235 protein-coding genes, 1 tRNA gene and 2 pseudogenes (2 of these 238 cut by a window edge) are annotated in these 223943 nt (G+C 45.2%); 153 read left to right on the top strand and 85 right to left on the bottom strand.

From position 1 onward, the window contains the following. Both ICN18_RS03295 and ICN18_RS03300 read left to right on the top strand, forming a co-directional pair. Positions 1-137: the 3' end of an amino acid ABC transporter permease gene (locus ICN18_RS03295; RefSeq protein ID WP_216189062.1), read on the top strand. 532 nt of this gene lie to the left of the window's left edge; 137 of the gene's 669 nt are visible here — the last part of the coding sequence; its start codon lies off the left edge, out of view; it ends in the stop codon at positions 135-137. A gap of 36 nt (positions 138-173) precedes the next feature. After that, the gene (locus ICN18_RS03300) at positions 174-908 is read left to right on the top strand and encodes an amino acid ABC transporter ATP-binding protein (RefSeq protein ID WP_216189063.1); all 735 of its coding nucleotides are present in this window, start codon (positions 174-176) and stop codon (positions 906-908) included. Between the two features lie 23 nt (positions 909-931). Here the strand turns inward: ICN18_RS03300 and ICN18_RS03305 are convergent, their stop codons facing one another. Beyond that, positions 932-2110, bottom strand: coding sequence for a Do family serine endopeptidase (locus ICN18_RS03305; RefSeq protein ID WP_216189064.1), 1179 nt, complete (start codon positions 2108-2110; stop codon positions 932-934). A 20-nt stretch (positions 2111-2130) separates the two neighbouring features. Next, complete coding sequence (gene mscL, locus ICN18_RS03310; protein WP_216189065.1) at positions 2131-2553, bottom strand: large conductance mechanosensitive channel protein MscL; 423 nt, start codon at positions 2551-2553, stop codon at positions 2131-2133. Between the two features lie 137 nt (positions 2554-2690). Here mscL and petA point away from each other — a divergent pair, with 137 nt between their 5' ends. The 7 genes from petA to ICN18_RS03345 all read left to right on the top strand — a co-directional run bounded on the left by petA (position 2691) and on the right by ICN18_RS03345 (position 7865). Further along, positions 2691-3293, top strand: a complete 603-nt coding sequence (petA, locus tag ICN18_RS03315) for a ubiquinol-cytochrome c reductase iron-sulfur subunit (protein WP_216189066.1) — start codon at positions 2691-2693, stop codon at positions 3291-3293. Between the two features lie 10 nt (positions 3294-3303). Further along, positions 3304-4704: a cytochrome b gene (locus tag ICN18_RS03320; RefSeq protein WP_216189067.1), complete on the top strand. Its 1401-nt coding sequence runs from the start codon at positions 3304-3306 to the stop codon at positions 4702-4704. 41 nt (positions 4705-4745) lie between these two features. Continuing rightward, a complete protein-coding gene (locus ICN18_RS03325; RefSeq protein ID WP_216189068.1) occupies positions 4746-5519 on the top strand; it encodes a cytochrome c1 in 774 nt (257 codons plus the stop codon). A gap of 98 nt (positions 5520-5617) precedes the next feature. Further along, a complete protein-coding gene (locus tag ICN18_RS03330) occupies positions 5618-6229 on the top strand; it encodes a glutathione S-transferase N-terminal domain-containing protein (protein WP_068320223.1) in 612 nt (203 codons plus the stop codon). A 29-nt stretch (positions 6230-6258) separates the two neighbouring features. After that, entirely contained in the window at positions 6259-6666 is a 408-nt protein-coding gene (locus tag ICN18_RS03335) for a ClpXP protease specificity-enhancing factor (protein WP_216189069.1), read from the top strand. 18 nt (positions 6667-6684) lie between these two features. Beyond that, positions 6685-6760, top strand: a tRNA-Thr gene (locus tag ICN18_RS03340). A gap of 28 nt (positions 6761-6788) precedes the next feature. Then, positions 6789-7865 carry a glycosyltransferase family protein gene (locus ICN18_RS03345; RefSeq protein WP_216189070.1) on the top strand — a complete coding sequence of 359 codons (1077 nt, stop codon included), beginning with the start codon at positions 6789-6791 and terminating at the stop codon, positions 7863-7865. A 10-nt stretch (positions 7866-7875) separates the two neighbouring features. Here the strand turns inward: ICN18_RS03345 and ICN18_RS03350 are convergent, their stop codons facing one another. Then, the gene (locus tag ICN18_RS03350) at positions 7876-9204 is read right to left on the bottom strand and encodes an MFS transporter (RefSeq protein ID WP_216189071.1); all 1329 of its coding nucleotides are present in this window, start codon (positions 9202-9204) and stop codon (positions 7876-7878) included. Positions 9205-9390: 186 nt separating this feature from the next. On the opposite strand from ICN18_RS03350, the gene ICN18_RS03355 reads away from it, so the two are divergent. Further along, the gene (locus tag ICN18_RS03355; protein ID WP_216189072.1) at positions 9391-9975 is read left to right on the top strand and encodes a phasin family protein; all 585 of its coding nucleotides are present in this window, start codon (positions 9391-9393) and stop codon (positions 9973-9975) included. Positions 9976-10094: 119 nt separating this feature from the next. Here the strand turns inward: ICN18_RS03355 and ICN18_RS03360 are convergent, their stop codons facing one another. The 5 genes from ICN18_RS03360 to hemA all read right to left on the bottom strand — a co-directional run bounded on the left by ICN18_RS03360 (position 10095) and on the right by hemA (position 15079). Continuing rightward, positions 10095-11294 (bottom strand): DNA recombination protein RmuC, encoded by a 1200-nt coding sequence (locus ICN18_RS03360; protein ID WP_255532053.1) that lies wholly within the window; start codon positions 11292-11294, stop codon positions 10095-10097. A 104-nt stretch (positions 11295-11398) separates the two neighbouring features. Next, on the bottom strand, positions 11399-11707 hold the full coding sequence (grxD, locus tag ICN18_RS03365) for a Grx4 family monothiol glutaredoxin (RefSeq protein WP_216189074.1): 309 nt from the start codon (positions 11705-11707) through the stop codon (positions 11399-11401). Between the two features lie 106 nt (positions 11708-11813). Further along, entirely contained in the window at positions 11814-12656 is an 843-nt protein-coding gene (prmC, locus tag ICN18_RS03370) for a peptide chain release factor N(5)-glutamine methyltransferase (RefSeq protein WP_216189075.1), read from the bottom strand. Between the two features lie 26 nt (positions 12657-12682). Continuing rightward, positions 12683-13762: a peptide chain release factor 1 gene (gene prfA, locus ICN18_RS03375; RefSeq protein ID WP_216189076.1), complete on the bottom strand. Its 1080-nt coding sequence runs from the start codon at positions 13760-13762 to the stop codon at positions 12683-12685. Beyond that, the gene (hemA, locus tag ICN18_RS03380; protein WP_216189077.1) at positions 13763-15079 is read right to left on the bottom strand and encodes a glutamyl-tRNA reductase; all 1317 of its coding nucleotides are present in this window, start codon (positions 15077-15079) and stop codon (positions 13763-13765) included. Positions 15080-15122: 43 nt separating this feature from the next. On the opposite strand from hemA, the gene ICN18_RS03385 reads away from it, so the two are divergent. Then, the gene (locus ICN18_RS03385; protein WP_216189078.1) at positions 15123-15377 is read left to right on the top strand and encodes a hypothetical protein; all 255 of its coding nucleotides are present in this window, start codon (positions 15123-15125) and stop codon (positions 15375-15377) included. On the opposite strand, the gene ICN18_RS03390 is transcribed toward ICN18_RS03385, so the two are convergent. The 4 genes from ICN18_RS03390 to ICN18_RS03405 are packed head-to-tail and all read right to left on the bottom strand — an operon-like array spanning position 15366 to position 19889. Beyond that, positions 15366-16121: a uracil-DNA glycosylase gene (locus ICN18_RS03390; RefSeq protein WP_216189079.1), complete on the bottom strand. Its 756-nt coding sequence runs from the start codon at positions 16119-16121 to the stop codon at positions 15366-15368. The two genes, ICN18_RS03385 and ICN18_RS03390, sit on opposite strands and share 12 nt — an antisense overlap. A 6-nt stretch (positions 16122-16127) precedes the next feature. Beyond that, positions 16128-17903, bottom strand: coding sequence for a M61 family metallopeptidase (locus ICN18_RS03395; RefSeq protein ID WP_216189080.1), 1776 nt, complete (start codon positions 17901-17903; stop codon positions 16128-16130). A 5-nt stretch (positions 17904-17908) separates the two neighbouring features. After that, positions 17909-18622 carry a DsbC family protein gene (locus ICN18_RS03400; RefSeq protein ID WP_216189081.1) on the bottom strand — a complete coding sequence of 238 codons (714 nt, stop codon included), beginning with the start codon at positions 18620-18622 and terminating at the stop codon, positions 17909-17911. Continuing rightward, positions 18615-19889 (bottom strand): FAD-dependent monooxygenase, encoded by a 1275-nt coding sequence (locus ICN18_RS03405; RefSeq protein ID WP_216189082.1) that lies wholly within the window; start codon positions 19887-19889, stop codon positions 18615-18617. Before ICN18_RS03405 ends, ICN18_RS03400 begins: the two co-directional genes overlap by 8 nt. 40 nt (positions 19890-19929) lie before the next feature. Here ICN18_RS03405 and ychF point away from each other — a divergent pair, with 40 nt between their 5' ends. Next, positions 19930-21024: a redox-regulated ATPase YchF gene (gene ychF / locus ICN18_RS03410; protein WP_216189083.1), complete on the top strand. Its 1095-nt coding sequence runs from the start codon at positions 19930-19932 to the stop codon at positions 21022-21024. A 73-nt stretch (positions 21025-21097) separates the two neighbouring features. On the opposite strand, the gene ICN18_RS03415 is transcribed toward ychF, so the two are convergent. Further along, positions 21098-21448, bottom strand: a complete 351-nt coding sequence (locus ICN18_RS03415; protein WP_216189084.1) for a winged helix DNA-binding protein — start codon at positions 21446-21448, stop codon at positions 21098-21100. A gap of 110 nt (positions 21449-21558) precedes the next feature. Between ICN18_RS03415 and ICN18_RS03420 the strand changes: the two genes are divergently transcribed. Continuing rightward, positions 21559-22128, top strand: a complete 570-nt coding sequence (locus ICN18_RS03420) for a hypothetical protein (RefSeq protein WP_216189085.1) — start codon at positions 21559-21561, stop codon at positions 22126-22128. On the opposite strand, the gene trpC is transcribed toward ICN18_RS03420, so the two are convergent. Genes trpC through rpe form a run of 5 tightly spaced genes read right to left on the bottom strand, consistent with a single transcriptional unit; the run spans position 22109 to position 26747 of the window. Then, a complete protein-coding gene (gene trpC / locus ICN18_RS03425; protein WP_216189086.1) occupies positions 22109-22912 on the bottom strand; it encodes an indole-3-glycerol phosphate synthase TrpC in 804 nt (267 codons plus the stop codon). The genes ICN18_RS03420 and trpC overlap by 20 nt on opposite strands. 10 nt (positions 22913-22922) lie before the next feature. After that, on the bottom strand, positions 22923-23948 hold the full coding sequence (gene trpD, locus ICN18_RS03430; RefSeq protein ID WP_216189087.1) for an anthranilate phosphoribosyltransferase: 1026 nt from the start codon (positions 23946-23948) through the stop codon (positions 22923-22925). Positions 23949-23966: 18 nt separating this feature from the next. Beyond that, entirely contained in the window at positions 23967-24533 is a 567-nt protein-coding gene (locus ICN18_RS03435; protein WP_216189088.1) for an aminodeoxychorismate/anthranilate synthase component II, read from the bottom strand. Beyond that, positions 24517-26022 (bottom strand): anthranilate synthase component I, encoded by a 1506-nt coding sequence (gene trpE / locus ICN18_RS03440; RefSeq protein ID WP_216189089.1) that lies wholly within the window; start codon positions 26020-26022, stop codon positions 24517-24519. The genes ICN18_RS03435 and trpE overlap by 17 nt, the downstream gene beginning before the upstream one ends. After that, entirely contained in the window at positions 26022-26747 is a 726-nt protein-coding gene (gene rpe / locus ICN18_RS03445; protein WP_216189090.1) for a ribulose-phosphate 3-epimerase, read from the bottom strand. Before rpe ends, trpE begins: the two co-directional genes overlap by 1 nt. Before the next feature lie 49 nt (positions 26748-26796). On the opposite strand from rpe, the gene apaG reads away from it, so the two are divergent. The 3 genes from apaG (at position 26797) to ICN18_RS03460 (ending at position 29245) form a co-directional block, all read left to right on the top strand. Then, positions 26797-27171, top strand: a complete 375-nt coding sequence (apaG, locus tag ICN18_RS03450; protein WP_216189091.1) for a Co2+/Mg2+ efflux facilitator ApaG/CorD — start codon at positions 26797-26799, stop codon at positions 27169-27171. Between the two features lie 139 nt (positions 27172-27310). Further along, positions 27311-28441, top strand: a complete 1131-nt coding sequence (gene mltA / locus ICN18_RS03455; protein WP_216189092.1) for an MltA domain-containing protein — start codon at positions 27311-27313, stop codon at positions 28439-28441. Positions 28442-28468: 27 nt separating this feature from the next. Next, a complete protein-coding gene (locus tag ICN18_RS03460) occupies positions 28469-29245 on the top strand; it encodes an enoyl-CoA hydratase (protein WP_216189093.1) in 777 nt (258 codons plus the stop codon). A gap of 11 nt (positions 29246-29256) precedes the next feature. Here the strand turns inward: ICN18_RS03460 and ICN18_RS03465 are convergent, their stop codons facing one another. From ICN18_RS03465 to bioA, 4 genes are read right to left on the bottom strand one after another with little or no spacing between them, the layout of a single operon-like run. Then, positions 29257-30453 (bottom strand): M20 aminoacylase family protein, encoded by a 1197-nt coding sequence (locus tag ICN18_RS03465; RefSeq protein ID WP_216189094.1) that lies wholly within the window; start codon positions 30451-30453, stop codon positions 29257-29259. A gap of 56 nt (positions 30454-30509) precedes the next feature. After that, positions 30510-31253 (bottom strand): dethiobiotin synthase, encoded by a 744-nt coding sequence (gene bioD, locus ICN18_RS03470; RefSeq protein ID WP_216859964.1) that lies wholly within the window; start codon positions 31251-31253, stop codon positions 30510-30512. Next, complete coding sequence (gene bioF, locus ICN18_RS03475) at positions 31246-32493, bottom strand: 8-amino-7-oxononanoate synthase (protein WP_216189095.1); 1248 nt, start codon at positions 32491-32493, stop codon at positions 31246-31248. Before bioF ends, bioD begins: the two co-directional genes overlap by 8 nt. Next, positions 32490-33836 carry an adenosylmethionine--8-amino-7-oxononanoate transaminase gene (gene bioA, locus ICN18_RS03480; protein WP_216189096.1) on the bottom strand — a complete coding sequence of 449 codons (1347 nt, stop codon included), beginning with the start codon at positions 33834-33836 and terminating at the stop codon, positions 32490-32492. Before bioA ends, bioF begins: the two co-directional genes overlap by 4 nt. Before the next feature lie 89 nt (positions 33837-33925). Here bioA and bioB point away from each other — a divergent pair, with 89 nt between their 5' ends. The 19 genes from bioB to lpxC all read left to right on the top strand — a co-directional run bounded on the left by bioB (position 33926) and on the right by lpxC (position 54994). Beyond that, on the top strand, positions 33926-34975 hold the full coding sequence (bioB, locus tag ICN18_RS03485) for a biotin synthase BioB (RefSeq protein ID WP_216189097.1): 1050 nt from the start codon (positions 33926-33928) through the stop codon (positions 34973-34975). Between the two features lie 11 nt (positions 34976-34986). Then, the gene (gene coq7 / locus ICN18_RS03490) at positions 34987-35616 is read left to right on the top strand and encodes a 2-polyprenyl-3-methyl-6-methoxy-1,4-benzoquinone monooxygenase (protein WP_216189098.1); all 630 of its coding nucleotides are present in this window, start codon (positions 34987-34989) and stop codon (positions 35614-35616) included. A 304-nt stretch (positions 35617-35920) separates the two neighbouring features. Continuing rightward, complete coding sequence (mraZ, locus tag ICN18_RS03495; protein ID WP_215385547.1) at positions 35921-36349, top strand: division/cell wall cluster transcriptional repressor MraZ; 429 nt, start codon at positions 35921-35923, stop codon at positions 36347-36349. 12 nt (positions 36350-36361) lie between these two features. Beyond that, positions 36362-37312 carry a 16S rRNA (cytosine(1402)-N(4))-methyltransferase RsmH gene (gene rsmH / locus ICN18_RS03500; RefSeq protein WP_216189099.1) on the top strand — a complete coding sequence of 317 codons (951 nt, stop codon included), beginning with the start codon at positions 36362-36364 and terminating at the stop codon, positions 37310-37312. Further along, positions 37309-37575: a cell division protein FtsL gene (ftsL, locus tag ICN18_RS03505; RefSeq protein ID WP_072583399.1), complete on the top strand. Its 267-nt coding sequence runs from the start codon at positions 37309-37311 to the stop codon at positions 37573-37575. Before rsmH ends, ftsL begins: the two co-directional genes overlap by 4 nt. Continuing rightward, positions 37572-39344 carry a peptidoglycan D,D-transpeptidase FtsI family protein gene (locus tag ICN18_RS03510; RefSeq protein ID WP_216189100.1) on the top strand — a complete coding sequence of 591 codons (1773 nt, stop codon included), beginning with the start codon at positions 37572-37574 and terminating at the stop codon, positions 39342-39344. The genes ftsL and ICN18_RS03510 overlap by 4 nt, the downstream gene beginning before the upstream one ends. Next, positions 39341-40891 carry a UDP-N-acetylmuramoyl-L-alanyl-D-glutamate--2,6-diaminopimelate ligase gene (locus ICN18_RS03515; protein WP_216189101.1) on the top strand — a complete coding sequence of 517 codons (1551 nt, stop codon included), beginning with the start codon at positions 39341-39343 and terminating at the stop codon, positions 40889-40891. Before ICN18_RS03510 ends, ICN18_RS03515 begins: the two co-directional genes overlap by 4 nt. After that, positions 40891-42339 (top strand): UDP-N-acetylmuramoyl-tripeptide--D-alanyl-D-alanine ligase, encoded by a 1449-nt coding sequence (locus ICN18_RS03520; RefSeq protein WP_216189102.1) that lies wholly within the window; start codon positions 40891-40893, stop codon positions 42337-42339. The genes ICN18_RS03515 and ICN18_RS03520 overlap by 1 nt, the downstream gene beginning before the upstream one ends. Next, on the top strand, positions 42330-43499 hold the full coding sequence (gene mraY, locus ICN18_RS03525) for a phospho-N-acetylmuramoyl-pentapeptide-transferase (protein ID WP_216189103.1): 1170 nt from the start codon (positions 42330-42332) through the stop codon (positions 43497-43499). Before ICN18_RS03520 ends, mraY begins: the two co-directional genes overlap by 10 nt. Positions 43500-43551: 52 nt before the next feature. Further along, positions 43552-45141, top strand: coding sequence for a UDP-N-acetylmuramoyl-L-alanine--D-glutamate ligase (gene murD, locus ICN18_RS03530; RefSeq protein WP_255532099.1), 1590 nt, complete (start codon positions 43552-43554; stop codon positions 45139-45141). After that, positions 45138-46409: a putative lipid II flippase FtsW gene (ftsW, locus tag ICN18_RS03535; protein ID WP_216189105.1), complete on the top strand. Its 1272-nt coding sequence runs from the start codon at positions 45138-45140 to the stop codon at positions 46407-46409. Before murD ends, ftsW begins: the two co-directional genes overlap by 4 nt. 20 nt (positions 46410-46429) lie before the next feature. Further along, entirely contained in the window at positions 46430-47479 is a 1050-nt protein-coding gene (gene murG / locus ICN18_RS03540; RefSeq protein WP_216189459.1) for an undecaprenyldiphospho-muramoylpentapeptide beta-N-acetylglucosaminyltransferase, read from the top strand. Further along, entirely contained in the window at positions 47476-48912 is a 1437-nt protein-coding gene (murC, locus tag ICN18_RS03545) for a UDP-N-acetylmuramate--L-alanine ligase (RefSeq protein ID WP_216189106.1), read from the top strand. Before murG ends, murC begins: the two co-directional genes overlap by 4 nt. Continuing rightward, positions 48905-49918, top strand: coding sequence for a D-alanine--D-alanine ligase (locus ICN18_RS03550; protein ID WP_216189107.1), 1014 nt, complete (start codon positions 48905-48907; stop codon positions 49916-49918). The genes murC and ICN18_RS03550 overlap by 8 nt, the downstream gene beginning before the upstream one ends. Beyond that, entirely contained in the window at positions 49915-50769 is an 855-nt protein-coding gene (locus ICN18_RS03555) for a cell division protein FtsQ/DivIB (protein ID WP_216189108.1), read from the top strand. The genes ICN18_RS03550 and ICN18_RS03555 overlap by 4 nt, the downstream gene beginning before the upstream one ends. Positions 50770-50781: 12 nt before the next feature. Then, entirely contained in the window at positions 50782-52011 is a 1230-nt protein-coding gene (gene ftsA, locus ICN18_RS03560) for a cell division protein FtsA (protein ID WP_215321364.1), read from the top strand. Between the two features lie 65 nt (positions 52012-52076). Next, on the top strand, positions 52077-53417 hold the full coding sequence (ftsZ, locus tag ICN18_RS03565; protein WP_216189109.1) for a cell division protein FtsZ: 1341 nt from the start codon (positions 52077-52079) through the stop codon (positions 53415-53417). 112 nt (positions 53418-53529) lie between these two features. Then, on the top strand, positions 53530-54030 hold the full coding sequence (locus tag ICN18_RS03570) for a peroxiredoxin (RefSeq protein WP_216189110.1): 501 nt from the start codon (positions 53530-53532) through the stop codon (positions 54028-54030). Between the two features lie 49 nt (positions 54031-54079). After that, positions 54080-54994, top strand: coding sequence for a UDP-3-O-acyl-N-acetylglucosamine deacetylase (lpxC, locus tag ICN18_RS03575; RefSeq protein WP_216189111.1), 915 nt, complete (start codon positions 54080-54082; stop codon positions 54992-54994). A 21-nt stretch (positions 54995-55015) separates the two neighbouring features. On the opposite strand, the gene ICN18_RS03580 is transcribed toward lpxC, so the two are convergent. Next, positions 55016-55513 (bottom strand): hypothetical protein, encoded by a 498-nt coding sequence (locus ICN18_RS03580; RefSeq protein ID WP_216189112.1) that lies wholly within the window; start codon positions 55511-55513, stop codon positions 55016-55018. A gap of 54 nt (positions 55514-55567) precedes the next feature. On the opposite strand from ICN18_RS03580, the gene secA reads away from it, so the two are divergent. The 6 genes from secA to mutT all read left to right on the top strand — a co-directional run bounded on the left by secA (position 55568) and on the right by mutT (position 63739). Next, on the top strand, positions 55568-58333 hold the full coding sequence (gene secA / locus ICN18_RS03585) for a preprotein translocase subunit SecA (protein ID WP_216189113.1): 2766 nt from the start codon (positions 55568-55570) through the stop codon (positions 58331-58333). Positions 58334-58516: 183 nt separating this feature from the next. After that, positions 58517-58975: a (2Fe-2S)-binding protein gene (locus tag ICN18_RS03590; protein WP_216189114.1), complete on the top strand. Its 459-nt coding sequence runs from the start codon at positions 58517-58519 to the stop codon at positions 58973-58975. Between the two features lie 14 nt (positions 58976-58989). Further along, positions 58990-61113, top strand: coding sequence for a xanthine dehydrogenase family protein molybdopterin-binding subunit (locus tag ICN18_RS03595; protein WP_216189115.1), 2124 nt, complete (start codon positions 58990-58992; stop codon positions 61111-61113). Between the two features lie 88 nt (positions 61114-61201). Beyond that, positions 61202-62437, top strand: coding sequence for a bifunctional glutamate N-acetyltransferase/amino-acid acetyltransferase ArgJ (gene argJ, locus ICN18_RS03600; protein WP_216189116.1), 1236 nt, complete (start codon positions 61202-61204; stop codon positions 62435-62437). Positions 62438-62452: 15 nt separating this feature from the next. Next, positions 62453-63310, top strand: coding sequence for an ATP-binding protein (locus ICN18_RS03605; protein WP_216189117.1), 858 nt, complete (start codon positions 62453-62455; stop codon positions 63308-63310). Positions 63311-63322: 12 nt separating this feature from the next. Beyond that, positions 63323-63739, top strand: a complete 417-nt coding sequence (gene mutT / locus ICN18_RS03610) for an 8-oxo-dGTP diphosphatase MutT (protein WP_216189118.1) — start codon at positions 63323-63325, stop codon at positions 63737-63739. On the opposite strand, the gene zapD is transcribed toward mutT, so the two are convergent. Genes zapD through ICN18_RS03640 form a run of 6 tightly spaced genes read right to left on the bottom strand, consistent with a single transcriptional unit; the run spans position 63736 to position 69058 of the window. Beyond that, the gene (gene zapD, locus ICN18_RS03615) at positions 63736-64488 is read right to left on the bottom strand and encodes a cell division protein ZapD (protein WP_216189119.1); all 753 of its coding nucleotides are present in this window, start codon (positions 64486-64488) and stop codon (positions 63736-63738) included. The two genes, mutT and zapD, sit on opposite strands and share 4 nt — an antisense overlap. 11 nt (positions 64489-64499) lie before the next feature. Continuing rightward, entirely contained in the window at positions 64500-65186 is a 687-nt protein-coding gene (gene coaE, locus ICN18_RS03620; RefSeq protein WP_216189120.1) for a dephospho-CoA kinase, read from the bottom strand. Beyond that, positions 65141-65653: a prepilin peptidase gene (locus ICN18_RS03625; RefSeq protein ID WP_216189121.1), complete on the bottom strand. Its 513-nt coding sequence runs from the start codon at positions 65651-65653 to the stop codon at positions 65141-65143. Before ICN18_RS03625 ends, coaE begins: the two co-directional genes overlap by 46 nt. After that, a complete protein-coding gene (locus ICN18_RS03630) occupies positions 65653-66699 on the bottom strand; it encodes a type II secretion system F family protein (protein ID WP_216189122.1) in 1047 nt (348 codons plus the stop codon). Before ICN18_RS03630 ends, ICN18_RS03625 begins: the two co-directional genes overlap by 1 nt. Beyond that, a complete protein-coding gene (locus tag ICN18_RS03635; RefSeq protein ID WP_216189123.1) occupies positions 66690-67769 on the bottom strand; it encodes a GspE/PulE family protein in 1080 nt (359 codons plus the stop codon). The genes ICN18_RS03630 and ICN18_RS03635 overlap by 10 nt, the downstream gene beginning before the upstream one ends. Continuing rightward, entirely contained in the window at positions 67766-69058 is a 1293-nt protein-coding gene (locus ICN18_RS03640; RefSeq protein WP_216189124.1) for an HlyC/CorC family transporter, read from the bottom strand. The genes ICN18_RS03635 and ICN18_RS03640 overlap by 4 nt, the downstream gene beginning before the upstream one ends. A 118-nt stretch (positions 69059-69176) precedes the next feature. On the opposite strand from ICN18_RS03640, the gene ICN18_RS03645 reads away from it, so the two are divergent. After that, positions 69177-69689: a methylated-DNA--[protein]-cysteine S-methyltransferase gene (locus ICN18_RS03645; RefSeq protein WP_216189125.1), complete on the top strand. Its 513-nt coding sequence runs from the start codon at positions 69177-69179 to the stop codon at positions 69687-69689. A 6-nt stretch (positions 69690-69695) separates the two neighbouring features. Here ICN18_RS03645 and ICN18_RS03650 read toward each other — a convergent pair whose 3' ends face one another. Next, a complete protein-coding gene (locus ICN18_RS03650; RefSeq protein WP_216189126.1) occupies positions 69696-70679 on the bottom strand; it encodes a squalene/phytoene synthase family protein in 984 nt (327 codons plus the stop codon). A gap of 118 nt (positions 70680-70797) precedes the next feature. Here ICN18_RS03650 and ICN18_RS03655 point away from each other — a divergent pair, with 118 nt between their 5' ends. Both ICN18_RS03655 and ICN18_RS03660 read left to right on the top strand, forming a co-directional pair. Continuing rightward, positions 70798-72213 carry a high affinity choline transporter 1 gene (locus tag ICN18_RS03655; RefSeq protein ID WP_216189127.1) on the top strand — a complete coding sequence of 472 codons (1416 nt, stop codon included), beginning with the start codon at positions 70798-70800 and terminating at the stop codon, positions 72211-72213. A gap of 100 nt (positions 72214-72313) precedes the next feature. Continuing rightward, positions 72314-73333 (top strand): 2-dehydropantoate 2-reductase, encoded by a 1020-nt coding sequence (locus tag ICN18_RS03660; protein WP_216189128.1) that lies wholly within the window; start codon positions 72314-72316, stop codon positions 73331-73333. A 79-nt stretch (positions 73334-73412) separates the two neighbouring features. On the opposite strand, the gene ICN18_RS03665 is transcribed toward ICN18_RS03660, so the two are convergent. Then, complete coding sequence (locus tag ICN18_RS03665) at positions 73413-74180, bottom strand: fumarylacetoacetate hydrolase family protein (RefSeq protein WP_216189129.1); 768 nt, start codon at positions 74178-74180, stop codon at positions 73413-73415. 57 nt (positions 74181-74237) lie between these two features. Between ICN18_RS03665 and ICN18_RS03670 the strand changes: the two genes are divergently transcribed. Then, entirely contained in the window at positions 74238-75173 is a 936-nt protein-coding gene (locus ICN18_RS03670; protein ID WP_216189130.1) for a glycine/betaine/sarcosine/D-proline family reductase selenoprotein B, read from the top strand. On the opposite strand, the gene ICN18_RS03675 is transcribed toward ICN18_RS03670, so the two are convergent. After that, positions 75170-76174 carry a polyprenyl synthetase family protein gene (locus ICN18_RS03675; protein WP_216189131.1) on the bottom strand — a complete coding sequence of 335 codons (1005 nt, stop codon included), beginning with the start codon at positions 76172-76174 and terminating at the stop codon, positions 75170-75172. The genes ICN18_RS03670 and ICN18_RS03675 overlap by 4 nt on opposite strands. A gap of 75 nt (positions 76175-76249) precedes the next feature. On the opposite strand from ICN18_RS03675, the gene rplU reads away from it, so the two are divergent. From rplU to proB, 4 genes and pseudogenes are all read left to right on the top strand, one after another. Beyond that, a complete protein-coding gene (gene rplU, locus ICN18_RS03680) occupies positions 76250-76561 on the top strand; it encodes a 50S ribosomal protein L21 (RefSeq protein WP_011902040.1) in 312 nt (103 codons plus the stop codon). A 19-nt stretch (positions 76562-76580) separates the two neighbouring features. Then, positions 76581-76841, top strand: a complete 261-nt coding sequence (gene rpmA, locus ICN18_RS03685) for a 50S ribosomal protein L27 (protein ID WP_011902041.1) — start codon at positions 76581-76583, stop codon at positions 76839-76841. Positions 76842-76928: 87 nt separating this feature from the next. Then, positions 76929-78017, top strand: coding sequence for a GTPase ObgE (obgE, locus tag ICN18_RS03690; protein WP_216189132.1), 1089 nt, complete (start codon positions 76929-76931; stop codon positions 78015-78017). 14 nt (positions 78018-78031) lie between these two features. Further along, positions 78032-78805 (top strand): annotated as a pseudogene (gene proB / locus ICN18_RS03695) (glutamate 5-kinase); the annotation flags it as partial. A gap of 19 nt (positions 78806-78824) precedes the next feature. On the opposite strand, the gene ICN18_RS03700 reads toward proB, so the two are convergent. Both ICN18_RS03700 and ICN18_RS03705 read right to left on the bottom strand, forming a co-directional pair. Then, positions 78825-79340: a CNP1-like family protein gene (locus tag ICN18_RS03700; protein WP_369411857.1), complete on the bottom strand. Its 516-nt coding sequence runs from the start codon at positions 79338-79340 to the stop codon at positions 78825-78827. A 43-nt stretch (positions 79341-79383) separates the two neighbouring features. Then, complete coding sequence (locus ICN18_RS03705) at positions 79384-79986, bottom strand: RNA pyrophosphohydrolase (RefSeq protein ID WP_216189135.1); 603 nt, start codon at positions 79984-79986, stop codon at positions 79384-79386. Between the two features lie 48 nt (positions 79987-80034). On the opposite strand from ICN18_RS03705, the gene ICN18_RS03710 reads away from it, so the two are divergent. Beyond that, positions 80035-81777 carry a proline--tRNA ligase gene (locus tag ICN18_RS03710; protein WP_216189136.1) on the top strand — a complete coding sequence of 581 codons (1743 nt, stop codon included), beginning with the start codon at positions 80035-80037 and terminating at the stop codon, positions 81775-81777. Here the strand turns inward: ICN18_RS03710 and ffh are convergent, their stop codons facing one another. Then, positions 81778-83160, bottom strand: coding sequence for a signal recognition particle protein (ffh, locus tag ICN18_RS03715; RefSeq protein ID WP_216189137.1), 1383 nt, complete (start codon positions 83158-83160; stop codon positions 81778-81780). Positions 83161-83180: 20 nt separating this feature from the next. Here ffh and ICN18_RS03720 point away from each other — a divergent pair, with 20 nt between their 5' ends. From ICN18_RS03720 to ICN18_RS03740, 5 genes are all read left to right on the top strand, one after another. After that, positions 83181-84029 (top strand): cytochrome C assembly family protein, encoded by an 849-nt coding sequence (locus tag ICN18_RS03720; RefSeq protein WP_216189138.1) that lies wholly within the window; start codon positions 83181-83183, stop codon positions 84027-84029. A 3-nt stretch (positions 84030-84032) separates the two neighbouring features. After that, complete coding sequence (ampD, locus tag ICN18_RS03725) at positions 84033-84851, top strand: 1,6-anhydro-N-acetylmuramyl-L-alanine amidase AmpD (RefSeq protein ID WP_255532056.1); 819 nt, start codon at positions 84033-84035, stop codon at positions 84849-84851. Between the two features lie 331 nt (positions 84852-85182). Next, entirely contained in the window at positions 85183-88092 is a 2910-nt protein-coding gene (locus ICN18_RS03730; protein ID WP_439650815.1) for a ribonucleoside-diphosphate reductase subunit alpha, read from the top strand. Between the two features lie 44 nt (positions 88093-88136). Next, complete coding sequence (locus ICN18_RS03735) at positions 88137-89312, top strand: ribonucleotide-diphosphate reductase subunit beta (protein WP_216189140.1); 1176 nt, start codon at positions 88137-88139, stop codon at positions 89310-89312. Positions 89313-89644: 332 nt separating this feature from the next. Continuing rightward, entirely contained in the window at positions 89645-89968 is a 324-nt protein-coding gene (locus tag ICN18_RS03740) for a histone H1-like repetitive region-containing protein (RefSeq protein WP_255532057.1), read from the top strand. Between the two features lie 213 nt (positions 89969-90181). On the opposite strand, the gene ICN18_RS03745 is transcribed toward ICN18_RS03740, so the two are convergent. The 7 genes and pseudogenes from ICN18_RS03745 to ICN18_RS03770 all read right to left on the bottom strand — a co-directional run bounded on the left by ICN18_RS03745 (position 90182) and on the right by ICN18_RS03770 (position 95873). Beyond that, the gene (locus ICN18_RS03745) at positions 90182-91141 is read right to left on the bottom strand and encodes a carbohydrate kinase family protein (RefSeq protein ID WP_216189141.1); all 960 of its coding nucleotides are present in this window, start codon (positions 91139-91141) and stop codon (positions 90182-90184) included. Positions 91142-91193: 52 nt separating this feature from the next. Continuing rightward, positions 91194-91616 (bottom strand): DUF3426 domain-containing protein, encoded by a 423-nt coding sequence (locus ICN18_RS10430; protein WP_500797046.1) that lies wholly within the window; start codon positions 91614-91616, stop codon positions 91194-91196. Between the two features lie 186 nt (positions 91617-91802). Then, a pseudogene (prmA, locus tag ICN18_RS10435) lies at positions 91803-92723 on the bottom strand (50S ribosomal protein L11 methyltransferase); the annotation flags it as partial. Between the two features lie 25 nt (positions 92724-92748). After that, positions 92749-94113, bottom strand: coding sequence for an acetyl-CoA carboxylase biotin carboxylase subunit (accC, locus tag ICN18_RS03755; RefSeq protein WP_215362568.1), 1365 nt, complete (start codon positions 94111-94113; stop codon positions 92749-92751). A 49-nt stretch (positions 94114-94162) separates the two neighbouring features. Next, complete coding sequence (gene accB / locus ICN18_RS03760) at positions 94163-94630, bottom strand: acetyl-CoA carboxylase biotin carboxyl carrier protein (protein ID WP_216189143.1); 468 nt, start codon at positions 94628-94630, stop codon at positions 94163-94165. A gap of 36 nt (positions 94631-94666) precedes the next feature. Then, positions 94667-95116, bottom strand: a complete 450-nt coding sequence (aroQ, locus tag ICN18_RS03765) for a type II 3-dehydroquinate dehydratase (RefSeq protein WP_216189144.1) — start codon at positions 95114-95116, stop codon at positions 94667-94669. A 229-nt stretch (positions 95117-95345) separates the two neighbouring features. Further along, complete coding sequence (locus tag ICN18_RS03770) at positions 95346-95873, bottom strand: TlpA family protein disulfide reductase (protein ID WP_216189145.1); 528 nt, start codon at positions 95871-95873, stop codon at positions 95346-95348. Positions 95874-95899: 26 nt separating this feature from the next. Between ICN18_RS03770 and mpl the strand changes: the two genes are divergently transcribed. Genes mpl through mtgA form a run of 6 tightly spaced genes read left to right on the top strand, consistent with a single transcriptional unit; the run spans position 95900 to position 102716 of the window. Beyond that, complete coding sequence (gene mpl, locus ICN18_RS03775; protein ID WP_216189146.1) at positions 95900-97306, top strand: UDP-N-acetylmuramate:L-alanyl-gamma-D-glutamyl-meso-diaminopimelate ligase; 1407 nt, start codon at positions 95900-95902, stop codon at positions 97304-97306. A 32-nt stretch (positions 97307-97338) separates the two neighbouring features. After that, complete coding sequence (gene fabG / locus ICN18_RS03780; RefSeq protein ID WP_216189147.1) at positions 97339-98073, top strand: 3-oxoacyl-ACP reductase FabG; 735 nt, start codon at positions 97339-97341, stop codon at positions 98071-98073. Positions 98074-98075: 2 nt separating this feature from the next. Further along, positions 98076-100121, top strand: a complete 2046-nt coding sequence (locus ICN18_RS03785) for a ribonuclease catalytic domain-containing protein (RefSeq protein WP_216189148.1) — start codon at positions 98076-98078, stop codon at positions 100119-100121. 40 nt (positions 100122-100161) lie between these two features. Further along, positions 100162-100992, top strand: a complete 831-nt coding sequence (locus ICN18_RS03790; RefSeq protein ID WP_255532058.1) for an energy transducer TonB family protein — start codon at positions 100162-100164, stop codon at positions 100990-100992. 56 nt (positions 100993-101048) lie between these two features. Next, a complete protein-coding gene (gene aroE, locus ICN18_RS03795; protein ID WP_216189150.1) occupies positions 101049-101954 on the top strand; it encodes a shikimate dehydrogenase in 906 nt (301 codons plus the stop codon). Positions 101955-101963: 9 nt separating this feature from the next. Next, positions 101964-102716, top strand: coding sequence for a monofunctional biosynthetic peptidoglycan transglycosylase (gene mtgA / locus ICN18_RS03800; RefSeq protein WP_216189151.1), 753 nt, complete (start codon positions 101964-101966; stop codon positions 102714-102716). A gap of 23 nt (positions 102717-102739) precedes the next feature. Here the strand turns inward: mtgA and pyrF are convergent, their stop codons facing one another. Continuing rightward, the gene (gene pyrF / locus ICN18_RS03805; RefSeq protein WP_216189152.1) at positions 102740-103585 is read right to left on the bottom strand and encodes an orotidine-5'-phosphate decarboxylase; all 846 of its coding nucleotides are present in this window, start codon (positions 103583-103585) and stop codon (positions 102740-102742) included. Positions 103586-103658: 73 nt separating this feature from the next. Between pyrF and corA the strand changes: the two genes are divergently transcribed. Further along, complete coding sequence (gene corA, locus ICN18_RS03810) at positions 103659-104624, top strand: magnesium/cobalt transporter CorA (protein WP_216189153.1); 966 nt, start codon at positions 103659-103661, stop codon at positions 104622-104624. A 26-nt stretch (positions 104625-104650) separates the two neighbouring features. Here corA and ICN18_RS03815 read toward each other — a convergent pair whose 3' ends face one another. From ICN18_RS03815 to thiL, 3 genes are read right to left on the bottom strand one after another with little or no spacing between them, the layout of a single operon-like run. Next, positions 104651-105130, bottom strand: coding sequence for a CinA family protein (locus ICN18_RS03815; RefSeq protein ID WP_216189154.1), 480 nt, complete (start codon positions 105128-105130; stop codon positions 104651-104653). Beyond that, positions 105130-105690, bottom strand: a complete 561-nt coding sequence (locus ICN18_RS03820; protein ID WP_216189155.1) for a phosphatidylglycerophosphatase A family protein — start codon at positions 105688-105690, stop codon at positions 105130-105132. Before ICN18_RS03820 ends, ICN18_RS03815 begins: the two co-directional genes overlap by 1 nt. Beyond that, the gene (thiL, locus tag ICN18_RS03825; RefSeq protein ID WP_216189156.1) at positions 105687-106712 is read right to left on the bottom strand and encodes a thiamine-phosphate kinase; all 1026 of its coding nucleotides are present in this window, start codon (positions 106710-106712) and stop codon (positions 105687-105689) included. The genes ICN18_RS03820 and thiL overlap by 4 nt, the downstream gene beginning before the upstream one ends. A gap of 106 nt (positions 106713-106818) precedes the next feature. Between thiL and ICN18_RS03830 the strand changes: the two genes are divergently transcribed. Both ICN18_RS03830 and ICN18_RS03835 read left to right on the top strand, forming a co-directional pair. After that, positions 106819-109140, top strand: a complete 2322-nt coding sequence (locus tag ICN18_RS03830) for an NADP-dependent malic enzyme (RefSeq protein ID WP_216189157.1) — start codon at positions 106819-106821, stop codon at positions 109138-109140. A gap of 128 nt (positions 109141-109268) precedes the next feature. Continuing rightward, positions 109269-109889 carry a barstar family protein gene (locus tag ICN18_RS03835; RefSeq protein ID WP_215321414.1) on the top strand — a complete coding sequence of 207 codons (621 nt, stop codon included), beginning with the start codon at positions 109269-109271 and terminating at the stop codon, positions 109887-109889. Positions 109890-109933: 44 nt separating this feature from the next. On the opposite strand, the gene ICN18_RS03840 is transcribed toward ICN18_RS03835, so the two are convergent. Next, positions 109934-110695, bottom strand: a complete 762-nt coding sequence (locus ICN18_RS03840) for a 16S rRNA (uracil(1498)-N(3))-methyltransferase (protein ID WP_216189158.1) — start codon at positions 110693-110695, stop codon at positions 109934-109936. A gap of 43 nt (positions 110696-110738) precedes the next feature. Between ICN18_RS03840 and tkt the strand changes: the two genes are divergently transcribed. Next, positions 110739-112730 carry a transketolase gene (gene tkt, locus ICN18_RS03845; RefSeq protein ID WP_223146535.1) on the top strand — a complete coding sequence of 664 codons (1992 nt, stop codon included), beginning with the start codon at positions 110739-110741 and terminating at the stop codon, positions 112728-112730. A gap of 55 nt (positions 112731-112785) precedes the next feature. Further along, the gene (gene gap / locus ICN18_RS03850; RefSeq protein WP_216189159.1) at positions 112786-113814 is read left to right on the top strand and encodes a type I glyceraldehyde-3-phosphate dehydrogenase; all 1029 of its coding nucleotides are present in this window, start codon (positions 112786-112788) and stop codon (positions 113812-113814) included. 144 nt (positions 113815-113958) lie between these two features. On the opposite strand, the gene fur is transcribed toward gap, so the two are convergent. Next, the gene (fur, locus tag ICN18_RS03855) at positions 113959-114411 is read right to left on the bottom strand and encodes a ferric iron uptake transcriptional regulator (protein ID WP_216189462.1); all 453 of its coding nucleotides are present in this window, start codon (positions 114409-114411) and stop codon (positions 113959-113961) included. Between the two features lie 49 nt (positions 114412-114460). Between fur and ICN18_RS03860 the strand changes: the two genes are divergently transcribed. From ICN18_RS03860 to hemL, 10 genes are all read left to right on the top strand, one after another. Beyond that, entirely contained in the window at positions 114461-115177 is a 717-nt protein-coding gene (locus ICN18_RS03860; RefSeq protein WP_216189160.1) for an outer membrane protein assembly factor BamE, read from the top strand. Between the two features lie 71 nt (positions 115178-115248). After that, positions 115249-116049, top strand: a complete 801-nt coding sequence (gene dapB / locus ICN18_RS03865; protein WP_216189463.1) for a 4-hydroxy-tetrahydrodipicolinate reductase — start codon at positions 115249-115251, stop codon at positions 116047-116049. 38 nt (positions 116050-116087) lie between these two features. After that, positions 116088-118760: a leucine--tRNA ligase gene (gene leuS, locus ICN18_RS03870; RefSeq protein WP_216189161.1), complete on the top strand. Its 2673-nt coding sequence runs from the start codon at positions 116088-116090 to the stop codon at positions 118758-118760. Between the two features lie 21 nt (positions 118761-118781). Next, complete coding sequence (locus ICN18_RS03875; protein WP_216189162.1) at positions 118782-119309, top strand: LPS-assembly lipoprotein LptE; 528 nt, start codon at positions 118782-118784, stop codon at positions 119307-119309. Between the two features lie 15 nt (positions 119310-119324). Next, on the top strand, positions 119325-120386 hold the full coding sequence (gene holA / locus ICN18_RS03880; RefSeq protein ID WP_216189163.1) for a DNA polymerase III subunit delta: 1062 nt from the start codon (positions 119325-119327) through the stop codon (positions 120384-120386). A 32-nt stretch (positions 120387-120418) separates the two neighbouring features. After that, positions 120419-121696 (top strand): glutamate-5-semialdehyde dehydrogenase, encoded by a 1278-nt coding sequence (locus ICN18_RS03885; protein ID WP_216189164.1) that lies wholly within the window; start codon positions 120419-120421, stop codon positions 121694-121696. Between the two features lie 29 nt (positions 121697-121725). Next, the gene (locus ICN18_RS03890; protein WP_216189165.1) at positions 121726-122151 is read left to right on the top strand and encodes a CopD family protein; all 426 of its coding nucleotides are present in this window, start codon (positions 121726-121728) and stop codon (positions 122149-122151) included. A 51-nt stretch (positions 122152-122202) separates the two neighbouring features. Next, positions 122203-123645, top strand: coding sequence for a THUMP domain-containing class I SAM-dependent RNA methyltransferase (locus tag ICN18_RS03895; RefSeq protein ID WP_216189166.1), 1443 nt, complete (start codon positions 122203-122205; stop codon positions 123643-123645). Positions 123646-123729: 84 nt separating this feature from the next. Further along, positions 123730-123900: a rubredoxin gene (locus ICN18_RS03900; RefSeq protein ID WP_071464595.1), complete on the top strand. Its 171-nt coding sequence runs from the start codon at positions 123730-123732 to the stop codon at positions 123898-123900. A gap of 12 nt (positions 123901-123912) precedes the next feature. Next, a complete protein-coding gene (gene hemL / locus ICN18_RS03905; RefSeq protein WP_216189167.1) occupies positions 123913-125214 on the top strand; it encodes a glutamate-1-semialdehyde 2,1-aminomutase in 1302 nt (433 codons plus the stop codon). A 23-nt stretch (positions 125215-125237) separates the two neighbouring features. Here hemL and ICN18_RS03910 read toward each other — a convergent pair whose 3' ends face one another. Together ICN18_RS03910 and ICN18_RS03915 are read right to left on the bottom strand one after the other, a co-directional pair. Further along, on the bottom strand, positions 125238-126077 hold the full coding sequence (locus ICN18_RS03910; RefSeq protein ID WP_216189168.1) for a symmetrical bis(5'-nucleosyl)-tetraphosphatase: 840 nt from the start codon (positions 126075-126077) through the stop codon (positions 125238-125240). A 39-nt stretch (positions 126078-126116) separates the two neighbouring features. Further along, on the bottom strand, positions 126117-127589 hold the full coding sequence (locus ICN18_RS03915; protein ID WP_216189169.1) for a cryptochrome/photolyase family protein: 1473 nt from the start codon (positions 127587-127589) through the stop codon (positions 126117-126119). A gap of 114 nt (positions 127590-127703) precedes the next feature. Here ICN18_RS03915 and ICN18_RS03920 point away from each other — a divergent pair, with 114 nt between their 5' ends. The 8 genes from ICN18_RS03920 to ICN18_RS03955 are packed head-to-tail and all read left to right on the top strand — an operon-like array spanning position 127704 to position 134720. Continuing rightward, complete coding sequence (locus tag ICN18_RS03920) at positions 127704-128303, top strand: YqgE/AlgH family protein (protein ID WP_216189464.1); 600 nt, start codon at positions 127704-127706, stop codon at positions 128301-128303. Continuing rightward, positions 128296-128721: a Holliday junction resolvase RuvX gene (gene ruvX, locus ICN18_RS03925; protein WP_216189170.1), complete on the top strand. Its 426-nt coding sequence runs from the start codon at positions 128296-128298 to the stop codon at positions 128719-128721. The genes ICN18_RS03920 and ruvX overlap by 8 nt, the downstream gene beginning before the upstream one ends. Positions 128722-128753: 32 nt before the next feature. Beyond that, positions 128754-129254, top strand: a complete 501-nt coding sequence (gene pyrR / locus ICN18_RS03930; RefSeq protein WP_216189171.1) for a bifunctional pyr operon transcriptional regulator/uracil phosphoribosyltransferase PyrR — start codon at positions 128754-128756, stop codon at positions 129252-129254. Further along, a complete protein-coding gene (locus tag ICN18_RS03935; RefSeq protein WP_216189465.1) occupies positions 129254-130222 on the top strand; it encodes an aspartate carbamoyltransferase catalytic subunit in 969 nt (322 codons plus the stop codon). Before pyrR ends, ICN18_RS03935 begins: the two co-directional genes overlap by 1 nt. Positions 130223-130260: 38 nt before the next feature. Next, complete coding sequence (locus ICN18_RS03940) at positions 130261-131583, top strand: glycosyltransferase family protein (RefSeq protein WP_216189172.1); 1323 nt, start codon at positions 130261-130263, stop codon at positions 131581-131583. Positions 131584-131607: 24 nt separating this feature from the next. Continuing rightward, the gene (locus tag ICN18_RS03945; protein ID WP_216189173.1) at positions 131608-132531 is read left to right on the top strand and encodes a DUF6492 family protein; all 924 of its coding nucleotides are present in this window, start codon (positions 131608-131610) and stop codon (positions 132529-132531) included. 31 nt (positions 132532-132562) lie between these two features. After that, entirely contained in the window at positions 132563-133357 is a 795-nt protein-coding gene (locus ICN18_RS03950; RefSeq protein WP_216189174.1) for a DUF5672 family protein, read from the top strand. Positions 133358-133361: 4 nt separating this feature from the next. Next, a complete protein-coding gene (locus ICN18_RS03955) occupies positions 133362-134720 on the top strand; it encodes an O-antigen ligase family protein (RefSeq protein ID WP_216189175.1) in 1359 nt (452 codons plus the stop codon). On the opposite strand, the gene ICN18_RS03960 is transcribed toward ICN18_RS03955, so the two are convergent. Both ICN18_RS03960 and ICN18_RS03965 read right to left on the bottom strand, forming a co-directional pair. After that, positions 134713-135570 carry a glycosyltransferase family 17 protein gene (locus tag ICN18_RS03960; protein WP_216189176.1) on the bottom strand — a complete coding sequence of 286 codons (858 nt, stop codon included), beginning with the start codon at positions 135568-135570 and terminating at the stop codon, positions 134713-134715. The genes ICN18_RS03955 and ICN18_RS03960 overlap by 8 nt on opposite strands. Positions 135571-135580: 10 nt before the next feature. Then, a complete protein-coding gene (locus ICN18_RS03965) occupies positions 135581-136378 on the bottom strand; it encodes a hypothetical protein (protein WP_216189177.1) in 798 nt (265 codons plus the stop codon). A 198-nt stretch (positions 136379-136576) separates the two neighbouring features. Between ICN18_RS03965 and rfbB the strand changes: the two genes are divergently transcribed. The 5 genes from rfbB to waaC are packed head-to-tail and all read left to right on the top strand — an operon-like array spanning position 136577 to position 141258. After that, positions 136577-137635 (top strand): dTDP-glucose 4,6-dehydratase, encoded by a 1059-nt coding sequence (rfbB, locus tag ICN18_RS03970; RefSeq protein WP_216189178.1) that lies wholly within the window; start codon positions 136577-136579, stop codon positions 137633-137635. A 26-nt stretch (positions 137636-137661) separates the two neighbouring features. Next, complete coding sequence (gene rfbD / locus ICN18_RS03975; RefSeq protein ID WP_216189179.1) at positions 137662-138636, top strand: dTDP-4-dehydrorhamnose reductase; 975 nt, start codon at positions 137662-137664, stop codon at positions 138634-138636. A gap of 41 nt (positions 138637-138677) precedes the next feature. Next, positions 138678-139607 (top strand): glucose-1-phosphate thymidylyltransferase RfbA, encoded by a 930-nt coding sequence (gene rfbA, locus ICN18_RS03980; protein WP_216189180.1) that lies wholly within the window; start codon positions 138678-138680, stop codon positions 139605-139607. Then, positions 139604-140170, top strand: a complete 567-nt coding sequence (gene rfbC, locus ICN18_RS03985; protein ID WP_216189181.1) for a dTDP-4-dehydrorhamnose 3,5-epimerase — start codon at positions 139604-139606, stop codon at positions 140168-140170. The genes rfbA and rfbC overlap by 4 nt, the downstream gene beginning before the upstream one ends. A 38-nt stretch (positions 140171-140208) precedes the next feature. After that, positions 140209-141258 (top strand): lipopolysaccharide heptosyltransferase I, encoded by a 1050-nt coding sequence (gene waaC, locus ICN18_RS03990; protein ID WP_216189182.1) that lies wholly within the window; start codon positions 140209-140211, stop codon positions 141256-141258. A 16-nt stretch (positions 141259-141274) separates the two neighbouring features. Here waaC and ICN18_RS03995 read toward each other — a convergent pair whose 3' ends face one another. Then, a complete protein-coding gene (locus ICN18_RS03995) occupies positions 141275-142897 on the bottom strand; it encodes a TolC family protein (RefSeq protein ID WP_216189183.1) in 1623 nt (540 codons plus the stop codon). Positions 142898-143017: 120 nt separating this feature from the next. On the opposite strand from ICN18_RS03995, the gene ICN18_RS04000 reads away from it, so the two are divergent. Genes ICN18_RS04000 through trmB form a run of 4 tightly spaced genes read left to right on the top strand, consistent with a single transcriptional unit; the run spans position 143018 to position 146156 of the window. Beyond that, entirely contained in the window at positions 143018-143863 is an 846-nt protein-coding gene (locus ICN18_RS04000) for an undecaprenyl-diphosphate phosphatase (RefSeq protein ID WP_216189184.1), read from the top strand. A gap of 34 nt (positions 143864-143897) precedes the next feature. Continuing rightward, on the top strand, positions 143898-144356 hold the full coding sequence (locus ICN18_RS04005; RefSeq protein WP_216189185.1) for a DUF2721 domain-containing protein: 459 nt from the start codon (positions 143898-143900) through the stop codon (positions 144354-144356). 39 nt (positions 144357-144395) lie between these two features. After that, complete coding sequence (locus ICN18_RS04010; RefSeq protein ID WP_216189186.1) at positions 144396-145349, top strand: UDP-glucuronic acid decarboxylase family protein; 954 nt, start codon at positions 144396-144398, stop codon at positions 145347-145349. Positions 145350-145352: 3 nt separating this feature from the next. Then, positions 145353-146156 carry a tRNA (guanosine(46)-N7)-methyltransferase TrmB gene (gene trmB / locus ICN18_RS04015; protein ID WP_216189187.1) on the top strand — a complete coding sequence of 268 codons (804 nt, stop codon included), beginning with the start codon at positions 145353-145355 and terminating at the stop codon, positions 146154-146156. Between the two features lie 14 nt (positions 146157-146170). Here the strand turns inward: trmB and ICN18_RS04020 are convergent, their stop codons facing one another. The 4 genes from ICN18_RS04020 to ribBA all read right to left on the bottom strand — a co-directional run bounded on the left by ICN18_RS04020 (position 146171) and on the right by ribBA (position 150010). Beyond that, complete coding sequence (locus ICN18_RS04020) at positions 146171-147643, bottom strand: NAD-dependent succinate-semialdehyde dehydrogenase (protein WP_216189188.1); 1473 nt, start codon at positions 147641-147643, stop codon at positions 146171-146173. A gap of 114 nt (positions 147644-147757) precedes the next feature. After that, on the bottom strand, positions 147758-148267 hold the full coding sequence (nusB, locus tag ICN18_RS04025) for a transcription antitermination factor NusB (protein WP_255532059.1): 510 nt from the start codon (positions 148265-148267) through the stop codon (positions 147758-147760). Positions 148268-148272: 5 nt separating this feature from the next. After that, positions 148273-148788 carry a 6,7-dimethyl-8-ribityllumazine synthase gene (ribH, locus tag ICN18_RS04030; protein ID WP_216189189.1) on the bottom strand — a complete coding sequence of 172 codons (516 nt, stop codon included), beginning with the start codon at positions 148786-148788 and terminating at the stop codon, positions 148273-148275. Between the two features lie 91 nt (positions 148789-148879). Beyond that, positions 148880-150010 carry a bifunctional 3,4-dihydroxy-2-butanone-4-phosphate synthase/GTP cyclohydrolase II gene (ribBA, locus tag ICN18_RS04035; RefSeq protein WP_216189190.1) on the bottom strand — a complete coding sequence of 377 codons (1131 nt, stop codon included), beginning with the start codon at positions 150008-150010 and terminating at the stop codon, positions 148880-148882. A gap of 375 nt (positions 150011-150385) precedes the next feature. Between ribBA and ICN18_RS04040 the strand changes: the two genes are divergently transcribed. From ICN18_RS04040 to ICN18_RS04060, 5 genes are all read left to right on the top strand, one after another. Beyond that, positions 150386-151036 (top strand): hypothetical protein, encoded by a 651-nt coding sequence (locus ICN18_RS04040; protein WP_216189191.1) that lies wholly within the window; start codon positions 150386-150388, stop codon positions 151034-151036. A 119-nt stretch (positions 151037-151155) separates the two neighbouring features. Then, a complete protein-coding gene (locus ICN18_RS10440) occupies positions 151156-151362 on the top strand; it encodes a hypothetical protein (protein ID WP_255532060.1) in 207 nt (68 codons plus the stop codon). Further along, positions 151355-151933, top strand: coding sequence for a GspH/FimT family pseudopilin (locus ICN18_RS04050; protein ID WP_255532061.1), 579 nt, complete (start codon positions 151355-151357; stop codon positions 151931-151933). The genes ICN18_RS10440 and ICN18_RS04050 overlap by 8 nt, the downstream gene beginning before the upstream one ends. 17 nt (positions 151934-151950) lie before the next feature. Next, the gene (ribD, locus tag ICN18_RS04055) at positions 151951-153069 is read left to right on the top strand and encodes a bifunctional diaminohydroxyphosphoribosylaminopyrimidine deaminase/5-amino-6-(5-phosphoribosylamino)uracil reductase RibD (RefSeq protein WP_216189194.1); all 1119 of its coding nucleotides are present in this window, start codon (positions 151951-151953) and stop codon (positions 153067-153069) included. Positions 153070-153085: 16 nt separating this feature from the next. Further along, positions 153086-153703 (top strand): riboflavin synthase, encoded by a 618-nt coding sequence (locus ICN18_RS04060; RefSeq protein ID WP_216189195.1) that lies wholly within the window; start codon positions 153086-153088, stop codon positions 153701-153703. Positions 153704-153711: 8 nt separating this feature from the next. Here the strand turns inward: ICN18_RS04060 and ICN18_RS04065 are convergent, their stop codons facing one another. The 9 genes from ICN18_RS04065 to tolQ form a co-directional block, all read right to left on the bottom strand. Then, complete coding sequence (locus ICN18_RS04065) at positions 153712-154002, bottom strand: type II toxin-antitoxin system RelE family toxin (protein ID WP_216189196.1); 291 nt, start codon at positions 154000-154002, stop codon at positions 153712-153714. Further along, positions 153989-154243: a type II toxin-antitoxin system prevent-host-death family antitoxin gene (locus ICN18_RS04070; protein ID WP_215362623.1), complete on the bottom strand. Its 255-nt coding sequence runs from the start codon at positions 154241-154243 to the stop codon at positions 153989-153991. Before ICN18_RS04070 ends, ICN18_RS04065 begins: the two co-directional genes overlap by 14 nt. Positions 154244-154349: 106 nt before the next feature. Continuing rightward, positions 154350-155084, bottom strand: coding sequence for a 7-cyano-7-deazaguanine synthase QueC (queC, locus tag ICN18_RS04075; RefSeq protein ID WP_216189197.1), 735 nt, complete (start codon positions 155082-155084; stop codon positions 154350-154352). 10 nt (positions 155085-155094) lie between these two features. Continuing rightward, positions 155095-155826: a tol-pal system protein YbgF gene (ybgF, locus tag ICN18_RS04080; RefSeq protein ID WP_216189198.1), complete on the bottom strand. Its 732-nt coding sequence runs from the start codon at positions 155824-155826 to the stop codon at positions 155095-155097. Then, a complete protein-coding gene (gene pal / locus ICN18_RS04085) occupies positions 155826-156326 on the bottom strand; it encodes a peptidoglycan-associated lipoprotein Pal (protein ID WP_216189199.1) in 501 nt (166 codons plus the stop codon). The genes ybgF and pal overlap by 1 nt, the downstream gene beginning before the upstream one ends. 129 nt (positions 156327-156455) lie before the next feature. After that, a complete protein-coding gene (gene tolB, locus ICN18_RS04090) occupies positions 156456-157778 on the bottom strand; it encodes a Tol-Pal system beta propeller repeat protein TolB (RefSeq protein ID WP_216189200.1) in 1323 nt (440 codons plus the stop codon). A 3-nt stretch (positions 157779-157781) separates the two neighbouring features. Continuing rightward, the gene (locus tag ICN18_RS04095; RefSeq protein WP_216189201.1) at positions 157782-158609 is read right to left on the bottom strand and encodes an energy transducer TonB; all 828 of its coding nucleotides are present in this window, start codon (positions 158607-158609) and stop codon (positions 157782-157784) included. A 23-nt stretch (positions 158610-158632) separates the two neighbouring features. After that, complete coding sequence (tolR, locus tag ICN18_RS04100; RefSeq protein WP_216189202.1) at positions 158633-159052, bottom strand: protein TolR; 420 nt, start codon at positions 159050-159052, stop codon at positions 158633-158635. Positions 159053-159071: 19 nt separating this feature from the next. Further along, the gene (tolQ, locus tag ICN18_RS04105; RefSeq protein WP_215392052.1) at positions 159072-159728 is read right to left on the bottom strand and encodes a protein TolQ; all 657 of its coding nucleotides are present in this window, start codon (positions 159726-159728) and stop codon (positions 159072-159074) included. A 76-nt stretch (positions 159729-159804) separates the two neighbouring features. Here tolQ and glyA point away from each other — a divergent pair, with 76 nt between their 5' ends. Together glyA and nrdR are read left to right on the top strand one after the other, a co-directional pair. Continuing rightward, a complete protein-coding gene (gene glyA / locus ICN18_RS04110; RefSeq protein ID WP_216189203.1) occupies positions 159805-161049 on the top strand; it encodes a serine hydroxymethyltransferase in 1245 nt (414 codons plus the stop codon). Between the two features lie 46 nt (positions 161050-161095). After that, positions 161096-161542 (top strand): transcriptional regulator NrdR, encoded by a 447-nt coding sequence (nrdR, locus tag ICN18_RS04115; protein WP_215360817.1) that lies wholly within the window; start codon positions 161096-161098, stop codon positions 161540-161542. Between the two features lie 8 nt (positions 161543-161550). Here nrdR and ICN18_RS04120 read toward each other — a convergent pair whose 3' ends face one another. The 8 genes from ICN18_RS04120 to ICN18_RS04155 form a co-directional block, all read right to left on the bottom strand. Beyond that, positions 161551-161868, bottom strand: coding sequence for a helix-turn-helix domain-containing protein (locus tag ICN18_RS04120; protein WP_216189204.1), 318 nt, complete (start codon positions 161866-161868; stop codon positions 161551-161553). Beyond that, the gene (locus ICN18_RS04125; protein WP_216189205.1) at positions 161858-162244 is read right to left on the bottom strand and encodes a type II toxin-antitoxin system RelE/ParE family toxin; all 387 of its coding nucleotides are present in this window, start codon (positions 162242-162244) and stop codon (positions 161858-161860) included. Before ICN18_RS04125 ends, ICN18_RS04120 begins: the two co-directional genes overlap by 11 nt. A 101-nt stretch (positions 162245-162345) precedes the next feature. Continuing rightward, complete coding sequence (gene adk, locus ICN18_RS04130; protein ID WP_216189206.1) at positions 162346-163011, bottom strand: adenylate kinase; 666 nt, start codon at positions 163009-163011, stop codon at positions 162346-162348. 114 nt (positions 163012-163125) lie between these two features. Continuing rightward, on the bottom strand, positions 163126-163890 hold the full coding sequence (kdsB, locus tag ICN18_RS04135) for a 3-deoxy-manno-octulosonate cytidylyltransferase (RefSeq protein ID WP_216189207.1): 765 nt from the start codon (positions 163888-163890) through the stop codon (positions 163126-163128). A gap of 21 nt (positions 163891-163911) precedes the next feature. Then, positions 163912-164091 carry a Trm112 family protein gene (locus ICN18_RS04140; protein WP_216189208.1) on the bottom strand — a complete coding sequence of 60 codons (180 nt, stop codon included), beginning with the start codon at positions 164089-164091 and terminating at the stop codon, positions 163912-163914. Positions 164092-164152: 61 nt separating this feature from the next. Further along, positions 164153-165244, bottom strand: a complete 1092-nt coding sequence (lpxK, locus tag ICN18_RS04145) for a tetraacyldisaccharide 4'-kinase (RefSeq protein ID WP_216189209.1) — start codon at positions 165242-165244, stop codon at positions 164153-164155. 25 nt (positions 165245-165269) lie between these two features. Beyond that, positions 165270-165746, bottom strand: a complete 477-nt coding sequence (locus tag ICN18_RS04150; protein WP_216189210.1) for an ExbD/TolR family protein — start codon at positions 165744-165746, stop codon at positions 165270-165272. After that, the gene (locus ICN18_RS04155; protein ID WP_216189211.1) at positions 165743-166393 is read right to left on the bottom strand and encodes a MotA/TolQ/ExbB proton channel family protein; all 651 of its coding nucleotides are present in this window, start codon (positions 166391-166393) and stop codon (positions 165743-165745) included. Before ICN18_RS04155 ends, ICN18_RS04150 begins: the two co-directional genes overlap by 4 nt. Positions 166394-166717: 324 nt before the next feature. On the opposite strand from ICN18_RS04155, the gene xseA reads away from it, so the two are divergent. From xseA to ICN18_RS04175, 4 genes are read left to right on the top strand one after another with little or no spacing between them, the layout of a single operon-like run. Further along, positions 166718-167941, top strand: coding sequence for an exodeoxyribonuclease VII large subunit (gene xseA / locus ICN18_RS04160; protein WP_216189212.1), 1224 nt, complete (start codon positions 166718-166720; stop codon positions 167939-167941). 43 nt (positions 167942-167984) lie between these two features. Then, positions 167985-168227 (top strand): type II toxin-antitoxin system Phd/YefM family antitoxin, encoded by a 243-nt coding sequence (locus ICN18_RS04165; RefSeq protein WP_216189213.1) that lies wholly within the window; start codon positions 167985-167987, stop codon positions 168225-168227. After that, entirely contained in the window at positions 168221-168484 is a 264-nt protein-coding gene (locus tag ICN18_RS04170; RefSeq protein WP_216859965.1) for a Txe/YoeB family addiction module toxin, read from the top strand. Before ICN18_RS04165 ends, ICN18_RS04170 begins: the two co-directional genes overlap by 7 nt. 25 nt (positions 168485-168509) lie before the next feature. Beyond that, entirely contained in the window at positions 168510-170540 is a 2031-nt protein-coding gene (locus ICN18_RS04175; RefSeq protein WP_216189214.1) for an NHL repeat-containing protein, read from the top strand. 3 nt (positions 170541-170543) lie between these two features. Here ICN18_RS04175 and ICN18_RS04180 read toward each other — a convergent pair whose 3' ends face one another. The 3 genes from ICN18_RS04180 to murB form a co-directional block, all read right to left on the bottom strand. Beyond that, on the bottom strand, positions 170544-170963 hold the full coding sequence (locus ICN18_RS04180; RefSeq protein ID WP_255532062.1) for a type II toxin-antitoxin system HicB family antitoxin: 420 nt from the start codon (positions 170961-170963) through the stop codon (positions 170544-170546). A gap of 8 nt (positions 170964-170971) precedes the next feature. Continuing rightward, a complete protein-coding gene (locus ICN18_RS04185) occupies positions 170972-171151 on the bottom strand; it encodes a type II toxin-antitoxin system HicA family toxin (RefSeq protein WP_216189216.1) in 180 nt (59 codons plus the stop codon). A gap of 155 nt (positions 171152-171306) precedes the next feature. Beyond that, on the bottom strand, positions 171307-172344 hold the full coding sequence (gene murB, locus ICN18_RS04190; protein ID WP_216189217.1) for a UDP-N-acetylmuramate dehydrogenase: 1038 nt from the start codon (positions 172342-172344) through the stop codon (positions 171307-171309). A gap of 130 nt (positions 172345-172474) precedes the next feature. Here murB and ICN18_RS04195 point away from each other — a divergent pair, with 130 nt between their 5' ends. The 10 genes from ICN18_RS04195 to ICN18_RS04240 all read left to right on the top strand — a co-directional run bounded on the left by ICN18_RS04195 (position 172475) and on the right by ICN18_RS04240 (position 177564). Then, on the top strand, positions 172475-172960 hold the full coding sequence (locus tag ICN18_RS04195) for a YajQ family cyclic di-GMP-binding protein (protein ID WP_216189218.1): 486 nt from the start codon (positions 172475-172477) through the stop codon (positions 172958-172960). A gap of 42 nt (positions 172961-173002) precedes the next feature. Continuing rightward, the gene (locus ICN18_RS10505) at positions 173003-173161 is read left to right on the top strand and encodes a CopG family antitoxin (RefSeq protein WP_369411867.1); all 159 of its coding nucleotides are present in this window, start codon (positions 173003-173005) and stop codon (positions 173159-173161) included. An 86-nt stretch (positions 173162-173247) separates the two neighbouring features. After that, positions 173248-173529, top strand: a complete 282-nt coding sequence (locus ICN18_RS04205; protein ID WP_216189492.1) for a hypothetical protein — start codon at positions 173248-173250, stop codon at positions 173527-173529. Further along, positions 173526-173939 carry a type II toxin-antitoxin system PemK/MazF family toxin gene (locus ICN18_RS04210; RefSeq protein WP_216189220.1) on the top strand — a complete coding sequence of 138 codons (414 nt, stop codon included), beginning with the start codon at positions 173526-173528 and terminating at the stop codon, positions 173937-173939. The genes ICN18_RS04205 and ICN18_RS04210 overlap by 4 nt, the downstream gene beginning before the upstream one ends. A 1-nt stretch (position 173940) precedes the next feature. After that, positions 173941-174864 carry a site-specific tyrosine recombinase XerD gene (gene xerD / locus ICN18_RS04215; RefSeq protein WP_216189221.1) on the top strand — a complete coding sequence of 308 codons (924 nt, stop codon included), beginning with the start codon at positions 173941-173943 and terminating at the stop codon, positions 174862-174864. A gap of 43 nt (positions 174865-174907) precedes the next feature. Beyond that, positions 174908-175540 (top strand): glycerol-3-phosphate 1-O-acyltransferase PlsY, encoded by a 633-nt coding sequence (gene plsY / locus ICN18_RS04220; RefSeq protein ID WP_216189222.1) that lies wholly within the window; start codon positions 174908-174910, stop codon positions 175538-175540. A 98-nt stretch (positions 175541-175638) separates the two neighbouring features. Next, positions 175639-176010 carry an MAPEG family protein gene (locus tag ICN18_RS04225; RefSeq protein ID WP_216189223.1) on the top strand — a complete coding sequence of 124 codons (372 nt, stop codon included), beginning with the start codon at positions 175639-175641 and terminating at the stop codon, positions 176008-176010. A 41-nt stretch (positions 176011-176051) separates the two neighbouring features. Continuing rightward, positions 176052-176849, top strand: a complete 798-nt coding sequence (folE, locus tag ICN18_RS04230; protein WP_216189224.1) for a GTP cyclohydrolase I — start codon at positions 176052-176054, stop codon at positions 176847-176849. Between the two features lie 3 nt (positions 176850-176852). Then, positions 176853-177071, top strand: coding sequence for a hypothetical protein (locus tag ICN18_RS04235; protein ID WP_255532106.1), 219 nt, complete (start codon positions 176853-176855; stop codon positions 177069-177071). Positions 177072-177255: 184 nt separating this feature from the next. Further along, entirely contained in the window at positions 177256-177564 is a 309-nt protein-coding gene (locus ICN18_RS04240) for a high-potential iron-sulfur protein (RefSeq protein ID WP_215362647.1), read from the top strand. Positions 177565-177676: 112 nt separating this feature from the next. On the opposite strand, the gene ICN18_RS04245 is transcribed toward ICN18_RS04240, so the two are convergent. Then, a complete protein-coding gene (locus ICN18_RS04245) occupies positions 177677-179785 on the bottom strand; it encodes a hypothetical protein (RefSeq protein ID WP_216189225.1) in 2109 nt (702 codons plus the stop codon). Between the two features lie 219 nt (positions 179786-180004). Here ICN18_RS04245 and ICN18_RS04250 point away from each other — a divergent pair, with 219 nt between their 5' ends. Continuing rightward, on the top strand, positions 180005-180559 hold the full coding sequence (locus tag ICN18_RS04250; protein WP_216189226.1) for an HPP family protein: 555 nt from the start codon (positions 180005-180007) through the stop codon (positions 180557-180559). Positions 180560-180600: 41 nt separating this feature from the next. On the opposite strand, the gene ICN18_RS04255 is transcribed toward ICN18_RS04250, so the two are convergent. Beyond that, positions 180601-180747 (bottom strand): hypothetical protein, encoded by a 147-nt coding sequence (locus ICN18_RS04255; protein ID WP_216189227.1) that lies wholly within the window; start codon positions 180745-180747, stop codon positions 180601-180603. Positions 180748-180897: 150 nt separating this feature from the next. On the opposite strand from ICN18_RS04255, the gene ICN18_RS04260 reads away from it, so the two are divergent. The 22 genes from ICN18_RS04260 (at position 180898) to ICN18_RS04365 (ending at position 205269) form a co-directional block, all read left to right on the top strand. Continuing rightward, entirely contained in the window at positions 180898-182373 is a 1476-nt protein-coding gene (locus ICN18_RS04260; protein WP_216189228.1) for a mannose-1-phosphate guanylyltransferase/mannose-6-phosphate isomerase, read from the top strand. 252 nt (positions 182374-182625) lie between these two features. Next, positions 182626-183465, top strand: coding sequence for an ABC transporter permease (locus tag ICN18_RS04265; RefSeq protein ID WP_216189229.1), 840 nt, complete (start codon positions 182626-182628; stop codon positions 183463-183465). Further along, positions 183455-184816 carry an ABC transporter ATP-binding protein gene (locus ICN18_RS04270; protein ID WP_216189230.1) on the top strand — a complete coding sequence of 454 codons (1362 nt, stop codon included), beginning with the start codon at positions 183455-183457 and terminating at the stop codon, positions 184814-184816. Before ICN18_RS04265 ends, ICN18_RS04270 begins: the two co-directional genes overlap by 11 nt. 12 nt (positions 184817-184828) lie before the next feature. Then, entirely contained in the window at positions 184829-188605 is a 3777-nt protein-coding gene (locus ICN18_RS04275) for a glycosyltransferase (protein ID WP_216189231.1), read from the top strand. Beyond that, the gene (locus tag ICN18_RS04280) at positions 188602-189288 is read left to right on the top strand and encodes an NAD-dependent epimerase/dehydratase family protein (RefSeq protein WP_216189232.1); all 687 of its coding nucleotides are present in this window, start codon (positions 188602-188604) and stop codon (positions 189286-189288) included. The genes ICN18_RS04275 and ICN18_RS04280 overlap by 4 nt, the downstream gene beginning before the upstream one ends. Next, the gene (locus tag ICN18_RS04285; RefSeq protein ID WP_216189233.1) at positions 189281-190939 is read left to right on the top strand and encodes a hypothetical protein; all 1659 of its coding nucleotides are present in this window, start codon (positions 189281-189283) and stop codon (positions 190937-190939) included. The genes ICN18_RS04280 and ICN18_RS04285 overlap by 8 nt, the downstream gene beginning before the upstream one ends. Next, positions 190939-191907 carry an NAD-dependent epimerase/dehydratase family protein gene (locus tag ICN18_RS04290; RefSeq protein WP_216189234.1) on the top strand — a complete coding sequence of 323 codons (969 nt, stop codon included), beginning with the start codon at positions 190939-190941 and terminating at the stop codon, positions 191905-191907. Before ICN18_RS04285 ends, ICN18_RS04290 begins: the two co-directional genes overlap by 1 nt. Next, complete coding sequence (locus ICN18_RS04295; protein WP_216189235.1) at positions 191904-193112, top strand: glycosyltransferase family 2 protein; 1209 nt, start codon at positions 191904-191906, stop codon at positions 193110-193112. The genes ICN18_RS04290 and ICN18_RS04295 overlap by 4 nt, the downstream gene beginning before the upstream one ends. Positions 193113-193118: 6 nt before the next feature. Further along, entirely contained in the window at positions 193119-193841 is a 723-nt protein-coding gene (locus tag ICN18_RS04300) for a class I SAM-dependent methyltransferase (RefSeq protein WP_216189236.1), read from the top strand. Positions 193842-193860: 19 nt separating this feature from the next. Then, complete coding sequence (locus tag ICN18_RS04305) at positions 193861-194889, top strand: NAD-dependent epimerase/dehydratase family protein (protein ID WP_216189237.1); 1029 nt, start codon at positions 193861-193863, stop codon at positions 194887-194889. Between the two features lie 11 nt (positions 194890-194900). Then, a complete protein-coding gene (locus ICN18_RS10510; protein ID WP_216189238.1) occupies positions 194901-195293 on the top strand; it encodes a GtrA family protein in 393 nt (130 codons plus the stop codon). Next, complete coding sequence (locus ICN18_RS04315) at positions 195277-196260, top strand: GHMP family kinase ATP-binding protein (RefSeq protein ID WP_216189239.1); 984 nt, start codon at positions 195277-195279, stop codon at positions 196258-196260. Before ICN18_RS10510 ends, ICN18_RS04315 begins: the two co-directional genes overlap by 17 nt. After that, a complete protein-coding gene (locus ICN18_RS04320) occupies positions 196260-196958 on the top strand; it encodes a nucleotidyltransferase family protein (protein WP_216189240.1) in 699 nt (232 codons plus the stop codon). Before ICN18_RS04315 ends, ICN18_RS04320 begins: the two co-directional genes overlap by 1 nt. Before the next feature lie 2 nt (positions 196959-196960). Next, a complete protein-coding gene (locus ICN18_RS04325; protein WP_216189241.1) occupies positions 196961-197560 on the top strand; it encodes an SIS domain-containing protein in 600 nt (199 codons plus the stop codon). Positions 197561-197563: 3 nt separating this feature from the next. Next, positions 197564-198091, top strand: a complete 528-nt coding sequence (locus ICN18_RS04330) for a D-glycero-alpha-D-manno-heptose-1,7-bisphosphate 7-phosphatase (protein WP_216189242.1) — start codon at positions 197564-197566, stop codon at positions 198089-198091. Position 198092: 1 nt separating this feature from the next. Further along, complete coding sequence (locus tag ICN18_RS04335; protein WP_216189243.1) at positions 198093-198809, top strand: transaldolase; 717 nt, start codon at positions 198093-198095, stop codon at positions 198807-198809. 108 nt (positions 198810-198917) lie between these two features. Further along, positions 198918-199826 (top strand): glycosyltransferase family 2 protein, encoded by a 909-nt coding sequence (locus tag ICN18_RS04340; RefSeq protein ID WP_216189244.1) that lies wholly within the window; start codon positions 198918-198920, stop codon positions 199824-199826. Between the two features lie 53 nt (positions 199827-199879). Continuing rightward, positions 199880-201136, top strand: a complete 1257-nt coding sequence (locus ICN18_RS04345) for an oligosaccharide flippase family protein (RefSeq protein WP_216189245.1) — start codon at positions 199880-199882, stop codon at positions 201134-201136. Further along, positions 201129-201872, top strand: coding sequence for a galactosyltransferase-related protein (locus tag ICN18_RS04350; protein ID WP_216189246.1), 744 nt, complete (start codon positions 201129-201131; stop codon positions 201870-201872). The genes ICN18_RS04345 and ICN18_RS04350 overlap by 8 nt, the downstream gene beginning before the upstream one ends. A 66-nt stretch (positions 201873-201938) precedes the next feature. Continuing rightward, on the top strand, positions 201939-203054 hold the full coding sequence (locus tag ICN18_RS04355) for an MraY family glycosyltransferase (RefSeq protein WP_216189247.1): 1116 nt from the start codon (positions 201939-201941) through the stop codon (positions 203052-203054). A 42-nt stretch (positions 203055-203096) separates the two neighbouring features. Beyond that, positions 203097-203321 carry a Rossmann-fold NAD(P)-binding domain-containing protein gene (locus ICN18_RS04360; protein WP_216189248.1) on the top strand — a complete coding sequence of 75 codons (225 nt, stop codon included), beginning with the start codon at positions 203097-203099 and terminating at the stop codon, positions 203319-203321. Positions 203322-203487: 166 nt separating this feature from the next. Further along, positions 203488-205269: a hypothetical protein gene (locus ICN18_RS04365; RefSeq protein ID WP_216189249.1), complete on the top strand. Its 1782-nt coding sequence runs from the start codon at positions 203488-203490 to the stop codon at positions 205267-205269. Between the two features lie 47 nt (positions 205270-205316). Here the strand turns inward: ICN18_RS04365 and ICN18_RS04370 are convergent, their stop codons facing one another. Next, positions 205317-205817 carry a hypothetical protein gene (locus ICN18_RS04370; protein ID WP_255532063.1) on the bottom strand — a complete coding sequence of 167 codons (501 nt, stop codon included), beginning with the start codon at positions 205815-205817 and terminating at the stop codon, positions 205317-205319. 58 nt (positions 205818-205875) lie between these two features. After that, entirely contained in the window at positions 205876-206388 is a 513-nt protein-coding gene (locus tag ICN18_RS04375; RefSeq protein ID WP_216189250.1) for a hypothetical protein, read from the bottom strand. Between the two features lie 209 nt (positions 206389-206597). On the opposite strand from ICN18_RS04375, the gene gspG reads away from it, so the two are divergent. From gspG to ICN18_RS04440, 13 genes are all read left to right on the top strand, one after another. Beyond that, entirely contained in the window at positions 206598-207131 is a 534-nt protein-coding gene (gspG, locus tag ICN18_RS04380; RefSeq protein WP_304609864.1) for a type II secretion system major pseudopilin GspG, read from the top strand. Beyond that, positions 207106-207765: a prepilin-type N-terminal cleavage/methylation domain-containing protein gene (locus ICN18_RS04385; RefSeq protein ID WP_216189251.1), complete on the top strand. Its 660-nt coding sequence runs from the start codon at positions 207106-207108 to the stop codon at positions 207763-207765. The genes gspG and ICN18_RS04385 overlap by 26 nt, the downstream gene beginning before the upstream one ends. After that, positions 207762-208184 carry a type II secretion system minor pseudopilin GspI gene (gene gspI / locus ICN18_RS04390; protein WP_216189252.1) on the top strand — a complete coding sequence of 141 codons (423 nt, stop codon included), beginning with the start codon at positions 207762-207764 and terminating at the stop codon, positions 208182-208184. The genes ICN18_RS04385 and gspI overlap by 4 nt, the downstream gene beginning before the upstream one ends. Beyond that, entirely contained in the window at positions 208184-209026 is an 843-nt protein-coding gene (locus tag ICN18_RS04395) for a PulJ/GspJ family protein (RefSeq protein ID WP_216189253.1), read from the top strand. Before gspI ends, ICN18_RS04395 begins: the two co-directional genes overlap by 1 nt. Then, positions 209026-209997: a type II secretion system minor pseudopilin GspK gene (gene gspK / locus ICN18_RS04400; protein WP_216189254.1), complete on the top strand. Its 972-nt coding sequence runs from the start codon at positions 209026-209028 to the stop codon at positions 209995-209997. The genes ICN18_RS04395 and gspK overlap by 1 nt, the downstream gene beginning before the upstream one ends. A 98-nt stretch (positions 209998-210095) precedes the next feature. Next, the gene (locus ICN18_RS04405) at positions 210096-211535 is read left to right on the top strand and encodes a type II secretion system protein GspL (protein WP_216189255.1); all 1440 of its coding nucleotides are present in this window, start codon (positions 210096-210098) and stop codon (positions 211533-211535) included. Beyond that, positions 211532-212290, top strand: a complete 759-nt coding sequence (locus ICN18_RS04410) for a type II secretion system protein M (protein ID WP_216189256.1) — start codon at positions 211532-211534, stop codon at positions 212288-212290. The genes ICN18_RS04405 and ICN18_RS04410 overlap by 4 nt, the downstream gene beginning before the upstream one ends. Continuing rightward, positions 212290-213153, top strand: a complete 864-nt coding sequence (gene gspN, locus ICN18_RS04415; RefSeq protein WP_216189257.1) for a type II secretion system protein N — start codon at positions 212290-212292, stop codon at positions 213151-213153. The genes ICN18_RS04410 and gspN overlap by 1 nt, the downstream gene beginning before the upstream one ends. 52 nt (positions 213154-213205) lie before the next feature. Further along, on the top strand, positions 213206-215509 hold the full coding sequence (gspD, locus tag ICN18_RS04420) for a type II secretion system secretin GspD (RefSeq protein ID WP_216189258.1): 2304 nt from the start codon (positions 213206-213208) through the stop codon (positions 215507-215509). Between the two features lie 33 nt (positions 215510-215542). Beyond that, complete coding sequence (locus tag ICN18_RS04425) at positions 215543-216970, top strand: GspE/PulE family protein (RefSeq protein ID WP_216189259.1); 1428 nt, start codon at positions 215543-215545, stop codon at positions 216968-216970. A gap of 59 nt (positions 216971-217029) precedes the next feature. Continuing rightward, positions 217030-218250: a type II secretion system inner membrane protein GspF gene (gene gspF / locus ICN18_RS04430; protein WP_216189260.1), complete on the top strand. Its 1221-nt coding sequence runs from the start codon at positions 217030-217032 to the stop codon at positions 218248-218250. A gap of 20 nt (positions 218251-218270) precedes the next feature. Next, a complete protein-coding gene (locus tag ICN18_RS04435; protein ID WP_216189261.1) occupies positions 218271-219173 on the top strand; it encodes a M23 family metallopeptidase in 903 nt (300 codons plus the stop codon). A 5-nt stretch (positions 219174-219178) separates the two neighbouring features. Then, a complete protein-coding gene (locus tag ICN18_RS04440) occupies positions 219179-219994 on the top strand; it encodes a hypothetical protein (protein ID WP_216189262.1) in 816 nt (271 codons plus the stop codon). Here ICN18_RS04440 and ICN18_RS04445 read toward each other — a convergent pair. Continuing rightward, the gene (locus ICN18_RS04445; protein ID WP_216189263.1) at positions 219991-221010 is read right to left on the bottom strand and encodes a calcium:cation antiporter; all 1020 of its coding nucleotides are present in this window, start codon (positions 221008-221010) and stop codon (positions 219991-219993) included. The two genes, ICN18_RS04440 and ICN18_RS04445, sit on opposite strands and share 4 nt — an antisense overlap. Before the next feature lie 85 nt (positions 221011-221095). Here ICN18_RS04445 and ICN18_RS04450 point away from each other — a divergent pair, with 85 nt between their 5' ends. The 3 genes from ICN18_RS04450 (at position 221096) to ICN18_RS04460 (ending at position 222167) form a co-directional block, all read left to right on the top strand. Next, entirely contained in the window at positions 221096-221458 is a 363-nt protein-coding gene (locus ICN18_RS04450) for a sirohydrochlorin chelatase (protein ID WP_216189264.1), read from the top strand. Between the two features lie 107 nt (positions 221459-221565). Further along, positions 221566-221844 carry a type II toxin-antitoxin system RelE/ParE family toxin gene (locus ICN18_RS04455; RefSeq protein WP_216189265.1) on the top strand — a complete coding sequence of 93 codons (279 nt, stop codon included), beginning with the start codon at positions 221566-221568 and terminating at the stop codon, positions 221842-221844. Next, the gene (locus tag ICN18_RS04460; protein ID WP_216189266.1) at positions 221844-222167 is read left to right on the top strand and encodes a HigA family addiction module antitoxin; all 324 of its coding nucleotides are present in this window, start codon (positions 221844-221846) and stop codon (positions 222165-222167) included. Before ICN18_RS04455 ends, ICN18_RS04460 begins: the two co-directional genes overlap by 1 nt. A 10-nt stretch (positions 222168-222177) precedes the next feature. Here ICN18_RS04460 and cobA read toward each other — a convergent pair whose 3' ends face one another. The 3 genes in view from cobA to ICN18_RS04475 are tightly spaced (at most 32 nt apart) and all read right to left on the bottom strand, a layout consistent with a single transcriptional unit that may run on beyond the window. Further along, a complete protein-coding gene (cobA, locus tag ICN18_RS04465) occupies positions 222178-223011 on the bottom strand; it encodes a uroporphyrinogen-III C-methyltransferase (RefSeq protein ID WP_216189267.1) in 834 nt (277 codons plus the stop codon). 32 nt (positions 223012-223043) lie between these two features. Beyond that, the gene (locus ICN18_RS04470) at positions 223044-223619 is read right to left on the bottom strand and encodes a DUF934 domain-containing protein (protein WP_216189268.1); all 576 of its coding nucleotides are present in this window, start codon (positions 223617-223619) and stop codon (positions 223044-223046) included. Next, positions 223616-223943 carry the 3' end of a nitrite/sulfite reductase gene (locus tag ICN18_RS04475; protein ID WP_216189269.1) on the bottom strand. 1385 nt of this gene lie beyond the right edge of the window, so the window shows 328 of its 1713 coding nt (coding positions 1386-1713); the start codon falls outside the window, past its right edge; the stop codon is at positions 223616-223618. The genes ICN18_RS04470 and ICN18_RS04475 overlap by 4 nt, the downstream gene beginning before the upstream one ends.

Here is a 223943-nt window from a genome sequence, read left to right on the forward strand (position 1 = left end):
GCTTTGAGATTGCCGGTAAAAATTACGGTCGTCCAATTGAGACTTATATCCTGGCTGCAGCAACCTATTTCATTATTTGCTTCTCACTGTCTAAAGCGGTGCGCCTCATTCAGGCAAAAGTTGCCATTATTCGCTAATTATTTTTTTGATTGCTACACACTACATAGACCATCATGATTGAACTTCAAAACGTTTCTAAATGGTATGGCTCCTTTCAGGTTTTGACTGATTGCACCACATCAATCAAAAAAGGTGAGGTTGTAGTTATTTGCGGCCCGTCTGGTTCAGGTAAATCTACTTTAATTAAAACTATTAATGCGTTAGAGCCATTTCAGTCCGGTCAAATTTCCGTTGATGGCATCAATCTACATGACCCTAAAACCAACTTACCTAAGTTACGTGCTCGCGTGGGAATGGTATTTCAACACTTTGAACTTTTCCCCCACTTGAGTATTACTGAGAACCTCACGCTTGCGCAAATCAAAGTATTGGGGCGCTCTGCTGATGAGGCAAAAAAACACGGACTTAAATATTTAGAACGTGTTGGTTTGAGCGCTCAAAAAGATAAGTTTCCTGGCCAGTTGTCTGGTGGCCAACAGCAGCGCGTAGCTATTGCGCGTGCCTTGAGCATGGATCCAATTGTGATGTTGTTTGATGAGCCTACTTCTGCGCTTGACCCTGAAATGGTTGGCGAAGTTTTGGATGTCATGGTGAAGTTGGCTAATGAGGGTATGACGATGTGCTGCGTTACCCATGAAATGGGCTTTGCGCGCAAAGTAAGTCACCGAGTGATATTTATGGATCAAGGCCGCATCATTGAAGATTGCAGCAAGGACGAGTTCTTTGGTAATCCAGATGCACGCTCCCCTCGAGCAAAAGACTTTTTATCCAAAATCCTCGCTGGATAAAAAAGAGGCCATCTGGCCTCTTTTTAGTTTGTTGTTTTAGGTTTTGGCCTTTTACCAGTCTGAACTTTTAACTCTAACTCTTTATCTTTGCGCAAGATCTTTAAGATTGCCTCATTGCCGGGGTTAATTTGTGCAATTTGATTCAGAAGCTGTCTGACATCCTTGGTGCTATTGCCATTAACTGCAATCAGAACATCCCCAGGCTTGATGCCACCCCTTGCTGCCGGGCCACCTTCTAAAACCCCAGATAAAAGAACGCCAGTAGTGTTTTTAGGAAGCCCTAGCGACTCCGAGAGCTCATTAGATAGATTTTGAGGTTCAACCCCAATCCAGCCTCGTGTCACGCTGCCATTATTGAGAATAGACTCCATTACCTGCTTCACAAGATTGATTGGAATTGCAAAACCAATTCCCATGGAGCCACCATTATTGGAATAAATCGCAGTGTTAATTCCAATTAAGTGTCCTCGAGTATCAACTAATGCGCCACCCGAATTTCCTGGATTAATTGCGGCATCAGTTTGAATAAAGTTTTCAAATGTATTGATGCCAACATGGTCTCGGCCAATAGCAGAAATAATTCCGGAGGTAACCGTTTGACCAACTCCAAATGGGTTGCCTATTGCGAGCACTACATCTCCGACATGGATTGACTCAATTTTTCCCAACGTAATAGGGGTGGGTAATTGTTTGTTATCAATCTTCAATACGGCGATGTCAGTTTCGGGATCGCTACCAATTATTTTGGCTTTTACTTTTCTGCCATCAGCAAGCGCTACATCAATTTCATCAGCATCACTAATAACATGATGATTGGTGAGAATGATTCCTTCGGGGCTGACGATGACCCCAGAGCCTAGGCTGGAGCTGGGTTCAGCGTCCGGAGGCTGATCTCCAAAAAAGAATTTAAATAATGGATCTGCAGAGTTACCGTTATTGCCCTTGCGCGTTTTAGGCGCTGCAGTTGATTTGCTTGTAAAAATATTCACAACTGCTGGCATCGATTTTTTTACAGCTTCATGATATGAGCCTGGGCTAATTTCATTGCTATCGTAAGCACCCTCTCTCAGAGTAACGCTTTTAACAATGGATCCCATTTGCGCATCTGATAGCCAGCTTGGTTTAAGGGTGGCAACAATAAACCAAGCAGCCATCAAAATGGTGACTGCTTGCGCAAATAGTAACCAGAGTCGATTCAGCATTTGTATTGGATGCGAGTGAATTATTTTTTGAGGCTGTCACGAATTTCGCGCAACAACACTACATCCTCTGGCACTGGAGGCGGAGGTGGCGCATCCATTAATCGAACTTTGTTGACTACTTTGACCATTTGGAAAATCACGAATGCCAAGAGTACAAAATTGATAGAAATAGTGATGAAATTGCCGTAGGCAAAAATGGGCACACCCGCCTTTTTGAGGGCATCAAAAGTTCTGGGAACACCTTCAGGGACGTGGCCTAGGACGATAAACAGATTGGTAAAGTCGATATGACCCCCTAAAAGGGTGGAAATAACCGGCATAACGATGTCATTTACCAGGGAATCCACGATTTTCCCAAAAGCGCCGCCAATAATGACGCCGACGGCCAAATCGATCACATTTCCCTTGACTGCAAAGTCACGAAACTCCTTTAAAACGCTCATAAATGCTTCCTTTTTCGTTTAGATCCTGATTAACCTGAGATTAACCCCATAACTTTCTTGCTTACCCCACTTTTTACTTTAAAATCCTACCTTTAAGCAATTTCCACCCATAAATACCCTTTCTAGGAATTTTGTAAATGAGTGACAAGCCCTGTATGGACAAGGATCGCCGTAATTGGTTGATCGCCACTTCGGCGGTTGGTGGCGTAGGTGCCGCCGCAGCCCTATACCCTTTTATTGACAGTTTAGAGCCTTCTGAGCGTGCGAAAGCCGCTGGAGCAGCTGTTGAAATTGATATCACTGGTATGCAGCCAGATGAGATGAGAATGGTTGAGTGGCGCGGCAAGCCGGTTTGGGTGGTGCGTCGCACTCCCGAGCAAGTTGCCGAGTTATCTAAGATTGATAACGAATTGGCTGATCCAAATTCATTACGTGACCCGGCTCAATTTACACCTCCGTATGCCCAGAATCAGTGGCGCTCTATCAAGCCTGAGTACCTCGTAGTGGTTGGTATTTGCACCCACTTAGGTTGCTCACCAACGCCAAAGTTTGAATCCGGTGCACAACCATCCTTGCCAAATACTTGGCCAGGTGGTTTCCTCTGCCCATGTCACGGTTCGACATTCGATATGGCAGGCCGCGTATTTAAGAACAAACCAGCCCCAGATAATCTTGAAGTTCCGCCGCATATGTATTTGAGCGACACCAAGATTCTGATCGGCGACGATAAGAAGGCCTAAGGAGAGATAAATGGCATTCCAAGAAAAACAAGTTCCAGCGGACGCTTCCGCCGCCCAAAAGCTAATGGCTTGGGTTGACTCACGTCTACCGGTAACAGAAGCATTTAAGCGTCACATGAGCGAGTACTACGCTCCAAAAAATCTGAATTTTTTCTATATTTTTGGTGCATTAGCTATCGTGGTGTTGGTAAACCAGATTCTGACCGGTATTTTCTTGACCATGAACTACAAGCCTGATGCTGCAAAGGCTTTTGAGTCAGTTGAGTACATCATGCGTGAAGTTCCATGGGGTTGGATGATTCGCTATATGCACTCTACCGGCGCTTCCATGTTCTTTGTGGTGGTTTACATGCATATGTTCCGTGGTTTGATCTACGGCTCTTATCGTAAGCCACGTGAGTTGATCTGGATTTTTGGTTGCGCAATTTTCTTGTGCTTGATGGGCGAAGCATTCTTCGGTTACTTGCTCCCATGGGGTCAAATGTCTTACTGGGGCGCTCAAGTAATTGTGAACTTGTTCTCCGCAATTCCATTCATTGGCCCAGACCTGTCTTTATGGTTGCGTGGCGACTATGTGGTGGGTGATGCAACGCTGAACCGCTTCTTTGCATTCCACGTAATTGCAATTCCATTGGTATTGATTGGCTTAGTTGCGGCCCATATTTTGGCTCTGCATGAAGTAGGCTCAAACAACCCAGATGGCGTTGAAATTAAAGAGAACTTGGATGCTAATGGTCACCCAGTTGACGGCATACCATTTCATCCTTTTTACTCAGTGCATGATGTGATGTATTTGGGTGGCTTCTTGATTATTTTTGCATGTATTGTGTTCTTTGCACCAGAGATGGGCGGTTACTTCCTCGAGGCCAATAACTTCGTTCCTGCAAACCCATTTCAAACACCTCCGCACATTGCTCCTGTTTGGTATTTCACGCCGTTTTACTCCATGTTGCGTGCAACTACAACGAACTTCCTGTTGCCTTTATGGATCTTCTTGGCAGTTATTCTCGGAATGTTTGCTCTGAAGACTAAAAACCTCAAGGTTAAGGGCGCATGCGTTGCAATCGCTCTCGTATTGGCGGCTGGCTTCTACTTATTTGATGCTAAGTTCTGGGGTGTTGTGATCATGGGTGGTTCTGTTGTGATCATGTTCTTCTTGCCTTGGCTGGATCATTCACCAGTTAAATCCATTCGCTATCGCCCACAGTTTCATAAATATATTTATGGTGTATTTGTGGTGAGCTTTGTGATCTTGGGCTACTTAGGTATTCAGCCGCCATCACCAGTGTTTGAAAAGATTTCTCAGGTATGCACTATTTATTATCTGGGCTTCTTCTTGGGAATGCCGTTCTGGAGCACGCTGGGTAAATTTAAGCCAGTTCCAACGCGCGTTACTTTTAAGTCCCATTAATGCACGCCTAAGATATTGGCAAAGAGAAATTAGGAACTAGTATGAAACGAATTCTGCAAACTTTGATAGGCGTCTGCCAAGTAACAGTGTTGGTTGCGGCCTTGGGCTTTGGCATTAGTGCCAGCGCAAATGAGGGTGGCTTTCCCTTGGATCAAGCCCCTAATCGCGTTAGTAAAGATGCTTCATTACAAAACGGTGCCAAGTTATTTGTGAACTACTGCTTGAACTGCCATGCAGCGGCAAGCATGCGTTACAACCGTTTACGCGATATTGGTTTGACCGATCAACAAATCAAAGACAACCTCATTTTGACTGATGCCAAAGTGGGTGATTTGATGACCATCTCCATGACACCAAAAGAAGCGAAGGCTTGGTTTGGAAAAACCCCTCCTGACCTATCAGTTGAGGCGCGTGCTCGTGGAGCAGACTGGCTCTATACCTACTTCCGCACTTTCTATAAAGACGACACCACACAAACTGGTTGGAACAACTTGGTTTACCCTAAAGTCGGTATGCCTCACGTTCTCTGGCAGTTACAGGGTGAGCGTGCTGCGAAGTTTGAGGAACATAAAGATCCCCATGATCCAAGCAGAACAGAAGAAGTCTTTGTTGGCTTTGAACAGTTAACTCCCGGCACAATGAGTACACAAGAGTATGACGACAACATCGCTGACTTGGTTGCTTTCATGTCATGGATGGCTGAGCCAGTTCAGTTGGAGCGTAAGCGTCTTGGTGTAGTAGTGCTCTTGTTCTTGGCAATCTTTACTCTGTTGGCTTGGCGTTTGAATAAAGCCTATTGGAAAGATATTCACTAATTGAATTTGATGGGCCCTGATACTGGGCCTGTTAGTGAAAAGATTTAACGCTGTTGTGCGTTTGTTGTATTGAAGTAGAAATTTAAGGAAATAAATTTATGATGGTGTTGTACTCGGGTACTAACTGCCCATTCTCGCAACGCTGCCGTTTGGTGCTTTTTGAAAAAGGCATGGATTTTGAAATCCGCGATGTCGACTTGTTTAACAAGCCTGAAGACATCTCTGTAATGAACCCATATGGCCAAGTGCCTATCTTGGTTGAGCGCGATCTTATTTTGTATGAGTCAAACATCATCAATGAATACATTGATGAGCGCTTTCCTCATCCGCAATTGATGCCGCCTGATCCTGTAGCACGCGCACGCGCACGTCTCTTCCTCTTCAATTTTGAGAAAGAGTTATTTGTGCACGTAGCCGCCCTGGAAAATGAAAAAGGTAAGGCTGCTGAGAAGGTTCATGAAAAAGCGCGTTTAGCAATTCGTGATCGTTTGACTCAGTTGGCGCCAATTTTTGTTAAAAACAAATACATGCTGGGCGATGAGTTCTCGATGTTGGATGTTGCAATTGCACCATTGTTATGGCGTCTTGAGCACTACGGCATTGATCTTTCTCGCAATGCCGCCGCTCTCCTAAAATATGCTGAGCGTATTTTCAGTAGACCTGCTTACATTGAAGCTTTGACTCCTTCTGAGAAGGTAATGCGCCGCTAAGCTTTCCTAGCGGTTCATTACTCGTCGGTATGTCTGACATCCCAAGCAATAAACCTTATCTAATCCGTGCTCTACATCAGTGGTGCACGGATTTTGGTTTTACGCCATTTATGGCGGTTTTTGTGGATGCTAGGGTAGAAGTTCCTATGGAGTTTGTTAAGAACAACGAGATTGTTCTTAACCTCTCCCTGGAGGCATGCCATCAGCTCCAGTTAGAAAATGACTGGATTAGCTTTCAGGCAAGGTTTGGTGGGGTTCCTAGAAAGATTATGGTTCCTGTGAGCCATGTCTTGGCTATCTACGCTAGAGAGAATGGACAGGGCATGTCATTCCCGTTTGACCCAGCTCAGGCCCGTGATCTTCATATTGCAGACTCGGCGGATGGCGCCCCTGAAAAGCCCAAAACAAGTAGACCTAGCTTGAAGCTTGTGAAATAGGCTAAAATATCAACCGTTGCCCCTTTAGCTCATCTGGTAGAGCAACTGATTTGTAATCAGTAGGTGGTCTGTTCGAGTCGGACAAGGGGCACCACTCTTCTCTCTGGCATTTAAACTCCCTAATGTCACATAAAAAAATCGGATTTGATGCGGGCTTGATGTCTCTTCGGGGCACACATATTGCTATTTTCGATTACGCACTTCAGAACCAAAAAATATTAGGCAACGAATCCATTGTTTTTTACGATCGTCGCTCAGAGTTAGTTCAGCCATCTGTATTTCAAAAATTTCAAAAAGAATTTAATTTAATTCCATATGATCAGTTTTCGGAGTTAGGTCCCATGGCCGATCGCGAAATAATGGATGCAATGTATCTCATTAAATCAGGCGAGCGCGATGACTACGTTCTGCCTGGAGTTCCCAATTTAATCCATGCAGTTTTTCCGCAAAAAGTGGATGAGATGCATGGCGATATTTATGCTTACGTGTCTAAGTGGTTAAGCGAAGAGTGTTCGAATGGAAAAATTCCTTTTGTGCCTCATATCATCGATTTGCCAATACAAGGAGCCTCACTCAGAAAAAGTCTTGGCATCCCTGAAGATTCAATTGTTTTTGGCTGTTATGGCGGAAGTGATAGTTTTAATCTGGGCTTCGTAAAGCAGGTCATAGCTGAGTTGGTTGAGAAAAACTCGCATATCTATTTTCTGTTTATGAATATTGATCGTTTTATCGATCATCCCCAGGTGATATTTCTTCCGGGCAATTCAGATCCGTTGTTTAAATCAAGCTTTATCAATACCTGCGATGCCATGATTCATGCGAGAGGCATCGGCGAGAGCTTTGGCTTAGCCTGCGGGGAGTTCTCGATGCACAACAAGCCGGTAATCACTTATGCGCTCTCACCCCAACGCAACCATATTGATGTTTTGGGATCAAAAGCGATTTTGTATAAGGGCCCCAAAGACTTAAGTGAAATCTTCTTGAATTTTGACAAGGCAGAAGCTCAAAAGCAAGATTGGGACTGCTATTCCCAAGAATTTTCACCCTCTGCCGTAATGAAAAAATTTCAGTCAGTATTTTTGGGTAATGACGCTATCAAGCTGGCAGAAATCAAGATCAGCAGTCTAGATAGAGCGGCTATACAGGCCAAACGTTTTAGAAAAAAGCTTCGCAGCCTATCCCGTAAGCTGTATTTATAGAGCTCACCATCTAATCTAAAAGCGATACTTTCCTGGTTTCAGGTAGGTAGAGAGCAGCAACAATTGCCGCAGTAGCTAAGAAGATGGTTGGATACCAAAGCCCCGCGCTATCACTTTGCCATCGTTGATTTAACCAAGTCACAATTAAGGGTAGTAAACCGCCAATCCATCCTGCTGCTAAATTATGAGGGAGCGTTGCGGCGCTATTTCTGGTTTTGGCGGGAAAAAGTTCGGCCAGTATTGCGGTTTGCGGACCAACTACTAAGGCGAGGGCTAAAGATAAGCAGGTCAGCAACATTCCGATAAGAATCAAATTGAATGAGTGACTTGGATTGTTGAGGTATTCCGTGCCAATCGTTTTAAGCAGCTGAAATCCTGGCAGGATCAAGATAGCGCCTAAAAAAAGCCCGCAAACGATGATAGGCTTACGACCAATTTTGTCTGATAACCAGCCCGCCAAAATAGTGAGAGGAAATAAAGCTAACGTTGCATAGATGCTGAGTTGGTCAACTAATTCTGGAGCAAGTTTTACAGAAGTTTTTAGAAAAATAGCTGTGTAGACTTGTACGCAAAAGAAAAGTACTGCGCCACCCGCTGAGATGCAGAAGAAAAGCAAAAACATCCGATTACGCGTCTGAGGGTTGCGAAAATTATTTAGCAGTGGACTGCCGGATTGTTGATGTGTTTTGCTGAGCGCCAAAAATACAGGCGTTTCTTCCAGAGCCATGCGAGCTTTAAATGCAATTAATAGAAGTGCAATGGAAATCCAGAAGGGCACACGCCAACCCCAGGACTGAAATTCTTCTGGTGATAAATAGTTTCTTAGTAAGGCAATTTGCAAGGTTGAAAAAAGAATGCCAAGCGGTCCCATGAGTTGGAGGAAGCTTGTTTTAAGACCCCTGTATTTGTTTCCAGCATGCTCTGTTAGATAGACAGCGCTCCCACCAATTTCACCCCCAGCAGAAAGCCCTTGAAGTAGCCGTAGGCTAACCAGTAGGATGGGCGCCCAAATGCCAACCTGGGCGTAGGTGGGTAAAAAGCCCACGCTTACAGTTGCAATCCCCATTAACGCAATGGTGATCATAAAGACGGGCTTTCGGCCTATTCGGTCACCCATAGAGCCAAATAGGGCTGCTCCTATGGGTCTGACTACCATTCCAACGCCAAAGGTCGCTAAGCTCGCCAAAAGGGCTGTATTGGGGTCTGAGGAAGGGAAGAAGAGTGGGGCAAAAACGACTGCTAGGGTGGCAAATGTGAGGAAGTCATACCACTCCAAAAAGGTTCCAAAGCAGGCTGCAATGGCTACTTTTCGATAGGAGTGAGAATTCTGATTTTCCATTAAGTTACTGATTAGATTGAATTTATTTATTATTTAAATTAAATTTGTTGCATAGCAGCAAAAACTTCTTGATTTGTCATATTTCATCAGTTACAGTTTCATGGTGCAGTGCAATATTTAAGGCGTCTAAATTCTCCTTAAATGCACTTAATAGACAGTTGTACCACTTAATTTCTGGAGAAATACATGAACCAAGATCAAATCACCGCTAAATTGTCCCAAATTAACAGCAAAGGCCTCGAGGCTTCATTTTCTTTGAGCGAAGCTGCTTTAGAAAATGCTCAAAAATTGGCTGAGTTGAACTATGCTGCCTCTAAAGATGCATTGGTTAATGCTCAAGACGGCATTCAACAAGTTTTGACAGCTAAAGACCCAAAGCAAGTTACTGAAATTTTCACAGCTGATTCATTGCAAGCTGCTGGCAACCAAGCTGTTGCTTACCAAAAGAAAGTAAGCAAAGTATTGCGTGACAGCAATAAAGAATTTGTAAACGTAGTTGATGCAAGCATCGATCAGTTGCAAGATGGTTTCCAAGATTGGATCAATACTGTAGCTGCTAACGCGCCTGCAGGTTCAGAGGCATTCTTGTCTTCATTCAAGACTGTATACGGTAGCGCATTGCAAGGTTTTGAACAGTTCCGCGCTGCAAGCAAAGAAGCTTTTGCTACTGCAGAAAAAACTGCTGATCAAGCAATCGAAACTGTACAAGGTCAAATTGCTCAAGTTAAGAAAGCTGCTACACCTGCATCACGTAGCCGCAAAGCTGCTTAATTGACTGCTGATTAAGAAATAGATTTATTAGTAAGAATTAAAAACCCCGCCTGGTGCAAACTGGGCGGGGTTTTTGTTTGCCTAAATCTTTTGAGAATTAACTTAAGCTATGAATAGAATTATTCAAAGTCAGAAGAGGATTCAATCAGGGGTGCAGCTAAGTTTTTACTGGGTTTAACGCCCAATTCACGGACTTTTTCGGCCGAGCGTATAAGATTGCCTTTGCCAGTTTTTAGCTTGTTGAATGCGTCGTGATAGCTTGTTTGGGCTTGATCGAGACGTTGACCAAGTTTCTCAAGATCATCCACAAAGCCAACAAATTTATCGTAGAGGTTGCCGCATTGTTTTGCGATCTCAAGCGCATTGCGATTTTGATGATCTTGTCTCCAAAGATGGGCAACCGTTCTCAGTGTTGCCATCAGGGTGCTTGGGCAAACCAGCACAATATTTTTTGCTAAAGCCTCTTGGTACAAATTTGGCGCAGTCTTTAATGCAAGTAAGAATGCCGGCTCAATTGGCACGAACATTAAAACAAAGTCGACTGAGCCTACGCCATATAAAGAGCTGTAATTTTTTCCTGAGAGGCCTTGGATATGCTGGCGCAGTGACTGAATATGCGCAGCGAGCTCTTGTTCTGCCACCGCAGGATCGGTAGTTTCAGCATGACGTGCATAGGCAGTAATAGATACCTTACTATCAACTACTAGGCTTCTTCCTTCGGGTAGCTTGATAACTACGTCAGGCTGGAGGCGTGAACCGTCGGTTTGAGTATGACTGTCTTGAACGACGTACTCCTCACCTTTGCGTAAGCCAGAGGATTCCAGAATAGATTCCAGCACCAACTCACCCCAATTACCTTGAACCTTAGAGTCACCTTTGAGTGCTTGGGTTAAAGAACGCGTTTCATCTGACATACGCAGATTGAGATTGGCTAAACGTTCAATCTCGCTTTTTAATGCATGGCGTTCGCGAGCTTCATTGCCATAAGATGTACTGACTTGTTCTTTAAATTCTGTGAGCTTCGTTTGCAGGGGTTTTAATAGCGCATCTAAGCTTGCTGCATTTTGTTCTGTAAAACGCTTGGACTTATCTTCCAAGATCTCATTTGCCAAATTTTTAAACTGATTTGTGAGTGCTTCTTTAGCTTCATTGAGTGACTCTATTCTGCCCAAACCTTGTTTACGTTCAGAGTCTAGTTCTGCTTCTAGGCGAATGGCATTTTGTAGGGCTTGGTCACGCTCGCTGCGAAGGTTGAGTGCTATAGCAAGCTCTGCCTGAGCTTGCAGCTCGACACGCGCAAGAGTAGATCGTAAGTTCAATGCATAAACTAAAAGGCCTGCACATACTCCAAATGGCAGACCAAATAATAGAAGCGAACTTAAATCAAAGATCACGGCGTAATAAATCCCAGTAATGCGACTTATTAAGCTTTAACGAGTTTTTGGAGTTCGCCAGACTGAAACATTTCAGTCATGATGTCTGATCCACCAATAAATTCACCATTGATGTAAAGCTGTGGAATGGTCGGCCAATTAGCAAACTCTTTAATGCCTTGACGAATTCCGGCATCTTCCAAAACGTTTACGGTATGAAGATTTTCAACTCCGCTAGCGCGCAGGATATTGACAGCGTTTCCAGAAAAGCCACATTGTGGAAACTGCGCGGTTCCCTTCATAAACAAAACTACTGGGTGGCTGGTAACGATTTCTTTGATTTGAGCTTGTGTGTCCATAAATTCTTTCTACTAAGTTTCTACTACAGCGGTCTTATTGCAAAGACGGTTTGGAAATGAGGTTTATTCGATTTTAAGACTTAATGCGAAAAAAGGTTATTTCGCCTTATTTTCTGCCTGAGGCGACACGGTAATGGCCGCCTAAATCTAGATGGGTTTGAATATCGCGAAAGCCTGCTGATTTCATAAGTGCCACCACAGCCTCAGATTGGTCAAAACCATGTTCAAGAGCAAGCAATCCATTTAGGTTGAGATGCTTTTGAGCTCCGGAGATTATTGTCTCCAGGCAGCTCAGTCCATTTTGATGGTCAGTAAGGGCTGAGAGCGGCTCAAATCGAAGATCACCTTGACTCAGGTGCAAATCTTGAGAGTGTATATATGGCGGATTGCTGAGGATAACGTCAAAAGAATAATGTTCTTCCAAGGCTTGGTACCAACTGCCTTGGAGCAATACTACTCGCGAACTTACATTTAATTGTTGAGTATTGAGTTGGGCAATCTCTATGGCCTCAATAGATTGATCAGTTGCGGTAACTAAAGCTTCAGGAGCCTCATGTGCAATCGCCAAGGCAATTGCTCCAGAGCCTGTGCCTAGATCTAAAATGCTCGCGGGCTTGCCCAAGCGTTTAATTTCACGCAAACCAATCTCAACTAAGAGTTCGGTTTCTGGGCGTGGGATTAGAACTCCAGGCGCAACATAGAGATCAATGTTGTGAAACCCCTTTTTGCCAACCAGGTAGGCGATCGGCTCACCATTCAGTCTTCGAGTCTCAAGCGCCTTCCACGCCACTATTGCATCTACATTCAATAGCATGTCATCACGAGAGAGTAGGGCGGAGCGTGGAAGCTGGTAATGTTTTTCAAGAATATGCGCCATCAGAATTCTGGCCTCACTGGGGGTAAGGGCAGAAGCACTCAAGAGTGCGCGCAGGCTTAAATCTTCATTCACAGTTTTGGCGACCGCTTAGTGATGACTTAGTTATCGCCAAGGGCAGCAAGTAACTCTGCTTGATGCTCAGATGCAAGCGCGTTGCAAAGATCGTCGATGTCGCCATCCATCATCGCGTCGATTTTATAGAGGGTCAGGTTGATGCGGTGGTCGGTGATGCGACCTTGGGGAAAGTTGTAGGTGCGAATACGATCACTGCGATCACCCGTGCCAACTAGGGACTTGCGGGTCTGGGCTTCGAGTTGATGCTTCTCACGTTCGCGTGCATCCATGATGCGAGAAACCAAAACTTTCATGGCTTGTTCACGATTACGATGCTGACTCCGGTCGTCCTGACACTCAACTACTGTGCCAGTTGGTAAATGCGTGATACGCACAGCCGAATCTGTTTTATTAATATGTTGTCCACCAGCGCCCGAGGCTCGGAAAGTGTCAATACGTAATTCAGCGGGGTTAATTTTGACTGCCTCAAGCTCATCTGCCTCTGGCATCACGGCGACAGTACAGGCGGAAGTATGAATACGTCCTTGAGTCTCTGTTTGGGGTACGCGTTGTACGCGATGGCCGCCAGATTCAAACTTGAGGCGTGAGTAAACGGATTGGCCAACCAAGCGTAAGACAACTTCTTTGTATCCACCTAAATCGGATTCAGCGGCACTTACCATTTCCACTTTCCAGCCTTGCCGCTCTGCAAAGCGGGTATACATGCGTAGGAGGTCTCCAGCAAAGAGAGCACTTTCATCTCCGCCAGTACCTGCACGAATTTCTAGGAAGACATTGCGCTCATCGTTTTCATCTTTAGGAAGCAAGAGTTTCTGTAGCGTGCTCTCAAGCCCTTCCATCGTAGCCAAAGCCTGCTTTTGTTCCTCATCCGCAAAGTCCTTCATCTCAGGATCTTTACGCATTTCTTCTGCAGCTTGCGCGTCTGCTTCAGCCTGCTTATAGAGGCCGAATTGCTCCACAACAGTGGCAATATCAGAATGTTCGCGCGTGAGCTTCCGATAAGCATCCATATCTTTGGTTGCTTCTTCGGAGGTTAATAGGGAATTAAGTTCGGCTAAGCGTGTGTCTAGATGGTCTAGCTTAGCCCGCATGCTGGGCTTCATCTAATGGTCTTCTGGCTTGGAATGCGAGGCGAATAGTTTTGGTAACAACTTAATCAAGGCGTCACGCTCAGCGCCATTAGAGTGTTGCAAAGCATGGAGTGAACCATGCAGAAATTTATTGGTGAGACCTTGAGCCATCGCATTGAGAACTTCTTGAGGATCTTCGCCACGCATTAAACGTTTCATTGCGCGCTCAAGTTCTAATTGACGTAATCGTTCCCCTTGCTGCTGAATATCTTGAATTAATGGCACAGCATTGCGGCCTTGCATCCAATGCATAAAGTTGCCAACACGATCTTCGATGATCGCTTCTGCCTGACTTACAGCCGCTTGTCGTAAGTTAGCGCCAGTCTGAATCATGACTCCCAAATCATCAACGGTATAGAGATAGATATCATCTAGTCTAGAAATCTCGGGCTCAAAGTCACGCGGCACTGCTAAATCAATCATTACCATCGGCTTGTGGCGGCGCTGCTTGAGAGCGCTCTCCACCATACCAAGCCCAATGATGGGTAAGGATGAGGCGGTACTAGAAACAATAATGTCGAACTCGTGTAGACGCCCTGGCAGCTCTGAAAGCTTAAAGGACTCGGCCTCTACATCTTGTGCAGAAATAGAGTCTGCTAGCTCTTGGCCACGCTCAATAGTACGGTTTGCGATTGCTACATTTTTAGGTTTGCGCGCAACAAAATGGGTGGCGCATAAAGTGATCATCTCACCGGCGCCAATGAATAAAATCTTTTGATCAGAAATTTTTTCGAAGATACGCTCAGAGAGGCGAACAGATGCTGCAGCCATTGAAATAGAGTGAGCGCCAATTTCGGTAGAGCCACGAACTTCTTTAGCAACCGAAAATGTTTTTTGAAAGAGTTGGTTGAGATAGGTTCCCAAAACGCCAGCGTCATTTGCAGTGCGAACTGCATCTTTCATTTGACCTAAAATTTGTGTCTCGCCAATCACCATAGAATCTAAACCACATGCCACTCTGAAGGCATGCCGAACTGCATCTGATTGCGGCAATGAATAAATATGCGGCTCAAGACTGCTTGGTGCCAGCTGTTGGGTTTTAGCCAACCAATCAAAAGTCGCCTCATGTAAAAGACCTGCTGCGCTGGCATCGTTAGCGGCACAGTACACCTCAGTGCGGTTGCAGGTTGACAGGATGGTAGCTTCGGGCAGCCCGGCCTGATTCGCGCCAACTAAATGCTGGCGTAAATCGTGTAACGCTTCTTGAAGAAATTCAGGGTCAAAGGCGACCTTTTCCCGAACGGCTAGTGGCGCTGTGTGATGATTGATGCCGAGTGTCAACAACTTCATAATGGCGATTATAGATTTGATAGCAGCATTAATGGGGGTATGAATGGGGTTTTTAGCTTTTCTGGTGATTGGCGGTATTTCTGGGGTATCGGCCTGGATTTTTTACCCCGGCGCTACCTATGGAGTCAGGCCCGGAAGGATTCTGATCGCCTTCTTGTTGGGGGTTCTGGCGGCAGCGGCTAGCTCGTATTTAGGTCAATACTGGGATCTCTTCCAATCTGGGCAGATTTTGGAGTGGGCCAGCGCTATTTTTGCCTCTTGCGCAGTAGGTTGCGTTTTTACTGCTTTAGCTAAATAAGTCGACTTGATTGTTCTCAACCCACTGAATGGGTGGAACCTTGTGCTCTATTAGCCATTGATTGGCTTTTGTAAAGTGGTCGCAGCTTGCTTTACCCCCGGGCACTAAAAAAGGCCTATCCGTTTTATATACACCTAAGCCAGATGGATGGGAGGATTGCAAAACCAATTGATTTAGCCCATCTTCAATCAGTGGCAATTTAGTCTGGGCGTGTCCACCCCACAGCATCCAAACTAAATCTAATTTTTGTTTTGCTAAAGCCCTGATGAGATGATCGATCAGACTTTTCCATCCTAAATTTGTATGGCTGCCTGCTTCTCCTAGCTTGACGCTTAAAGCGGTGTTCAGTAGAAGCACGCCTTGCTGCGCCCAATGATGCAAGTCTCCGTTTGGCAAGCGACCAAAACCTTCTAATGCAAGCGCCTTGCTGATATTGCGCAGTGAACTCGGAAATTCTCGCGAGTTCACGGCAATATTTTCTGGAATAGAAAAGGCTAAGCCTTGTGCCAGCCCTGGCGAGTGATAGGGGTCTTGACCTAGTATGACAACCTTTACTGAGTTAACAGGGCAGAGTTTGAGGGCTCTGAAAAAGTGTTGAGGCTCAGGCCTGACAACACTGGGATCTAAATCCAAAACAGCTTGTAAGTTTTTCTCTAGCAGCTGCCAGTCATTAGACTCGAAATAACTCCCAAGTAGTTCGCGCCAATCATTGGGAATATCTTCTTTTGAAAAAAGTGCATTCAATTTGGCTTAAGCATCTTTCTTGGGTGTCAGATCATATTGCGCAGGTATTTGTGCGGATTTCAGTGTGACCATGCGCTCATGCTCTAGATCATCACGATAGAAGGTAATTCGAGTGTGAGCATTTTCAGACAGGCTACCCAAAACTCTATCCCAGCGAGCACTAGTAATTCGCTGCCCATCAATACTGGCTAGTAAATCTCCAGCTGCTAGGCCTGCTGCTTGGGCAAGGCCACCATCAAGCACATGAGTCACCTTAAGCCAGCCATTAGCATCAATATGGCGCATACCAAATTGCAATTTGATTTTTTCAAGTGTTGACAGGGATTTTGCTTTGACAGAAATCAGTTTTGAACCAATCCATTTTTGCAGTGGAATATCTTCAACACCAAAAATATAGCGTGCCTTTATCTCAGCCCAAGTTTTACTAAAGCCGTTGCCTAGTAATTCAAAAATCAAATCATCTAAACCATCTTCGGCGATACCCTCGCTACCATGCTTATGCCAAAGCAAACGCATCAGGTCATCGAGGGACTGTTTGTTTTTAGAAAATGCGCGGATTTGCAAATCGAGGCCAAGGGCAAGCAAGGCACCTTTGCCGTAATAGCTCACGACAGCATTTGGAGTATTTTCATCCGCTTGGTAATACTTCGTCCAGGCATCAAAAGAGCTATCAGCTAGGCTCTGTTTATGGCGCCCAGGGCTTCGCAGGATGCCATTCCAATTATCCGCAACCAATTTTAAATATGTTTTGAGATCAATTCGTTTGCTGCGCAATAGCTGAAGATCATCGTAATAGCTAGTAAAGCCTTCAAACACCCAGAGCAAGCGAGTGTGATTTCGTTTAGCTAGATCGTAAGGCTGAAAGGCTTTCGGTTGAATACGCTTCACCAACCACGCATGGAAATATTCATGACTGCATAAGCCTAAAAATTCTCTATAAGCTGATTCCTCAAAAAGAATATTTTCCTGGGGGATTTGATCGCGTCGGCACAGTAGTGCTGTGCTATTGCGATGCTCTAGGCCGCCATAGCCGTTCAAGACTGCGTTCACTAAAAAGAGGTATTCCCCAAATGGAGCTTGCTTGGATTTAGGTTCAAAGAGATTGATAGTGCTAGTGCATATGGCTTGTAGATCTTCAGAAAGGCGCTTGGTATCAATGATGTGATTACATCCTTGGATTGCCATTCGATGGGCGACACCATTTGACTTCCAATGCACCATCTGAAATTCACCCATGGCTACGGGATGATCTAATAAGTCATCATAATTTTTGGCCAAATAAAAACCAAATCCGCGCTCATCTGTTTTGGCCGCTCTTAAAGTGGTTTGTACTGTCCAGTGATCAGCAAAGGCAAGCTCTGGAGCGGTAATAGCGAGGGAGCAAGGTAAATACTCTTGCCCCACAACGGCCAGGCACAAGCTAGTGGCATTAAAGAATGCCCGTTCAGTATCTAAATAAGCTGCACGTACTGAAGAGTCAAAGGCGTAAACGGTTGTCAGGACTTCTATTGCCCCGGTTGTTGGTGGCAAGCGCCAATGATCGTTATCGATACGCTCGAGAATGATTTTCTTTCTACTGCCTGCGATTGAATACGCTTCAATCGATTCAATCTGCTTACTGAAATCGCGAATTAAATAGCTACCTGGAATCCAGGCTGGCGCTTGCAGAACCTGTCCATTGGGATCGGGATTTGCAATGTGCAGCTTGATGCGAAAGCGATGACCCTGGAGGTCTGCCGGCCAGACCGTATATTGAATTGCAGGTAAGTCGGCGTGGTTCATGATATTTATTTAAGAGAGCTAAATTTCTTTTCGATATCGGTGATTTGTACTGCACCAGGGAAACGGCTGCCATCAGTAAAAAATAATGTTGGTGTACCGGTGATTCCATAGGTCTTAGCAAAAGCCATATTCTTATCTAGTGGTGTGCTGCACTCGCCTTTACTGCTTGGTGCAATACCGTTAATCATCCAATCAATATAGGTCTTATAGGGGTCAGAAGAGCACCAAATTTGTTTTGATTTCTGTGCAGAGTCTGGCGATAGGATTGGAATGAGGTAGGTGTAGATGGTGACGTTATCAAGCTGTTGTAGGGACTTTTCTAAGCGCTTGCAGTAACCACAGTTGGGGTCTGAGAAGACGGCTAGTTGACGACTGCCGTTACCACGTACATTTTTGATGGCATTCGCAGGTGTTAAGTCGCTCCACTTAATCCGGTTTAAATCAGCCTGTCTTTGCTCAGTAATATTTTTACCCGATGAGAGCTCAATGATTTCACCTTGGATGAGATATTTGGCGCCAGCATCGGTATAAAAAATATCATTGCCAACCAATACTTCATATAGGCCAGAAACAGGAGCCGGTGAAACGCTCTTCACTTTGGCATTGGTACCCAACTTCTTTTGGATCTCCGCTTTTACTTGTTGCTCTTGTTGGGCATGAGTCTGCCCTGCGAAAAAGAGGCTTATGCTGATGACAATAACTGATAAAAATTTATTCAAAATCGATTTCCCCTAATGCGCGTTCTATTAAGCGCTGTTTTATAAAGTGACTTTTGTTCACAAGACCTAAACCCCAGTTACGGAGCTGTCGTTCAGTACTGCTACTTGCAGAAAATAATTTCTTGAGTTTATCGGTCACCCATAAAAGTGCACTGGTGTCGCCTTGACGCTGTCGTTCATAACGGCGCAGCAGCACTAAGTCGCTAGGTGAGCGGAATGATTCCTTTTTACCTAAGATATTGAGTAGCACCGCTACATCTCGCAGTCCTAGGTTTAGGCCTTGCCCAGCCAATGGATGCATAACATGGGCTGCATCCCCAATCAGCGCAACCTTGGGATGAGTCTCTGGGCCAATAAATCGCTTGGCACGAATTTTTCTCAAAGGGAAGGCTGCAGGTGTTGAGTTAAGGGTGAGCTCCCCCAATTGTTTGGTGATTGCACCTTTGGCGATAGATGTAAATTGATCCAACCATTGGCTCTGATCTAGTTTTAATAACTCTGCGGCATGCTCTGGTGAGGTTGACCAAACCATAGAAACTTGTTTTCCGGGTAAGGGCAACATGGCAACAATATCGCCACCGGGCAAGAACCACTGAAAAGCAGTTTCTAAATGTGGATAAGTGCAAAGCCAATTGGCGACGACAGCACTTTGTGAATAACTTTCTTCGCTTACGCTAATACCAAGCTCTTTACGAACTGGGGAGTTTGCGCCATCTGCTGCAATTACGAGTTGCGCACGAATGCTTTCACCATTCTTTAAATGCAGCGTGCTTCCTTCTGCATCCACCAGAATTTTCTCTACAACATCACTAATACGTTCTAACTTGTTCTGAAAACGTGAGGCTTGATCAATGGTGTGTTCAATTAAATTGGATTCTCCAATCCAGGCAAGTTGCGGTGTGCCTGCTTCAAATGCAGAAAGATGGAGGTAGTCATTCTTTTCGCCTCTATCACCATAGATCCGCATATCCCTTACTGGCTGCAGGCGACTTTTATCAAGCGCATCCCAAATTTGTAGGTGAGCGAGCAATTTTTGGGTGCTTGGGGAAAAGGCGTAAATTCTTTGGCCCCATTGAATGCCTTGCGGGCTTGGGACGTTTTCCCCCAAATCAGGGGCGATCTCAATAGTTTGCAAGCCCAGTTGGGCAAGTCCGAGGGCGCAAGCCTTACCGGCGATGCCTCCTCCCACCACCACAACATCCACTGTGCGGTTTTGAGAGGTAGAGGCTGAAGCCTTGGAGGGGTGATTTAGGTGAACTTCTGACATAACTCGATGATATCGAAACCAGCCCCTTTACAATACAGGTATGTCTTTGAAATGTGGCATCGTCGGCCTGCCTAACGTCGGCAAATCTACCCTCTTTAATGCGCTTACCAAAGCTGGAATCGCAGCGGAAAACTATCCTTTCTGCACGATTGAGCCCAATGTAGGTGTTGTTGAGGTTCCTGACCCCCGTCTAGCCTTTTTGGCTGAGATCGTAAAGCCTGAGCGCATCCTGCCTGCAGCCGTCGAATTTGTCGATATTGCTGGTTTGGTAGCTGGCGCCTCAAAAGGCGAAGGTCTTGGTAATCAGTTTTTAGCGAATATTCGCGAAACGGATGCCATTACCCATGTTGTTCGGTGCTTTGAGGATCCTAACGTCATTCACGTTGCTGGAAAAATCGATCCAATCGCTGATATTGGTGTAATCGATACTGAATTGGCTTTATCGGATTTGGCGACGGTTGAGAAAACCCTCAATCGCTCAAGCAAGGCAGCTAAGTCTGGTAACGACAAAGAGGCCGCAGCCTTGGTTGCAGTTCTGACTAAAGTTCAGGCTCATCTAGATTCTGCTTTGCCGGTGCGAAGCTTGAATCTGAGTGATGACGAAAAATTATTAATTAAACCCTTATGTTTAATTACCGCTAAGCCTGCGATGTATGTTGCGAACGTAAAAGAAGATGGCTTTTCTAACAATCCTCATCTTGAGGCGGTGAAGCAACATGCTGCAAAAGAGGGCGCTCCAGTTGTAGCGGTTTGTGCTGCGATTGAAGCTGAAATCGCCGACTTAGAAGAAGTGGACAAGATTGAGTTCTTGGCTGACTTGGGAATGGAAGAGCCAGGCTTGGATCGCGTGATTCGTGCTGGTTATTCGTTGCTGGGTTTGCAGACGTATTTCACGGCAGGCGTTAAAGAAGTACGGGCGTGGACAATTCACGTGGGTGATACAGCCCCTCAAGCGGCCGGTGTGATTCATACCGACTTTGAGCGTGGCTTTATTCGTGCCCAAACAATCGCTTATGATGACTTTGTGCAGTTCAAGGGAGAGTCTGGCGCTAAGGAAGCTGGCAAGATGCGCGCCGAAGGCAAAGAATATGTCGTTAAAGATGGGGATGTATTGAACTTCCTCTTCAACGTCTAAACCATTCTGATTCGTGTTCAATAAAAAAGCCCTTTTCAGGGCTTTTTGCTTATGTGTTTAGAGTCACAAATTATTAAGTCGCTTTTGCTGCCTTCTCTAGGCATTTAGAGATTTCTTCATAGCGCTTGAGGGCCGCTTTGGTAGGCAACACTTCCTTCTTGCGACCATCAGCATTTGCTGCCATCTTGATGTAACCCATAGCGCTCAGATTTTTCAAGCGACCATGCAGGGTGGCTTGCGAGCCTAGGTCGGCTATAGAAATCAAATCACCAACCAAAATTGCCTGCTTTGCATGTGCACTAGTTACAACTTTATCCAGCAAGCTCTCTTCAATGCAGTCCAACTTCTTGCCTGGATTAATGCGATCAAGAGCATCAATCAAGTTCAGAAACTTAATATAGGGCGAAGTTTTTGGAATTGGCATATTTATTGATAATTAAGTGATATTAGCTTTTGAGCTAACATAAGTGTATTCCCTAAGTATGATTTTAGCAATTGATGCGAGTCAATAAAAATTAATCCATACTGACTGCAATGTCTAAATTACTCAAAATTTCTTCAGAATGGTTTATTGGATGCGCTATTAGTGCGATAGCGTACACATTTCTTTTTTATTTCAATAATTGGTTAACGAGTGACATCACTTTCGGCTTAGGGGTAAGTTGGATCTATCTGCCAGCTGGCTTACGTTTGTTTCTGACTTTGATTTTTGGGTTGCCGGGCGCTCTTGGCATTGCTATAGCCTCATTTTTGATTAGCTACTACGGTGAGTTTCCGCACGATCCGATTTTATGTATTGGAACTGGATTAATTTCGGGATTCGCGCCTTACTTGGCTAGATATTTCGTGTTTAGCAATCTTCGTCTTGAGTCTGATTTAAGTAATCTCAATTTCCCAAAACTGATTGCTTGTATTTTGATTTATGCCTTCCTCTCAGCAGGCTTGCATCAGTGGTGGTTTTCAGTGATGGCTTTAGAAAATACTGGTAGCGTAAATCACTTCTTGGTAATGTTTATTGGAGACGTACTGGGTTCGCTACTGCTGATCTCCCTGATTAAATACTGCTTAGACCTATTGAGAAAGGTTAGGAGAACAGCTCACTAAGGGCCGCGCCTGGATCTGTGGCGCGCATGAATGCTTCGCCAACTAGGAAGGCATTGATTTGATTGTTTCGCATAAGCTCTACATCAGCGCGATTCAAGATGCCGGACTCTGTCACTAAGATTTTATTGTCTGGAACCATAGACATTAGAGAGAGAGTAGTCTGCAGCGTTACCTCAAAGGTCTTGAGGTTGCGGTTATTGATACCAAGTAATGGAGTCTTCAGTTCTAATGCCTGCTCCAGCTCTAGGGCGTTATGGACCTCAACTAAAACATCTAAGCCTAACTCATGAGCACAAGCTTCGAGCTCTTTCATTTGATTTAATTCTAGACAAGCCACTATTAACAAGATTGCATCAGCACCAATCGCGCGGGCTTCATACACCTGGTAGGGATCAATCGTGAAGTCTTTGCGGAGAACTGGAATGTTGCATGCAGCGCGTGCTTCCTGCAGGTAGGCATTACAGCCCTGGAAGTAATCCTGATCAGTTAGAACCGATAAGCATGCAGCGCCATGTTTTTCGTAGGACTGGGCAATAGCTGCAGGTAAGAAATTTTCGCGCAAGATTCCTTTACTTGGGCTAGCCTTTTTAATTTCCGTAATGACGCCTGCTTTACCAGCGGCAATCTTGCTCTCAATGGCTTTGATGAAACCTCTTGGCTTCAGGAGGGCATCTTGATTGTTGGCTTGCGCTTGCTCACACTGATTGGCGAGCGACAGTTTTTGTAGGCGGCTGGCTACTTCAATCTTTTTAGTGACAACAATTTTATCGAGGATATCGCTCATGAATAATCAGTTATTTAGATTGGGTTGCCGCAACAAAAGCAGCTAACTTTTGACGCGCTGCTCCGGAGGAGATAGATGTTTTAGCAAGGGCAACACCGCTTGCAATGTCTTTAGCTACTCCAGCCACATAAAGTGTGGCTCCGGCATTGAGGCAAACGATGTCGCTTGCTGGGCCTGGCTTACCATCAAGCACATCCAGAACTATTTTCTTGGATTCTTCTGCATTAGCCACCTTAAAACTATTGGTGGGGGCTGTACTCAAGCCAAAGTCTTTTGGATGAATTTCGTATTCACGTACTTGACCATCCTTGAGTTCGCCTACCAAAGTAGGGCCTTCTAAAGAAATCTCATCTAAGCCATCTCGCCCGTACACAACGAGAGCATGCTCCATTCCTAATGCTTGCAATACGCGTGCCTGAATACCAACGAGGTCAGCATGGAAAACGCCCATCAAAATACGTTTGGCATCAGCAGGATTGGTCAGGGGGCCAAGAATATTGAAGATCGTGCGTACGCCGAGTTGCTTACGGATGGGCACCACATTCTTCATCGCAGGATGGTGATTTGGGGCAAACATAAAGCCCGCCCCAACGCTTGATATGCATGCGGCAACTTGATCTGCTGACAGCGCTAGATTGACGCCTAGGGCCTCTAAAACGTCGGCGCTACCGGATTTGCTGCTCACGCTACGGTTACCGTGTTTTGCAATCTTTGCACCAGCACCTGCTGCAACAAACATGGCAGCAGTTGAGATATTGAACGTATGGGCACCATCACCACCTGTACCCACTACGTCTACCAAGTGACTACGGTCATCTACTTTTACTGAGGTTGCAAACTCACGCATCACTTGCGCGGCAGCAGCGATTTCACCAACGGTTTCTTTCTTGGTGCGCAGGGCAACGAGCAATCCAGCCACTAACTCTGGCGCCATTTCACCGCTCATGATCAAGCGCATCATCGCTGTCATCTCATCATGAAAGAGTTCACGATGCTCAATGCAGCGTTGTAAGGCTTCTTGCGGAGTAATTGGCATAGCGCTGTAAGTTGGCTGTTATTTGTTTTGTAAAAAATTCTTAAGCAGGGCATGGCCATGCTCAGAAAGAATCGATTCAGGGTGGAATTGCACACCTTCAACAGCAAGCTCTTTATGACGTACACCCATAATCTCGCCATCGGATGAGGTGGCAGTTACTTCTAGCATTGCCGGCAAGGAGCTCTTCTCAATCGCCAGAGAGTGATAGCGAGTCACCTTGAATGGATCAGGTAAGTTTTTAAATACACCTATACCGGTGTGATGAATGCTATCAGTCTTGCCGTGCATCACTTTTTGGGCGCGAATGACTTTGCCGCCAAATGCTTCACCAATTGCTTGATGCCCAAGACAAACACCGAGGATCGGAATTTGTCCCGCATAACGCTTAATGGTTTCAACGGAGATACCTGCCTCTGAAGGGCTGCAAGGTCCGGGAGAGATGCAAATGCGTGCAGGATTTAGTTTGGCAATTTCTTCGACAGCAATCTCATCATTGCGAAATACTTTTACTTCTTCACCAAGTTCTGCAAAGTACTGAACGAGGTTGTAAGTAAAAGAATCGTAGTTATCAATCATTAGGAGCATCAAGTCCTCCTTGTACTAAATCTGCTGCCGTAAGAACTGCGCGCGCTTTTGCTTCCGTTTCTTTCCATTCAGCAGTGGGGTCAGAGTCAGCAACAACGCCTGCTCCTGCTTGGGAGTGAAGCATTCCATCGCGGATGACGCCGGTACGAATAGCAATCGCTACATCCATATCACCCGAGAAGGAAAGGTAACCCACTGCGCCACCATATACACCGCGCTTCACAATTTCCATCTCATCGATGATTTCCATTGCCCGAATTTTTGGAGCGCCTGATAAGGTGCCTGCAGGGAATGTGGCTCGCAATACATCCATATTGCTCATATTGTCCAGAAGATCACCCTCTACTGAACTCACGATGTGCTGAACATGAGAGTACTTCTCAATAGACATGGAGTCAGTTACTTTGACTGAGCCAGTTTTGGCAATGCGACCCACGTCATTACGAGCCAGATCAATCAACATGACATGCTCGGCAATTTCTTTGGGGTCGGCCAAAAGCTCTTTAGCTAGGCGCTCATCTTCCTCCGGATTGGTGCCGCGAGGGCGCGTGCCAGCGAGTGGTCGGATTGTCACAATCTTCTCGGCAGCGCGTTTTTCTTGACGCACCAAAATCTCAGGAGATGAGCCTACGATTTGCATATCGCCAAAGTCATAGAAATACATATAAGGCGATGGATTGAGTGAACGCAAGGCTCTGTATAGAGTTAATGGAGAGTCGGTGAATGGCTTGCTAATGCGTTGGCCAATCACAACCTGCATGCAATCGCCGGCCAAAATATATTCTTTGGTTTTGAGCACTGCTTTTTCAAAATCCGCTGCTTTGAATTTACGAATTAGGTCAGTTTTAGTGCTTGGTAAAGAGGCCGGCATATTTGCAGGCTTACCAAGACAAGTGAGCAATTCTTTTAAACGACTCTGTGCTTTATCAAACCCATCTGTCATGCTGGGGTCTGCATAAACAATAAAATAAATTTTCCCAGCAACGTTATCAATTACTGCTAACTCTTCAGTCAACATCAGCTGAATATCGGGAACGCCTAATTCGTCTGGCAGTTGATGCTTCGCTAAACGTGACTCGATATAGCGAACAGTGTCATAGCCAAAGTAGCCAGCAAGACCGCCACAAAAGCGGGGCATATCTGCTTGTAAAGCAACCTTAAAACGCTTGAAATAAGCATCCACAAAGTCTAGTGGATTATCAGTATTAGTCTCAACAACCTTGCCATCGGTTACCACTTCATTGACTGGCGCGGAGGGAGTGCCAATAGTTCTAATGATAGTCTTGGCAGGCAGGCCAATAAAGGAGAAGCGGCCGAAACGCTCACCACCTAAAACAGATTCCAATAGGTAGGTATTAGTCTTGCCAAATGCTTGGCTAAGCTTAACGTAGAGCGACAGCGGGGTCTCAAGATCTGCTAAAACCTCTTTGATTAGAGGAATGCGATTGAAACCCTGTTTAGCTAGGGCATTAAATTCTTCACGCTGCATTACGCTTTCCCTGACTTTCCTAATTCAGTGCGCATTGCTTGTATTACTTGTGCGTAATTTTCTTGTGCGTAAATTGCAGAACCCGCTACAAAAGTATCGGCACCAGCTCGCGCTACTTCTGCAATGTTGTCGACTTTAATTCCGCCATCTACCTCAAGACGAATGTGTCGGCCAGTCTCTGTCTGATAGCGATCAAGGCGTGTGCGTACTTGAGCAATCTTATTTAGGGTGCTTGGAATAAATGATTGGCCACCGAATCCAGGGTTTACTGACATCAGTAAAACGAGATCGAGTAATTCTAAGGTGTGATCGAGATGATCAAGTGGTGTTGCCGGATTTAATACGAGACCTGCTTGGCATCCTTGATCACGAATGAGGTTCAGTGTGCGATTGACATGTGGGCTTGCTTCAGGATGGAAGCTAATTAAATTGGCGCCTGCTTTAGCAAAATCAGGAACGATGCGATCTACGGGTTCGATCATCAAGTGAACGTCGATCACCGCAGGTTTGCCATCTTTATTTGCATAAGGGCGAATAGCCTCACAAACTAAGGGGCCAATGGTGAGGTTGGGCACGTAGTGGTTGTCCATCACGTCAAAGTGAATCCAGTCAGCGCCAGCCACTAAAACGTCCTGCACTTCCTTGCCTAAGCAGGCGAAGTCAGCAGACAAAATGGATGGGGCGATAACAAATTGACTATTTGAGGATGATTTTTGGCTTTCCATCCCTAGATTCTAGCTTGCAGTTGGCTTAAGGATGGAGCAGAATTCGTCCATGAATCCCCACGAAATGAGCATTACGGTGAAAGCCCAGTACCTTCCTGAGCAATCTGACCCCGATAACCGCCAATTTGCCTTTGCTTACACGGTAACCATTCGAAATACCGGGACGGCCAGTATTCAGGTTATTGCCCGCCATTGGTTCATTACGGACGGGGATAACGATGTCCAGGAGGTAAAGGGCCTGGGCGTTGTCGGACAACAGCCCTTATTGCGTTCTGGCGAGCATTTTGAGTACACCAGCTGGGCTACTTTGCCCACCCCTGCAGGAACAATGCGTGGTGAGTACTTTTGCGTGACAGAGGACGCGCAGTTCTTTCAGGCTCCTATCCCAGAATTTGCCCTCGTGATGCCGCGCACTTTACATTAATGTGGCGCATTAGAGGGCCTCTGAAAACTACTTTTTGCCTTTGCCAGTCCAGAGGACAATAAAGAGCAGTAGCCCTAAGGCAACAGCACCTTCAAAAGCAAACAGTAGCATTGGGTATTCATCGAGTAAATTGGCAATCATGATCTCTAAATTTAAATTAGTTGTACTAAGTGTATTCGCTATCCTGATGGCCAGCTTAATCGCAGGTTGTTCTGCGCCTCCTACGCGCGGTACGGGATATCGCTCTAGTGGTTCTGGCGCCTCACCATCAAGTTACAGCTCTTCTATTGCGAGTTTTAGTGCGGTTTCTTGGCAGGCTTTGCCTGGATGGCAAGATGATGATTTAACTCAAGCTTGGCCAGCTTGGTTAAAAAGCTGTGATGGCTTGCGCAAGAAAAGTGGCGATGTCAATTGGCGTCAGGTATGCGCTCAAGCGGGTAACGTTTCGAGTCGCGATACACAATCTATCCGTAAATATTTTGAAAATAATTTTCAAGCATATGAAATTCGTAATAGCTCTGGTAGTGACACGGGCTTAATTACTGGTTATTACGAGCCAGTGATGAATGGCTCCCAAACCCGCACCAGCACCTATAACGTACCGCTTTATGGCTACCCTAATGCCTGGCGCAAGTCTAAGCCTAATCCAGGCCCAAGTCGTGCGGAGTTAATGAGTTCTGGCATCTTGCAGGGTTCTGAAATTGCATGGGTACAGGACCCAGTGGCTGCAGCATTTATGCAAATTCAAGGCTCTGGAAAAATTCGTCTTGAAGATGGACGCATCTTACGTCTGGGTTTCGCGGGCACAAATGATCAACCTTTCAAATCATTTGCGCAGTGGTTATTAGACCGAAAAGAAATTACTCGTAGCGAAGCAACAATGCAAGGCATCTCGCAGTGGGCTAAACGTAATCCTGGTCAGGTAAATGAAATGCTCAATGCCAATCCACGTTTTGTTTTCTTCAAAGAGTTGCCTGGCAATGTAGCGGCTGATTTGGGCCCTAATGGCGCCCTTGGTGTTCCGCTTACTAGCGAGCGCAGCATTGCAGTGGACTTGCAAGCTCTACCGTTGGGTGCGCCCGTCTTTTTGGCGACTACCAAACCCCTTAGTACTCAGCCATTGCAAAAACTCGTGATGGCACAAGATACAGGCAAGGCCATTGTTGGTGGCGTTAGAGCAGACTACTATTGGGGGTCCGGAGACTCTGCTGGAGAGATGGCGGGTCGTATGAAACAAAATGGCAGGATGTGGTTACTGCTGCCACGTTAATCAAATTCATTTCACTGAAAGAAATTCATGAGCTACAAAACAATTTTGACTGAGGTAGAAGGTAAGGTTGCCACCATCACTTTGAATCGTCCTGAGGTATTGAATGCCTTGAATGATCAACTCATGGAAGAGCTAGGCGCTGCATTGTTGGCTTTCGATGCTGATGACAATATTGGCTGCATGATCGTTACCGGAAGTGAAAAAGCATTTGCTGCTGGAGCCGATATTGCTTCAATGGCCAAGTACGGATTAAAGGATGTCTATCGCGGCGACTTTATTACCCGTAATTGGGAGGAAATTAAAAAAGTACGTAAGCCTGTAATCGCTGCGGTTTCTGGTTATGCACTCGGTGGAGGGTGTGAGTTGGCCATGATGTGCGACACCATTATGGCTGCTGATAACGCAAAGTTTGCGCAGCCTGAAGTCAAGTTGGGCATCATTCCTGGGGCTGGAGGCACACAACGTTTGCCTCGCGCAGTGTCCAAAGCAAAAGCGATGGATTTGGCTTTGACGGGTCGCATGATGGATGCTGCTGAAGCTGAGCGTTCAGGCTTAGTTGCCAGAATTTTTCCTCAAGCAGATTTGCTTAAAGAAGTTAAAGCAATTGCCAAAGGAATTGCAGAGATGCCTTTGTTAACTGCGATGATGGTGAAAGAAAGCATCAACACTGCCTATGAGACTACTTTGTCTGAAGGCATTCATTTCGAGCGTCGTCTATTCCATGCCTGCTTTGGTACGAATGATCAAAAAGAAGGTATGGCTGCGTTTATGGAAAAACGTCCAGCCAAATTTACCAATTCTTAATTTAGCTTAATTTAGTTTTTTGCCAGAAAGCGTTGAGCTAGTTTGACCCAATAGCTCACGCCCACTGGAATCAAAGAGTCGTTGAAGTCGTAGGAAGGATTATGGAGATGGCAGGGTCCCATGCCATGACCTACCGAGCGATGATCGCCGTCACCATTGCCTAAGAAGACAAAGCAGCCTGGCTTTTCCAGCAACATAAACGCAAAGTCTTCAGCGCCCATGGTTGGATCAACAGAGCTATTGACGTTTTGCTCACCAACCAATTCATTCATGACTTCTGTGGCAAATTTCACTTCATTGGCATGATTGATGAGGGGCGGATAGTTTCTGGAAAAGGTAACTTCAGCCTGACAATCAAATGCGCCTGCAACGCTATGGGCAATTTCTCGTAGACGTTGTTCTATGAGATCCAATACATCCAAGGTAAATGTGCGAACTGTGCCGCCAATGAAGGCGCTATCAGGAATAACGTTACTCGTTTCACCCGCATGAAATTGCGTAATGGATAAAACTGCAGCATCTACAGGACGCTTGTTGCGTGTAATGATGCTTTGCAAGGCAAGTACCACTTGTGCGCCTGCGAACACCGGATCTGCGCTGTTATGCGGTAGTGCTGCATGACCACCTTTGCCTGTGATGGTGATCTCAAAAGAATTACTAGAAGCCATCATAGGCCCAGGCGTCACACCAAAGTGACCTGCCGCAAAACCAGGCCAGTTGTGCAAACCAAACACTGCATCACATGGAAACTCTTTAAAGAGCCCATCTTTAATCATCTCGTTTGCGCCAGCGCCACCCTCTTCAGCAGGCTGGAAAATAAAAATGACCGTGCCTTTGAAATCGCGATGATTTGATAGATATTGTGCGGCACCCAAAAGCATTGCAGTGTGACCATCGTGTCCACAGGCGTGCATCTTTCCTGGATTTTTTGAAGCATGTGCAAAGTTGTTGTGTTCTTGTAAGGGCAGCGCATCCATGTCGGCGCGTAAGCCAATCATTTTGCCGGGACCTAAATCACCATCGAGGCGCCCAACAACCCCAGTTTTCCCCATACCGCGGTAAACGGTTATTCCCCAGCTAGAAAGGGCTTCCGCAACAAGGTCGGCTGTACGATTTTCTTCGAAACGCAATTCAGGATGCGCATGAATATTGCGTCGAATCTCTTGAATGGCTTCTGCGGACTCAGTAATTTCAGGGATTAAATGCATCCCTTCATCTTATCCGAAAGTCTTTTGATATGTCTTCGGAGAGAAGTTAAGGCTTGTTATTTATTGGGTAATTGTATGTGCTTTGCAGCAAAAGTCAGGGCCTCAATCGAATAAGGGCTGTTTATGGGCTTTTGTAATTCATTTGGGAGTGTTGGAATAAGTCCCAAAAATGGAGCATCCATTCTGACCTGCAAGGCCTGCAGATTTTCGTGGAGAAGAGGCATTTCTTCCGAAAGGGCATTTGCTACCCATCCAGTAATTTTCAAGTTTCGCGCTTTGATGGCCTCATAAGTTAAGAGGGCGTGATTAATGCAGCCTAACTTCATACCCACAACGAGAATGATGGGTAGGTTGATAGCTGTTGCGAAATCTCCTAAATTTTCCTCGTCATTGAGCGGTATAAGCAAGCCCCCTGCACCTTCAACTATGACGCAATCAGCTTTCTTTTGAATATTCTGAAAAGCTTGATTGATCACGATCATTTTAAGCTTCAGGCCTTGGTGCTTCGCTACGAGATGGGGGGCTGCTGGCTGATTGAGCACATAAGGACACAAACTCAATTCATCAGAGCCTGGATTTGAAGCAATACGCAGTGTTTCTAAATCCTCATTGAGGGTTGTGCCATTGGCATCTTGATAGGTACCAGCTACAACTGGCTTAAAGCCGATCGTATTTATTCCTTGCTCGCGCAATTTCAGAATAAGAGCGCCGCTTACTAAAGTTTTCCCAACTTCGGTATCGGTACCGGTAACAAAGAAGCCATTGGGCCGACTTATTAGCTGACTGATGAGCTTACTCATGAGCTGCCTTATCGATTACCTGTTTTTCAATGGCATTGAGCGTCGTGATCAGCTGACGCAAATCTGCTTCGCTGTGATTGGCGGAGAACGTAATACGCAATCGTGCGCTTCCCTGAGGCACGGTAGGTGGACGAATAGCTGGAATCCAATAACCTGCCTCATCCAACAGCTTGGCTGCAAGCAAGGCATTGGCATTACTGCCTAAGATGACTGGCTGAATCGCCGTGCAAGAGCAAACTTTTTTCCATTGAGAAAATTGCATTTCATCTTGCCAGATGCGAATGAGTTTATGGAGTTGTGTGCGTCGACTACTGCCCTCATCCCCTTCAATTATTTCTAAACTCTTGGAGAGAGTGTGTGCAATCGCTGGGGGTGTTGCAGTACTGTAGATAAAGGGGCGGCCCTTTTGGACAAGCCATTCAATAAAGGTTTCTTGTGCACAAATAAAAGCCCCGCTTACTCCAGCAGCCTTGCCAAGGGTGCCAATATAAATAATGCGATCAGAGCAGATATTGGCTTGCTCCAAAATACCATGACCATGTTTTCCGAGAACCCCAAAACCATGAGCATCATCAACCAATAGTAGAGCGTCATATTGCTCAGCTATTTTTAATAGCTCCTTTACAGGGGCAAGATCACCATCCATACTAAAGACGCCATCGGTCACAATCATCTTCAGGGGTCTTTGGTCTGTCTTTAGTGCTTCGCTTAATGAGTTTAGTTGTATGTGATCAAACAAAGTGACGCTTGCTTGAGTCTGCGCACTTGCTAAACGAACCCCATCAATCAGAGAGGCATGATTTAACTTTGCCGAATAAATGCTGGCATTGCCTTGGGGTGCGAGTCTTGTTAATGCAGTAATAGCTGTAAGGTTGGCCAGATAGCCAGTGCTAAAAAAGAGGGCTCGTGCATTTGGGATGTGTTGCTTTTGAAAAGAGGCCAATTGCTTTTCAAGTAGCTCATGAGCCATGCTATGACCACTGATGAGATGTGAAGCTCCGCTACCTACCCCATATTTCTGACCGCCTTCAGCAAGCGCTTTAATCAGCTCAGGATGGTTTGCAAGCCCAAGATAGTCATTACTACAAAAGGCTTTTAACTCTCGTCCATCAACTAGGGTTTTGGTATCACAGGGAGATTGTGTTGCTCTAAGTTTGCGCTTGAGTAATTGCGAGTCGAGATCTGCAATCTGCTCTTGTGCAAAATGCAGGGCGCTAAATGTATTTGAGGAGTTTGTCATGCCAAGGTTTTCTCAAGAGCGCGTTGTACAGCGCCGCCTAATTCCATATTTTCTTGTAGCGACAAAATATACGGAGGCATGACATAAATAGTATTGCCGATAGGTCTGATCAAGACGCCTTGATCTAAGCTATGCGAAAACATTTCTCTTGCAAATGTTTTGGATTTTTTTAAGCAATCACTCTTTACATCGAACGCCAAAATCATGCCTTGTTGACGCCAGTGTTCAATTCGATAATCTGTTTTTGCCCAATCGAACGCTTTGGCCAAATCTTGAGATCGCTCAATATTTTTTTCTAGTACTTTGTCAGTTTCAAAAATCTCTAGACAAGCGAGCGCCGCAGCACATGCAAGTGGGTTGCCAGTATAGGAATGAGAATGCAAAAATCCTTGTTGAGTTTGATCGCCATAAAAAGCTTGGTAAATCTTGTCAGTGGTAAGGCAAAGGGATAGTGGAAGATAGCCACCACTAATGCCTTTAGAGAGGGTTAAGAAATCTGGCCAGATGCCAGCGTGTTCGCAGGCAAAGAACTTGCCGCTCCGTCCACAACCCACTGCGATCTCATCGGCAATGAGATGGACTTCGTATCGATCGCATAGGGCTCTCACTAAGCGGAGATATTCAGGGGAGTGCATAGCCATTTGTCCAGCGCATTGCACTAGTGGCTCAACAATGATGGCGGCAAGATTGTGATGTTCTTTTGCGAATAACTCTTCAAGTTGTTTTGCTGCGTGTTTGGCGACATCTTCTGCACTTTCACCAGCTTTTGCTTTGCGTGCATCAGGCGAGGCAATAGTGAAGACATCTTGCAAGAGTGATCCATAGGCTGCTCGGAAAATTGCTACGTCGGTTACCGCTAATGCGCCTAGCGTTTCTCCGTGGTAACCATTTTCTAAACAAACAAACTTTTTCTTTTGCGGCTTACCATTGAGTTGCCAATAGTGATGACTCATCTTCAGTGCAATCTCAACAGCGGATGCGCCATCAGATGCGTAAAAGACGTGACCCAAATGATGATTGGTCAGTGCGGAAAGTTTTTCAGACAGCTCTACTACTGGCGGATGCGTAAATCCGGCGAGCATGACGTGCTCAATTTTTTCGAGTTGCGCAGTAATTGCTTGATTGATGCGTGGATTAGAGTGGCCAAATAAATTGGTCCACCACGAGCTAATGGAGTCGAGCAGGGCTTTTCCGTTTTCGTCATAGAGCCAGGCTCCCTTTCCTTTTGTAATGGCAACCAGCGGAAAAGACTCATGCTGTTTCATCTGAGTGCATGGGTGCCAAACGGCGGCTAGGCTGCGATCAACGAGGGGAGCTTGATTTAAATCAGAAATAACCTTCATGTTTGATATTTGAACACTAGTTTTTCCAAATTCAGGGCTGTATCTGTTATGTTTATGCCTTGAATCTACCCATTTTCTGGAATTTAGCCATGCAGGACACTCAAACCGTTGAAAAACCCTTAACCCAGTTCAAATCGAAGGCTGATTTGCATCAGGGCTCAAATGCGGTAGCTCCTGCATCTGGCGAGTGGTCGGTGGCTCAAATTGAGGCTTTATTTGCCCTTCCGTTCAATGAGTTAATGCTTAAGGCTCAAGAGACCCATAAGGCCTACTTCCCTGAGGGCGATGTGGAATTGGCTACTTTGCTGTCAATTAAGACCGGTGGCTGCCCTGAGGATTGCGGTTACTGCCCTCAGGCTGCTCGTTATGACACCGATGTGAAGGCTGAGAAGCTCATGGGCTTGGAAGAGGTTCTGGAGGCCGCTAAAGCGGCCAAAGCTGCTGGCTCGAACCGTTTCTGTATGGGTGCCGCTTGGCGCGAACCCAAAGATCGCGATATTGAAAAAGTCACAGCCATGATTAAAGGGGTTAAAGCGCTTGGTTTAGAGACTTGCGCCACCTTAGGCATGCTGGAGGCGGATCAAGCTCAAGCGCTGCAAGAGGCAGGCCTAGACTTTTATAACCATAACTTGGATACCAGTGAAGACTTTTATCGCTCGGTGATTTCTACTCGAGGCTATCAAGATCGCTTGGATACGATCTCTAATGTTCGCGCTGCTGGTATGTCTGTTTGTTGCGGCGGCATCGTCGGCATGGGCGAGTCTAGAGAGCAACGCGCTGCATTTTTGGCCCGCTTAGCTAATCTAAGCCCTTATCCAGAATCTGTACCTATTAACCATTTGGTACCAGTAGCAGGCACGCCTTTGGCTGAGCAAAAGCCCCTGGATCCATTGGAGTTTGTGAGAACGATAGCGGTTGCTAGGATCACGATGCCTAAAGCCCGTGTGCGTTTATCTGCTGGTCGTCAGGAGCTTGGTAGGGCAGTTCAGGCTATGTGCTTCATGGCTGGTGCCAATTCGATTTTCTATGGTGAGCAACTACTCACTACCGGTAATCCAGAGGCTGAGCAAGACCGTGAACTCCTGGCAGAACTAGGCTTGAAGACCAAACAAAGCTGCAAAGCAGAGGTTTTGGTCTAAATCCCCTCAAAATGTCTCCGATAGATCGCTTTATTCTGGAGTTTGACACTGCTCTTCGCTCAGTTTTCGGCGGTGCAAATGCTCATAGACCCTCTCCAGGGTCTGATGCGGGTAGTAATTCTGGCTTGGATGCTTCTGAACGCAAACATGCAGCAGGACTCATGCGTGTGAATCACGTAGGTGAAGTTTGTGCGCAAGCGCTCTATCAATCACAAAAATTGGTCGCAAGAAATCCAGAAATTCAGGAGATGCTTAATCACTCTGGTCAAGAAGAGATGGATCATCTTGCATGGTGTGAAACTCGCCTTCAAGAACTGGGATCGCACACTAGTTATCTCAATCCAATTTGGTATGCTGGATCCTTTGCAATCGGCTTGGCAGCAGGCTTAGCGGGCGATAAGTGGAGTTTAGGTTTTGTTGCTGAAACAGAAAAACAAGTTGAGAATCATTTAGAAAGTCATCTCGTAAAGTTACCAAAAGAAGATCAATGTTCACGTGCAATTGTTGATCAAATGCGCGTTGATGAAATTGCTCATGGGCATGCTGCAAAAAATGCTGGTGGTGTAAATTTGCCTGAACCCATTCAAAAAATAATGCAGGTCATGTCAAAGGTGATGACCACTACTGCTTACAAAATTTAAAACTTAAATACGTTTTAAATTAAAGAATCGTTTTCAAAATAATGATTCGTTATATTTTTTGACTATTACTGTTTATAAATACAGTATATTTAGTGATTATCTAGCCCAATAGCTAAGATCTATTCTTAAGTATATTTTCCAAGCCATTGTTTCAAGTAGCTATTTTACTATCACCATTTTCTCAACACATGACGCTAAGTGTTTGTAAACACTAGAGAAATTCCTAAAAAAACTCTCAAAAACACTTGACCCTCTTAGTGCGATCCTCTAAAGTGGGAGGAAGTGTGAAAAAGTGGGGTAAATAGTGTTTCAAGGTGCGTCAGCTCTCAATTTAGATGCAAAAGGCCGCATGTCTGTGCCGGCAAAGCATCGTGACGCCTTGTTGGTACAGGGCGAGGGCCGAATTACGCTTACAAAACATCCCGACGGCTGCTTACTTCTCTTCCCAAGACCAGAGTGGGAAACCTTCAGGGCAAGAGTTGCGCAACTTCCTATGGATGCGCATTGGTGGCGCCGTATTTTTTTAGGGAATGCAGCAGAGATAGACTTGGATAGCGCTGGTCGTGTATTGGTCAGTCCAGAATTGCGCGCAGCAGCAGGAATTGAAAAAGAAGTGATTTTGCTCGGCATGGGTAGTCACTTGGAGTTGTGGGACGCAGCAACATACGCTGCAAAAGAACAGGCTGCCATTGCACAAGGCATGCCTGAAGCACTCAAGCAATTTAATTTTTGATGACAGGGTGCCATGAATATTACTCATCGCCCAGTGTTACTGGCCGAGGCGGTGACGGCGCTAGTTGGCGGTCCGCTGATTCAAAATCAAAATGCATCAAACAATATTTTGGTAATCGATGGAACCTTTGGGCGCGGCGGTCATACGCAGGCATTGCTCAAAGAATTGAATCCTGCTGCGCGCATGATTTCATTCGACAAGGATTTGGATGCGATTGCAGTAGCGCAAAAAATCAACGATCCACGATTAAAAATCGTGCACGACAGTTTTGCGCAGATGGATCAGTATGCAGAAGCGGAATCAGTAGATGGCATTTTGTTGGACCTAGGAATCAGTTCTCCTCAAGTAGACGAAGCACATCGGGGATTTTCTTTTCGCCGCGAAGGCCCGCTCGATATGCGCATGAATACCGATCACGGTTTGACAGCAGCGGAGTGGTTAGAGCAAGCGCCGCCGGAGGAGATCACACGCGTGATTAAGACTTACGGAGAAGAGCGCTTTGCATTCCAGATTGCGAAAGCCATCGTGGCTAAGCGCGAAGAGGGTTTGTCACCCAAAACCACTACTGAACTCGCTACTCTAGTAGCGAGCGTAGTGCGCACCCGTGAAGCGGGGCAAGATCCAGCAACTAGAACATTTCAAGCACTGCGTATTTTTATTAACCGTGAGCTAGAAGATTTGGAGCTTGGTTTAAAGGCTGCCTTGAAATTACTAAAACCTGGCGCAAGACTTGCGGTGATTAGTTTTCATTCTCTCGAAGACCGTATCGTGAAGCAGTTTATGCAAGCCCATGCAAAAGTAGAGGTGCCGCGTGGACTACCTGTGCGAGAAAAAGATTTGCCGCAAAGTGCGCTTGAGCTTATTGGTCGTGTGAAGCCAAGCGATGCCGAAGTTTCTGAAAATCCTCGTGCACGCTCAGCAATCATGCGGGTGGCTGAAAAGCGCATGGGGGTAGCAGCATGAATCGCGCCACTTTAACTTTGCTTGCATTGCTACTGATTTGCGCTTTATCGCTGGTAGCAGCTCAGCAGCGCGCGCGTAAATTATTTATTCTTCAAGAACGCGCTCAAATTGAAGAGCGCAAGCTAAATCAAGACTGGTTGCGTTTGGAATATGAGCAGCGCAATCTTTCTAAGTCTGCACGTATTCGGGATGTAGCTCGCAATCAATTGCATATGTCTCCGATTTCTCCTGAGCGCACTTTGTATTTAAAGGAGGCTAAATGAGGCCGGTTGGTTTCTCTACTACGCCGAATTTAGTATTGCGCCTGCCAATGTGGCGGTCGCGTTTGATGCTATTCCTTTTGTTCTTTGTATTCATGATGCTATTACTGCGTGCATTTTGGATTCAGGGTCCAGGCAACGCATTCTATGAAGCGAAGGGTGTGCGCGGCACTCAGCGTGAATTAGAGTTGCCCGCTAGTCGTGGAAAAATTTTGGATCGTAATGGCCAGGTGATTGCAACGAGCCTAGAGGCTAAGTCAGTTATTGCCTATAACGATACAGTCCCAGATGATTTAGCTGCTGACAAAGTTCAAAAGTTAGCAAGTTTGTTACAAATGAGCGAAGCTGACTTACGCAAGAAATTGAAAGAAGAGCGCAAGCAAATCTTCTTGAAGCGTCAAGTTGATCCAGCGGTTGCACAGCAAATTAAGCAATTAGAAATTCCTGGCATTGGCTTGAATAATGAATATCGTCGCTTCTACCCAGAAGGTGAGGCGATGGCGCACGTGGTTGGCTTTACCAACGTAAACGATAAAGGTCAAGAAGGCATGGAGCTTTCTCGTGAGACTGAGTTAGCCGGTCATCCAGGGCAAAGACGTGTGGTGGTTGATCGTTTGGGTAGGGTAGTCGAAGATGTCGCCATTTTGCAGTTACCGCAAAACGGTAAAGATCTCAATCTCTCTATCGATAGCAAGATTCAGTTCTTGGCGTACAACGCTGTGAAAGACGCAGTGGAGAAGCACCATGCCAAAGCGGGTGGTGCTGTAGTGCTTGATACGCAAACTGGCGAAATTCTGGCGTTGGCAAATTATCCAAGCTATAACCCAAATGATCGAAGGTACTTAACTGGTGAGCAATTGCGTAATCGCGTATTGACTGACACCTTTGAGCCTGGCTCAACTATCAAGCCTTTAACAATTTCAATTGCTTTGGAAAAAGGTGCAATCAAACCAGATACCAATATGGTGATTGGTGCGAGTTATCTAGTCGGGCCAAAGCCAATTACCGATACGCATCCGTATGGAAATTTAACGGTTGCACAAATTATTCAAAAATCTAGCAATATTGGTACCGCAAAGATTGCGATGAATAATCTTTCCGCTGAAGAGATGTGGGATTTCTATACTGCTGTGGGTTTAGGTCAGGCGCCCAAAATTGGATTTCCTGGAGCAGTCGCAGGTACCGTACATCCCTTTAAGAAATGGATGCCTACCGATCAAGCGCGTATTGCGTTTGGTTACGGCATTTCTGCATCGCTGTTTCAAGTAGCCCGCGCTTATACCGTTTTTGCGCGTGATGGCGAACTGGTTCCATTAACGATTGAGCGGAGTCCTGAGTTTAAGCCTGGCACTAAAGTGCTTTCGCCTAAAACAGCTATTGAAATGCGTAACATGATGGAGGCAGTAACCGAGCCTGGTGGTACTGCAGTGAAAGCGCAAACCGAAGGTTATCGTGTTGGTGGCAAAACAGGTACAGCGCACAAATTAGTCGGCAAAGGCTATGGTAATTCTTATCGCGCTTATTTTGCTGGGCTTGCTCCAATTAGTGCGCCACGTATTGTTGTTGCGGTGATGATTGATGAGCCGACCGGCGGAAGCCACTACGGCGGTGATGTTGCGGCGCCCGTATTCTCGACAATTGTTGGGGAGACGCTGCGTTCATTAAACGTCTTGCCAGACAACAAAGTAAAGCAAATGGTTTTGGAAGATAAGGATCCTCAAAGGATTCAGACTGCAAATGCACAAGCTCAGCATGTGGTTTTGAAACGATGAGGGTGGATTTGAAAATAGACACCAATCATTTGATTGACCACTTACACACACTGGCGAATTCTTCCGCAAAAGTGTGTGCGGATAGTCGCCAGATTCAGTCTGGCGATATCTTTTTTGCCTATCCAGTTGGGCATGGAAACGCCTTACGTGATGGCCGCCAATTTATAAGTGCAGCCCTACAGAGTGGCGCAGTTGCTGTGGTTTTTGATCCAGCGGAAATGGGCGTTCAATTTATAGATCACCCCCAATGTTTTGCAGTTGAAAATCTTTCTGAAAAAGCAGGTGAGCTATGTGCTCAATGGTACGACTATCCAAGTAAAGAATTAAAAATCATTGGTGTCACTGGTACCAATGGTAAAACGAGTATTACGCAGTGGCTTGCTCAAGCACTTGATTCGAGCAATCAGCGTGCTGCAGTTTTAGGCACTTTGGGAGTCGGCTTCCCGGGCGCATTGGTTCAAACGGGCTATACCACTCCAGATGCCCCCAAATTGCAGATGCAGCTGGCGCAGTTGCATAAGGCTGGAGCAAAGCATGTGGCGATGGAAGTGTCCTCGCACGCCTTACATCAAGAGCGCATCGCCGGAACTGAATTTGATTGCGCAGTGTTTACTAATCTGACGCAAGATCATTTGGATTACCACGGCACTATGGCTGACTATGCTGAGGCAAAGGCTAAGTTATTTCAGCAAGCTGGTCTTAAGCATGCAGTCATCAACCTGGATGATGCTTTTGGTCGTGAGTTGGTCATGAATTTATTGGCGAAAGAAGGTTTGCAAGTTTGGGCGTATGCATTATCGGAATCTGCATTCCAGGGCTTTGAAAAATTTGGCAACCGCTTACAACGCATTTGTGCAAAAGATATAGTGCTATCTAGTACTGGATATGACTCCACTTTTGTTTGCGAAAGTGTAGGCAGCGTTCAATTACATATTCCTTTATTGGGGGAATTTAATTTAAGCAACGCACTTGCGGTATGGGCGGTATTGCTTACTCAGGGCATAGGCATTGAAGATGCTGCTAAGAAAATCAGTCAATTGCATCCAGTACTTGGCCGTATGGAGTTAATTCCCCTTGGCAAACAGCAAAAAACAGAAGGCTTATTGGCGGTTGTAGATTACGCGCATACTCCAGACGCTTTAGAGAAAACACTACAAGCAGTGCGTCCTATAGCTGAACAACGCGGTGGAAAAGTGTGGTGTGTATTTGGTTGCGGTGGTGATCGCGATTCCAGTAAACGTGCTCTGATGGGTGCTATTGCTGAATGCAATGCCGACCATATTCTAATTACTAGCGATAATCCTCGCTCTGAAGATCCGCAACTCATTATGCAGATGATTCGTAGTGGCATGAAGGTTGACGCACAAAACGTTCAAATGATTGCCGATCGTGCTGCAGCCATCATGGCTGCAATTCGTCATGCAGATGCACGCGATATTGTTTTAGTGGCTGGTAAAGGTCATGAAACTACTCAGGAAATTAATGGCAAGAAATTTGATTTCTCTGACCAAGAGCATATTCGTTTGGCGGCTGGAGGCGGAATCTAATGCCTATCATGACAAACCTTGCGCAAGCTCAAGCAATGCTGCCAGGAAGCACATTAATCAATGCTTCTGCAGCAACCGCAAAAGAAATAGTGATTTCTCGAGTCGGTACGGACAGTCGCCAGATCGAGCGCAATGAATTATTTGTGGCATTAGTAGGCGAGCGCTTTGATGCACATGATTTTTTATCCGATGTAGCAAAAGCTGGCGCTGGCGCAGTTCTGATTAGTAATCAAGATCAATGCCCAGCAGACTTGCCCGCTATTTGTGTCTCGAATACACGTATTGGTTTAGGAAATTTAGCAAAAGCATGGCGCGCAACGCATGCAATTCCTTTGGCATTGGTTACCGGCAGTAATGGTAAGACCACCGTTAAGGAGATGATTGCTTCTATTTTTAAAGTTGCAGTAGGTGAGCAATATACCTTGGTGACTAAAGGCAATCTCAATAACGATATTGGTTTGCCGTTAACCCTTTTGAAGTTGCGCTCAACAGATCGTCTTGCGGTGGTTGAGCTTGGCATGAATCACCCAGGTGAAACTGCGCAGTTAGCTGCAATTGCGCAAGCGAATATTGCTTTAATTAACAATGCACAGCGTGAGCATCAGGAGTTTATGGCGACGGTAGCAGCGGTAGCAGAAGAGCACTCTGATGCGATTCGTGCTTTGCCAAGCGATGGTATCGCCGTGTTCCCGGCAGACTCAGAGTTTGCAGGTGTGTGGCATCAGGCAGCCGCTGGTCGTAGGGTAATCGATTTTGTGCTGTCATCAACTCAGAACAAGGCATCAGCTGCCGTGACTGGAAGTCTATTAAGTAATGGACATGTTCAAATCCAAACAGAGCAAGGAACCATTGAAGTTCAGTTAAATACCTTAGGTAGCCATAACGTACGCAATGCTCTGGCTGCAAGCGCGGTAGGAATCGCTGCAGGCATAAGTCTTGAAAAGATTAAAGAAGGTCTTGAGGCTTTCTCGCCAGTAAATGGGCGCATGCAAGCAAAGGTAATTGATTCAAATCGCACCCTAATCGATGATAGCTATAACGCTAATCCTGATTCCGTAAGAGCCGCTATTGATGCCCTAAAGCAATCTGGCAACTTATCGTGGTTGATCTTGGGTGATATGGGTGAAGTTGGCAATCAAGGCCCAGAATTTCACCGTGAGGTTGGTGCTTATGCTGCTGAGCAGGGCATCTCAAAATTATTTACTCTGGGTGAGCAATGCCGGTTTGCGCTTCAAGGATTTGATGAAGCAGATAAAGCCGACAAAACGGCATCTCAGGCAAAACATTTTGCGGACATGGATAGTCTGATTGCGCAATTAAGAGATGCATTACATGCGCAGTCTAGTGGTAGTAATCAGCATCTTAATATTTTGGTTAAAGGTTCACGATTTATGCGCATGGAGCGTGTAGTGCAGGCCTTGTTAGAGGAGGCTAAAACATGCTCTTAATGTTAGCGCAATGGTTACAAGATGACTTCGGATTCTTCCGAGTATTTAACTACATCACTTTTAGAGCGGTGATGGCAACAGTTACTGCATTGTTAATTGGTTTGGCAGCTGGGCCTTGGGTTATTCGTAAATTGGCCGCATTGAAGATGGGCCAAGCAGTTCGTACTGATGGACCACAAACCCATTTGGTGAAATCTGGCACCCCAACTATGGGCGGCGTGCTGATTTTGATTGGTATTTTCATTTCATGCATGTTGTGGGCTGATCTCAGTAATCGGTTTATTTGGATTGTGATGATCGTTACTTTTGGATTTGGTTTAGTCGGCTGGGTAGATGACTATCGAAAGGTGGTTTACAAAGATCCTAAGGGTATGGCTTCAAGAGAAAAGTTCTTTTGGCAAACCTTGATAGGTTTATTTGCGGCCATCTACCTAGCATTCTCCGTCTCTGAAGTGAATAACCTCAAAGTATTGCAATTGTTTTATGAGTGGCTGAGAAGTGGGTTTGCATTAGATCTTCCTGCAAAAACGAATTTACTGATTCCATTCATGAAAGAAGTCAGCTACCCATTGGGAATCATGGGTTTTATTATTTTGAGTTACTTAGTGATTGTTGGTAGCAGTAATGCAGTCAATCTAACCGACGGCCTTGATGGCCTAGTCATCATGCCAGTAATTCTGGTGGGCGCAGCTTTGGGTGCTTTTGCTTATGTAATGGGTAATGCCATTTACGCCAAGTACCTTCTCTTCCCTTACATCCCTGGCGCCGGTGAGTTAATGATTTTCTGCGGTGCCATGGGCGGCGCAGGACTTGCATTCCTTTGGTACAACACTCACCCAGCACAAGTATTTATGGGTGATGTGGGTGCACTCGCTTTAGGTGGTGCGCTTGGCACTATCGCCGTTATTGTTCGCCAAGAAATTGTCTTGTTTGTGATGGGTGGAATTTTTGTTGCCGAAACCGTTTCAGTCATGCTCCAAGTATTTTGGTTCAAGTTCACCAAAAAACGTTTTGGCGAAGGCCGCCGTATTTTCCGTATGGCGCCATTGCATCACCATTTTGAATTAGGTGGCTGGAAGGAGACGCAAGTAGTTGTGCGTTTCTGGATTATCACCATTCTTTTAGTCTTAATTGGCTTGTCTAGCTTGAAGTTACGGTAAACCAAAAGTAAATATGTTGATCTTAGAAAACACCTTTGCAAATTCAGCCTTTATGGCTGATGAAGGCTATCAAGCGCCATCCCGATTCCTGATATTGGGCTTAGGTGAATCTGGAGTCGCTATGGCAAAGTGGTGTCTACGTAATGGTGCGCAGGTACGTTTAGCTGACACTCGTGATCAAACAACATTTACCGAGCGTCAAAACGCTTGGCTTGAGGAGTTAAAGATTGCTGGATTAAAGGATATTTGTTTTGGTCCTTTGAGTGATGACTTGCTTAAAAATATCGATGTGATTGGTATTAGCCCAGGCCTATCGCCGCTACAAGAGCCAATGCAGTCCTTTTTGGCTAATGCTGAGCAAGCTGAAATCGATGTTTGGAGCGAGATTGAGTTTTTTGCTCGAGCCATTTCTGCTTTAGACCGTATGGCTAAAAATGAAGAGCAAGCGTCAGGCTATGCCACTGCAGTATTGGCAATAACTGGTACCAATGGCAAAACAACTACTACTGCATTAACTGGTCAACTCTGCGAACGCGCTGGCAAGAAAGTTGCTGTTGCAGGAAACATCAGCCCTGCTGCCTTAGAAAAGTTAATGAGCTGTTTAGATACGGCAGATCAAGTTGTCGATATGCCCGATGTATGGGTGTTGGAGTTATCAAGCTTCCAACTAGTCTATACACATACATTTAATGCTACAGCCGCAACCGTGCTGAATATTACTCAAGACCATCTAGATTGGCATGGCGATATGCAGGCATATGCAGATGCTAAGTCAAGAATATTTGGTGCCGATACGGTGTGCATTCTGAATCGTGATGACTCTTTGGTTATGAATTTGCTTTCTGAGGCACAAAAGGCGGAGAAGTCTATTGTGACTTTTGGCTCTAATCGCCCTGATGAGCAAGGCGCTTTTGGTATTGAGCATGATTTGCGTGCAGGTGGAATTGATTGGCTGGTGTGGGCTGAAGTGGATGAGGATGTTGAGCCTAAACCTAAGCGTCGCCGTAAGTCTGCCGCCGTTGAGGAAGATGAGCCGTTGCGACTTAAGCGTTTGATTCCAGCAGATGCCTTAAGAATCCGGGGTCGCCACAATGCATTAAACGCATTGGCGGCACTTGCACTAGCCCGTGCCGCTAATTTGCCACTGAACGCGCTCTTACATGGCTTGCGCGATTACCACGGTGAACCGCATCGCGTGCAAAGTATTGCCATTGTGAAAGACGTTGAGTATGTTGATGACAGTAAGGGTACTAATGTGGGTGCAACCGTCGCGGCATTAAATGGCCTTGGCAGCAATGAATCTGGAAAACGAATTTGGTTAATTGCTGGCGGCGAGGGCAAGGGGCAGGATTTCAGTCCATTGCGTGAGCCAGCCCTACGTTTTGTTAAAGGTGCTTTCTTAATCGGTAAAGATGGCGCTGCAATTGGTGAGGCTCTAGGTTCTGGTATTCATAGTACAAATTGTGGAGATTTGAAATCTGCTGTTCAGGCTGCAGCATCAAAAGCGATCTCTGGAGATTTGGTTTTACTTTCTCCAGCGTGTGCAAGCCTAGATCAGTTCCGAGACTATATGGAGCGCGCTCAAGTATTTGCGGCAGAAGTTGAAGAATTGGGAATGCAATTTGAAGGAGTTCAGGTATGAACTTAAAAGAAAAATTATTTCCTGAAAATCGCCTCGGACTAAATCGCTTCTGGAATTTTTCCCGTGGCGGAATTGATAACTTCCGCACTGGCTTGCGTGATGCAGTATCGGGTGTCGAACAAACCCGTTCACGCATGATGGACTACGACCAGTTACTTGTATGGGCAGTTCTCTCTCTGATGTTGATTGGTTTGGTAATGGTGTACTCCGCCTCCATTACTCTGGCTGATGGTCCTAAGTACGCTAATTACAGCAGCAACTTTTTCCTTATTCGCCATGTCATATCTTTGGTGATTGCAATTGGGGTTGGTATTTGGGCGTTCAAGATTCCGACTAAAGTTTGGGATCGCTACTCACCAGTGATTTTCGGATTTACTGTTTTATTGCTCATCGCCGTATTAATTCCTGGAGTAGGTAAGGGCGTGAATGGCGCTAAGCGCTGGATTCCGCTTGGCTTAATGAACTTCCAACCTTCCGAACTGATGAAATTTGCTGCCGTGATCTTTGCGGCGAGCTACACCGTTCAGCGCCAAGAATATCTCCACTCTTTTGTTAAGGGCATGCTGCCTATGGGCATTGCTGTTGCTCTAGTTGGTGGCTTGCTTATGGCTGAACCAGACATGGGTGCATTCGTAGTGGTTGCTTTGATTGCATTCGGCATTCTCTTTTTAGGCGGTATCAACGCTAAATTATTTGGCGGCTTGATTCTGGTTGGTTTGATGAGTGGTGCAACCATGATTGCGCTGTCTCCGTTTCGTCGCGGACGTATGTTGGCTTTTATGGACCCATGGCAAGTGGATAACGCTGCTAATAAGGGTTATCAGTTGACTCACTCACTTATGGCATTCGGTCGAGGTGAGTGGTTTGGTTTGGGTCTTGGCGGTAGTGTCGAAAAATTGCACTACTTACCAGAAGCGCACACCGACTTCATCATGGCTGTGATTGGTGAAGAGTTGGGCTTTGTTGGTGTAGTTGTCATGATCTTCTTGTTTTATTGGATCGTACGTCGTGCTTTCTTAATTGGCCGCACTGCCTTGCAGTTAGATCGTAGCTTTGCAGGTCTTGCCGCTAAAGGTGTCGCCATTTGGATTGGTTGGCAAGCCTTTATCAATATGGGCGTGAACCTCGGCCTTCTTCCAACCAAAGGCCTGACTTTGCCATTGGTGAGTTATGGCGGTTCTGGAATTTTGATGAATGCAGTTGCTGTAGCAATGTTGCTACGCATTGATTTTGAAAATCGTATTCTCATGCGTGGAGGGAAGCTTTGACAAAACCCTCAATTCTGGTGATGGCTGGCGGTACTGGTGGGCATATCTTCCCAGGGCTTGCTGTTGCCGAATATTTGCGAATTTGCGGTTGGAAGGTCTCTTGGTTGGGTAACCAAGCAGGCATGGAGTATCGCCTTGTGAAGTCTTGTGATTTTCCATTCGAGGCAGTGGAGTTTGGCGGTCTGCGCGGTAAGGGATTAAAAGCAAAGTTGATGCTACCTATCAACCTTATGCGTGCATGTGTCCAAAGCTGGAAGATTATGCGCCGTGTAAAACCTAATGTGGTTTTGGGTATGGGTGGATACATTACCTTTCCAGGCGGATTGGTGACCAAGTTCTTAAAGCGCCCATTAGTTTTGCATGAGGCAAATTCAGTTGCGGGTAGCGCTAATCGTGCCTTAAGCAAAATTGCGATGCGTACTCTTACTGGATTCCCAGATACGATGGCAAACGCAGAGTGGGTAGGCAATCCTATTCGCGAAGAGTTTGATCACATGCTTGCGCCTGCAGCTCGCTATGACCAGCGTCAAGGTCCACTTTCAATCTTGGTGGTGGGTGGAAGTCTTGGTGCGGCGGCTTTAAATGAAAATATTCCCGCTGCATTGGCATTGATCCTGGCGGAGTCGCGTCCCCAAGTGATTCATCAGGCGGGCGATAAGCATTTAGCGGATCTGCAAAAGCGGTATGCCGACGCGGGGGTAAAAGCAGATATTCGCCCGTTTATTGATGACATGCCGGTAGCGTATTCACAGGCAGATTTGGTAATTTGCCGTTCGGGCGCTATGACAGTTTCTGAAATTGCTGCTTGCGGTGTCGCTTCTTGTCTGATTCCTTTTCCTCATGCGATTGATGACCATCAGACTGCGAATGCAAAATTCTTATCAGATGCAAAAGCAGCCGTTTTATTGCCACAGCCATTTCTCAACCCACAAGATTTGGCATTGATGATTCAAAACTTCAATCGTGAAGAACTGAAAGAGATGGCATTAAGAGCGCATGCTTTAGCTAAGCCACACGCTACTCAGCGAGTGGCCGAAGTGTGCGCAGACTGTGCGGGAGTAGGTATATGAAGCATATTGTTCAGCAAATTCACTTCATCGGAATCGGTGGCGCTGGCATGAGTGGTATCGCTGAAGTACTGCTTAACTTGGGTTATCAAGTTTCTGGGTCAGATCTTGCCGATGGTGTAGTTACCAAGCGCCTTAGAGAGTTGGGTGCGGTAATTCATATTGGGCATGATCCTAAAAATATTGGCACTGCTGAAGCGGTAGTGATATCCACGGCTGTTGCCGGTAATAATCCTGAGGTCCTGGCTGCACGCGCAGCGAAGGTTCCGGTTATCCAGCGTGCAGTGATGCTGGGTGAGTTAATGCGTCTTAAGCAAGGTATTGCAATTGCTGGCACACATGGCAAAACAACAACTACTAGCTTGGTTGCATCGGTATTGGCTGAGGGCGGTCTAGATCCTACTTTTGTGATTGGCGGCAAGCTTAATTCTGCAGGCGCCAATGCGCGCTTGGGGCGTGGTGACTTTATTGTCGTTGAGGCAGATGAGTCAGATGCCTCTTTCTTACAGCTATTTCCGGCCATGGAAGTGGTAACCAATATTGATGCCGATCATATGGATACCTATCAGCACGATATGGCGCGCTTAAAGCAAGCATTTGTGCAATTCATTCAACGTATGCCATTTTATGGCGTAGCGGTACTTTGTATTGATGACGCAAATGTGCGTGACATCGTTCCATTTGTATCTCAGCCAGTACTTCGCTATGGCTTATCAGAGGATGCCGATATTCGCGCAAGCAATGTTCGTGCGGACGGTACGCAGATGCACTTCACGGTTGATCGTCGCACGGTACGCAGACACGGTAATAAGCCTGGCCCATTAAATGTCACACTAAATTTGCCTGGCTTACATAACGTGCGTAATGCTTTGGCTGCAATTGGTATAGCGACAGAGTTGGGTGTGGGTGATGAAGCCATTACCAAGGCGCTCTCTGAGTTTGGCGGTGTCGGCCGTCGCTTCCAGCGTTACGGTGAGATTTCGCTGGCATCTGGTGGTAGCTTCACCTTGATTGATGACTACGGTCACCACCCAGTAGAAATGGCGGCAACCTTAGCTGCGGCTAGAGGTGCTTATCCAGATCGCCGTCTCGTTTTGGCATTCCAACCACATCGCTTTACAAGAACACGTGATTGTTTTGGTGAGTTTGTACAGGTACTCAAAAATTTTGATGCATTGGTGTTGACCGATGTGTATCCAGCAGGCGAAGCAAAGATACCGGGAGCAGATAGCAAGAGCTTGATGAAAGCGGCTATTGCCGAGGATAAGAATTCCAAAGCTTTATTAAATACAAGCGCAGTTGCTTATGCTGCAAACGTAGCCGAGATGCCAGAAAAATTAAGTCAAGTTTTAAAAGATGGGGATGTATTAATTACGATGGGTGCAGGATCAATTTCTGCTTTGCCACATACATTGTCGGAGGCAAAGCATGTCTAAGGTGGGTGCTAATTTGAGCTCCTGGGGCGATCGCGTGAAGACTAGCTTAGCTAGCTTGGATCTCAAGTCATTAGGTCGCGTTGGTGTATTGCTAGGCGGTAAATCTGGAGAGAGGGAAATTTCCCTCATGTCAGGGAATGGCGTATTAGAGGCTTTACGTGCAAAAGGTGTTGATGCACACGCTTTCGATACAGGTTTGCGTTGTCCTACAGAATTGGCAAAAGAAAATTTCGATCGTATCTTTATTTCTTTGCACGGTCGTTTTGGTGAGGATGGAACCATTCAGGGTTTATTGGAATTATTGGGCCTGCCATATACGGGCAGTGGTGTATTGGCATCTGCTTTAGCAATCGATAAGATTGTTACCAAGCAAGTTTGGATTAGTAACGGACTTGCAACTCCTGAATATGAAGAGTTAACTGCCGATAGCGATTGGAATGCGGTCGTAAAACATTTAGGTTTGCCTTTAATAGTCAAGCCAGCCCATGAGGGTTCTTCCTTAGGTTTAACCAAGGTGAAATCAGTAGATGAGCTGCCGGCCGCCTATAAGCTTGCTGCAGGCTTGGATAAAAAAGTGATCGCAGAAACTTGCATCATTGGTGACGAATTAACCTGCCCATTAGTTGGTCAAGGTAAAACAGCTGAAGCTTTACCGGTAATTAAAATTATTCCACCACAAGCAAATTACGATTTTCATAATAAGTACTTCTCTGATGAAACTCAGTATTTATGCCCAACTGGACTTGCGCCTGAAGTCAATGCTGCCGTCCAGGAATTAGCTCTGGCTGCCTATAAAGCCTTGGGCTGCCGTACGTGGGGTCGTGCTGATGTGATGCTAGATCAAAAAACAGGCAAGCCTTATTTGCTGGAGATGAATACTTCCCCCGGTATGACATCTCACTCTTTAGTGCCAATGGCTGCAAAGGCGGCTGGTATTGAGTATGCGGACTTGGTGCTGTGGTTACTTAGTCAAACATTGCAGCAAAAAGAGGGCGCTTCTGCATGAGTAACTTCATGGATCGTTTCGGCGAAATCTTCTCGATGCTGATGGCTCCACTTTGGAATCATTCAGATCGTATGGAGAAGTTGAGTCGTTTCTTGATCCGTTGCTTTGTGGTGATGTTGGTCATCGGTATTTTGGTTTGGCTGAGTCAGCGCCCAGTATTTGCTTTGAAACAAATTCAAATTGAGCCAGTTGCTGGACAAACTTTGAAACATATTAATAAGCCTATTGTTAAGCAGCAGGTCTTGGAAACAGTGCAAGGAAATTTCTTCAGTGTTCGCCTAGAAGATGTGAAGCGTGGTTTTGAAAGCATGCCTTGGGTACGTCACGCCAATGTGCGTCGAGTTTGGCCAAATGGTCTAGTAGTCAGCATTGAAGAGCAAAAGCCTTTTGGAACATGGGGCGGTGCTGATAGCCATACCCTCATGAATACCCATGGCGAACTCTTTACTGGGCGCGTATCAGAGGTAGGCGACGATGTGCGTCTTGTGGATTTCTCTGGCCCTGCAGATGCTGGCAAGGAAGTCATGAGTCTTTTTGAAAAAGCCAATAATTGGTTTAAGCCTTGGGGGGCTGAAGTAACAAGCTTAGCCCTTACGGAGCGATATGCATGGCATGTCAGGCTTTCGAATGGCATGAAGGTTGAGTTTGGGCGTGATGAAGAAAGCTCCGATAAAAATTTAACGGAAGAGCGTGTGGCGCGTTTATTTAAATACTGGCCACAAGTACAAGAGAAGTGGGCGAATCGAGTGGATGCAGTCGATTTGCGCTATGCAAATGGTTTCGCAGTTCATCTTGCTTCTGCAAGTTTGAAAAAGAATGAAGTAGACGGCAAAAAAAGTGAGCTGAAGTAATGAGGAATGGTAATGAGTAAAGATAATCGCGATATTTTGGTTGGTTTGGATATTGGAACTTCCAAGGTTGTTGCCTTGGTTGCTGAATTAGCTCCTGATGGTCAATTCAACGTAGTTGGTGTTGGCCAAACCGCTTCCAAAGGCTTAAAGAAGGGTGTTGTAGTCAATATCGAGGCAACTGTTCAGTCTATTCAGAAGGCGCTTGAAGAGGCTGAAGTTATGGCAGATCGCCAGATCGTGCAAGTGTTTACGGGTATTGCGGGTAATCACATTGTGAGTTTTAACTCGAGCGGTATGGTGGCTATTCGCGATAAAGAGGTTGGCTCTGGAGATGTAGAGCGTGTGCTGGAGACCGCAAAAGCAATCAATATTCCAACTGATCAGCAGATTTTGCACATTCTCGTTCAAGAATTCATTATTGATGGACAAGAAGATGTACGTGAGCCAATCGGTATGAGTGGCTTACGTTTAGAGGTGAAGGTACACATTGTTACTGGCGCTGTCAGCGCCGCACAAAATATTGTGAAGTGTGTACGCCGTTGTGGTCTCGAAGTGAATGACTTGATATTGCAGCCTTTGGCCTCAAGCTTAGCGGTGTTAACCGAAGATGAAAAAGAGCTTGGCGTCGTATTGGTTGATATTGGTGGCGGGACAACCGATATCGCTATTTACTGTCAGGGCTCTATTCGGCATACCGCCGTTATTCCTATTGCAGGTGATCAAATTACCAATGACATTGCGATGGCATTGCGTACGCCAACGATTGATGCAGAGGATCTGAAGATTGCACATGGCATTGCCCGTCAAGAGATGGCCGATCCAACTGCAATGATCGATGTTCCTGGGGTTGGTGATCGTGAGCCGCGACCAATGTCTAAGCAAGCGCTAGCAGCAGTCATTGAGCCTCGTGTGGAAGAGTTATTTACTTTAGTCAGGGGTGTCGTTCGTGACTCCGGTTATGAAGATATGGTTTCTTCTGGAATCGTTTTAACGGGTGGCACCGCATTAATGCCGGGCATGGTGGAGTTGGCTGAGCAAGTCTTCTTGCGACCAGCTCGCATTGGTACGCCTGAATACCGTGGACATTTGCATGAAGTTTTGCGTAGTCCTAGATATGCCACCAGCATTGGTTTGTTGATGGAAGGTCAAGCGCAGTTATTGCGTGGCCGTCGCGTTTCTCAATCAGGCGCGTTACAGGGTGTGATCTCGCGCATGAAGGAATGGTTTGCAGGAAATTTTTAAGCAATTTTTTTAATTAAGTTTTTTTCGTCGTCGTCAACGTAGTACGTATTTACCTAGGAGGGTATATGGAATTTGAAATGTTAGATCAAGAAACAGCTGGCAAAACCATTATTAAAGTGGTTGGAGTCGGTGGCGCTGGTGGTAATGCTGTCCAGCACATGATCCGTCGTGGTGTTAACGGCGTAGAGTTTATTTGCATGAACACCGATGCTGGCGCTTTACAGCGTTCTGAGGCATCTGTGAATTTGCAACTAGGCTCTAGCGGATTAGGTGCTGGCGCTAAACCAGAAATCGGTGCAGCCTCAGCTGAGGAAGCACGTGCTCGTATTGCAGATACATTGCAAGGTGCGCATATGGTGTTCATCACCGCAGGTATGGGTGGCGGCACTGGAACTGGTGCAGCTCCAATCGTGGCTCAAGTGGCCAAGGAAATGGGCATCCTTACTGTTGGCGTAATCAGTAAGCCATTTGATTTTGAGGGCGTGAAGCGTTTGAAGGTTGCTGAGAACGGTGCGGCAGAACTCGAATCGTATGTAGATTCACTGATTGTTGTGCTCAACGAGAAACTCTTTGAAGTGATGGGTGAAGATGCTGAGTTCGACAAAGCATTTGCTTGCGCGGATGACGTGTTGCATAACGCTGTTTCTGGCATCGCAGAAATCATCAATGTTCAAGGTTTGATTAACGTTGACTTTGAGGACGTGAAGACAGTTATGGGTGAGCAAGGCAAAGCCATGATGGGAACAGCAACTGTTTCTGGTATGGATCGCGCACGCTTAGCTGCTGAAGCTGCAGTTGCTTCACCATTGCTCGAGGGTGTGGATTTGTCTGGCGCACGTGGCGTATTAGTGAATATTACTGCCAGCCGTTCATTGAAGTTATCTGAGACTCGCGAAGTCATGGCTGCAATTCGTGGCTATGCTGCCGATGATGCAACTGTGATTTTCGGTACCGTGTATGACGAGAGTCTGGGTGATGCATTGCGCGTAACTGTTGTAGCCACTGGCCTGAACAATCCGCAAGCTCGTAAAAATAACCAGCCTGAAGTAGTTTGGAGACAAGCTACTGGTACGCATGATGCAATGCCAACAATGGCAGATCTCAACAGCTTTGCTCCAGCTAGTGCATCAGCCGCTATCAGCAGAGTGAGTTTGGATTCTGCTTTAAGTACTAGCGCAGGTTTAGCAATGACAGGCGCTGGAAGTGCTCCAGTAGTTGCGGCTCAACCAGCAAGTACTGGTGTTGACTATAGTCAATATGATTTGCCACGTGTTTTTCGTAGCTCTCGTGAGGCGACTCCTGCGCCTACATTAGGTGCGGATAGCTCGCCACAGGCTAAATCCATGTTGGATAAAGGGGCTGATTACTATGAAATCCCAGCCTTTTTACGTAAGCAAGCAGATTAATTAACTGCTTAATACAATAGGTAATTGCGAAATGCCAGCGCGGCGCCCCTCCGGACGACGAATCCCGCGCTTGCGTTGGCATGCTTACTAACAATTATTTATTGGAGATGTCATGATTGCTGTTGGACAAAAATTACCGAACGCTACTCTTTATGAATTTATGAATGAAGAGAGCGAAGGCTGCTCCTTAGGGCCAAATGCTTTTGAAGTTGAAAAAATTGCAGCTGGAAAAAAGATTGTGTTGTTTGCTTTGCCTGGCGCATTTACTCCGACTTGCTCTGCAAAGCATGTGCCTGGTTATGTTGAGCACTACGATGCGATTAAAGCAAAGGGCGTTGATGAGATTTGGTGTGTTTCTGTAAATGATCCATTTGTAATGGGTGCATGGGGACGCGATCAAAAGGTTGGCAAGAAGATTCGCATGTTAGGTGATGGTAGTGCTGAATTTACCAAAAAGCTTGGCTTGGAGCTGGACTTAATTGCTCGTGGTTTTGGTGTTCGCTCAGATCGTTATGCCATGATTATTGAGGATGGTATTGTTAAATCATTAGACCGTGAAGCTCCTGGCAAATTTGAAGTCAGTGATGCCACTTCTATTCTGAAAAAGCTGTAATACGAATTTATTCAATAACTAATACCCCCCTGAATTTAGATATCCAAATATGATGAAGCAACGCACTATCGCAACTCCGGTGAAGACCGTGGGGATTGGCTTGCATTCTGGTCGTAAGGTGACGATTTCTATCAAGCCTGCACCAGTAAATTCAGGGGTTCAGTTTGTTCGGGTAGATACGCCTGAGCAGTCGGTTGTGCCTGCAACTGCTTTAGCGGTATGCGATACAAGATTGGCTTCTGTTATTCAAAAAGATGGCGTTCGTGTTTCCACAGTGGAGCATTTGCTATCAGCCTGCGCTGGACTTGGCCTTGATAATTTATTGATTGAGCTAGATGGCGAAGAAGTACCCATCATGGATGGTAGCGCGGCCTCATTTTTATTCTTAATTGAATCTGCAGGCATTGCCGAACAAGAAGCGCCACGTCAATTCGTTGTGATTAAAAAACCAGTTGAAGTTCGTGAGGGCGATAAGCTTGCGCGCTTAGAGCCATTCTTTGGTTTTAAGTTAGATTTCACAATTGATTTCAAGCATCCGGCTGTAGATAAAACTGGCCAACGCTTTGTTGTTGACTTTGCAGAGCAAGCCTACCGCAGTGAAATTGGTCGTGCACGTACTTTTGGTTTTGCGCATGAAGTAGAAGCTTTGCGTGAGATGGGTTTGGCACGCGGTGGCAGTTTAGATAATGCAATTGTTTTAGATGAGCATCGTATTTTGAATAACGAAGAGCTTCGTTATGAAGATGAATTTGTGCGCCACAAAATCTTAGATGCCATTGGCGACCTTTATCTCATTGGACATCCTATTGTTGGGGCTTATATTGCTGAGAAATCAGGTCACGCCCTCAATAACGCACTTTTACGTAAGCTTTTAGAAGATCCAAGTTCTTATGAAATTAGCTCTTTTGCTGAAAATAAGGCTCCAGGTGCGTATTCCCAGGAAAGTCAGCCCCTCTTTTTCTAAGAGGTTTTAAGAATTCTTTTGCTATCTTGGCTTGTTTTTAAGTAGTTTCTCGATTGAGGAACGCAAGCCTGAGTCTGGTCCTAGCTTCTCTAAAAGAGACTCCCAAGACTTTTTTGCAACCTCATTCAGTCCTTTTGGTTTCTCGCGGGTCTCTAAACGGGGCTTTACCTCCCAGGTTGGTGGAGCTGGTTTTACCCGTACCTTTATTGCCTTGCAAGGTAAGCCAGATTTAGCTAACTCATTGATTAAGCTAGGTAATATTTGTTGTAGACGGGTTGCGATGGTGGCGCTACCAACCAGTAAGAAGAGCTCATCCTGGGACCCAGAACGCCACCCAGCCTCTATCTTCGAGCTCAAGTGACCTAACTCGAGCTTTAACAGGGCTGAATTGATGATTGTCTTGAGTTTGGCTAGATCCTCAGTTTTGGCCAAAATCCCCCCAAGGCCATCGGATTCCCGTAGGTAATCCATCCAGTCATGGGCTGTGTGCTTGCGGGATGGTTTGGGGGAAAAGTTCATAAAAAATGGGGTTGCGGGTGATAAACTCAAGGACTTAATTTTCTTCAATATCCCATGGTAATCGGTCTTCTTAAAACCCTGGTCGGCAGTCGTAACGACCGCCTCTTAAAACAGTATCGCAAAGTTGTTGCTAAGGTTGGCGCTTTTGAAGCCGGCTTGCAATCTTTGGATGATGCCGCTCTCGCCGCAAAGACAGCAGAATTCAAATCCCGACTTGCTGCTGGAGAGTCTTTGGACGACATCGCAGCCGAAGCTTTTGCGGTGGTTCGCGAAGCTAGCGCACGCGTGATGAAGATGCGCCACTTCGATGCTCAGATGCTCGGTGGTTTGGCTTTGCATCATGGCAAGATTGCTGAGATGGGTACAGGGGAAGGTAAAACCTTAACTGCAACCCTGCCGGTCTATTTAAATGCTTTGACCGGTAAAGGTGTTCATGTTGTAACAGTGAATGATTATTTGGCGCAGCGTGATGCTGAATGGATGTCCAAGTTATACAACTTCTTGGGTATGAAGGTAGGCGTGAATTTATCCCAAATGGATCACACTACCAAGCAAGAAGCCTATGCCGCCGATATTACATACGGCACCAATAATGAATTTGGCTTCGATTACTTACGTGACAACATGGTTCAGGATTTGGATCAGCGTGTACAGCGTGGCTTAGCTTATGCGATTGTTGACGAAGTCGACTCTATTCTGATTGATGAAGCTCGTACGCCATTAATCATCTCCGGTCAGGCGGAAGACCACACTGATCTTTATATCAAGATTAATGCGCTGCCTTCTCATTTGGATCGTCAAATTGGCGAAGAGAAGGCCGATGGCACTGGTGTTGAAAAGCCGGGCGACTATTGGGTTGATGAAAAATCACAGCAGGTTTATCTGACGGAGCAAGGCCACGACAAGGCTGAAAATGTGTTGGTTCAGCTGGGCGCGCTCAATGATGGTGATTCTCTTTACGCACCACAAAACATTACATTGATGCATCACGTGTATGCAGCTCTGCGTGCACATACCTTGTATCACCGCGATCAACATTACGTTGTGCAAAATGGCGAAGTCATCATTGTGGATGAATTCACTGGCCGTTTGATGCAGGGTCGTCGTTGGTCTGATGGGCTGCATCAGGCTGTAGAAGCTAAAGAAGGCGTACAGATTCAGAATGAGAATCAAACCTTAGCGACAATCACTTTCCAGAATTATTTCCGTATGTACGGCAAGTTAGCTGGTATGACTGGTACTGCAGATACTGAGGCATATGAGTTCAAGGAAATTTACAACCTAGAAACCGTTGTGATTCCTCCAAATCGTATTAGCCAAAGAAAAGACAAGCAAGACCAAATCTATAAGTCTTCGCGCGAACGTTACGACGCAGTCATTAAAGATATTGAAGATTGCTACGAGCGTGGTCAGCCAGTATTGGTTGGCACTACCTCAATTGAGAACTCTGAGTTGATTGCGAATTTGCTAGATCAACGCAAACTTCCGCATCAGGTTTTAAATGCGAAACAGCATGCGCGTGAGGCAGAAATTATTGCCCAAGCGGGTCGCCCAAAAATGATCACGATTGCCACCAATATGGCAGGTCGCGGTACTGACATCGTTCTGGGTGGCAACGTAGGTAAGCAGTCATCCTTAATTGAAGCTGATAGCGCGCTTTCGGATGCTGAGAAAGCATCCAAGATTAAGCAATTACAAGATGAGTGGCAGAGTATTCACGATCAAGTTCTAACGGCTGGTGGCTTACACATTATTGGTACCGAGCGTCATGAGAGTCGTCGTATTGATAATCAGTTAAGAGGTCGCTCAGGTCGTCAGGGTGATCCTGGTTCTTCACGTTTCTATCTTTCATTGGATGATGCGCTTCTGCGTATTTTTGCAGGCGATCGTTTGCGTGCTGTGATGGATCGACTCAAGATGCCGGATGGTGAACCCATTGAAGCTGGCATGGTAACGCGTTCGATTGAGTCTGCTCAGCGCAAAGTTGAGGGTCGTAACTTTGATATTCGTAAACAGTTGCTTGAATATGACAACGTAGCGAATGATCAGCGTAAGGAGACATATCGCCTCAGAAATGAAGTGCTTGAAAGTGCCGATATCGGCGAGTTAATTGCTAATTTGCGTGAAGACGTTTTGCGTTCCGTTTGCTCGGTGTATGTTCCCCTGGAGTCTATGGAGGAGCAGTGGGATTTAGCGGGGCTCGAGAATGTTCTAGCCAGCGAATGGGGTCTGACGATCGACCTGAGAAATTGGGTTGAAAGTGCTGAGACAGTAGATGATGCAGAAATTGTTGAGCGCGTATTGCAGACTGCTCAAGATACCTATGATGCGAAGGTCGAACTGTCTGGGCGTGAGTCTTTTGCTGGTTTTGAGCGCTCGGTTCTGTTGTATAGCTTAGATAGTCATTGGCGTGAGCACTTGGCTGCTTTAGATCACTTGCGCCAAGGTATTCATTTGCGCGGTTATGCACAAAAGGATCCAAAGCAAGAATACCGTCGCGAAGCATTTGAGTTGTATGGTGAACTGCTTAATGTCATCAAAAATGATGTTGTGAAAAGCATCATGACAGTTCAGATTCGTAGTGCTAATGAGTTAGATCAGGCATCAGAGTCAATGAATGATGATTTGGCAAAACTTTCTGATGTTCAGTATCAGCATGCTGATCCCGAGAAGGAAGTGGCCGGATCAACTGGCGATCGTGGTGCTGCAATTGATATTCAGCCTGCACCTCTTCGTACCGGCTCAAAGGTTGGGCGCAATGACCCTTGCACTTGTGGTAGCGGAAAGAAGTATAAAAACTGCTGCGGCGCATTAGCATAGACTTCAATCTTCATTCGGAAGCACATAAATGGCTCAGATAATTCTGAGCCATTTTTCTTGGTGAAATCCCTAATCACATTACTTCCCCTGAAATTCTGAAGATCTGTCATGATTTGTGGGTGCTAAAACATTGTTTTGTTTTAGAAAATTCAAATCTAATGCACATCTAACTAAGGGGGCGTTATGGCCGTATCTTTTATTCTGAATGGCAAAGCTGTTAATTTTGATGGAGATTCTGAAACTCCAATTCTCTGGGTTTTAAGGGACCATTTGGATGTCACCAGTCCGAAGTATGGCTGTGGAGCTGCGCTTTGTGGAGCCTGTACTGTTCACCTGGAGGGTTCGGCAATACGCTCATGCTCAACACCGGTTTCTGCAGCTGCTGGTAAATCCGTTACTACCCTCGAAGGTTTGGCGGCAAAAGTTGGCAAAGCATTGCAAGATGCATGGATTGAGTTCGATGTGCCTCAATGTGGATATTGTCAGACTGGGCAAATGATGTCTGCAGCGGATTTGCTGGCCAAGAAAAAACAGCCTAGTAGCGATGATATTAAAAATGCTATGAGTGGAAATATTTGTCGCTGTGGCACATATTCCCGGATTGAAAAAGCAGTGAAACGCGCTGCAGACAAATTGGCATAAGGGGTAGGGATCACATGAAAAACCAATCTTTAAAAAACAGTAGCCGTCGTCAATTTATTCAGCAAAGTGCAGCACTTGGTGGCGCCTTTGTCATTGGCATGCATCTGCCACTAGCAAGCGAGGCTGCTGTAGGGGATGCCGCAAAGCCTGCTTTAGCAAATGCTTGGGTACAAATTACCCCTGACAATCAAATTACTCTCATTTGTGCTCGCTCTGAGATGGGGCAGGACGTATATACCTCTTTACCTGCCTTGTTAGCCGAGGAATTAAATTTACCCCTTTCAATGATTCGGGTTGAGATTGCAGGAGTAGCCCCCGTTTACATCAATGCGATGTTGGGCGGTCAAATTACTGGCGGTTCAACTTCAGTGCGAGAAGCCTTTGATAAATTAAGAACTGCTGGTGCTGCAACTCGAACGGTCTTGGTGCAGGCTGCTGCTCAACGTTGGAATATCTCAGCTGCAGACTGTAAAGCAATGAATGGCAAGGTCACTCATTCGAGCGGTAAGTCCGCTACCTATGGTGAGTTAGCCGCTGATGCTGCAAAATTACCGCTCCCTGAAAAACCAGCCCTAAAGTCACCCGCGAATTTTATGGTGATTGGCAAAGAAACGATGCGTCGTTTAGATACGCCAAGTAAAGTTGCTGGCAAAGCAGTTTATGGAATCGACGTTAAGATTCCAGGAATGGCAATTGCATCTTTAGCGCAGTGCCCTGTTATTGGAGGTACGCCTACGTCTTTTGATGCTTCGTCTGCAATGAAAGTTTCCGGAGTAATTAAAGTTGTTCAGATATCTGATGGCGTTGCTGTTTTGGCGAAAGACTTTTATGCGGCTCGCAAGGGTAGAGATGCTCTGAAAATCACCTGGAACGAAGGATCTAATGCCAACTTAAGCAATGCTGTTGTGCGCAAATCATTGGAAGATGGTTTATCAAAAAAAGGTGCCGTCATTAAAACGGTGGGTAATGCTAATGCTACCGTTGCAAATGGAAAGCCGTTAAGCGCCCAATATTTTTTACCGTACTTAGCGCACTCCACCATGGAACCAGTGAACTGTTCCGCTGATGTATCTAATGGCAAATGCAGAATCATCGGCCCAATTCAGTTTCAGCAAGGCGGTCAGGCAGTTGCTGCGGCGGCAGCTGGCGTTAAGCCAGATGATGTCACGATTGAGACAACCTTCTTGGGCGGTGGATTTGGCCGTAAGTTAGAGCTCGACTTCATTCGTCAGGCTGCTGAAATTTCTAAAGCAGCAGGAATGCCAGTCAAGATGCTTTGGACCAAGGAAGATGACATTACCCATGACTTCTATCGTCCTATGAGTATTCATAAGGTGGATGGCATGCTAGGTTCGGATGGCCAGTTGGTTTCTATGAAGGCCAAAATGGTTTCTCAGTCAGTAACTGCGCGAGCCTTTCCTGGTTTTGTAAAAGATGGTTTTGATCCTTTCATGGTTGAGGGCTCAAACAATATTACCTATGAAATACCTAATCTAGAAATCACTAACGTGATTACAGATACTGGACTTCGAGTAGGTTATTGGCGCTCAGTTAGTAATGCGTTAAATGCATTTGCGATTGAGAGTTTTGTGGATGAGGCTGCTAAAGCTGCTGGCAAGGATCCTGTTGCCTATCGTTTAGCAGCATTAAGCAAGCATCCTCGAGCAAAAGCTGTTCTAGAGTTAGCCGTTAAGAAATCGGGCTATGTTGCTGGTAGCAAACGTTTCGGTGTTGCTCAGATGGAGTGTTATGACACCTATTCAGCCTGCATTCTTGAATTAGATGCAGCGTCCAGTGGTAGCAAGGTTAAGAAAATTACCTTCGTTTCTGACTGCGGAATTACCGTGCACCCAGATCAAGCTAGGGCGCAACTTACTGGCGGCGTGATTTATGGTTTGAGTGCAGCTCTAAGCAATGAAATTACGATTGAAAATGGTCGCGTTCAGCAGACTAACTTCAATAACTATCCTAGCTTGCGACAAAATCAAGTTCCCGTAGTTGAGGTGCACTTGGTACCTAGCCAAGAGAAACCTGGCGGCTTGGGTGAGGTTGGGGTGCCCTTGGTGGCCCCAGCTTTAGTAAATGCTATAGCAGCAGCTACAGGCAAGCGAATTCGGGAGCTGCCAATTAAGGCATAACTTCTACCGCCTGCATGAAGAAGGTAGTAAACAAAGCGCGCTCAGAAGGCGCGCTTTGTTTTTGAGCCTCATCTACAATTATCAAACTATGACAGTTAATCTACCTCTCCCCCAAAAAGCCGAATTGAAGCCCATCAAAGGTTTCAAAATGGGCATAGCCGAAGCTGGCATCAAGAAAGCAAATCGCAAGGATTTATTGGTGATGACCTTAGCCCCCGGCTCGCAGGTGGCTGGTGTTTTTACTTTGAATCGCTTTTGTGCTGCTCCTGTGCAAGTTTGCCGTGAGCATTTGGCGCAAGATGGTCGTAATGGTGAAATTCGGGCTCTAGTAGTGAATACTGGTAATGCCAATGCGGGGACGGGAGAATCAGGCATGAAGCATGCCTTGGAGACTTGCGCTGCTTTAGCCAAAGATCTTCAGATTAATCCAGAGCAGATTCTGCCTTTTTCAACGGGGGTGATTTTGGAACCTCTGCCGATTGAAAAAATTATTAGCGCTTTACCGAGAGCGGTGGCTAACTTAGGTGAAGATCATTGGTTTGATGCTGCTGAAGCGATTATGACTACAGATACTCAGCCCAAAGCTACTTCAGTGACGGTTGATACGCCTATGGGTAAGGTGACCATTACTGGCATCTGTAAGGGTGCTGGCATGATTCACCCGAATATGGCAACCATGTTGGGATTTATTGCGACTGATGCTGGGTTTGCGCCTGGTCTTTTAGCTAGCCTCACTCGTGAGATCGCCGACCTCTCTTTTAATGCCATCACGATTGATGGTGATACCTCGACCAATGATTCCTTCATCATCATGGCGACAGGTCAGTCGGTAGTGCAGATTAAATCAGTTGATGATCCTGTTTATGCAGTTCTACGAGACGCCTTAATCGCCTTAGCTAAAAAGTTAGCGCAAATGATTGTGCGTGATGGCGAGGGCGCAACTAAATTTATGACAATCGAGGTAGTGGGTGGCAAGACCCCTGCAGAATGCCGCTTAGTTGCTAAGGCAGTTGCGCATTCACCCTTAGTAAAAACCGCTTTCTTTGCTAGCGACCCGAATTTAGGGCGCATCCTGGCGGCGATTGGTTATGCGGGTATTGCGGATTTGGATGTAGATCGCGTGCAAATGTGGTTGGGTGATGTGTGGGTTGCTAAGAATGGTGGCCGTAACCCCGACTATCTAGAGGCTGATGGCCAGCGTGTAATGCAGGCCCCAGAAATCACTGTGAAGATTGATCTGGGCCGAGGCAATGCTTCACAAACGATGTGGACTTGCGATTTATCACATGATTACGTATCAATTAATGCGGATTACCGCTCATAAAAGACTGCTAAAAATATGAATGAAAAATTAGACCGTCTTTTAGACCATCTTGATACTTTTTTGCCAAAGCCTTTGACTGAAGAGCAGTGGAAATCTTCCACTGCATTTAGATGGCGCCGTCGCGATAGTATCTTTGGCAGTATTGGTTTTTTGCAGCCTGTAAAGCATGTGTCTGACATTACCTTTGAGGATTTGCAAAACATTGATCGTCAACGGGATGCAATACGTGACAACACGAAAAACTTTATTCAGAAAAAGCCCGCTAATAATATTTTGTTAACAGGTGCCAGGGGGACTGGAAAGTCCTCCTTGATTAAGGCCAGTTTGCATGAGTTTGCCAATCAAGGCTTGCGCCTCGTTGAGGTTGAGAAAGAGCATTTAGCTGATTTAGCGGACATTACCGAACTCTTGGCAGAGCGCCCAGAGCGTTTCATTATTTTCTGTGATGACCTATCGTTTGAGGATGGTGAGTCTGGCTACAAAGCCATGAAATCAGCCTTAGATGGCTCTGTTTCTGCCCAAGTCGACAATATTTTGATTTATGCCACCTCTAATCGTCGTCATTTATTGCCCGAGTACATGAAAGATAACGAGGGTTATATGCATGGCGATGATGGGGAAATTCATCCAGGTGAAGTGGTCGAGGAAAAGATCTCTTTATCTGAGCGTTTTGGACTTTGGTTATCTTTTTATCCGCCAAAGCAAGATGAGTATTTGGCAATCGTGGCACATTGGTTGCAACATTTTGGTTTGAGTAATGCTCAAATTGAAGCTGCACGTTCCGAGGCATTGGTGTGGGCATTGGAGCGTGGTTCACGCTCAGGTCGCGTTGCTTGGCAATTTGCGAAGCATTGGGCTGGTTCAAGACCCTAAGATAATTAGTGAATGACTAATATTCAGCGACCCGTTACTGTTGTTGCCGCAGGAATCTTGATTGATTCTGAGGGTCGCTATCTCCTGGGGCAAAGACCCGAGGGGAAGCCTTATGCTGGTTACTGGGAAGTGCCGGGTGGTAAGGTTGAAAAAGGGGAAACTATTTTTCAAGCGCTGCAGCGAGAACTACAAGAAGAACTTGGCATTGATATTCAATCCAGTGAAGAGCTAACCATTCTTGAGCATGACTATCCTCACGCATATGTTCGTCTGTATGTCAGCATTATTAGAGATTGGTCTGGTACGCCCAAGGGGTGTGAGGGGCAGGCCCTATCTTGGCAGCTGATTACTGCTGAAGAGCCAAGTGTTGGACCCTTGCTACCGGCCGCCTGGCCAATGCTGGAGTGCCTTAGAAGATCTTTAGCTTAAAGTTGACAGAGGGTTAGCTTGAACGGCACATCGGCATTTACCAACTGTGCTTTTTTATCTCGATCGGACTTTAAGAAGCGAACTGAAAGCAAGTATTTATTTGCGCTGATCTCTGAAAATAAAGCATCATCTTCAACGGCGATGCGCATTAATTGATACACCTTGCCAGATGGCGCCTGCTGAAAAGATCCGTTGTGCGCAACAACATCCTTAGCCTCGCCTGATTGGCGCAGTAGACGCAAAAATAATTGACACGCTTCATGCCATGGCAGGAGTGGGCCGATATATTTTTCCAACAACTCACGACGCTCAGATGTGGGGCTATTTTTCCATGCGTGATAGCTCGGTAAATCAATTGGACTTGTACCGCCTGGAATATTTAATCTAGTGCGAATGGCGTTCAACCATTCACTCTCAGTAATAGCGGAGTTAGGTCTGCCTGCAGATTGATTAATACTGCTAGCAACACCATCAATTTCAGAAAGTGTTTGTGTCAGCGCCTCTTGGTCAACTTTTTGCGAAGACTTTAAGCCATTAAGCGCGTACTTTTGACGCTCAAATTCTTTCAGCAGTAAAGACTTGATATCACCTCGGGCACCAATATCTCCAAGATCAAACAAAATAGAGATGGCATTGTGGTGTAACTCTGGATCGTCCGAGCGGACAAAATGATTGAAACGGGCGAACAAATACTCCAGTCGAAGCATGCTTCGAACTAATTCGTTGAAGGGATATTCGTAGACAATCACAAGCCCATATTCTATGACGAACTGGTGCGATCTTTCTGAATCTGTAAGATTTTTTGGTGCAACTTCAAAACCTCGGCTTGTAAGCTATCCAAACTACCTTGGTTTTCAATAACCATATCTGCATGGGCGATACGCTCTTGTCTGCTGGCTTGAGCTTTAAGAATTCTTTCAACCTCATTTCGGGGCAAATTGCTGCGGTGCATCACACGCTCAATTTGGACCTCTTCTGGGCAATCCACCACTACAAGGTAGTCCAGCAAGCCTAGCCAGTTGCCCGATTCAATTAACAGGGGCACTACAAAAACAAGATAAGGGGCCTTATCCCCTATGAGTTGTTTGGCCTGCCGAATGGTTTCTTTGCGAATGAGGGGGTGGGTGATTAACTCTAAGGCTTTTCTTGCATCAGGATCGGCAAACACTAGCTTGCGCATCATCACCCTATCCAAGGCCCCGCTAGAGTCAATAAATTCTGCCCCGAACTGTTTTTGAATGAAAGGGATTGCTACCCCATGGGAGGCGGTGATCTGATGAGCAATGAGATCAGTGTCAACAACGCCTGCACCTAATTGAGCAAGCCGATCGCTGACAGCAGTTTTCCCGGAGCCAATGCCACCAGTAAGACCCACAAAGGGCGCAAGCCCTTTGAGAATGTCTAAGCCAGTTTGCTCAGCAGGAGGGTTTGTAGGGTCTGTGGCCATAACAGCTCAATGATGCCAGCAATAGCGAGAAAAGGGCCAAAAGGAAAGGCTGAGCGATGATTTTGTTTATTCCATTGCAGCCAAATGAAGCCGCCAATCAGTCCAGTCAGGGATGCCATTAGCAGAATCCCGGGTAATGCATACCAGCCCAGCCAAGCGCCTAAGGCGGCAAATAACTTGGCATCACCCATACCGATGCCATCTTGCTTTTTCGTCAGTCGGTAAATTGAGTTGAGTAGCCAAAGAGAAGCGTAGCCTAAGATCGCACCAATAGCTGAGTCTTGAAAAGGGACAAGCCCCTCTTGAGAAAAGCCATTAAAAATTAGGCCAGACAATACCAGGGGTAGGGTGATGACATCTGGCAATCGAAAGGTGCGAAGATCAATATAAGCCAAATACACCAAGACCAAGATAAGAGGCACTTGGATCCAGTGAAGTAAAACAATGTTGCCCAGAATATTACCCATTACACAATCTGTCCTAAGTTAAAGATGGGGAGATACAAGATTATGACCAGACTTCCAATAATGAGTCCAACAATAATGATTAATAAAGGCTCTAAGCTTTGGCTTAAGGTATTCAGTCGATTGCTAAGTTGAGAGCCCAATGTCGACGCACGTCGTTGCAGCATTTCTGTGAGAGCGCCACTTTCAGAGGCTATCTGCAATAGCTGTAATGTCTCTAGATCAAATAGTAGACGCTTTGGATCTGCTTTAGCCATAGCATCGCCGAGCGGCCAACCTCGGGTTAAGTGTTTAAATATTTCAGCGCTGAAATCATGGCTCAGCCAGTGGTTGGACGATTGCGCTGTGACTCTTAGAGCATCTGGAAGAGGTAAGCCAGACTTTAAAAGGTGGCCTAGCGTCCTGCACCAGTGAGTAAGAACGGCTAATCTCAGTAGCTGACCAATCATGGGTATACAAAAGCTCATGCGATCACAATATTTTTGCAGTCTAGGAAGTTTTATCCATGCAAAACCAAAGATTGCGATCAAGCTGCCTAGGCTTAAGGCTATTCCAATATAAAACTCTTCAAACCAGGACGATGCCTGAATTAATGCTTTGGTTGGGGTTGGCAATTCTGCTTGGAAGTGGGTAAAAACATCCTTAAAAACAGGTACAACCCAAATCATCATGACGATTACCAAAAGACAGGAGCTTGTTAACGTAATGACGGGGTAACTCATTGCTTGTTGAATTTTTCGGCGCAACTCAATTTGCGCATCCAGCTGCTGGCAAATGATTTTCAGTGCCAAATTGAAGTCACCTGTACGCTCACTAACACGAATGAGATTAATAAAATCCATTGAAAATAAGTCTTGTTGGGCACGTAGGCATTCTGAAAAACTTCTCCCTTTTTTGAGTTGTGCATGAATGCTGCCAACCCAAGAAAGCCAAGCTTTCGGAGCAGTTGAGTAAATCAACTCAATGGTATTTAAGAGAGGCAGGCCTGCCTCAAGCAGCGTTAAGAGTTGTTCTGCAAAATGAAGTTGATCATGTTTACTTAATGCCATGTACCCACTTCTGCATCTAGGGCCGCTTGAGTGATGAGTCCTGTCTGGATGTGCATTAAGCCAGCTTCTTGCATGCTGATATGTGAAGCGTGCGCGTTAAATAGATGGGCCTTGCCCAATACTTCATGAACACCCATTCGTCCAAGGTAGCCCCTGCCTTTGCAGTTCGTACATTGGACCTTAGCAGTTGCATGTTGACTAGAACATGTAAGACAGGTCTTGCGCACTAAACGCTGCGAGCTCACACTGAGTAAGCAGGATTCAAGCGACTCCTGATCTACCCCGAGGTTTTTCAAGCGGGGGATAGCTCCGCAAGCATTGCGGGTATGGAGTGTGCTCAGAACTAAATGTCCGGTCTGTGCTGCTTGGATGGCTAGCTGGGCCGTAGCGGCATCTCGAATTTCTCCAATCATGATGACATCGGGATCCTGTCTTAGTAGTGCGCGAATGATGGTCGGAAAATCTAATCCTGCTTTAGGGTGATACGCGACTTGATTAACACCTGCTAGCCGGATTTCAATCGGATCTTCAATGGAGCAAAGGTTGCGATGATCTTGGTTGAGCTGACGCAAGCAGCTATAGAGTGTTCGCGTCTTTCCGCTTCCCGTTGGTCCTGTAACCAAGATGAGCCCATTCGATTGAGAAAGCGCTTTCTGGAAGATTTCTAATTGACTCGACAGCAGACCAAGTTCATTGAGATCTAGGTCATCAATACAACTTGGCAATATACGAATGACGGCTTTTTCCCCATGAAGGGTTGGCAGTATTGAGACGCGGCAATCAATATTGGGTTTTGAAAAGTCATGGCCAATACAAAGACGGCCATCTTGTGGAAGGCGTTTTTCAGCAATATCTAAGCGTGCAAGAACTTTGAGGCGCGTTATAAGGCGGTCATGAAATTCGATGGGGTATTGCGACTGTATTTGCAGGAGACCATCAACCCGAATACGGATAAGTGTGGTCTGTGTGCCAGCCTCTATATGAATATCACTCGCCCTAGCATCTAGGGCATGAGCGGTGATTTCATACCAAGTGCGAATGATTAGTGAGTCATCGCTAGCAACGCTCAATCTTGTTCTTGATTCAGAGTGGTAGGCCGATATAGTTTTACTGTTTTGACGCCCTGGTCATCAAACTGAACGATTTCCATCACAATACCCGCAATCCGAATGCTGACATCATGATCAGGAATGGCCTCGAGTTTTTCAAGAATAAGTCCGTTCAATGTACGCGGCCCATCTAAGGGAAGATTGAGATTGAGTAGGCGATTGAGATCTCGCAAGGATGCGCCGCCTGTTGCCAAGTACGTACCATCAGCTAGCCAGCGGGGATCGGTTGAGAGATTGGAGAATGATGTGGTGAACTCACCAATAAGCTCTTCCACAATATCTTCAAAGGTTACTAAGCCTAGTACTTCACCATACTCATTCACAACCAGACTTAGACGTTGCTGGTTATCTTGAAAGAATTGCATTTGCTGCAAGACGGGCGTACCACTTGGAATGAAATAAGGCTCATTCAATAGCGCTTTAAAGTCTTCATGTTTTAAGTCGGTATCTCCCAGTAGAGACAAGGCCTTCTTCACCGAAAGAATGCCAACAATGCGTTCGGAATCGCCATCGCAGACAGGCAATTTATTGTGATAGCAGGTTTCTAGTTGTTGTACTACCTCATCAATCGGTCTGGATAGATCTAATACCTCAATCTTTGATCTTGGCGTCATCACATCATCGACCGTAATATTTTCTAGATTAAATAAGTTCAGAAGAATATTGCGGTGATGATTGGAGACAAAGCGGCTTGACTCTAGCACTAGACTCCGCAATTCTTCCTTGCTCATGGCCCTGCTATCTGAAGAAGACTGAAGACCAGAAACTTTCATTAGGCCTGAGACGAAGCTGTTAATGAACCAGAGTAATGGCTTGAGTACAAAAGTGAGCGGCAAGATAAACCAGCCAACATTAGAGGCAATCTTTTCAGGGAATGCCGCACCGATCACTTTAGGGGTGATTTCGCTAAAAATGATGATGAGTAGCGCAACTACAAGAGTGGCAATAGAAAGGACTAAGCCGCTATCACCAAAAATATGTAGGGCGATGCCCGTTACCAAAATTGGTAAAACAGTATTAATAAGGTTATTGGAAATTAGTAGTACCGATAACAGCGAATCGATACGCTTTAGGAGTCTTTCGGCGAGTGCTGCACCTGTATTGCCGCCATTTGCCATTGCGCGCAGGCGATGACGGTTGGAGGACAGCATGCTGGTTTCAGCCATTGAGAAAAAGCCAGAGAGCGCGAGTAAAAATAGGACTAGAGCAACTTGGCCATAAAAGGGCCAATCGTCAAAAAAGGTGTCCATGAGGTCTGCCTGAAAAAAGTAAGGATGAGTCAATATAGCAAAGTGGCATTGAGCAAGCTATAGCCATGGAATAAAGGACTGTCATCACTCGTGTTAATTTATGTGAGAATGGCTTGATATGGTTTCCTCAGCAACCCCATTAAACCCAAATGGCACGAGCTACTGTGTCATAGAAGCACCTTTTGGCTGCCTCGGAATTTTGACTGAGTTAGTTGATGGAAGTTTGATGCTTTCCAGAATCGATTATTTGCCTGCTAATGCGGTTTTAGTCGCGCCACAAAATCAGCTGGCCAAAGAGGTTGCTCGACAGTGCAAAGCGTACTTCAGGAACCCTCATTGGCAATTTGATCTGCCTACCAAACCTGCTGGTACTGAACACCAGCGAAAAGTATGGTCCAGTATTCAAGATATACCCACAGGTGAAACAAGAACCTATGGTGAGATAGCTAAAAAGATTAGGAGTGGGGCGCGTGCAGTGGGTACAGCATGCGGTGCCAATCCCTATCCTTTAATTGCACCATGCCATCGCGTCATTTCAGCTCAGGGCATTGGGGGTTTTATGAAAGAAAACTCACCTGGCCTCTATCGCCAAATTAAGATTTGGCTTTTACAGCATGAAGGCGTTTTGTAGCCTTGCTTATTTGATGAGCGATCTACTACTGAGATAGAAAAAAAGCTTCATCAAGCTGTCACTTTTAACGGCCCACTGCGTAAAGCCATAAAAACTCATCACAGTGCTTCTCGAAAGCTTGACTTCATCCTTGTTGTCAAATTGTGTGCGATTGGCAATTCTAGAGAGTGTCATGACTGCTAAGCCAAAAGCCAAAAAACAAAAACGTCTAATACCTTGTTCTTGTTTAGGTATCAGCAAAATGTAATCAAGAGAGTCTTGCAGCTTTTGGTAGGCAATCTTTAATAGTGCTGTCTGACTTACGTTCACTGGCTTCCAGGATACGCCGCGTGCCTTATCTTCTGGGGAGTCCTTGAGAATATTGGTCATTTGCAATGCTTGACCAAATGCAATGGCTAGATCTTCATGTCCAACCATTTGTTTTTTGAATGCGGGAGAATGGTTGCTAAACACTGTTGTTAGTAGCTCACCGACAACACCTGCAACTACATAACAATATTGTTCAAACTCAACGAGGTCTTGGAGGCCGCTTTGATTTTGTTTCCCATGGAAAAAAGACATCCCTTCGGACATGATGGAAACACAGCGACTGACCGCTTGCTGGTCATCGCTTGAGCAAGTATGCAAAATGCGTAGAACAGTTGGCGTATGAGCAATTAAATCAAGCTCATCTTGATTGCTGTAATTCTTTAACGCATCCAGGCAGGGCTGTACAAAATTTTCTACAGAACCCTTTTCAAGTACTGCATTTAAAAATAGCGCTGATAGTGACTGCTTGGTTTGTGCGCTTAAATCTGCCGCATCCTCAATGGTGTCGATAATTCGGCACAACAAATAAGTGTTGCCGATAACCTTTTCGATATTTGCGGGTAATAGTGGGATTGTTAGGGCAAAGGTGCGTGATACAGAACCCAGAATGGCCTTTTGGTATGCCAGATCGGCAGATGGGCTGAATGTCGGGGTTTGCTGTGTTTGGTTGGGCGATCTCACTCTTGAATTATGTCAGACCGGCATCTTTCCTGTGATGCTCCAAAGAAGCGTTTTTTGCTAACTGCCAAAAGTGACATAGCCATATAATTTCATCAAATTTCAGAAGGAGTATTAAGGCGTGCTTATTTGGTTCGTCATCATTTACTGGGTTATTTCCGTTGGTATTGGCCTGTGGGCTGCCTTGCGGGTGAAAAATACTGCCGACTTTGCTGCGGCTGGCCATAGTCTGCCTTTGCCGATTGTTACGGCTACTGTCTTTGCAACCTGGTTTGGTTCTGAAACGGTTTTAGGGATTCCAGCCACATTTCTTAAAGAAGGTCTGGGCGGAGTAGTTTCGGACCCATTCGGATCCTCCCTTTGTTTGATTCTGGTAGGCCTCTTTTTTGCGCGCCATCTTTATAACCGTCGTATGTTGACCATTGGCGATTTCTTTCGTGAGAAATACGGTCGTACGGTTGAGGTTTTGGTAACGCTCTGTATCGTGGTTTCTTATTTGGGTTGGGTTGCTGCGCAAATTAAGGCACTCGGTCTTGTATTTAATGTGGTGTCGGAAGGCAGTATTACCCAGACAGGCGGCATGATCATTGGCGCTGCTAGTGTTTTGATTTACACCTTATTCGGCGGTATGTGGTCAGTTGCGATCACTGACTTTATTCAGATGATCATCATCGTGATTGGCATGCTCTATATCGGCGGTGAGATGACGGCCCAGACCGGCGGCATTGGCGTAGTGCTTGAGCATGCGGCGGCTGCTGGACAATTTAGCAACTTCTGGCCAGATATGAATCTGGCATCGATCTTAGGTTTTGTGGCTGCTCTATGCACCATGATGTTGGGGTCCATACCGCAGCAGGATGTCTTTCAGCGTATTACCTCATCTAAGAACGTGAATATTGCAGTTCAAGCAGCCTTACTCGGTGGTGTGCTCTATTTTATTTTTGCATTTGTGCCCATGTATTTGGCTTATTCAGCAACTTTGATTAGTCCAGATTTGGTAAAGCAATACCTCGCTACTGATCCGCAAATGATTTTGCCCAAATTGATTCTCAATCATGCGCCACTCATTGCGCAGGTGATGTTCTTTGGGGCGCTGCTATCGGCAATTAAGAGTTGTGCCAGTGCAACCTTATTAGCGCCTTCAGTAACCTTTGCTGAAAATATTGTCCGTGGATTTTTTAAGCACTTGTCTGATCGTGATTTATTAAAGGTGATGCGGATTACCGTTTTGTGTTTTGCGGTGGTGGTGACTTTCTTTGCTGTGAATTCCGAGCTCTCTATTTTTAAGATGGTTGAGAGTGCCTACAAAGTGACCTTGGTTGCTGCATTTGTGCCATTGGCATTCGGCGTGTACTGGTCAAGAGCGAATTCTCTCGGTGGCTTGTTGGCAGTAGTGGGAGGACTCACCATCTGGATTAGTTGCGAAATCTTGGCGCCAAATTCTATTTTGCCGCCCCAATTGGCCGGTTTATTTGCGAGTATCGCTGGCATGATTTTGGGCAGTCTAGTACCAAAAGACTCTTTAAAGGCTGTTTAAGGTGTTAATTGCTTAAAAAGTAGGCAATTAAAATTGCTGCAGCGCAAGAACCCAATTAGAATAATCCCAATACAAAATTTTTAGTTCTTATGGAGTTCCTATGAAAATCTGTGTGATCGGTGGAGGTGGCGCTATTGGCGGCTACTTAGCTGTGATGTTGGCGAGGGCGGGTAATGACGTTACTGTTGTTGCGCGCGGCGCTACTTTAGCTGCGATTAAAGAGCGTGGCCTGGCTTTAATCATGGATGACCAGCCAGAACCTTTGGTTGCCCAAGTAAAAGCGGTAGAAAAAATTCGTGATGCAGAGACACCAGATGTTGTCATTCTGGCCGTGAAGGCTCACCAGGTGGAACCAATCATTGATGACTTAGCAGCAATCATGGGACCAGAAACTATTTTGATCCCAATGCAAAACGGAATTCCTTGGTGGTATTTCCAGAAGTTAGGCGGCGAGTATCAAGATCATTCGGTTGAGACTGTAGATGCTGGCGGCGTAGCTAAGAACAAAATTAATCCAAACAACATCATTGGCTGCGTTGTGTATCCAGCTACCTTTACTCAAGCACCAGGCGTGATTCGTCACGTTGAAGGTAATCGCTTCCCATTGGGTGAGTTAGACGGTAAGACTACTGAGCGTATTCAGAAGATGTCTGAGATGATGGGCGTGGCTGGATTTAAGTCACCCATTTTGGATGACATCCGCTCAGAAATCTGGCTCAAGCTTTGGGGCAATATGACCTTCAATCCAATTAGCTCACTGACACATGGCACCTTGGAAGGCATCTGCCAATATCCATTAACCAAAGAGTTGGCGCGCAACATGATGGCTGAGGCTCAGACTATCGCTGAGAAGTTGGGCGTAACCTTCCGTGTTGACATTGAGCGTCGTATTGCTGGCGCAGAAAAGGTCGGTAAACACAAAACTTCCATGTTGCAAGACTTGGAAGCTGGCCGCAGCTTGGAGATCGATGCTTTGTTGGGTTCGGTGATTGAGCTTGGCAAGATTACGCAAACTCCAACACCTTGTTTGAATACGGTATTTGCTTTGACCAAATACTTGGATGAGAATGTTCAGGCCTCTAAAGGAAGTTTGGCTCTGCCATCAGTTTCAGGTTACTAAGCAGTAAATCTTCGGCATTAAAAAACCCTTGCTACTCAACATAGCAAGGGTTTTTGTTTTATGCGGCCTATGCCTAGTGTTACTCGAAGCGATTATCGAGGCGTCCTACGCCATCAATAATGATGCTGACATTGCTGCCAGGCTTCATCGAGCCAACGCCTACTGAAGTACCACAGGCAATGATGTCTCCTGGCGAGAGTGGTACGTCTTGTGAAATTAAACTCACCAGTTTTGCAGGGGAGAAGATCATATCTGCTATTGGATAGTTTTGACGCTCTTGATCATTCAGAATTGTCTTGATTATTAGTTTGCTTGGATCCACATCAGTGGTGATGTATGGGCCAAAGACGCCAAAGGTATTAAAGCTCTTTGCACGAGTCCATTGTGCGTAACCAGGATCGCGGTTCAGGATTTCTATAGCAGTGACATCGTTAATACAGGTGTAACCAAAGATCGCTTTAGCCGCTTCTGCCTCATCGACTTCATGACAGCGCTTCCCAATCACAATGCCAAGCTCGCCTTCGTAAACTACTTTTCCAGAATACGACTTTGGAGTGCGAATGACTTGGTTTGCTGCTAAGAAGGAGTTATTGCCTTTGAGGAAGTACAAAGGCTCAGCAGGTACTGCGTGCTCAAGCTTGGTTACCAATGCATGAAAGTTATCCACCATCGCAACCATCTTGGAAGGGGTGCATGGGATATCAATTGTTACGTCGGCTAATTTGATGGTTACGCCGGTAGCCTTAGGTGCATTGAATAAATCGCCTTCGTAAACAGCAATCTGATCGCCCTGGACCTGCCCTAAACCACTTTTTCCTTGATGCTGAAATCTAAGCCACTGAGCCATAATTAGTTCCTATGAAGTTTAAATATTTGATATGCAATATCTTACAGGGATGAATTGATGTCTAAGACTTCTGAACTCGTTTTTGCACCAGAACAGGATCAGCCAGTGCGTTACATAGAGCGCACTCGCAGCTATTACTTGGGTCTGGGCTATGAGAATCCTTACGTATGGGCTCATTACATTGATGTGCCATTCAACCCACTTCAGAAGCCGCTCAATCAATCCGTATTAGGCTTAATTACTACTGCCGTTCCCTATGATCCCAGCAAAGGCTCTCAAAGCCAGGGTGCGCCCTACAACGCTGCAGCGAAGTTTTATCAACCTTATCGGCAGTCGATTGATGGCAATATTGATTTGCGTATTGCACACGTAGGTATCGATCGTAAGAATGCCAATATGGAAGATGGCAATTGTTGGTTTCCGTTGGACGCGGCTAAGCGGGCGGTAGCGGCGGGTAGGGTGGGGGCGTTGTCGCCCAACTTTTATGGCTTACCGACAAATCGCAGTCAACGTCACACTTTGGAAGTGGATGCGCCGATCATTATGGAGATGCTAAAGGCGGATGGCGTAGATGTGGCGCTATTAATTCCGAATTGCCCAATATGCCATCAAAGTCAGAGTTTGTTGGCCCGCTATTTAGAGTCTGCAGGAATTTCAACTGTAGTAATTGGCGCTGCGAAAGATATTGTTGAGTATTGCGGAGTGCCGCGATTTTTATTTAGTGATTTCCCTCTAGGGAACGCAGCCGCAAAACCAAATGATGCATCCTCACAAGATGTTAGTTTTGAGTTGGCTTTGCGGATATTAGAATCTGCCCCCGCCCCACGTACAACAGTTCAGTCGCCGCTGATTTGGTCTGCTGATCCATTATGGAAATTAGATTATTCCAATCTCGAGAAGTTATCCCCACAAGAAATCGCTCGCTTGCGTGAAGAGGCAGAGCAAGCCCGAATTACTGCGCGTGAGCTTAGAACTAAAAGTCTTGGGACTTAAGTTTGTCTCGTGAGTGAGTATGCGCACAGGGCTTGAAGCGCACTGCTAGCCTCATTCACTGGGAAGTCCTTTAGACAGGCTAAAGCCAAGTCTGCTTCACGTTTTGCGGCTGCTTGTGTGTAATCTAGCGCGCCAGAGTTTTGTACGGCTGCCAGAATTTGTGCAAACACATCATCTGGTAAATCTTGATTTTGTTCAATCGCTGCGCGAACCAAGAGGCGCTCTTCTTTGCTGCCATTTTCTAGTAAGTAAATGAGTGGCAAAGTGGGTTTACCTTCACGCAAATCATCACCCGCATTCTTGCCCATTTGCGCAGCATTCGCGGTGTAGTCCAGCAAATCGTCCATGAGCTGGAATGCAGTGCCAATGTGGCGCCCAAATGCAGCCGCTTGTTCTCTTTGCGCATCCGTAGCGTTTGCCAAAATTGCACCCAACTCCGTGGATGCCTCGAATAATTTGGCAGTTTTGTAGCGGATGACTTGCAAATAGCTAGCTTCATCTACTTCTGGGTCATTCATATTGAGAAGTTGCAACACTTCGCCCTCGGCAATCGTATTGGTTGCATCTGACAAAATTTGCATGACTCTTAGGTCATTTGGGCCGACCATCATTTGGAAGGCTCGGGAGTATAAGAAGTCACCCACCAAAACGCTGGCAGCATTACCAAAAGCAGCATTTGCCGTCTCACGACCCCTTCTAAGGGTGGATTCATCGACTACATCATCATGTAGCAGGGTGGCTGTATGGATAAATTCAACAACGGCGGACATTTCTAGGGTGTGGGGCGTTTCCTTGCCATTGGCTAAGGCTTTGGCCACCAACATCAATAGGGCTGGTCTGACCCGCTTACCACCCGCCTGGATGATATAGGTCGAGATTTGGTCAATTAAGGCGACTTTTGAGGCCAAACGCTGGCGGATAACCTCGTCTAAAGCCTTGAAATCTAAGGAAATTGGGGCCAGAATTTGGCTTAAGTCATTGATTTTGACAGTGCTCGGCATGCAAGATATAATAATGGGCTTAGCTGGTCCAGGGTGGATTAGCTTAAATGTAGATATTAATTGAGGTTTCAAACCATGTACGCGGTCATAAAAACCGGTGGCAAACAGTATAAAGTTGCTGCAGGCGAAAAATTGAAAATAGAACAGATACCAGCGGAAATCGGCAGCGAAATCACTCTTGACCAAGTCCTCGCCGTTGGCGAAGGCGCTTCACTGAAATTAGGTGATCCATTGGTTAATGGTGCAGCTGTGATGGCCACTGTCGTCTCCCAGGGACGTCACGATAAAGTGACAATCTTTAAGATGCGCCGTCGCAAGCATTATCAAAAGCACCAAGGCCATCGTCAGAATTTCACTGAAATTTTGATCAACACGATTAAAGCCTAATTCAGGGTAGGAGAAAGATATGGCACAGAAAAAAGGCGGCGGCTCAACACGAAATGGCCGCGACTCAGAATCGAAACGTCTAGGCGTTAAGGTATTCGGCGGCGAGCATATTAATGCTGGCAGCATCATCATTCGTCAACGTGGCACACGTGTTCATCCAGGTGCTAACGTTGGTATCGGTAAGGATCACACTTTGTTCGCCTTAATTGACGGCCAAGTGGAATTCGGCGTTAAGGGTGCTTTGAAGAAGGCCCAAGTTTCAGTCTTGCCTCGTTCATAAGGCGCCTGACTGAGACACGTTTGATTCAGATTTATTCCGAATTTAACTCTTAGGAACAGGCCTCGCTAAGCGAGGCCTTTTTTATTCATGAAATTTATAGACGAAGCACGTATCGAAGTGATTGCCGGGCAAGGTGGTGCCGGAAGCGCCTCTATGCGCCGCGAAAAGTTCATTGAATTTGGCGGCCCTGACGGTGGCGACGGCGGCAAAGGCGGAAGCGTATGGGCAATAGCCGATCGCAATATCAATACTTTGATTGATTACCGTTACGCAAAAACACACACTGCAAAAAATGGTGAGCCAGGTCGTGGCGCTGATTGCTATGGCCGCGCAGGTGATGACATTGAGTTGCGGATGCCTGTTGGTACCATCATTGCCGACTATGAAACTGGTGAGCCAATTGCTGACTTAACCACGCATGGCGAGCGTCTATGTTTGGCGCAGGGCGGTGTTGGTGGTTGGGGCAATATTCACTTTAAGAGCAGTACAAATAGAGCACCACGTCAAAAGACGAATGGTAAAGAAGGTGAACGTCGTAAGCTCAAGCTTGAATTAAAGGTGCTGGCTGACGTCGGTTTATTGGGTATGCCGAATGCGGGTAAATCCACCTTGATTACTGCAGTTTCGAATGCGCGTCCAAAGATTGCGGATTATCCATTTACTACTTTGCATCCAAATTTGGGTGTGGTGCGTGTGGGTGCTGAGCGTAGTTTTGTGATTGCTGATATTCCGGGTTTGATTGAAGGTGCTGCTGAAGGTGCTGGCCTTGGCCACCGTTTCTTAAGGCACTTGCAGCGTACCGGCGTTCTTTTGCATTTAGTCGACATCGCTCCATTTGATTCGAATATAGATCCAGTTGCCGATGCTGTGGCGATTGTGAATGAGTTGCGTAAATACGATGAGGCTTTAGTTGAGAAACCACGTTGGTTGGTGCTCAATAAGGTCGATATGATTCCTGAAGAGGATCGCAAGAAGGTTGTGGCTGACTTTGTGAAAAAGTTTAAGTGGAAAGGCCCTGTCTTTGAGATTTCGGCTTTAACAGGCCTGGGTTGTGACAAGCTTTGCTACTCCTTGCAGGATTATTTGGATTCTGTACGTCGTGACCGAGATGATGCCGATGAGCGCGCTCAAGATCCGCGCTATCAAGATCAGCTAGAAGATAAAAAACCAGATTAAACATTTGATTTGCTATGAATGCTAAAAAAACCCAACGGATTGTTGTCAAGGTAGGTTCTAGTCTAGTTACCAATAATGGTGAGGGCTTGGATCATGCTGCGATTGCTATGTGGGCTGAGCAAATGGCTGGTCTATTAAAGGATGGTCATGAGGTATTAATGGTGAGCTCCGGTGCTATTGCTGAAGGCATGCAGCGCCTAGGTTGGTCTAAGCGTCCACAGGAGATTCATCAATTGCAGGCAGCTGCTGCAGTTGGCCAGATGGGTTTGGTACAGGTTTATGAAAGCTGCTTTGCGCGCTTTAATTTGCGTAGTGCCCAGATCTTATTGACCAATGCGGATTTGGCAGACGCAGAGCGCAATGCAAACGCGAGAGCTACTCTGGATACATTATTAAAGTTAGGTGTAGTTCCCATCATCAATGAGAATGACACAGTAGTGACTGATGAAATCAAGTTTGGTGACAACGATAGCCTTGCTGCTCTAGTAACCAATTTAATTCAGGCGGATTTATTGGTGATTTTGACTGATCAAGGGGGTCTCTTTACTGCGGATCCACGTCAAAATCCTAATGCCACTTTGCTTTCTGACGCTGTTGCAGGTGATCCTGCGCTGGAAAAAATGGCTGGCGGTGCTGCAAGCGAGCTTAGCAAGGGCGGTATGTTGACTAAGGTATTGGCTGCAAAAATTGCAGTGAAAACTGGCGCCGCTACAGTGATTGCCTCAGGGCGCGAGCCTAACGTTTTGACACGCTTATTGGCGGGTGAAAAGATTGGCACCCGCCTAGTGCCGGCCTCAAAGTAATTTTTTAATAAATTACCCCAAACGAATTGCTTGGCTTTGTTCCACCAGTAAATCCATTGGGATTGAGCGACTGAAGAATTGTCTTAATATTCTTTTCTTGGTTATCAAAGTTACAAAATGCACCTTGTGCTAAAGCAGCTTGATAGCGGTTTGGTACATTGCTTTGGATGTTCCGCCAAGTGGATAGGGGATTCTCTCTCCACGCTCCATTTTCTAGAGTCCCATAGAGTCGCCACTGAAATGAGTCGCAGCGAATTCCTTCGTATTGGGCTTGTACGCTGCCATTTGGAGAGGTCAATACGACAATATATCGGGTGACTCCATCAGCCCCAATCAAAATGGAATCAGTATCTACGGCAAACTTAAAGATGGTTCGCTCAGATACATAAAAGGGTTGAAGGGTTGTCTGATTTGGTGGGTTTAGGGGCATTGTAGTTGCCCCCTCTTTAAATACCATTGGCGCAAATGGATCTAGACCGCTTTGCAGTGGATCTCCAGCACAGCCAAGAAGTGTGCCCACAAAGATGAGGCAGCTTATGGGTAGTCTAAGTTTTTGCAAAGCACTATTCATTTTCTTTATCCGATTTATCAGATGATTTTTTTTGATCTTCATGGCTGCCATAAAAAGACTGAATTAAATCAAGGGGAGATCCCCAGGCAAGTTGCTGCATGCGCATGCCCCGGGATAAGAAGCGCGCTAATTCAGAAAGTGCTAATTGATAAACTTCGCGTTTAAAGCCAATAACCGCATCCAACTGAATCCAGAATGGTACCCAGCGCCAAGCATCAAACTCGGGGTGTTCAGAGGCGCGCAATTGGATGTCGCTATCAAGGCCAACTAGCCGAAGAAGAAACCAAATTTGTTTTTGACCGCGATAAGCGGCGCGATGGACTCGAGTGGAGTTTTGACGGCGCAAGTATTCCTCAGGGACGTCATAGCGAAGCCAATCCCTAGTGCGTCCAATAATTTGGACATGCTCCGGCAGTAAGCCAACCTCCTCTTGCAATTCGCGGTACATAGCCTGTTCAGGGCTTTCACCATGCTGAATCCCGCCCTGCGGGAACTGCCACGAATGCTGCCCAACGCGTTTTCCCCAGAAAACCTCGTTACGGCCGTTGAGGAGGACAATGCCGACATTCGGGCGATACCCTTCACGGTCAAGCATGATCGTGCCTCAAATCCTTTAAAATCAACGATTTGATTATATCCATACATGAAAGCCTCACAATCATTTCTCGCCACGCTAAAAGAAGCCCCCTCTGACGCTGAGGTGGTTTCGCACAAACTCATGGTGCGTGCAGGTTTAATTCGCAAGCTCAGTGCGGGTATTTATAACTATTTACCACTGGGTTTGAAAGTCATTCGCAAGGTCGAAAACATCATCCGCGAAGAAATGAATCGCGCTGGCGCAATTGAATTGCTGATGCCGATGATTCAGCCCGCTGAATTATGGCAAGAGACTGGCCGCTGGGAAAAGATGGGCCCAGAGTTACTGCGCATCAAAGATCGTCATGATCGTGATTTCTTGATTCAGCCAACCTCAGAAGAGGTTATTACTGATTTAGCGCGTAATGAGATCAAGAGTTACAAACAATTGCCTGTGAACTTCTATCAAATTCAGACTAAGTTCCGTGATGAGCGCCGTCCTCGTTTTGGCATCATGCGTGGTCGTGAGTTCAGCATGAAAGATGCTTATTCATTCGATAAGGATGTTGAGGGCCTCAAGAAATCCTATCAAGTGATGTTTGATGCCTATACCCGCATCTTTAAACGGATGGGTTTGCAATTCCGCGCAGTGACTGCTGATAATGGCGCCATTGGTGGATCTGGTAGTCAAGAGTTCCACGTGATTGCAGATACTGGTGAGGATGCAATTGTCTATTGCCCTAACTCTGATTACGCAGCCAACTTAGAGGCTGCAGAGTCTTTGGCATTAATTGCTGCTCGTGCTGCAGCCAATGCGGCGATGGCTAAAGTGCCTACGCCGGATAAGACCAATTGTGCTGATGTAGCCAAGTTTTTAAATATTCCCCTTCAATCTACTGTGAAGTCATTGCTATTTGCGGCTGATCAAGAAAAAGGTCCAGCAAAACTCTTTATGTTGTTGGTGCGTGGTGACCATGAGCTTAATGAAGTGAAAGCGAGCAAGATTCCTGGGATGTCAGAGTCACGCTTTGCCACTGAAGCAGAAATCAAACAAGCTTGTAATGCTCCGGCCGGTTATCTGGGTCCTGTTGGTGTGAGCGCTGATGTGACTGTTGTTGCGGACAGAACGGTAGCCAACATGGCTGATTTTGTGTGTGGCGCCAATGATGCTGGTCATCATTTGACCGGTGTGAACTGGAGCCGTGATTTACCTGAGCCATTGGTATTGGATATTCGTAATGCCGTGATTGGTGACCCTTCGCCAGATGGCAAAGGTGTTGTCGATATTTGCCGCGGCATTGAAGTTGGGCATGTATTCCAATTGGGTACACGTTATTCAGAATCGATGGGTTGCACCTATTTGGATCAACAGGGCAAAGCGCAGCCCATGGTGATGGGTTGTTATGGCATTGGCGTAACACGCTTACTGGGTGCTGCGATTGAGCAGGGTCATGATGAGAAGGGCATTATTTGGCCAATCTCGATGGCGCCATTTGAAGTGGTGATTTGCCCGATGGGTTACGAAAAATCAGAAGCGGTCAAAGCGGCATGTGACCAACTGCATGATGAGTTACTAGCCGCTGGAATTGATGTGATTCTGGATGATCGTAATGAACGCCCGGGTGCGATGTTTGCTGACTGGGAGTTGATTGGGGCGCCATTCCGCGTCGTTATTGGCGATCGTGGTTTGGCAGATTCTCAGGTGGAATTTAAAGGCCGTACTGATGCCGAGTCTCAGAACATCCCACTCGGCGAGATCAAGACAAAAGTAATTGCTGCAGTTCAAGCAGCCAAGAGCTTAGTCAGTTAATTATTTTTTAAAGAGTCCGCCAATACCCTTGGCGGCTCCTTTGGCCGCCATGCTAGCCATGGTACGCGCCATCTTCCCGCCCTTGAATTGCTTCATCATGGTTTGCATTTGCGCGAATTGAGCTAGCAAGCGATTGACCTCTTGCACTTCAACGCCAGAACCGGCGGCAATGCGACGCTTACGGCTGGCTTTGAGTAGTTCTGGTTTTCTGCGCTCTTGTGGAGTCATGCTGTCAATAATGCCGCGCATACGGGTGGTTTGTTTATCAGCATTACTTAGGTTTGCTTTGGATGCTGCTTGTGCAACTTGGCTTGGTAATTTATCCATCAAACTCGCCATGCCACCCATCTTCTGCATCTGCATGAGTTGATCACGAAAATCTTCAAGATCAAATCCACCTTTAGAAATCTTACTAGCTAACTTTTCTGCTTTGGCAACATCAACGTGTTGTTGAGCTTGTTCAACGAGAGCCAGAATGTCGCCCATACCCAGAATACGATTAGCCATGCGTTCAGCATCAAACGCTTCAAGGCCATCCATCTTCTCGGCGACACCGATAAATTTGAGAGGAACGCCGGTAACCTGGCGCACAGACAGCGCCGCACCACCCCGGGAGTCGCCATCGAGCTTAGTCAGGATTACGCCCGTCAGGGGTAGCGCTTCATGGAAAGCCTTAGCCGTATTGACGGCATCCTGGCCGAGCATGGCATCCACTACAAATAAAGTTTCAATTGGATTGAGGCTGGCATGCAAGGTTTTGATTTCTTGCATTAGTACTTCGTCGATACCAAGGCGACCTGCGGTGTCCACCAAGACAACATCAAAATAGTGACGGCGTGCCCAGTCAAGAGCAGCAAGGGCGATGTCATTCGGTTTTTGGCTAATATCGCTTGGGAAAAATTCGGCGCCAACTTGCTTAGTAACAGTTTCTAATTGCTCAATTGCGGCTGGGCGATAGACGTCGCAAGAAACCGTCAAAACTTTCTTCTTCTTTTTTTCTTGCAACCACTTCGCTAGTTTTCCAACTGAAGTGGTTTTACCTGCGCCCTGCAAGCCGGCCATCAGGATCACTGCAGGGGGTTGTGTTGCCAGATTGAGTTCGCCACTTTGATTGGTATCACCCATCATGACTTGGGCGAGCTCACGTTGAACTACGCCAACGAGTGCTTGTCCTGGGCTGAGGCTGCCAACCACTTCCTCGCCAAGGGCTTTAAATTTAATTTGTTCCAGCAAGGACTTCACTACTGGGAGGGCTACGTCAGCCTCTAATAAGGCTAAACGGATTTCCCGCAGCATTTCTGCCGTATTGGCTTCGGTAAGGCGGGCTTGGCCCCGCATTGTTTTAACAACGCGAGATAGACGGTCGGTGAGGTTTTCTAGCATTTATCGATTAGACTTTCCAGATGGACATTTTAGGTTACTCAAGTTACGGATGGCTTCCTTCCGCACTTTATTTGGCGCTTTTACTCATTTTGAGCTTCAAAGCCAAGAGCGGCGTGGAGTCTGCGCTATCTAGTGCCTTGGTGCAGGCTGCCATTCTTGTGATTTTGGTGATTCATGGAGTGCAACTTCATGACTCCGTATTCACCCCACAAGGCTTCGTATTTGGGTTTGCACAAGATTTGTCCTTAATTGCCTGGGTTGGTCTGGCTTTTTATTGGTTTCAGTCTTGGTTTTTGCCGATCTCCAGCTTGCGTTGGATGGCCTTAATGTTCGCACTGATTTGCGCATTTCTACCAACTGTTTTTCCAGGAACATTGATCTCACCTAAGGCTGTTTCGGACCCTTGGTTTAAAGGTCACTTTGTGGTGGCAACAGTTTCTGTGGGCTTGCTCAGTCTGGCAGCAATGCATGCCATGCTCATGAGCGTTCAGGATCGCGCTTTACATCGTCAGTTAGCCATTATTCCCAATAGTCGGTTTGCTCATTGGTTGGAGGATTTACCTCCTTTGATGACTATGGAAAGTCTTTTATTCAATTTACTTTATGTTGGTTTTGCACTTCTGAGTTTGACTGTGTTCTCGGGCTTACTCTTTTCGCAAACCTTGTTTGGCAAACCACTGGTGTTTGATCACAAAACCATTTTTGCCCTTGTCTCCTGGTTTTTGTTTGCGGGTCTATTGATAGCGCGCTGGCGAGTGGGGTTGCGTGGCAGGGCTGCTATTCGTTGGGTATTGAGTGCTTACACCGCCTTATTGCTTGCATATGTTGGTAGTCGTTTTGTAGTTGAAGTAATCCTGCAGAGAACATAAGCTTTGTTTAAGTGGCTTTTATTACTTGCTGGTGCTGGACTTTTATATCTCTGGATTAAGGGTAAAAAGCAGGCTGCACTGGATGCCAGTAATGCCTCCAAACCCAATAAAAACAAGCCGGAGAAGGTGGACGTACCTGAGGTGATGGTGCAATGCCAATGTTGCAAAGTGCACCTTCCACAGTCAGACGCAATGGCACACGATGGCCGTTTTTATTGTTCACAAGAGCATCTTCATGCTCTCGATTCGAATGGATGGGTTGGTGATGCACGATGGCGGATTTCTCCGAATCAAGATGCTAGACCAGAAAATGTGGATCCAGATTTAGTAGTTATTCACCACATTAGTCTTCCGCCAGGCGAGTTCAGAAATAAAACATCCAGCCGCCACATTATTGATTTTTTCCAAAATAAGCTTGATCCAAGTGGACATCCTTATTTTGCTGAGATTGCCGATCAAAAAGTATCTAGCCATTTTTTGATTACCCGCTCGGGTGAGTTGATACAGTTTGTTTCCACTCAAAGCAAAGCCTGGCACGCTGGAAAATCGACTTTTCAGAGTCGTGAAAAGTGCAATGACTTTTCGATTGGTATTGAGATGGAAGGGGATGGGGATGCACCATTCGAAGCTGCTCAATATCAAGTTTTGACAAATCTCATTCAAAAAATAAGCAACGCATATCCGCATTTGCAATTTGCTGGGCATAGCGATATTGCACCGGGGCGCAAAACAGACCCAGGAATTTATTTTGATTGGAAAAAGTTCCAAAAAGAGACAGCAATTTCGCTTGAAAAATTGCCCTTTGGCTTAGATCCCCGATAAGCTATCTTTTGTATGTGAGCGTACGCTTACTTTTGTAGCCTTTGTCTAAAAAGGGCTAAAAAATACGCACCAAAATGACTCCAAATATTGTGGATTACTTAGTAAAAATACTAGTAAATATTTGTCATAAATGGCTTACCAAATATCAAATATTTCCCTATACTTAGTGCCTAATGCACTTCAAGACACTAGATGTAGTGTTTGAATCCAGCAATACCCCATTGTTTTTTAACGATATTTTGTCCAAATAACTATATATATACGCAGGAGCAACATGACATACGCTAATCCACAGACAGCAGGCCAACCAGCTGGAGCGAATAACCCAGGAATGAGTCCTGCGGGGGCGGTAAATCAGGCCCCTTCTGCCAGTTTTGTTGCTGGTGGTGTTGGCGGTACCCAGGCAACTCAGTTGTCTGATTACAAAATCATTCGCCGTAATGGTTCAGTTGTTGCATTTGAGCCATCAAAAATTGCAATTGCCGTAACAAAAGCATTTTTGGCAGTTAATGGCGGTCAAGGTGCGGCATCTGCACGTGTGCGCGAGCAAGTTGAGCAGTTGACTCACTCTGTTGTGCGCGCTTTATTGCGTAGCCGACCAAATGGCGGAACTTTCCACATTGAAGATATTCAAGACCAAGTTGAATTGGCTTTGATGCGCAGTGGCGAGCACAACGTTGCTCGTGCATATGTTCTTTACCGTGAAAAGCGTAACCAAGAGCGTGCAGCTCAACAAGAAGTTTCCCAAGAGGTTCAAACAGCCAATCAGGCTGGTGAGTCTGGCATCAAAGTAACTGATAACGGTGTTGAGAAGTGGCTTGATATGGCTGCTTTGCGCACTGTGATTGAGGCAGCTTGCGAAGGTTTGGGTAATAACATTGATGCAACACCAATCATTACCGAAACTATCAAGAATTTGTACGACGGCGTACCAATGGCGCAGGTTTACGACTCTGCTATTTTGGCTTCCCGTACCTTGATTGAAAAAGATCCTGCATATAGCCAAGTGACAGCGCGTATTTTGATGCACGTAATTCGGAAAGAAATTTTTGGCAAGGAAGTATTGCAAGGCGATACTCAAGCTGAGTACAGCACTTACTTTGCTAAGTACATCAATGAAGGTATTTCTGCTGAGTTGTTGGATCCACGTATGCGTGAGTTTGACTTGCCACGCCTCGCCGCTGCTTTGAATGCTAGCCGTGACTTGCAGTTCAACTACCTCGGTTTGCAAACTTTGTATGACCGTTATTTCTTGCACATTGAAGAGCGTCGTATTGAAATGCCACAGGCTTTCTTTATGCGCGTTGCAATGGGCTTAGCTTTGAATGAGATGGATCGTGAACGCCGCGCTATCGAGTTCTATGAAATCCTGTCTACATTTGATTTCATGTCCAGCACACCAACATTGTTCAATTCAGCAACTACTCGTCCGCAACTCTCTAGCTGCTACTTGACGACTGTGGATGATGATTTGGATGGCATCTACGAGGCATTGAAAGAAAACGCATTGTTGTCTAAGTTTGCCGGTGGTTTGGGTAACGACTGGACCAACGTTCGTGCATTGGGAAGTCATATCAAAGGTACTAACGGTAAGTCACAAGGTGTTGTGCCTTTCTTGAAGGTAGTGAACGACACTGCAGTTGCTGTGAACCAAGGTGGTAAGCGTAAAGGTGCAGTCTGCGCATACTTGGAAACATGGCACTTAGATATTGAAGAGTTCTTGGAGTTGCGTAAGAACACTGGTGACGACCGTCGCCGTACGCACGATATGAATACCTCTAACTGGATTCCTGACTTGTTCATGAAGCGTGTCATGGAAGGTGGCGATTGGACTTTGTTCTCACCATCTAACACTCCTGATTTGCATGACAAATTCGGCAGAGCATTTGAAGAGGCTTATGTTGCCTATGAGCAAAAAGCTGACCGTGGTGAATTGAAGCCATTCCGCCGTATTCCTGCGCAGCAATTGTGGCGCAAGATGCTTGGCATGTTGTTTGAAACTGGCCACCCATGGATTACTTTCAAAGATCCTTGCAACATCCGTAGCCCACAACAGCACATTGGCGTAGTTCACTCATCAAACCTCTGTACTGAGATCACCCTCAATACCAATGAGACTGAGATTGCGGTTTGCAACTTAGGTTCTGTGAACTTAACTGCTCATATGACTACTGATGCCAATGGCAAGATGATTTTGGATCACGAGAAGCTCCAAAGAACCGTACGCACTGCAATGCGTATGTTGGACAACGTGATTGATATCAACTACTACGCAGTAGCTAAGGCTCGTAATTCTAATTTGAAGCACCGTCCAGTGGGTATGGGCATCATGGGCTTCCAGGATTGCTTGCACATGCAGCGTATTCCTTACGCTAGCGATGAGGCTGTGAAGTTTGCTGATTCTTCCATGGAGGCGGTTTGCTACTACGCTTACCAGGCATCTAATGAACTGGCAGCTGAGCGCGGCGTTTACAGCACCTACAAAGGTTCTTTATGGGATCGCGGCATCCTCCCACAAGATTCAGTAGCGATGTTGGCAGCTGAGCGTGGCGGTTATGTGGAAGTGGACAACTCTTCTACTATGGATTGGAGCGGTTTGCGCGCGAGCATCAAGCAGCACGGTATGCGTAACTCTAATTGCGTGGCAATTGCGCCAACAGCAACGATTTCTAACATCATTGGCGTTTCTGCTTGCATCGAGCCAACTTTCCAGAACTTGTTTGTGAAATCCAACCTTTCCGGTGAATTCACAGTGGTAAATGAGTACTTGGTACGTGATTTGAAAGATCGCGGCCTCTGGGATGAGGTAATGATTGCTGACTTGAAGTACTTTGATGGCACCTTGTCGAAGATTGACCGTATTCCACAGGATTTACGTGATTTGTATGCAACAGCCTTCGAAGTGGAGCCAAGCTGGTTGGTTGAAGCTGCTTCACGTCGTCAGAAGTGGATCGACCAAGCGCAGTCACTCAACATCTACATGGGTGGTGCTTCCGGTAAGAAATTGGACGATACCTACAAGCTGGCTTGGTTGCGCGGCTTGAAGACAACTTATTACCTCCGCACAATGGCTGCAACCCACGTTGAGAAATCAACTGTTGCAAGCGGTCAGTTGAACTCTGTTTCTAGCGGTGGCGGTGTAAACGGTACTGACGCAGCAGCAGCGCAAGAATTAGATGGCCCAGCTTGCACAATGCGCCCAGGCGATGCCGGTTTCGAAGAATGTGAAGCATGCCAATAAGCCATTCGCTTATTGGTCATAAATAGAATAATTAGGAGAGAGTTATGTTGAATTGGGAAGAGGAAGTGGCTCCAGCACTAGCGAAAGCTGGTATTGCACCGCAGCCGGTTGCAGTGGAGCCACAACGCCCACAACCAGATCAAGTGGCAATGGCACCGCAAACTGCTGCGCCTGCACCAGCTGCTGCAGTTGGTGGTGCAGCCTTGCGTGTAAATGCTGCTGATAAGCGCGTGATTAATGCCAAGACTGACGTCAATCAGTTAGTGCCATTCAAATACAAGTGGGCTTGGGAGAAGTATTTAGCGGGTTGTGCAAACCACTGGATGCCACAAGAGATCAATATGAATCGCGATATCGCGCTTTGGAAAGATCCAAATGGCCTGACAGAAGACGAGCGTCGCATTATTAAGCGCAATCTTGGTTTCTTCACAACCGCCGATTCCTTGGCTGCGAACAATATTGTTTTGGGTACTTATCGCCACATTACTGCTCCAGAATGCCGCCAATACCTATTGCGCCAGGCTTTTGAAGAGGCTATTCATACTCATGCGTACCAATATATTGTGGAATCTTTGGGCTTAGATCAGTCCGAAATCTTCAATGCGTACAACGAGATTGAGTCAATTCGCGCTAAAGATGAGTTCTTGATTCCCTATATTGATGTGTTGACCAATCCAAATTTCAAGACTGGCACACTAGAAGCAGACCAAACATTGCTCCGTTCGCTGATTGTTTTTGCTTGCGTGATGGAAGGTTTGTTCTTTTATGTTGGTTTTACGCAAATACTTGCAATGGGTCGTCAAAACAAAATGACGGGCGCTGCTGAGCAGTACCAATACATCCTTCGCGACGAGTCTATGCACTGTAATTTCGGCATCGATTTAATTAATCAAATCAAGCTGGAGAACCCGCAGTTATGGACTTCCGCGTTCAAAGACGAGATCAAAGCTATCTTCGAAAAAGCGGTCGAATTAGAGTACCGTTATGCCGAAGATACGATGCCTCGCGGGGTGCTCGGATTGAACGCTCCGATGTTCAAAGGGTACCTAAGATACATCTGTAATCGCAGATGTTTGCAAATAGGACTTGACGCGATGTTCCCAAATGAAGAGAATCCATTTCCATGGATGTCAGAAATGATTGATCTGAAAAAAGAACGAAACTTTTTTGAGACACGCGTTATTGAGTATCAAACTGGCGGTGCGCTAAGTTGGGAGTAGTAAGTAGTAAGTAAGCGCATAGCCGGCTAAATTGGAGATTAGACGGTTGGATAGTTTAAGAAGTCAGCAAAAACAGACTCAAATCCGAAAACCCTTGCTCAAGGGTGCCTGGGCTATTCTCTCTATTTTTTCCAGCACATTTAAGAAGCCGTTGTCCTTTGGGTCAACGGCTTTTTTTCCAGGATTCATTAGCGTGCAGCACCTAGCATCAAGCCGCGCGCCGATGAATGGCTCGCTCGTCAGCTCCAAAGGGTTGCAAAACCAGGCGGAATTAGATGGTCGGGTCTTCTTAATGTAGTTTTGTACTAATCCTCACGTGAAGGAGTATTAATATGGCAATCGCCAAGAAAAAACCTGCTGCAAAGAAACCAGCTGCTAAGAAAAAAGTAGCTGCTAAGAAGCCAGCTGCTAAAAAAGTAGCTAAAAAGAAGCCAGCTGCTAAAAAAGTAGCTGCTAAGAAGCCTGCTGCTAAAAAAGTAGCTAAGAAGCGTCCTGCTGCTAAAAAAGCTGCTGCTAAGAAGCCTGCTGCTAAAAAAGTAGCTAAGAAGCGTCCTGCTGCTAAAAAAGCTGCTGCTAAGAAGCCTGCTGCTAAAAAAGTAGCTAAGAAGAAGCCAGCTGCTAAGAAAGCTGCACGTAAAGTAGCAAAAAAAAAGTAAGTAAGCCTGCTGCGAAGAAAGCGGGCTCTGCTGTAAAAAAGCCCGCGGCTAAGAAAGCTGCGCTAGCATCATCTGCCGCTGCTTGGCCCTTCCCAACTGGCACACGTCCTTAATCAGACGGGTGTTACTAGAAGGGGTCTCTCACGAGACCCCTTTTTTTTATTGCCTAAAGTTTGATTGACTCAGATTCGAGTCGAGGCGCACCTAAAGTGCTTAGAAGCTAAAGCCAAATGCTGTTTTAAATTGGGCTGCGATCTGATCTTTGCTGGGTTGGTGATTTTGCGGTCCTTGATGGGTAATCTTGATTGAGCCCATCAAACTGGCTAAGCGACCAGTAGTTTCCCAATCCATGCCGTTTTCTAAGCCAAACAGCAATCCACCGCGGAATGCATCGCCACAACCGGTTGGATCAACCACTTTTGCCGCTGGTACTGGTGGAATTGCAACACATTTACCGTCAAAGTAGATATCGGCACCTTCGGCGCCTTTGGTAACGATGAGTGCCTTCACTCTTTCAGCGACTTTTGCCAAGCTCAAGCCCGTTCTTTGGGAAAGCATCTCTCCCTCATAGTCATTTACTGCCAAATAGCTAGCGAGGTCGATTAATTCCAGCAATTCTGGACCATTAAACATCGGCAAGCCTTGGCCCGGATCGAAGATAAAGGGAATACTTGCATCGGCAAGTTGATGGCAATGTTCCCACATCCCTTGGCGGCCATCGGGAGCAACGATTCCCAATTTTGCTGGACCCTTAGCGTTCTTGCTGCGTTCAGCTACCACTGCAGAAACCTGATTCAGGTGGGATTCACCCATTGCACCTGGATGAAATGCGGTGATTTGGTTATTTGCCTGATCGGTTGTGATCATTGCTTGCGCAGTAAATGCTTTATCGATTTGGCGAATATGGCTTGCATCAATTTTGAGTTGCTCAAGACGACTCATATACGGAGCAGCATCACCGCCAACAGTAGCCATGATGATGGGGTCGCCACCCAAAAGATTGAGGTTGTATGCAATATTGCCAGCGCAACCACCAAACTCGCGGCGCATAGTTGGCACCAAGAAGGCTACGTTCAGGATGTGAATTTGCTCTGGGAGAATTTGATCGGCAAATTTGCCTTCAAAGTTCATGATGGTGTCGTAGGCGATGGAGCCACAGATCAAGCTAGCCATAAATTACTTTCTTTTTAAAAATAAGGGGTAAATGTGGGTTTTGTGAATAGGTTTAAGGGTAAAGCACGCGAACGCGATAGCCTGCAGCATTGGGCGGCAAGGAGACGGGTAAATCCATCTGAAGCATTTCTCCCGAAGGGATTCCTTTTTTTAAAAAATCAGGATGAGATTCTTGCCAAGTCTGTGGTAACCACTCTTGTGGTGTGAATTGCAGTGATTTGATTTCAGATTCTTCGGCGTCAGTCAAAGAGATTTCTAAATTTGGTGGCAAAACTGCAATCGCCAGACGATTTTGTATCTCCACTTGCAACAGAGGTTGATTTGCGCCGCTTTTAAGCCCCTCTCGCGCGTTTTCTGTTGCTAATGCGGCTGAAGTTATTTTCCATGCAGAAAAATCGCTCACAGTGCGATCTAGACATCCTAGTGCGCGACAAAGTTTTGCATCAATACGTTGTAAAACATGAAATGCATTCACGGAAATTGCATTCGATGTTCCATCAACCCTTGGCGCTATTGCAGGAAGCAATGAATTTCTAGAGAGATGCTCTCCAAAAACAAGCAGCAATAGAAATAAACCAACTAAAAACGCGAACTTAAGACTTTTTTTTTGAGCAGGTGCAGCAAAAGCAGTTTTTGCATTGCTTTGCTGGTTTGAATTTAGAGTTCCGTGTAGGCAAACCCAGCCTTCACTCTCTTTCCAGACGGAGAGTTTGAGCCATTGGCTATAGGTAGCGATGACTTCTTCCGCTTGGCGTGCAAGGACTCCAGACAGAACTATTCTTCCGCCCACTTTCATCTTATTTACCAATGCGGGAGCAAGAACCTGTAGTGGATTGGCCAAAATATTGGCCATCACGATGTCGTATTTGGTTTCTGCAGCGAGTTCTGGGGCACCTTGGTTGGGTAAAACAAAACGAATCGTGGTGTTATTGATTTCTGCATTGCTGCGCGCTGCAACCATGGCCTGAGGGTCGATATCCGTGCCAATCACAGGATTGCAGCCCAGTTTTGCTGCAGCGATCGCCAAAATGCCTGAGCCGCAACCGTAATCGAGCAGGCTTTGGTTTTGTAAATTAGTTTGTTGCTCAAGCCAAAGAAGGCATAGATGTGTTGTTGGGTGACTACCGGTTCCGAACGCTAGACCGGGATCAACGGCGAGACAAATCGCATTGGGATCGGTCGGGGCATCATGCCAAGAAGGTACTACCCAAATACGCTCACCAATCTGAATGGGTGTAAATTGACTTTGAGTCAGTCTTACCCAATCTTGTTCCTCAACGATTTTTTCTTGCGGAGGACTCAGTTGAAAGCCTGCTTCTTTGAGTGAGGCAAGGAGTTCGGGAATAAATTCTGCGCTACCAGAAGCATCAATTTCCGGATTAAAGAGGGCGATTACTGATGATCTGTCCCAAGCCTGAACTTCTGGAGAAAGACCGGGTTCTCCATAAAGTGGGTTCTCGTCGTAGCCGCCTGCTGCGTCATCTTCAACGGTGACCGATAGAGCACCCAAGTCCAAAAGCGCATCACCCAAAGGCTCAGCGGTTTCAGCAACTACCGTAAATACCAGTTCACGATAGGACATGAGGCGCTCGCGTTAGTGGCATAAATTAGGATTTACCGCGACTTGCAGCTTGCTCTTCTAAGCGGTGCTCCAAGTAATGAATGCTGGTACCGCCTTCAATGAAGTTTGGATCAAGCATCAGCTCACGATGGAGTGGCACATTGGTTGTAATGCCGTCAATCACCATCTCGGAGAGTGCAATTTGCATGCGGCGGATAGCTTGCTCACGCGTATTGCCGTAAGAAATTAACTTACCAATCATGGAGTCGTAGTTTGATGGCACCACATAACCACTGTAGGCATGGGAATCAACGCGAATACCAGGGCCACCAGGCATGTGGAATGAACCAATTTTGCCTGGGCTCGGGGTGAACTTAAATGGATCTTCCGCATTTAAGCGGCACTCAATCGCGTGACCACGGAAAACAATGTCTTTTTGGCGATAACTGAGTTTCAGGCCAGCAGCAATACGAATTTGTTCCTGAACAATATCCACGCCAGTAATCATTTCCGTTACTGGATGCTCAACCTGAACACGGGTATTCATCTCAATGAAGAAGAATTCACCATCTTCGTAGAGAAACTCAAATGTACCGGCGCCACGGTAGCCAATCTTGCGACAGGCTTCTGCGCAACGCTCGCCAATTTTGGCGATCAAGCGACGATCAATGCCAGGTGCTGGAGCTTCTTCAATCACTTTTTGGTGACGACGCTGCATAGAGCAATCGCGCTCGCCCAACCAAATAGCATTGCCATGGGTATCGGCCAAAATCTGAATTTCTACGTGGCGAGGCTTTTCTAAAAACTTCTCCATATAGACTTCTGGGTTACCAAAGGCGCGACCGGCTTCTTCACGAGTCATATTGACCGCATTGATGAGTGCAGCTTCAGTATGTACAACACGCATACCGCGACCACCGCCACCGCCAGCAGCTTTAATAATTACCGGATAGCCAACTTTTTTCGCAGTCGCAATAATTTCTTTTGGGTTATCAGGTAGCGCACCCTCTGATCCAGGTACGCAAGGTACGCCAGCTTTAATCATCGCGCGTTTGGCGGAAACCTTATCACCCATCAAGCGAATCGATGCAGCTGTAGGCCCAATAAAAGCAAATCCGGACTTCTCAACACGTTCTGCAAAGTCGGCATTCTCAGAAAGAAAGCCATAACCAGGATGAATTGCCTCTGCGTCGGTGACTTCTGCCGCAGAAATAATTGCTGGCATATTGAGGTAGCTGAGCGGAGATGGCGCTGGTCCGATGCAGACAGCTTCATCAGCCAGCTTTACATACTTCGCTTCTTTATCTGCGGTGGAATAGACCACGACAGTTTTAATTCCCAACTCGCGGCATGCGCGTTGGATACGGAGAGCAATTTCTCCCCGATTGGCAATCAGAATCTTATCGAACATGTCGGCTCTGAGTTAAGTAACTGTGAATTGGAATAGATCTTGAGATCTATTAGGCGATGATGAAAAGTGGCTGGTCAAATTCAACACCTTGACCGTTTTCACAGAGGATTTCCTTAACCACACCAGCGTGCTCAGATTCAATCTCATTGAGCAACTTCATCGCTTCAATGATGCAAAGTGTTTGACCAACTTTTACCGTGTCGCCAATATTGACGAAGTTTGGAGATTCTGGATTTGGGGCGCGGTAGAAGGTGCCAACCATTGGGGATTTAGCAACAGAGCCAGTTTGAACAGCAGGCGTTTCAACCGCAACTGCCGCTGGGGCAGGAGCACTGGCTGCTGGCGCAGCTTGCATCACTTGTGCTGGTGCTTGATTTGCATAAACCACCTGACCGACTGGAGCTGAAGATCCGGCATTGACGATACGAACGCGATCTTCGCCTTCATTTACTTCTAGTTCTGAAATACCTGATTCAGAGACTAAATCGATCAAGGTTTTAAGTTTTCTGAGATCCATACGAGTGCTTCCTCTCTTGTAATTCTTTAAGTAGATTTATTTCTGTAAACGAGTAATGGCCGCTTGTAGTGCCAATTCATAGCCAATGGCACCAAGACCACAAATCACTCCAGCCGCAATATCTGACAGGTAGGAATGTTTGCGGAATTCTTCGCGCTGATGAATATTGGACAAATGGACTTCTGTAAAAGGTATGGCTACCCCAGCCAAGACATCGCGCAATGCAACGCTGGTGTGGGTAAAAGCACCTGGATTGATGATGATGAAATCAACCCCGTCTTGTTTGGCCTTTTGAATGCGGTCAATTAACTCGCCTTCATGATTGCTTTGAAAGGTGCTTAGGTCGACGGACTGTGCTTTTGCCAGTTCGCCTAGCTTTTGATGAATGTCTTCCAGGGTAGTTTTGCCGTAAACATCTGGTTCACGGGTGCCTAATAAATTTAGGTTTGGGCCCTGAATTACGAGAATTGAAGCTTTTTTGGACATAGATCCCTGTTTTTAGAGGCAGTTAAGCGTTTAACTCTTAATAACTTCATGCTCGATTGCTTATGGGGGAAAGTATACCTTTAGAAAGCTCGGTAGAGACCAAAAAAGCAGTTCAAAAATGAGAATTTCCTACTCTTTTAAATGCAGATAATGAAAAATATTGCATTATCTGCTTAATATTTAGGCAGTATTCAAAAATAGATAGGGAATAAAAATCAACTAAAGATGTCTATAAGGCCGACTTAATAGCGCTTCTTACGTCTTCTTCGCTTATCTTTCCTAATTTGCTATACGTTGCCTTACCCTTGGCATTGATGATGATGGTGTATGGCAGTGCACCTTGAGAATTTCCCAGTTGCTTAGAAAGATTGCTTCCCTCTAGGCCGCCAACAACGATGGGGTAGTCAACTGGAGTTTTTGAGAGAAATTCGCGAATATTAGAGGGAGAATCGATGCCGATACCAACAAATAAGATATTTTGCTGAAAAAACTCTTGCTGAAGCTTGTCTAAAGTAGGCATTTCTTCAACACAAGGAGGGCACCAGGAGGCCCAAAAGTTCACCACCAGGACTTTTCCTTGCCATTTTTGGGTATCAATTGGTTTTCCGTCTGGAGATTGCCAAGAATTGGCAAAAAATGCTTTTACAGCCGGGTCACTAGCTAAGCCAGTTTTATAAATCCATTGCGAAGTCACTACCCCTGCAAGGAGTGCCAAAAGACTAATTGCGACGATGATGATCCATTGTCTGCGGTTCATTGCAACTCCTTCGCTAAAATTCGCTAATGCATATACATATCTTGGGCATTTGCGGTACTTTCATGGGCGGCATTGCCGCAATTGCGAGGCAAGCTGGACATCGCGTTACTGGATGCGATGCCAACGTGTATCCACCAATGAGTACGCAGCTTGAAGCTCAAGGCATCGAACTGATTGAGGGATTCTCACCCGATCAATTATCTCAGTTTGAGACCATGCCTGATTTATTTGTCATTGGCAATGTGGTTTCTCGCGGCAATCCTTTAATGGAGGCAATTCTCAATCAAGGGTTGCCATATATCTCTGGACCACAATGGTTGGGCGAACAAGTTTTGTATGGGCGACATGTTTTAGCTGTTGCTGGAACGCATGGCAAGACAACAACTTCAGCCATGCTCACATGGATTTTGGAATTCAACGGCTACAAGCCTGGATATCTGATTGGTGGAGTGCCACTCAATTTCACTGTTTCTGCTCGCTTGGGCGAGAGTAAATATTTCGTGATTGAGGCTGATGAATACGACACGGCTTTCTTTGATAAGCGCAGCAAGTTTGTTCACTATCGACCACGCACGGCTTTATTAAATAATTTGGAGTTTGATCACGCAGATATTTTTGCTGATCTTGCGGCAATCGAAACGCAATTTCATCATTTGGTGCGTACCGTACCTGGTGATGGTTTGTTGGTGGTTAATGGCGAAGAGCCTGCGCTAGCAAGCGTCATTACACGCGGCGCTTGGGCGCCTGTAGAGCGCTTTGGCCAAGAGCTAGGTAATGAATGGTCATTGATTTCACAAGAGGCTGATGGCTTCATTGTGCGTAAAGCTGGCAAGGAAGTGGCCACTGTGAAATGGGCGCCTGATTCTGGTGTGATGGGTAGACATAATCAACTCAATGCACTTGCAGCGATTGCCTCGGCAAATCATATTGGTATCTCTCCAGAAGATTCTGCCCGTGCTTTGGCTGAGTTCAAAAATGTAAAACGTCGTTTGGAAACCATTGGCGTTGCAAATGACATTACCGTTTATGACGATTTTGCGCATCATCCAACAGCGATTACTACTACTGTTGATGGCCTACGTCGCCGAGTTGGTAAAGCGCGTATCTTGGCGGTATTGGAGCCGCGTTCAAATACGATGAAGCTCGGTGTGATGAAGGCCCAGCTTCCAGGGAGTTTAGTGGCTGCAGATAAAGTTTTTGCCTATGGCGCCAGTGCCGGAAAAGAATCATTGGGTTGGGACTTGGCAGAAGTTTTGGCTCCACTCAATTCAAGCGAACAAGGCAAGGCACAAGCTTTTGATGATCTAGAGTCCCTGGTGAAGGCGGTTGCACAAGAGGCCAAGCCAGGCGATCACATTTTGGTCATGAGTAATGGTGGGTTTGGTGGCATACATCAAAAGCTATTAAAAGCCATTTCGGCACAGCAGAAATAAAAAGCATTAAAAATAAAAACAGAAAGCAAACAATGGGCGATAGATTAAAAGACAAGGTAGCCATTATTACCGGCGCCGCTAAAGGCATTGGCTTTGCTACATCTCAGCGTTTTGCACAAGAGGGTGCAAAGGTCATCATTACCGATATTAATCAGGAGGCTGTTAACGGTGCGGCTGCGCAAACGCCTAATGCTGAAGGGTATGCCATGAATGTCACTGATCGCGCCAGCATTCAGTCGGTAGTTGATCATGTGATGCAAAAGCATGGACGCATTGATATCTTGATTAATAACGCTGGTATTACTCAAGATGCGCGCTTAATTAAGATGACTGAAGCTCAGTTTGATAACGTTATTGATGTTAACTTGAAGGGTGTATTTAATTGCACTCAGTTGATTGTTCCTCACATGCTCGAAGCCGGCTCTGGTGCAGTGGTGAATGCTTCTAGCGTCGTGGGTCTATATGGTAATTTTGGTCAAACTAATTACTCAGCCACTAAGTTTGGTGTTATTGGCTTTACTAAGACATGGGCGCGCGAACTCGGGCCCAAGGGCATTCGAGTAAATGCAGTATGCCCAGGTTTCATTGCTACGGAGATGGTTAAAGCCATGCCAGAAAACATTTTGCAAGATATTGAAAAGCGCAGTTGGCTTGGACGTCTGGGCGCCCCAACAGAAATGGCTAACGTATATTTATTCCTGGCTAGCGATGAATCAAGCTATGTCAATGGAGTGGCATTAGAAGCTAGCGGCGGGATCTCCCTCTAAGCATGAATCTTTTATATGAAGAAGGTGGCGATATTAAGATCGCTACGGTCCAGTCTGCATCGGGCGTAGATGATGCAGAGTCTTGGCAGGCAACTAGCCTGTCTGGAAAGAAGATCAAGCTCAAAGCCAAGGAAGTATGGCTGCGCTTTGAAATGCCAGAAGCTCAAGCAGCAATGGACGAAGCTCACACACTAACTGCCGATATCGATTTGCAGTTTCTTTGGGATTGCGCGCCAGAGGAAGAATTTAGCTTGATTGATGTGGCACAAGAGTACTTTGGATCGCAGGCAAGTATTCCGCAACAAGTTGCGCTAGCCATTGCCTTGCAAGGCGCACCGGTATTTTTCCGGCGCAAAGGGCGTGGCCGTTTTCAGAAGGCTCCTTTGGAGCAATTGCAGGCAGGCCTGGCCGCTCTAGAGCGCAAACAAAAAGAACAAGAGCAACAATCGGTTTGGCAGCAAGAGTTGGTTGCTGGAACCTTCCCTGAAACGCTCAAGTCTTCAGCTAAGCAATTACTTTTCTCTCCCGATAAAAATACTTCTGCATACAAAGCTTTGCTTGCCGCATGCACCGAGACTGGAGAGTCTCCTGCCCAGCTCATGATTCGTTGTGGCGCGATTGATTCACCTTTGGCGTATCACCAGGGAATGTTTCTCAAGGCACATTTTCCGAATGGCGCAGATCACAATCCGGCTATTGGGGTTGATCAAGCAGCTTATTCATCTGCTATTGCCGAGCTTCCAGTCGCCCAGGTTCAGGCATTCTCCATAGATGATTCGGGTACTACTGAGATTGATGACGCCTTATCCGTTACTGCCATTGAGGGTGGGCATCGGGTGGGTATTCATATTGCTGCTCCAGGTTTGGCGATCGCCAAAGATGATCCTTTGGATCAAGTAGCGCGTAATCGAATGTCCACGGTGTATTTTCCGGGCGACAAAATTACGATGTTGCCGGATTCGGTGATTGAGCAATTCTCTTTGGATGCGGGAATGCCTAGACCGGCCCTATCGATTTATGTTGATATAGGTGGAGATGGCGTAGCGAATCGAGAGACCTTGCAGATGCGCGCAGAGATGGTGCCGATGGCAGCCAACTTACGTTTAGAGGATCTTGAGCATCTCGTGAGTGAAGAAAGTTTGCTGGATGAGGGGGCTAACTACCCCTATCGCAAGGAGCTGGCTATTTTGTGGCAGGCTGCCAAACTACTTCATGCCGGCCGGCAAGAAAAGCGCATAGCAAATGGTTTGCGTGCTGAGCAGTTAGGTCTCATTGACCCAAATGCGCTAGCAAGAGACTTCCATTTTCAGATTCAAGATGTGGATGGAGTCAAACGCGTAGAAATCATCCCACGTCAACGCGGCTCCATCTTGGATACGATCGTTGCGGAGTGGATGATTTTTTGCAACAGCGCTTCTGGACAACTGCTTGCAGACCATGGTCTGCCAGGCTTGTTCAGAACCCAAAAGGGCTGGGGCCCATTGCGAACGCGCATGCAAACGACCCCTGGGCCTCATGAAGGTTTGGGACTGGACTACTACGCTTGGTGTACCTCGCCTTTACGTCGGTATTCCGATTTGGTAAATCAATGGCAACTCATTGCGCTTGCAAAGCACGGTGTAACCGCCAAGATGGTTGCGCCTTTTCCGCCGCGTGATGCAACCCTAATGGGTATCGCAGCCGATTTTGAATCTTGCTACCAAGCGTATGGCGAATTCCAAGATCGATTGGAAAAGTATTGGTGCTTGCGTTGGGTTGCTCAAGACGGCGAATCAAAGACTGTGCACGTTCGCCATCTAAAAGAGGGAATGTCTCGGGTCGAGTTAGTTCCTTTGCATTTACCTATTCCTGAGCTGGCAACGCATCCGCGCATGACTCGTGCAGAAGTGGTGATTGCAGATATAGATTTACTGCAACTCAGCGCAGGTGTTCGGGTGTTGGAGATTGAAGCAAAAGTGGAGTCATCTGAAAAAATGCCGACTGAGCTGGCTTCAGATCCAAAGCCAGAACCGTCAGAAGCCCCTGAAGCAGATGCTAGCCCAGATTAAGTCCCTGGAATTTCCCTATCCTGAAAGGCTCGCTAAGGTCATGCGTTGTTTGCGCAGTGCCTGGAGTCGCTATCCTTTCCGTTTTGCCTTATGCGTTTCGATATTGATTCATATTCTTTTTTTATCGTTTCGTTGGGGTGCAGGTGAGATTCAGAATCGCAGACTCAACACGCCATTGAGCGTTGTTTTGGTCAATGCCAGCAACAAAATTCCTCCTCAGAAAGCAAGCAAGTTGGCGCAAGCTGATTTGCAGGGCGGTGGTAAAACAGAAAATCAAGAAGCCACTGCAATGCACCGCGCAAGATTGGGTGCAGAAGCTCGACTAGAGGTTTTAGAAAAGCAGCAAAAGCAAATGCTGGCAAAGCTGGACGAACAACGTGTTCGATCTGGCGGTCGTAAGAGTGGTGATGAGCAAAAAATTACCCCACAATTAAATTCTTTAGAGGCCGAGTTAGCCAAACGACTGCAGGCTGACGGTAAAGAGCCCAGACGCAAAGTAATGACGGGCGCCAATACTAAAGCAGTAAGCTTTGCGCATTATTACGATGCGATGCGTCAAAAGATTGAAGCTTATGGGAGCGCGTTTTTCCCAAGAGCGAATGGGCGTCCTTTGTATGGCAGCTTGGTGATCGTTGTTAGCGTAGACAAGCAAGGCAGGATCACGACTAATGCTCAGGGCAAAGATGGGCTCTCTATTGGTCGCAGCTCCGGCAACCCTGAGTTAGATAGACAGGCGATAGCAATCGTGAGGGCGGCAGCCCCATTCGGACCTTTCCCATCAGAAATGCGCAATCAAATCGATGTATTGGATTGGATTTCTACTTTTGAGTTCACGCGTGATGGCGTAGATCGTCTAGAACTACGTCATTAAAGTAATTATTAAGGCAATTTAACTAAGTTTATAAATTCGCTTATTCTGTATCTATTATGAGTCCCGCTAATTCCTCCAACCTGCATACTGACCCCAGTCTTTTTCCTGGTGTGGCTGTCTATGCTGTTGCGGGTAACCCAATCTCCCACAGTAAATCACCAGCAATTCACCAGCGTTTTGCTGAGCAATCCAATCAACGGATGCACTACGGCCGCCTCCAGCCTGAGCTAGATTCATTTGCTCAGACAGCCAAAGATTTTTTTGCTGCTGGTGGTAAGGGTATGAATGTCACGGTGCCGTTCAAGCTTGATGCACAAAGTTTGGCTGATGTATTGACGCCTCGTGCGCAGTTGGCGGGCGCCGTTAATACTCTATGGAAAACAGAAGGCAAAATTTTTGGTGATAACACTGATGGTGCTGGTCTAGTGCGTGATTTGCTTGCGCAAGGCATTGTGCTGCATAGTGCTCGCATTTTGTTGCTCGGTGCCGGTGGGGCCGCACGTGGTGTGATGGGTCCCTTGCTTGAGCAGGCTCCTAAATCCCTCATCATTGCCAATCGTTCCAGCACAAAGGCAGATGAGTTGGTAAAGCTATTCGCAGATTTGGCTGCCTCCAAAGAAGTAGCGCTGGAATCTCGGGCATTGGCCGACTTAGAAGACAGCGCAAAAACCCAATATCCATTTGACTTGGTCATCAATGCCACTGCTGCAGGGTTAATTGATGAGTCTCCGCTGACACCAAAGGCTGTGGTCAATATTTTCGTGCCCAGCTCTTTCGCTTATGACATGGTCTACGGCAAAACTACCGCCTTTATGCAGCAGGCTTTGCAACGGGGTGCACGTGTCAGCGATGGCCTTGGAATGTTGGTTGAGCAAGCGGCTGATGCATTCTTGCTATGGCGTGGTGCACAACTAGCATCTGCTATTGATCCACGCGCAGTCTTGGCAGAATTACGTAGCTAATTTGCTCTAATGCGCTGGCTTCTTTACCCAGTGAAATGTTTGCTAGCAGGCATTGTGGCGATGCAAATCTATTTTGCTTTGCAGATCATTCTGTGGATTAGCTTAGACCCCAGCAGTACTGCGTTTCAGAGGGCGGAACGTTGGCGTCTATGTAGCTGGCATTGGACTTGTTCAGTGCAATCCTATTGGGTACCTTATGACAAGATCTCCAATAATCTCAAGCGTGCTGTTTTAGTCAGCGAAGACGATATCTTCTTTCAGCACAAAGGTGTGCGGGTTGAAGATATGCAAAAAGCTTGGCAGAAAAATCAACAGCAGCATCAGCAAAACCAACAAAAAGCCCAAGCAGGCAATAAGTCTAAAGTAGCTTTGCGAGGTGGATCCACCATCACTCAGCAGTTAGCGAAGAATTTATTTTTATCCTCAGAGCAAAACTATTTACGCAAAGGGCAGGAGCTCATCATTACTGGGCTTTTGGAGCTAACGCTTTCTAAGCAAAGGTTATACGAGATTTATCTCAATTCTGTAGAGTGGGGCGAAGGTATTTTTGGAATTGGTGCAGCCTCGCAGCACTATTACGCTAAAAGCCCGGCAGGACTGGATCGAGATCAGGCTGCAGCACTTGCTTCGGCACTACCGGCACCAAAATGTTTTGATAAGCAGCAGTACTGTCGTCGAGGAAGTATTAACTATTCCGCTCGCCAAGAATTTATCTTGGAAGGTATGGATCGAGTGGCCTTAGCGCCTTACCCGAAGAAGTAAGGGTCTCTTACTTACCTGCTGAATTACTTGCTAGCAGCAGTCCGCAGTGCATCGCGAGTAGTTGTAGCAACTTCTCGGGCGGCTTGTGCAAAATCAGCACCAGAGCTGGCATAGAGAATGGCTCTGGATGAATTAATGATCATCCCTGTACCCGGTTTGCCAGCAATTTTTCCCGCGCTGACGGTGGCATCAATATCACCACCTTGTGCTCCGATACCAGGGATCAATAAAGGCATTTCACCAACAATAGCGCGTACCTTAGCGATTTCTTCTGGGAAGGTCGCGCCAACTACGAGGCTAATCTGTCCGGAACTATTCCACTGCTGTGCTGCCAGTTTGGCTACGTGAAGATAAAGAGGCTCACCATTAGGGGCGACATTTAGAAACTGCAAATCAGATCCACCTGGGTTGGAGGTACGGCACAAGACAATGACCCCTTTGCCCGCATGCTTGAGGTAGGGTTCGATGGTGTCAAAGCCCATATAAGGGTTGACGGTCACTGCATCTGCGCCATAGCGATCAAAGGCCTCAAGGGCGTAATGGTCAGCTGTACTGCCAATATCTCCGCGTTTGGAGTCTAGGATTACTGGGATGTGGGGGTATTTGTCTTTGAGGTGCTTAATCAGTTTTTCTAGCTGAGCTTCTGCTCTTTGGGAAGCAAAGTAGGCAAACTGGGGTTTGAAGGCGCAGACCAAATCCGCGGTCGCATCAGCGATTTCACGGCAGAACTCATAGATGCCCTCAGGCTTCCCTTGTAGGCTAGGAGGTAAGCGCTTGGGGTCTGGGTCAAAACCAACGCACAGCATGCTGCCTTGGGAAGCCCATGCAGACTGGAGTTGCTGGTTAAAGGTATTTGAGCGAGAGTTCATTGGATTTGGCTTATTTTAGTGAAACTGTCATGTTCTATAGGATAAACTAGCGCACATTCCTTAGGAGTTCACCATGATCAACTTGTTCGTCCTGCAAAATGGCCGCCTCTCTCAAGAGCAAGTCGAAGATCGTAATGAATTGTTGCAATATGCCAATCCTATCTGGATTGACGTGGTTGATCCAGAAGAAGAGGAATTAATCTGGATTAAAGAGGCCTTTGGCGTACTCTTACCTGAGTTAGATGACTTGGGTGACTTAGAAGCATCTGCACGTTATTTTGAGGCAGATGATGGCCACCTCCATATCCGTACTGATTTCTTATTGGACGAAGAAGAAACCTCTCGCAACGTTCGAGTAGCGTTTGTTCTGACCAAGCAAGTGTTGTTCTCAATTCATGATGAAGATTTGCCAGTATTCCGCTTGGTACGCTTGCGTGCGCGTTTGCGTCCTGGATCAGTGAGCAATGCAAAAGACGTATTGCTCGATTTGTATTCAACTGATGCTGAATACTCTGCTGATGCTTTGGAAGAGGTTTATGAAAACCTAGAACAAGCCGGTAAGCGCGTTTTGCAAGATGACATTAATGATGCCGATGCAGAGCAAGTTCTCGAGACGATTGCTAAAGAGGAAGATACCAACGGACGTATTCGTCGCAATGTGATGGATACCCGCAGAGCCCTGTCTTTCCTAATGCGCAGCAAGTTACTCTCGGATGAGCAGCAAGAAGAAGCGCGTCAAATTTTGCGTGACATTGACTCTTTAGAAAACCATACCGCTTTCTTATTCGACAAGATTAACTTCTTGATGGACGCGACCGTCGGTTTCATTAACTTGAACCAATCCAAGATCATCAAGATCTTCTCGGTGGTATCTGTTGCCTTAATGCCACCAACTTTATTGGCTAGCGTTTGGGGTATGAACTACAAGCATATGCCTGAGTTAGATGCGACTTGGGGTTATCCAATGGCGATTGTTGCCATGGTCATCTCTGCGATCATCCCACTTTGGTACTTCCACAGCAAAGGTTGGATGAAGTAAGCGGTATTAGTAAAACTATTTTTTGCTTAACTTCTAAGTAGGGCGATTAACTCAGTAAGCGCAAATTCAGTTGCTTGTTGCCTAATCATTTGGCGGTCGCCGTCAAAATGCATCGTTTTAATCAAGGTTTGATTTTCAGTGGCCCAGCCAAAACAAACTGTTCCCACTGGTTTTTCTGCTGAACCGCCTGATGGTCCCGCTACGCCAGTGATGGCAATGGCCACATTGCTTCCAGAATTGATTCGAGCGCCTTCAGCCATGGCCTTGGCCACTTGCTCGCTGACAGCCCCATAGACCTCAATCAGCTCAGCTGGTACGCCGAGACACTCAGTCTTGGCCTCATTACTATAGGTGATGTAGCCACGCTCAAACCATTCACTGGAGCCCGCTAGTTCGGTAAGTGTGGCGCAGACAAGTCCGCCAGTACAAGATTCGGCTAATGACACTGTCCAATTTCTGGAAGCCAAAATCTGAGCGAGAGTTTTAGTGAGATCAGTTGCCTTCATTATTTAATTAAGAACTGTAATAAGGCCATTACGAGAAGTGTGCAAAACGCAGCAGCAAGATCGTCGACCATAATGCCAAATCCGCGCCAGATGATTTGCGGATAAGTCGATCTCTGAGTATTGTCACCCGCAGTATTTTTGAAGTGACGATCAATCATGCCAATAGGACCTGGTTTGGCCGCATCAAAAAATCGGAACAGAGCAAAAGCAATCACCTGCATCCAAATGTTGGCCGGCATGATGAAGATCAGTACCAACCAAAAAGCAACGATCTCATCCCAAACAATTCCACCGAAATCTTTTTTACCAAGCTCTTCGCTGACGTATCCGCAGATCCAGCAACCTAGCAAAATCCCGCCACCAATCATCCAGAGGAAGTCTTCGGTACTTAAAAAATATTCACCCACTAGGAACGCAGCCCAGGCCCAGAGGGTGCCTGCTGTGCCAGGCGCCATTGGGCTTAAGCCGCTGCCAAAGCCAAATGCAAGGGTGCGACTAGCTGTTTGAAAAACCCATTTGAAGTTAGGCTGCACTTCTGCGGAATGCGAAATATTGGTCATGGTGCAAAGTGATCAAATGATTTTAAAAAAGGTGCTGACTCGATATCGCTGAGTTTTTTTCCGGAGGCATCTAGTAAATGAACCTTTACCTCAATGCCCTCTATTGGAAGTATTTCACCAATTAAGGTTATGGGTAAATTCAGGGCCTTACCGATTGCTTGAATTTTTTCGCGTTGACTTGGATGCGCAGTAAAGCAAAGTTCGTAATCATCTCCACCACAAGCGGAAAATAGATTCTGAATAGAGAGATCTTGTTTTTGCAGTGTGCTTGATTTGGGTAGTTTGTCTAACCCAATTTGCGCATCGACTTGTGACTGCTTCAAGATATGCCTTAAGTCGCCTAGCAAGCCATCCGATACATCCAGAGCTGCACTGGCAACACCTCGTAATTGCATACCCAGTTCAACCCTGGGGCTTGGCTGATGCATGCGGTGTTCGATCCGCTGCAAATCTTCTTTAGGTAGATTAATTTCATGACGCAGTGCAGCAAGAGCGAGTCTTGCATCCCCTATGTTTCCGGATACCCAAACATCATCGCCTGCTTTTGCCCCAGATCTACGAATAGCTTTACCGCTTGGTGTGCTGCCGAATGCGGTAATGGATATGGTTAGTGGGCCGGCAGTAGTGTCCCCACCAATAAGAGGGCATGAATATTCTTTGGCCGTAGCAAATAGACCTTTAGAGAAAGACTTTAGCCATGTCTCATCTGCTTTTGGCAGGGCGATTGCCAGCGTGAATCCCAGAGGTCTTGCACCCATGGCGGCTAGGTCTGAAAGGTTGACTGCTAGGGCTTTGCGGGCCAATAGCTCGGGGTCGGCGTCTGCAAAAAAGTGCCTGCCTTCAACCAGCATATCGCTAGTAATTGCGATTTCTTCATTTGCGGGTGTCTTAATCAAAGCGCAGTCATCACCAATACCCAGGGCGATTGCTGAATCTGCGCTTGTGCGCAAAGAATCCGCACCCGTTTTAAAAAAACGTTCGATCAGGTCAAATTCCCCTGGAGGTCTGGAATGAGAAGACATGCCCCATTTTATGGCTGTTGTGTGTCCGGTGTCCGAGAGGAATAGAATTGAGCTCTTAATAAGTCTTATTTAAATAAAAATAAGACAGAACTTAGTGAGTTAGTGGATGAGCAAAGAAAATAGTAAAGAGCAACAAATTGCAGCCTTAAGAGAGGCAGCCCTTCAGTACCACGAGTTTCCGACTCCGGGCAAAATCGAAATTGCCCCGACTAAGCAATTAACCAATCAACGAGATTTAGCGCTCGCATACACGCCTGGTGTTGCAGCTCCCTGCGAAGAGATCGTTAAAGATCCCGCTAATGCTTTTAAGTACACCGCACGTGGAAACTTAGTTGGCGTGATTACCAACGGTACTGCTGTTCTAGGCTTAGGAAATATCGGTCCACTAGCAAGTAAGCCAGTGATGGAAGGTAAAGCAGTTCTCTTTAAGAAGTTTGCTGGCATTGACGTGTTTGATATCGAAGTCAATGAAAACGATCCTGATAAGTTGGTAGAAATTATCGCAGCATTAGAGCCAACATTTGGTGGCATCAATTTAGAAGACATTAAAGCGCCTGATTGTTTCGTGGTTGAGCGCAAGTTGCAAGCGCGCATGAAGATTCCAGTCTTTCATGATGACCAGCACGGTACAGCGATTGTGGTTGCAGCGGCTATCCTCAATGGTTTGAAGGTAGTTGGCAAAAAAGTCGAAGAAGTAAAGCTAGTTACTTCTGGAGCGGGTGCGGCGGCTTTGGCTTGCTTAGATCTATTAGTTGACCTTGGTATTCAGCGTAAAAATATTTGGGTTACTGACTTAGCGGGCGTTGCTTACAAAGGTCGTAAGGAATTGATGGATCCTGAGAAGGAGCCATTTTGCCAAGAAACAGATTTGCGCACGTTGGATCAAGCAATTGAAGGTGCCGATATTTTCTTAGGCCTATCTGCTGGCGGTGTGTTGAAGCAAGATATGGTGAAGAAGATGGCTCCTAAGCCATTGGTATATGCCTTAGCAAATCCAACCCCAGAAATTTTGCCTGAAGAGGTAAAAGCAGTTCGTCCGGATGCGGTGATGGCAACGGGCCGCACCGATTATCCAAACCAAGTAAATAACGTATTGTGTTTCCCATTTATCTTCCGCGGTGCTTTGGATGTGGGTGCAACTACGATTACTCGTGGCATGGAAGTCGCAGCCGTGAAGGCTGTAGCTGAGCTGGCTCAAGCCGAGCAGAGCGAAGTGGTTGCTTCTGTTTATGGTATCGAGAACCTCTCCTTTGGCCCAGAATATTTAATTCCAAAACCATTTGACCCGCGTTTAATTACTGTGATTGCCCCAGCGGTTGCTAAAGCAGCGATGGATGATGGCGTAGCTTCACGTCCAATCAAAGATTTCGACGCGTATCGCAATCAGCTGCAACAATTTGTGTACCATTCCGGCACTTTGATGAAGCCACTCTTTAGCATTGCTAAGCGTGTGCCGGCAAATCAAAAGCGCATTGTGTTTGCTGAAGGTGAAGACGAGCGTGTATTGCGCGCAGTACAAATCATCATTGATGAGCACCTTGCTACTCCAATCCTCATCGGTCGCCCAGCGGTGATCGAGCATCGTATCGAGAAATTCGGTCTGCGCATGAAGGCTGGTGATGACTTTGAGATTGTGAACCCAGAGAACGACTCACGCTTCCGTGATTTCTGGCAAACCTACCTTGCCCTTACTGAGCGCAAGGGCGTCACACAATCGTTTGCTAAGTTAGAAGTGCGTCGCCGCAATAGTTTGATTGGTAGCCTTTTGATTCAAAAAGGTATGGCTGACGGCATGATCTCTGGCACGGTGGGTAACATAGCCACGCACTTGAAGTATGTTGATGAAGTGATTGGGCATGAGCCAGGTGCAAATGTGTATGGCGCAATGTCTGGTTTGATTTTGCCGGGTCGCCAAGTATTCCTGGTGGATACGCACATTAATATTGATCCAACCGCTTGTGAATTAGCTGAGCTCACTTTGATGGCTGCCAGTGAAATGAGAAAGTTGGGACTTGCTCCTAAAGTTGCATTACTTTCCCATTCCAACTTTGGTTCTAGCAATGCACCTTCTGCAGTCAAAATGCGTGAAGTCTTAGCATTGCTTCAAAAAGCAGATCCAACTTTAGAGGTTGATGGAGAAATGCATGGCGATAGCGCCTTGGATGAATCGATTCGTGCAACTACTGTGACTTCGTCCCCATTAAAAGGCGATGCTAATTTGTTAGTTTTGCCAAATATCGATGCAGCAAACATTTCCTACAATTTGCTAAAAACAGCAGCTGGCAATGGCATTGCGATCGGCCCATTGTTGTTGGGTGTTGCTAAGCCGATTCACATTCTGACCCCGGCTGCTACTGTGCGCCGTATCGTGAATGTGACAACTTTGGCGGTTGTAGAGGCTGCAAGTAACGCTAGAGGAATTAGTTAAGTCCTTATAATTTATGTAAGTTAGCAATAACTCACATAAATTATTTCTATATAAATCAGTGTGTTACATAAAATGCACTGTATTTGGGCTTGATTTGATGGCGTGTTACGGGTAACCTAGCACCCATCATGAATAATCGCTCTGAAAACAGCAATACAGCCAGCTTCGATGAACATAGCCGCGCTGAAAGTTGGGATAGCAATGATCGACTTGAAACTGAGTCATCCGCTGCCAACATTTATGCTGAAGGTGGTTTATCTCGTTTACAAACCTATGCAGCAAATCAAGTTTCGGGGAAAAAAGTGACAGCTTCTTGGCGTGCCGCTTTGGCCGTTCGCGATGCCGGACCGCCGGCAATGTTGCGCAGTGTGCGCCCTAATATCGTGCAATCTATTCGTGCTTTCCGCACTCCTGACTTACAGGAAGCGGCAACTGAATTAGGTCAACACTTCATTTATGCCAATTGCGCCAATGCAATGACTAAGGGTGAGGTTTTGGAGTCCATTGCGATTGCTTACTCATTTACTAAGCAGCAGGCAAAAAACTACGATCCTTTGTTGGATGCCTTGACCACAACGGTTGATAAGTCTGGTCCACAGCCTGGATTTGTTGTGGTGTTGGAAGGTTTGCCATGTACTCAGAAGTTTGACAAAGAAGCTCGCGAAACTCTCTTGGATGTTTTCCGCGATGCTGTTGATTTCTGGGCTGAGCGCCGCACTCCATATCGTGTCTTCTATTCTTTTGCTTAATTGCTGAAGTCTTAAAAGCACATTTAAAGCCCAACAAATCGCCTCTATTTGAGGCGATTTTGCATTTCAGGGTTCCACACGCTATGAACGGCTGTAATGGCCACCACACCAGCTGTTTCAGTTCTCAGCACCCGTTCACCTAGTGAAACCAATTGATAGCCTGCAGCCTCTGCCTGAGCCTCCTCTTCGGGGGAGTGACCACCTTCGGGTCCGATCATCAAGACGATATTTTGAGGATCGTTTTCTAAAAGTACTGAATACATACTTTTTGTAGCATCAGGACTGAGTAGCAACTTAAGAGTAGGTTTTGGGCTTGCCTTTAAATACTCTTCAAATGTTTGAATGGGCTCAAGACTCGCTAAGACTGTACGATCACATTGTTCGCAAGCTGCTTGAATAATCCCCTCCCAGTGAGTAAGCCGTTTTTGGGCGCGCTCAGCGTCGCTTGAGCGAGTGAGTTTGAGGATAGAGCGCTCGCACTGCATCGGAGCAATATTTTGGGCGCCAGTCTCGACGGCCTTTTCGACAATCCAGTCCATTTTGTCGCCCCCAGCCAGTCCTTGAGCCAAAGTAATGGCATATGGGGTCTCGCGGTGGGTATCGGTGCGGATGTCCGTCAACTGAACTTGACCTGCTTTTCCGCTCAAAGAAAGGAGTTCCCCTTTGGCGATTTGGCCTTTTCCGTCGAATACGGGGAAGAATTCCCCGGCTTGGACGCGTCTTACACGCAAGTGGTGGGCAACCTCAGGGGTGAGGGCGGTTGGCTTTTGGGATTCCCATGGCCCGGGAAGATAAAATTGAGGCATTACTGAAATATAGCCAATTAATTTTCCAGAGACCACTTTTACGATGTCAAACCTTCAAATTCGTATGGCCAATGCCATTCGCGCTTTATCCATGGATGCGGTACAGCAGGCAAATTCAGGACACCCTGGCATGCCAATGGGTATGGCAGATATTGCTGTTGGTCTTTGGAATGAACATTTAAAACATAACCCAACAGATCCACATTGGATTGATCGCGATCGTTTTGTTTTATCCAATGGTCATGGCTCAATGTTGTTGTATTCCTTGTTACATCTTTCTGGTTATGACTTGCCAATTGAGGAGTTGAAAAATTTCCGTCAGTTGCATAGCAAAACTCCAGGACATCCCGAGTATGGAATTACTCCAGGCGTTGAAACAACTACCGGTCCATTAGGGCAAGGAATTTCTAACGCTGTTGGTATGGCGCTTGCAGAAAAATTATTGGCAGAAGAATTTAATCGTCCTGGTCACAACATTGTTGATCACTACACCTATGTATTTTTAGGTGACGGTTGTTTGATGGAGGGTATTAGCCATGAAGTCTGTTCTTTGGCTGGCACACTCAAACTGAATAAGTTAATTGCATTGTGGGATGACAACGGCATCTCGATTGATGGCAAAGTAGTTTCATGGTTTAACGAAGACACACCGAAGCGCTTTGAGGCTTATGGCTGGAATGTTATTCGTGCTGTGGATGGCCACGATGCTGAGGCTGTATCTGCCGCGATTGCTAAGGCTAAAAAGAGCGATAAGCCAACCCTAATTTGCTGTAAGACCGCCATTGGTCAAGGCTCGCCAAATATGGCGGGTAGCGACAAGGTACACGGTTCACCATTGGGCGCTGCTGAAATTGCAGCTACTCGCGTAGCTTTGAACTGGCCTTATGCTCCGTTTGAAATTCCGAAAGATATTTATGCGGCATGGGATTTTAAAAAGCGTGGTCAAGCAGCTGAGCATGAGTGGAATAAAGAATTTCAGAAATATAAAAATAAATTTCCAGAGCTCGCATCTGAATTGCAACGTCGCATGGAAGGTGAGTTGTCAAAAGATTTTTCATCCACTCTAAATGCGTATTTAAAGACTTGCCAATCAAAAGCAGAAACCATTGCGACTCGTAAAGCAAGTCAGAATGCGATCGAGGCTTTGGCCCCTGCTTTGCCAGAATTTATGGGCGGCTCTGCTGACTTAACTGGATCTAACTTAACCAATTGGTCTTCATGCAAGCCTGTACGCGCTGATCAGTGGGGCAACCACATTAACTACGGTGTGCGCGAATTTGGTATGAGCGCCATCATGAATGGTATTGCCTTGCATGGTGGCTATATTCCATTTGGTGGCACATTCTTAACATTCTCTGATTACAGCCGTAACGCATTGCGTATGGCTGCTTTGATGAAGTTACGCAGTATTTTTGTATTCACCCATGACTCTATTGGCTTGGGTGAAGATGGTCCAACGCACCAGTCTGTAGAGCATGTAGCCAGTTTGCGCCTGATCCCGAATTTGATGGTGTGGCGTCCTTGTGACACCACCGAGAGCGCAGTAGCGTGGGGCTCAGCCATTGAGCGTAAAAATGGCCCTAGCGCCCTGATCTTTAGTCGTCAGAACTGCCCATTCGTATCTCGTACGACAGCACAAATTAAAGATATCGCACGCGGCGGTTATGTTTTACGCGATCCGTCTGGAAAGATTGATGCAGTCATTATTGCCACTGGCTCAGAGATCGCTCTTGCATTACAAACTGCAGAACGCTTACAGGGTGAAGGTTTGGGAGTTCGAGTAGTTTCGATTCCTTCAACTACCGTCTTCGATCAACAAGATGCTGCTTATAAAGCAAGCATATTGCCTGCCAAGATTCCGCGTATTGCTGTGGAAGCTGGCGTGAGCGATTTCTGGTGGAAGTATGGTTGTGCGGCTGTGCATGGAGTGGATACCTTCGGTGAATCAGCGCCAGCTCCAGTCTTATATGAATATTTTGGTTTAACAGTCGATCAAATTGCAAAGACAGTTAAACAATGCATCGACAATAAATAAAGCAAAGCGCGAAATAAAGCAAAGTACAAAATTCAATATTAGTAAGGGGAAATAAATGACAATTCGTGTCGCAATTAATGGTTATGGACGTATCGGCCGCATGGTATTGCGTGCCTTGTATGAAGATCAGGTAAATGGCAAGCCACGTCGTGATATCAAAATCGTTGCAATTAATGCGATGGGCGATATTGCTATTAATGCCCATCTAACTCAATACGATTCAGCGCATGGCCGCTTCCCAGCTGAGGTTTCAGTGGATGGCGATTGCATGGTTGTGAATGGTGATCGCATCAAAATGTTCTGCACGCGTAATCCTGCAGAGACTCCATGGGGTGAATTAGGTGTTGATTTGGTTTTAGAGTGCACAGGCAAGTTCACCTCTAAAGAAAAGGCGATGATTCATATTCAACAGGGCGCGAAGAAAGTATTGATTTCTGCTCCTGGTGAAAAAGATGTGGATGCAACGATTGTGTATGGCGTAAATCAAAATGTATTGAAGCCAAGCGATGTTGTGGTTTCGAATGCAAGCTGCACAACGAACTGTTTGGCTCCATTGGTTAAGCCACTTCTAGAGAAGATTGGCATCGAGTCAGGTTTGATGACAACAATTCATGCTTTCACAAATGACCAAGTATTAACTGACGTTTATCACAAGGATATGCGTCGTGCGCGTTCTGCTGTAACCAGCATGATTCCAACAAAGACTGGTGCCGCTAAAGCAGTTGGTTTAGTGCTCCCCGCTTTGGCAGGTCGCTTCGACGGCTTTGCAATGCGTGTGCCTGTGATTAACGTTTCTGTCGTCGACCTAACTTTTGCTGCAAGTCGTGCTACCAGTGTTGAAGAGGTGAACTCAATTCTCAAGACCGCTAGTGAGGGCGAGCTCAAAGGTATTTTGGGCTTTAATACTTTGCCATTGGTGTCTATCGACTTCAATCACGATCCACGTCCAAGTATTTACGATGCTTCCCAGACTCGCGTATCTGCAGATGGCAAGTTGGTTAAGGTATTGGCTTGGTATGACAATGAGTGGGGTTATTCAGTGCAAATGCTCAATGCCGCAGAAGCTCTGATGGCTGTAAAGTAAGAAAAATTGTTAAGAGTATTTAAAAGTATTTAAAAGTTGTTAAAAAACGCTTAAATCGTACTTTTAGGCTTAATGTTATAAAAAAGACCTCAATTTGAGGTCTTTTTTGCTTTCGGGATTACTAAAACCCCTTATTTTGCCGCTTTATTTTGGCTGTTTATTGCGGCAATTCTTCTTTTGACAGTTGCCATACATCGCTAAAGAGTGCTCCTGGAGCTTAAAACCCAGGCTTTTGGCAATATCACGCTGCCTTTTTTCAATGTCCTCATCTACAAATTCCTCAACATGCCCACAATCAATACATACAAGGTGGTCGTGATGCTGCCCTTCATTCAGTTCGTAGATAGCCCTACTGTCACCCTTGCTGGATTCAAAGTGACTGCGCAGAAGTAGCCCTGCCCGCTCAAACTGGGTAAGGACTCGATAAACCGTTGCTAAACCGATCTCTTTGTCTTCTTTGGCCAGAGCCATAAAGACATCTTCGGCGCTAAAGTGCGTGCCGCCATTTTGATGAAAGAAATCGAGGATTTTCATCCTAGGCCCGGTAGCTTTTAGGCCAATATCTCGTAAATCTTCAGGGGTAGGGTTTTGGGTCATATTTATGGCATTGGGAGCTAAAATCAATGTCTTAATGATACGGCCAGCCATGCAAAATTGCCTTGAACTTTTTACTCGCTTTTTGAACCCGGTTTTGAAGGGTGTTTACTCTCCTGTTCGATTGGGAATTGTAGTTCTGACCCTATTTGGATTATTGGGAGCGGTTGGTTGCACTTCTGCGGTTGATGAAACTCAACGCGCATGGATGAATAAGATTTTTAGACCCTATGTTCCAGATGTTGTGCAGGGTAACTTCATCTCTAGCGAGCAATATTCCAAATTACAGCTAGGTATGACGCGTGAACAGGTGCGCCAAATTTTGGGTACTCCATTATTAGCAAGCTACTTCCACGCAAATCGCTGGGATTACATCTTTGAATTTAAACGTGCCGGTCAGCCGATTGGTAAAGACCGTCATGTAACAGTATTTTTTGATGGCGATAAGGTTGTTAAGTTTGAAGGTGATGCTTTGCCAACGGAAATAGAGATGGTTGCAGAGATTGATAACTATTCAAAGACTAAGCGCACATTCTGGGACGTCATTACGGGCTCAAATAAACCACCAGTGACGCCGCCATTACAGCAGCCTGAAGTTTTGATTCCAAGTAAGACGGACAATTTAGCGGCGGGTGCTGTCGTACCGGCCGCTCCCAATAGCAGTTCATTCTGGGACTTTTTTAGTTTTTCAAATAAGCAGGCAGATGCTCAACCCGAGCCCTTGGGTCCAGGCAGTCTGAATGTTCCACCGGCTGGTGAAGCAAAGTAACAAACTACTTTTGTGTTGCTACTAAAGTAGTTTATTCGGCAGCCTTTAAATAAGAAGCGAAGAAATAAATGATGAAGATTGCAATCGCAGGTGCTACAGGTCGCATGGGTAAGATGCTGATCGAAGCTGTGCTCAATATGGCTGATGCCCAATTGGTTGGGGCGCTGGAACATGCTGCTTGCCCACAGTTGGGTGAAGATGCTGGTGCGTTCTTGGGTAAAAAAACTGGCGTACTGATTTCTACTGATGTTGCTCAAGTATTGGCAAATGCAGAATTCTTAATCGACTTTACTAGACCTGAAGGCACGATGGCTCACTTAGCTGTTGCCGAAAAGACTGCTACCAAAATGATTATTGGTACTACTGGTCTCACTATTGAGCAGATTGCTAACTTGAAAAAGGCCTCTGCAAAAATAGCAATCGTTTTTGCGCCCAACATGAGTGTTGGTGTAAATGCGACCTTTAAGCTATTAGAAATCGCAGCCAAGATGCTCAATCAAGGTTATGACATTGAAATTATTGAAGCCCATCATAAGCACAAAGTAGATGCTCCATCAGGTACCGCACTCAAGATGGGTGAAGTCATAGCAGATGCACTTGGCGAGAAGTTAGATGATGTTGCAGTTTATGCACGTGAAGGCCATACCGGCGAGCGTAAAGAGGGCTCGATCGGCTTTGCCACCATTCGTGGTGGCGACATTGTTGGTGATCACACCGTTCTATTTGCTGGCGATGGCGAACGTATTGAAATCAGTCATAAATCTTCAAGCCGCCAGTCTTATGCTCAAGGATCGCTGCGTGCTGCACGCTTCTTACAAAATCAAAGCAATGGTTTGTTTGATATGCAAGACGTTCTTGGTCTGCGCAAATAATCAGTTAATTAAAAATAGAAGAAAAGAGTTGTCGCAGAATGAGTAAGGATTACGACCACCGCAGTATTGAAGCGGCAGCGCAGGCTGATTGGGAAGCCGCGCAAGTCTACCGAGTCGCAGAAAATGCAGTCGATACGCAGGGTAAGCAAAAGCCTAAGTACTATGCTTGCTCAATGTTGCCTTACCCATCTGGAAAGTTGCATATGGGGCATGTACGCAACTACACCATTAACGATGTGATGGCACGTCAGTTGCGCATGCAGGGTTATAACGTCCTGATGCCAATGGGCTGGGATGCATTTGGTATGCCAGCAGAAAATGCGGCGATTCAGAATAAAGTGCCTCCTGCAAAATGGACCTACGACAACATTGCTTATATGAAAAAGCAAATGGCTGCGATGGGTTTAGCGATCGACTGGTCACGAGAGGTGGCTACCTGCAGTCCCGATTACTATCGTTGGAACCAATGGCTCTTTTTGAAGATGCTGGAAAAGGGTATTGCTTATCGCAAGACTCAAGTGGTGAACTGGGACCCAATCGACCAAACGGTTTTAGCAAATGAACAAGTAATCGATGGCCGTGGCTGGCGCTCTGGTGCTTTGGTTGAGAAGCGCGAGATTCCCGGTTACTACTTCAATATCACTGCCTATGCTGAGCAATTATTGTCTGGTTTGGATGGTCTTGGTTGGCCTGAGCGCGTGAAGACAATGCAGCAAAACTGGATTGGAAAAAGTCGCGGCGTACGTTTTGCTTTCAAGCATGAGATTGCTGATGACCATGGCAACTTTATTCAAGACGGTCTGCTGTATGTGTTCACTACCCGTGCAGACACCATCATGGGCGTTACCTTCTGCGCAGTAGCGGCTGAGCATCCTTTGGCTGAAAAAGCGGCGGCCAATAATCCAGCGCTCGCTGCATTCATTGAGAAATGCAAAACTGGCAGTGTGATTGAAGCCGATTTAGCGACCCAAGAAAAAGAGGGTATGTTTACTGGCTTATATGTCACGCATCCCCTGACGCATGAGCCTATTCCAGTCTGGGTGGGTAACTACGTATTGATGTCGTATGGTGATGGCGCGGTGATGGGTGTACCTGCCCATGATGAGCGTGACTTTGCTTTTGCTCTTAAATATGATTTGCCGATCAAGCAAGTGATTGCGCTTAAAGGCGAGTCGCCGATGTTTAATACCACTCGCTGGGATGATTGGTATGCCCAAAAAGACGATGTCGTTTGTTTTAATAGTGCTCAGTTTGACGGCCTATCGCATGAAGAGGCTGTGAGCGCTGTTGCGAAAGAATTAGAAAAGCTTGGTATTGGCGAAATTAAGACCACTTATCGCTTACGCGATTGGGGTATTTCTCGTCAGCGCTATTGGGGTACACCGATTCCGATTATTCATTGTGGCGATGAGAGTAATCCAGGTTGTGGAGCAGTACCAGTACCTGAGGCAGATTTACCTGTAGTGTTGCCAGAAGATTGTGTGCCGGATGGTAGCGGCAATCCGCTCAATAAACGCGCTGACTTTTTGAATGTGAAGTGTCCAAAGTGCTGCAAGCCCGCACGTCGTGAGACTGACACGATGGATACCTTTGTGGATTCATCGTGGTATTTCATGCGCTATACCGGCCCCAATGCAAAGACAATGGTGGACGAGCGTAATGAATATTGGATGCCAATGGACCAGTACATCGGCGGCATTGAGCATGCGATCTTGCATTTACTCTATGCGCGTTTTTGGACTAAGGTCATGCGTGATCTCAATCTCATTACGTTTGATGAGCCATTCCAGAATTTACTGACCCAAGGCATGGTTCTCAATGAGACCTATTATTCAGAAGACGCTTCGGGTAAGAAGACTTGGCTGAACCCTCTTGATGTGGAATTAGATCTCGACGAAAAAGGTCGACCTCAAGGTGCCAAGCTCATTGGTGATGCTTCAAATACTCCAGTAGTCATCGGTGGTGTTGAGAAGATGTCCAAGAGCAAGAACAATGGCGTTGATCCACAGGCATTGATTGATCAATATGGTGCTGATACTGCGCGACTATTCGTGATGTTTGCTGCCCCTCCTGAACAGCAGTTGGAGTGGTCTGGCGCTGGTGTAGATGGCGCCTCTCGTTTCCTGCGTAGGGTGTGGATGTATTCCAGTAGTCACGCTAGTGTCTTGCGTGATGCATCTGATGGCTTGCCCACTAGCTTTAGCGATGCGGAAAAAGAATTGCGTCGCGAAGTCCATACGATTCTGAAGCAAGCTAATTTTGACTATCAACGTCGCCAGTACAACACGGTTGTTTCTGCGGCAATGAAGATGCTTAATACGCTTGAACCAATTAAGTTGGAGCAGAATGCCGCCATTAGTGCGCCGGTTTTGCGTGAATGCTTGAGTATCTTGTTACGTGTTCTTTACCCAGTAGTTCCACACATGACCCATGTTTTGTGGAAAGACCTCGGCTATGCCAACTCATTTGGTCCTTTGCTGGATGCGCCGTGGCCTGCTGTAGATGAGGCTGCTTTGGTTCAAACAGAGCTGACCTTGATGTTGCAGATTAACGGTAAATTGCGTGGCGATATTAAGGTTCCTGCTGATGCCAGTAAAGAGCAGGTTGAAGCATTGGCTTTACAAAGTGAGCCCGCACAAAAGGCTTTGAATGGCAATTCGCCGAAGAAGGTGATTGTGGTGCCTGGTCGTTTAGTAAATATTGTTGCCTAACTAATTAGAGAAACCAAAGCGATGAGCGTAAATCAACTTCGACGTGCAATGCTGGGCTTGATTGCTACTGCTCCAGCAATGGGCTTGATTGCATGCGGCTATCGTTTACGCGGTATGGTGGATTTACCATTCAAAGTGATTGCCATTACAGGTAACCCATCCCCACCATTACGAGCTGATCTGCAGACTGCAATCTTGACTGGTACCGATGCAAAAGTTGCCATCAACCCTAAAGATGCAGATCTCATCTTAGAAATTACTAACGATATCAATGGCCGTGAGATTTTGGCTTATAACTCTAACGGTCAAGTGTCGGCGTATCGACTCAATATTCGTGTTGGCTTTAGAGCATATGACTTGGCTGGGGCAGAAATTGTTCCTGAGGCTGAGATCTATATGACCCGGGATATGGACTTTACGGTGTCTACTGTTTTGGCTACCGATGTTCAGATTCAGCAATTCTTAACTTTGATACGTAAAGATCTAGCGATTCAGATCTTGCGTCGTGTGGCTGCTGCTGCTAGAGCGCCACAATCAAAAGCTTTTTAGAGATAGGCTGAAGGCATGGTTAAAGTGGATGCCTTGCAAGTGCACCTCAAGTCCTTGAGCTCTGGTGGTGCAATGTTGCCGCTATATGTATTTAGTGGCGATGAGCCTTTGCTGATGATGGAGGCAATGGATCAGTTGCGCTCCGCTGCCAAGAAACAAAACTTCACTGAACGCGAAGTTTTATTGCAAGAGCGTGGATTTGATTGGAGTGCTTTATTGAATGCTGGCCAAACTATGTCTTTGTTTGGCGATAAGCGTTGGGTAGAGTTACGTATTCCGACTGGTAAGCCAGGGCGTGATGGAGCTGATGCTTTAAAACAATTCGCTGCACAGATAGCATCTCAAACAAATGGATCAGATGGTCCAGATACAGTGGTCTGTATTGTCTTGCCCCGTTTAGACGGCAAAACCAAAACTTCCGCCTGGTTTAGCGCCTTGGATGAAGCTGGCATGGCAATTCAGATTGACTCCTTGGATCGTAGTCACTTGCCGCAATGGATTGCTGGGCGATTAAAGCGTCAAGACCAAGAGGTAGAGGCGGGCCCTGAGGGTCAGCGCGCACTGGAATTTATTGCCGACCAAGTGGAGGGCAATTTAATTGCTGCTCACCAAGAAATACTGAAATTAGGATTGCTGTATCCCACTGGAAAGTTAACCGAAGAGCAAATTCGCTCCTCTATTCTGAAAGTGGCGCGTTACAACGTCTTTGAATTAACTGAGGCAATGCTTGCTGGCGATCTGGCGAGATTAAATCGAATGCTAGACGGCTTAAAAGGTGAGGGTGAGCCACTGGTATTGATTCTGTGGAGCGTAACCGAAGAGCTTCGGATACTATCTAAATTAAAGGCGGCTAGTGATGCGGGTGAGTCTGTTCAGAATCTCATGCGCGCTAACCGCATTTGGGGAAATAAAGAGCGTTTGTATCCTGCGGCATTGAGAAGGGTTCAGCCTCTTAAGCTACGAAGAGCAATGCAGGTTGCAGCGGGATTGGATCGCCAGGTTAAGGGTTTGCATGCGGCAGAATTGCCGGCAGATCCTTGGGATGGTTTGCGTTTGGTCGGAAATTTACTGCGTTAAGACGTGCGAAACAAGATATAAGAGATTAAGAGATGAGTTCAGCCATTCAAGAAATGATGCAAGACATTGGGAAGCGAGCACGTGCCGCATCGCGTGCGATGGCGCGCGCAACTAGCGAGCAAAAGAATCAGGCTTTATTACATATTGCAAAGGCGGTTCGTGAAAAGTCGGCTGAGATTCAGAAGGTTAATCAAGTAGATGTAGAGCGTGCAAAGGCTAATGGTCAGGATGCCGCTTTTGTTGATCGCTTAACAATGACTCCCAAAACGATTGAAACGATGGCTTTGGGTTTAGAGCAGATTGTTTCTCTAGATGATCCTATTGGAAAAATCACTCCACTACAAAAACAAGCCTCGGGAATTGAATTAGGTCAGATGCGTGTGCCATTGGGTGTGATTGGCATTATTTACGAGTCTCGTCCTAACGTGACGATTGATGCTGCGGCTTTGTGTCTAAAGTCAGGCAATGCGGTGATTTTGCGTGGCGGTTCTGAAGCGATTGATTCCAATACTGTATTGGCGCAGATTATTCAGAGCGGCTTGGCTGCTGCAGGCTTACCTACAGATGCTGTTCAAGTGGTGACCACTACGGATCGCAGTGCCGTGGGTGAGATGATCACCATGACTCAATATATTGATGTGATCGTGCCACGCGGCGGCAAGAGTTTGATAGCGCGTCTGATGGCTGAGGCGCGCGTGCCTATGATTAAGCATTTAGACGGTATTTGTCATACCTATATTGATGCGGATGCTGATGTAGCCATGGCAGTCAAGGTCTGTGATAACGCCAAGACTCAGCGCTATGCGCCTTGTAATGCGATGGAGACCCTGCTTGTCAATCAAGAGATTGCCAATAAAGTGCTTCCAACCCTTTGCAAGATTTATCAAGACAAGGGCGTGGAACTTCGAGTTGATGGCTTGACTCGTAAAACGCTTGAAGCTAATGGCTTTCAAAATTTGGTAGATGCTCAAGAGGAAGATTGGCAAACTGAGTATTTGGCGCCAATTTTGTCGATCAAGACAGTTGCCAATATTGATGAGGCTATGAACCATATTGAGCAATATGGCAGTAAGCATACTGATGCCATTATTACCAATAACAAGGCAAAGGCTGACCGCTTCTTGCGCGAAGTGGATAGTGCTAGTGTGATGGTCAATGCCAGCACACGCTTTGCGGATGGTTTTGAGTATGGTCTCGGTGCCGAGATCGGTATTTCAAATGATAAGTTGCATGCCCGCGGCCCAGTTGGCCTCGATGGCTTGACCTCATTGAAGTATGTAGTTATGGGTCATGGCGAGATCCGTACCTAAATTAAATAGACTAATAGAGCAAATTGCATATGAGCAACCCCTACCTTTGGGTAAAAACTTTTCACATCGTATTTATTACTTCATGGTTCGCTGGTTTGTTTTACTTACCCAGAATTTTTGTGAACTTGGCTGAAGAGAAAAATACTGAAGCGTATGCTCGTCTGTTAGGAATGGCCGACCGCCTCTTTCGATTCATGACAATCTTGGCTGTGCCGGCGGTATTGCTAGGCCTCACTTTATGGCTTTACTTCGGTATTGGTGCTGGTGATGTTTGGATGCATGCCAAATTGTTCTTTGTGATCTTAGTGATTGGCTACCACCACGCCTGTTTGAGTCTACTCAAGAAATTCCGTGCTGGCGCGAACAAGCGTTCCGGCGTTTGGTTTCGCTGGTTCAATGAAGTTCCCGTTATTTTGCTGGTGATAATTGTTGCTCTGGTTTTATTTAAACCGTAAGCCAACTGACAAGCGCCTTATTTTTAATACCTTTTAAAGACTGTTAGCCCCATGAGATTTTTTGTTGTTTGCCCAGGCGGTTTAGAAGTACCGCTTGCCCAGGAGCTAGTGGAGATTGCTGGGCGCCCAGAATGTAAGGCGCTAGGTGCATGGGTCATCGATCCTACTCCTACTAGTCCTACTGGCGGCGTTGGTCTTGCTGCACCGATATCTGCTGCCATGGCGCTGAATTTGCACTCCCGTATTGCGAGTCGAGTTTTATTGCAAATGGCACAAGCCCCCTATAGGCAGGAAGAAGATCTTTATAAGTTGGCTAGTGGTTTGGCGTGGGAAGAGTGGTTTACGTCAAAACAAACTTTACGAGTGGATGTCACGGCGCACCGCTCACCACTGAAGAGTTTAAATTTTGCAACGCTCAAAATTAAAGATGCTATTGTCGATCGCCTTCGGGATGTTACTGGGGACCGTCCTAGTATTGATACCGCCTTCCCGGATGTTCGAGTACAGGCCCATTTAACAGCAACCCAAGTCACGATTTATCTAGATACTTCGGGCGAGGCATTGTTTAAGCGTGGCTGGCGCGATGAAAAAGGGGATGCGCCTCTAAAAGAAAATCTCGCTGCGGGCATTCTTTCAATCACCGCTTGGAAACCTGGTCAGACCTTGTTTGATCCGATGTGCGGTAGCGGCACCTTTTTGATTGAAGCTGCACAGATGGCGTTAGCAATTCCGCCTGGAGCAATTCGTGCTGGGATGTATGGTGACGCTGCTAAGCCTAGTCGCCTGGCCTATCGCCCTTTAATAACATCTGCACATGGATTTGGCTTTCAGAGACTGAAGCCTTTTAATGATGCTGCTGAGCAAAAGCGCTGGGTAGATTTGAAGGAAGCCGCCCTTGCTTTGATGTTGGAAAAGCGTAAGCAGTACCCAAGCGTTGAATCATTAAAAATTACCGGTGGCGATATCAATGAGAAATTGGTATCGATGTTCAAAGGGAATTGGCAAAGAGCCCAATTACCTGACCAGCCTGTAGTTCGTCAGGTTGATGCGTTGGCAGCCAAAGCTCCGAGTAACTTGAGTGAAGGCGTGATGCTGTTAAATCCTCCTTATGGTGAGCGTCTGGTTATTAAGGGTGGTCGTGGACAGGATCGCGCATCGACTCAAGATGCTCGGTATGAAGATGCAGAAGAGCCTGACAATCGTTTCGAGTTGAACCTAGAAACCGGTCGTCAAAGTGCAAAACGCTCTAGCCGTGAATCATTGAAAAAGCTACAGGCCCAGGAAGAACAAGACCCCAAGTTTGTGGAGTTTTTGCGTCAGTTTGGGCAGCACCTGAAGGATGATTTCGGTGGCTGGAACATCTTTGTTCTTACGGCAGACATGGCTCTTCCAGGCCAGCTGCGCATCAAAGAATCTAAGCGCACACCTTTATTCAATGGGCCTCTGGAGTGTCGTTTATTCAAGTTTGAGATGCATGCTAAGCGACCAGCTTAAGTGGCTAGAAAACCCTAAAATAAGATAGCAACCTAGAACAACGATAGATATATCAAAGAAAATTAGAGAACAGAGAGTAAGGCAATGGAATTTAAAACGTATATGTGTTTGATCTGCGGTTGGGTTTATGACGAAGCCGCTGGTTTGCCTGATGAAGGTATTGCACCAGGAACGCTTTGGAAAGATGTGCCAATGAATTGGACTTGTCCAGAATGTGGTGCTCGCAAAGAAGATTTTGAAATGATGGCAATTTAATTAGAAACAACCATGGCAAAAGTAGATCAAAACGAAGCGCTATTTGAGCGCGCACAAAAAACTATTCCTGGAGGAGTGAATTCTCCGGTAAGGGCTTTCCGTCAGGTGGGCGGAACACCCCGTTTTGTTTCTAAAGCCAAGGGCCCTTATTTTTGGGATGCCAACGATCAACGCTACATCGATTTAATTATGTCTTGGGGCCCCATGATTGTCGGTCATGCAAACCCTGAGGTAGTGGCTGCAGTACAGAAAGCTGCAGAGACTAGTTTTAGTTATGGCGCACCCACTGAGGGCGAGATTGAATTGGCAGAGCGTATTTGCGCTTTGATGCCAAGCGTTGAACAGGTGCGCATGGTTTCTAGTGGTACAGAGGCGACGATGAGTGCTTTGCGCTTAGCTCGCGGCTATACCGGTCGCGATTTAATTATTAAGTTTGAAGGTTGTTATCACGGTCATGCTGATAGCCTTTTGGTAAAAGCAGGTTCGGGTTTGTTGACCTTTGCTGACTCTACACAAAATGCACCATCTTCTGGCGGCGTGCCACAGGACTTGGTTAAACATACTCTGGTATTGCCCTATAACGATGTTGCTGCAATTGAAGAGGTATTTCAAAAGCAGGGCGACCAAATTGCTGCAGTCATTATTGAGTCAATCGCAGGCAATATGAATTTAATCCAGCCATCTAAAGCGTTTTTGGCTGCGATCAGAACCCTGACCGCTAAGCATGGTGCCGTATTGATCTATGACGAGGTCATGACTGGCTTTAGAGTGGCCCTAGGCGGCGCTCAGTCTTTGCAGAGCATTACTCCTGACCTTACTTGCCTAGGCAAAGTAATGGGTGGTGGCATGCCGATGGCGGCTTTTGGCGGCAAGAAAGAAATTATGTCTAAGCTAGCCCCCTTGGGTAACGTGTATCAAGCAGGTACGCTTTCTGGTAATCCAGTGGCTGTAGCGGCTGGCTTAAAGACCTTGGAGATTATTTCTAGAGAAGGTTTCTACGAGCGCTTGACTGGTCAGACGGAAAAGCTCATGGCAGGTTTGAAAGCTGCTGCTGATAAGAACAAGATCCCTTTTGCTGTGGATAGCGTGGGCGGCATGTTTGGCTTTTACTTTGCTGATCAGGTGCCTACATCATATGAAGCGGTAACTAAAACTAATATCGAGGCATTCAAGAAATTCTTCCACCTGATGTTAGGTGAAGGTGTGTACTTAGCACCGTCGGCTTATGAAGCAGGCTTTACATCGATTGCGCATGACAACGCTGTGCTTGATGAAATTATTGCTGCAGCGGAGACTTCATTTAAAAGGCTTTAAGCTTAAAAAAGCTTTGCAAGGATTTACATTCTGAGTGGGTGGTCATAGCCAGCCACTTGGATAATGTCTAATTTCTTACTGTCTTTATTCCCTTCGGAAATCTCAAGAGCAGTCAGCTTCCCACCCCAGACGCAGCCAGTATCAAGGCCAATCACATTGTGTTTACGTAGCAAGCCCAATGTGGACCAGTGCCCAAAATAAATTAAGGTATCGGCTGTTTTGCGATTAGGCGCCATAAACCAAGGGGTATAACCCTTTGGACCATCCTCCAAACCCTCTTTACTTTCAAACTCCATTTGACCTGTAGGACTGCAAAAGCGCATCCGGGTTAATGCATTGGTAATCACGCGCAAGCGCTCATACCCCTTGAGGGAGTTATTCCATTTGGTAGGAGTATTGCCATACATATTGGCTAAAAAAGTTTTGTAGGACTTGCTACGCAATGCCTTCTCCACTTCTTGAGCGCATTCAATTGTTTGTTGCAAATCCCATTGTGGCAAGACTCCCGCATGCACAGTAAGTACCTTGCCATTGCTCAGTGCCATCGGTCGATTCCGAATCCAATCCATCAGTTCCGCACGATCTGGAGCATGCAGGATAGGTTCAACAGTATCAAGCCCTTTGGTTTTGCGAAGACCGGCATCAATCGCTAGAAGATGTAAATCGTGATTGCCTAAGATGCACTCAGCACGACCAGACTCTTGCAAGGTTTTTAAATGACGTAATGCGCCTAGTGAATCGGGTCCACGATTCACTAAGTCTCCCAGAAAAATCATGTTGGATTTTGGTGGGAGCTTTTTAACTAAGGCTTTTAACGAAGGTGCGCAGCCTTGGACATCACCTACGGCATAGATCTTACTCATGTCTAATCTTAAAGCGGAAATAAGCGCTTATTGACTTTGCTAGGCGATTTTTTTCACGACGCTATAGCGCACTAGCGTCTTCTTGCGCGCTTCATCGTGATCTACTACTGGTAGTGGATAGTCTCTTCCCAGGCTTATTCCTGCTGCCTCTAGCTCTATATGGCCCGCCTTCCAAGGAGCATGAACCGACTTCTTGGAGAGCTTTTCTAGCTGTGGAAGGTAGCGTTTGATGAACTTGCCTTCTGGGTCAAACTTTTCAGATTGTGTAATCGGATTAAAGATTCGGAAATAGGGTTGGGCATCACACCCGGATGAAGAAGCCCATTGCCAGCCGCCATTATTGGAAGAGAGCTCAAAGTCATTGAGATGCTCAGCAAAGTAGGCTTCACCCCAGCGCCAATCTATCCCCAAATCCTTGGTTAAGAAGCTTGCTACAACCATACGTAAACGATTGTGCATATAACCACTTTGATTGAGTTGATGCATTGCTGCATCCACAAGCGGGTAACCAGTCTTGCCTTCGCACCAAGCAGTAAATAATTTCTTGGCAATGGCGCCACTCTCCCACGTAATATTGTCGTAGTCGGGTTTAAAGGATGCGCCTTTAGCAAGGCGTGGATGATTGGCCAGAATCATGAAATAAAAATCTCTCCAGATCAGTTCGCTTAGCCAAATCGTTGCACCCATGCTGCCCGCCAACATGCGACGATGCGCCTCGCGCACTAATCCTCTGATGGATAGCATCCCAAAGCGAAGGTGAGTAGATAGATAGCTTACCCCTTTAATTGCAGGAAAGTCTCTGCCGACTTGGTACTGATCGATGCGAGGCAAGAAGTCCTCTAAGAAAGCCTGACCACCCTCTGATCCAGGCGGTAGATAGCTTTCAATGCCGGTGGGGCAAAAGCCCATAGATTCTAAAGACGGAAATGGTTGAGATAATTTCTTGGGGATCGCTGCAAACTGCCCTGGTTTTGGATTGCATTCGTAAGCAGCAAGATCTTTTTCTTGAAGCGTCTTAAGCCAATTATTTTTATAGGGTGTAAAGATAGAAAAGACTGTATTTGAGTTTGTGAGAATTTCTTTTTTCTCAAAGATCACTTGATCTTTGAATGTCAGAAACTCAATATCTTGCTTCTCTAATTTTGCTTTGACTGTTTCATCGCGTTCGATAGCGGAAGGCTCATAGTCATGGTTAGTAAAAACTACATTGACACCCAGTTCCGCAGCTAGTTGAGGAATGCATTCAGTGGGTTTGCCAAAGCGAACAATCAGCCCGCCGCCTTGTTCACGTAATTGCCCATCAATCTGTTTGATGCCCTGCCAAATGAAGTCGACGCGGCGATCATGCTTAAGGCCCCTGGCATCAAGTTCACCTTGTATAAGTGGTTTGAGAATGTCGGTATCGAAAATGAAGGCAAGCCAAACCTGCCCGCTTTCCTTGAGGGCGTGGTGAAGGGCGGCATTGTCATACAGACGAAGATCACGGCGGAGCCAAACGAGTGCTTTTTGCATAGCCCCTATCTTATGGTTTATTGGAAAAAAGCGCTTGATTACGAGCCAATTTCGGTAAAATGACCCTATATGTCCACGGCTAAAAAAGCACCCACTGCTTCAGACTTAGCGTCTATGCCGGAGTCATCTATTTCCTTTTCAGCCGATCACTTGGCCAATCAGTTTTTGGTTGCGATGCCGGGCATGGTGGATCCTAATTTTGCTGGCTCAGTCATCTACCTCTTTGAGCATACCGAGCGGGGTGCAATGGGCCTGGTAGTGAATAGACCTACTGAAGTGAACTTAAGCACTCTTTTTGACAAAATCGATCTCAAATTAGAAATTGCTCCGTTGTTAGATCAACCGGTCTACTTTGGCGGCCCTGTTCAAATAGAGCGAGGGTTTGTCTTGCATGAATCTAACCCAAATCTTTCATACAGCTCCTCATTAATCATTCCTGGTGGCTTAACCATGACCACCTCTAAGGATGTCTTGGAGGCGGTGGCTGGTGGCAATGGTCCGCAACAGTTTCTGATGACCCTGGGTTATGCCGGCTGGGGCGCTGGTCAGCTCGAAGAAGAAATCACGCTCAATGGTTGGATTAATGTCCCGCTGACACGTGAGCAAATGACGGACATCATCTTTAATACCCCATCAAGTCAGCGCTACCAAAGGGCTATGAATCACCTGGGTTTTGATCTATCCGACCTCTCAGGAGAGGCAGGGCATGCATAAGCCCATCACCGCAATGGCATTTGACTATGGAACGCGCCGCGTAGGGGTAGCAGTTGGTAATTCAATAACGAAGGCAGGCGAGCCCTTAAAGACTATTACAGCTCCTAACAGTGATGCCTTGTTTAAGGACATAGAGATACTCCTAGCGGAGTGGCAGCCCAATCAGCTGGTAGTCGGTCGTCCTACGCATCCAGATGGCGCACCCCATGAGATGACTGCCAAGGCAATTCGCTTTGGCAACCAATTGAATGGCCGCTTTCAGCTCCCGGTAGTTTGGGTAGATGAGCGCTATACCTCAGTAGTTTTAGAGGGCGATGCCCAGATGCGGGACAATCTAGATGCGCATTCAGCGGCTCTCATTCTGGAGCAATACTTTTCAGAGTTAGATGCGAATGTGAATGCTAAGGCCGCCGATTAAAAAAGCAGTTTCGATACAGTGTGGATTAAAGAATGAATGCAGAACAGTTATACGAAAAATTACTAGCAAAGCTTCGCGAGCTTAAGCAAACCAGCTCCTTTGAGTTGGTGGGGCTTGCGATGGGCGGAGCATGGATTGCAGAGCGCTTGTCCAAAGATCTAGGCTTACCTCACTATGGGGTTATTAATGTTGCTTTTCATCGCGATGATTATGCGGAGAAAGGGATGACAGCATTGCGGACTGCTAGCACGATGACTACCCATTTGCCATTTGATGTGAATGGCGCCAATGTGATTTTGATTGATGATGTTTTGTTAACGGGCAGAACCGTTCGCGCCGCCTTGAATGAGTTATTTGATTTTGGTCGCCCAGCTCAAGTGGAGTTAATGGTTCTGGCTGACCGAGGTAATCGCGAACTGCCGGTATGCGCTAATTTTGTAGGCGATCAGATAGAGGTTCCAGAGAACCAAATTCTGGTTTTAGAAAAAGATGATGCTGGTAAATTCAGTTTTGTACTAGAGGAGCGCGAGTGATGAGTTCGATATATCAGCCAGTCAATCAATTTAATGCTGCCGGTGAGCTCACACATCTTCTCACTTTAGAGGGTTTGCCAAAAGAGCAAATCGTCCATATTCTGGATACTGCACAGCAGTTCGTGAGCGTTACCGACCCATCGCGCGAAGTAAAGAAGGTGCCGCTATTAAGAGGCAAGAGCGTCTTTAATCTCTTCTTCGAAAACTCCACCCGCACAAGAACGACTTTTGAGATTGCCGCAAAGCGTTTATCTGCAGATGTCATTAACTTAGATATTTCTACATCGTCCACTGCTAAAGGTGAAAGTCTGCTCGACACTATCGATAACTTGGTGGCGATGCAGGCAGATATTTTTGTTGTACGTCATAGCGTCTCTAAGGCACCAATTGAAATTGCCAACCACGTACCAGCACATGTACACGTTGTGAATGCCGGTGATGGTAGTCATCAGCATCCAACACAAGGTTTGTTGGATATGTATACGATGCGTCACTTCAAACAAAACTTTAAAGGTTTGAAAGTGGCGATTGTGGGTGACATTGTGCATAGTCGTGTAGCAAAGTCGAATATTCATGCATTGACGACCTTGGGTTGTGAAGATATCCGCGCTATTGGCCCAGAGAGTCTTCTGCCAAGTGATTTAAATATGTTGGGCGTCAAGGTCTTCCATAGTATGGAAGAAGGTTTAAAGGACGTTGATGTAGTGATGACTTTGCGCATTCAAAAGGAGCGCATGGAAGCTGGCCAGGTTCCTGAGGGCGACGCATTCTTTAAGCAGTACGGCTTAACGCCAGCTCGATTGGCTTTGGCTAAGTCTGATGCCATCGTGATGCACCCTGGTCCTATGAATCGTGGTGTGGAGATCGATTCGGTAGTGGCTGATGGACCGCAATCGGTAATCTTGAATCAAGTTACCTTTGGTATTGCAGTGCGCATGGCTGTGATGTCGATTGTTGCTGGTAACTAATTAGTGCTATTGAATTACACGAGATTGACTCAAATACGATGACGACAGAAAAACGCTGGCTCATTCTGTCGCATGGTTTCAATATGGATGGCCGCGCTGCGAGCCAAACTATCACCGATAAAATTCCATATCTGCTCGATGCTGGCATTAAGCCCATTGTGTTTAGCGCTATTACTGGCATTAAAGATCAGCGTTTTCCTCATCGTCAATTTTTAGCTTGGGGCCCAGCGGCATTTCGATTTGATTTCCGTCATTGGATTGCAAATCAATATGGTCGCGGACTTCTATATAAAGTATTGACCAGAACTGTATCGATTTTATTGGCACCATTGATTGCCTTGGAGAAGTTGTTTCTTGGTTACTCCAGCCAATGGTCATGGGCGATGCCTGCATATATTCACGGGCGTAATTTAATACGATCTGGACAGATCGATCTGGTCTACAGTACCGGCGGCGCATGGTCTGCTCACCTTGCTGGCCTGTGGCTTAAGAAATCTACCGGTATCAAATGGATTGCTGAGATTCATGATCCGATGGTCATACGTAAAAGTCCTGAAGATATTGGTATTGAAAAGCCTAAAAATCGAGATGCGCAGTTTCGGCAATATCTTGAAAAACAGATCGCTCGCTTTTCAGACTTTGCATGGTGGTTTACTGAAGGTGCTGTTCACTACGCCAAAGTGCGCAATACCAATTTAAATACCCCAGGCAATGCACATGGTTTTATGGTCTTGCCTGGTGCAAATCCACCGGGTGGACTGTCTAAAGAAGCGGCGCATCAATATTCTGACAAGTTAAATCTTTGTCATTTTGGATCGTTGGCAAAAGATCGTTCCCTTTCGACAATCTTGAATGCAGTCCAAGCGCTTGTGAAAAAATATCCTCAAGCGCGCCAATATATTCGCGTACATGCTTACGGCGCTCCTTTGGATGTGCTTACTGTTGAATCGATCAATAATTTTGGTTTCGATGACTTGCTGCTTGCTCACGGTCGACTAGAAAAAGATCCGGTAACGGGTAAATCAGGACGTGAGCGCGTAGTTGAAAAGATGCAGGAAGCTGATGTATTGATTCTGCTGCACGGCAATGATGAATGGTGCGCTGAATATATCCCCTCCAAGTTTTATGAATACCTTTGGGCCGATCGCCCAATTTGGGGTATTACCCACCGCAATACCCAGTTAGATCAGATGTTACTGGAGCGCGGGGCTTATTTAAGCCACGAGGGCGACTTAGAGGGTATTAATATGGCTTTGGAGCGCATATGGCTAGATTGGGAGCAAAAGCGCTTACCAGTCCCAACCGGAAAACCCATAGGCGTAAAGCAAGCGGTAGATACAATCCTAAGTGTTGTGAACTAAACCCACTTTAATCTTTAGATAACCATGCCGAATATCGTTTTATATTGCTGCACCTTTCGTAAGGACTTGAAAAGAACAGTCAAGCTAGCGCAAAGTATCCAAAAGCACAACAAAGGCAATATTCCGTTTTATATCTCCGTTCCTGCGGATGATGTTGAGTTATTTAAGGAATATCTCAAGGATTACGAAGTCATTATTTTTGATGAGATGGATATCTTTAAGGCTAATCCAAAACTAGATATCCAGAAGTTGTATGAAATTCGGGGTGGCTTAAGACAGCAGGTCATTAAGTCTGAGTTCTGGAGATTGGGTATCTCTGAGAATTACTTAGTACTAGACTCAGACTGCATCTTTATTCGTGACTTTGATGAAAGCGATTTCATCGCTAAAGATAATATTCCGTACTCAGTGATCCACGAAGGGCGCGATGTACTTCAGGCGACCGAGCGTTTTGGCCCTAAAAAGATCCGTCAGCATTTTTTAGCGGATCGTGAGCCTATTAAGGCTGCATTGGGTCGTAAGGGTGTTACTTATGACTTTGGCTACGCCCCATTTCTCTGGAGCGGAAAAGTTTGGGAATCTCTGGATACGAACTATCTGACTCCAAACGGTATGAATTTCCTGGATGCAGTATTGCTCTGCGGCTCAGAATTTACTTGGTATGGTGAGTCATTAATTAACTTCCGGGCTATTCCAATTTATCCACGTGAGCAGTTGTTCATGCATTACCACTATGAGCATCAGCTATGGGCTCATCAAGTATTGGGCCTTAAAGAAGAATTACTGGCCCATGATTATTTGGGCGTGGTATATCAGTCTAATTGGGAAAGCTGGGGAGACTACGGCCCCTCAAATAAGAGTATCCCATCTAGAGTATGGCGATCGATAAAGCGAGTTCTGAAGAAAACCCAATTCAAGCTTTCTTTATTGCTTGGGTTTGTGAATTAAGCGCTAGCCGCATCAACACACCACATCAGCAATGCTCAACTTAAATAATGTCACCTTGCTCTGCGTAGAAACACGCGAGCCTGAATTGGCACATTGGGCAATCGACAAATGTTTAAGTGGCACCCAATTTGCCAAAGTAGTTCTCATCACCAATTTGGATCGCGTTAGCAACAAAAGAGCCGATATTGAATATGTTCAAGCTCCCATAATCAAGACAACTAAAGACTATTCAGAACTTTTATTAGGTGGATTGGATCAGTACGTTCAAGGCTCTCATGTCTTGGTGATTCAGTGGGATAGTTTTGTCACAAACCCTGAGTTATGGACAAGCTCCTTTTTGACCTACGACTATATTGGGGCTGTTTGGCCACACCATCCAACGACTGCGGTAGGTAATGGCGGATTTTCTTTGCGCTCAGTAAAGTTGCTGCAAGCCATGAAGAAACAGGGTTTTGTGAAGAAGCATCCTGAGGACTACTGTATTTGCGTGGATAACAAAGAGTTTCTAACGCAAGAGTGCGGTATTCGGATTGCTCCAACAGGAGTTGCGGAGCAATTTGCTGTAGAGCGCTCGCCTTGGCATCCGGCATTTGGATTCCACGGGTTCTTTAATTTCGGTCACGTATTAAATGACTCTGAATTAACAGCTTTCATCAACATGCTACCGAAAAATTACTTAAGTGGCCTGGATGTTTATGACTTAATCTCCCATCTCAGACAGGAGGGTAGGTTGGAGATGGCAAAAGAGATTGCCGCTAAAGTGCACTTTAAGTGGAAGATGCGTAAGCGCTTTGTAGGACTTAAATTTTGGCAGTTGACCTCCTGAGAATATGAAGATTTCTGAGAGGCAATTTGCCTTTGCATCAGTGGCGAGCATATTTGGGTTGCTCATTACTTGGGTGATTCCCAATACCATTGCGCTACGTCATCTCTTATTGATCGCTGGATCCTTGTCTGCTATTGGCTTGATTCGACATAATCGGGATCAATTCAAAATTACAAATGCAAGAATCCTTCCCCTTGCCTGTATCTTTGGATTATTTGGGTGGGTGCTTATTCATTACACCTTCTTTTCTCTTAATACTCAGTTAGAGCTATCTGAGATCAAGGGTCTTTGGATGCGCTCTTTGCTGGGTGCAATTGCTGCCATAGGTTTGGGGATTGCAATTTTCAAGTACACCAACCTGCGCCTTTATTTCTATATTGCCTTATTTTCTGCGCCTTTGATCAACGTACTCGCTTATTGCTGGGCATCCTATTTAAATCATGGCTTGGTAAAGCCAAATGATTTCGTATTTTTTCTATTCGCCAAAATTGAGACGGCATATTTTGGCGCGGTTGCTGGTTCGGTTGCCACTGGCAATCTGATCCTTTTGTTGGTGGGTAAAGTTGATAAATCAAAAGCATTGCAAATTTTTTGGTGGTTCTTAGGATTGGCTCTAGTCTTGGTATCAGCACTTGTATCTAGCACTAAGAATGGAATTGCGATTGCCTTGGGTTTATGTATTTTCTTGGCAGTAGTGGTGGCTATAAACCCAATTGTGCAAAAGGGTAGATCAAGCGTTTTATCAATCATCGTATTAACGGCAATTGCTCTCTTATCCGTGGGCATATGGGAAGGTCATAAATCCTTTGCCTACAAAGGTTGGGATACTGTATTGCAGGATGCTGCAGTAGCCATCGATATTGATAAAAACCAGCAATGGCAAAAAAAAGAGGGTTCAGTACCTACGCCGCTCAATAGTCTTGGTGTTCCTGCTGCTATAAATACCTATAGTCGATTTGCATATGCATCTGTTGGTTTAAGGCTGATTTCAGAGTACCCGCTCGGATATGGATCAGTAAATCAGTCTTTTAAAGGTTTACAAGACTATGCCAAAATTCCACATGAGCACGAAGGGCAAGTGCATAGTGGCTGGATTGATTTTGGTCTTGCGTTTGGCATTCCTGGGTTGTTATTGATCTTTGCTTCCTTGCTATCTATTGTTTATCTTGGCCTTAAGAGTAAATCTTCGATTGCTATGCCTTGGGTAATTGTTTGCCTAGCTTTTATTCCTTTTGGATTAATTGCGGAGATTTCTTATAAGCAATACTTTGAGGCAACGATTTTCTTTCTTGCCGTAGGTGCTACGGTTACGCTCTTTGCTAGCAATAAAGCTAAAGATAGTTTAGAAAATAGCCCTAAATAATTCTTGCGCAGTTGGGCAAGTATTTTTGAATCACCTTGATTACTGGATCGGGAATTTTTTGGTACTCAAGCTTGTTCAGATTGGTTCCGCGGTCATATAAATCAGATCCAGATAATATCTTTTGTTGAATTTCTTCAGTGGTGATATTTTTGTAGTCGCTTAAGTTTTCAACATCACTGATTGCATAAATCTTATTGAGAATTTTTTCCTCATCCATAAAGTAGGAAAAATGCCAGCCTCCTGAGGCAATGTGCTCAAAATCATTTTTCCCGCTTCTGAAGCGATGCGGAAGGTGTTTCCTAAATGTGCCGAGAGTTGTTATTACTGATCCATAAAACTTATCTTCAGGGGCGGCATTATTAAGGTTGTAGTAATAGAAGGTTTGATCCAAGCTATAAGCATGAGGCTCTCCCTGCTTGGGCTCTCCTGCATGTAACGCCTTAATGCCTTCTTGAAGAGCTGCTTCACTAGGGAACTCATCTAAATCACTAAATATCACAATATCATTTGCGCTAAAAGACTTTAAAGGGGTCAGCGTCGAGTTTCTTTGGGCGTCCTGAATTTTCCAAAGATAGCGAGTCATGCGATTACGGTATTTGAATCTTTTAAATAACCAGGGAATCGAGTTGAGATTGAGATGTTCGCGGTGATAAATAATCTTATCGGCAAAAGGCAGTGTATTGACAAGCTCTTGGCTTAATAAAAATTCCTTTGGCCGCCCCGAAAAATCAACATTGGCTTCAGAGATGATGAAGTGGTCAACGATAGGGCCCAAATACTCAAGACGAGCTTTAAGTAGGTCCAGTTCGTTGTAGAACAAGAAAACATCAAGTAACTTAGGCTTTGTCATTCCGTAAATTTTATTTGGCGTTGCTTGGGTAGTTCTGTGGAGGGAGTGAAAACCTGACCTCATCACTCTTCTTTAGATAGGCTTGTTCGAGATGCAGGGCTAAGCCTGGAATGCTAATGCCTAGGTAGCGCTTAGGCTTAGACCAAAACTGGAATCTGCGCGGGATTTGCTTGATATATCTTGATTTAGCCATCATTGGTTGCTTGGTGATGACGCAGAAGTTATCAAAATCAAAATCCTTTTTTGCTGTTTTGGTAATGGACCAAATATCGGCATCTGCTTTCAAAGTTTTTCCAGTTACTGCAAAAGTCATGGTAGTGGAGTTAGATGTGCGCCACCATTGCTTGGGGCCGCAAACTACTTCCGTTGATTCGGAGTATTGATTGCGTTTGGCATAGGGATTGATCGGACCGTGATGTTGTTTGTACTTGTCAGGATGATCGTAGAGCGTGACATAGTCAAAATAATGCAATCCTTCTTCAATAGCGCTTGGCGCCTCTGGCAGATGAAGGTAGTCATCTTCAATAAAGTAGAAGATGTCATCATCTTTTGCTATCTCAAGAGCAACCTCATACAGCTTCCAGAACGAGCCAGGATTGCCTAGCTTTGTTTCAATCAGTTGAGCAAACTGATAATTTGTCTTGATGTGCTCAATTAAGGCTTCATCACAATTATCGGCAACGCAAATGAATTTCCAGTCTTTAAAGGTTTCAGCAAGATTCTTAAGGGAATCGTATTTATTGACGCCATCGACCTTTACCTTGGGGTAGCCTTTGCTGCTGATTCGGAAGAGGACAATTTTTTGCATGGAGTGTATTAACTCTTAATACTGTATAAAAAACGGCACTTTTAGAGGCTTGTGATTCTTGAGCCCCAAAATCCGAGCTTTAAACATGATTTTTAGAAAGACTTTTTGAAAACTTTATAATCTAGTTGCCAATATATTTGTAGATTATTGATCATAATCTACAAGAAGAGGCAGTAAATATAGATAAGTGGAAATTATATGATTCTCGTAACTGGCGGCGCTGGCTTCATTGGTGGTAATTTTGTTCTGGACTGGTTAAAGGTTCCGGCTAATGAGGGCGTGGTTAACTTAGATAAATTAACCTATGCTGGTAATTTGGCCACTCTGGAGTCTTTGAAGAGCGATCCCCGCCATGTATTTGTTCATGGTGATATTGGTGATAAAGAGCTGGTCACCAAATTATTGAAAGAGCATAAACCACGCGCAATTGTGAACTTTGCTGCCGAAAGTCATGTGGATCGATCCATTCATGGGCCTGCAGATTTTGTGGAAACTAATATTGTTGGCACATTTAATTTATTAGAGTGTGCTCGCGAGTATTGGAATGCCCTTGAAGGTAAAGCTAAAGAAGAGTTTCGCTTCCACCATGTGTCAACCGATGAAGTGTATGGATCACTTTCTTTAACTGACCCCGCTTTTACTGAAACAAATTCTTACGAGCCTAATAGTCCTTACTCAGCTTCTAAGGCCGCCTCTGATCATTTAGTGCGCGCTTGGTTTCATACTTATGGTTTCCCGGTAGTGACAACCAATTGCTCGAATAACTATGGCCCTTATCATTTCCCGGAAAAATTAATTCCATTGGTAATTTTGAACGCCCTGAATAGTAAGCCTTTGCCCATTTATGGTGATGGCCAACAGATTCGCGATTGGCTATACGTGGGCGATCATTGTTCCGCTATTCGTGAAGTGTTGGCTAAAGGTAAATTAGGTGAGACATACAACATCGGTGGCTGGAATGAAAAGGCCAATATTGATGTTGTGAAAACCATCTGTAGCATTCTGGATGAGCTCAAGCCTCGTGCAGACGGAAAGCCCTATGTGGATCAAATTACCTACGTAAAAGATCGCCCGGGACATGACCGTCGCTATGCAATTGATGCTAGCAAGGTTGAGCGCGAGTTAGGCTGGAGGCCAGCCGAGACCTTCGATACCGGTATTCGTAAAACGGTGCAATGGTATCTAGATAACCCAGTTTGGATTGATGGCGTGGTGAGCGGTTCTTACCGTGACTGGCTGCAAAAGCAGTACAACTAACAATAAATAATTAAATTAATAGCCGCGTGAATATTTTAGTTTTCGGAAAAGATGGGCAGCTGGGGAAAGCATTTTCTGCTTTGCTTGGGCAGGCATCCGTTTCTGCAAACGCGCTGATAACTTATCTTGGTAGAGCTGAGTGTGATCTTAGTAAGGAAGCTGATGTACTTGCGCAACTCAATGCAGTAAAGCCGAATCTGATTATTAATGCCTCTGCTTATACGGCAGTGGATAAAGCAGAAACTGAAGTTGATTTGGCTTTCGCGGTAAATGCAAAGGCCCCAGAAATCATGGCGCGCTATGCCGCAGACAACGACACCACTTTTCTGCACTACTCAACAGATTATGTATTTGATGGCAGTAAAGACGGTTTCTATCTAGAGAATGATGCTCGTAACCCATTGGGTATTTACGGAAAAAGTAAGGCTGCCGGTGAGCAAGCAATAGAAGAGATATTCGCAAATTCATCCAAAGGTCAATTTGCCATTTTTAGAACCAGCTGGGTTTATGGTGATGGCGGTAATTTCATCCGCACGATGTTGCGCTTGGCAAAAGATCGTGAAGAATTAAAAGTCATTTATGACCAGCATGGTGTACCTACTAGCGCTGAATGGCTGGCCCGAGTGAGTTTGGATTTAGCGTTAGATTCTCAGGGGGCGCTAAAGCAGTTTCCATCTGGTATTTATCACGCTGTTCCAGCAGGTGAGACTACCTGGCATGGTTTGGCCACTTTTGCGGTTCAGGTGGCCCTAAATGCTGAAATTGAGCTCAAGGCTAAGCCAGCCGCTATTAAGCCCATTCTGGCTGTCGAATACCCATTGCCAGCCCCAAGACCAATGAATTCACGCATGAACACCGCTAAATTGCGTTCTACCCTGCAAAACGGGCCTTCAGAAGCTTCAAACTCTTATAATGAACCCCAAAATATGCCAAATTTCCCAGCCTGGGATGGCATGGTTCAAGAATATGTATCCAAGTTGGCTTCGAAAGGTTTGATTTAGAACCTCTTAGGCGGCTTGAAATGCTGAAATAGGGGTTTTAAATGGCTGTAAATCGCAAAGGCATTATCTTAGCCGGCGGGTCTGGTACTCGTCTCTATCCAGTGACTCAGGCAGTTTCAAAGCAGTTAATGCCAGTCTATGACAAGCCAATGGTTTACTACCCGTTAAGCACCTTGATGTTAGCTGGTATTCGCGACATTCTGTTGATTTCTACTCCGCAAGATACGCCTCGTTTCACTGAGTTATTAGGCGATGGTTCGCAGTGGGGTCTCAATATTGAGTATTGCGTACAGCCCTCACCAGATGGTTTGGCGCAAGCATTTACTCTCGGTAAAAACTTTGTCGGTAATAACCCAAGCGCATTAGTGCTAGGTGACAATATTTTTTATGGCCATGAATTAGTGGATCAACTTAATAGCGCAAATGATCGCACTGTTGGAGCTTCGGTATTTGCATACCATGTCAATGATCCAGAGCGTTACGGTGTTGTGGAATTTGATAAAGACTACAAAGCACTCTCGATTGAAGAGAAGCCGCTGAAGCCACGCAGTAGCTATGCAGTGACGGGTTTATATTTCTATGACAATCAGGTATGCGATATCGCTGCCTCGATTAAGCCTAGTGCGCGTGGCGAACTTGAGATTACCGATGTAAATCGCGTTTACCTTGAGAAGAATGAGCTGAACGTTGAAATTATGGGCCGAGGCTTTGCTTGGCTTGATACTGGCACTCATGATTCCCTGTTGGATGCCGCTGGGTTCATTGCAACCCTGCAAAAGCGCCAGGGCCTTATGGTGGCATGCCCAGAAGAGATTGCTTATCGCCAAGGCTGGATTACTGCTGAAGCGGTACAGAAAGTTGCCGCACAGTTAAGTAAGAATAGTTATGGTCAGTATTTGGGCAAGATTCTGAATGAGCTCAATAGCTCAGCTCAGCCTATTTCACTATCTGCGAAGAAGGCTGCTAAATGAGCGTCCCTTCTAAGTTACAGTTAACGCCTACAGCGATCCATGATGTTTTTATTGTGGAGCCAAAAGTATTTGGTGATGAGCGCGGTTGGTTTACTGAGTCATTTAATGCTGAAGACTTTGCAAAAGAAACTGGGCTTGATGTCCAGTTTGTTCAAGACAACCATTCATTTTCGCGTCAGTGGACTTTGCGTGGACTGCACTATCAATTAGAAAAAACGCAGGGCAAGTTAGTGCGAGTAGTTGCTGGTAGCGTGTTTGACGTGGCAGTAGATATTCGTAAAGATTCCCCAACTTATGGCAAATGGGTGGGCGTTGAATTAAGCGCCCAAAACCATAAACAACTGTGGATCCCAGCGAAGCTTGCACATGGCTTTCTAGTGCTCTCAGAAACAGCGGAATTTCTTTATAAAACGACTGATTACTATCACCCACAGAGCGAGGCTTGTCTTGCTTGGAATGACCCAACTGTCGGCATCGAGTGGCCATTGCCTGCAGGTATTCAACCCAATATGAATGCTAAGGATGCAGCCGGTCATTTGTGGGATGCTGCGCCTAAGTTCTAATCCTCTGAGCCGGAAGTAAAAGATAAGATAATGCTCACATGAGCAATGTATCGGCCCACCTCAAAAAGCCCAAGATTTTATTGGTCAAGCTCTCCTCTTTAGGAGACGTTTTGCATAACCTGCCGATTGTTTGGGATTTACGGGCGCGTTTGCCAGAAGCGCAAATTGATTGGGTAGTTGAAGAGGGATATGTTCATCTGCTTACTCCGCTACTTTCCAAGGATGGCTTCAAAGGAATTGATCGCATTATTCCTTTTGGCTTGCGACGCTGGAAAAAGAATTTATTGAAGCTTTCTACATGGCAGCAATTTTTTGCATTCAAGAAGGAGCTTCAAGAGATTTCTTACGATGTCATTATTGAGACTCAGGGTTTGCTCAAATCAGCCATCATTTGTTCATTGGCAAGCAAGACTCCTAAGGCGGTAATTGCAGGTCTTGCCAATGCCACTGAGTTTTCTGGTTACGAGCCCATCGCAAGATCTTTTTATAACCAGTCAGTGCAAGTTCCTTTTCAGTGTCATGCGGTTGATCGTTCGCGTTGGGTGGCGTGCTCTGCTTTAGATTGGGCTTTGATCGACCGTAAAGTTGCTCCTCAGTTTTACCCAGCGAGTTACGTTAATTCCTTGGGGAAAACTTCAGTAGGTCTTAGCGAATTAAAGACGCCTTATGTCTTGTGCTTTCATTCAACTGCTAGAGAGGCTAAGCGTTGGCCTAATGCAGACTGGGTTGCTCTAGGTAGAGAGTTGGCTAATCGTGGCTACCAAGTAGTCCTGCCCTGGGGTAATTTGGCTGAGCAAGCGGTGAGTAAAGAAATTGCTGCACAAATTCCGAATGCCTTGGTGCCGCCAGCATTTTCGATTCAAGATGCATTCTCCGTAATTGCAGGAGCCGCGTTAACGATTGGTGTTGATACAGGACTCACGCATCTTGCGGCAGTGTTGGGTAAACCCACAGTCGAAATTTATTGCGACTCACCAAGATGGAAGACTGAAGGCTATTGGTCCGACAAGATTCGCAATGTCGGTGATATACAGGCGCCGCCAAGTGCGCAAGAAGTAATTCAGGCTTCTCTAGATTTAGTGTCTTAAAGCTGTGTAAATCAATTTAGCGCAGCAAGGAATTGATTGCGATCAAATCCTCGTCAGATAATGTTGAAGCGCTTGCTTTTAATTTAAGGGCATTGAGCACGGTGCTGTAGCGTGATTGCTGTAACTGAGAGCGGGTAGTGAATAGGGTATCGACAGCGATCAGCACATCGATATTGATTAAAGTCCCGACCTGAAAGCCGAGTCGACTTGATTCTACGGCTGATTCCGCAGAACGCTCTGCAGCCTCAAATGCTTTTACGCTAGCTAGACCGCCATAAAACCCAGTAAATGCAGCGCGCGTATTTTGTGCTGCTGTACGTCTCGCATTGTCATAGTTGGCTTTTGCCGTATCTACTAATGCAGCATTCTGCCGAATAACGGAGCTATTGAAACCACCTGATACCAATGGAATGGTCATCTGAAGAGCGAGCGTGTTGTTATAAACGTTAGTCTGCGCAGGAGAATAATTATTTGGCGTTCCATTAGAGGTGTTGTAGCCAGAGGTACCCACTAAATTTAAGGATGGATAGTTCAAGGCTTGTGAAGCGCGATAAGTGCTTTCTGCCAAGCTCACTGATAGCTGACTTGCCAATACCTTAAAGTTAGCAGCCTCAGATTGATTAATCCAATCATCTAAGGTTTGGCCTGGTGGAAGAGCTGGATTAACGCTATCTACTAAAGGTACGCTTTTATTTTCTTTGCTCTTGCTGCGTGGATCCTTGAGAACGCCATCAATCTTAGCGGCCTTAATAAGTGGCTTGAGTGGTCCAACTGGGTGTCCAACGAGCTGCTCCAAAACGCCCTTCTTTACCACTAAGTCTGCTTGAGCGGCAATTTCTTGAGAGACAGTAAGGTCGTAACTGGCTTGCGCTGTATTGACGTCAACGATAGTTGCAAGGCCAGCATCAAATTTAGCTTGCGCAACATCTAGCTGTTGCTTAATTAAATCTTTCTTATTGCGATACAAGGCCACGTTGTCTTGGCTTGTTAGCGCGTCAAAATAGGCTTGTGAGACTCTCAGAATAAGGTCTTGTTGAGCCTGAAAGAAGTTCATATCAGCAATCTTGGTATTGAGATCGCCTTGCTTAAAAGCCTCGAGAGCCCCTACGTTAAAAACGGGCTGTGTAAGAGTTACCGTGTAACTCTTTTGATCAAATACCCGTGAATTACCAGAATTAGGTGAGACAACTGTGGTTCCAGCGCCATGTTGATAGTAGCGGGTGCCAGTAGGCGTTGCATTTGCTTGTGGCAACAATAAAGAGAGGCCTTGCCAATACAGCTCTTTGCTAGCTTGATAGTTAAAGCGGGCTGCGTTTAATACGGGATCACTAAATGCAGCGTCCTGATAGAGTTGAATGAGATCATTAAATTGAGCCTTGTTATCTGAAGTCTTGTTACCCAGATATGAAGGAGTTGGAGTTTCAGGTAAAGCTGTTTTGCTCGGGAGCGGCGCTATTTGTGGCGGTTGTTCCAGTCCAATCAGGGTTGATGCACTCATTGGGGTAGGTAAAGCGAGTCTAGAGGCAGCATTGGGAACTTGAGCCCCAGCACTAAAAGACCAGGTACCGAAACCAAGTGCTTGACTCAGGATCAAACCAAAGGCGGTAAGTCGAGAAAGTCTGAAGCGGGTTGGGATCATGTAATTCGGTTACTTTTCAATGTGCCATGCAGTTTAAGGCTAATTTATTCAAAATGCTTATTTAAGCGCTATTTTGCCAAATCCCCTGATTGTTCCCTATATACCTATAAAATTTAGCCTATGGATCTTATATTGTTACTAAAAGCAGTCATTTTGGGAGTGGTGGAAGGATTAACGGAGTTTTTGCCCATCTCCAGCACTGGCCACCTTATTTTGGTTGGGGATTTGCTCGACTTTAATGATGAGCGAGGCAAGGCCTTTGAAGTCATTATTCAGTTTGGCGCCATTTTGGCCGTTTGCTGGGAGTTTCGTCAAAAGCTCATCAAGGTAGCCAGTTCTTTTTCAAGCAGTCCTGATGCACGCCGTTTTGTTCTCAATTTATTAATTGCCTCGATCCCAGCGATGGGGCTCGGCTTTTTATTCGGCAAGCACATTAAAGCAGTTCTGTTTTCACCTATACCTGTTGCCAGTGCATTTATCGTCGGAGCATTAGTTATTTTCTGGGCTGAGCGTCGTCAACAAAATCGTGCGGATGTTTCTAGCCACATCAAATCCGTAGATGATTTAACTCCTTTAGATGCGCTCAAGGTCGGCTTAGCTCAATGCGCAGCTTTGATCCCCGGCACTTCGCGTTCTGGCGCAACCATTATTGGTGGTATGTTGTTTGGTTTGCCGCGGGCCGTGGCAACGGAGTTTTCTTTTTTCTTGGCCATTCCAGTTATTGGTGGCGCCACTGCCTATGAGTTACTCAAGCTCTGGAAAGCGCCAGTTGCTTTCTCCGGAGAATTTACATTAGCCACGATTGTGGGTTTTATTGCTGCCTTTGTATCTGCCTTTATTTGCGTACGTTGGTTGATTCACTATGTTGCTCACCATAATTTCACTCCATTTGCTTGGTATCGAATTGCTTTTGGGTTACTCGTCTTGTTTACCTCTTACACCGGCTTAATAGCCTGGTCTCATTAATGCTTCACTGACATATAAAGCGCCGGAAATTCTTATGGACGTATCAATTGACGCTATTACCAATAATATTCAGCTGGCTTTAGCCCCTGTTTTTTTATTGACCGCTGTTTCCACTTTGATTAACGCCATCTCTGGTCGTTTGGCACGCTCAGTAGATCGTATGCGCAGTATTCAGCAGGCTATTCACCGCGGTGATGTCAAAGATCGGGCTCTGTTGGATCACATGCATAAAGAGGCTGAAGAAGCCAAGATTCGTGGCCGTTTATGTACTGCAGCCATCTTTTTCGATGTGCTGAGTGGGGTTTTTATTTCCCTCACCGTTCTCGAGCTATTTTTCTTTCAGGCTGGAGCAGTGCGTTCATTGCAAACAAGCTATGTTATTTGGACCTTTGTCATGGGTTTAATTTTCTTTATGACATCGCTATCCATTGTGCTGGCAGAAGTAGTGTATGCCTATCGTTCTGCGGGTTGGAATACGCCACCGATTAGTTGATCACCAACTTATCTAATCAATTAATAGTCAAAAAATATTATGCAAAATTACAACCGTAATCCCAAAATCCTCATCACCGGCGGCGCAGGATTCTTAGGCTCGCATCTCACCGAGAAGCTCCTCAAAGAGGGTAATGATGTCTTGGTAGTCGATAACTACTTCACAGGCACTAAAGAGAACTTAGCGCACTTATTACCTAATCCTAAGTTAGAGCTCATGCGTCACGATGTGACTTTTCCGCTCTATGTAGAAACCAACCAGATCTATAACTTGGCTTGCCCAGCATCCCCAGTGCATTACCAATATGATCCAGTGCAAACGACTAAAACGAGTGTGCATGGCGCAATTAATATGCTCGGCCTGGCTAAAAGAACTCGGGCTCGTATTTTGCAAGCCTCTACTAGTGAAGTGTATGGTGATCCAGAAGTGCATCCCCAGCCTGAAGCGTATTGGGGCAAGGTAAACCCTATTGGGATTCGTTCTTGCTATGACGAAGGTAAGCGCTGTGCTGAGACACTGTTTTTTGATTACTACCGTCAGCACAATCTAGATATCAAAGTAGTCCGTATCTTTAATACCTATGGCCCACGCATGCACCCGAATGATGGGCGTGTGGTGAGCAACTTCATTGTGCAGGCCTTGCAAGGTAAAGACATCACCATTTATGGTGATGGTCAGCAAACCCGAAGCTTTTGCTATGTCGATGACTTAATCGACGCTATGGTCAAAATGATGAACTCCGAAGAGGGTTTTACAGGGCCGGTCAATATTGGCAATCCAGGTGAGTTCACGATGTTGCAATTAGCAGAGACCATTCTGAAGCTCTCTGGCAGCAAATCTAAAATCATTTATGAGCCACTGCCATCCGATGATCCTAAGCAGCGTCAACCCAATATCGAGTTGGCTAAAGCTAAGCTGGGTTGGGAGCCTAAGGTCAACCTGGAAGACGGCTTAAAAGAGACGATTGCTTACTTTAAGAAGGTAGTGGGGTAAGTGGTGGGTGCTGGTTCTACTGATTCAGAAAAACGGTTTGATCGTATTCGCTCATTTGTATTAAGGGCAGGTAGAACTACGGCCGGGCAACAGCGGGCTATTGAGGAGTTGGGTCCTCAGTTCCTGCTTCCTTATCAAGCTACTAATCTCAATTTAATTGAAGCATTTCAGGGCTCCAAAAATCCGAAGATTTTGGAAATAGGTTTTGGCATGGGCGAGACAACCGCCAAAATTGCCGCACTAAGACCGCATGATGACTTCTTGGCTATTGAGGTTCATCCGCCCGGTGTTGGCGCCTTGCTGAAGTTGATTGGTGAAGAGCAACTGAGTAATTTAAGATTGATTCGTCATGATGCTGTTGAGGTGCTAGAGCATATGATTGCCCCTGAATCATTGGATGGTATCCATATTTACTTTGCAGACCCTTGGCATAAGAAGCGTCACCATAAACGCAGATTGATTCAGGCAGAGTTTGTCAGACTGCTGGTCTCCAAATTAAAGCCGGGCGCTTATTTGCACTTGGCTACTGATTGGCATAACTATGCTGAGCAAATGTTCTTGGTATTAAATGCCGAAACTGCTTTGCAAAATACTTCAACCGAATTGGTGAAGTTGGAAACATTTTCTGCAGAAGATGTTGCTAAACCTAATGAGGTTTGTAACGAGTTTAAACCCACCCTTGTACAACTCGATGCTAAGCATCCAGGCTATGCTCCAAGACCTGATTATCGTCCGGTAACTAAATTTGAGAACCGTGGCGTCAAGCTGGGCCACGGTGTTTGGGATTTGGTTTACAAGAAAAAATAAAACTCTAAATTGAGTTACAAGCCTACGCAGACGTATTTCATCTCCAGGTACTCATCCATACCGTAAACGCTGCCTTCGCGTCCAAGGCCAGATTGTTTGATACCACCAAAGGGAGCAACCTCATTTGAGATGAGTCCGGTATTTACCCCGACCATACCGTATTCAAGGGCTTCAGCAACTTTCCATACGCGACCAATATCTCGGCTATAGAAGTAAGACGCTAGGCCAAATTGACTGTTATTGGCAAGCTTAATAACCTCATCATCACTTTCAAAAGGAATGATTGGGGCTATAGGGCCAAAAGTCTCTTCATAAGTAATCAGCATTTGACTATTTACGTTAGCCAGAATAGTTGGCTCATAAAAGTTCTTGCCTTCGACTGATTGCTTGCCGCCAGTCACTAGTTTTGCGCCTTTGCTTAAGGCATCAGCAACATGTTTTTTGACTTTTTCAAGAGCAGCATCTTCAATGAGTGGTCCTTGGGTTACGCCAGCTTCCATTCCATTGCCTACTTTTATGACGGCAAGCGCTTTGGCAAACTTTTCAACAAATTGATCATGCACTTTTTTATGAACGTAAAAACGGTTTGCGCAAACACAGGTCTGGCCAGAGTTTCTAAATTTGGATGCCATGGCACCGCTGACGGCTGCATCGATATCGGCATCTTCAAACACGATAAACGGCGCATGTCCCCCCAACTCTAAGGCGAGTTTCTTGACGGTTGGCGCACACTGCTCCATCAAAATACGGCCAACTTCCGTTGATCCAGTAAAGGATAAATGACGAACCGTAGGAGATGAGCACAATGTTTTGCCAATCACAATCGATTGATTGGCATCAGCAGTCACAATATTGATCACCCCATCCGGAATACCGGCACGCTTTGCCAACTCAGCCAGGGCTAAGGCGGATAGTGGCGTCAATTCAGCGGGTTTGATGACGATGGTGCAGCCCGCTGCTAATGCAGGTGCAATCTTGCGCGTAATCATTGCAATGGGAAAGTTCCAAGGAGTAATTGCTACACAAACACCTATTGGTTGCTTTAAAACCATGAGACGCTTGTCGCTCCAGGTGGTACCTAGGATCGACCCTTCAACACGTTTTGCTTCCTCGGCAAACCACTCTACAAATGAAGCCCCATAAATCACTTCACCCCCAGCCTCGGCTAGAGGCTTGCCTTGCTCAAGGGTCATGAGCTTTGCTAGATCTTGCGTATTGTCAATAATGAGATCAAACCATTTACGCATAATTTGCGCGCGCTCTTTGGCTAATTTACTGCGCCATGCTGGCAGTGCTTTTTCAGCGGCGGCAATGGCTAGTTCCGCATCTTTCGTTTCTAGGTTGGCTACGGATGCAATGATGTCATTGGTAGCGGGATTAGAAACTGTAAATGTGGATTTGGAGCCAACCCATTTGCCATCGATAAAGGCCTCTTCCTTGAAAAGGCTGGCATCTTTAAGTTGACTACGAATATCTACTTTTTGCATGATCTGTGATCCTGTTCTTACTCTTCAATCGATTCAGATCATTTTATCCCTCCTAGAAGCAAAAAGCCTCCAAGCTTTTAGGCCTGAAGGCTTTTGTTTACGAGGGCTTGTTATTTAACCTGCTTGAGTTTCCGTTGTGCGGAGTTTCTGGGCTAGAAGGTCAAGTACACCGTTTACATATTTGTGGCCATCGGTACCGCCAAAGGTCTTGGCAAGCTCCACTGCTTCATTAATTGCCACCTTGTAAGGCACTGAAAGGTCTACAGCAAGCTCGTAGGCGCCAATGAGCAGTGCCGCATGCTCTACGGGAGAGAGTTCATTAATTGGGCGGTCTAATGCGGGAGTAATGATGGCTTCTAATTCATCCGTGCGAGCCAATACGCCATCAAAAATACCTTGAAAGAGTTCAAGTTGGCAGCGACGGAAGGCTGGATCCTCAGCAAGCTGCTTGGCGATTGCTGCGCCATTGGGAATGCTGCCAGCACGACGCATGACTAGGCTTTGGTAAACGCCTTGTAGGGCGTATTCGCGAGCACGGCGACGTGGAGTCAGTGAGCGCTTTGGCGCTGGTTTAGTTTCTTTGCCTGCTGGAGGCGCTAAAGGGTTCTGGTTAGATGTCGGCATACTAATTATTCTTCTTCGCTCGAGTTAATTTCGATATCGATATCCGGAGTCAGTGCCAAGGCAAGATTTGCCATCTCGACCACTGCTTGAGCACATTCTGCACCTTTTACCTGGACGCGAGCATGAGCTTGTTCATCGGTGTCGCAAGTTAATACGCCATTTGCAATGGGTAATCCAGAGTCGATTGAGATGCGCGTAATGCCTGCAGCAGATTCGTTGGAAACCAGTTCAAAGTGATAGGTCTCACCACGAATGACTGCTCCTAGAGCGACTAAGCCATCAAATTCACCGGTCTCAGCCATTTTTTGGAGGGCAAATGGAATCTCTAAGGCTCCTGGGACGGTCACAAGTTTGATGTCTGATTGAGTGACGCCTAAAGAAAGCAATTCATTAATGCAGGAATTCGTTAAAGCAACGCAATGGTCTTCATTAAAACGCGCTTGCACAACGCCAATACGTAAATCCTGACCATTAAGATCAGCTTCTAATACGCCTACAAAATCATTGGTGGAGCTAGTCATATATTTTTTCTAAAAATTGCCAATACAAGAAGAGTGTTAATTGATTATTAATTGATTATTAATTGAGTATTAGTTGAGTATTGGTTGAGTATTAAGGAGTGTAAGGCTTGTAGCCTGTTACTTCGAGCTTGTAACCAGACAGGCTTGGAACGGGGCTGGGGTTTGCAAGTAAGCACATTTTGCCAACACCAATATCTTTCAAGATTTGAGCGCCAATACCGTAACTTCTGAAATCGGTTTTTCTGGCCAAAGGTTTCTTAGCCTCTTCCTGTGACTGATTTAGTTTTTGGAACTGGGCAAGCCAATCTTGATCATTCGGGGCAGCGATACCTGAGGCATTTAGAAGAACTGCAACGCCAGCAGGGGCAGCAGCCAGCTCTTCCAAGGCTTTAGCTAATGGCCAGGAATGTGTGCTGACATTCGCATCCAGAAAATCTAAAACAGTGACGGGCTCATGTACACGTACTAAAGTCTCTTGAGCCTCAGATGGCTTGCCATTAACCAGAGCAATATGAACACATGAGCTTGGCGTATCACGATAAATAATGCCTTGAAATTTGCCCCAAGGGGTAATGAATTCTCTACTGCCTTCGCGAACCACAATACTTTCATGCTGACTGCGGTATTGAATGAGATCAGCGATGCTGCCAATTTTTAATTGATGCTCTTTGGCAAATTCGAGAAGATCTGGAAGACGCGCCATGCTGCCATCGTCTTTCATAATTTCACAAATCACGGAGGTTGGTGAGCAGCCTGCCATAGCTGCTAAGTCACAACCTGCTTCAGTATGTCCTGAGCGAATAAGTACGCCACCAGGCTGGGCCATTAATGGAAAAATATGCCCGGGCTGAACTAGATCGCTGGGCTTAGCATTTGGTGCTACTGCAGTTTTAATCGTCAGCGCACGATCAGCTGCTGAGATGCCAGTAGTAACGCCACTAGCCGCCTCAATAGATACGGTGAAGTTAGTTCCCATCGATGTGCCGTTATCCCGAACCATCAAGGGAAGGTTGATTTGTTGGCAGCGCTCGCGGGTGAGGGTTAAGCAAATGAGACCGCGACCATACTTAGCCATGAAATTGACTGCCTCAGCCGTAATGTAATCCGCAGCCAGGACTAAATCACCCTCGTTCTCGCGATCCTCTTCATCGACAAGGATCACCATCTTTCCGGCACGCAGCTCGGCAATAATTTCTTCGGTGGAGGCAAGGGTATTTGGCATAGCCCTCTATTTTAAGCGCAGGACCTGCTTGTTGTTCAGTCCTACCCCAATATCCTGACTTTCTGACGGCAGGAGCCTTAGACGAGAGTTTCAGTTCGCAGGCCTGCCTTAGAAAATAGGCAATGCCCCCTAAACAGTGCTTTGACCCAAGAATCGGTTCTCAAAACTGCCAGGGGTTCATATTGCTCGAAGTTTTAGTGGCGCTGAGCCTCATTCTGGGGGTCTGGACCATCTCGGTTGGAGCTTATCAACGACTGGCTTTAATCCTGAGTCAGCAAGAAAGTAAAAGATCTCAAATTAGAAAGGAATTGGATGCTTTTGAAATGCGAGAGCGGGCTAGAGCCAATCTCAATCTACCTAGCGAATCTTTAATTAATGAGTCTGCTCGAGTGTCTGATCGGAATCGCTCTGTGCGTACTTCTACTCAACCCATTATTAAAAACAAGCGCTAATTTGGTCATCAAACAAATTGAGTATGAGAAATCACAATCTTTAATTGCAGAGGCAGATCGTGCATTTGAACTCATTGGGCGCGCTATTCGTATGGCTGGGTATCGCAATATTCAATCCCCACAAATCTCAAACCAAAAGTCAGGGCAAGCCCATACAAATTCGTTTCTAGAGATAAATAAAAAATCAGGATTCCGTGGATCTGATTCGTTAAGCATTCATCATGAATTATCCGCGGGTGTAGATTTTGATTGCATTGGAAATGCCCTTTCTAAAGATCGGACCAAAAATAATTTAGCTATGCAAGGATTCTTGGTGGATCGTCAGGCAGGAGTTCCGAAGGGTAAGAAGGTGAATGGTGGTTCGCTAATATGCCAGTCGCTTGATCGCCAGGGACGCGTTCAAAACACTACCTTAATGAATGGGATAAACGGATTATTGATTGAGGAGCTAAATGCCAATGAAGCCCATTCTAGGAGGGGCCAAAGGCTGTTTAAGGTCAAGCTACAAATGACTGACGGGGCCAAGCTTCATTTGGATCTAGAGCGAACTTTTGCGACGAGAAATCTACCATGATCTTGGCTTGGGTTATTTCACTGCTCTTACTTTGTTCTTCTCTCATCAATTATTTGGAGAGGTTGAATGCATTACGTATCGTAGAAGTACACACTATGGAAATTGCTCAGAAACATTTCATGGCTTCTGAAAAACTAGTCTTAGAGTGCGAGCAAAACATTACCAATATTTCAAACTTAGAAGAGAATGCATGCTTTATTCAGTCTGCAGGAAAAAATCGGTGGCTGATTTCGAGTAAAGAAAAGCCAGCAATACAGATCGGTGTTTTCATCGATGAAAAAACGGGCGTTGCAACTCGCGTCAACTGGCGACAAGTGTTTGAATAAATCCAATCTATATTTACGGCGATCCATTGATGCAAAAAATGGATTTAGTTTGCTAGAACTCATGGCGGTAGTTTTAATCATTGCGATTGCTGCTATGACGACGATGCCTTTATTGCAAGAACAAATCGCAGCTCGAGAAATCGAAACCATTGCTAGAAGATTTATTTTGCACGCCCATTTAGCTCGTCAGCAGGCTTTGCATTTAGGCCGCCCCGTGCTCCTTGCACCTATTTCTGGTGACCGGTGGGAGGAGGGGTGGGTGGTTAAAAGTGCTTGTAGCGGAAAGCCCGTAATAGCCGGTTGCATTGATAAGTCCTGGATCTCACAGGCAAGGATTAGCCCTATTTACTTTCAGGGTGGCGGCAAGCAATTCATTGACCCCAATTCTGGCAAGAGAGGCATTCTATTTAATGCGGCAGGCGCTGCTAAAACGGCCCAAGGCGGGTTTGTGGCGAATCGATTAATCCTGGGTCACAGCAGAGCCCCGGGCGTGGAGCGCCAAATGATTTTGGGCAGCGGAGGACGTTGGCGGATCTGTGACCCAGCTAGAGATGCAAAGCGTTGCCATTGAATGGTTTAATAGACCCCATGTACAGCGCAGTTGACCACCAGTTTATGAGCGAGGCAATAGCCGAGGCTCACAAAGCACTTTATTTATCCAACCCCAATCCTAGAGTGGGTTGCGTCATCGTTAAAGATGGCCAAGTCATTGGAAAAGGTTTTACACAAAAGGTGGGTAGCGCTCATGCTGAGGTGCAAGCCTTGGCTAATGCCAAATCCCTCGGAAATGATCCTACTGGTGCAACTGTGTACGTCACACTTGAGCCTTGTAGTCACACGGGACGTACACCACCCTGCGTAGATGCATTGATTGCAGCAAAACCGGCAGTTGTATTTGTGGCGATGACTGACCCCAATCCTTTGGTGGCTGGCAAAGGTCTAGAGCGACTAAAAGCTGCGGGAATTAAAGTGCACTCTGGGTTAATGGAGGTCGAAGCACGTTCCTTAAACCCAGGATTTATTTCACGAATGACGCGTGGCTTGCCTTGGGTGCGTATGAAGATTGCGGCAAGCTTAGATGGCAAAACTGCCTTGCCCGATGGCCGCAGTCAATGGATTACAGGACCACTTGCTAGGGCTGATGGTCATCACTGGCGTGCACAAGCTTGCGCGATTGTCACAGGTGTTGGCACAGTAAAAGAAGATGATCCAAGTCTCAATGTGAGAGAAGTAGAGACCCAAAGACAGCCCGCTCGAATCATTATTGATTCCAAGCTGGAAACACCAACTAACGCGAAGATCTTGCAAAACCCAGAGCAGTCTGGCATTTTGATCGTCTGTGCAAATTTAGATAACCCTGAGATGCAAGCAAAAGCGAAGGCTTTTGAAGTGCAGGGTATTCAGGTGATTGCGATGGCTAATGCATTTGGTAAGGTTGATCTACCAAGTTTGTTTTCCTATCTCGCTAAAGAGCGTGAGATGAATGAAATTCATATCGAATCTGGATTTAAGCTCAATGGCTCAATGCTCAAAGAGAATTGTGTAGATGAGTTACTACTCTACTACGCCCCATTTTTGATGGGTGATGGTATTGGAATAGCGAATGTCGGTCTCTTAAATGATTTGGGCCAGCGCCAGAACTGGCAGATTATTGATCAAGCGCTTTTTGGTCCGGATCTGCGTTTACGTTTAATTAAAAATAGCTAAGAACTAAAATCTCTCTATGTTTACAGGAATCATTACCGCCATCGGTCAAATCAAAAGCGCCCAAGCTAAGGGTGACGGCCTTCATCTTCTCGTAGAGGTGCCAGACGGTTATTTGGACGATGTGGTCTTGGGTGACAGTATTGCTATTCAGGGTGCCTGCATGACAGCTATCCAATTAACAAGCAATTCTTTTGCTCTCGATATTTCTCGTGAGTCTTTGAATAAAACGGTTGGTCTAGATCAAGTTGGCCCAGTTAACCTTGAGAAGGCAATGCGTCTCAACGATCGCTTGGGTGGTCATTTAGTCAGCGGGCATGTGGACGGCGTTGGCAAAGTCGCTCACTTTGCTCAAGTGGTAAACGATGCTTATGGCTCTTGGTTGCTTCGTATCGAAGCACCAAAAGAACTGGCGCAATACTTGGCTTACAAAGGCTCTATCGTTGTCAATGGTGTATCGCTGACAGTGAACCAAACTGAAGACACAGCAAATTCTTGCATTATCAATATCAATATCATTCCACATACTCTGGAAAACACCACGCTGGGTAATCTCAAGCAGGGTGATGCAGTGAATTTGGAAGTAGATTTAATTGCACGCTATGTAGCACGTATGCTTCAGACGCAAGAAAAGTAATTTTTTACTTATTTCCTGCTATCTGCTTTTCGGTATACGGCATCTTGATCGCGCTTACCTACTGCAATTACTAGAACTACAAGTTTGTGATCAATAACTTCATAAACTAATCTATAGCCAACAGCTCTAAGTTTAATTTTATAAAAGTTGTCTAGATCACCATGTAGCTTTGCAGAGGCCACTCTCGGATTAATAAGACGTTTTTGTAATTGTTTTTTAAATTGTTCTTTTATTGAGTTGTCTAATTTTTGCCATTCTTTTAATGCAAGCGCATGAAACTCAAGATTAAAGCTCTTCAAGCTTCACTTTCACTGTTTTTCCACCCTTACGAGCCTGAATAGTTTTGATGAGTGATACATCATCAATTAAGTCGAGCAAAGCCTCGTATGCCTTAGCGGATAGTAGGTAGGCTTCGGGCTTGTTGTGGTTTAAGACGGCCACAGGAAGATCTCCTGCAATCTCCATGATCTTGCTTGGATTACGTCTCAAATCAGTCATGCTGACGGTGGTTTTTGCGTGAATTGTTTGTGTAAGGCTCATATAAAAATACCCATAATTTAGTGCATTATTATGTGCTTTTTAATAAATGTCAAACACAAAAAAATAGGGCCTAATGGCCCTAAGGGTTTATTCAAATTAAAGGGGTTTATCTATAGCGGGTCGGGTCAGTTAGGTTAGCCTGCTGAAACCCTACTTGCCTTAGGCGGCAAGACTCACATTCACCGCAGGCTTCGCCTAAATCATTCGCTTGATAGCAAGAAACAGTTTGCGAATAGTCCACACCCATGGTGCTGCCTAATTGAATGATTTGCGCTTTGGTCAGATTGATAATCGGCGCATGTACTCTAAAACGATTTGCATCATTGATGGCTTCTACACCTGCTTTTGTAGCAAGGTTGGCCATGTGCTCAAAAGAAGCGACATACTCTGGGCGACAATCGGGGTAGCCCGAATAGTCCACTGAGTTAGCGCCATAGAAAATATCAAGGCCACCCAATGACTCTGCCCAGCCTAAGGCGAGTGATAACAAAATCGTATTGCGCGCCGGAACATAAGTGACGGGGATTTCTTGATCTTTGCCTGGGGTAGTTGGAACTGCAATCGATGAATCAGTTAAGGCAGAGCCCCCAAAACGGGTGAGATCTAGATTGACCACCTCATGCCTTGCCACTCCGATTTGCTTAGCAATATGTTTTGCCGCTGCTAGCTCAGAAGAGTGACGCTGACCATAGCCTACGGATAGTGCATAGGGCGTATATCCAAGGTCTTTCGCAAGCGCTAGAACAGTAGTGGAGTCTAGGCCACCAGAAAACAAGATGACCGCAGGAGCGCCCGCTTTACGGGGCGCCAGAGATTCAAATGCGGCAGAAAGCTTAGACATAGAGGATTAATTACTTAGCGCCAGCAATCAGTTGCTGCGCATCCTTAGCTGCATCTGTATCTGGATACTTGGCAATAATGTCGCTAAATGTTTTTTTAGCTGCCGCTTTGTTGCCGCTTTCTAATTGGGCGTTACCTAAAGTCACCATTGCTGCAGGAATACGTGGGTGGTTTGGATAGCGTTTAATCAGGCTTTGGAGTTGATTGATTGCGCCAGCATATTCTTTATTGGCATATTTGCTATTGCCGCTCCAGTAGAGAGCGAGTGGTAAGTAGGGACTCTTTGGATACTTCGCTATGAATGCAGCAAAGTTATCGTCAGCTTTTTTCAGATTACCCGCCTGAAATGCTTTTAACGCATCGTCGTAAGCTTTCTTCTCACCAGGCTGAACTGTGCCTGAGACGCCTTCAATAGTTATAGTGCGTGGCTCAAAATTACCTAGACGTGAATCGAGATCTTGGTAGTAAGTTTTCTGACTAGTGCTAATGTCTTCACCTTGCTTTTCAAGCTCCTCTACCTTACCGCGTAACTCTGCATTTTCTGTTTTGAGTTTGTCGATTTGGCCTTGTAACTCAAGCTGGGTAGTAGCTAGAGACTTACGTAGATCCAAAATAGCCTTGCGTGCCTCATCGTCAGAGAAGAGAGCCCACGCGCTGTTAGAGGCGCCCAAGCAAATGAGTGCAGCACTTAAACAAAACGCTCGTGAGAGCGTTTGTTTTACTGAGTGAGAAAGCATCTTCATTAGTTAGTGATGTAAACAATATCAGCCCGGCGATTTTCTGCCCAAGCTGCTTCATTATCACCTTCTGCTTTTGGCTTCTCTTTGCCAAAACTGACTGCTTCCATTTGATCGTCAGAGACGCCCATCAAATTTAATGATTTGCGAACTGCATCAGAACGACGTTGGCCAAGTGCCAAGTTATATTCGGCTGTGCCGCGTTCATCGGTATTACCTTGAATAATGATCTTTTGCTTTGGGTTTGCTTTTAAGTAGCTCGCGTGGGCAGACAACATTTTTTGATATTTAGTCTGAACGGTGTATTCATCGAAGCCGAAGTAAACACTCTTCTCGAAAAGTGGGCTGCTTGGATCATTCCATGGCTGTGAGCCAAATTTGCCGCTACCGCTGCCATTAGCGCCGTCTGTATCGTCTAACTTAACGCTAGAGCAAGCGGCCATCAGAAATGCGGTGGCACCGATGAGGGCAAATGTCGCTGCGCGACGTGCGATAGAAATCTTCATGAATTTTTCCTTTTTCCTACGGGCTGAATCTATAAATGAATCAATAGACAATATTATGCCCCCAAGAACATCAAAAGTGACTATTTCAACCGCTAAAAAGGGGTTTAGGCACTATTGCTGGTTATGGACTTAGTCCATAAAAGGACCCCAAGATGGCTGACGCACGTCAGATCCTGGAATGCTCAATACTTGTTTGGAGTTGCCATCGACTGAAACAGCAGCCAGCACTCGTTTGCCACCCACCTTGGTGGAATACAGAACATAGCGGCCATTGGCAGCAAAGGAAGGGGATTCATCACTGGTGCCATCGGTTAGTGCCTGAGCATCACCGGTAGCGAGATTCAAAATATAGAGACGATAGGCGCCACCGATATTGGCGATGTATGCCAAATACTTGCCATCTGGTGAGATACGAGGTGATGTCACGAAACCTTGTTTGAAGGTAACGCGTTTTACGCCCTCAGCTTGTTCGCCATCTGCACTCATGCGATAGATTTGTGGGTTGCCACCACGATCACTCGTGAAATAAATATAGCGACCATCAGCGGAGTACTGTGGTTCAGTGTCAATCGTGTTGCCACGAGTTAAGCGATGCAATCCTGTGCCGTCTGCATTAATGCCGTAGATCTGAGTATTACCATCTTTAGATAATGAGATGGCTAATTTCTTGCCATCAGGAGACCATGCTGGCGCACTGTTATTGCCCTTTTGATTTGAAAGAGAAATGCGACGACCGGTTGCGAGCTCATGAACATAAATGACTGGCTTACGATCTTCAAAGGAAACGTAGGCAACCTTCTTGCCATCAGGAGACCATGACGGAGAAATAATGGGCTCGCCACTATTCATCGCATTACGAATGTTTTGACCATCAGCGTCAGAGATCACCAGGCGATAGCGCTTGCCATCCTTGATGACATAAGAGAGGCGGGTTGAGAATACGCCACGTTCACCGAGTAACTTGAAGATGATGTCATCGGCAATCTTGTGCGCAGCTGCACGTAAATTATCTGTACTTGAGTTGAGATTTAAGCCGCCCAGACTTTGGGATTTGCGAACATCAAATAACTTGTAGTGAATATCGAACTGGTTGTTGCCGGTTTGGACAACAGAGCCAACCACGAGTGCATCGGCGCCACGTGCAGCCCATGATTTGTAATTTGGTGTGCCCTCATCACTCTCAACAGCATTGCCATTTTCGGTATTTTTAAAATAACCACTACGAGCTAAATCTTGACGAATGATTTCGGTGACGCTGGTAGGTAATTTATTTTCATCTTTAAAACGCATCACTGCGATTGGGTAGAGTGATTGACCTACGCCAGTGATTTCGATGTTCATTTGCGCATGTGCGGGTGTCGCCATGCCAATGAATAGCGCAAACATGACCAAGCTAAAAGAATTCAGTTGTGATGCCAGTTTCTGTATCTGTCTTTTTGCTATTTGCAACATGCATTAATCCTTGGGTTTAAAAGTCAGCTTTACTTCGCGTTGAGGAATTTTGCCATTGTCGTCTTTTGGCAGGCTCTCTGCACGTGAAAGAGCGAGTAAGACCGCGCGATCCCAACCGGCATTACCGCTAGAGGACTGAATGCTGGTGCTCAAAATAGCCCCATCTGGCGCAAGGTTCACCAAAATGACGGCTGCAGGGTTGCCGCTCACTGACTCTGGGTTGAAGACGATCAATGGCTTGACCTTCTTGATGACTTTATCGGTCCAGCCCGGAGGTGCATTGCCCCCGCCACCAACACCACTGCCAACTGTGCCGCCACTACCACCTTCAGCACCAGCAGCTGCACGTAAACGCGCTAATTGATCGGCACGTGCTTTTTCTGCTGCGGCATTGGCTTTAGTTTCAGTAGGTGATTGTGCTTTAGGTGCTTCAGCTTTCTTAGGCTCTTCCTTCTTCGGCTCTTTTTCTTTAGCCTTCTCCTTAGGTGGAGGAGGTTTCACTGGCTTTGGTTTCTCTTTCACCACTTCTTTTTTAGGCGGTTCTTTCTCTACCTTCTTTTTCTTGATGGCGATATCAGCAGCTTCTTCTTTAACTTCCGTTTTTAGCTCTGGTTCTGGTGGAGTTTCTACTTGAGGAGCAGAGTCCCAAAGTTCAACCTCAACTCCAGATGAAGTGCTGTTATTCCAACTAATACCAATCATCAAAAAAGCGAGTAAACCTAAATGCGCTATTAACGAAAAAGTAAATGCGCGCTTAGTACTTTCTTGTTTCGTAAAACGTCCTCGCTTGAATTGCGAGAGGGGTGACTGAAAAGTAGGTGCGCTATTCATGAGCAGCTATGAAGGCCAGAGCCTTACTGGGTCTTGACCGCGAGGCCGACACGCTTCACGCCATTCTCTTTTAGTTTGGACATGACTTCCATGACCGTTTCATATTTGATGGATTTATCTGCGGCAATCACAATCGGCTGTTCGGCAGATTTTTCTGCTTGCGACCGGGCAAAGGCGCCAAGTTCAAATTTATTCAAGGTTTGTGTTGGGTCGCCATCTTTGCGCACGATGACATTTTCGTTGGCATCGATTGTTAAAAATATTGGAGGTAAAGATTGCACTTTTGCGCCACCAACGGTTGGCAGGTTTACGACGCCAGGATTTACCATTGGTGCAGTGACCATAAAGATCACGAGCAATACCAACATGACGTCGATATAAGGAACGACGTTAATGTCAGACATTGCCCGACGTTTATTTTTGCGTAATGAAGATCCAGCCATAATTTTCTTATCGGTTCAATCAGCGTCCAGCAGTTTGACGCTGCAAGATATTCGTAAACTCTTCAATAAAAGTTTCAAAGCGAATCGACAGGCGATCAACATCAGTTGCAGCGCGGTTGTAAGCAACCACTGCAGGAATAGCAGCAAACAAACCAATTGCTGTGGCAATCAAAGCTTCTGCAATACCAGGAGCTACTGCAGAAAGAGTCGCGTTCTGAACATTGGCTAGGCCGCGGAAGGAGTGCATGATCCCCCAGACGGTGCCAAAAAGGCCGATGTAGGGGGAAACTGAGCCTACGGATGCTAAGAAGGGCAAATTAGCCTCTAAAAGGTCCATTTCACGCTGGTAGGTGGCTTTCATGGCACGGCGGGCGGCGTCAATCTCGCGACCCTTGGTGAACTCTTGCATTCCAGCCTCGAAGATGTGCTCCAGGACGGCGTCACTGCGGGTATTGCGCTGGGCGGCCTCCAGAAGGGTGTTGAGGTCTCCACCGGCCCAAAAATCGCGCTCAAAGCGCTCGGTGTCCTGGCGGACCCCCCGCAAAACAGCCGTTTTCTTGAAAATAATGGTCCAAGAAGCTACTGACATGCTGAGTAATAACAACATTACCAACTGTACTAATAGGCTGGCATTGAGGACTAGGGAGAGGAATGAGAGGTCTTGTGTGGAGGTCATGGTGGATTTTGTATGATGTAGGTTGATTTTACTAAGTTAATTAACGCAGCAATCCAACTTCTTCAGGATTATCACCATGTTTGACCGTCAAAACACTTTAGCCAAAACCGATCCCCAATTATGGGCAGCCATTCAGAACGAAAACAAGCGTCAGGAAGACCATATCGAGCTGATTGCTTCTGAGAACTACACCTCACCAGCAGTAATGGAGGCTCAAGGCTCTCAGTTGACCAATAAGTACGCTGAAGGCTATCCAGGCAAGCGTTACTACGGCGGTTGTGAATTCGTGGACGTTGCTGAGCAATTGGCGATTGATCGCGTTAAAGCATTATTTGGTGCTGAAGCGGCAAACGTACAACCCCATTGCGGAGCATCTGCTAACCAAGCAGTGTTTCTGGCTTTCTTAAAACCGGGTGATACCTTCATGGGTATGAGTCTTGCCGAAGGCGGTCACTTGACCCACGGCATGGCTTTAAACATGAGTGGTAAATGGTTTAACCCAATCGCATACGGTCTCGATAAAAACGAAGAGATCGATTACGAGCAAATGGAACGTCTCGCGCGTGAGCACAAACCAAAACTCATTATTGCTGGTGCCTCTGCTTACTCTCTAAAAATTGATTTTGAGCGCATTGGTAAATTGGCAAAAGAAGTTGGCGCGATTTTCATGGTCGACATGGCGCACTATGCTGGCTTAGTTGCAGCTGGTGTTTATCCAAACCCAGTGCCACATGCAGACATCGTTACCTCTACTACTCACAAGAGCTTGCGCGGCCCACGTGGCGGCATCATTTTGATGAAGGCTGAGCACGAGAAGGCAATTAATTCTGCAGTCTTCCCAGGCTTACAGGGCGGCCCTTTGATGCATGTGATCGCAGGTAAGGCAGCAGCGTTCAAAGAGGCTCAGGAACCTAGCTTTATCGATTACCAAAAGCAGGTAGTTGCTAATGCAAAAGCGCTTGCAGAAACTTTAATTGCACGTGGTTTGCGAATTGTTTCTGGAGGTACTGATTCTCACGTGATGTTGGTAGATTTACGTGCTAAGAAAATGACCGGTAAAGAAGCTGAACGTGTCTTAGGTGAAGCGCATATCACTTGTAATAAGAACGGTATTCCAAACGATCCAGAAAAACCAATGGTGACTAGTGGTATTCGTTTAGGCTCACCTGCGATGACTACACGTGGATTTAAAGAAGCAGAAGCAAGACAAGTGGGTAACTTTATTGCGGATGTTTTGGACAATCCAAATGATGCAGACAATATCGCTAAGGTACGCGCTCAAGTTGCTGAATTGACTAAGCGCTTCCCGGTTTACGGTTAAGCCCCAATTAAGCACTATCTACCTCAATTAAGAAAAGAAGAGTTCATTGCGCTGCCCTTTTTGCCATAACGAAGATACCCAGGTTCTAGATACCCGGGTATCTGACGAGGGCGACACTATTCGTCGCCGTCGACGTTGTGCCAAGTGCGACAAGCGCTTTACAACCTATGAACGTGTTGAGTTGGCGCTCCCGGCAATCGTTAAAAAGAACGGTAGCCGGGTCGAATATAGTCACGATAAGTTGGCTAGCTCAATCAAACTTGCGTTACGTAAGCGCCCAGTCTCTTCGGACTCTGTAGATGAATCTATTGCTCGCATTGAAGAAAAGCTCCTCAGTCTTGGCGAAAAAGAGATTCCTAGTGAGCGTGTGGGTGAGCTGGTAATGCGTGAACTCAAGCGTCTTGATAAGGTGGCTTATATTCGTTTTGCTTCGGTTTACAGAAGCTTTGCCGATATCGAGTCTTTTGAGAGCGCTTTAAAAGAGTTAAAGTAATCTAGGTTTTATAGAACTACGCCCAAGCCTTTTCTCTCAATCAGAGATAAAAGCTTCAAAGATGGCCCGCTCGGGCTTTTGTCTCCAGCTTCCCATTTTTGAACAGTCGAAAGGCTAGCGTTAATCGTCACAGCAAATACTGCTTGGCTAAGATGGGTTTTTACACGTAATCGTTTGATTCGATTAGGGCTCATGGGTTTTACATCAAGGTTATGAAGGGCTTCAAACTCCTCCAAACTCCTCTTGGTAATGACGCCAGCCTGATGCAAGCCCAGAACAGTTTCTTGCATCTCTTGAATAATTCGACTTTTCTTATTATTTTTCATCGATTTTTAATTCCTTTAATTGGTTGGCATAAATGGCCGCCTCTATTTCTTGGTCAGACAAATGGAGCAATCTCTTGGCGGTTTCTTGTAAAGAGAGCAGCTCATCATTGCTGATGTTTGACCTTTCATTTTTTGAAAACCCAAATATCAAATACCACCGTTTTAAAAGTTTAGTGGCCACAATGATTCTGGCGCCACTCCTTTTCCCCATACCAGGAAGCTTCACCCGTTTTTTATAAACATTACAGCCAAGGTCGGCATCAACAAGCCCTTTTTCCATTTCTTCGACCGCTTCTAATAACTGGTGATTATTTAAATCATTTTTATTTAGCCATCGTGAAAAAGTTTTTGTTTTTAAGATGCGTTTTTTGGTCATCTAAAAATATACCACTTAGTGGTATAGATATATTAACCCATATCTTGACAATGAAAAAGGGGTTGCCGAAGCAACCCCTTTTTGGAAGGCTAATAAGCGTGTTATTTCAATTCAGCAAAAATAGAAGCAGTAATGTCTTCAACGCTACCAGTACCGCTTACCTTGCGATAGGCTGGCGCTTTTACCTTGTCTGCTGGGCTGCCTTGCGCAGCCCAAGATGAGTAGTACTCAACTAGTGGACGGGTTTGATCATCGTAAACCTGCAAACGCTTGCGCACGGTTTCTTCTTTGTCATCATCACGCTGAATGAGGTCGTCGCCAGTGACATCATCTTTGCCTGCAACCTTTGGTGGGTTGTATTTGATGTGATAAGTGCGGCCTGAAGCTGGATGAACACGACGTCCACCCATGCGATCAATGATGGCATCAAATGGCACGTCGATTTCTAATACGTAATCAATTGGCACGCCAGCATCTTTCATGGCTTGTGCTTGAGGAATAGTTCTTGGAAAACCATCGAACAAATAACCTTTGCTGCAATCTGGTTGGGTCAAGCGATCTTTTACGAGTCCAATGATGATGTCATCAGAAACGAGGCCACCCGCATCCATAATTTTTTTAGCAGCAACGCCGAGTTCAGTTCCCGCTTTCACAGCAGCACGCAACATATCGCCTGTGGAAATTTGTGGAATTGCGAACTTTTCGCAAATGAACTGAGCTTGTGTGCCTTTTCCAGCACCTGGTGCACCGAGCAGAATCAACCGCATTGTTTTCCCCTTAGAAGAGCTGACATTGTCCCGTATTTTGTTGGGATCTTATATACCTATTGCCTAGGATTATCCCCGAGAAGCTTAAAGCTAGCGGGGCATTGGCTTATTGGCTTAGGAGCGAGCTAGTAGCTGGCGCACTCTTTCAAGGTCTTCTGGGGTGTCTACCCCAGCTGGCGGAGCTTCTGAGGCGGTATGAACCGCTATGCGGTAACCATTCCAGAGGGCGCGGAGCTGTTCTAGGGCTTCAGCCTGCTCTGGAGGCGCTGCCTCTAGACGGGTATAGGCCTGTAAAAAGTCGGCTCGGTAGGCGTAGATGCCTAGGTGGCGTAAATGCTCAGTTTTTTGACTTGCCCCTGCATCTCTCACAAAGGGAATCGGCGCTCTTGAAAAATACAACGCCTCACCTGATCGATTGAGAACGACTTTCACCACATTGGGATTATTGATCTCTGCATCATCGGTAATAGGAACGGCAACCGTGGAGATAGCACACTGCTCATGTGCTGCCAAAGTGCTGGCAACTTGATTAATCAATTCTGGTGGAATCAGTGGCTCATCACCTTGCACATTCACGATCAATGTATTGCTAGGTAGCTTTAATAATTGCGCAACCTCAGCAATGCGATCGGTTCCGGTTGGGTGATTCTCGCTAGTGAGTAAACACTCGATGCGATGCTCATCGCAAGCTGCTTGTATTTCTGGCGAATCAGTCGCCACCACAACACTTTGCGCAAGTGATTGCTTAGCACGTTCAGCAACTCGAATCACCATCGGTTTGCCACCAATGTCTGCCAAGGGTTTGCGCGGTAAGCGAGTCGATCCCAGTCTAGCTGGAATCACCACTAAAAAATCAGGAGCCTTAGAGTCAGCGTTCATTAAAGAGTGATGTGTATTTAATTAATTGATTTCATCAGCACTCATGCTGCGCGCTTCATCGACGAGCATGACGGGAACATCATCGCGTATAGGGTAGGCCAAGCGATCGGCTTTGCAAATCAGCTCATGTTTATCGGCATCTAAATGCAGTTGGCTTTTGCATAAAGGGCAAACCAAAATATCGAGCAGTCGTTTATCCATGATTTCTTTGATAGTCAGTCTAAGTAAGTGATGACACAGTGTAGTGCTATGTATGCCTAAGCTACAAGGTGTAGCGGTAGGGGTCAGGTCTTTGCAGGATGGATTGCAGCCAATCAGCCAAACTGTCTGGCAAAGACAGCTTCATCGGTACCACCCAAATGCGATCATCAGAAATGCCTGCACACTTCACAGCATCCTTTTCGGTGATCAGGATGCATTGCGCGTTGATCTTCTCAAAGAACTCAGGGTTATATTTAGCGTGATCGGGCAATGAAATCGTTTTACCGGCAATACCTTGTTTCAGTAGATCGTCAAAAAAGCGCTGTGGATTGCCTAGTGCAGCAACAGCGGTAATCTTATTGGGCAAATAGCTATCGGCAACTTGAGCAAGCGACTGTGTATTTGTTGGGTTGATCAATTGATAAGCATTCTCTAAATTACCCAAGAGTGAGAATGCGCGACGTCCTAAAAAGTATTCATCTTGTGGGCCAAGCTTAGATTCAATACCTTTTGCTTTTCCTGTAAATAAGGTGGCATCACGCTCACGTGTAGCGGGTTCACGTAAAGGACCGGCAGGTAATAGAAAACGATTGCCTTCGCCACGCCCATCACGAACTACGAATTCGATATCACGTCCGCCTTCGCGAGCAGGCCAGCGAGCTAGGCCGCTATGTTGCAGGCCATCATCACTAATGATCACATTTACATCTGGAGAACGTTTGAGTAAGGCCCGAATACTTTTTTGACGCTTTGGAAAAACCCAGATTGGAAATTGATTATGCGTACGTTTGGCAATTAAGACTGGTTCATCGCCAACTAAGTCGGGATCAGAGCTGCTGTTAACTTGCAGTGGTGAAGTTTGTGAAGAGGAGCCGTAGCCTCTACTGATAATTCCGGGTCTCCATCCGAGTTGCTGCAAGCGTTCTGCTAGTGCAATGACGATAGGCGTCTTTCCAGTTCCGCCTACGCGAATATTGCCCACAATGATTACCGGCACTGGCGCAGGCTTGAGTTTTACTAGGCCCGTATCCTGAATTAATTTACGAACACGCACCACCAAGCCATAGACCCAAGAGAGCGGCCACAGCAATAAGCTGGTAGGACCACGCCTTTCCCAGAACTTGGGTGCTTTACGGAAAAAAGAAAATGACATGAGGAATGGTTTCTTAAATCGGTAATTATTTCTTGGCTTGGTTATTGGATTGGCTGCTAAAGACAATATTGGAGAGATTGGCATCTCGCGCCGCTTCAAGTGCGCTCATCACGGCTTGATGGGGTGCTTTAGCATCTGCATCAATATTCACCTGCAGGGGGCTGCTACCTTCCTTTTGGCCACTTTGCCCATTGAGCTGAGTTAATGCACTGCTTAACTGAGAGCGATCGGTGACTTTGCCATTAACCGCAAAGCGACCATCACGACTGACTGCAATATGAATTTGTTTTAATTCTGTCTGGCTCTCACTGCCGTTAGCAGTTGGCAAAGTAATTGCGAGTTCTTGGTAACGAGTAAAGGTAGTGGAGATCATCAAAAAGATCAGCACTACCAACAACACATCAATAAACGGAATGAGATTAATTTCTGGTTCTATAGATGTAGTACTGCTGCCCAGAGAAAACTTTCTCTTTGCGTGTGGATGCAAATCTAACCAACTCATTTAGAAGTGCCAACAGCGTCGCTGGGGTAAAGTTTCTTAAATAGTTGGCGAGTAAATTCTTCACACTCGCGTTGACGTTGGTTTGCCATTGCACGCAAACCACGCCAAGCGGCTAATGCGGGAATCGCAATCAATAATCCAAATGCAGTGTTGTATAGAGCAACAGAAATTCCGTGGGCTAATTGTTGGGGGCTGCCAGCGGCACCATTGATTGCACCCTGACTACCAAAGATTTCAATCATGCCAACCACTGTGCCAAATAAACCCAACAATGGGGCGATCGTGGCAATCGTTGCTAGTGCGCCTAGGTAGCGGTCTAGCTTGAGCCAAGTGGTCTGTGCAGTAGCTTGCAATTCTTCTAGCGCTGAATCTGGACTGCTTCCGCACAATTTCTCTTTGAGAGTGCAGGCGAGCAAGGGACTTACGGGCGAGAGATTTGATAATTGAGCAATTTGTTGCTCAGAAATACTGGATTTAGCCCCAAGCATTTGATTGGCAAGGGAAAAAGTAGTTTCTAGGCAGTTTTTGGGGAAAATATGTGTTTGTCGCAAATACCAGCCACGCTCTAAGGCGATAGCCAGGCCCAAAATAGAAATAATAAGGAGGGGCCAAATAGGCCAGCCAGCGGATAGTAAGATGGAGTACATAAGCTCAGTACTTTAGCTGAATTAAAAAGCCTGTTTCAGAAAGCTAGCCTGTGGATAACTCTGTGCAAAACTTTTTTGGAATGGAGCTGTAAGTCCTTGATTGATGGTGAGGGTAGTAGAAAATGGGTTTAATTGCAGTTTTAAGCCCGAATTAATTGTTATATAAATCAATGGCTTATAAATAGCATGTTGGATTTATGAGACGTTTTGGGTCAGTAATTACTTACTTAATAGCATTAAGCCTGGGGTGCAGTGCTGGCTGTGGGTAACTGTGAATCGTTTTTTGCCCTTCAAGCCAGATGGCTGTGTGATTAAAGAGAAAAAATGTCGGAAACGTCAGAAAAATTAAGAGAAATTCTCAGTGTTGGCGATCTAAACCGCGCCATTGCCGCCTCTTTGGAGGATCGTTTCGATACCGTCTGGGTCAGCGGGGAGATTTCAAACTTCAAAGCTTATGACAGCGGGCACTGGTATTTCTCGTTAAAGGACGCAGAAGGGCAGATTCGTTGCGTCATGTTCCGAGGCCGCAATGGCCAGGTTGGCTTTATGCCGCAATCTGGGGATTTGGTAGAAGTCAGTGCCAGCTTGGGTATGTATGTTCCGCGTGGGGATATTCAGCTGACGATTCAGACTTTGCGTCGTGCCGGCATGGGTGGGTTATACGAAGCCTTCTTAAAGCTCAAAGCCAAACTGGCCAAAGAGGGTTTGTTTGATGACGAGCGTAAACGCGAGCTACCATCGCACCCAAGATCAATTGGCATCATCACATCACCGCAGGCGGCGGCACTTAAAGATGTCCTAAGCACTTTAGCCAGAAGAGCGCCGCATATTCCAATTGTGATTTATCCAACTTTGGTACAAGGTCCCGATGCGCCTGCCGGAATTATTTCCGCACTCAAGGCTGCGGAAAAAGAAAATGCAGTCGATGTTATTTTGTTGGTACGTGGTGGTGGCAGCATTGAAGATCTTTGGGCGTTCAATGATGAGCAATTGGCATACGCAATTGCAGACTCATTTATTCCGGTGGTGAGCGGTGTTGGCCATGAAACGGATTTCACAATTGCTGATTTTGTTGCTGACTTGCGTGCTCCAACGCCGACTGGTGCAGCAGAATTAGCGGCGCCACGACGAGATCAAATGCTGCAAGAGCTCGATGCCATCATGCAGGCATTGCTGCAGCGAGTAAGTCAACGAGTTGAGCGCGAAGCACAAACTCTCGATCAATTGGCGCTCAGGCTGAGTCATGCTCTGCCTAATCCAGATCGAATGAGAGAGCAAATCAATGGATGGCAGCAACGATTAAATCAGGCATGGTCAGTGCGCATGGAGAATTGGAAGCGCAATCAATCGCATTATCAATCTCAGTTAGAAATGCTGAATCCTCAGCGCACATTAGAGCGTGGATATGCGGTAATTCTGAGTAAAGGTGATGATGAGCTTCATGCAATTCGTAATCCTAGAGAGCTCAATTCTGAAAATGTATACCAAGTTCAATTGGCTGAAGGGCAGGCGGAAGTTCGATTGGCTGACGTCAAAGTGCACTCTTGACAAAGCGTACGCTTTTACGTACCATGCGATAAAGGGGTAAATCATGACTACGTTAACTGCAAGCGAAGCGCGCGCCGGTCTGTATCGTTTAATAGATCAGGCGGCACAGTCTCATAAGCCAGTCATTATTTCTGGCAAAAGGGCCAATGCTGTTTTGGTTTCTGAAGAGGATTGGAGTGCAATTCAAGAAACTCTTTATCTTCTTGCTGTGCCTGGTATGCGTGAATCAATTAAAGATGCAATGGCAGAGCCTCTTGCAAAAAGCAAGGGTGTATTGAAATGGTGAAATGGAGTTTGGTTTACTCTAAATACGCCATTAAAGATGCTAAAAAAATTTCTGCAGCTGGGTTAAAAGAAAAAGCTCAGATACTGCTTGATCTGCTTGCGGTAGATCCACTCCAAAACCCTCCGCCATATGAAAAATTGGTTGGGGATTTAAAGGGGGCTTATTCTCGAAGGATTAACATACAACATCGACTGGTGTATGAAATATTCCGAAAAGAAAAGGCTGTGCGTATATTAAGAATGTGGACTCATTACTAATAGGCGTTAATTTACAAAGATCAACATGCTAAATCAAATCAAAACAAGTTTATGCGCTGTTGTCTTGTTGACAGTTGCAGCCTGTTTATCCGGCTGCCCTAGTAGTGGTTCCTCAGGCAATGAAACAGTCATCAACGGTGCGGTCAGTTCGGGCGGAGGTTCCCCTCCTCAAGCTATCACTGGAGCTACGGTTACGGTTTATCAAATTCAGTCGGGCACACCATCGGTAGTTACTCAGACTACTTCGGATGGCGCAGGTAATTTTTCTGTAAAGGTGCCTAGCAATTCCGCCAACACGACTAGCAATCCCATTACTTACTATGTGGTTGCGAGCAAGTCCCCCAATATTCAGCTCATGGCAAGCTTAGGTACAGGGCCAATATCGTCCGTACGTATCAACGAGCTTACGACGGTGGCATCTGCATATGCTTTTGCGCAATTATTTCGTAACGATTATTCGGTTGGGGGGAGCGCTCTTCCATTAAGTATTGCAGCGGGTATGGCTGAGAATTTAGTTTCTGCGCGATCGGGTTCTGCATCCACCGTCATTCAAACTTCACCGAATGGATATGAAACCAATACCTGGAGTGCGCTTGGAACATTGGCCAATGTCTTGGCAGGTTGTACTCAAGGAGTGGCTAATGCATGTACCAACCTATTTGCTTTAACACCTTCAACAAACGGCATCACCCCTACAAATACTTTGCAGGCAATTGTGAACATTGCCTTAAATCCCACAGTGAATGTCAGCGGCATCTACAACCTAGGAAGTGTGGTGACAAGCTACACGCCAGCGCTTACTGCGAACCAGGGGCCGAATTCGTCTGCGCCACTGCAAAAGCTCGATGCTTGGACGATGGCAGTCAAGGTCAATAACACTGGCAGTAGTGCCTGTCCTTTTGGTGGTCCAGCTAACGTGGCATTTGATGCCAATGGGTATGCGTGGATCAATAACAACGTGATTCAAGGAACACCAAATTCTACAAACTGTTTAGTAGTCCTGAAGCCTAATGGGCAGCCGGCTAATGGCCTTGTTAATGGATCCAACTCGACACCAAGCTCGCCTATTACTGGTGGCGGTATTTTGGGTTCCGGCTTTGGCATTGCAATTGATAAGCTGGGTTACATTTGGTCGGGAAGCTTTGGTTGGGGGAATAACCTCCCTACAAGCGGAGCGGTAGCAAAACTATCCTCACTTGGAGTTCCAGTTTCTCCGGATGCCGGATACACCGCTGGTTTATTGCGAGTGCAAGGTACTGCGGTTGATCAATCTAACAACATTTGGATGTCTAGCTATGGCAATAATGCTGTGGTGGTTTATCCAAATCAAACTACCAGTCCTGTAAGTTATGCGGATAGCAATGTAGAGCCTTTTGGCATGGCTATCAGTAGTGATGGTTATGCCTGGGTTACCTACACAGGCTCAGACACAGTATCCAAATTGCGCTACAGCAATGGTGGAATTTCAAAATTATTTACAGTCCCATTACCAAGTGGCAGCAATCCAAAAGGTGTAGCCGTAGATTCGCTCGGCAATGCTTGGGTTGCAGCGGGGTCCACTTCTACTGTTTATGCAATTAACTCGAGCGGTACGATTGTAGGAACGTATACAGGACAGGGCATTAATGGACCATGGGGTGTTTCGTTGGATGCCAAAGGAAATGTCTGGGTTGCTAATTTTGGAACAGCAGCCCCAAGCAGTCGCTATAGCGTTGTGCAACTCTGTGGCGCAAGCTCAAATTGTCCTTACGGTGTAGCAATGGGGGCTGCAATTTCTCCAAGCACTGGTTACACATTGCCCTCTGGAGGTAGCCAGGTTTTACTGAGCTCTGGACAACCTTTATACGGAACAGGCGCACCTCCATCCTATTTGCCATTGATGCGATTGACTTCAGTTAATACGGATATGGCTGGAAATGTTTGGGCGGCAAATAATTGGAAGCCATCTGGTTTAAATGACATTCTTTTGAATCCGGGCGGTGACGGTATGGTGATTTTTGTAGGGGTTGCCGCACCTACCAAAGCGCCTAGCTTGGGACCGGCACAAGCGCCCTAAGTTTCAAGCTGCTACTGTTATTTCGATATGACAGCCGAGCGCATTTGCCGCAGATTCAATCTGATCAAATTTAGAAGAATGTTTGAGATCAAACAAGCGATCGATCTGCGGCATATGCCAACCCAGACGACGTGCTAATTCAGTCTTTTTAATGCCCTGATCCATCATGGCCTTATAGATGCCAAGTTTGGCTGATTCAAGTGCTGATGGGCTGATTAATTTTTGACCACGCTTTGCTTTGCTTGGCTTAGGCAGTGGCTTGCGAGAATCCACATAAAAAGATAGACCAGTCTCCAAAGCTTCAACAGCCTTCTCAAATGCTTCCGACTCATTCTTGCCGAAAGTAATGGCTTCAGGAATATCGCTGAATGTTACGAGTATGCTGCGGCCATCTTTAGCGAATGTTGCTGGGTATCTAAACATATATTCCATTATTTCAAGCCCAATTGACGTTTAATAGCTGCCTCTAAACCTTTGCCGAGTTCAGTCGTTCCATGCATTGGTAAAGAGGATTGTTTGCCTTTTAGAAACACTTTTAAATGCGATCCTTTGCCCGGGAGAAACGTGGCGCCTTGTAGTTCAAGCCACTTTTTCATTTGTTTTGAGTTCATGCAAATGTTAACATATATGTTGTGTTTTGTAGTGCTGAGAAGCAGTCGTACACATTTGAGATTGGCTTGGAGCCGGATATTATCTTTGATTGAATTACCCCTATTCAAGGTATGGGGCTTGCTTACCTCACTAGGGGTGAGGTTAATGTAAGTGGCTACAAGATATTTGGTTCAATTTGTAGGCTGACACCAAACTCTGTGTGCACTTTGTCTTGGATGCATTTGGCTAATCCGATTATGTCTTGAGCGGTGCCACCACCATGATTCACTAGCACGAGCGCTTGATTTTCATAAACGCCAACAGGACCCATGCGTTGGCCTTTAAATCCGCATTGATCAATCAGCCAACCCGCTGCAAGCTTACGTTTACCGTCCGCGTCTGGATAAGACACTAGATTTGTATGTAGCTTAAGTAAAGTTTCATACTGTTCATTTGGAACAATGGGGTTCTGAAAGAAGCTGCCGGCATTACCAATGACTTTTGGATCGGGTAACTTTTGTGTGCGAATTCTACAAACCGCTAAAAAGATATCTTCAGGGCTAGGACTAGATCTTTCAGGAAATTGTTTTGCTAAGTCGGCGTAATGGATACGCGCTTCCCATGCTTTCGGAATTCTAAAGACGACCTTTGTCACGATAAATCGATTGGGATTTTGCTTGAAGTAGCTATCGCGATAAGCAAAGTCGCATGCCTCTTGCGCTAGGGTGACAAAGGCTTGGGCCTGTGTATCAAAGGCTTCGATGCTGCTGATGTATTGGGAAACCTCAACTCCATAGGCGCCGATGTTTTGAATGGGCGCTGCACCTACTGTCCCTGGTATGAGGGCTAAGTTTTCCAGACCCGGCAAATCATTTTCCAGTGTCCAGGCTACGAGTTCATGCCAATTCACACCACCGCCAACTGCTAAGTAGGTATCTTTATTGTCGGAAGAAGTGATTTCTTGGCCGTCGATATTCATTAGAAGGGTGGCGCCTGGCAAAACATTGGGAAGAATGACATTACTGCCCCCACCCAAAACACGCCATACTAGTTTTTGCTCGGTAATGTCTGCGATGACCCCTGGAATTTGCTCGGGCGCGGTAATGTCATAGGCCAGTTCTGCGCTGGCATCAAAGCCAAAGGTGTTACGGTGCTTCAATCCCAAATTGGGGATTGATTTTGTGGGTTGGGGCGCATTTTGAGCACGGTTCATGCCACAATCTTATTCGTAAAAGAATCTGGAGCCTATTTTTTGGGTAGCAAAGCTGGAATAGACGACAAAATCTCTAGAAAATGCAAAATAGCTTTTATTTAAGAATATTGAAAATATATAGGGAGTAAAAATGCCAACATTTGACGTTGTATGCGAACCGGATATGGTTGAGCTCAAAAATGCCATTGAGCAATCTAATAAAGAAATTACAAACCGTTTTGACTTTAAGGGTTCTGATAGCCGCGTAGAGCAAAAAGATGAAGCACTCATCTTGTTTGGTGACGACGACTTTAAATTGGGTCAAGTACGTGACGTGCTCATTAACAAAATGGCTAAGCGTAATGTGGATGTGCGTTATCTCAAAGATGAAAAAACAGAAACCATTGGTAGCGATAAGCGCAAGCAGACCATGAAGATTCAAAAAGGCATCAATTCAGATCTAGCAAAAAAAGTGGTACGCATCATTAAAGATAGCAAGCTCAAAGTGCAAGCGAGTATTCAGGGTGATGCAGTGCGTGTCACTGGCGCTAAGCGTGATGACTTGCAAGAAACAATGGCTCTCCTCAAGAAAGAAGTGACCGAAGCGCCATTGGGCTTTAATAATTTCCGTGATTAAGAAGAGGCTTGGAGCGCAATGAAGGCAATTAAACCCATACCTATGTTTGCATCAGAGCTTGATGAAAGAAGGTTTTGGGAGGTCAATGATGCTTCTGATTATTTTGATTTAAATAAAGCATTTAGGGCGGCAATACCAAATCTAAGACCCCATTCTGCGACTATGAGGTCTCAAGATGGGGTGGTTTGCAAGTTCATTTAGAGCTTTATTAAATTAAGAAAGGGCGTAAAGATTGCGCTTGCACCAAAAATAGTATATATTTTATATATATGAAATAGTGAGGTGCCATGATGAGAGCTTCAAACGAAAACCTGTTGGTCAAATTCCGCACTAAAGACACCCAATTTGGCGTGACTCGAACAACGGTTAAAGCAATTGCTAAAGAACTCGATGTAAATGAAACACAGGTTATCCATATGGCCTTGTCAAAATTTGCTACTGATGTTTTACCTTCTTATGCTCCTGATGATGGTCCATTGACTGCAAAACAAATCTTGGCATTACGCAAGGATGCAGCCAAGCGCCTACCAAAAGGCAAGCTGCTTGCACGTGACACATTGTTTGTATGAGTCAGGCTTGGATGTTGCCGGCACCTGGCGATATCGTTTGGTGTTTGTTTCCCGAAGTTCCTAACATTGAACCGGGACCCAAACCCAGGCCAGCTATTGTCCTGAGTGTTGAGCATAGGGATGATGGCAATCAGGTCAGCGTGGTGTACGGAACATCCCAGAAACTGACTAGACTAAAAGCTGGTGAGGTAGCAATAACCCAGGCCAAGAATCCTGCTGCTTATGCGCTAGCTGGATTGGCTTACGACACAAAGTTTGACTTCAAGGTGATTGTAGATTTGCCGTGGTCTGAGCGCTACTTCAAAGTACCTGTTAGAAGCCCTCATGGCAATACGCCTAAGCTCGGCACTTTGCATGCAACCATTCTTCGCGCTGTTGAAGCGGCTTATCGTGCAGCATTAAACCAATAGGATGAAAGAAAATACACCTCAAATTTCATTATTAAGCCAAGAGGCTATTGAGCGCTTTTGTGATGCTTGCTGGCTAGAGGATGGACTTGCTCAAAATAGTCTGGCTGCATACCGCAGAGACTTGCTGCTATTAGCTCAGTGGCTTTATCAAGAGTCTGGCTCAGATCTGTATAGCATTACAGAAAAAGATCTCACTGCCTATATTGCACATCGTCGTGCTGATAAAGCAACTACTGCTAATCGACGTTTAACGGTTTTTAAGCGCTTCTATCGTCACGCACTGCGCATTAATTTAGTAAAGAGTGATCCTTGTATTGGATTGCGTGCCGCTAAACAAGCATTACGCTTTCCAAAAACACTGAGCGAGGATCAGGTAACGGCATTGCTCAATGCGCCTGATGTGGAAACGCCTTTAGGTTTGCGTGATCGAACGATGTTGGAGTTGATGTATGCCAGCGGTCTACGTGTTTCAGAAATTGTTTCTTTAAAAACCGTTGCCCTGGGTTTAAATGAGGGTGTAGTGAGGATCGTTAATGGCAAAGGTGGCAAAGAGCGTTTAGTGCCCTTTGGGGGTGAGGCAGGTCAGTGGTTAAGGCGTTATTTGGCAGAAGCGCGCACTCCTTTGTTGGAGGGTAAAACAACGGATGCCGTATTTGTTGGTCGCCATACCGGTACTGGCTTAACACGCCAGGCATTTTGGGCCTTGATTAAGCGTTATGCGACATTGGCCAATATTCCGGTGGCTTTATCGCCCCATACTCTGCGCCATGCTTTTGCTACCCATTTACTCAATCATGGGGCGGATTTAAGGGTGGTACAGCTTCTTTTAGGGCACGCTGATATCTCGACTACCCAGATCTACACCCATGTAGCTAGAGAAAGACTCAAATCGATACATCAGCAGCATCATCCGCGTGGATCTTAAGTTTTCCGCCAAAACCGCCCTCAGAAGTGTTTAAGATAGCGGTATGGAATTGACTCTAGATCTATTACTCATCCCCATTGCCTATTTAATAGGCTCCATTTCTTTTGCGGTGGTAGTGAGCAAATGTATGCGTTTACCCGATCCACATACCTACGGCTCTGGCAATCCAGGCGCAACCAATGTTTTGCGTACTGGAAACAAATTAGCTGCAGTGCTTACCTTGATTGGTGATGGCTTGAAGGGCTACTTTGCCGTGATGCTGGCACGCATATTGCTTGGTAATGACTCGCTGACATCTACTACGAATTCATGGCTCTTATGCGGAGTTGTATTGGCGGTTTTTTTAGGACACCTCTTCCCAATCTTTCATGGTTTTAAGGGTGGGAAGGGCGTTGCTACAGCATGCGGCATTTTGTTTGGTGTTAATTGGATTTTGGGCGCAGCAACTTTAGGTACGTGGATTATTGTGGCCACGTTTATGCGTTACTCCTCATTGGCTGCATTAGCTGCTGCAGTATTTGGACCCATCTATTTTGTCTTTTTGTTTGGCTTTCAGCCGATGGGCCTTGCTCTTCTGGTGGTCTGCGCGCTGCTGATTTGGCGTCACCGTACGAATATTCAAAATTTGATGAATGGTACTGAGAGTCGTATTGGTAGTAAGAAGACTCCCAAGTAATTCTGTAACTCAGTAACGCAGTAACTCAGTAACTCAGCAATTAAGTAAATAAGCAAATAAGTTCTTTATCAATCCTAAACCTCAACAGTAAGGCTGTCATGACAATCGCATATGCTTGTGTTCTCTTTATGGGCCTATTTCCCTATGTAGCCGCTGGTATCGCTAAAAAAGGTTTTGAGGGTTATGACAACAGCATGCCAAGACAATGGCTTGCTAAGCAAACCGGCTTTAGAGCGAGAGCCAATGCCGCACAGGCGAACTTGTTTGAGTCCTTACCCTTGTTCTTTGCTGCAGTGATTATTGCCTCTATTGCAAATGCCCCGCAAGCCAGAATTGATTTATTGGCGCTGGGTTTTGTTGCTGCTCGTATTGCTTACCTGATTTGTTATATCGCAAATTGGCCAACAACCCGCTCTATTGTTTGGTTGGTGGGAATCATTTGCGTGGTTGCTTTGTTTTTCCAGATTTAATAAAAAATTATCTATACAAAATTTGAGACAAGAAGGTACTGATGCCCGCTAAAAAAATAGCTAATAAAGCTGCTGCGAAGACTGTTAATAAGGCTAATACAAAGACGCCAAGTACGGTGGCAAAAAAGATAGCAAGCAAAAAAACGGTTACTAAAGATGATGGCGGAACACCATTATCAGTGGTTATTCGTCGTCGCATCGAGGCACAAAAAGCGCGCTTTCATGCAAATGACAATATTGCTGCATTCATTAAGCCAGGTGAGCTGGAAGGTTTAGTGGATGAGGTTGCAGAGAAGATGCAGGCTGTCCTAGAGAGTCTCGTTATCGATACAGAAAACGATCACAACACCAAAAATACCAGTCGCCGTGTAGCAAAGATGTATGTCCAGGAAGTATTTAATGGTCGTTATGTTGATCAGCCGACCTTAACAAAGTTCCCAAATGTGAGTCGCCTAAATGAGCTCATGATTATTGGACCTATAACCGTGCGTAGCGCCTGCTCTCATCATCTTTGCCCCATCATGGGCCGTATTTGGATTGGTGTATTGCCAAGCAAGGATTCGGCTTTAATTGGGCTATCTAAATATTCTCGCCTAACTGAGTGGGTCATGTGTCGCCCACAGATTCAGGAAGAGGCCGTAGTTGAGCTGGCAGATATGTTGGAGAAAAAGATTAAGCCAATCGGTGTTGCTGTGGTGATGGACGCAGATCACTTCTGCATGCAATGGCGCGGAGTCAAAGATCGTGACTCCAAGATGATCAATAGCGTGATGCGTGGAGCATTCTTAAAAGATTCCAATCTACGCAGAGAATTTCTTGCTTTGATAGATCGCAAATAAGAAGTGAATCAAATCATAATACGCATTCTTTCTTTGATGGTTTTTGCAGCCGCAATGATTTCTTGCACAAGTTTTCCATCCATAAATCAAGACCCCGCTAAAAATAATCAGATTTCATACAAGAAAGATTTGAAGGAGTGCCAGGAAGATTATCAAGAAACTCCTTCTGGAACCCATATCCGACAATGGATTAATTGCATGAAGCTCAAGGGCTGGAATTAATCGACGCTTTTAGTAGGAGATTTTATGAGAACAATTCTCATCTATATTCCTATATAAATCATTGACTTAGGTGGCAGCTAGCATCCCTAAATCTTCTCCACTATGATCTTCTCTAGTTTTCAAAGGTGCGTATTTATCTAAGATGCGCGTGCAAGTTAATCACTGATTTATTTTTGGAGAATCCATGAAAAATAGTCGTCGCCAATTTATGATTTTGTCTGCTGCTGGTGCCTGTACTTTGGCATTGAACGGTAAGGTTCAAGCTCAAGCAATGGTTGCAGAAACTGATCCACAAGCTGCTGCATTGGGTTACAAAGCAGATGCCTCCAAGGTAGATAAAGCAAAGTATGCTAAATACGCTGCTGGTCAACAATGTAGCAACTGTGCATTGTTCCAAGGTAAAGCGGATGCTGCTGCTGGTGGTTGCTCATTGTTTGCTGGTAAGCAAGTTGCTGGTAAGGGCTGGTGTTCTGCATACGCTAAGAAAGCTTAATTACAGCATTTTCTAGCAAACCCTTTTAGGGTAAACAAAAAAGCCACCATTTGAACTGACCCCCAGTAGTTGGGCAGTTTAGTTAGGTGGCTTTTTTATTACGCTGCTGGAGTTAATTACTGTATGAATATGCCGAGTAAATAACTGTGTCGGAGGGGTCTCTGCCCTGGACACCAATCCAGCTTCTGCCTCTGTATGTTCCGGAAGGTACAGTGCTTGCAGTTGGTGCACTTGGGAATACGCCAGATGTGTTGGTGATGGATGCTGTCACGCTGCCGATAGTTGCAGAAACAGGAAGGTTCTTATTTAGAGAAACTAGAGACTGAGTGCTTGATTGAAATTGAATATAGGCAGACTTGGCGGGTAGGGCAAATGCAGAACGTTTCCAGCCAATATTAATCGTAGCGCCACCCGGGAACGGATTGGCAGCTGTCGAATACATTTGATCTAGGGTTGCTTGATCAAGCTCTAGCCATTGGTATTTAGCTAATTCAGCGGTAGTTGGTGGACGACCTTTTAGACGCTCAACAACATAAGTGGTATTTCCAGTGGTGCCGTCATAGATTTTAAAAACATAAGGAGTAAATGGGGTAATGGCGCCTATGACAGCATCTACTGAGGCACGGCCGCTTGCAGTGTAATTTGCTATTGCTGCAATACTGCCGCCTTGACTGTTTGCGCGAATGCTTGGATCAAACGCAACATCCAAGGATTTATTTGGATCAATGGCTACACCATTCAGTTTGTACACGCTAGTGCAGCCTGCGCCACTCATATTGGTTGTTATGTCAACAGCCAAAACCAACTGAGTATTACAGCTTGAATTACTGGTATTGCGCTTATAAAAAAGTCCAGCTACCGGTAAGCCTGGGCCTGTGACATTGACATAGGAGCATGCGCTACCTGTGCACGATGTTCCGGGGTTGGAGGCATTGCCGCCAGATGAGGCAAAGATAGTTGAAGATAAGTTATTAACCGTTAAGTCAATAAATGGAGAGATGGCTGAAAAGTAAGCGCTTGGAATGGAGTATGAGGAATTTACCTCTATTTGTCTCATGGCCATGCCGGTGATGCCGACGTTAAAACTTCTCTGGTTGCCAGTTAACTGCCAAGTTCCGTTGGGGCTCTCGCTTGATGTATTGCCTGATACCGTGACTTTTGAGATTACGGTAAGCAAAGAAAAGTACACTCCATCAGCTCTCAAACCAGAAATTTTTACTAATGCTCTAGTAGGTGTGAAAAAGCGAATAATCTCGGGTTTCTTAAATGTTGCGCCATCATAGGTTGTGTTCATCCAACCCGAGAGATCTTGCACTAACGTTTTTGCATTATTTAGGTAGTCAGGCGCTGCAATTCCAGTGGTGCACAAAGCATTGCTAGCTCTGCCTGAGGCATAAGGAATCGCAAAGCATTTATTAAGTGCGTCTTGTAGGTAGTTGGCTACAGTAAAGTCTCTCACAACAAGCGAGCTTGGTAACGCAGATAGTGAGCTTGTGTTGCTAGCAATCAATAAAGCATTGCTGCTATTCGGTGTGCTTGGGCTTGGTGCTGTAGAGGTTGGGGCCATATCATCGATGGTTGCACCATCTTTGGCAAACAAGATGGCGCCTGTACCAGGTTGCACCCCAAAGGTTAGATTATCTAAAAGTCTGTCAAATCCAGTACCGTTAGCGGTGGCAGTATCAGTCATTGGATTGAAGTTTGATTTTGCTCCGGAAGCACTTGCAAGTCCTCCAAGAGCAGTATTTAGTAATGCTGTGGCATTACTAATGCTTGTTGCGGTTACAGAGCCCAAGTTTGAACTTAGCGCAGCAGGATCGCTGCCTGATGAAAGTAGTGTTGCAATAGCATTAGTAAGTGGGTTGATATTCGCAGTGCTTGAGGATCCCGCTGCTGGTGCATCCGAAACGATAGATGCTTGAGTAGTTTGTGCGTCTCCAACGGCTCCGGTTGCTACGATTACAAATGGAGCGGTTAGGCCAGTAACATCTATTGAATAAGTTCCATCTTCATTTGCAGTAGTGTTAGCAGTTTTGCCATTCTTATCGGTTAATAGAATTAGTGCGCCCGATAGCGGGGCCCCTGTTGCCGCAACGCCAGAAACGCTGCTTGATCCAGGAGTGGATGAGCTAGAACTGCTACCCCCACCCCCTCCGCACGCTGTTAATGTCAAAATGATTATGCAAGCCAAAGCGATGCCCAATTGACGCAAAGAGTTCATAAATCCCCCGATATTTAACTGCTTATATTAATTAGATTGATCCTGAACTTTATATTGAAAATAAGTTTCAAATTCATGACTTATCTAGGAGTTACCCTTAATTTGGTAAGCTATCCTTATTGATGCGTTGCAAAATCATAATTAAAGAGCAATCAGGGGTAAGCGCTATTTTGAATAAGATAGACCGAGATAAGGCTACCCATCACTAATGAGCCAATCATGAGTCAATCACTTAAGCAATTTCTCCTGCAAATAACTAAACGCTATAGCTTTTACTTTGGCGGAGACCAACCGGCGGTGGCTTGGAATGAGCGATTGCGCTCAGTATTTGGTGCTTTTATTGGGCTTATGTTAGTAATCACTTCCGCTAAGTACCTTGGGGAGCTTAGTGGCATAGATGAATGGCTTATGGCTTCCTTGGGGGCAAGTGCTTTATTGGTATTTGCTCTTCCACAGAGCCCTATGGCTCAGCCTTGGGCTGTGATTGCCGGAAATACCCTCTCAGCCCTTATTGGAATCAGCTGCTTTCATCTCATTGGTGAGCCATTATTGGCGCTACCGGCTGCCGCTGCTATATCCATCATGGGCATGTTTATCCTCCGCTGTCTGCATCCACCCGCAGCCGCAGTGGCATTGATAGCGGTTTTAGGCCATATTGCCCATTACCGCTATGCCATTTTTCCAGTCATGGTCGACTCAGTCTTATTGGTGCTGGCTGGGGCGGTTTACAGCAATCTGACTGGCAAGCGCTACCCTAATAGGCCAGGAAAATAAAAAAAGGGGCAAAGCCCCTTTGCTTGCAAAATATCGCAGGTTTATTTGATGCGTCCAGCTGCAATCGAGGCTTTGCAGTCTTTAATTGCATAGTTTTGGTATTTACCTGCATTTTCCTTGCGGATAGATTGACCGCATTCGGTTAACGAGTTGCGAAGGTTGATCTTAGGGATATTGCTTGTTGTCATGCTGACTCCTTATTTATAGTTTTAAATGCCGGCGCGTAATAGCATTTCCTATTGTGCGCCCTGATCATTTTATTAAATAATTGGGGCTGTGAAGCAAGCTAAAGCCTATAAAATAAGACCAATTAAGATAAAAAGGCTTTCGATAGACAAATGGCGTTAGTTATCCCAGTCATCCTTTGTGGGGGGTCCGGCACCAGACTTTGGCCTTTGTCTCGTTCTGGCTTCCCGAAGCAATTCTTGGTGTTATCGGGGGATGGTTCATCCCAGAGTCTTTTTCAGCAAGCAGTGGGGAGAATTAACTCCATAGCTAGCCCTGATATTCAGTTTGGCAATACATTGGTAGTAAGCAATGAAGATCATCGATTTTTGGTGTTGGATCAATTGCGTGAGCTGCCATCGATTAATGCAACATTGCTACTAGAGCCTGTCGGAAGAAATACGGCACCCGCTTTGACTATGGCGGCGCTTTGCGCACAGCAATTGGCTAACAAGCAAGACCCTATTTTGGTCATTACGCCTGCAGATCAAACCATTCAAAATCAAGGAGCTTTTACTAAGGCCTTACAAGATTGCATTCAGTCTGTAGAGGACGCGACGAACTCAATTGCTATTTTAGGTATTACGCCAACCGCACCAGAAACTGGTTATGGCTATATTCAGCGCACAGATAACAAAGATGTAAATAATGCTTATGAGGTCAAGCGGTTCGTGGAGAAGCCGGACAGTAAGACTGCACAGAGCTACCTAGTTGAAGGCTCATACCTCTGGAATAGCGGTATGTTTGTTATGAAGGCTAGCACTTGGTTATCTAGCTTAAAAGAATTCCGTCCTGATATTTATGAGGCTACGCAAAAAGCCTGGAAGAATAAAACTGAGGATGTATCAGGTGGCGTGGGCTTTATTCGTCCTGGTAAAGAAGAATTTAAAAACATCCCAAGTGAGTCTATCGACTATGCCGTCATTGAAAAGTGCCCAGGATCTCACTTTCCAATCAAAATGGTTGAGTTAAATGCGGGCTGGAGTGATCTGGGCGCATGGGATGCGGTTTGGCAAGTAGGTAAGCAGGATGAAAATGGCAATGTAACCACCGGTGATACTTTGCTTACGAATTCTAAAAACTCCTTAGTGCATGCTAGTAGTCGTTTAGTGAGCGTCGTTGGGATTGAAAATCTAGTAATTGTCGAAACGGCGGATGCAGTACTTATTGCCGATCGAAAAAATAGTCAAGATGTCAAAAGTATTGTGACTCAACTGGAAGCGCAAGGGCGCGAAGAAAAGAATCTTCATCGCAAGGTAGCGAGACCATGGGGTTGGTATGACAGTGTTGATGAAGGTGAGCGTTTTAAGGTTAAACGTATACAGGTCAAGCCTGGAGCAAGTCTCTCATTGCAAATGCATCATCATCGCGCAGAACATTGGGTGGTAGTGAAAGGGGTTGCTGAGATTACTAATGGCGACCAAGTGATTATCCTAAAAGAGAATCAAAGTACTTTTATTCCACAAGGGCAAACCCATCGCTTAGCCAATCCCGGTAGTGAGCCGCTCGAGATCATTGAGGTGCAATCCGGTAGTTATCTAGGCGAAGATGACATTGTGCGTTTTGAAGATACCTATGGACGAGATTAGTGGCTCCCTTTTCGCTTAATGGTCAGTGAGTTTTTGGGACTTGGATATAGGTCTTTAGTGGACTCTTAGGGGATTGCCCTGGCTGATATTTAATATCTGAGTATTAATATCGAAGAAATGATTCGAATTTTGCTTGGTTATCTAGCTATAACCTTTATAATCATGTGAATGATCATCCATCACTATTATTAAGTAAATGCGTTTTGATAAGTTGCTTGCCCCTTCGTAATTAGCCGTTTTTATAAGAGTTGTATGAATTTTCAAAACCCCCACCGCCCTCAGCCGGCTTCCTTCAGATCTTTGATTAAAAGTATATTGATTCATCGTCATTTAATCATTCAAATGATTAAGCGCGAAGTTGTTGGTCGATACAAGGGGTCTATTTTTGGCTTGGCTTGGTCATTTTTAAATCCTATTTTGATGTTGGCTATTTACACCTTTGTTTTTTCGGTCGTTTTCAAAGCTCGCTGGGGAGAGGGTGGCGTTGAAAGTAAAGCCCAGTTTGCGCTTTTAGTTTTTGTCGGGATGATAGTTTTAGGCTTATTTACTGAGGCAGTTAATCGTTCGCCAAGTGTAATTTTGGGTAATGCTAATTATGTAAAAAAAGTTGTGTTCCCATTGGAAATTCTGCCTATTATCAGTTTGGGTGCTGCACTTTTTCATGCGGCAATCAGTTTTTTGGTTTTGTCAGTTGCTTTGGTGGCAATTAACCATCAGTTTCACTGGACCATAATTTTTGCTCCTTTAGTGTTCGCCCCCCTTGTGTTCTTTACTCTGGGGGTGACTTGGATGCTTGCATCACTTGGTGTGTTTATGCGTGACGTAGGGCAAACCATCGGAATTTTGACAACAATCCTGATGTTTATGTCACCGGTATTTTATCCAGTGAGTGCATTGCCCACACGGTTTCAAAGCGTGATGCTACTAAATCCCCTTACTTTTATTATTGAACAGTTAAGAGCGGTTGCGATTGCGGGAGTATCACCCAATTGGTCGGGATTGGCTATTTATTCAGCCGTAGCTTTATTGGTAATGTGGCTAGGATACGCATGGTTTCAGAAAACGAGGAAAGGTTTTGCAGATGTCCTCTAATGAAATCGCAATCAAAGTCGAGGGTCTTGGTAAGCGTTACGAGATCTATGATCAACCAGGCGATCGACTCAAGCAGTTTTTATTTCCGCGTTTAAGAAGTTTATTCCGCTTATCACCCAAGCAATACTTCAGAGAGTTCTGGGCTTTAAGAGACATTTCTTTTGAGGTTAAAAGGGGTGAGACGGTTGGAATTATTGGTAGAAATGGTTCTGGCAAGTCAACTCTATTACAAATTATCTGTGGCACTCTAACCCCAACAACTGGTAGTGTTGAAACGAATGGCCGTATTGCGGCTCTGCTTGAATTGGGTTCTGGATTTAATCCTGAATTTACTGGCAGAGAAAACGTTTATCTCAATGCTTCCGTTCTTGGACTTACTAAAGAACAGGCTGATGCACGCTTTGATGACATCGTAGCCTTCGCAGATATTGGTGATTTTATAAATCAGCCAACCAAAACTTATTCAAGCGGCATGATGGTGCGCCTGGCATTTGCGGTGATTGCCCATGTGGATGCAGATATTTTGGTGATTGATGAAGCGTTAGCAGTGGGGGATGTTTTCTTTACACAAAAGTGCATGCGTTTTTTGCGTAACTTTATGAAAACAGGAACCATCTTATTTGTTAGTCACGATACCGCTTCTATAAGAAGTTTGTGTGAAACGGCAGTTTGGCTTGAAAAAGGTGTTGTGCAGGATAAGGGGCTTTCAAAAAATATTTCTGAGAAATACCTTGAGGCTTTTTACGAGGCGCAACAGGGCAAAGGAACTACAACTCGAGTTAAGATTCAAGATTCTAATGCTCCATCTACTCCTACCCGTGATCCAAGGCTAGATTTATTGAATGGTAGTAACTTGAGAAATGATATTCAACTCGTGGAGTTAGATCTTGATGGGCCGTCATTTGGACTTGGTGGCGCACAAATTAGCGCTGTTAAGTTAATGGATGTTGCCGGTAATCCATTGTCTTGGATATTAGGTGGAGAGCAAGTCACTCTTTGCATTGAAGCAATTGCTATCTTTGATTTAGAGTCCCCTATCGTTGGGTTTTTTATTAAGGACCGTCTAGGCCAATGTCTCTTTGGGGACAATACCTACTTGAGTTACATGGATAGTCCAGTGGTATTCCCGGCGGGCGAAATAATTGAAGCGAAATTTACATTTGATATGCCAAGGCTATCCCCTGGAAATTATTCAATTACTGTTGCCATTGCCAGCGGCACTCAGGAAGAGCACATTCAGCACCATTGGATTCATGATGCAGTTAGTTTTAAATCTGAGGTCTCTTCAACTGTCGCGGGAATACTAGGCATTCCAATGGGGAAAATTAATCTGAGTCTGAAGACTCAATAAAATAAAAACTATATGCAAAGTATGAATGAAGATTTTTATAAATCATTATTAACAGCGCCTGAATTTGTTACTAACTACACAAAGAATGAAAGCGCCTGGATTGGACATATACCTTTCGGCGCATGGCTTGTTAAGCAGCTTAAACCAAGAAATTTTGTAGAATTGGGCACTCATTATGGGCACTCTTACTTTGCAATCTGTCAGGCTATTCAGGAGGCAGGTCTAAACACAGAGTGCTTTGCAATTGATTTGTGGGAGGGTGATGAGCATGCTCGCAGGTATGGAAATGATGTTTTTCAGACGGTGGAAAACTACAATTCTGAGCATTACCAGTCGTTTTCAACTTTATTAAAAATGACATTTGATGACGCCCTTTCTCATTTTGATGAAGGCTCAATCGATTTTCTGCATATTGATGGATTGCATACATATGAAGCTGTTAAGCATGACTATGAGACTTGGCTACCAAAATTAGCGCCTGGCGCAGTTATTATCTTTCACGATACAAGCGTAAAAGAGAATAACTTTGGCGTGTATAAGTTATGGGACGAGTTAATTCAAAAATATCCTTACCACTTAAACTTTAGCCATTCACATGGATTAGGGATTATCCAAATTAATCATGTTGGTAAGGCTAAATCATTAGATTGGTTAAGTGCTGATGATGGCGTCAAAAAGTTGATTAATAACTACTTTTCGTATGTTGGTCAGCAGGAAAAAGCAAGGCATGAGTTATTAAGGGTTCAAGATATCCATGTAGAGCAAATAAATGGATATCTTAGAGAGATGGATGCTCTGAACAGCACAGTTGATAGGCAAAAAAAAGAAATAATAGCGCTGTCAGAAGTGGCTCACGAACGATATGGTCACATAATGGGTCTTTATGGCTCAAGAAGTTGGAGACTAACAAGACCTTTGCGGCTAATGGGGCGAATTGCTCGTCGGATTAAGCGTATCTTCAAGGGCGCCGTCAAGTCATATATGGTGGGTACGTCAGACCCCTTGGCAATAATTAACGATCGAATCTCTTATCAAAGGTCTGAGATTTTGAATCGGTTTCGGATTGAACCTGCCAAGCTAGAAAAAGAGAAGTTTAGTGGGAATATTAAATTTTCGGTTTTAGTGCCAGTATTTAAAGCCCCAATATTGGTTTTGGAAAAATGTATTGAGTCTGTTATCAATCAGGCATACCAAAACTGGGAGCTCATTATTGTTGATGATTGTTCTAGTTCAAAGAAGATAACAAGCTTATTGAGTAAATATCAGCTTTGCGACCAGAGAATTAAAGTTATCGAGTTAAAGAAAAATATAGGAATTTCGGGTACAACGAATATTGCTTTAAACAAAGCTAGCGGAGATTTTATAGCTTTACTGGATAACGATGACCTCCTTACATATGATGCATTAGCATGCATGCATGAAGCTATCATAGAAAATTCAAGTGCAGAAATTTTTTATTCAGATGAGTGCAAGATTGATTCCGAGGATTTTCCTGTAGAAATTTTTTGTAAGCCTGACTGGAGTCCGGTGTTAATGCATAACTGCATGTACATAGGCCATCTGGGTATTTACAAGTCCGACTTAGCAAAAAAGGTGGGGGGCTTTAGATCGGAATTTGATTTCTCTCAAGATTATGATTTCGCCTTACGCTGTTCTGAAGTTGCTTCTGGCGTGGCCCATGTTGAAAAAGTTTTATACGGATGGCGCATGCTTTCTACGTCTGCAGCTGCTGGAGGAAAGCCGGGAGCTCGTGCATCTAATGTAGCGGCGTTACAGGATGCGGCTAATCGAAGGGGTTATGATGCTGAAGCTATCGCATTGCCAACAGCAAATCGAATTAAAAAGATTGATAGGGAAAGCTTGGGTTTGGTCTCGATCATTATCCCATCAGATAATGAAGAAAATATCCGCAATACCATTCAGTCGATATTGATCAATTCTGAATATAAAAACACAGAAATAATCGTCGTCACTAACTCAAGAATCATTGATAAATTTGCTGACGATTTGGTCAAACAAGGGGTCAGATTTATAAAGTACGACAAGCCTTATAACTTTTCAGATAAATGTAATGTTGGTGCAGCAGCTGCTACAGGTAAATCGTTAATATTTTTCAACGATGATGTAAGAATCATTTCTACAGATTGGATTGAGTCAATCTTGGAGTATTTAGCTATTGAGGGTGTTGGTATTGTTGGACCTAAACTTTTGTATGAGAATGGAACAATTCAACATGCGGGTATGGTTACCGGGGTAAGGAGATTGGTTGGTACTGCGTTCCATTGTTTGGATGATGAAACAGGTGCTCACTATAATTTTGCTCAGTCTGCTCGAGAAGTTTCAATCATTTGCGGGGCTTGCTTGGCAATCAAAAAAAGTAACTTTGATTTAGTTGGCGGCTTTAATGCAATAGATTTTCCTATTAATCACTCCGATATAGATCTCTGCTTTAAGTTAAGAGATGTAGGCTTAAGTTGTGTGTATACACCGCACGCCAAATTAACTCATATTGGACATCTATCTCTTTCCGAGTTCGATCAGATAAATAAGAAAAAAGAATTTAAAAAAGATAAGGCAGATATTTTGCTTTTAAAAAAATGGCCAGAATACATTTCTCGTGATCCATTTTTCCCAAAGAGTATGCGTGAATTGCTTTATCGTGATTCCCAGGAGGGTTATGAAATCCATATGGGGTTATCGAATGATAATTGTTTAGATAAAAAATATGACATTCTACTAGTCACTCATGACCTAAGTAATTCTGGCGCACCTAAAGTTGTTTTAGATATCGCAAGAGTGCTAATTGAGTGTGGATATTTTGTTGTCGTAACCTCACCATTAGATGGTCCATTGAGATCGGAATTCCATAATTTAGGAATCAACGTAATCATAGATCAGCTATGCTTGAGTGAATCTCATAACTTTTATGATTTTGCAAAAAATTTCGATTTAATTCTCTTTAACACTATTAATTGTTGGAAGCCGCTCATTCAATTGAGTAAGGTTGTAAATTGCATTTGGTATATTCATGAAACAGAGCATTGCCAATACATTCTTAACAGTGATGCCAGGGTGAGTAAGTTGATTTCCGATCTTCCAAGCATTTGGTCTGGAAGTGAGCTGTCTGCAAAATATTTATCGCCTTTAAATTCACGTGTCCGGATAATGAATTATGGCGTCGATGCAGTTAGACCCACTCTAAAGACTGATGCTGTTGGTGGCGATATAAAAATCATTAGAGTATTTGGCTCTTATGAAAAAAGGAAGGGTCAGTACGAGCTTTTGCTTGCATTGGCGAAACTTTCACCAGAGCTTTTAAATGGTATTCGGTTTGAATTTTATGGGCGAGTTCTTGACACAAGTTATTACGAGAAATCAAAGGAAGTGGCAAAAAATCTCAACTTTGTCGCTTTGTTTGAAGATATTGATTATGAGCAATACCTTGAAAAGTTGAGTACTTCACAGATGGTTATCGTCCCGTCTAGAGACGATACGCTACCCCTAGTTTCATTGCAGGCATTGGCTTTTAATATTCCCCTCTTGTGTACTTCAACAACCGGAACTAGCAAATATCTCGAGGACGGTATTAACGGATTTATATTCGAATCCTTAGAACCCGAACTAATGGCGATGAAGATTGAGCAAGTACTTAAAGTCAATGATTCATATCCATCAGTAGGTTTAAAGGGCGGTGAAGTTTACTCTAAGAATTTTTCAATGAATCAATTTAAAAATATTATTAGCCAAGAAGTCGATGCCGAGTTGAGAAGAATTGGGGTTTCAAATTGATAATAGGCAGTGGGTTCCTTGCTCAAAACTTTAAGTCATATAAGGATGACGAATCAATTCTAATTTTTGCATCTGGAGTTTCCAATTCAAAAGAAACTAATTTTGCAGCGTTTGAAAGGGAAAAAGAGCTTCTTAAAGAGTCAATAGAGACTCACAAAAATAAAAAGCTCATTTACTTTGGTACGTGCAGTGTTTCCGATCCAAGCGAAGTAAATTCTTTGTATGTAAAGCATAAGCTTGAAATGGAGAAATTAATATCAAAATCAGGATGTGAATACCTAGCCTTTAGGTTGCCACAATTAGTAGGTAAAAATTCGAATCCGCATACTCTGACAAATTACATTTATTCCTGCATAAATAAAAATATTTGCTTTGATTTATGGGGCCGATCCGAAAGAAATATCTTAGATATTGATACCGTTAAATGTATTGTTGATTACTGCATAAATAAAAATATTTATAAAAATAGCGCCATCAATATAGCCTGCCCTTTTAATACTAGAACCATTGAAATAGTAAGAATTTTTGAGAAAATCCTAGGTAAGTCTGCCAATTACAATCTTATTGATAGAGGCGATTCGTATGGGATTGATATTTCAAATATAAGCCATGTTATGAAAATTTTGAACATGGAATTTCATGACAGCTATCTTGAAAGTGTATTAAAAAAATATTATGAATAGTAGAGCATTTTTTTTATCAAAAAGTGAATTAATATTTTTTGCATTTTCTCTAATATTTGCTTTCTATCAAATTAACTCCCCGATGGCTCTTTTGCCAATAGCAGGGCATGATGATGGCCTTTTTATAAGGCTGGGTAAAAATATTTATGATGGAAATTGGCTGGGTGATTTTAATCACTACACCCTAATGAAGGGAGTTGCACTCCCAATTGTTTTATCTGCTTTAGCAACAATAAAAATTTCAATAGCTTGGTTCTATGTGTTGTTAATAATATTTTCATGTAACTATCTGCGCTCAACATTTAATAGAATTACGAACAGTAACTTTATTGGATTATTTGCATCAATAATAATTATGTTTTACCCTGGATTTGATTACTCTAGAGTTCTTAGGGAGCCTCTTCTTTTGTGGTTAGTAGTTGTAGCTATAATTATTTCTATTAACTTTTATAGTCAATTAGCCGATGGTAAATTTAACCAGGCATATTATTTTTCCATAGCTTTTATTCTTGGAATATGTAATATTACTCGCGAAGAGGGGATTACTATACTGGCCCCAATGTTATTTTTTATAGTATTTTCATTATTTATAAAGAAAATAATGAAAAGTATTTATTTGCTAATTTTCATTGCCCTATTTACATTTGTTTTTTATTTACCTAAGGCCATAATATCCTATATTAATTATAGTAATTATGGTACTTATATAGATAACGATTTTACAGAAAAAAATTACACAAAATCCCTTTCCCTTTTGCAGTCTATTCAAGGGGGGATTAAAAATGAGCATATACCAGTGCCGAGGGATGTCCGACTTAAGCTTTACAAGTTAAGTCCAAAATTTGCGGAGTTATATCCTTTTCTTGATACGGAGAATGCTCCTTTGTCTGGTTGGATGGGGCCTGCTTGCGATAGGTATAAAACTGTATGTGGAGACTATGGTGGGAGTTGGTTTTTTTGGGCATACAGGGATGCAGTTTTTTTAGCCGGTCATTATGCTAATCCGCGAGACTCTATTAATTTTTATAAAGAATTAAACAAAGAGTTAAGTGAGCTGTGCTCGAATGGATCCTTATCTTGTACCCATAAGCTATTACCGATACCTGAATTAACAACCAATCAGATCTTAAACCTGCCGCTAGATTTCTGGACGGCATTAAAAATCATAACCCTACAGAATCCTCAGGGGCTGCATGCGATGCCCAGTATGGGCTCTAATGATGAGCTAAAAAATGCTGCAAACTTTTTAGGGCTCAATGACTACGTGCCACCAAAGGGAAGTTCAAGTTACATCCAGAACATTCAATTAGATGCTGATTATAAATTTAAGTACCATAAAATAATTATTCCATTTAAAAAATTTATTTACTCTTTTTATTCTGTATTGTCTCCAATGCTATTGGCATTTGGCTTGTTGGCAACAATATTTTTATTAATTAATAGAAATGTCTCGGCCATATATTTGTTTATGATCGGGTCAATTTGGATAGTTTCCTTTATTAGGATAATTTTAATTAGTGTTGCAAGTGAAGTGGGTTTTGCGGACATAAGTCCAGCATATTTAGGGTATTGCGGCTATTTGATCTTCATTGCCTCAATGCTTTCTATCTATTTTTTTGTGTATACAAAATATCTTAATGGGAAAAATTAATGAAAGTATTTATATCGGGCGGCGCGGGTTTTATTGGCTCCCATTTCGCAAAAAAATGTATCGATCTTGAATCCTTTTCTGAGGTAAAAATTTACGATAATTTTTCATCAGGCACTTTAGATCATTTGGCTGAAATTAACAGTCCAAAGCTGAAAATTGTTGATGGAGATATTAAGCACCTAGGTCTTTTGACGCATGCGATGCAAGGTGCGGATTTAGTGGTTCATTTTGCGGCAAATCCTGATATTGCTAAAGCAGTTCGTCAGCCGGATATTGATTTTTGGGAAGGAACTTACCTAACTCAGAATGTTTTAGAGGCCATGAGAGTGAATGGCGTGCCCGAAATGCTTTATACCTCTGGGAGTGGAGTTTACGGGGAAAATCCCAATGTTGAATTTGAGGAATCCTATGGCCCATGTTTCCCTATTTCAACCTATGGAGCCAGCAAGCTTGCTTGCGAAGTTTTAATTTCATCCTATTGTCATATGTTTGGCATTAGGGCTAGAGCGTTTAGATTTGCAAATGTTGTAGGGCCAAAACAAACCCATGGAGTTGGTTATGATTTTATTAGGCGGTTAAGGGAGAATGCAGACTCCCTTAGGATTCTTGGTGATGGTACGCAATCAAAATCTTATATCCATGTCGAAGATGTGCTCAATGCAATATTTCTCGTCTACAGTAGCATGGCAATTGATAAGTCAAAAGTATTTGATGTGTTTAACGTAGCTACAGACGATTACATATCGGTTACTGACATCGGAAAAATAGCATGCGAGGTTCTGGGTGTAAATTCCTCAACAGTAAATTTTGAATATACCGGCGGGGATCGTGGTTGGAAAGGAGATGTTCCTAAGGTTTTATTTGATGTTAAAAAGATTAAATCTTTAGGATGGAATTCAAATAGGAATTCTGCTGGAGCAATAAGGGACTCTATTGAGTCAATGAATAGAGAATTGGATCTTAAATGAGTAAATTGTTTGGAGTTACCCCAGAAAAAATTGAGTTATTCCTACCTGATGATAAATCTCGAGAGGTCGACTCTCCCGAGATCAGCATTGTGATACCCGCCCTCAATGAGGAAATCACTATTTCTGAATTTGTCAATTGGTGTTGGGAGGGTTTAAGTGCGGCAGGAGTATCTGGAGAAATCATAATTGTTGATAGCTCAAATGATAAAACACCATCCATTGCGCTGGCAGGCGGCGCGAGGGTTTTGAGAACCCCCAAAAAAGGGCTTGGCCAAGCATACTTAGACGCGATCCCGTTTATTCGCGGAAATTTCATAATCATGGGAGATTGTGACTTAACTTATGATTTTCGAAAGGTCAAAGATTTTATCGAGAGTTCTAGGCGTGGCAATGAGTATGTTATGGGGTCAAGGTTTAAGGGGGTAATTGAAGATGGTGCGATGCCAGCCTTGCACAGGTATTTTGGAACCCCATTGACAACTTGGATGCTTAATAAAATTTATCGTACCAACTATAGCGATATTCATTGTGGGATGAGAGGCCTCACAAAGAATGCATTTCAGCGAATTCAATTAACATCCACCGGTTGGGAATATGCGTCTGAAATGGTGCTTAAGGCCGCAAGGATTGGGCTAAAAATTGATGAAGTCCCTGTAACCTTCTATAAAGATAGGGAGGGCAGGTTTAGCCACCACCGTCGAGCAGGATTTTGGTCGCCATGGTTGGCTGGTTGGATTAATCTGAAGGTAATGCTGGTATATAGCCCCGATTCTTTTTTACTTAAACCTGGTGTATTGTTTTTTCTGCTTGGATTGATTGTGGTAATAATCTCAACATCTGGCACGTTTTCAGTTGGTGCAATTGGATTTGGTACTAATACATTGTTATTGGGAGTTACATTGATGATATTGGGCTATTCTTTATTTCAAGTCGGCATACTTGCTCGTAATATTCATGGGCTAAGATTGGGTATCGAGCAATCTATAAATAGACTTCTAACCTATAATTTTGGAATGTGTACATCCGCTTTTCTGCTTGCCTGTGGTTTTATTTTAGGCTTTTCATTTTTATGGGATTTCATATCGAATGGTTATAAAGTGTCAGCATTTACACCTCTTCCTATAATGGGTCTGGGTTTAATCATTCTTAGTATGCAAACATTTACATTCACTTTGTTGCTCGAATTAAAGCGCAGATTAAAATAATTTTTTATGAATAAGGAAAGTATGTCTAATAAATGGCCTAAAACTCCACCTCAGTTGACAGAAAAGCAAAAAGAAATTGGTGATGATTGGTTAAAGTATTGGTTAAGTTTAATGCCGGGAAAGTATGGCGCCTATGCTAAATTTAATCATGAGTATGTTATTAAAAATGCGCCGGCAGAATTTGAAAGTACTCTAGAAATTGGTTGTGGCGATGGCGAGCATCTAAATTTTGAGAAGTTGAATGAGGCTCAGGAAAAAAAGTATGTTGCGATAGATATAAGACAAAATATTGTTGATGCATTTAAAAGGAAGCACAGCAAAATTCAATGTTATGTATCTGATTGCCAAGCTAGGCAAAATTTTGAAAATAATAGTTTTGATAGAATTTTGGCGATACACGTTTTAGAGCATCTGCCAAATTTACCTGCAGCCGTGGATGAGCTCTACAGATTATGCAATAAGGAGAGAGGTGTTCTTTCAATAGTTCTCCCATGCGAGGGTAGTCTTGCGTATACTTTCGCAAGAAAAATTTCAGCAGAAAGAATGTTTAAAAAGCGCTACAAAATGCCTTATGACTGGTATATGAAAAGCGAGCATATTAATACTATTGATGAGGTATTAGAAGAACTTTCTAGGAAATTCATAATTCAAAAAAGCACATTTTTCCCATTAAAAATTAAAATTCGAGAAGTAAATTTAGCAATTGGCTATACGCTTACTCCCATATAAATTGATGGATGGATATTAGGTGTCAAAAAAAATATTAATAACTGGCGTGGCAGGATTTTATGGAAAAATTTTACATAAACATCTAGTTGGTGAGGGTAATGATTGCTATGGTGTAGATATTTGCAGTCCCGATGATGCATATCCTTATGGGAAATTTCAGAATATTAATCTGGCTTTAAGTAATCCAAGTGAGATATTTCCAGAGGTGCATTTTGACGTAATTATTCATCTTGCAACTATGATTGATTTTGCCGTTGATTCTCAACAAGATCTATATTTAAACAATATTGAGTCGACTAAAAATATTATTCAGCTTGCTAAAGATCGAGGATGTGGCAAAATTATATTCACATCCTCCAATTCAATCTTTCTTGGTAGTAAAAGAAGTTATATTGATGATAAGGCATCTCCGATGCCTATTGATCAGTATGGTGCATCTAAACTTGAATGCGAAAAGTTACTAGAAAATTCCTCGAATGAAATTAGCATCGGTATCATACGCTGCCCAATAATTATCGATTCGGGGCGATTGGGGATGCTATCCATTCTATTTGATTTGCTTGATTCAAATTCTACTATTTGGATCTTGGGCGATGGCAATGTAAAGCATCAATGTATATATGCTCAAGATCTAAATACCGCAATTTCATCCTTAATTAAAAAAAATGGTTTTAATATTTATAACATTGGATGCGACAACATCTTTACATTCAAAGAGCTGTTCAAAAAGCTGATCTTAGTTACTGGTAGCGAGTCCAAAATCAGAAGTATTCCCACCTCTTTGGCAATTTCTTTGCTTAAAATCTTCCACTCTTTAAAATTTTCTCCTATTGGACCTTATCAGTTCAGAATGCTTACAAGTGATTTTGTGTTTGAGAATTCTAAAATTAAACATGAATTAGGATGGGAGCCGACAAAAAATAATTTTGAAGTAATTAAGATGGCTTATGATTTTTACTTGAAAAATAAAAACACAACAGGATCAAGTGCAAACTCTAGCTCCGTTAAGATGGGGGTTTTAAATTTATTAAAGTTAATAAAATTTTGAAAAATTTTGATTTGAGACTACTTGTAAGATATGCCATTACTGGATTCATAACATTATTTATTTATACGACTACACTATACTTTTTTTATACTTATCAAAATTTCTCTTATTCGTGGTCAATTGTTTTTTCTTATTTTCTTGCAATTTTTTTTCATTTTCTTGGAAATAGATTTTTCTCATTTAGAGCAACAAATGGATTTATATTAATTCAATTTTTTAGATATATTATTGTTACATTGGCAAATTTTCTAATTCAATACATGGTATCCACCTATTTGGAAAATATTAAGCTATTTAATCCATTTATTAATGCCTACATAGGTATCTTCATGACAATAATAAGTGGATTTATTTTTTCTAATTTTTGGATTTTTAAGAGGAGCGAGCGTGATAATTGCACGTAGTCCATTACGTATTACTCTTGGTGGTGGAGGTACAGATCTTCCTTCGTACTATCGTGGGCATGAAGGCTTTCTGATTGCTGCGGCTATTGATAAGTATGTATATGTAACGATCAATAGACCATTCGTCGAGGGAATCTTTTTGAAATATTCCGCGCTAGAAAATGTGAATTTAGTGAGCGAGGTTCAGCATAAGATTATTCGCGAAGCCTTGAGCATGCAAGATCTTAAAACTCCTCAGATCGAAATTACTACTTTAGCTGATATACCTGCTGGCACTGGGTTGGGTTCTTCCGGTAGCTTTACAACTGCATTATTAAAGTGCTTGTATGCGCATCGAAAGCGTCATTTACATCAAGAAGAATTGGCGGAGTTGGCTTGTCATATTGAGATTGATCGCCTAGGTGAGCCTATTGGTAAGCAAGATCAATACGCTGCTGCCTTTGGGGGAATCACTTGCTTCGACTTTCATCGCGACGATAAAGTAACTGCAAAACCTCTGGATATCAGCATTGATACGATGTTTGATTTAGAGGATAACCTCCTATTGTTTTTCACGGGCTTCTCTAGAAGTGCGAGCGGCATTCTGAAAGACCAAAAAGTAAAGTCTGAGCAAAATAATTCTGAGATGATTGCAAACCTGGACTATGTCAAGGATTTAGGTTTCCGTAGTAAAGAAGCCTTGGAGGCTGGAAATACCGGTCTTTTTGGTGAGTTGATGCATGAGCATTGGGAGCACAAAAAACGTCGGTCTGGTGGAATGAGTAATCCGCAAATAGATGAATGGTATGAGTTGGGCATGAAGAATGGGGCGGTTGGCGGCAAGCTGGTTGGTGCTGGCGGAGGTGGGTTCCTAATGTTCATGGCTAAGGATCGTAACAAGTTACGGCATGCAATGACTGCAGCGGGCTTGGAAGAGGTGCGTTTCAAGTTTGATTTTGAGGGCACAAAAGTAGTTCTCTCCTCCTAATGCTTAGCGTTGCAATTCTTGCAGGCGGTTTGGCTACCCGTCTTCGTCCAATCACCGAAACTATCCCAAAGGCTCTCATTGAAATTGCTGGAGAGCCTTTCATAAATCATCAACTCAGATGCTTAAAAAAACAGGGCATTTCATCTGTAGTTTTATGTATTGGGTATTTAGGTGAAATGATCAAATCAGTTGTAGGCGATGGATCTCAATTTGGGCTTCAGGTGCACTACTCCTTTGACGGACCAAAACTTCTTGGAACTGGCGGAGCCATAAAAGCAGCATTGCCTATGTTGGGGGCTGATTTTTACATTTTCTATGGCGATTCATATTTACCAATTGAGTTTGAGCCTGTCGAAAAAGCCTATTTCTCGAGTAATAAATTGGGATTAATGACTGTATTGAGAAACAATAATCAGTGGGATAAAAGCAATGTAATTTATGAAAATAGCCAATTGGTTGAGTACAACAAAGAGCATGTAAAGCCTAATATGAGCTATATTGATTATGGTTTAGGGATTTTAAGGGCGGATGTCTTTGGCGCCTACCCGGAGGGCGAATCCTTCGACCTTTCCAAGGTTTATAATGATCTTTCGCTTAAAAACCAGTTATTTGGGTTTGAGGTGCAAGATCGTTTTTATGAAATTGGTTCCCATCAGGGAATTGTTGAGACAGAAGAATATTTAAAGTTTAAGGAATAGGTATGAGTTACGCCCAGCAGCATTTAAATGAATCAATCGAAATCATCCAAAAGATTGATGTTGCATCAATTGAAAAGATGGCTGATTTATTGGCTACCGTTAAAAAAGATGGCGGACGTATTTTTTTCTTGGGCGTCGGTGGCAGCGCAGGAAACTGCTCGCATGCTGTGAATGACTTCCGCAAAATTGTAGGCATTGAGTCTTATGCCCCTACAGATAATGTGTCCGAATTAACTGCCCGCACTAATGACGAGGGTTGGCCAACAATTTTTGTTGAATGGTTGAAGATATCTAAATTGTCTCCTAAAGATATGATTTTTATTTTCTCTGTTGGTGGCGGTAATTTGCAGAAAAATATTAGCCCTAATTTGGTTGAGGCGTTGAAGTTAGCTAAATCTATTGGTTCAAAAGTGGTCGGTGTTGTAGGCCGTGATGGCGGATATACCGCTCAAGTTGCCGATGCTTGCGTAATTATTCCTACAGTAAATTCTGAAAATATCACCCCTCACTCTGAAGCATTTCAGGGTGTTGTGTGGCACCTGCTAGTGTCCCATCCTAAGTTAAAAGCAAACCAGACTAAATGGGAATCTGCTGTTAAGTAAGCTATGAGGCGGGCTGTATTTTTAGATCGGGATGGCGTAATTAATCGTGCGATTGTGCGCAATGGTAAGCCATTCCCACCATCGGGTATGGATGAATTGGAAATATTGCCTGGCGTAGAGGATTCCCTTGAAAAGCTGCACGCTGCTGGCTACTTATTAATTGTTGTCACCAATCAACCTGATGTTGCTCGTGGAATAACTAGCCAAGAGGCGGTAGAGCAAATTAATAGTTTTCTAGAAGCTCGGCTGCCAATCGATGAGTTTAGAACTTGCTATCACGATAGTGCTGATGGCTGCACCTGTCGCAAGCCCTTGCCTGGATCATTGCTTGACGCGGCGAAAGAGCATGAGATTGATCTCTCAAGGAGTTTTATGGTGGGGGATCGATGGCGTGATATTGAGGCTGGAAGCTCTGCGGGTTGTAAAACATTTTTTATTAATTACAAATATAACGAGCAGCAACCAGAAATGCCTGACTTTATCGTCTCATCATTGTTAGAGGCAAAAAAAATTATCCTTGGAGAGTTTTAATATGAAAAAAGTAGAAGATTTAAAAGTAAAGATTTTTGCTGATGGTGCTGATAAGGCTGGGATGTTAGAGATGTACGCAAAGCCATTTATTAAAGGCCTAACAACCAACCCAACTTTGATTAAAAAAGCGGGTATTACGGATTATCGTGCTTTTTGCAAAGATATCCTTACGAACATTAACGATAAGCCACTTTCATTTGAAGTCTTTTCGGATGATCTTGCTGAAATGGAGCGCCAGGCATTAGAGATTGCAAGTTGGGGTGATAACGTCTATGTCAAGATTCCAGTTACCAATACAAAGCAACAGACTTGCTATGACTTGGTAAAAAGATTAGCCGCACAAAAAGTTAAATTAAATGTCACCGCTTTAATGACATTGGATCAAGTTAAGAATGTCGTTGCATCACTTGACCCTAATGTTCCTAGTTATGTTTCTGTATTTGCTGGTCGAGTAGCTGACACAGGATTCGATCCAGTTCCTATGATGGCTGAGTCTGTGAAGATTCTCAAAGCTGCTCCAGCATCTGAACTGATTTGGGCAAGTCCAAGAGAATTGCTTAATATTTTCCAAGCGGATGATGTTGGCTGTCATGTTATTACTGTGACAAACGATATTCTTAAAAAATTATCATTGGTTGGATATGACCTTGATGAGTATTCTTTAGATACAGTAAAAATGTTCTATAAGGATGCTGTTGATGCTGGGTTTAAGCTTTAATTATTTAGCAGTAGGTCTAAATAAAGGGGCTTATGCCCCTTTATTTTTATAATCTTTATTTAAGGGTTATATTGACTACAAGCAGTCAAATACTTTGGATTTAAATTAATGACAGACGTAATAGCAATCATCATCACCTATAACCCCGAGCACACTCAGCTAGAGCGCTTGCTTGAAACGGCTTTGCCGCAGGTCGATAAGATTTTGATTGTAGATAATGGATCCCATCCCGATTCAGTAGATTGGATTCATTCATATATTACCGGCAGATCTATCGAATTTCATCTGTTGGGCGAGAATCGTGGGATAGCCACTGCACAAAATGTTGGTATTGCCTTGGCTAAGGAGCGGGGTGCTAATCATATTTTAATTTTTGATCATGACAGTTTACCTGCTCCAAATATGGTGGGTCTTTTACTCGCAGCCTTAAAACTTAAGGAATCCTTGGGGGTTAAAGTTGGCGCAGTGGGGCCAAATTTTGATGACTCTCGCTTTAAAGGTCGGGTCTATCCCTTTGTGGAGTCTAAAGGGATGCGATTAATAATTCAGCCGGTAGATGGGGTCGAAAATATCATCCCCGTTAGCTGGTTAATCGCCTCTGGTTCTTTAATTCCCATCAAGGTCCTTGATGAGGTTGGGTATATGGCTGATGAATTGTTTATAGACTATGTAGATATTGAGTGGGGATTACGCGCCCATCAAAAAGGCTATCAACTATTTGGAGTCTGCGATGCTCGCATGGAGCACAATTTAGGTGAAAATCCAACAATAATCTTTGGAAGAGTTTTTTGTTTTCATAGCCCAATTCGACATTACTATCAGTTTCGTAATCCCATCTGGCTTTATCTAAATTCAACTTATAGCTTAAGTTGGAAGATCGGTGATTTTTTTAGACTACTCTCACGATTCATTTTTTATGCTATTTTTGTTAAGCCCCATATTGAGCATATTGGAATGATGATTAAGGGTATGTATGATGGCATCCTAGGGCATATGGGTAAGATAGATAATTTTTAATTACACCCCCTGGGGTGACCAAGGGTATGTTTTAACTTAATACATAAGAGCTGATGGCAAAACGAATAAGGCATCGCTTCTTTATCTTGCTGCTTTTACAGGGCGGACAAAATATAGGGTCTTTGCTACTTTTACCTATCTTGACAAGAACCCTTGGCCCTGAGGGGTATGGAGAGGTTGGATTCTGTATTGCATTCCTAGGTTACTTTGTTCTGTTTACTGACTGGGGGTTTGATTTAAGCTCCTCCAGACAGGTGGCTTTAAATCAAAAAAACCTACGCAAACTATCTGAAGTGTTTTGGTGCACTCTGGGGTCAAGATTCTTCTTGGGTCTAATCGGAGCGTTGGTCTTAATTTTGCTCATTTTGATTTTTCCTGTCTTAACTAAATATGCATTATTGCTTTGGCTGGTTTATTTGGTGGTCATTGCCACCATGATTTCTACACAATTTTTTTATCAGGGAATAGAACAGCTTGAGAGATATTCTTTTATAAATCTACTGATCAGACTATTATCAATTCCGTTAATTTATATGCTTGTAAAGCGGCCTTCAGACACCCCTCTTGCCGTTGGCATTATCTGTGGATCTCTCCTTGCCGGTGCTTTGTGTAACCTTTTTTGGTTGCTTCTTTCACAGAAGTTATATTGGGCACTACCTTCATTTTCTGATATTGCTAAAAAAATTCATGAGGCTTTTCCACTAGCCATAGTAAATTTAACAGGGGGACTCTACTCTAGTAGCATAGTTGTAGTTCTTGGTTTGCTAGTAAGTCCATTAACTTTAGGATATTTTGTTAGCGCGTTTAATTTAATCAAGGCAGGACAAGGCTTATTGATACCACTTACACAAATTATGCTTCCTCGCTTAAGTAAGTTTTTGATAGAAGCTCCTGAGCAAGTGGTAATTGCTCTTAGAAAAATGTTTAGAATTCAGTCCTGCATTACCCTGCTAATGATGGTTGTCTCCATATTGGGGGCACCTATTCTGCTCCCTTTAATTCTTGGTGAAAAGTTTTCACATTCAGTATTAGTGTTTCAGCTTCTTAGCCCCCTATTTTTTTTGGGGGCTTTGTCAGGCTTATTGGGGCAGCAGGCTTTGGTTGCTCCGGGCTTCCATAGGATCTATTCAAGAATTATTTTTGTGTGCAGTTTTGTTGGGCTTATTTTTATTGGAATAATGAGTTATTTTTATTCAATTATTGGCGCTTCATTTGCAATGGTTGTGACTGAATTACTTATAGCCTTAAGTTTGATTTGGTTTTTAAAGAAAAATAATCATGAAATATATGGAATATTAAAAGTTGATTAACACCAATCAAGTTACCGTCTCTATCGTAAGTCATGGGCATAAAGATTTTCTTGTGCCATTATTGGGGCAATTATCCGAGCTCCCCGAAATTGTAGAGATTATCTTAACGCTTAATATTCCTGAATCTTTTGATATTTCGACTTTTAAAAAAATTAAATTAATTATTAATGATTCGCCAAAAGGATTTGGTGAAAATCATAATTTTGCTTTTCAACATTCCTTAACCCCATTTTTTTGTATCCTTAATCCAGATATTTCTATAGAAGAAAACCCATTTCCAGGTCTTTTAAGTGCTGCTAATAATCCAGACATTGGCTTAGTGGCGCCAATGATTAAGAATTTAAGAGGCGATACTGAAGACAGTGCCCGCCATTTTTTGACCCCTTTTTCACTTGCCCGTCGTTACTTTTTTTCGCATGATAACGGCTATGCAATAGTTGAGGGCGGATCTAATTTCAGCCCAGAATGGGTTGCGGGTATGTTCATGCTTTTTAAGTCACCCGTTTATAGAGCAATAAATGGCTTTGATGAGGGTTATTATCTCTACGTTGAAGATGTTGACATTTGTACTCGCCTATGGGCGCTAGGCTATCGAATACTCCTTGTTCCTGGTGTGACTGCCATCCACGCAGCACAAAGATCTAGTCATTTTCATTTACGTTTTTTGTATTGGCATGTATCTGGATTATTACGATACTTCTTTAAATATTTAGGTCGCTTCCCGAGAGTGTATTAATAGTGAGAATGCAAAAAATATTTTTCTTTACGGCATCTAAAAAGTCTTTATATATCCGTTTCTAATATGACTGTTTTAGTCCTCTCTTTCTTAATGTCATTCTTAGCTACCTTTTGGATTGTTAGGTATGCCCACATCCACTCTCGTTTTACTGCTGATTACGATATGACTGGAATCCAAAAATTTCATGCTGTAGTAGTCCCTAGGGTTGGTGGTATTGGAATAGTAGTTGGACTTTTTGCTGCATTATGTCTTCGATATTTTCAGAATAGTGAAGTTGGCTCTTTTGGGCTTTTGTTGCTCATCTCAGGAATTCCTGCTTTTGGTTCTGGCTTACTTGAAGATCTAACCAAAAGGATTGGTGTCAAATTTCGTCTTTTAGCAACTATCGCCTCTGCTGCTATTGCTGGCAATTTATTGGGCGCGTGGTTGACCTCAATTCAGATCTTGGGCATCGATAACTTAATGCTTGCTTATCCATTGCTGGCAATTTCTATTACTTGTTTTGCGGTGGGTGGTGTAGCTAATGCCTTCAATATTATCGATGGCTATAACGGTCTCTCCTCTATGGTGGCAGTCATTATTCTCTCGGGGATCACTTATGTTGCTTTCTTGGTCGGAGATTATTCGGTAATGGTTGCCAGTCTGGCTATGATAGGTGCCTTACTAGGCTTTTTGGTTTGGAACTATCCGCGTGGGTTGATCTTTCTGGGTGATGGAGGGGCTTACTTCATTGGATTTTGGATCGCCGAACTATCTGTTTTATTGACCGCTCGACATCCGGAGGTCTCAAAATGGTTTCCTCTCCTATTGTGCTGCTACCCGATCTTTGAGACAGTCTTCACAATATATCGTCGTCTAGTATTGCGGCGTACCCACCCCGGCATGCCAGATGCTTTGCACTTACACCATTTAATTTATAGGAGAGTTATCAGAGGGGTTGCAGGTGGAAAAAGTAGTCGAGTATTGACTCAAAGAAATGCCCTTACTTCCCCTTATCTTTGGTTACTTTGTGCTTTGGCTGTAATACCAGCGATTTTATTTTGGCACGATCACCTTGTGCTGAAGTTTTTTGTCTTAGTTTTTGTTTGCAGTTATGCCTGGATTTATTGGAGTTTGGTGCGTTTTAAGGCCCAAAAATGGCTCGCTATTAATGAGGCTATCGAACAATCTGATCGCTAACTATGAAGGATAGTACTATCGAAAATCCGAAGCTTTTGCTACGTGGACGACTTAATCGATGCCATGGTCAAAATGATGAACTCAGAACAAGGCTTTACAGGGCCAGTCAATATCGGCAATCCTGGCGAGTTCACTATGCTGCAATTGGCAGAAACGATTCTGAAGTTATCGGGCGGTAAATCCAAGTTCATTCATCAACCACTTCCATTGGATGATCCAAAGCAGCACCAACCGAATATCGAACTCGCAAAAGCGAAGCTTGGCTAGCAACCCAAGGTCAATCTAGAAGATGGCCCAAAAGAGATGATTGCTTACTTTAAGAAGGTAGCAGGGTAGCCCACAAGATTTTTTTTGGGAGCTGTATGGCGTACACCCGAAAAAATGCGATTAATGCTAAAATTTGGTATCAATTTGATAGTTTTTGGAGTATTTCATGAAAACACGTTTTTCCCTATTTTCTGCACTTGCGGCGAGTATCGTGCTTCTTTCGGCCTGTGGTGGAGGTGGTAGCGGCTCCACTGCGGTTACGCCAACCCCCGCAACTACTGCTCCTGTAGCGGCAACCTTCTCTAATCAGCTGGCCTCATCGGTCTCCGTTTCTGGATATAGCGCCCTTTCTATTGCCTCCAAGACCTCCAGCTCTGTCCAAACTGCTGGAATTAAAGGGATGTTCCAGAATTTGTTAGCGCGCTTGATTTCCCCGGCTTATGCAGCAACTTGTGCGACAGATGCTTATAAATTGGTAGGTGTCAATGCGGATGGCACTAGCACTCCAATATCAGTAACTGCTAGTGGTGCTGATCAGTGTGGCGTTGGTTTTCGCAGCATGTTTGATGCTGGCAAATATATTTTGCTCACAGGCGACAGTATTTATAAAGATGATTTGACCTGTAACCTAGTGTTTCTTAATAAATCTACTGGCGAGTTATTTTGCGTAGGTGAAACTGTTCCCGCTAAATATGACATTTTGGGCCAATCTGCTTGGAAAAATTACCCTCGTATTCAGTTGAGCGATGATAAGAATTACCTCTTTTTAGAAGCCGCTTCAGTCATCTTTGACTCTAATAATCAAATCACTGGTAAGAAAACAAAGCTTATGCGCTTTGATTTGTCTGATGATAATAAGGGTCCGCAAGCCACCGTATTGGTAGAAGGCTTTCAGAACTCATGGCTTAGCGCATCTGGTAGTGGCTTTTCTGGGGATGCATCCCAATTCGAAGGATTCGAGATTCAGAACTATGCCGGTCTTAATAATGGCGATTCTATGGTGATGTACAACCGCTATGTATACAACACCGGCGGATCCTCAATGTCTATGACGCCATTAAGTAAGTTAAACAACTTTTACTATCGTTTTGAAGCGGATAGCAGCTACAAGCGTTTAGAGGTGGATGTAGATAAAGCTGGAACATTAGTGCAGCAAGAAATTAACGGCAATGCAGGTAATAACGCAACTTTTGCGCCAGGTAATATCTATCAAATTCCTTGCTATTTCCGCTCTACCGCCAATAAAGATAAGTTTTATTTTGCCATTCCTTACTACTATTGGGATGGAACACGCAGTTATAACAAGTCTTTAATTGTGTCTGCTGTACGTCCGTCAGCAAGCGCCTCCAAGTTGGATGTTAATCGCTATACAAGCACTGCAATGTGCGGCAACTCTTGGAATCAAACTGCTTCATATCAAATTATTAATGGCATTTACTACTCCCTTGACACGAATTGGGTCTATAACGTAAATAACGGTAGCGGCTCACAAGTAACTGCGCTTACTAAAAAAGATATGGGATTCGCGACCGAAACTCCAGTGGCAGACGTTGTTTACACCATCTCTTCAGATACATCTTGGGGTGGCAGTAAACAAATTTTTGTAAGCAAGGATTATCTGTATATCAAAGCGCCTAATGCGGGTGGCTGGACGGGCACCTCTACTCCTGGCGACTCTTTAGATCGCTATGATCCTGCGCAATTTGATAAAACCCGCTCAGTGGGCCAACAGCTTGGAACAGCGCTATCAATTTTACGCAATAGCGATAATATTTCGGTGCAGAGCATCGCATCCACTTCTGGTGATAATATTTTGAAGGTAGTGGGTCGCAGGACTGATGATGCAGATTTGGTGAAAGTCTATGGAACAGTAGATGAGGCTGGTTTGCTAAGTTGGGCTGCACAAAAATCTACCACCTACTCGCCGGTGACAATTGTTAAGCTTTAACTAAATAGCAAATTAGTGTTTGTAAATAAAGCCCTCAACTAAGGGCTTTATTTTTGTTCATTCTGCTCAAAGACTTTCAATTTCAGCTGCAGCGATATCGCCCCATGTACCCGATCGCCAATGGTCGGAATTACAAAGACATTTGCTCCAACCCAGTCGCCTTCCCAAGTTAGTGCGGGTAGCGCCGCTGCAAACCAGCCGCCATTATTGGTGGTGGGGTAGCCATTAAATCCACCAAACACGGCACCAATTTTGATCGGGCCAATTGCTACAGGCTGGTAATAGATACCTGCGTAGTTTGAGTAAGCTCGATCGCTGTTATAAAAACGTCCAGCTGTTACAGATGCAACGATATTGAATCGATACTCCAGACCGCCACCCCAATTGCCGTTGTTGAAATTCTTATCCTGCTGGAAGTGGTAGGACGCCATGCCGGGATTAATCCATAGTTGGCTCTTAGTTTGGGGGTCAATGATTTGCACTAAATCATTTGTCTCGCTTGCATAAGCTTGGTTGCTGAATAGGATGGCTGTTGTGAGTGCTGCCATCGCATTTCTGCCAATACATCTATTTGTAAATAAATGCTTCTTGCTTCTATTCATTTTTTTACTTCTTGGCTGAGTCGCTTTTTATGCTGCCTTTATTGCCGTCAGTTTTGTCTTTGGTTTTATTGAGCTTAAAGTTGAGCTTCTGGCCTTGATAAAGCAGCGTAGCTGTTTCATCACCAATGCTTTGTAGACTTAAGCCTTTGCCAATAGTTTCGCCAACGCTAATGGCATTAGTAGGCTTGCCATCTATTTCGAAAATAGCGAATCCATCAACTGCGCGATCTGGTGTGCCATTCGGATTTTTTGAAGTAATGACAACGCCACGTAAATAGATATTCTCTGTTGCTAATGGCTTGCTGCCAAAAAGAGCGTAAGCAGTATTGGCATCTTGATTGGTATACAGAGTCATGCCCTTAGAGACGCCATTTGCGGGCTGACTTGGCGTTCCTGGAATCTGAGCAATTTTCATGATCCAGAATGTTGCTGTGAGTACGCATGCCAGCATCAACCCATAAGTTAAGCCTTTGCTAGCTGATGATGGTGTGAGCGAGCCCAAGGATCTGAAAGGCATGCTAAGAGCCCTCTGAGTGCGTCCCTGACTATCTTGGCTGCCCTGATTTGAGGATGAGCTTGCGCTCAAAATTGAGCGCGCCACGGAGCCTTCCTTGAGGGCTTGCTTAGAGCTCTTCAGTCGGTCCTGTATTCGTTTGATAAATTCGCTCAAAGTGACAAAATGCCTATAAAATTTGAATCAGTTTAAATCATTGAAAGCGCCACCTTATGTCTCACCATAGGCCTCACTTAATTGCTCGCTTCATGTCCGCTACCCGGTCTGTGTTTTTAGATCAAAAGTCATCCTCTAACGGCTCTAGGCTTCCTAAATTAGCCAAATCAACTCATAAGGATGCGGGTTTCACCTTAATCGAGATTATGGTGGTCATCGCCATTATTGGTATTTTGGCGACCTTAATTGTTCCTAAGATCATGGGACGCCCTGATGAAGCACGTGCAACGGCTGCAAAGCACGATGTGGGAACCTTGGTTCAGGCATTCAAGCTCTATCGCTTGGATATTGGTCGTTACCCAACTACTGAGCAGGGCGTCAAAGCTTTAGTAGAGAAGCCGACTTCAGAGCCTGTTCCGCAGAACTGGAAAGCTGGTGGATATTTAGATTCCATTCCAAAAGATCCCTGGGGCAATCCATATCAATATGCCAACCCAGGCACTCGTAGTGAAATCGATGTCTATAGCTTTGGCGCAGATGGTAAGCCAGGTGGAACCGGAAACGATGCCGATATTGGCAATTGGCAGTAAGCGTATCGAAAACCATCGCGCTCCTTTGTTAGTCGAAAGGGCGCCAGTCGCTGTAAGCGCAGTGCGTAATGGTGATGCTGGTTTCACCTTAATTGAGATGCTCGTAGCGATTGCTGTCATGGCAGTCATATTGGCGGTTGCTGTATTAACCATTCCAAATCATGATGATCGTTACTGGCGAGACAATCTTGATCAACTCGTTTCTTCGCTCAATTTAGCGCAAGAAGAAAGCGCCATGTCTGGCACGCCCATGATTGCGCAAATTGATTCTGCGGGATGGCGATTTTTTATTCTCAATAGCAGTGGTGCTGGAGCTGGCGTTGGCGCCAGTTCTTCTTATGGCTCAACTTCTATGAGTCAGTCTGGCGGCGCCATTGCGCTTGGCGGAGCTAGTAACGCCCCTAGCCCAATCACCTCTAATACCTCAGGTCTATTGCCTGACGTGTATCGCGCCCAGTCTTGGTACAAGCCTGTTGATATGGCGCCAGTGCAACTCACGCTTGGTGGCGAACAAGTGGCGCAAGTGTTACAAATTCCGATTAAGCAAGTGAGCAGTCAGGCATCTGGTCAACCGGGTGCGCAAGCTATCTTGATGCGCAATAGCAATGGTCGATTTAGTTGGACCAAGTTATGAAAAAGGTATTTCGCAATAGTAACTACAAAGCAAATGGTTTTGCGCTGATTGAGGTAATGGTCGGCCTTGCAGTTTTAAGTATTGCGATGTTGGCTGGTTTACGCGCGATCGCTAATGGCGCAGACACACAACTAGCAGTCTCTCAGCGCACGATGGCTTTATGGAGCGCGGACAACACACTCATTAATTTGCGCACCAGTCGTGCTTGGCCTGAGCTCGGTACAACCACGTTCAGCTGTCCACAAGCTACCTATGTATTTGTGTGTCAGCGTAAGGTTCTCAGTACCCCTAATCCTGCTTTTAGAAGGGTGGAGGTCACCGTATACATCTCTAGCTCAAGCAGTGCTGAGGTGGCAAGCGGCCCACGTTTAGCTTGGCTGACCACTGTTTTATCTAATCCATCCGGTGGTGTGATGTGATGAAGCTAGTTAATAAAGCAAAACAGTGTTTGCAAATCTTTAAAACTAAAGATCAAGCAATTAGCGTTGTTGGTAATGCCTATACAAATACAAATGTAAATGTAAATGCACAGAAAGGTTTTGCATTATTAGAAGTCATAGTGGCTATGGTAATTATGGCTTTGGTAGGTCTCATGGCTTGGCGCGGAATGGATGCCATGATTCGGGGGCGTGAAGTGATTGACCACCGTGCAAATCAAGACGCGGATTACTCACAGTTAGTGAGACAGTTTGAGCGAGATTGCCAATCGGTTTTAGGTAAAGACGAACTCAGTGCTCTAGCAAATGCTCAGGCAGGCGGATCTAACAGTGCAGTCTCTTCAGTTGCAGCAGGCGCTAAAAATATTTGGTTTCTACGCCGTTACCGACAAGACGGATTGGATGCTTGGCTGGTTGCTGGTTACGGCATGGGGCCCGTAGGCTTACAGCGCTGGACTAGTCGACCATTGATGCAACGCTCTGAGGCAGGTGCGCTCTGGTTTGGCATCACACGCGATCCTGACCTTAGCTCTAGTGATTTATTGGTAAGCCTTGAGGTTCCATTTGTTATGCGCCAATCTTTTCAGGTGCAAACATCGGTTGTGAGTGGTGCTGGTAGTGGCGGTATTAGCGCCACTGGGACAGCGAGCCCTGCAGCAAATTCTGCATCTGCTACATCGTCAGGATCTACGAGCGCATCACCAAATGCTGCACCTACATTCACCAATCTATTGCCAGAGCAACAGGGCGTATCAATGCAGTGGTGGATTAAAGATGTTGCCTTACCAATTACGCGCTCTTGTTTAATGGGTGGAGCGTTGTGATGCACTTCCAATTTAAACAGCATAGCCGACGTTTTTATTTTCCTTCTGGTGAGCGTGGTTCAGCTACAGTGACTGCATTAATTGTTGTTGGAGTGGCTGCAGTGCTATTGGCTGGTTTGATGTGGCGCCAGCAAATACAAATTCGCACGCTCGAGAATGCGCGTGATCGCGTGCAAGCGCAGTGGTTGCAACGTGCAGCCATCGACTTTGCTCGTTTAGTCTTGGTTGAGGATCAACGCAATAGCCAAGTCGATCATTTGGGTGAGGCTTGGGCATTGCCTTTGGCCGATGGCAAGGTGGCGGATTTCTTAAAAAATACCGATGTTCCTGATGAGATAGCTACCGTGACTTTGCAGGGCCAGTTGATTGATGCCCAAAGTCAGTTCAATTTGGCGAATCTTTGGGATAAGAGCTTTAAAACAATTAATCCCCCTGGGGTACAAGAGTTTGGGCGCTTATTGGATGCCCTGGGCTTGGACAAGAACCTAGCTCAGCTCACGGCTCAAGGTGTATTGCAAACCGATATGCCCATTTATGACCTTGATGGCTTATTGCGACTCCCAGCCTACAATTCGGGCATTTTGGAGCAGATAAGACCTTTTGTTACGGTTTTACCGATTTTAACGACAGTTAACGTCAATACTGCCTCTCCAGAGGTCTTGATGGCGGCAATTCCGGGTTTAACAAGGTCGGCTGCCAGTAGTTTTGTGCAGCAAAGGGCAAGCGCCCCTTTAAAAAGCGCTGATGAGCTCACTTCCCTATTAAATAAGATGGGCGCCAGTCAGGGCGTCACAATTGACGCTTCATTAATAGACGTACGCTCCCAATTTTGGCTCGCCCGCTCAGAAATCCGCATGGGAAGAGGTATATTTGTTAGTTCTGCGCTAATTCAGCGGTCTCAGGCCCCATTACCTAGTGGCAATTTCACACAGGTCATTTGGAATAAGACTGGAAAATTGGCTTCAGAATAAAAACACCGTCATTCTCATTAACTAGGTAGTAACTAAGCCGTGAGCAAGATCAGTATTTAAGTCACTTCGTTTAAGCCAATTCGTTTAAGTCTATTTCTTTGAGCCTATTAATAGTTCGTTGCCCCGCAAAGCCAATCGTTGGCGCTGGATCTGCATTGACAGGGGACGCTGCTCGTGGATCTGCACAGGACTGGCAAGAGTTAGGGTGTGCTGAGCGTTTTGAGTGGTGCTTGGTTGATAGCGATAGCGAATATGAAACTGGTATCGGCACTACAGAGTCAATGCCCTACGCTGATGAAGTGTTGGTACTCATGCCAACCATCGATGTGCGTTTAATAGAGGCAAAAGTACCTTTAGCAAATGCTAAAAAGTTACAGCAAATTTTGCCTAACCTCATTGAGGAATATGTTTTATCCGGAGCGCAATTGCTTGCTGTGCAGGCATTACCTCCAGCATTGGGTAAGCCTGCTGTTCAAAGAGTAATTGCTTTAATTGATCGCACTTGGTTTACGTGGCTCACTAAGCAATTAGAGAATCTGATTAGTCAGCGTGTGCGCTTAATTCCAGAATGCTTCTTGTTGCCTATAGCAACTGAGGCGACTGAAGCGACTGAAAATACAGAGCAAGTTATTGCCTATCAGCATGAAGAGGGTAATGTCATCTTGACGCAGCGTACCGCTGAACAGCTCGGCGTGGCATGGGTTGAGCGGCTTGCTGATGCAAGCAATATTGAAAGCATCGCTCTCCCCGCTGCTTTGGGGGACGCTGCAGTAAAGGCATTTGCATGGGAGTGGTTGGTGCCAGCAGCGCGTGATTATTTGCAGATAAATGCTTCAGGCAGATCCGCTAACTTTGCGCTCAATCTTCTACCAAAAACATTTAGACAAAAAGCGGATAAAGGCTTTTCTAAATTCTCTACCTTGCTCAAGCGTAAGGGCAATAGCCAGGCGCAAGCCATTCATAGTGGCGCTTCATGGGTTGATATAGCTGTTTGGCGTCAACCGGTGCAATGGGGAAAGTATTTACTGGCAAGCATTGTCATTGGATATGTCTTGCATCTCACGTGGTTGGTCGTGGATAGCTGGCGTTGGGGTAATCAAACTGAAGTCTTGGCAGCACAATCACTCACGCCAAGTTCTATAGCTAAACTCAATCAAGCAAAAGAATTGGGCGTAATGGCTGATGTTGGTAATAACATTAGTAATGCCGGTAGTAAATCTACCAATCGAGTGATAGCAGCATTTATTACTCAAGTAACGAATGACCAGCGTCGCCAAGGTTTAGTCTCAGATGCAGATTTTGCTCCTATGGCAGCTAAGCTCCAGCAGCTCAAGACGGCATTTGGGCCAGAGGCTTTGCAAAAAATGGATTACGACGGCTTTGGTATCGATTTTGAATTCAAACCAGGCGCCCTGAAATCATCAAATCAGCAGGCCAGTGATGAGGTAACGCAAAAGGCCCGTGCGCTCGGTTTAATGGTCAAACCATTGGGGTCAAATCGTTATCGCTTAGAGCCTTATTCGGGATTGGGATTATGAGCAGCTCGAATAATTTCACTGGAATCCTGGGGAAGCTCCTTACTTCTTTGAAGCAGGGGTTAAGGCAGGCTAAAGCGCTATTAAGCAAAGACTATTCTTTGCAAGATCTGAAAAATCTCAAATCTTTGCCAAAAACATTGCAGCAAAAGATGTCTAGCCTGAAATTAGCTGCTAGTAATGTTGCGCAGGGCTCCACTCAGGCGGGTGAAAAGTTTCACTATAAGCAAATCCCAAATTTAGTGAGTGCATATGTATTAAGTCATCGCAATATAGTCATTGGCTTTGCCATCCTTATTGCAGCTCTAGTAGTGAATGCTTTTGTAGTTTCACCATATGCACAGAGAGTGCAAAATCAATTAGATATGAGGCCTGCCCAATGGTCTCAATTACAAAGCCTTATCAAGCAAGCAAAGTCTACCAACGCAGCCCCGGTAACAGTAACTCTATTGGATGATCAAGAGTTGCAAAAGATTCGTAATGTACTCATTTCACGGGGCATTAAGCCTAGCGTGTTGCGTCTCACTGCTGACAATCCGCCGCGCATTGAATTACAAGCAAGCGACGCTATGTTCTCTGTATTGTTAGACTCTTTAGACGAGTTGCGAATGACTTGGCGTCTATATCCAGAACAGCTTAATGTGGTGGCTACCAGTAGTTCTGGCGGCGCTGGCGGAGCTGGAATGGTGAATATCGGCGGCGTTCTCGTTCAACATGGCGGCCAATCCGGTACACAAGTGAGCGGAGTATCTCGATAATGAAACTCGTTCTCGATTTCACTCACCCTAAATTGCCAAAGTGGTTTTGGTTTGTTCTGGTGTTTACCTGTTTGATAGTGATCGTACGTCAAATGCCAGTGAGTTGGATCAGCGGATCCTTAGCCACGCAAACAGCGTGCCGTGTGATGTTGCAACAACCGGTTGGAACCATCTGGCAGGGAAGTGCAGCCTTAGCATTTTCAGAGCCCAATGCCGCTGAGGGTGGTTGTCGTGATCCTATGTCCGTTACCGAACGCTTCCACTGGTCTACTAGCTGTAAGCTGTTCTCTTTGAGTTGCAATACAGATATTCAGTTTGCCGCCTTAGAGCAAGCCCAATCTATTCGCTGGGATCTCAGAAAGACTCAAATTGCGGCCAATGAGATCAAGCTCCCTGCCAATATTTTGGAGGGCTTAGGTAACCCATGGAGTACCTTACGGCCCCGTGGGGAGTTGGGTGCCCGTTGGACCGACATCCAATTGGGTGGAATTGAGGGTCTAGGGGCTATCCTAGGGGGTGCAAATAGCCCTTCATCTGGGGTAATTCGAATTATCATAAGTAACCTGACAAGCCCCATTAGTCCGGTAAAGCCACTCGGTGGATATGAGATTTCAGCCAATATTGCCGATACCGGTATGAATTGGACTTTGTCGACTACCAGTGGCCCGCTGTTATTAAAAGGTCAGGGCGAATTTAGTAATAAGGGAAGTAACAGCGGAAGCAACAGCGGAAGTAACGGCAGCAATAAAGGAATGCATTTTTCTGGAGAGGCAAGCGCTTCGCCAGAGTCACAAGAATCCTTAATCGGATTGTTGTCCTTATTGGGTAAAAAGGAAGGCGATTCCTATCGTCTGAAGTTTTAAGGTGTAGTTTTGAAAAAGTAGTTTTAAGAAAGCAGTGCTAAAGAAAATCAGTATGCAAAACGCCATTAAACAAACCGTCTATCAAGTTAAAGTCACTTTTAAAAAGAGACTGGCGCAATTCCTTGTGATTTGCATCGCTGGTGAAAGCGTGTTGATGCCATTGGCTTATGCGCAAACCAGAGTTAATGGAGTCAACGCACCCCAATCCAATATCACTGTGCCTGATGAGGGTGCAGTCACTTTATCTTTTTCCAACGCCGATATTGAATCGGTCGCTAGTGTTTTAGCAAAGGCTACTGGCCAAACTATTTTGGTTGACCCTAAAGTCAAAGGTACGATTAATCTGATTAGTAATCGACCTCTTACTAAGGCTAAAGCAATTGATGCATTCTCTACAGCCCTGCGTACATCAGGCTTTGCGCTGGTAGATGTAAATGGCGTATATCGCGTTGTTGCTGAAGCAGATGCCAAGCTCATTAGTAATTCTGTAACAACTAGCAAGGGTAAGCAAGAAGGCGATCAAATCATTACTCGCGTATTCAAACTCAATTTTGAATCCGCTAATAATCTTTTGCCAGTATTGCGCCCATTGGTTTCGCCTAACAATACGATTAATGCTTATCCCGGCAATAACACGATTGTGATTACTGACTACGCCAGCAATATTCAGCGTATTGCTCAATTGATTGATTCGATTGATGCGCCAACATCGAGTGATGTACAAAGTATCAAACTCAATTACGCCATTGCTACAGATATGGCGACTATCTTAAGTAAAGTATTGGACACCGCTTCTACAGGTGGAGCTGATCCATCTTTGAAGACCATGATTTTGGCTGAGCCACGCAGTAATTCGATTTTGATTCGTGGAGCTAGTGCAGAGCGTATTCGTCAGATTCGGGTATTAGTAGCTCGTTTAGATGTGCCTACTGCTAATAACGGCAATATCTGGGTGGTTCCCCTCAAGAATGCAGAAGCAACGAAGTTGGCGGTTACCTTGCGCGCGATTGTTGCAGCAGACGCTAGCTTGTCAGCCCAGATCGGCGGCACACCTGGGCAGCCAGGGGCCACCAATCCAGCGGCCAATTTAAATCAGCAGCCCGCTAATCAGCAGGCTAATACTGCTCCCGGGGCCTCGGGATCTTCTGCTGCTACTTCTGCTTTAACGAGTACAAGTAATCCAACTACCGGCGGCATTATTCAGGCTGAACCAGCAACGAACTCCATCATCATCACCGCTAGTGAGCCTTTGTATCGCAACTTGCGTCATGTGATTGAGCAACTGGATCGTCGTCGCACACAGGTGTATATCGAATCTCTGATTGCAGAGGTTAGCTCTACTAACGCGGAAGAGTTAGGTATTCAGTGGCAGGGTCTTGTTGGGTCTGGTAATCAGAACGTAGGCTTTGGCGGCACTAACTACACGAATGCTGCAGGACAAGTTGGTTCGAATATTGTTGGTTTAGGCTCTAACGTAAACAATATTCTCAATCCTAGTGGTGGTACTGGGGTACCTATTCCACCTGCGCCTGGCTTAAATTTAGGTTTACTCACTAAATTCAATGGTACTTATGGCATGTCTGCCTTGGTTACTGCATTAGCAACAACGCAAGGCACCAACATTCTGTCGACACCAAACTTGATTACTTTGGACAACGAAGAAGCGCGTATTGTGGTTGGTCAAAACGTACCAATCATTACTGGTTCTTATGCGCAGACTGGTTCAACCAGCACGGTTACGCCGTTCCAAACGTATACCCGTCAAGACGTAGGTCTCACATTGCGTGTGCGTCCGCAGGTTTCAGATAACGGTATCGTAAAGATGCAGATCTACCAAGAGGTCTCCTCCATCTATAACCAAAACTTTGCTTCAGGCATTATTTTGAATAAACGGAACATCGAATCCAATGTCTTGGTTGATGATGGGCAAATAATTGTGCTCGGCGGTTTGATTGAAGATAAATACAACGACGGTTCAAATGGTGTGCCATTCTTAAAAGACATTCCTATTATTGGCGCCTTGTTCCGCTCCGATGCAAAGACCCGTACCAAGACAAACCTCTTGGTGTTTATGCGTCCTTATATCTTGCGTGACAAAGATCAAACAGCAGATATCACTACAAATCGTCTGAACTTGGTACAACAGACTGAAACTGCATTTAAGCAGGCACCAATGCTCTTGCCTAAAGAGGATTTGACAAAGATGTCAGATATTGAGCCGCCATTGATTCCACCAGGCAAACCCATTAATCAGGCGCCAAATAATTTGCCATCTTCTGGATTGACTAAGCCGATCCCGGTAAGGCCATCATCTGTTCCGGCTTTTGGTGCGCCAGTGCCCATTACCGTTCAATAACACCGTCCAGCAAGAAGAACTTACACAGAAGCCATGCAGCACCTTCCGCGCATTCCCTTTAGTTACGCAAAGGCAAATCAGATTTTGCTGATTAAGGGCGCGGTGAATGAGGGTGGTGAAGAGGGCGCTCCAACCTTAATTCATAGTCCTGAGACGGATCTTTCTGTCTTACAGGAAATCTGCCGTTTAGTTGGTCCTATTCGTCGTATTGAGCAAACGAGTGAAGAAGTTTTAGAAGCACTGAATGCTGCGTATTCCGAAGGCGACCTTAATGCCTCGCAGGTGGTGGATGAGGTAGAAGAGGCCGTAGACTTATCTCGCCTCTTACAAGAAATGCCCGTCTCTGAAGACTTACTGGAGATGAATGATGATGCTCCAGTGATTCGGATGATTAATAGTTTGCTCAAGCAGGCTAGCCGTGATGGCGCATCGGATATTCATCTGGAAGCATTTGAGCGTAAGTCGGTAGTGCGCTTTCGGGTAGATGGCAATTTGCGCGATATCGTTGATATGCGTCGTGACTTACATGCCGCATTAGTTTCTCGTATCAAGATCATGGCCTCGTTAGATATTGCCGAGAAGCGCATGCCACAAGACGGGCGCATCTCATTACGAGTGGGCGGACGCGCGATTGATGTGCGTGTCTCTACATTACCTACATCGCATGGCGAGCGCGTTGTTCTGCGTCTATTAGAGAAGAACTACGATCGTTTAGATCTGCGTGCTTTAGGTATGGCCGAAGATACCTTTAATCAGTTTGATCAACTCATTCATCGTCCACACGGCATTGTTTTGGTGACTGGCCCAACAGGTAGCGGTAAGACCACTACCTTATATGGTGCATTACTACGCTTGCGTAACAAGATCAATAACATCATGACGGTGGAAGACCCAATCGAGTACAACCTCGATGGTATTGGGCAAACCCAAGTCAACTCCCGCATTGATATGAACTTTGCCAGAGCCTTGCGCGCGATCTTGCGTCAAGATCCGGACATTGTGATGATTGGTGAGATCCGTGACTTAGAGACTGCGCAGATTGCAGTGCAAGCTTCACTGACTGGCCACTTGGTATTGGCAACTTTGCATACTAACGATGCTCCTTCAGCAGTTACGCGTTTGATTGATATGGGTATCGAACCATTCTTGCTCTCATCCACTTTGTTGGGTGTACTCGGACAGCGTCTCATTCGGATGAGTTGTTCAGCTTGTGGCGGCAAAGGCTGTCCAACCTGTGGAGATTCTGGTTACAGTGGCCGTGCCGGTATTTATGAGTTGATGACCACGAATGAAAAGATTCGGGAACTCATTCATCAGCATGCTGCTGAGAGTGATATTCGTAAACAGGCTTTAGTCGGTGGCATGCGTACCTTAGCTGATGATGGCAAGCGTTGGGTGGCTGAAGGTAAGACCACTCCAGAAGAAATTCTGCGTGTTACCGGCTCAGTAGAAATCGACTAAGCAAATCGACCAACCAAATCGACTAACCAAATCGACTAAATCAATCAAATTAATGAGCTATGCCACGCTATCGTTTTGAAGCCCTAACTTACGCAGGTAAGAGTGAGCGCGGTAGCGTTGAAGGCGAAAGCGTACGCGCAGTACGCCAAGGCTTGATGGCTAAGCAACTGGTGCCAGTCACGATTGATTTAGAGACGGAGTGGGGCAAACAACACTTCTGGAATAAATGGTTCTCAGAAAACAAACCCCTCAGGCGTGCAGATCTCGCTCTTATTACCAAACAAGTTGCAATCTTGGTGCGATCTGGCGTACAGATTGATGAAGCGCTCTCAGTACTGGCAGAAGAAGCTAGTCAAGCCCACGTCAAAACAGTTCTACAAGCAGTGGTTGCTGAGTTGCGTGCAGGTCTGCCTTTATCTAAAGCCATTGCAGGTCAACCACTTTCATTTGATCCTCTATATCAAGGTGTTGTTGGTGCTGCTGAGCAGTCAGGCAAGATGGGGCAAGTGCTTACTCAGTTAGCTGAGTTCTTAGAGAAGCGCCAGGCGCTCAAAAACAAGGCGATGGGAGCCTTAGCTTATCCAGCGATGCTGACTGGCGTGGCATTCATGATTGTCTTGTTTCTGATGACTTATGTAGTCCCGCAAATTGCGAGAGTGTTTCAAAGCACAAAACAAGCACTACCGTTTTCCACCCGCTTCATATTAGGTATGTCTGAATTCATTGTAAATTGGGGTTGGTTGTTAGTAATACTGATTGCAGCGGGAATCTTTTATGGGCGTCGTGCGCTTGCTAAAGAAGATATTCGCCTCAAGGTGGATCGTGCATTACTAAATGCACCCTTATTAGGCCCATTACTCTTGGGTTTTGAGACAGCCCGCTTTGCGAACACCATGGCGATGTTGGTATCGGCAAACGTACCAATTTTGACCGCTCTCCATAGTGCCCGTAGCACATTAGGTAACTCTGTCTTGCGCGCAGCGATTGACTCCACTGAGGTGAGATTGCGCGAGGGTACAAGCCTTTCAAGAGCTTTAGGCAGCCAAGGCGTGTTCTCACCGATATTGATTCACTTGATTCGCTCAGGTGAAGCATCAGGTAAGTTGGCCGAGATGTTGAAGTACGGCGCAGAGAATGCCGAGCTCGAATCTGAGCAAAAGACCAAAATATTTACCAGCTTGCTCGAACCATTATTAATATTGGCTATGGGCTTAATGGTTTTAGGAATCGTAATGGCAGTAATGCAACCAATCTTGGAAATGAATTCAGGGGTAAGGTAAGAAAAATGCAAATATTAATCATGACTGGACCGCACAGTAAAGTGAGAGAGATTTCTCTGACTGCACGGCATTTGGTATTTGGTGGGGCGCTTAGCTTAGCTTTACTGGTGGGTGCAAACGTTGCTATTAATGACGTCACCAATGAGACTAAAGACATCTTGCATGCGATGGAGAAAAAAGAACTCCTGGAGAAGCGCTTTATGGCTAACTCTGAAGATGACTATGAAACCAAGCTCATGGAGCTACAGGCAAGATTGGATGAAGCACAGCGCAACTTAGCTCAGTTAGATGACTTACGTATTCAGCTGGCTAAAACGAATGGTGTGAATTTAGCTACCAATACAAACTACAGTAACAACGTAGTTGACCTCGGCAACGCACAAGGCGGCCCGCTTAGCCCAGCGAATGCAGTGATCAATTTAGGTAATCAAGGCGAGCAGTACGGTGCTCGCTTAGATCGCACCGTACAAGACTCTATCGCCCTGAGTAATCGTGTGCAAGAAGTGCAAAAGTCGCTCACACAAAGCTGGGATGTATCAACTTCCATCCCAACAGCATCACCATTACCGCTGATGCCTCAGGCTTCCAGTGGTTTGGGCTATCGCATCGATCCGATTACCCAGCAAACAGCTTGGCATGAAGGCACGGACTTTCCTGCAGCCTATGGCACACCGATCTTGGCTACTGCTGAAGGTGTAGTGCTTCGTGCTGCTTGGGACCAAGAGTATGGATATGTAGTCGATGTACAGCATAAGAACGCGGTGGTAACGAGATACGCTCACGCACAAGAAATCTTGGTGAAACAGGGTGATTTTGTGAAGCAATCCCAAGCTATTGCCAAGGTAGGCTCTACAGGCAGATCTACTGGCCCTCACTTGCACTATGAGGTTTTAAGGGATGGAGTCACATTGGGTAAAAATTAGTATTAATGAAAAATATTAATTACATACCAGTCGTATTGTTTGCGGTAACTTTAAGCGCATACGCTGAAGACACGTCAGTCAATATAGCCACCCAAACAGGCAATACTCTTGGCCTCACTGTTTCTGGATACCAATACAAGGAGCCAAGTTTGAGTGTAGTAATTAACGCCCCTTTGGTTGGCGTTGATTACACCGGTACCTATGCCTTTGCTAATGACTGGTTTGTAAAGGCTGATGCGCGCTATGCTTATGGTTCAGCTAAATACACTGGTAGTGGCACGCAAAGTAACATCCCATATTCATACTATGACTTACGTGGTTTATTTGGCTACGATTTTAGCTTTTCTGAGTTAGGCGGCTTTGTTTTGGCCCCGTATACCGGTCTTGGTTATCGCTACCTCTTTGATAACCAGGCTGGTCAAACGAGTTCTGGAGCAAATTCATATAACCGCTCAAGTAATTATGTGTATCTACCGATTGGCGTAACGCATCGCATGAAGATCAATGATGTGCATAAGCTAGAAACCAATTTTGAATACGACTACCTCATTCAGGGAACCCAGGTCTCGCATTTATCTCAGGCGGCGCCCAATCTCCCAGACATCACTAATCAACAATTCCGGGGTTATGGCCTGCGCCTTTCATCGATGTATCAATTTGCCAAATGGTCTGTTGGACCCTACATCACCTACTGGAATATTCAGAACTCGAATGCAGTAACCCAGACAATTACCGCAAATAGAGTGAACTACCGATTAACTGCTTATGAACCAGCTAATAACACCGTTGAAGCAGGCATCAAGGTTGCCTATTCGTTCTAAGGAACCAGACTTAAGAATAGGTACTCTAGGAAGATAATGATGTGAACGATGCCTTGTAAAAGGGTTGTTCTGCCGATTGCTAGTGTGAGCGCACCAATAAAGAATGACAAATACATCAGTGTCATATTGAGATCGCTAATACCCAAGCTAAGTGGAATATTAAAGAAGATAGCAATGGCAGCAACCGTAGGTATGGTTAAGCCAATGCTGGCTAGGGCTGAACCTAATGCTAAGTTCAAGCTACTCTGCAGGCGATTGGCCTTTGCTGCTCTAACTGCTGCAAAGCCCTCTGGAAGCAATACTAGAAGGGCAATCGCAATGCCCACAATGGTTTTGGGTGCGCCTGCAGCAGCAACACCCCTTTCAATTGCCGGGCTAAGTAGTTCTGCAAGACCTACTACTGCAATCAGTGAGAGGATGAGGAGTACAGCACTTACTCCAGTCTTGAGATTGCTCGGTTTGCGAGCATGAATATTGCTGTCAGTCTTTCTGTCTTTTGTTTTTGGAAGGTAATAGTCACGATGGCTGACTGTCTGAAAGAATAAAAATGCAATATAGAGGGCAAAAGAAGCGATCCCCGCAAATGCTAGCTGACTCTTGGTGAAATCTGGTCCAGGCGTGCTGATCGTAACGGTTGGCATTACTAAGATGAAGGTGGCCAATGCAGTTAGTACGGCTAGCGCAGAGTTTGTACCTTCATTGCGAAAGGTCATCTCATGATGGGTAAGTCCACCCATGAATATGCACAGACCAATCACACCATTAATAACAATCATGACGGTTGCAAATACTGCATCTCTGGCAATGAACTCAGAGCCTTCGTGGCCAGTGAGCATCATCGAGATGATGAGCGAAACTTCAATGATCGTAACGCTAATAGATAGCACTAGAGTGCCATAAGGCTCACCCGTTTTGTGAGCTATAACTTCTGCATGATGTACGGCAGAGAGAACGGCGCCGATAAGCGTAACGCTCATGAGGGCGATAAACCAAGTTTGGCTGAGTAGGCTAGTCATAGGTGTCTGATCTTGAAAATGCGGTTAAGCTATCGGTTAAATCGTCTAGAAGTTAAATCATATTAATGAGAGTTTATAGCTATCCATGAAAGCCATTATTTTATTTGGGCACGGTGCACGTGATAGCCGCTGGCGTGAGCCATTTGATCGCTTGGCTGTGCTGTGGCAAGAGCAACATCCTGCTACCCCTGTAGAGCTCGCTTTCTTAGAAATGATGCAGCCTTCATTGGAAGAGGCTGTCGCTGCACTGAGCGCTAAAGGCGCTAATGAGCTTACTGTGGTGCCAGTTTTCTTTGGGCAGGGCGGCCACTTACGAAATGACTTCCCAGTTCTATTGGAAGAGTGCCGGGGAAAATTCCCTGATGTGCAGTTAAGCGCGACGCCTGCTGTTGGTGAGGATTTGGCGGTATTGCAGGCGATTATTGAATTTGGCGCAAGAAGCATTTAGTTTGTTTTAGACAATTAGGCCTTCATTAAGACCTTGCTAAATGTAATGATATACATTACAGTGTAATTAGATACATTACAATAAGAGATTGAGTATTAGAGGTGTTAATGATCCAATCTTTTAGTCATCGAGGTTTAGAGCTCTTTTTTTCAAAAGGAAGTTACAAGGCAATCCCAGCGCAGCATGCCACTCGCCTCATTCGCATGCTAGATAGGTTGGATGCAGCAGTTATTCCTGAGGATATGGATTTGCCGGGTTATCGCTTTCATCAGCTGCAGGGTAAAAGAAAAAAGACTTTTGCTGTACTTGTTTCTGGTAACTGGCGGCTGACATTTAAATTTGATGGTGAAAATGCAGTGTATGTAGATTTGGAGGATTATCACTAATGAAGAGCTTAAGAAATACAAATCGCAGGCCTACGCATCCCGGAGAAATTCTCCGTGAAGATGTATTGCCGGCTCTTGGCGTTACCCAAGCGGTTCTTGCAAGTCACCTAGGGGTGAGTCGCCTTACCGTTTCAGAGATCCTGCATGAGAAAAGAGGTATTAGCGCAGAAATGGCCGTACGTATCGCGCGAGTGATTGGCGGAACACCTCAGAGTTGGCTGCACATGCAAGAGGCAGTTGATATTTGGGAGGTGGAGCAAAAATTCCAGCAGCATCCAGAATCGGCACCCACTGCCATTACCTTATTGGCGTTCGCGGCGTAAAGAGCTTGTATTAAGCTGCTTTGCTCTTTGGAGTAGTTGGGGCTACAAAAGTTAAGGTTGAATCGTTTGGCACCTGTTTATTACTCATGTTGCGCCCTGCAAGTGCCTCACCAATCATGATGAGCGCCGGTGAGCTGCTGTCAAACCATTGATCTGCTTTACCTGCTGCTAATTCCGCTAAAGTGCTTGTCCATAAGCGCTCACGTGAAGTGCTAACCGCTTCCAATATTTGCACTGGTGTATTGCTATTCTGATTTGGGCTTTGCTCAATCAACTGCTGTGCAATACGAGTAGCATCTTTGCGACCCATGTAATACACCAGGGTATCCGCGGAGGGATTTGATATCGGCTGTCCAGGAGCTAGATTTTCTGCGCCCTGCGCTAAGGTGACAAACGCCACACTACGGGATACTCCGCGCAGTGTCAGCGATTGCTGAATGCTGGCAGCACCAGCTAGTGCCGCAGTAATACCGGGAACCACTTCAACTTCAATGCCAGCTGCTTTTAGAGTCTGAATTTCTTCATCAGCCCGCCCAAAGAGCATTGGGTCACCACCTTTGAGGCGCACAATAACTGAGTACTTTTGCGTAGCATCTACCAAGCGCTTATTAATAAACTGTTGTGCTGAGGAGAGCTTGCCACAACGCTTGCCGACTTCAACCTGAGTTGCCTGTGGGCAAAGCTCTAGCATTGCGGGATCAACCAAAGCGTCAAAGAAAACAATGCCCGCTTTTTCTAAAAGCTTTGCACCACGAACCGTAATGAGGTCAACCGCACCAGGGCCGGCGCCAACCAAATACACCTTTCCTGGTGTATTGACTTGTTTCTTAATTGGCTGAGTCATGATGTTTTCTGTCAGTGCTGTAGTGTGGGTGCTTAAATGCAGAGAGTTGTACGTTTATCGCGCCAGCTATTTTGTGTTGTCACGCTATACAAATCAAATTGCTTCAAGGCAACATCGAGTTTTTGGTCTGGACGCAGGGCGAAGCTATCAAAGCCAACACGTGCACCTTGTAAGAGTTGATCAATCAACACATCACCAATCGCACGAATCTCACCCTGCCAAGCAAAGCGGCCGCGTAATAAGGCGGCAGTACTAAAGCTACGCCCATCTCTAAAGATGGGGAAGTGTGCAGCTACTAATGGCCATACTGTTTTGCCTGCTTCAACAATATCGGCATGTTTCAAAATATCGTCATCCGTAGCAAACCAAACACCGATCTGTCCATTTTTTGCCAGAGCAATCACATCAGCTTCATGGTGATGCTCAAGCCACCAGGTAAATGGCGCTAATACTTTGTGAGCGCCATGCTCAAGATCTGGGAAAGTAAAATTCGCGCCTTCATCTTGACTACTGCTCCAGACCTGCCATTCATTTTGGGCCAGAACAGGCTTGCCGCCCCTGGGGAAATGCAAAATTTCTGGGTGAGAAGATATATTAGTTTGACTCATAATGCATCCTCCCCATTCACTTTTTCAGCCTTATCTTTTTTCTTGGCATTCTTGTATGCCGCGTCTTTAAATGGAGCAACTCCTAGGCGACGATAGGCATCAATAAAGGATTCACCCTCGTTACGTTGTGCAACATAAGTATTGATGACATTCGTCATTACATCTGGGATTTCATCGGCATAAAAGGAAGGTCCGATTACCTTACCAATAGAAGCATCATTACCTTGCTCGCCACCCAGAGTGATTTGATACCACTCTTCACCGTCTTTATCTACGCCGAGAACGCCAATATTGCCTACGTGATGGTGGCCACAGGAGTTGATG

Source organism: Polynucleobacter parvulilacunae, from assembly GCF_018881715.1.
In the GTDB taxonomy this organism is placed as follows: domain Bacteria; phylum Pseudomonadota; class Gammaproteobacteria; order Burkholderiales; family Burkholderiaceae; genus Polynucleobacter; species Polynucleobacter parvulilacunae.

Excerpts from the sequence above, each read along its gene's own strand:
- glyA (WP_216189203.1), top strand. The coding sequence starts at position 159,805 with ATGTTTGACCGTCAAAACACTTTAGCCAAAACCGATCCCCAATTATGG.
- ICN18_RS03435 (WP_216189088.1), bottom strand. The coding sequence starts at position 24,533 with ATGCTCCTAATGATTGATAACTACGATTCTTTTACTTACAACCTCGTT.
- ICN18_RS03735 (WP_216189140.1), top strand. The coding sequence starts at position 88,137 with ATGTTGAATTGGGAAGAGGAAGTGGCTCCAGCACTAGCGAAAGCTGGT.
- ICN18_RS04225 (WP_216189223.1), top strand. The coding sequence starts at position 175,639 with ATGACAATCGCATATGCTTGTGTTCTCTTTATGGGCCTATTTCCCTAT.
- ICN18_RS03325 (WP_216189068.1), top strand. The coding sequence starts at position 4,746 with ATGAAACGAATTCTGCAAACTTTGATAGGCGTCTGCCAAGTAACAGTG.
- gspF (WP_216189260.1), top strand. The coding sequence starts at position 217,030 with ATGCCACGCTATCGTTTTGAAGCCCTAACTTACGCAGGTAAGAGTGAG.
- pal (WP_216189199.1), bottom strand. The coding sequence starts at position 156,326 with ATGAAGATTTCTATCGCACGTCGCGCAGCGACATTTGCCCTCATCGGT.
- adk (WP_216189206.1), bottom strand. The coding sequence starts at position 163,011 with ATGCGGTTGATTCTGCTCGGTGCACCAGGTGCTGGAAAAGGCACACAA.
- rsmH (WP_216189099.1), top strand. The coding sequence starts at position 36,362 with ATGAATATTACTCATCGCCCAGTGTTACTGGCCGAGGCGGTGACGGCG.
- trpC (WP_216189086.1), bottom strand. The coding sequence starts at position 22,912 with ATGAGCGATATCCTCGATAAAATTGTTGTCACTAAAAAGATTGAAGTA.
- ICN18_RS03330 (WP_068320223.1), top strand. The coding sequence starts at position 5,618 with ATGATGGTGTTGTACTCGGGTACTAACTGCCCATTCTCGCAACGCTGC.
- ICN18_RS03595 (WP_216189115.1), top strand. The coding sequence starts at position 58,990 with ATGAAAAACCAATCTTTAAAAAACAGTAGCCGTCGTCAATTTATTCAG.
- ICN18_RS03935 (WP_216189465.1), top strand. The coding sequence starts at position 129,254 with ATGAGTTCGATATATCAGCCAGTCAATCAATTTAATGCTGCCGGTGAG.
- corA (WP_216189153.1), top strand. The coding sequence starts at position 103,659 with ATGATCAACTTGTTCGTCCTGCAAAATGGCCGCCTCTCTCAAGAGCAA.
- ICN18_RS04445 (WP_216189263.1), bottom strand. The coding sequence starts at position 221,010 with ATGACTAGCCTACTCAGCCAAACTTGGTTTATCGCCCTCATGAGCGTT.
- ICN18_RS03745 (WP_216189141.1), bottom strand. The coding sequence starts at position 91,141 with ATGGCTAGCTTGATCTGTGGCTCCATCGCCTACGACACCATCATGAAC.
- coaE (WP_216189120.1), bottom strand. The coding sequence starts at position 65,186 with ATGGCCACAGACCCTACAAACCCTCCTGCTGAGCAAACTGGCTTAGAC.
- tolB (WP_216189200.1), bottom strand. The coding sequence starts at position 157,778 with ATGTTGCAAATAGCAAAAAGACAGATACAGAAACTGGCATCACAACTG.
- gap (WP_216189159.1), top strand. The coding sequence starts at position 112,786 with ATGACAATTCGTGTCGCAATTAATGGTTATGGACGTATCGGCCGCATG.
- argJ (WP_216189116.1), top strand. The coding sequence starts at position 61,202 with ATGACAGTTAATCTACCTCTCCCCCAAAAAGCCGAATTGAAGCCCATC.
- ICN18_RS04455 (WP_216189265.1), top strand. The coding sequence starts at position 221,566 with ATGATCCAATCTTTTAGTCATCGAGGTTTAGAGCTCTTTTTTTCAAAA.
- gspD (WP_216189258.1), top strand. The coding sequence starts at position 213,206 with ATGCAAAACGCCATTAAACAAACCGTCTATCAAGTTAAAGTCACTTTT.
- plsY (WP_216189222.1), top strand. The coding sequence starts at position 174,908 with ATGGAATTGACTCTAGATCTATTACTCATCCCCATTGCCTATTTAATA.
- ICN18_RS04290 (WP_216189234.1), top strand. The coding sequence starts at position 190,939 with ATGAAAGTATTTATATCGGGCGGCGCGGGTTTTATTGGCTCCCATTTC.
- mraY (WP_216189103.1), top strand. The coding sequence starts at position 42,330 with ATGCTCTTAATGTTAGCGCAATGGTTACAAGATGACTTCGGATTCTTC.
- ICN18_RS03590 (WP_216189114.1), top strand. The coding sequence starts at position 58,517 with ATGGCCGTATCTTTTATTCTGAATGGCAAAGCTGTTAATTTTGATGGA.
- ICN18_RS03920 (WP_216189464.1), top strand. The coding sequence starts at position 127,704 with ATGCCGGAGTCATCTATTTCCTTTTCAGCCGATCACTTGGCCAATCAG.
- bioF (WP_216189095.1), bottom strand. The coding sequence starts at position 32,493 with ATGACAAACTCCTCAAATACATTTAGCGCCCTGCATTTTGCACAAGAG.
- ICN18_RS04125 (WP_216189205.1), bottom strand. The coding sequence starts at position 162,244 with ATGACCAAAAAACGCATCTTAAAAACAAAAACTTTTTCACGATGGCTA.
- ICN18_RS03965 (WP_216189177.1), bottom strand. The coding sequence starts at position 136,378 with ATGCAAAAAATTGTCCTCTTCCGAATCAGCAGCAAAGGCTACCCCAAG.
- murB (WP_216189217.1), bottom strand. The coding sequence starts at position 172,344 with ATGAACCGTGCTCAAAATGCGCCCCAACCCACAAAATCAATCCCCAAT.
- ICN18_RS03890 (WP_216189165.1), top strand. The coding sequence starts at position 121,726 with ATGAGCAACCCCTACCTTTGGGTAAAAACTTTTCACATCGTATTTATT.
- waaC (WP_216189182.1), top strand. The coding sequence starts at position 140,209 with ATGAGCAATGTATCGGCCCACCTCAAAAAGCCCAAGATTTTATTGGTC.
- ICN18_RS04175 (WP_216189214.1), top strand. The coding sequence starts at position 168,510 with ATGCTAAATCAAATCAAAACAAGTTTATGCGCTGTTGTCTTGTTGACA.
- rfbB (WP_216189178.1), top strand. The coding sequence starts at position 136,577 with ATGATTCTCGTAACTGGCGGCGCTGGCTTCATTGGTGGTAATTTTGTT.
- ffh (WP_216189137.1), bottom strand. The coding sequence starts at position 83,160 with ATGCTAGAAAACCTCACCGACCGTCTATCTCGCGTTGTTAAAACAATG.
- ICN18_RS03950 (WP_216189174.1), top strand. The coding sequence starts at position 132,563 with ATGCTCAACTTAAATAATGTCACCTTGCTCTGCGTAGAAACACGCGAG.
- ICN18_RS04240 (WP_215362647.1), top strand. The coding sequence starts at position 177,256 with ATGAAAAATAGTCGTCGCCAATTTATGATTTTGTCTGCTGCTGGTGCC.
- ICN18_RS03710 (WP_216189136.1), top strand. The coding sequence starts at position 80,035 with ATGAAAGCCTCACAATCATTTCTCGCCACGCTAAAAGAAGCCCCCTCT.
- ICN18_RS03785 (WP_216189148.1), top strand. The coding sequence starts at position 98,076 with ATGAATCTTTTATATGAAGAAGGTGGCGATATTAAGATCGCTACGGTC.
- ICN18_RS04180 (WP_255532062.1), bottom strand. The coding sequence starts at position 170,963 with ATGTTTAGATACCCAGCAACATTCGCTAAAGATGGCCGCAGCATACTC.
- ribD (WP_216189194.1), top strand. The coding sequence starts at position 151,951 with ATGTACAGCGCAGTTGACCACCAGTTTATGAGCGAGGCAATAGCCGAG.
- cobA (WP_216189267.1), bottom strand. The coding sequence starts at position 223,011 with ATGACTCAGCCAATTAAGAAACAAGTCAATACACCAGGAAAGGTGTAT.
- pyrR (WP_216189171.1), top strand. The coding sequence starts at position 128,754 with ATGAATGCAGAACAGTTATACGAAAAATTACTAGCAAAGCTTCGCGAG.
- ICN18_RS03395 (WP_216189080.1), bottom strand. The coding sequence starts at position 17,903 with ATGAACCACGCCGACTTACCTGCAATTCAATATACGGTCTGGCCGGCA.
- ICN18_RS03465 (WP_216189094.1), bottom strand. The coding sequence starts at position 30,453 with ATGCATTTAATCCCTGAAATTACTGAGTCCGCAGAAGCCATTCAAGAG.
- folE (WP_216189224.1), top strand. The coding sequence starts at position 176,052 with ATGCCCGCTAAAAAAATAGCTAATAAAGCTGCTGCGAAGACTGTTAAT.
- mutT (WP_216189118.1), top strand. The coding sequence starts at position 63,323 with ATGACTAATATTCAGCGACCCGTTACTGTTGTTGCCGCAGGAATCTTG.
- ICN18_RS04010 (WP_216189186.1), top strand. The coding sequence starts at position 144,396 with ATGCAAAATTACAACCGTAATCCCAAAATCCTCATCACCGGCGGCGCA.
- secA (WP_216189113.1), top strand. The coding sequence starts at position 55,568 with ATGGTAATCGGTCTTCTTAAAACCCTGGTCGGCAGTCGTAACGACCGC.
- ICN18_RS04260 (WP_216189228.1), top strand. The coding sequence starts at position 180,898 with ATGGCGTTAGTTATCCCAGTCATCCTTTGTGGGGGGTCCGGCACCAGA.
- ICN18_RS03550 (WP_216189107.1), top strand. The coding sequence starts at position 48,905 with ATGTCTAAGGTGGGTGCTAATTTGAGCTCCTGGGGCGATCGCGTGAAG.
- ICN18_RS03665 (WP_216189129.1), bottom strand. The coding sequence starts at position 74,180 with ATGGCTCAGTGGCTTAGATTTCAGCATCAAGGAAAAAGTGGTTTAGGG.
- ICN18_RS03335 (WP_216189069.1), top strand. The coding sequence starts at position 6,259 with ATGTCTGACATCCCAAGCAATAAACCTTATCTAATCCGTGCTCTACAT.
- gspG (WP_304609864.1), top strand. The coding sequence starts at position 206,598 with ATGTCTCACCATAGGCCTCACTTAATTGCTCGCTTCATGTCCGCTACC.
- tolR (WP_216189202.1), bottom strand. The coding sequence starts at position 159,052 with ATGGCTGGATCTTCATTACGCAAAAATAAACGTCGGGCAATGTCTGAC.
- aroE (WP_216189150.1), top strand. The coding sequence starts at position 101,049 with ATGAGTCCCGCTAATTCCTCCAACCTGCATACTGACCCCAGTCTTTTT.
- ICN18_RS03835 (WP_215321414.1), top strand. The coding sequence starts at position 109,269 with ATGAATAATCGCTCTGAAAACAGCAATACAGCCAGCTTCGATGAACAT.
- ftsZ (WP_216189109.1), top strand. The coding sequence starts at position 52,077 with ATGGAATTTGAAATGTTAGATCAAGAAACAGCTGGCAAAACCATTATT.
- ICN18_RS04320 (WP_216189240.1), top strand. The coding sequence starts at position 196,260 with ATGCTTAGCGTTGCAATTCTTGCAGGCGGTTTGGCTACCCGTCTTCGT.
- tkt (WP_223146535.1), top strand. The coding sequence starts at position 110,739 with ATGTCAAACCTTCAAATTCGTATGGCCAATGCCATTCGCGCTTTATCC.
- ICN18_RS04155 (WP_216189211.1), bottom strand. The coding sequence starts at position 166,393 with ATGTACTCCATCTTACTATCCGCTGGCTGGCCTATTTGGCCCCTCCTT.
- ICN18_RS04340 (WP_216189244.1), top strand. The coding sequence starts at position 198,918 with ATGACAGACGTAATAGCAATCATCATCACCTATAACCCCGAGCACACT.
- murD (WP_255532099.1), top strand. The coding sequence starts at position 43,552 with ATGGCTGATGAAGGCTATCAAGCGCCATCCCGATTCCTGATATTGGGC.
- mltA (WP_216189092.1), top strand. The coding sequence starts at position 27,311 with ATGATCTCTAAATTTAAATTAGTTGTACTAAGTGTATTCGCTATCCTG.
- ICN18_RS04345 (WP_216189245.1), top strand. The coding sequence starts at position 199,880 with ATGGCAAAACGAATAAGGCATCGCTTCTTTATCTTGCTGCTTTTACAG.
- mtgA (WP_216189151.1), top strand. The coding sequence starts at position 101,964 with ATGCGCTGGCTTCTTTACCCAGTGAAATGTTTGCTAGCAGGCATTGTG.
- ICN18_RS04410 (WP_216189256.1), top strand. The coding sequence starts at position 211,532 with ATGAGCAGCTCGAATAATTTCACTGGAATCCTGGGGAAGCTCCTTACT.
- ftsW (WP_216189105.1), top strand. The coding sequence starts at position 45,138 with ATGAACTTAAAAGAAAAATTATTTCCTGAAAATCGCCTCGGACTAAAT.
- obgE (WP_216189132.1), top strand. The coding sequence starts at position 76,929 with ATGAAATTTATAGACGAAGCACGTATCGAAGTGATTGCCGGGCAAGGT.
- mpl (WP_216189146.1), top strand. The coding sequence starts at position 95,900 with ATGCATATACATATCTTGGGCATTTGCGGTACTTTCATGGGCGGCATT.
- ICN18_RS03885 (WP_216189164.1), top strand. The coding sequence starts at position 120,419 with ATGAGTTCAGCCATTCAAGAAATGATGCAAGACATTGGGAAGCGAGCA.
- ICN18_RS03790 (WP_255532058.1), top strand. The coding sequence starts at position 100,162 with ATGCGTTGTTTGCGCAGTGCCTGGAGTCGCTATCCTTTCCGTTTTGCC.
- ICN18_RS04070 (WP_215362623.1), bottom strand. The coding sequence starts at position 154,243 with ATGAGCCTTACACAAACAATTCACGCAAAAACCACCGTCAGCATGACT.
- lpxC (WP_216189111.1), top strand. The coding sequence starts at position 54,080 with ATGATGAAGCAACGCACTATCGCAACTCCGGTGAAGACCGTGGGGATT.
- ICN18_RS03350 (WP_216189071.1), bottom strand. The coding sequence starts at position 9,204 with ATGGAAAATCAGAATTCTCACTCCTATCGAAAAGTAGCCATTGCAGCC.
- ICN18_RS04120 (WP_216189204.1), bottom strand. The coding sequence starts at position 161,868 with ATGAAAAATAATAAGAAAAGTCGAATTATTCAAGAGATGCAAGAAACT.
- dapB (WP_216189463.1), top strand. The coding sequence starts at position 115,249 with ATGAAGATTGCAATCGCAGGTGCTACAGGTCGCATGGGTAAGATGCTG.
- ICN18_RS03675 (WP_216189131.1), bottom strand. The coding sequence starts at position 76,174 with ATGCCGAGCACTGTCAAAATCAATGACTTAAGCCAAATTCTGGCCCCA.
- ICN18_RS03415 (WP_216189084.1), bottom strand. The coding sequence starts at position 21,448 with ATGCCAATTCCAAAAACTTCGCCCTATATTAAGTTTCTGAACTTGATT.
- accB (WP_216189143.1), bottom strand. The coding sequence starts at position 94,630 with ATGGATCTCAGAAAACTTAAAACCTTGATCGATTTAGTCTCTGAATCA.
- ICN18_RS04325 (WP_216189241.1), top strand. The coding sequence starts at position 196,961 with ATGAGTTACGCCCAGCAGCATTTAAATGAATCAATCGAAATCATCCAA.
- ICN18_RS03815 (WP_216189154.1), bottom strand. The coding sequence starts at position 105,130 with ATGAAGGCAACTGATCTCACTAAAACTCTCGCTCAGATTTTGGCTTCC.
- ICN18_RS04270 (WP_216189230.1), top strand. The coding sequence starts at position 183,455 with ATGTCCTCTAATGAAATCGCAATCAAAGTCGAGGGTCTTGGTAAGCGT.
- ICN18_RS04470 (WP_216189268.1), bottom strand. The coding sequence starts at position 223,619 with ATGAGTCAAACTAATATATCTTCTCACCCAGAAATTTTGCATTTCCCC.
- ICN18_RS04370 (WP_255532063.1), bottom strand. The coding sequence starts at position 205,817 with ATGGCAGCACTCACAACAGCCATCCTATTCAGCAACCAAGCTTATGCA.
- gspK (WP_216189254.1), top strand. The coding sequence starts at position 209,026 with ATGCACTTCCAATTTAAACAGCATAGCCGACGTTTTTATTTTCCTTCT.
- murC (WP_216189106.1), top strand. The coding sequence starts at position 47,476 with ATGAAGCATATTGTTCAGCAAATTCACTTCATCGGAATCGGTGGCGCT.
- ICN18_RS03910 (WP_216189168.1), bottom strand. The coding sequence starts at position 126,077 with ATGAGTAAGATCTATGCCGTAGGTGATGTCCAAGGCTGCGCACCTTCG.
- ICN18_RS04150 (WP_216189210.1), bottom strand. The coding sequence starts at position 165,746 with ATGAGTTGGTTAGATTTGCATCCACACGCAAAGAGAAAGTTTTCTCTG.
- ICN18_RS04040 (WP_216189191.1), top strand. The coding sequence starts at position 150,386 with ATGAGTCTGCTCGAGTGTCTGATCGGAATCGCTCTGTGCGTACTTCTA.
- ICN18_RS04435 (WP_216189261.1), top strand. The coding sequence starts at position 218,271 with ATGACTGGACCGCACAGTAAAGTGAGAGAGATTTCTCTGACTGCACGG.
- ICN18_RS03640 (WP_216189124.1), bottom strand. The coding sequence starts at position 69,058 with ATGGACACCTTTTTTGACGATTGGCCCTTTTATGGCCAAGTTGCTCTA.
- ICN18_RS04275 (WP_216189231.1), top strand. The coding sequence starts at position 184,829 with ATGCAAAGTATGAATGAAGATTTTTATAAATCATTATTAACAGCGCCT.
- accC (WP_215362568.1), bottom strand. The coding sequence starts at position 94,113 with ATGTTCGATAAGATTCTGATTGCCAATCGGGGAGAAATTGCTCTCCGT.
- rpmA (WP_011902041.1), top strand. The coding sequence starts at position 76,581 with ATGGCACAGAAAAAAGGCGGCGGCTCAACACGAAATGGCCGCGACTCA.
- ICN18_RS03900 (WP_071464595.1), top strand. The coding sequence starts at position 123,730 with ATGGAATTTAAAACGTATATGTGTTTGATCTGCGGTTGGGTTTATGAC.
- ICN18_RS03570 (WP_216189110.1), top strand. The coding sequence starts at position 53,530 with ATGATTGCTGTTGGACAAAAATTACCGAACGCTACTCTTTATGAATTT.
- ICN18_RS10505 (WP_369411867.1), top strand. The coding sequence starts at position 173,003 with ATGTTTGCATCAGAGCTTGATGAAAGAAGGTTTTGGGAGGTCAATGAT.
- ICN18_RS04250 (WP_216189226.1), top strand. The coding sequence starts at position 180,005 with ATGAGTCAATCACTTAAGCAATTTCTCCTGCAAATAACTAAACGCTAT.
- ICN18_RS03645 (WP_216189125.1), top strand. The coding sequence starts at position 69,177 with ATGGTTTCCTCAGCAACCCCATTAAACCCAAATGGCACGAGCTACTGT.
- ICN18_RS03515 (WP_216189101.1), top strand. The coding sequence starts at position 39,341 with ATGAGGGTGGATTTGAAAATAGACACCAATCATTTGATTGACCACTTA.
- ICN18_RS04185 (WP_216189216.1), bottom strand. The coding sequence starts at position 171,151 with ATGAACTCAAAACAAATGAAAAAGTGGCTTGAACTACAAGGCGCCACG.
- trpE (WP_216189089.1), bottom strand. The coding sequence starts at position 26,022 with ATGCAGCGTGAAGAATTTAATGCCCTAGCTAAACAGGGTTTCAATCGC.
- ICN18_RS03875 (WP_216189162.1), top strand. The coding sequence starts at position 118,782 with ATGAGCGTAAATCAACTTCGACGTGCAATGCTGGGCTTGATTGCTACT.
- apaG (WP_216189091.1), top strand. The coding sequence starts at position 26,797 with ATGAATCCCCACGAAATGAGCATTACGGTGAAAGCCCAGTACCTTCCT.
- ftsL (WP_072583399.1), top strand. The coding sequence starts at position 37,309 with ATGAATCGCGCCACTTTAACTTTGCTTGCATTGCTACTGATTTGCGCT.
- ICN18_RS04300 (WP_216189236.1), top strand. The coding sequence starts at position 193,119 with ATGAATAAGGAAAGTATGTCTAATAAATGGCCTAAAACTCCACCTCAG.
- ICN18_RS04385 (WP_216189251.1), top strand. The coding sequence starts at position 207,106 with ATGCCGATATTGGCAATTGGCAGTAAGCGTATCGAAAACCATCGCGCT.
- ICN18_RS04265 (WP_216189229.1), top strand. The coding sequence starts at position 182,626 with ATGAATTTTCAAAACCCCCACCGCCCTCAGCCGGCTTCCTTCAGATCT.
- ICN18_RS03520 (WP_216189102.1), top strand. The coding sequence starts at position 40,891 with ATGCCTATCATGACAAACCTTGCGCAAGCTCAAGCAATGCTGCCAGGA.
- ICN18_RS03345 (WP_216189070.1), top strand. The coding sequence starts at position 6,789 with ATGTCACATAAAAAAATCGGATTTGATGCGGGCTTGATGTCTCTTCGG.
- ICN18_RS03915 (WP_216189169.1), bottom strand. The coding sequence starts at position 127,589 with ATGCAAAAAGCACTCGTTTGGCTCCGCCGTGATCTTCGTCTGTATGAC.
- grxD (WP_216189074.1), bottom strand. The coding sequence starts at position 11,707 with ATGGACACACAAGCTCAAATCAAAGAAATCGTTACCAGCCACCCAGTA.
- ICN18_RS03300 (WP_216189063.1), top strand. The coding sequence starts at position 174 with ATGATTGAACTTCAAAACGTTTCTAAATGGTATGGCTCCTTTCAGGTT.
- leuS (WP_216189161.1), top strand. The coding sequence starts at position 116,088 with ATGAGTAAGGATTACGACCACCGCAGTATTGAAGCGGCAGCGCAGGCT.
- ICN18_RS04395 (WP_216189253.1), top strand. The coding sequence starts at position 208,184 with ATGAAGCTAGTTAATAAAGCAAAACAGTGTTTGCAAATCTTTAAAACT.
- ICN18_RS03830 (WP_216189157.1), top strand. The coding sequence starts at position 106,819 with ATGAGCAAAGAAAATAGTAAAGAGCAACAAATTGCAGCCTTAAGAGAG.
- kdsB (WP_216189207.1), bottom strand. The coding sequence starts at position 163,890 with ATGAACGCTGACTCTAAGGCTCCTGATTTTTTAGTGGTGATTCCAGCT.
- rpe (WP_216189090.1), bottom strand. The coding sequence starts at position 26,747 with ATGGAAAGCCAAAAATCATCCTCAAATAGTCAATTTGTTATCGCCCCA.
- rfbA (WP_216189180.1), top strand. The coding sequence starts at position 138,678 with ATGGCTGTAAATCGCAAAGGCATTATCTTAGCCGGCGGGTCTGGTACT.
- ICN18_RS03510 (WP_216189100.1), top strand. The coding sequence starts at position 37,572 with ATGAGGCCGGTTGGTTTCTCTACTACGCCGAATTTAGTATTGCGCCTG.
- ICN18_RS04255 (WP_216189227.1), bottom strand. The coding sequence starts at position 180,747 with ATGACAACAAGCAATATCCCTAAGATCAACCTTCGCAACTCGTTAACC.
- bioD (WP_216859964.1), bottom strand. The coding sequence starts at position 31,253 with ATGAGTAAGCTCATCAGTCAGCTAATAAGTCGGCCCAATGGCTTCTTT.
- thiL (WP_216189156.1), bottom strand. The coding sequence starts at position 106,712 with ATGTCTTCTCATTCCAGACCTCCAGGGGAATTTGACCTGATCGAACGT.
- ruvX (WP_216189170.1), top strand. The coding sequence starts at position 128,296 with ATGCATAAGCCCATCACCGCAATGGCATTTGACTATGGAACGCGCCGC.
- ICN18_RS03625 (WP_216189121.1), bottom strand. The coding sequence starts at position 65,653 with ATGGGTAATATTCTGGGCAACATTGTTTTACTTCACTGGATCCAAGTG.
- ICN18_RS03730 (WP_439650815.1), top strand. The coding sequence starts at position 85,183 with ATGAGTCCTGCGGGGGCGGTAAATCAGGCCCCTTCTGCCAGTTTTGTT.
- ICN18_RS04205 (WP_216189492.1), top strand. The coding sequence starts at position 173,248 with ATGATGAGAGCTTCAAACGAAAACCTGTTGGTCAAATTCCGCACTAAA.
- petA (WP_216189066.1), top strand. The coding sequence starts at position 2,691 with ATGAGTGACAAGCCCTGTATGGACAAGGATCGCCGTAATTGGTTGATC.
- ICN18_RS03305 (WP_216189064.1), bottom strand. The coding sequence starts at position 2,110 with ATGCTGAATCGACTCTGGTTACTATTTGCGCAAGCAGTCACCATTTTG.
- ICN18_RS04335 (WP_216189243.1), top strand. The coding sequence starts at position 198,093 with ATGAAAAAAGTAGAAGATTTAAAAGTAAAGATTTTTGCTGATGGTGCT.
- mscL (WP_216189065.1), bottom strand. The coding sequence starts at position 2,553 with ATGAGCGTTTTAAAGGAGTTTCGTGACTTTGCAGTCAAGGGAAATGTG.
- ICN18_RS03320 (WP_216189067.1), top strand. The coding sequence starts at position 3,304 with ATGGCATTCCAAGAAAAACAAGTTCCAGCGGACGCTTCCGCCGCCCAA.
- ftsA (WP_215321364.1), top strand. The coding sequence starts at position 50,782 with ATGAGTAAAGATAATCGCGATATTTTGGTTGGTTTGGATATTGGAACT.
- ICN18_RS04060 (WP_216189195.1), top strand. The coding sequence starts at position 153,086 with ATGTTTACAGGAATCATTACCGCCATCGGTCAAATCAAAAGCGCCCAA.
- ICN18_RS03995 (WP_216189183.1), bottom strand. The coding sequence starts at position 142,897 with ATGATCCCAACCCGCTTCAGACTTTCTCGACTTACCGCCTTTGGTTTG.
- bioB (WP_216189097.1), top strand. The coding sequence starts at position 33,926 with ATGCAGGACACTCAAACCGTTGAAAAACCCTTAACCCAGTTCAAATCG.
- ICN18_RS03355 (WP_216189072.1), top strand. The coding sequence starts at position 9,391 with ATGAACCAAGATCAAATCACCGCTAAATTGTCCCAAATTAACAGCAAA.
- ICN18_RS04170 (WP_216859965.1), top strand. The coding sequence starts at position 168,221 with ATGGTGAAATGGAGTTTGGTTTACTCTAAATACGCCATTAAAGATGCT.
- rplU (WP_011902040.1), top strand. The coding sequence starts at position 76,250 with ATGTACGCGGTCATAAAAACCGGTGGCAAACAGTATAAAGTTGCTGCA.
- ICN18_RS03580 (WP_216189112.1), bottom strand. The coding sequence starts at position 55,513 with ATGAACTTTTCCCCCAAACCATCCCGCAAGCACACAGCCCATGACTGG.
- ICN18_RS04295 (WP_216189235.1), top strand. The coding sequence starts at position 191,904 with ATGAGTAAATTGTTTGGAGTTACCCCAGAAAAAATTGAGTTATTCCTA.
- ICN18_RS04355 (WP_216189247.1), top strand. The coding sequence starts at position 201,939 with ATGACTGTTTTAGTCCTCTCTTTCTTAATGTCATTCTTAGCTACCTTT.
- pyrF (WP_216189152.1), bottom strand. The coding sequence starts at position 103,585 with ATGAACTCTCGCTCAAATACCTTTAACCAGCAACTCCAGTCTGCATGG.
- nusB (WP_255532059.1), bottom strand. The coding sequence starts at position 148,267 with ATGCCGACATCTAACCAGAACCCTTTAGCGCCTCCAGCAGGCAAAGAA.
- ICN18_RS04140 (WP_216189208.1), bottom strand. The coding sequence starts at position 164,091 with ATGGATAAACGACTGCTCGATATTTTGGTTTGCCCTTTATGCAAAAGC.
- ICN18_RS04210 (WP_216189220.1), top strand. The coding sequence starts at position 173,526 with ATGAGTCAGGCTTGGATGTTGCCGGCACCTGGCGATATCGTTTGGTGT.
- ychF (WP_216189083.1), top strand. The coding sequence starts at position 19,930 with ATGTCTTTGAAATGTGGCATCGTCGGCCTGCCTAACGTCGGCAAATCT.
- ICN18_RS04165 (WP_216189213.1), top strand. The coding sequence starts at position 167,985 with ATGACTACGTTAACTGCAAGCGAAGCGCGCGCCGGTCTGTATCGTTTA.
- gspN (WP_216189257.1), top strand. The coding sequence starts at position 212,290 with ATGAAACTCGTTCTCGATTTCACTCACCCTAAATTGCCAAAGTGGTTT.
- ICN18_RS10440 (WP_255532060.1), top strand. The coding sequence starts at position 151,156 with ATGGCTTCTGAAAAACTAGTCTTAGAGTGCGAGCAAAACATTACCAAT.
- ICN18_RS04365 (WP_216189249.1), top strand. The coding sequence starts at position 203,488 with ATGAAAACACGTTTTTCCCTATTTTCTGCACTTGCGGCGAGTATCGTG.
- ICN18_RS03705 (WP_216189135.1), bottom strand. The coding sequence starts at position 79,986 with ATGCTTGACCGTGAAGGGTATCGCCCGAATGTCGGCATTGTCCTCCTC.
- ICN18_RS03555 (WP_216189108.1), top strand. The coding sequence starts at position 49,915 with ATGAGTAACTTCATGGATCGTTTCGGCGAAATCTTCTCGATGCTGATG.
- ICN18_RS03955 (WP_216189175.1), top strand. The coding sequence starts at position 133,362 with ATGAAGATTTCTGAGAGGCAATTTGCCTTTGCATCAGTGGCGAGCATA.
- ICN18_RS04095 (WP_216189201.1), bottom strand. The coding sequence starts at position 158,609 with ATGAATAGCGCACCTACTTTTCAGTCACCCCTCTCGCAATTCAAGCGA.
- ICN18_RS03740 (WP_255532057.1), top strand. The coding sequence starts at position 89,645 with ATGGCAATCGCCAAGAAAAAACCTGCTGCAAAGAAACCAGCTGCTAAG.
- ICN18_RS03460 (WP_216189093.1), top strand. The coding sequence starts at position 28,469 with ATGAGCTACAAAACAATTTTGACTGAGGTAGAAGGTAAGGTTGCCACC.
- ybgF (WP_216189198.1), bottom strand. The coding sequence starts at position 155,826 with ATGAAGATGCTTTCTCACTCAGTAAAACAAACGCTCTCACGAGCGTTT.
- ICN18_RS03770 (WP_216189145.1), bottom strand. The coding sequence starts at position 95,873 with ATGAACCGCAGACAATGGATCATCATCGTCGCAATTAGTCTTTTGGCA.
- ICN18_RS04330 (WP_216189242.1), top strand. The coding sequence starts at position 197,564 with ATGAGGCGGGCTGTATTTTTAGATCGGGATGGCGTAATTAATCGTGCG.
- ICN18_RS03420 (WP_216189085.1), top strand. The coding sequence starts at position 21,559 with ATGTCTAAATTACTCAAAATTTCTTCAGAATGGTTTATTGGATGCGCT.
- ICN18_RS04245 (WP_216189225.1), bottom strand. The coding sequence starts at position 179,785 with ATGAACTCTTTGCGTCAATTGGGCATCGCTTTGGCTTGCATAATCATT.
- fabG (WP_216189147.1), top strand. The coding sequence starts at position 97,339 with ATGGGCGATAGATTAAAAGACAAGGTAGCCATTATTACCGGCGCCGCT.
- rfbC (WP_216189181.1), top strand. The coding sequence starts at position 139,604 with ATGAGCGTCCCTTCTAAGTTACAGTTAACGCCTACAGCGATCCATGAT.
- xerD (WP_216189221.1), top strand. The coding sequence starts at position 173,941 with ATGAAAGAAAATACACCTCAAATTTCATTATTAAGCCAAGAGGCTATT.
- aroQ (WP_216189144.1), bottom strand. The coding sequence starts at position 95,116 with ATGTCCAAAAAAGCTTCAATTCTCGTAATTCAGGGCCCAAACCTAAAT.
- ICN18_RS03720 (WP_216189138.1), top strand. The coding sequence starts at position 83,181 with ATGGACATTTTAGGTTACTCAAGTTACGGATGGCTTCCTTCCGCACTT.
- prfA (WP_216189076.1), bottom strand. The coding sequence starts at position 13,762 with ATGAAGCCCAGCATGCGGGCTAAGCTAGACCATCTAGACACACGCTTA.
- ICN18_RS04425 (WP_216189259.1), top strand. The coding sequence starts at position 215,543 with ATGCAGCACCTTCCGCGCATTCCCTTTAGTTACGCAAAGGCAAATCAG.
- murG (WP_216189459.1), top strand. The coding sequence starts at position 46,430 with ATGGCTGGCGGTACTGGTGGGCATATCTTCCCAGGGCTTGCTGTTGCC.
- ICN18_RS03670 (WP_216189130.1), top strand. The coding sequence starts at position 74,238 with ATGTCTAAGACTTCTGAACTCGTTTTTGCACCAGAACAGGATCAGCCA.
- bioA (WP_216189096.1), bottom strand. The coding sequence starts at position 33,836 with ATGAAGGTTATTTCTGATTTAAATCAAGCTCCCCTCGTTGATCGCAGC.
- ICN18_RS04285 (WP_216189233.1), top strand. The coding sequence starts at position 189,281 with ATGAATAGTAGAGCATTTTTTTTATCAAAAAGTGAATTAATATTTTTT.
- xseA (WP_216189212.1), top strand. The coding sequence starts at position 166,718 with ATGTCGGAAACGTCAGAAAAATTAAGAGAAATTCTCAGTGTTGGCGAT.
- holA (WP_216189163.1), top strand. The coding sequence starts at position 119,325 with ATGGTTAAAGTGGATGCCTTGCAAGTGCACCTCAAGTCCTTGAGCTCT.
- ICN18_RS04375 (WP_216189250.1), bottom strand. The coding sequence starts at position 206,388 with ATGCCTTTCAGATCCTTGGGCTCGCTCACACCATCATCAGCTAGCAAA.
- ICN18_RS03860 (WP_216189160.1), top strand. The coding sequence starts at position 114,461 with ATGCAAAATTGCCTTGAACTTTTTACTCGCTTTTTGAACCCGGTTTTG.
- ICN18_RS04000 (WP_216189184.1), top strand. The coding sequence starts at position 143,018 with ATGGATCTTATATTGTTACTAAAAGCAGTCATTTTGGGAGTGGTGGAA.
- hemA (WP_216189077.1), bottom strand. The coding sequence starts at position 15,079 with ATGAAGTTGTTGACACTCGGCATCAATCATCACACAGCGCCACTAGCC.
- coq7 (WP_216189098.1), top strand. The coding sequence starts at position 34,987 with ATGTCTCCGATAGATCGCTTTATTCTGGAGTTTGACACTGCTCTTCGC.
- ICN18_RS03940 (WP_216189172.1), top strand. The coding sequence starts at position 130,261 with ATGACGACAGAAAAACGCTGGCTCATTCTGTCGCATGGTTTCAATATG.
- ICN18_RS03960 (WP_216189176.1), bottom strand. The coding sequence starts at position 135,570 with ATGACAAAGCCTAAGTTACTTGATGTTTTCTTGTTCTACAACGAACTG.
- ICN18_RS04020 (WP_216189188.1), bottom strand. The coding sequence starts at position 147,643 with ATGCAAAAAGTAGATATTCGTAGTCAACTTAAAGATGCCAGCCTTTTC.
- queC (WP_216189197.1), bottom strand. The coding sequence starts at position 155,084 with ATGTCTAAGCTTTCTGCCGCATTTGAATCTCTGGCGCCCCGTAAAGCG.
- ICN18_RS04460 (WP_216189266.1), top strand. The coding sequence starts at position 221,844 with ATGAAGAGCTTAAGAAATACAAATCGCAGGCCTACGCATCCCGGAGAA.
- lpxK (WP_216189209.1), bottom strand. The coding sequence starts at position 165,244 with ATGTCATTTTCTTTTTTCCGTAAAGCACCCAAGTTCTGGGAAAGGCGT.
- ICN18_RS03660 (WP_216189128.1), top strand. The coding sequence starts at position 72,314 with ATGAAAATCTGTGTGATCGGTGGAGGTGGCGCTATTGGCGGCTACTTA.
- ribH (WP_216189189.1), bottom strand. The coding sequence starts at position 148,788 with ATGACTAGCTCCACCAATGATTTTGTAGGCGTATTAGAAGCTGATCTT.
- fur (WP_216189462.1), bottom strand. The coding sequence starts at position 114,411 with ATGACCCAAAACCCTACCCCTGAAGATTTACGAGATATTGGCCTAAAA.
- ICN18_RS03945 (WP_216189173.1), top strand. The coding sequence starts at position 131,608 with ATGCCGAATATCGTTTTATATTGCTGCACCTTTCGTAAGGACTTGAAA.
- ICN18_RS04450 (WP_216189264.1), top strand. The coding sequence starts at position 221,096 with ATGAAAGCCATTATTTTATTTGGGCACGGTGCACGTGATAGCCGCTGG.
- trpD (WP_216189087.1), bottom strand. The coding sequence starts at position 23,948 with ATGCCAATTACTCCGCAAGAAGCCTTACAACGCTGCATTGAGCATCGT.
- hemL (WP_216189167.1), top strand. The coding sequence starts at position 123,913 with ATGGCAAAAGTAGATCAAAACGAAGCGCTATTTGAGCGCGCACAAAAA.
- ribBA (WP_216189190.1), bottom strand. The coding sequence starts at position 150,010 with ATGCCAAATACCCTTGCCTCCACCGAAGAAATTATTGCCGAGCTGCGT.
- ICN18_RS03820 (WP_216189155.1), bottom strand. The coding sequence starts at position 105,690 with ATGACCAATATTTCGCATTCCGCAGAAGTGCAGCCTAACTTCAAATGG.
- ICN18_RS03405 (WP_216189082.1), bottom strand. The coding sequence starts at position 19,889 with ATGTCAGAAGTTCACCTAAATCACCCCTCCAAGGCTTCAGCCTCTACC.
- ICN18_RS03385 (WP_216189078.1), top strand. The coding sequence starts at position 15,123 with ATGGGGTTTTTAGCTTTTCTGGTGATTGGCGGTATTTCTGGGGTATCG.
- ICN18_RS03895 (WP_216189166.1), top strand. The coding sequence starts at position 122,203 with ATGAGATTTTTTGTTGTTTGCCCAGGCGGTTTAGAAGTACCGCTTGCC.
- gspI (WP_216189252.1), top strand. The coding sequence starts at position 207,762 with ATGAAAAAGGTATTTCGCAATAGTAACTACAAAGCAAATGGTTTTGCG.
- ICN18_RS04005 (WP_216189185.1), top strand. The coding sequence starts at position 143,898 with ATGGACGTATCAATTGACGCTATTACCAATAATATTCAGCTGGCTTTA.
- ICN18_RS03630 (WP_216189122.1), bottom strand. The coding sequence starts at position 66,699 with ATGGCATTAAGTAAACATGATCAACTTCATTTTGCAGAACAACTCTTA.
- tolQ (WP_215392052.1), bottom strand. The coding sequence starts at position 159,728 with ATGACCTCCACACAAGACCTCTCATTCCTCTCCCTAGTCCTCAATGCC.
- ICN18_RS04440 (WP_216189262.1), top strand. The coding sequence starts at position 219,179 with ATGAAAAATATTAATTACATACCAGTCGTATTGTTTGCGGTAACTTTA.
- ICN18_RS03840 (WP_216189158.1), bottom strand. The coding sequence starts at position 110,695 with ATGCCTCAATTTTATCTTCCCGGGCCATGGGAATCCCAAAAGCCAACC.
- ICN18_RS04195 (WP_216189218.1), top strand. The coding sequence starts at position 172,475 with ATGCCAACATTTGACGTTGTATGCGAACCGGATATGGTTGAGCTCAAA.
- ICN18_RS03605 (WP_216189117.1), top strand. The coding sequence starts at position 62,453 with ATGAATGAAAAATTAGACCGTCTTTTAGACCATCTTGATACTTTTTTG.